This is a genomic window from Arthrobacter sp. UCD-GKA, from assembly GCF_001863355.1.
Classification (GTDB): domain Bacteria; phylum Actinomycetota; class Actinomycetes; order Actinomycetales; family Micrococcaceae; genus Paeniglutamicibacter.
On record NZ_MOLR01000002.1, the window covers coordinates 111,825 to 337,889 of the forward strand.

General features: G+C 66.9%; 224 protein-coding genes and 8 tRNA genes (2 of these 232 running past the window's edge). 126 read left to right on the forward strand and 106 right to left on the reverse strand.

All coding sequences use genetic code 11. From position 1 onward, the window contains the following. The 4 genes from BLJ79_RS03720 to BLJ79_RS03735 form a co-directional block, all read right to left on the reverse strand. On the reverse strand, window positions 1–1,057 hold the 5' portion of the coding sequence (locus BLJ79_RS03720) for an RsmB/NOP family class I SAM-dependent RNA methyltransferase (protein ID WP_071213351.1). The gene continues 497 nt to the left of window position 1, outside the view; 1,057 of the gene's 1,554 nt are visible here — the first part of the coding sequence; it begins with the start codon at window positions 1,055–1,057; its stop codon lies off the left edge, out of view. Then, window positions 1,054–1,992 (reverse strand): methionyl-tRNA formyltransferase, encoded by a 939-nt coding sequence (fmt, locus tag BLJ79_RS03725; RefSeq protein WP_071213352.1) that lies wholly within the window; start codon window positions 1,990–1,992, stop codon window positions 1,054–1,056. Before fmt ends, BLJ79_RS03720 begins: the two co-directional genes overlap by 4 nt. Next, entirely contained in the window at window positions 1,989–2,564 is a 576-nt protein-coding gene (gene def, locus BLJ79_RS03730) for a peptide deformylase (protein WP_071213353.1), read from the reverse strand. Before def ends, fmt begins: the two co-directional genes overlap by 4 nt. 119 nt (window positions 2,565–2,683) lie before the next feature. Then, entirely contained in the window at window positions 2,684–3,535 is an 852-nt protein-coding gene (locus tag BLJ79_RS03735; RefSeq protein WP_071213354.1) for a cytochrome, read from the reverse strand. A 211-nt stretch (window positions 3,536–3,746) separates the two neighbouring features. Between BLJ79_RS03735 and BLJ79_RS03740 the strand changes: the two genes are divergently transcribed. From BLJ79_RS03740 to BLJ79_RS03780, 9 genes are all read left to right on the forward strand, one after another. Then, window positions 3,747–3,819: transfer RNA gene (locus BLJ79_RS03740), tRNA-Gly, on the forward strand. 61 nt (window positions 3,820–3,880) lie between these two features. Next, a tRNA-Cys gene (locus tag BLJ79_RS03745) sits at window positions 3,881–3,951 on the forward strand. Window positions 3,952–3,975: 24 nt separating this feature from the next. Further along, window positions 3,976–4,047, forward strand: a tRNA-Val gene (locus BLJ79_RS03750). Window positions 4,048–4,081: 34 nt separating this feature from the next. Beyond that, window positions 4,082–4,154, forward strand: a tRNA-Gly gene (locus BLJ79_RS03755). A 159-nt stretch (window positions 4,155–4,313) separates the two neighbouring features. Beyond that, window positions 4,314–4,385: transfer RNA gene (locus BLJ79_RS03760), tRNA-Val, on the forward strand. Window positions 4,386–4,418: 33 nt separating this feature from the next. After that, window positions 4,419–4,494 (forward strand) — tRNA-Gly (locus BLJ79_RS03765). 142 nt (window positions 4,495–4,636) lie between these two features. Further along, a complete protein-coding gene (locus BLJ79_RS03770) occupies window positions 4,637–5,038 on the forward strand; it encodes a nuclear transport factor 2 family protein (RefSeq protein WP_071213355.1) in 402 nt (133 codons plus the stop codon). 126 nt (window positions 5,039–5,164) lie between these two features. After that, the gene (locus BLJ79_RS03775) at window positions 5,165–5,392 is read left to right on the forward strand and encodes an antitoxin (RefSeq protein WP_083410985.1); all 228 of its coding nucleotides are present in this window, start codon (window positions 5,165–5,167) and stop codon (window positions 5,390–5,392) included. A 105-nt stretch (window positions 5,393–5,497) separates the two neighbouring features. Further along, on the forward strand, window positions 5,498–6,694 hold the full coding sequence (locus BLJ79_RS03780; RefSeq protein WP_071213356.1) for a benzoate/H(+) symporter BenE family transporter: 1,197 nt from the start codon (window positions 5,498–5,500) through the stop codon (window positions 6,692–6,694). 110 nt (window positions 6,695–6,804) lie between these two features. On the opposite strand, the gene zapE is transcribed toward BLJ79_RS03780, so the two are convergent. Further along, entirely contained in the window at window positions 6,805–7,842 is a 1,038-nt protein-coding gene (gene zapE / locus BLJ79_RS03785; RefSeq protein ID WP_071213357.1) for a cell division protein ZapE, read from the reverse strand. 256 nt (window positions 7,843–8,098) lie between these two features. On the opposite strand from zapE, the gene BLJ79_RS03790 reads away from it, so the two are divergent. From BLJ79_RS03790 to ybaK, 3 genes are all read left to right on the forward strand, one after another. After that, a complete protein-coding gene (locus BLJ79_RS03790; RefSeq protein ID WP_071213358.1) occupies window positions 8,099–9,007 on the forward strand; it encodes a sulfurtransferase in 909 nt (302 codons plus the stop codon). 13 nt (window positions 9,008–9,020) lie between these two features. Beyond that, entirely contained in the window at window positions 9,021–9,461 is a 441-nt protein-coding gene (locus BLJ79_RS03795; RefSeq protein ID WP_071213596.1) for a SufE family protein, read from the forward strand. Between the two features lie 77 nt (window positions 9,462–9,538). Continuing rightward, window positions 9,539–10,048, forward strand: a complete 510-nt coding sequence (ybaK, locus tag BLJ79_RS03800; RefSeq protein WP_071213359.1) for a Cys-tRNA(Pro) deacylase — start codon at window positions 9,539–9,541, stop codon at window positions 10,046–10,048. A 23-nt stretch (window positions 10,049–10,071) separates the two neighbouring features. Here ybaK and BLJ79_RS03805 read toward each other — a convergent pair whose 3' ends face one another. Continuing rightward, window positions 10,072–11,325 (reverse strand): alpha/beta fold hydrolase, encoded by a 1,254-nt coding sequence (locus tag BLJ79_RS03805; RefSeq protein WP_286135255.1) that lies wholly within the window; start codon window positions 11,323–11,325, stop codon window positions 10,072–10,074. A 133-nt stretch (window positions 11,326–11,458) separates the two neighbouring features. Between BLJ79_RS03805 and msrB the strand changes: the two genes are divergently transcribed. The 11 genes from msrB to BLJ79_RS03860 all read left to right on the forward strand — a co-directional run bounded on the left by msrB (window position 11,459) and on the right by BLJ79_RS03860 (window position 22,892). Then, entirely contained in the window at window positions 11,459–11,890 is a 432-nt protein-coding gene (msrB, locus tag BLJ79_RS03810; protein ID WP_071213598.1) for a peptide-methionine (R)-S-oxide reductase MsrB, read from the forward strand. Between the two features lie 224 nt (window positions 11,891–12,114). Next, a complete protein-coding gene (locus BLJ79_RS03815) occupies window positions 12,115–13,488 on the forward strand; it encodes a DUF6421 family protein (RefSeq protein WP_071213360.1) in 1,374 nt (457 codons plus the stop codon). A gap of 40 nt (window positions 13,489–13,528) precedes the next feature. Further along, a complete protein-coding gene (locus BLJ79_RS03820) occupies window positions 13,529–14,257 on the forward strand; it encodes an SDR family NAD(P)-dependent oxidoreductase (RefSeq protein ID WP_071213361.1) in 729 nt (242 codons plus the stop codon). A gap of 73 nt (window positions 14,258–14,330) precedes the next feature. Next, window positions 14,331–15,386, forward strand: a complete 1,056-nt coding sequence (locus BLJ79_RS03825) for a threonine aldolase family protein (RefSeq protein WP_071213362.1) — start codon at window positions 14,331–14,333, stop codon at window positions 15,384–15,386. A gap of 96 nt (window positions 15,387–15,482) precedes the next feature. Then, on the forward strand, window positions 15,483–16,100 hold the full coding sequence (locus tag BLJ79_RS03830; protein ID WP_286135256.1) for a DUF3000 domain-containing protein: 618 nt from the start codon (window positions 15,483–15,485) through the stop codon (window positions 16,098–16,100). A gap of 64 nt (window positions 16,101–16,164) precedes the next feature. Next, window positions 16,165–17,481: an HRDC domain-containing protein gene (locus BLJ79_RS03835; RefSeq protein WP_071213364.1), complete on the forward strand. Its 1,317-nt coding sequence runs from the start codon at window positions 16,165–16,167 to the stop codon at window positions 17,479–17,481. A gap of 145 nt (window positions 17,482–17,626) precedes the next feature. Then, window positions 17,627–18,865, forward strand: coding sequence for a thiolase family protein (locus BLJ79_RS03840; RefSeq protein ID WP_071213365.1), 1,239 nt, complete (start codon window positions 17,627–17,629; stop codon window positions 18,863–18,865). 3 nt (window positions 18,866–18,868) lie between these two features. Beyond that, window positions 18,869–20,998 carry a 3-hydroxyacyl-CoA dehydrogenase NAD-binding domain-containing protein gene (locus tag BLJ79_RS03845; RefSeq protein ID WP_071213366.1) on the forward strand — a complete coding sequence of 710 codons (2,130 nt, stop codon included), beginning with the start codon at window positions 18,869–18,871 and terminating at the stop codon, window positions 20,996–20,998. Between the two features lie 147 nt (window positions 20,999–21,145). Next, window positions 21,146–21,577, forward strand: coding sequence for a QcrA and Rieske domain-containing protein (locus tag BLJ79_RS03850; RefSeq protein WP_083410987.1), 432 nt, complete (start codon window positions 21,146–21,148; stop codon window positions 21,575–21,577). Between the two features lie 91 nt (window positions 21,578–21,668). Beyond that, complete coding sequence (locus BLJ79_RS03855) at window positions 21,669–22,148, forward strand: Rieske (2Fe-2S) protein (RefSeq protein WP_071213368.1); 480 nt, start codon at window positions 21,669–21,671, stop codon at window positions 22,146–22,148. Between the two features lie 108 nt (window positions 22,149–22,256). Continuing rightward, window positions 22,257–22,892, forward strand: a complete 636-nt coding sequence (locus BLJ79_RS03860) for a cysteine hydrolase family protein (protein WP_071213369.1) — start codon at window positions 22,257–22,259, stop codon at window positions 22,890–22,892. A gap of 6 nt (window positions 22,893–22,898) precedes the next feature. On the opposite strand, the gene BLJ79_RS03865 is transcribed toward BLJ79_RS03860, so the two are convergent. The 5 genes from BLJ79_RS03865 to BLJ79_RS03885 all read right to left on the reverse strand — a co-directional run bounded on the left by BLJ79_RS03865 (window position 22,899) and on the right by BLJ79_RS03885 (window position 27,057). Continuing rightward, complete coding sequence (locus BLJ79_RS03865) at window positions 22,899–23,561, reverse strand: hypothetical protein (RefSeq protein WP_071213370.1); 663 nt, start codon at window positions 23,559–23,561, stop codon at window positions 22,899–22,901. Window positions 23,562–23,605: 44 nt separating this feature from the next. Continuing rightward, complete coding sequence (locus BLJ79_RS03870; protein WP_071213371.1) at window positions 23,606–25,033, reverse strand: ATP-binding cassette domain-containing protein; 1,428 nt, start codon at window positions 25,031–25,033, stop codon at window positions 23,606–23,608. Then, entirely contained in the window at window positions 25,030–25,788 is a 759-nt protein-coding gene (locus BLJ79_RS03875) for a CbiQ family ECF transporter T component (protein ID WP_071213372.1), read from the reverse strand. Before BLJ79_RS03875 ends, BLJ79_RS03870 begins: the two co-directional genes overlap by 4 nt. A gap of 8 nt (window positions 25,789–25,796) precedes the next feature. Next, window positions 25,797–26,603, reverse strand: a complete 807-nt coding sequence (locus BLJ79_RS03880; protein WP_071213373.1) for a glycosyl transferase family 9 — start codon at window positions 26,601–26,603, stop codon at window positions 25,797–25,799. Between the two features lie 202 nt (window positions 26,604–26,805). Beyond that, complete coding sequence (locus tag BLJ79_RS03885) at window positions 26,806–27,057, reverse strand: DUF8817 family protein (protein WP_071213374.1); 252 nt, start codon at window positions 27,055–27,057, stop codon at window positions 26,806–26,808. Window positions 27,058–27,253: 196 nt separating this feature from the next. Here BLJ79_RS03885 and BLJ79_RS03890 point away from each other — a divergent pair, with 196 nt between their 5' ends. Next, the gene (locus tag BLJ79_RS03890) at window positions 27,254–27,769 is read left to right on the forward strand and encodes a hypothetical protein (protein ID WP_071213375.1); all 516 of its coding nucleotides are present in this window, start codon (window positions 27,254–27,256) and stop codon (window positions 27,767–27,769) included. A gap of 40 nt (window positions 27,770–27,809) precedes the next feature. On the opposite strand, the gene BLJ79_RS03895 is transcribed toward BLJ79_RS03890, so the two are convergent. From BLJ79_RS03895 to BLJ79_RS03905, 3 genes are all read right to left on the reverse strand, one after another. Beyond that, a complete protein-coding gene (locus BLJ79_RS03895; protein ID WP_071213376.1) occupies window positions 27,810–28,247 on the reverse strand; it encodes a VOC family protein in 438 nt (145 codons plus the stop codon). A gap of 224 nt (window positions 28,248–28,471) precedes the next feature. Then, window positions 28,472–29,542, reverse strand: a complete 1,071-nt coding sequence (locus BLJ79_RS03900) for a nucleoside hydrolase (protein WP_071213377.1) — start codon at window positions 29,540–29,542, stop codon at window positions 28,472–28,474. A 3-nt stretch (window positions 29,543–29,545) separates the two neighbouring features. Then, window positions 29,546–30,529, reverse strand: coding sequence for an aldo/keto reductase (locus BLJ79_RS03905; protein ID WP_071213378.1), 984 nt, complete (start codon window positions 30,527–30,529; stop codon window positions 29,546–29,548). 183 nt (window positions 30,530–30,712) lie between these two features. Between BLJ79_RS03905 and argG the strand changes: the two genes are divergently transcribed. After that, entirely contained in the window at window positions 30,713–32,140 is a 1,428-nt protein-coding gene (argG, locus tag BLJ79_RS03910) for an argininosuccinate synthase (protein ID WP_071213379.1), read from the forward strand. Between the two features lie 90 nt (window positions 32,141–32,230). Here the strand turns inward: argG and BLJ79_RS03915 are convergent, their stop codons facing one another. Continuing rightward, window positions 32,231–32,983 (reverse strand): DinB family protein, encoded by a 753-nt coding sequence (locus BLJ79_RS03915; RefSeq protein WP_071213380.1) that lies wholly within the window; start codon window positions 32,981–32,983, stop codon window positions 32,231–32,233. 185 nt (window positions 32,984–33,168) lie between these two features. Here BLJ79_RS03915 and BLJ79_RS03920 point away from each other — a divergent pair, with 185 nt between their 5' ends. Together BLJ79_RS03920 and BLJ79_RS03925 are read left to right on the forward strand one after the other, a co-directional pair. Beyond that, window positions 33,169–33,804 (forward strand): maleylpyruvate isomerase family mycothiol-dependent enzyme, encoded by a 636-nt coding sequence (locus BLJ79_RS03920; RefSeq protein WP_071213381.1) that lies wholly within the window; start codon window positions 33,169–33,171, stop codon window positions 33,802–33,804. Window positions 33,805–33,939: 135 nt separating this feature from the next. Then, complete coding sequence (locus tag BLJ79_RS03925; protein WP_071213382.1) at window positions 33,940–34,563, forward strand: maleylpyruvate isomerase family mycothiol-dependent enzyme; 624 nt, start codon at window positions 33,940–33,942, stop codon at window positions 34,561–34,563. 73 nt (window positions 34,564–34,636) lie between these two features. Here BLJ79_RS03925 and BLJ79_RS03930 read toward each other — a convergent pair whose 3' ends face one another. The 5 genes from BLJ79_RS03930 to BLJ79_RS03950 all read right to left on the reverse strand — a co-directional run bounded on the left by BLJ79_RS03930 (window position 34,637) and on the right by BLJ79_RS03950 (window position 39,557). Beyond that, the gene (locus BLJ79_RS03930) at window positions 34,637–35,209 is read right to left on the reverse strand and encodes a hypothetical protein (RefSeq protein WP_071213383.1); all 573 of its coding nucleotides are present in this window, start codon (window positions 35,207–35,209) and stop codon (window positions 34,637–34,639) included. A 13-nt stretch (window positions 35,210–35,222) separates the two neighbouring features. Then, window positions 35,223–35,822, reverse strand: coding sequence for a DUF402 domain-containing protein (locus BLJ79_RS03935; RefSeq protein WP_071213384.1), 600 nt, complete (start codon window positions 35,820–35,822; stop codon window positions 35,223–35,225). Next, window positions 35,819–37,786 (reverse strand): 1-deoxy-D-xylulose-5-phosphate synthase, encoded by a 1,968-nt coding sequence (gene dxs, locus BLJ79_RS03940; RefSeq protein WP_071213385.1) that lies wholly within the window; start codon window positions 37,784–37,786, stop codon window positions 35,819–35,821. The genes BLJ79_RS03935 and dxs overlap by 4 nt, the downstream gene beginning before the upstream one ends. Before the next feature lie 212 nt (window positions 37,787–37,998). Continuing rightward, window positions 37,999–38,220 carry a molybdopterin-dependent oxidoreductase gene (locus BLJ79_RS03945; RefSeq protein WP_083410989.1) on the reverse strand — a complete coding sequence of 74 codons (222 nt, stop codon included), beginning with the start codon at window positions 38,218–38,220 and terminating at the stop codon, window positions 37,999–38,001. Beyond that, complete coding sequence (locus BLJ79_RS03950) at window positions 38,184–39,557, reverse strand: RNA-guided endonuclease InsQ/TnpB family protein (RefSeq protein WP_083410990.1); 1,374 nt, start codon at window positions 39,555–39,557, stop codon at window positions 38,184–38,186. The genes BLJ79_RS03945 and BLJ79_RS03950 overlap by 37 nt, the downstream gene beginning before the upstream one ends. A 74-nt stretch (window positions 39,558–39,631) precedes the next feature. On the opposite strand from BLJ79_RS03950, the gene BLJ79_RS23895 reads away from it, so the two are divergent. Beyond that, a complete protein-coding gene (locus BLJ79_RS23895; RefSeq protein ID WP_083410991.1) occupies window positions 39,632–40,027 on the forward strand; it encodes a transposase in 396 nt (131 codons plus the stop codon). A gap of 838 nt (window positions 40,028–40,865) precedes the next feature. Further along, window positions 40,866–41,285, forward strand: coding sequence for an arsenate reductase/protein-tyrosine-phosphatase family protein (locus BLJ79_RS03960; protein ID WP_071213389.1), 420 nt, complete (start codon window positions 40,866–40,868; stop codon window positions 41,283–41,285). Between the two features lie 129 nt (window positions 41,286–41,414). Here the strand turns inward: BLJ79_RS03960 and BLJ79_RS03965 are convergent, their stop codons facing one another. After that, window positions 41,415–41,876 (reverse strand): hypothetical protein, encoded by a 462-nt coding sequence (locus tag BLJ79_RS03965; protein WP_071213390.1) that lies wholly within the window; start codon window positions 41,874–41,876, stop codon window positions 41,415–41,417. Window positions 41,877–42,397: 521 nt separating this feature from the next. Here BLJ79_RS03965 and BLJ79_RS03970 point away from each other — a divergent pair. Beyond that, window positions 42,398–42,607, forward strand: coding sequence for a hypothetical protein (locus BLJ79_RS03970; protein ID WP_071213391.1), 210 nt, complete (start codon window positions 42,398–42,400; stop codon window positions 42,605–42,607). Window positions 42,608–43,136: 529 nt separating this feature from the next. Next, on the forward strand, window positions 43,137–44,750 hold the full coding sequence (locus BLJ79_RS03975; RefSeq protein WP_071213392.1) for an AMP-binding protein: 1,614 nt from the start codon (window positions 43,137–43,139) through the stop codon (window positions 44,748–44,750). On the opposite strand, the gene BLJ79_RS22755 is transcribed toward BLJ79_RS03975, so the two are convergent. The 4 genes from BLJ79_RS22755 to BLJ79_RS03990 all read right to left on the reverse strand — a co-directional run bounded on the left by BLJ79_RS22755 (window position 44,639) and on the right by BLJ79_RS03990 (window position 51,534). After that, window positions 44,639–45,121, reverse strand: a complete 483-nt coding sequence (locus BLJ79_RS22755) for a hypothetical protein (RefSeq protein ID WP_139194705.1) — start codon at window positions 45,119–45,121, stop codon at window positions 44,639–44,641. The genes BLJ79_RS03975 and BLJ79_RS22755 overlap by 112 nt on opposite strands. A 128-nt stretch (window positions 45,122–45,249) precedes the next feature. Then, window positions 45,250–47,955, reverse strand: coding sequence for an aconitate hydratase AcnA (acnA, locus tag BLJ79_RS03980; protein ID WP_071213393.1), 2,706 nt, complete (start codon window positions 47,953–47,955; stop codon window positions 45,250–45,252). Window positions 47,956–48,136: 181 nt separating this feature from the next. Then, complete coding sequence (locus tag BLJ79_RS03985; RefSeq protein ID WP_071213394.1) at window positions 48,137–49,489, reverse strand: class I SAM-dependent RNA methyltransferase; 1,353 nt, start codon at window positions 49,487–49,489, stop codon at window positions 48,137–48,139. After that, a complete protein-coding gene (locus tag BLJ79_RS03990) occupies window positions 49,486–51,534 on the reverse strand; it encodes an APC family permease (protein ID WP_071213395.1) in 2,049 nt (682 codons plus the stop codon). Before BLJ79_RS03990 ends, BLJ79_RS03985 begins: the two co-directional genes overlap by 4 nt. A 156-nt stretch (window positions 51,535–51,690) precedes the next feature. Here BLJ79_RS03990 and BLJ79_RS03995 point away from each other — a divergent pair, with 156 nt between their 5' ends. Continuing rightward, window positions 51,691–52,377 carry a potassium channel family protein gene (locus tag BLJ79_RS03995; RefSeq protein WP_071213599.1) on the forward strand — a complete coding sequence of 229 codons (687 nt, stop codon included), beginning with the start codon at window positions 51,691–51,693 and terminating at the stop codon, window positions 52,375–52,377. Beyond that, window positions 52,374–53,048 (forward strand): potassium channel family protein, encoded by a 675-nt coding sequence (locus tag BLJ79_RS04000; protein WP_071213396.1) that lies wholly within the window; start codon window positions 52,374–52,376, stop codon window positions 53,046–53,048. Before BLJ79_RS03995 ends, BLJ79_RS04000 begins: the two co-directional genes overlap by 4 nt. Before the next feature lie 22 nt (window positions 53,049–53,070). Here BLJ79_RS04000 and BLJ79_RS04005 read toward each other — a convergent pair whose 3' ends face one another. From BLJ79_RS04005 to dut, 4 genes are read right to left on the reverse strand one after another with little or no spacing between them, the layout of a single operon-like run. Continuing rightward, entirely contained in the window at window positions 53,071–53,799 is a 729-nt protein-coding gene (locus BLJ79_RS04005; protein ID WP_071213397.1) for a DUF3159 domain-containing protein, read from the reverse strand. Window positions 53,800–53,859: 60 nt separating this feature from the next. Further along, on the reverse strand, window positions 53,860–54,270 hold the full coding sequence (locus BLJ79_RS04010) for a hypothetical protein (RefSeq protein ID WP_083410992.1): 411 nt from the start codon (window positions 54,268–54,270) through the stop codon (window positions 53,860–53,862). Between the two features lie 4 nt (window positions 54,271–54,274). After that, on the reverse strand, window positions 54,275–55,078 hold the full coding sequence (locus BLJ79_RS04015; RefSeq protein WP_071213399.1) for a DUF3710 domain-containing protein: 804 nt from the start codon (window positions 55,076–55,078) through the stop codon (window positions 54,275–54,277). 48 nt (window positions 55,079–55,126) lie between these two features. Next, window positions 55,127–55,597, reverse strand: a complete 471-nt coding sequence (gene dut, locus BLJ79_RS04020; protein WP_071213400.1) for a dUTP diphosphatase — start codon at window positions 55,595–55,597, stop codon at window positions 55,127–55,129. A gap of 136 nt (window positions 55,598–55,733) precedes the next feature. Between dut and BLJ79_RS04025 the strand changes: the two genes are divergently transcribed. Continuing rightward, the gene (locus tag BLJ79_RS04025) at window positions 55,734–56,288 is read left to right on the forward strand and encodes a DUF3093 domain-containing protein (RefSeq protein WP_071213401.1); all 555 of its coding nucleotides are present in this window, start codon (window positions 55,734–55,736) and stop codon (window positions 56,286–56,288) included. 116 nt (window positions 56,289–56,404) lie between these two features. On the opposite strand, the gene BLJ79_RS04030 is transcribed toward BLJ79_RS04025, so the two are convergent. Next, window positions 56,405–56,713 (reverse strand): DUF4193 domain-containing protein, encoded by a 309-nt coding sequence (locus tag BLJ79_RS04030; RefSeq protein WP_071213402.1) that lies wholly within the window; start codon window positions 56,711–56,713, stop codon window positions 56,405–56,407. Window positions 56,714–57,044: 331 nt separating this feature from the next. Here BLJ79_RS04030 and sepH point away from each other — a divergent pair, with 331 nt between their 5' ends. Further along, complete coding sequence (gene sepH / locus BLJ79_RS04035; protein ID WP_071213403.1) at window positions 57,045–58,133, forward strand: septation protein SepH; 1,089 nt, start codon at window positions 57,045–57,047, stop codon at window positions 58,131–58,133. A 123-nt stretch (window positions 58,134–58,256) separates the two neighbouring features. Here sepH and BLJ79_RS04040 read toward each other — a convergent pair whose 3' ends face one another. Genes BLJ79_RS04040 through BLJ79_RS04050 form a run of 3 tightly spaced genes read right to left on the reverse strand, consistent with a single transcriptional unit; the run spans window position 58,257 to window position 62,870 of the window. After that, entirely contained in the window at window positions 58,257–59,438 is a 1,182-nt protein-coding gene (locus BLJ79_RS04040) for an alkaline phosphatase family protein (RefSeq protein ID WP_071213404.1), read from the reverse strand. 23 nt (window positions 59,439–59,461) lie between these two features. Then, the gene (locus BLJ79_RS04045) at window positions 59,462–60,136 is read right to left on the reverse strand and encodes a DUF5998 family protein (RefSeq protein WP_071213405.1); all 675 of its coding nucleotides are present in this window, start codon (window positions 60,134–60,136) and stop codon (window positions 59,462–59,464) included. A 31-nt stretch (window positions 60,137–60,167) separates the two neighbouring features. Then, a complete protein-coding gene (locus BLJ79_RS04050) occupies window positions 60,168–62,870 on the reverse strand; it encodes a bifunctional acetate--CoA ligase family protein/GNAT family N-acetyltransferase (protein ID WP_071213406.1) in 2,703 nt (900 codons plus the stop codon). Window positions 62,871–62,995: 125 nt separating this feature from the next. Between BLJ79_RS04050 and BLJ79_RS04055 the strand changes: the two genes are divergently transcribed. Together BLJ79_RS04055 and BLJ79_RS04060 are read left to right on the forward strand one after the other, a co-directional pair. Further along, a complete protein-coding gene (locus BLJ79_RS04055; RefSeq protein WP_071213407.1) occupies window positions 62,996–65,653 on the forward strand; it encodes a DNA gyrase/topoisomerase IV subunit A in 2,658 nt (885 codons plus the stop codon). A gap of 124 nt (window positions 65,654–65,777) precedes the next feature. Then, window positions 65,778–66,296 (forward strand): hypothetical protein, encoded by a 519-nt coding sequence (locus BLJ79_RS04060; RefSeq protein WP_071213408.1) that lies wholly within the window; start codon window positions 65,778–65,780, stop codon window positions 66,294–66,296. A 33-nt stretch (window positions 66,297–66,329) separates the two neighbouring features. Here BLJ79_RS04060 and cydC read toward each other — a convergent pair whose 3' ends face one another. From cydC to BLJ79_RS04090, 6 genes are all read right to left on the reverse strand, one after another. Beyond that, on the reverse strand, window positions 66,330–69,683 hold the full coding sequence (gene cydC / locus BLJ79_RS04065) for a thiol reductant ABC exporter subunit CydC (protein ID WP_071213409.1): 3,354 nt from the start codon (window positions 69,681–69,683) through the stop codon (window positions 66,330–66,332). 25 nt (window positions 69,684–69,708) lie between these two features. After that, window positions 69,709–70,731 (reverse strand): cytochrome d ubiquinol oxidase subunit II, encoded by a 1,023-nt coding sequence (gene cydB / locus BLJ79_RS04070; RefSeq protein WP_071213410.1) that lies wholly within the window; start codon window positions 70,729–70,731, stop codon window positions 69,709–69,711. Between the two features lie 30 nt (window positions 70,732–70,761). Further along, window positions 70,762–72,336, reverse strand: coding sequence for a cytochrome ubiquinol oxidase subunit I (locus BLJ79_RS04075; RefSeq protein ID WP_071213411.1), 1,575 nt, complete (start codon window positions 72,334–72,336; stop codon window positions 70,762–70,764). Between the two features lie 154 nt (window positions 72,337–72,490). Next, the gene (locus BLJ79_RS04080; protein ID WP_071213412.1) at window positions 72,491–73,597 is read right to left on the reverse strand and encodes a tyrosine-type recombinase/integrase; all 1,107 of its coding nucleotides are present in this window, start codon (window positions 73,595–73,597) and stop codon (window positions 72,491–72,493) included. A 13-nt stretch (window positions 73,598–73,610) separates the two neighbouring features. Next, window positions 73,611–73,973: an ImmA/IrrE family metallo-endopeptidase gene (locus BLJ79_RS04085; protein WP_071213413.1), complete on the reverse strand. Its 363-nt coding sequence runs from the start codon at window positions 73,971–73,973 to the stop codon at window positions 73,611–73,613. A 70-nt stretch (window positions 73,974–74,043) separates the two neighbouring features. Next, window positions 74,044–74,547, reverse strand: a complete 504-nt coding sequence (locus BLJ79_RS04090; RefSeq protein WP_071213414.1) for a hypothetical protein — start codon at window positions 74,545–74,547, stop codon at window positions 74,044–74,046. 280 nt (window positions 74,548–74,827) lie between these two features. On the opposite strand from BLJ79_RS04090, the gene BLJ79_RS04095 reads away from it, so the two are divergent. The 43 genes from BLJ79_RS04095 (at window position 74,828) to BLJ79_RS04280 (ending at window position 100,274) form a co-directional block, all read left to right on the forward strand. After that, window positions 74,828–75,106 carry a helix-turn-helix transcriptional regulator gene (locus BLJ79_RS04095; RefSeq protein ID WP_217641790.1) on the forward strand — a complete coding sequence of 93 codons (279 nt, stop codon included), beginning with the start codon at window positions 74,828–74,830 and terminating at the stop codon, window positions 75,104–75,106. Between the two features lie 37 nt (window positions 75,107–75,143). Continuing rightward, window positions 75,144–75,431: a hypothetical protein gene (locus BLJ79_RS04100; protein WP_071213415.1), complete on the forward strand. Its 288-nt coding sequence runs from the start codon at window positions 75,144–75,146 to the stop codon at window positions 75,429–75,431. Further along, window positions 75,428–75,613: a helix-turn-helix domain-containing protein gene (locus BLJ79_RS04105; RefSeq protein ID WP_071213416.1), complete on the forward strand. Its 186-nt coding sequence runs from the start codon at window positions 75,428–75,430 to the stop codon at window positions 75,611–75,613. Before BLJ79_RS04100 ends, BLJ79_RS04105 begins: the two co-directional genes overlap by 4 nt. A 72-nt stretch (window positions 75,614–75,685) precedes the next feature. Further along, complete coding sequence (locus BLJ79_RS04110; protein ID WP_139194706.1) at window positions 75,686–76,060, forward strand: hypothetical protein; 375 nt, start codon at window positions 75,686–75,688, stop codon at window positions 76,058–76,060. After that, window positions 76,057–76,179: a hypothetical protein gene (locus tag BLJ79_RS23670; protein WP_286135257.1), complete on the forward strand. Its 123-nt coding sequence runs from the start codon at window positions 76,057–76,059 to the stop codon at window positions 76,177–76,179. Before BLJ79_RS04110 ends, BLJ79_RS23670 begins: the two co-directional genes overlap by 4 nt. A gap of 98 nt (window positions 76,180–76,277) precedes the next feature. Next, window positions 76,278–77,135 carry a hypothetical protein gene (locus BLJ79_RS04115; protein ID WP_071213418.1) on the forward strand — a complete coding sequence of 286 codons (858 nt, stop codon included), beginning with the start codon at window positions 76,278–76,280 and terminating at the stop codon, window positions 77,133–77,135. Next, window positions 77,132–77,377, forward strand: coding sequence for a hypothetical protein (locus tag BLJ79_RS04120; RefSeq protein ID WP_071213419.1), 246 nt, complete (start codon window positions 77,132–77,134; stop codon window positions 77,375–77,377). The genes BLJ79_RS04115 and BLJ79_RS04120 overlap by 4 nt, the downstream gene beginning before the upstream one ends. Beyond that, window positions 77,374–78,297 carry a hypothetical protein gene (locus tag BLJ79_RS04125; RefSeq protein WP_071213420.1) on the forward strand — a complete coding sequence of 308 codons (924 nt, stop codon included), beginning with the start codon at window positions 77,374–77,376 and terminating at the stop codon, window positions 78,295–78,297. The genes BLJ79_RS04120 and BLJ79_RS04125 overlap by 4 nt, the downstream gene beginning before the upstream one ends. A 30-nt stretch (window positions 78,298–78,327) precedes the next feature. Then, window positions 78,328–79,551 carry a hypothetical protein gene (locus BLJ79_RS04130; RefSeq protein ID WP_071213421.1) on the forward strand — a complete coding sequence of 408 codons (1,224 nt, stop codon included), beginning with the start codon at window positions 78,328–78,330 and terminating at the stop codon, window positions 79,549–79,551. Between the two features lie 2 nt (window positions 79,552–79,553). Beyond that, window positions 79,554–80,093 carry a single-stranded DNA-binding protein gene (locus BLJ79_RS04135; protein WP_071213422.1) on the forward strand — a complete coding sequence of 180 codons (540 nt, stop codon included), beginning with the start codon at window positions 79,554–79,556 and terminating at the stop codon, window positions 80,091–80,093. Window positions 80,094–80,208: 115 nt separating this feature from the next. Further along, complete coding sequence (locus BLJ79_RS04140) at window positions 80,209–80,706, forward strand: hypothetical protein (protein ID WP_071213423.1); 498 nt, start codon at window positions 80,209–80,211, stop codon at window positions 80,704–80,706. Window positions 80,707–80,863: 157 nt separating this feature from the next. Further along, a complete protein-coding gene (locus BLJ79_RS04145) occupies window positions 80,864–81,109 on the forward strand; it encodes a hypothetical protein (RefSeq protein WP_071213424.1) in 246 nt (81 codons plus the stop codon). Between the two features lie 29 nt (window positions 81,110–81,138). After that, window positions 81,139–81,696, forward strand: a complete 558-nt coding sequence (locus BLJ79_RS04150; RefSeq protein WP_071213425.1) for a hypothetical protein — start codon at window positions 81,139–81,141, stop codon at window positions 81,694–81,696. 1,198 nt (window positions 81,697–82,894) lie between these two features. Next, window positions 82,895–83,137 (forward strand): hypothetical protein, encoded by a 243-nt coding sequence (locus BLJ79_RS04160; protein ID WP_139194707.1) that lies wholly within the window; start codon window positions 82,895–82,897, stop codon window positions 83,135–83,137. A gap of 2 nt (window positions 83,138–83,139) precedes the next feature. Next, a complete protein-coding gene (locus BLJ79_RS04165; RefSeq protein ID WP_071213428.1) occupies window positions 83,140–83,343 on the forward strand; it encodes a hypothetical protein in 204 nt (67 codons plus the stop codon). Then, complete coding sequence (locus tag BLJ79_RS04170) at window positions 83,343–83,882, forward strand: hypothetical protein (protein WP_071213429.1); 540 nt, start codon at window positions 83,343–83,345, stop codon at window positions 83,880–83,882. The genes BLJ79_RS04165 and BLJ79_RS04170 overlap by 1 nt, the downstream gene beginning before the upstream one ends. 774 nt (window positions 83,883–84,656) lie before the next feature. Beyond that, window positions 84,657–85,004: a VRR-NUC domain-containing protein gene (locus BLJ79_RS04175; protein ID WP_286135258.1), complete on the forward strand. Its 348-nt coding sequence runs from the start codon at window positions 84,657–84,659 to the stop codon at window positions 85,002–85,004. 82 nt (window positions 85,005–85,086) lie between these two features. Beyond that, the gene (locus BLJ79_RS04180) at window positions 85,087–85,443 is read left to right on the forward strand and encodes a hypothetical protein (RefSeq protein ID WP_071213430.1); all 357 of its coding nucleotides are present in this window, start codon (window positions 85,087–85,089) and stop codon (window positions 85,441–85,443) included. Between the two features lie 211 nt (window positions 85,444–85,654). Beyond that, the gene (locus BLJ79_RS23260; RefSeq protein WP_175475383.1) at window positions 85,655–85,807 is read left to right on the forward strand and encodes a hypothetical protein; all 153 of its coding nucleotides are present in this window, start codon (window positions 85,655–85,657) and stop codon (window positions 85,805–85,807) included. Beyond that, window positions 85,804–86,016 (forward strand): hypothetical protein, encoded by a 213-nt coding sequence (locus tag BLJ79_RS04185; protein WP_071213431.1) that lies wholly within the window; start codon window positions 85,804–85,806, stop codon window positions 86,014–86,016. Before BLJ79_RS23260 ends, BLJ79_RS04185 begins: the two co-directional genes overlap by 4 nt. Next, window positions 86,013–86,390 carry a hypothetical protein gene (locus tag BLJ79_RS04190; RefSeq protein ID WP_071213432.1) on the forward strand — a complete coding sequence of 126 codons (378 nt, stop codon included), beginning with the start codon at window positions 86,013–86,015 and terminating at the stop codon, window positions 86,388–86,390. Before BLJ79_RS04185 ends, BLJ79_RS04190 begins: the two co-directional genes overlap by 4 nt. Before the next feature lie 170 nt (window positions 86,391–86,560). After that, window positions 86,561–87,004 carry a hypothetical protein gene (locus BLJ79_RS04195; protein ID WP_139194708.1) on the forward strand — a complete coding sequence of 148 codons (444 nt, stop codon included), beginning with the start codon at window positions 86,561–86,563 and terminating at the stop codon, window positions 87,002–87,004. Next, window positions 87,001–87,618: an ead/Ea22-like family protein gene (locus BLJ79_RS04200; protein ID WP_139194709.1), complete on the forward strand. Its 618-nt coding sequence runs from the start codon at window positions 87,001–87,003 to the stop codon at window positions 87,616–87,618. Before BLJ79_RS04195 ends, BLJ79_RS04200 begins: the two co-directional genes overlap by 4 nt. Before the next feature lie 127 nt (window positions 87,619–87,745). Continuing rightward, complete coding sequence (locus BLJ79_RS04205; RefSeq protein WP_139194710.1) at window positions 87,746–88,066, forward strand: hypothetical protein; 321 nt, start codon at window positions 87,746–87,748, stop codon at window positions 88,064–88,066. Beyond that, entirely contained in the window at window positions 88,059–88,325 is a 267-nt protein-coding gene (locus tag BLJ79_RS04210; RefSeq protein WP_071213436.1) for a hypothetical protein, read from the forward strand. Before BLJ79_RS04205 ends, BLJ79_RS04210 begins: the two co-directional genes overlap by 8 nt. Window positions 88,326–88,345: 20 nt before the next feature. Continuing rightward, window positions 88,346–88,477 carry a hypothetical protein gene (locus tag BLJ79_RS23675; RefSeq protein WP_286135259.1) on the forward strand — a complete coding sequence of 44 codons (132 nt, stop codon included), beginning with the start codon at window positions 88,346–88,348 and terminating at the stop codon, window positions 88,475–88,477. Further along, complete coding sequence (locus tag BLJ79_RS04215) at window positions 88,461–88,700, forward strand: hypothetical protein (RefSeq protein ID WP_071213437.1); 240 nt, start codon at window positions 88,461–88,463, stop codon at window positions 88,698–88,700. The genes BLJ79_RS23675 and BLJ79_RS04215 overlap by 17 nt, the downstream gene beginning before the upstream one ends. Then, complete coding sequence (locus BLJ79_RS04220) at window positions 88,697–89,056, forward strand: hypothetical protein (RefSeq protein ID WP_071213438.1); 360 nt, start codon at window positions 88,697–88,699, stop codon at window positions 89,054–89,056. The genes BLJ79_RS04215 and BLJ79_RS04220 overlap by 4 nt, the downstream gene beginning before the upstream one ends. Then, a complete protein-coding gene (locus BLJ79_RS04225; protein WP_071213439.1) occupies window positions 89,053–89,685 on the forward strand; it encodes an HGGxSTG domain-containing protein in 633 nt (210 codons plus the stop codon). The genes BLJ79_RS04220 and BLJ79_RS04225 overlap by 4 nt, the downstream gene beginning before the upstream one ends. Continuing rightward, a complete protein-coding gene (locus tag BLJ79_RS23265; protein ID WP_175475384.1) occupies window positions 89,682–89,849 on the forward strand; it encodes a hypothetical protein in 168 nt (55 codons plus the stop codon). Before BLJ79_RS04225 ends, BLJ79_RS23265 begins: the two co-directional genes overlap by 4 nt. Then, on the forward strand, window positions 89,846–90,094 hold the full coding sequence (locus BLJ79_RS04230; protein ID WP_071213440.1) for a hypothetical protein: 249 nt from the start codon (window positions 89,846–89,848) through the stop codon (window positions 90,092–90,094). The genes BLJ79_RS23265 and BLJ79_RS04230 overlap by 4 nt, the downstream gene beginning before the upstream one ends. Next, window positions 90,091–90,627 (forward strand): hypothetical protein, encoded by a 537-nt coding sequence (locus BLJ79_RS04235; protein WP_139194711.1) that lies wholly within the window; start codon window positions 90,091–90,093, stop codon window positions 90,625–90,627. The genes BLJ79_RS04230 and BLJ79_RS04235 overlap by 4 nt, the downstream gene beginning before the upstream one ends. Then, window positions 90,624–91,436 (forward strand): hypothetical protein, encoded by an 813-nt coding sequence (locus BLJ79_RS04240; protein ID WP_139194712.1) that lies wholly within the window; start codon window positions 90,624–90,626, stop codon window positions 91,434–91,436. The genes BLJ79_RS04235 and BLJ79_RS04240 overlap by 4 nt, the downstream gene beginning before the upstream one ends. 302 nt (window positions 91,437–91,738) lie before the next feature. Beyond that, window positions 91,739–91,795, forward strand: a tRNA-OTHER gene (locus BLJ79_RS23270). Between the two features lie 55 nt (window positions 91,796–91,850). Then, window positions 91,851–91,921 (forward strand) — tRNA-Cys (locus BLJ79_RS23275). A gap of 443 nt (window positions 91,922–92,364) precedes the next feature. Then, entirely contained in the window at window positions 92,365–93,867 is a 1,503-nt protein-coding gene (gene terL / locus BLJ79_RS04245; RefSeq protein ID WP_071213443.1) for a phage terminase large subunit, read from the forward strand. A gap of 13 nt (window positions 93,868–93,880) precedes the next feature. Next, window positions 93,881–95,443 carry a hypothetical protein gene (locus BLJ79_RS04250; RefSeq protein WP_139194713.1) on the forward strand — a complete coding sequence of 521 codons (1,563 nt, stop codon included), beginning with the start codon at window positions 93,881–93,883 and terminating at the stop codon, window positions 95,441–95,443. A 15-nt stretch (window positions 95,444–95,458) separates the two neighbouring features. Next, entirely contained in the window at window positions 95,459–96,505 is a 1,047-nt protein-coding gene (locus BLJ79_RS04255; RefSeq protein ID WP_071213445.1) for a phage minor head protein, read from the forward strand. A gap of 172 nt (window positions 96,506–96,677) precedes the next feature. Next, window positions 96,678–97,934 (forward strand): hypothetical protein, encoded by a 1,257-nt coding sequence (locus BLJ79_RS04260; RefSeq protein WP_071213446.1) that lies wholly within the window; start codon window positions 96,678–96,680, stop codon window positions 97,932–97,934. A gap of 11 nt (window positions 97,935–97,945) precedes the next feature. Then, window positions 97,946–98,290, forward strand: a complete 345-nt coding sequence (locus BLJ79_RS04265; protein ID WP_071213447.1) for a DUF2190 family protein — start codon at window positions 97,946–97,948, stop codon at window positions 98,288–98,290. A 15-nt stretch (window positions 98,291–98,305) separates the two neighbouring features. After that, window positions 98,306–99,376, forward strand: a complete 1,071-nt coding sequence (locus tag BLJ79_RS04270; protein WP_071213448.1) for a phage major capsid protein — start codon at window positions 98,306–98,308, stop codon at window positions 99,374–99,376. Between the two features lie 83 nt (window positions 99,377–99,459). Next, on the forward strand, window positions 99,460–99,849 hold the full coding sequence (locus BLJ79_RS04275; RefSeq protein WP_071213449.1) for a hypothetical protein: 390 nt from the start codon (window positions 99,460–99,462) through the stop codon (window positions 99,847–99,849). Then, entirely contained in the window at window positions 99,846–100,274 is a 429-nt protein-coding gene (locus BLJ79_RS04280; protein ID WP_139194714.1) for a DUF6093 family protein, read from the forward strand. Before BLJ79_RS04275 ends, BLJ79_RS04280 begins: the two co-directional genes overlap by 4 nt. Here the strand turns inward: BLJ79_RS04280 and BLJ79_RS04285 are convergent. Further along, on the reverse strand, window positions 100,271–100,459 hold the full coding sequence (locus BLJ79_RS04285) for a hypothetical protein (protein ID WP_071213451.1): 189 nt from the start codon (window positions 100,457–100,459) through the stop codon (window positions 100,271–100,273). The two genes, BLJ79_RS04280 and BLJ79_RS04285, sit on opposite strands and share 4 nt — an antisense overlap. 61 nt (window positions 100,460–100,520) lie before the next feature. On the opposite strand from BLJ79_RS04285, the gene BLJ79_RS04290 reads away from it, so the two are divergent. From BLJ79_RS04290 to BLJ79_RS04320, 7 genes are all read left to right on the forward strand, one after another. Continuing rightward, a complete protein-coding gene (locus BLJ79_RS04290; RefSeq protein WP_071213452.1) occupies window positions 100,521–100,865 on the forward strand; it encodes an HK97-gp10 family putative phage morphogenesis protein in 345 nt (114 codons plus the stop codon). After that, on the forward strand, window positions 100,865–101,296 hold the full coding sequence (locus BLJ79_RS04295; protein ID WP_071213453.1) for a hypothetical protein: 432 nt from the start codon (window positions 100,865–100,867) through the stop codon (window positions 101,294–101,296). The genes BLJ79_RS04290 and BLJ79_RS04295 overlap by 1 nt, the downstream gene beginning before the upstream one ends. 10 nt (window positions 101,297–101,306) lie before the next feature. Beyond that, window positions 101,307–101,543 carry a hypothetical protein gene (locus tag BLJ79_RS04300; protein WP_071213454.1) on the forward strand — a complete coding sequence of 79 codons (237 nt, stop codon included), beginning with the start codon at window positions 101,307–101,309 and terminating at the stop codon, window positions 101,541–101,543. 2 nt (window positions 101,544–101,545) lie between these two features. Beyond that, entirely contained in the window at window positions 101,546–102,067 is a 522-nt protein-coding gene (locus BLJ79_RS04305) for a phage tail tube protein (protein ID WP_007271542.1), read from the forward strand. Between the two features lie 100 nt (window positions 102,068–102,167). Beyond that, window positions 102,168–102,440 (forward strand): hypothetical protein, encoded by a 273-nt coding sequence (locus tag BLJ79_RS04310; protein WP_071213455.1) that lies wholly within the window; start codon window positions 102,168–102,170, stop codon window positions 102,438–102,440. A gap of 18 nt (window positions 102,441–102,458) precedes the next feature. Continuing rightward, complete coding sequence (locus tag BLJ79_RS04315) at window positions 102,459–103,115, forward strand: hypothetical protein (protein ID WP_071213456.1); 657 nt, start codon at window positions 102,459–102,461, stop codon at window positions 103,113–103,115. Between the two features lie 71 nt (window positions 103,116–103,186). Beyond that, complete coding sequence (locus BLJ79_RS04320; protein ID WP_071213457.1) at window positions 103,187–103,462, forward strand: hypothetical protein; 276 nt, start codon at window positions 103,187–103,189, stop codon at window positions 103,460–103,462. On the opposite strand, the gene BLJ79_RS04325 is transcribed toward BLJ79_RS04320, so the two are convergent. Continuing rightward, a complete protein-coding gene (locus BLJ79_RS04325) occupies window positions 103,459–103,671 on the reverse strand; it encodes a hypothetical protein (RefSeq protein ID WP_071213458.1) in 213 nt (70 codons plus the stop codon). The two genes, BLJ79_RS04320 and BLJ79_RS04325, sit on opposite strands and share 4 nt — an antisense overlap. A gap of 68 nt (window positions 103,672–103,739) precedes the next feature. On the opposite strand from BLJ79_RS04325, the gene BLJ79_RS04330 reads away from it, so the two are divergent. From BLJ79_RS04330 to BLJ79_RS04345, 4 genes are all read left to right on the forward strand, one after another. Next, complete coding sequence (locus tag BLJ79_RS04330) at window positions 103,740–108,227, forward strand: phage tail tape measure protein (protein ID WP_139194715.1); 4,488 nt, start codon at window positions 103,740–103,742, stop codon at window positions 108,225–108,227. Between the two features lie 9 nt (window positions 108,228–108,236). After that, window positions 108,237–109,067 (forward strand): hypothetical protein, encoded by an 831-nt coding sequence (locus tag BLJ79_RS04335; protein ID WP_071213460.1) that lies wholly within the window; start codon window positions 108,237–108,239, stop codon window positions 109,065–109,067. A gap of 98 nt (window positions 109,068–109,165) precedes the next feature. Then, the gene (locus BLJ79_RS04340) at window positions 109,166–111,334 is read left to right on the forward strand and encodes a hypothetical protein (protein WP_139194716.1); all 2,169 of its coding nucleotides are present in this window, start codon (window positions 109,166–109,168) and stop codon (window positions 111,332–111,334) included. 25 nt (window positions 111,335–111,359) lie between these two features. Further along, window positions 111,360–113,339, forward strand: coding sequence for a polysaccharide deacetylase family protein (locus BLJ79_RS04345; protein WP_175475385.1), 1,980 nt, complete (start codon window positions 111,360–111,362; stop codon window positions 113,337–113,339). Between the two features lie 152 nt (window positions 113,340–113,491). Here the strand turns inward: BLJ79_RS04345 and BLJ79_RS22265 are convergent, their stop codons facing one another. Beyond that, entirely contained in the window at window positions 113,492–115,429 is a 1,938-nt protein-coding gene (locus tag BLJ79_RS22265) for a heparinase II/III family protein (RefSeq protein WP_083410995.1), read from the reverse strand. Between BLJ79_RS22265 and BLJ79_RS04355 the strand changes: the two genes are divergently transcribed. From BLJ79_RS04355 to BLJ79_RS04390, 8 genes are all read left to right on the forward strand, one after another. Continuing rightward, entirely contained in the window at window positions 115,429–115,704 is a 276-nt protein-coding gene (locus tag BLJ79_RS04355) for a hypothetical protein (protein WP_071213464.1), read from the forward strand. The genes BLJ79_RS22265 and BLJ79_RS04355 overlap by 1 nt on opposite strands. Next, window positions 115,701–115,919, forward strand: a complete 219-nt coding sequence (locus BLJ79_RS04360; RefSeq protein WP_071213465.1) for a DUF7620 family protein — start codon at window positions 115,701–115,703, stop codon at window positions 115,917–115,919. The genes BLJ79_RS04355 and BLJ79_RS04360 overlap by 4 nt, the downstream gene beginning before the upstream one ends. Then, entirely contained in the window at window positions 115,916–116,212 is a 297-nt protein-coding gene (locus BLJ79_RS04365; RefSeq protein ID WP_071213466.1) for a putative phage holin, read from the forward strand. Before BLJ79_RS04360 ends, BLJ79_RS04365 begins: the two co-directional genes overlap by 4 nt. Before the next feature lie 73 nt (window positions 116,213–116,285). Beyond that, window positions 116,286–117,200 carry a VldE C-terminal domain-containing protein gene (locus tag BLJ79_RS04370; protein ID WP_071213467.1) on the forward strand — a complete coding sequence of 305 codons (915 nt, stop codon included), beginning with the start codon at window positions 116,286–116,288 and terminating at the stop codon, window positions 117,198–117,200. Window positions 117,201–117,208: 8 nt separating this feature from the next. Further along, window positions 117,209–117,595 (forward strand): hypothetical protein, encoded by a 387-nt coding sequence (locus tag BLJ79_RS04375; RefSeq protein ID WP_071213468.1) that lies wholly within the window; start codon window positions 117,209–117,211, stop codon window positions 117,593–117,595. Window positions 117,596–117,651: 56 nt separating this feature from the next. Then, entirely contained in the window at window positions 117,652–117,942 is a 291-nt protein-coding gene (locus tag BLJ79_RS04380) for a hypothetical protein (protein WP_071213469.1), read from the forward strand. A gap of 274 nt (window positions 117,943–118,216) precedes the next feature. Continuing rightward, window positions 118,217–118,591 carry a BlaI/MecI/CopY family transcriptional regulator gene (locus BLJ79_RS04385; protein ID WP_071213470.1) on the forward strand — a complete coding sequence of 125 codons (375 nt, stop codon included), beginning with the start codon at window positions 118,217–118,219 and terminating at the stop codon, window positions 118,589–118,591. A 24-nt stretch (window positions 118,592–118,615) separates the two neighbouring features. Then, window positions 118,616–119,578, forward strand: coding sequence for a M56 family metallopeptidase (locus tag BLJ79_RS04390; protein WP_071213471.1), 963 nt, complete (start codon window positions 118,616–118,618; stop codon window positions 119,576–119,578). A gap of 81 nt (window positions 119,579–119,659) precedes the next feature. Here BLJ79_RS04390 and BLJ79_RS04395 read toward each other — a convergent pair whose 3' ends face one another. Further along, a complete protein-coding gene (locus BLJ79_RS04395; protein WP_071213472.1) occupies window positions 119,660–121,765 on the reverse strand; it encodes a DNA gyrase/topoisomerase IV subunit B in 2,106 nt (701 codons plus the stop codon). A gap of 198 nt (window positions 121,766–121,963) precedes the next feature. On the opposite strand from BLJ79_RS04395, the gene BLJ79_RS04400 reads away from it, so the two are divergent. Beyond that, window positions 121,964–122,188 (forward strand): DUF7455 domain-containing protein, encoded by a 225-nt coding sequence (locus tag BLJ79_RS04400; RefSeq protein WP_071213473.1) that lies wholly within the window; start codon window positions 121,964–121,966, stop codon window positions 122,186–122,188. A 204-nt stretch (window positions 122,189–122,392) separates the two neighbouring features. On the opposite strand, the gene BLJ79_RS04405 is transcribed toward BLJ79_RS04400, so the two are convergent. The 4 genes from BLJ79_RS04405 to BLJ79_RS04420 form a co-directional block, all read right to left on the reverse strand. Then, window positions 122,393–123,625, reverse strand: coding sequence for an RNA polymerase sigma factor (locus tag BLJ79_RS04405; protein WP_071213474.1), 1,233 nt, complete (start codon window positions 123,623–123,625; stop codon window positions 122,393–122,395). A 296-nt stretch (window positions 123,626–123,921) separates the two neighbouring features. Next, on the reverse strand, window positions 123,922–125,079 hold the full coding sequence (locus tag BLJ79_RS04410; protein ID WP_175475386.1) for a DUF4192 domain-containing protein: 1,158 nt from the start codon (window positions 125,077–125,079) through the stop codon (window positions 123,922–123,924). A gap of 141 nt (window positions 125,080–125,220) precedes the next feature. After that, window positions 125,221–126,540, reverse strand: coding sequence for an MFS transporter (locus BLJ79_RS04415; RefSeq protein WP_071213476.1), 1,320 nt, complete (start codon window positions 126,538–126,540; stop codon window positions 125,221–125,223). Next, window positions 126,540–127,475 carry a proteasome assembly chaperone family protein gene (locus BLJ79_RS04420; RefSeq protein WP_071213477.1) on the reverse strand — a complete coding sequence of 312 codons (936 nt, stop codon included), beginning with the start codon at window positions 127,473–127,475 and terminating at the stop codon, window positions 126,540–126,542. The genes BLJ79_RS04415 and BLJ79_RS04420 overlap by 1 nt, the downstream gene beginning before the upstream one ends. Window positions 127,476–127,887: 412 nt before the next feature. On the opposite strand from BLJ79_RS04420, the gene BLJ79_RS04425 reads away from it, so the two are divergent. The 5 genes from BLJ79_RS04425 (at window position 127,888) to BLJ79_RS04445 (ending at window position 134,051) form a co-directional block, all read left to right on the forward strand. Further along, window positions 127,888–129,402 carry a leucyl aminopeptidase gene (locus BLJ79_RS04425; protein ID WP_071213478.1) on the forward strand — a complete coding sequence of 505 codons (1,515 nt, stop codon included), beginning with the start codon at window positions 127,888–127,890 and terminating at the stop codon, window positions 129,400–129,402. 301 nt (window positions 129,403–129,703) lie between these two features. Then, complete coding sequence (gene lpdA, locus BLJ79_RS04430) at window positions 129,704–131,083, forward strand: dihydrolipoyl dehydrogenase (RefSeq protein ID WP_071213479.1); 1,380 nt, start codon at window positions 129,704–129,706, stop codon at window positions 131,081–131,083. Between the two features lie 147 nt (window positions 131,084–131,230). Next, window positions 131,231–132,964 carry a 2-oxoglutarate dehydrogenase, E2 component, dihydrolipoamide succinyltransferase gene (gene sucB, locus BLJ79_RS04435; RefSeq protein WP_071213480.1) on the forward strand — a complete coding sequence of 578 codons (1,734 nt, stop codon included), beginning with the start codon at window positions 131,231–131,233 and terminating at the stop codon, window positions 132,962–132,964. 119 nt (window positions 132,965–133,083) lie between these two features. Then, window positions 133,084–133,434, forward strand: coding sequence for a hypothetical protein (locus tag BLJ79_RS04440; protein ID WP_071213481.1), 351 nt, complete (start codon window positions 133,084–133,086; stop codon window positions 133,432–133,434). Between the two features lie 179 nt (window positions 133,435–133,613). Then, window positions 133,614–134,051 (forward strand): OsmC family peroxiredoxin, encoded by a 438-nt coding sequence (locus tag BLJ79_RS04445; protein ID WP_071213602.1) that lies wholly within the window; start codon window positions 133,614–133,616, stop codon window positions 134,049–134,051. 47 nt (window positions 134,052–134,098) lie between these two features. Here the strand turns inward: BLJ79_RS04445 and BLJ79_RS04450 are convergent, their stop codons facing one another. Next, window positions 134,099–135,715, reverse strand: coding sequence for a serine/threonine protein kinase (locus tag BLJ79_RS04450; protein WP_071213482.1), 1,617 nt, complete (start codon window positions 135,713–135,715; stop codon window positions 134,099–134,101). Window positions 135,716–135,820: 105 nt separating this feature from the next. Here BLJ79_RS04450 and lipB point away from each other — a divergent pair, with 105 nt between their 5' ends. The 3 genes from lipB to BLJ79_RS04465 are packed head-to-tail and all read left to right on the forward strand — an operon-like array spanning window position 135,821 to window position 138,286. After that, on the forward strand, window positions 135,821–136,501 hold the full coding sequence (gene lipB, locus BLJ79_RS04455) for a lipoyl(octanoyl) transferase LipB (protein WP_071213483.1): 681 nt from the start codon (window positions 135,821–135,823) through the stop codon (window positions 136,499–136,501). Continuing rightward, a complete protein-coding gene (gene lipA / locus BLJ79_RS04460) occupies window positions 136,498–137,499 on the forward strand; it encodes a lipoyl synthase (RefSeq protein WP_071213484.1) in 1,002 nt (333 codons plus the stop codon). Before lipB ends, lipA begins: the two co-directional genes overlap by 4 nt. A gap of 31 nt (window positions 137,500–137,530) precedes the next feature. Then, window positions 137,531–138,286 (forward strand): DUF4191 domain-containing protein, encoded by a 756-nt coding sequence (locus tag BLJ79_RS04465; RefSeq protein WP_071213485.1) that lies wholly within the window; start codon window positions 137,531–137,533, stop codon window positions 138,284–138,286. A gap of 137 nt (window positions 138,287–138,423) precedes the next feature. Here BLJ79_RS04465 and BLJ79_RS04470 read toward each other — a convergent pair whose 3' ends face one another. Next, window positions 138,424–138,858 (reverse strand): RDD family protein, encoded by a 435-nt coding sequence (locus BLJ79_RS04470; RefSeq protein ID WP_071213486.1) that lies wholly within the window; start codon window positions 138,856–138,858, stop codon window positions 138,424–138,426. 280 nt (window positions 138,859–139,138) lie between these two features. On the opposite strand from BLJ79_RS04470, the gene glnA (BLJ79_RS04475) reads away from it, so the two are divergent. Next, complete coding sequence (gene glnA / locus BLJ79_RS04475; RefSeq protein ID WP_071213487.1) at window positions 139,139–140,563, forward strand: type I glutamate--ammonia ligase; 1,425 nt, start codon at window positions 139,139–139,141, stop codon at window positions 140,561–140,563. A gap of 118 nt (window positions 140,564–140,681) precedes the next feature. Here glnA (BLJ79_RS04475) and BLJ79_RS04480 read toward each other — a convergent pair whose 3' ends face one another. From BLJ79_RS04480 to glnA (BLJ79_RS04495), 4 genes are all read right to left on the reverse strand, one after another. After that, a complete protein-coding gene (locus tag BLJ79_RS04480) occupies window positions 140,682–140,885 on the reverse strand; it encodes a transcriptional regulator (RefSeq protein ID WP_071213488.1) in 204 nt (67 codons plus the stop codon). Window positions 140,886–140,976: 91 nt separating this feature from the next. Next, window positions 140,977–141,306, reverse strand: coding sequence for a cupin domain-containing protein (locus tag BLJ79_RS04485; protein ID WP_071213489.1), 330 nt, complete (start codon window positions 141,304–141,306; stop codon window positions 140,977–140,979). Window positions 141,307–141,370: 64 nt separating this feature from the next. Continuing rightward, entirely contained in the window at window positions 141,371–144,400 is a 3,030-nt protein-coding gene (locus BLJ79_RS04490; protein WP_083410997.1) for a bifunctional [glutamine synthetase] adenylyltransferase/[glutamine synthetase]-adenylyl-L-tyrosine phosphorylase, read from the reverse strand. Between the two features lie 21 nt (window positions 144,401–144,421). Beyond that, a complete protein-coding gene (gene glnA, locus BLJ79_RS04495; RefSeq protein WP_071213490.1) occupies window positions 144,422–145,762 on the reverse strand; it encodes a type I glutamate--ammonia ligase in 1,341 nt (446 codons plus the stop codon). A gap of 124 nt (window positions 145,763–145,886) precedes the next feature. Between glnA (BLJ79_RS04495) and panB the strand changes: the two genes are divergently transcribed. Next, the gene (panB, locus tag BLJ79_RS04500) at window positions 145,887–146,741 is read left to right on the forward strand and encodes a 3-methyl-2-oxobutanoate hydroxymethyltransferase (RefSeq protein WP_071213491.1); all 855 of its coding nucleotides are present in this window, start codon (window positions 145,887–145,889) and stop codon (window positions 146,739–146,741) included. Between the two features lie 22 nt (window positions 146,742–146,763). On the opposite strand, the gene BLJ79_RS04505 is transcribed toward panB, so the two are convergent. Next, window positions 146,764–146,958, reverse strand: coding sequence for a hypothetical protein (locus BLJ79_RS04505; protein ID WP_071213492.1), 195 nt, complete (start codon window positions 146,956–146,958; stop codon window positions 146,764–146,766). Window positions 146,959–147,093: 135 nt separating this feature from the next. On the opposite strand from BLJ79_RS04505, the gene map reads away from it, so the two are divergent. Both map and ppgK read left to right on the forward strand, forming a co-directional pair. Beyond that, entirely contained in the window at window positions 147,094–147,969 is an 876-nt protein-coding gene (map, locus tag BLJ79_RS04510) for a type I methionyl aminopeptidase (RefSeq protein WP_071213493.1), read from the forward strand. A gap of 54 nt (window positions 147,970–148,023) precedes the next feature. Further along, entirely contained in the window at window positions 148,024–148,806 is a 783-nt protein-coding gene (gene ppgK, locus BLJ79_RS04515; protein WP_071213494.1) for a polyphosphate--glucose phosphotransferase, read from the forward strand. A 122-nt stretch (window positions 148,807–148,928) separates the two neighbouring features. Here ppgK and nrdR read toward each other — a convergent pair whose 3' ends face one another. Both nrdR and hisD read right to left on the reverse strand, forming a co-directional pair. Further along, window positions 148,929–149,417 (reverse strand): transcriptional regulator NrdR, encoded by a 489-nt coding sequence (gene nrdR / locus BLJ79_RS04520; RefSeq protein WP_071213495.1) that lies wholly within the window; start codon window positions 149,415–149,417, stop codon window positions 148,929–148,931. A gap of 150 nt (window positions 149,418–149,567) precedes the next feature. Further along, complete coding sequence (gene hisD, locus BLJ79_RS04525) at window positions 149,568–150,929, reverse strand: histidinol dehydrogenase (protein WP_071213496.1); 1,362 nt, start codon at window positions 150,927–150,929, stop codon at window positions 149,568–149,570. A 165-nt stretch (window positions 150,930–151,094) separates the two neighbouring features. Between hisD and BLJ79_RS04530 the strand changes: the two genes are divergently transcribed. Then, window positions 151,095–151,598, forward strand: a complete 504-nt coding sequence (locus BLJ79_RS04530) for an SRPBCC domain-containing protein (protein ID WP_175475387.1) — start codon at window positions 151,095–151,097, stop codon at window positions 151,596–151,598. Window positions 151,599–151,640: 42 nt separating this feature from the next. Here the strand turns inward: BLJ79_RS04530 and dnaE are convergent, their stop codons facing one another. The 22 genes from dnaE to dinB all read right to left on the reverse strand — a co-directional run bounded on the left by dnaE (window position 151,641) and on the right by dinB (window position 177,972). Next, on the reverse strand, window positions 151,641–155,207 hold the full coding sequence (gene dnaE, locus BLJ79_RS04535) for a DNA polymerase III subunit alpha (RefSeq protein ID WP_083410999.1): 3,567 nt from the start codon (window positions 155,205–155,207) through the stop codon (window positions 151,641–151,643). A gap of 97 nt (window positions 155,208–155,304) precedes the next feature. After that, on the reverse strand, window positions 155,305–156,243 hold the full coding sequence (locus BLJ79_RS04540; protein ID WP_071213499.1) for an RluA family pseudouridine synthase: 939 nt from the start codon (window positions 156,241–156,243) through the stop codon (window positions 155,305–155,307). Continuing rightward, a complete protein-coding gene (gene lspA, locus BLJ79_RS04545; protein WP_083411000.1) occupies window positions 156,240–156,830 on the reverse strand; it encodes a signal peptidase II in 591 nt (196 codons plus the stop codon). Before lspA ends, BLJ79_RS04540 begins: the two co-directional genes overlap by 4 nt. Before the next feature lie 87 nt (window positions 156,831–156,917). Further along, window positions 156,918–157,607: a DivIVA domain-containing protein gene (locus BLJ79_RS04550; protein ID WP_071213500.1), complete on the reverse strand. Its 690-nt coding sequence runs from the start codon at window positions 157,605–157,607 to the stop codon at window positions 156,918–156,920. 214 nt (window positions 157,608–157,821) lie between these two features. Continuing rightward, window positions 157,822–158,127: a YggT family protein gene (locus BLJ79_RS04555; protein ID WP_071213501.1), complete on the reverse strand. Its 306-nt coding sequence runs from the start codon at window positions 158,125–158,127 to the stop codon at window positions 157,822–157,824. Between the two features lie 21 nt (window positions 158,128–158,148). Beyond that, window positions 158,149–158,682 carry a cell division protein SepF gene (locus BLJ79_RS04560; RefSeq protein WP_071213502.1) on the reverse strand — a complete coding sequence of 178 codons (534 nt, stop codon included), beginning with the start codon at window positions 158,680–158,682 and terminating at the stop codon, window positions 158,149–158,151. Window positions 158,683–158,862: 180 nt separating this feature from the next. After that, complete coding sequence (locus tag BLJ79_RS04565) at window positions 158,863–159,606, reverse strand: purine nucleoside phosphorylase YfiH/LACC1 family protein (RefSeq protein ID WP_071213503.1); 744 nt, start codon at window positions 159,604–159,606, stop codon at window positions 158,863–158,865. Window positions 159,607–159,644: 38 nt separating this feature from the next. Continuing rightward, window positions 159,645–160,814, reverse strand: coding sequence for a cell division protein FtsZ (gene ftsZ / locus BLJ79_RS04570; protein ID WP_071213504.1), 1,170 nt, complete (start codon window positions 160,812–160,814; stop codon window positions 159,645–159,647). Window positions 160,815–161,013: 199 nt separating this feature from the next. Further along, window positions 161,014–161,769 carry a cell division protein FtsQ/DivIB gene (locus tag BLJ79_RS04575; RefSeq protein WP_071213505.1) on the reverse strand — a complete coding sequence of 252 codons (756 nt, stop codon included), beginning with the start codon at window positions 161,767–161,769 and terminating at the stop codon, window positions 161,014–161,016. Further along, window positions 161,769–163,169 carry a UDP-N-acetylmuramate--L-alanine ligase gene (gene murC / locus BLJ79_RS04580; RefSeq protein ID WP_071213506.1) on the reverse strand — a complete coding sequence of 467 codons (1,401 nt, stop codon included), beginning with the start codon at window positions 163,167–163,169 and terminating at the stop codon, window positions 161,769–161,771. Before murC ends, BLJ79_RS04575 begins: the two co-directional genes overlap by 1 nt. 5 nt (window positions 163,170–163,174) lie before the next feature. Beyond that, window positions 163,175–164,302, reverse strand: coding sequence for an undecaprenyldiphospho-muramoylpentapeptide beta-N-acetylglucosaminyltransferase (gene murG, locus BLJ79_RS04585; RefSeq protein ID WP_071213507.1), 1,128 nt, complete (start codon window positions 164,300–164,302; stop codon window positions 163,175–163,177). A 39-nt stretch (window positions 164,303–164,341) separates the two neighbouring features. Then, window positions 164,342–165,631 carry a putative lipid II flippase FtsW gene (gene ftsW, locus BLJ79_RS04590; RefSeq protein WP_071213508.1) on the reverse strand — a complete coding sequence of 430 codons (1,290 nt, stop codon included), beginning with the start codon at window positions 165,629–165,631 and terminating at the stop codon, window positions 164,342–164,344. A 9-nt stretch (window positions 165,632–165,640) separates the two neighbouring features. Continuing rightward, window positions 165,641–167,185 (reverse strand): UDP-N-acetylmuramoyl-L-alanine--D-glutamate ligase, encoded by a 1,545-nt coding sequence (murD, locus tag BLJ79_RS04595; protein ID WP_071213509.1) that lies wholly within the window; start codon window positions 167,183–167,185, stop codon window positions 165,641–165,643. Further along, window positions 167,167–168,270 (reverse strand): phospho-N-acetylmuramoyl-pentapeptide-transferase, encoded by a 1,104-nt coding sequence (mraY, locus tag BLJ79_RS04600; protein WP_071213510.1) that lies wholly within the window; start codon window positions 168,268–168,270, stop codon window positions 167,167–167,169. The genes murD and mraY overlap by 19 nt, the downstream gene beginning before the upstream one ends. Further along, a complete protein-coding gene (locus tag BLJ79_RS04605) occupies window positions 168,267–169,742 on the reverse strand; it encodes a UDP-N-acetylmuramoyl-tripeptide--D-alanyl-D-alanine ligase (RefSeq protein ID WP_071213511.1) in 1,476 nt (491 codons plus the stop codon). Before BLJ79_RS04605 ends, mraY begins: the two co-directional genes overlap by 4 nt. Window positions 169,743–169,755: 13 nt before the next feature. Next, window positions 169,756–171,384: a UDP-N-acetylmuramoyl-L-alanyl-D-glutamate--2,6-diaminopimelate ligase gene (locus BLJ79_RS04610; RefSeq protein ID WP_071213512.1), complete on the reverse strand. Its 1,629-nt coding sequence runs from the start codon at window positions 171,382–171,384 to the stop codon at window positions 169,756–169,758. After that, window positions 171,384–173,213, reverse strand: coding sequence for a peptidoglycan D,D-transpeptidase FtsI family protein (locus BLJ79_RS04615; protein WP_071213513.1), 1,830 nt, complete (start codon window positions 173,211–173,213; stop codon window positions 171,384–171,386). The genes BLJ79_RS04610 and BLJ79_RS04615 overlap by 1 nt, the downstream gene beginning before the upstream one ends. Before the next feature lie 73 nt (window positions 173,214–173,286). After that, window positions 173,287–174,012: a cell division protein FtsL gene (ftsL, locus tag BLJ79_RS04620; protein ID WP_071213514.1), complete on the reverse strand. Its 726-nt coding sequence runs from the start codon at window positions 174,010–174,012 to the stop codon at window positions 173,287–173,289. A gap of 2 nt (window positions 174,013–174,014) precedes the next feature. Next, entirely contained in the window at window positions 174,015–175,043 is a 1,029-nt protein-coding gene (gene rsmH / locus BLJ79_RS04625) for a 16S rRNA (cytosine(1402)-N(4))-methyltransferase RsmH (RefSeq protein ID WP_071213515.1), read from the reverse strand. Between the two features lie 139 nt (window positions 175,044–175,182). After that, window positions 175,183–175,611, reverse strand: a complete 429-nt coding sequence (gene mraZ, locus BLJ79_RS04630; RefSeq protein WP_071213605.1) for a division/cell wall cluster transcriptional repressor MraZ — start codon at window positions 175,609–175,611, stop codon at window positions 175,183–175,185. Between the two features lie 608 nt (window positions 175,612–176,219). Then, window positions 176,220–176,594 (reverse strand): SCO2097 family morphological protein, encoded by a 375-nt coding sequence (locus tag BLJ79_RS04635; protein ID WP_071213516.1) that lies wholly within the window; start codon window positions 176,592–176,594, stop codon window positions 176,220–176,222. Between the two features lie 175 nt (window positions 176,595–176,769). Further along, window positions 176,770–177,972: a DNA polymerase IV gene (gene dinB / locus BLJ79_RS04640; RefSeq protein ID WP_071213517.1), complete on the reverse strand. Its 1,203-nt coding sequence runs from the start codon at window positions 177,970–177,972 to the stop codon at window positions 176,770–176,772. 99 nt (window positions 177,973–178,071) lie between these two features. On the opposite strand from dinB, the gene BLJ79_RS04645 reads away from it, so the two are divergent. Next, window positions 178,072–179,178, forward strand: a complete 1,107-nt coding sequence (locus BLJ79_RS04645; protein WP_071213606.1) for a polyprenyl synthetase family protein — start codon at window positions 178,072–178,074, stop codon at window positions 179,176–179,178. A gap of 114 nt (window positions 179,179–179,292) precedes the next feature. Here the strand turns inward: BLJ79_RS04645 and BLJ79_RS04650 are convergent, their stop codons facing one another. Further along, window positions 179,293–179,649, reverse strand: a complete 357-nt coding sequence (locus BLJ79_RS04650; RefSeq protein ID WP_175475388.1) for an Rv2175c family DNA-binding protein — start codon at window positions 179,647–179,649, stop codon at window positions 179,293–179,295. Between the two features lie 201 nt (window positions 179,650–179,850). On the opposite strand from BLJ79_RS04650, the gene BLJ79_RS04655 reads away from it, so the two are divergent. After that, on the forward strand, window positions 179,851–181,389 hold the full coding sequence (locus BLJ79_RS04655) for a lytic transglycosylase domain-containing protein (protein WP_071213518.1): 1,539 nt from the start codon (window positions 179,851–179,853) through the stop codon (window positions 181,387–181,389). An 84-nt stretch (window positions 181,390–181,473) separates the two neighbouring features. Here the strand turns inward: BLJ79_RS04655 and BLJ79_RS04660 are convergent, their stop codons facing one another. From BLJ79_RS04660 to BLJ79_RS04680, 5 genes are all read right to left on the reverse strand, one after another. Then, complete coding sequence (locus tag BLJ79_RS04660) at window positions 181,474–182,949, reverse strand: sensor histidine kinase (protein ID WP_071213519.1); 1,476 nt, start codon at window positions 182,947–182,949, stop codon at window positions 181,474–181,476. A gap of 5 nt (window positions 182,950–182,954) precedes the next feature. Beyond that, the gene (locus tag BLJ79_RS04665; RefSeq protein ID WP_071213520.1) at window positions 182,955–187,769 is read right to left on the reverse strand and encodes an NAD-glutamate dehydrogenase; all 4,815 of its coding nucleotides are present in this window, start codon (window positions 187,767–187,769) and stop codon (window positions 182,955–182,957) included. Window positions 187,770–187,874: 105 nt separating this feature from the next. Then, the gene (locus BLJ79_RS04670; protein ID WP_071213521.1) at window positions 187,875–189,125 is read right to left on the reverse strand and encodes a CpaE/TadZ family protein; all 1,251 of its coding nucleotides are present in this window, start codon (window positions 189,123–189,125) and stop codon (window positions 187,875–187,877) included. Continuing rightward, window positions 189,122–189,778, reverse strand: a complete 657-nt coding sequence (locus BLJ79_RS04675; protein WP_071213522.1) for a CpaB family protein — start codon at window positions 189,776–189,778, stop codon at window positions 189,122–189,124. The genes BLJ79_RS04670 and BLJ79_RS04675 overlap by 4 nt, the downstream gene beginning before the upstream one ends. A gap of 192 nt (window positions 189,779–189,970) precedes the next feature. After that, window positions 189,971–190,516 carry a hypothetical protein gene (locus BLJ79_RS04680; RefSeq protein ID WP_071213523.1) on the reverse strand — a complete coding sequence of 182 codons (546 nt, stop codon included), beginning with the start codon at window positions 190,514–190,516 and terminating at the stop codon, window positions 189,971–189,973. A 119-nt stretch (window positions 190,517–190,635) separates the two neighbouring features. On the opposite strand from BLJ79_RS04680, the gene BLJ79_RS04685 reads away from it, so the two are divergent. Next, window positions 190,636–191,427 carry a LysM peptidoglycan-binding domain-containing protein gene (locus BLJ79_RS04685; RefSeq protein ID WP_071213524.1) on the forward strand — a complete coding sequence of 264 codons (792 nt, stop codon included), beginning with the start codon at window positions 190,636–190,638 and terminating at the stop codon, window positions 191,425–191,427. Between the two features lie 58 nt (window positions 191,428–191,485). After that, entirely contained in the window at window positions 191,486–192,169 is a 684-nt protein-coding gene (locus tag BLJ79_RS04690; RefSeq protein ID WP_071213525.1) for an Rv3235 family protein, read from the forward strand. On the opposite strand, the gene secA is transcribed toward BLJ79_RS04690, so the two are convergent. The 7 genes from secA to mtrA all read right to left on the reverse strand — a co-directional run bounded on the left by secA (window position 192,166) and on the right by mtrA (window position 202,279). Beyond that, the gene (gene secA, locus BLJ79_RS04695) at window positions 192,166–194,892 is read right to left on the reverse strand and encodes a preprotein translocase subunit SecA (RefSeq protein ID WP_071213526.1); all 2,727 of its coding nucleotides are present in this window, start codon (window positions 194,890–194,892) and stop codon (window positions 192,166–192,168) included. The genes BLJ79_RS04690 and secA overlap by 4 nt on opposite strands. 77 nt (window positions 194,893–194,969) lie before the next feature. Then, entirely contained in the window at window positions 194,970–196,214 is a 1,245-nt protein-coding gene (locus BLJ79_RS04700) for a winged helix-turn-helix domain-containing protein (RefSeq protein ID WP_071213527.1), read from the reverse strand. Between the two features lie 24 nt (window positions 196,215–196,238). Further along, complete coding sequence (gene hpf / locus BLJ79_RS04705; protein ID WP_139194720.1) at window positions 196,239–196,955, reverse strand: ribosome hibernation-promoting factor, HPF/YfiA family; 717 nt, start codon at window positions 196,953–196,955, stop codon at window positions 196,239–196,241. Between the two features lie 151 nt (window positions 196,956–197,106). Beyond that, complete coding sequence (locus BLJ79_RS04710; protein ID WP_071213609.1) at window positions 197,107–197,988, reverse strand: ComF family protein; 882 nt, start codon at window positions 197,986–197,988, stop codon at window positions 197,107–197,109. Window positions 197,989–198,070: 82 nt separating this feature from the next. Continuing rightward, a complete protein-coding gene (locus BLJ79_RS04715; protein ID WP_083411004.1) occupies window positions 198,071–199,786 on the reverse strand; it encodes an LpqB family beta-propeller domain-containing protein in 1,716 nt (571 codons plus the stop codon). Further along, window positions 199,779–201,581 (reverse strand): MtrAB system histidine kinase MtrB, encoded by a 1,803-nt coding sequence (gene mtrB, locus BLJ79_RS04720; RefSeq protein ID WP_071213529.1) that lies wholly within the window; start codon window positions 201,579–201,581, stop codon window positions 199,779–199,781. Before mtrB ends, BLJ79_RS04715 begins: the two co-directional genes overlap by 8 nt. 20 nt (window positions 201,582–201,601) lie before the next feature. After that, window positions 201,602–202,279: an MtrAB system response regulator MtrA gene (gene mtrA / locus BLJ79_RS04725; RefSeq protein ID WP_071213530.1), complete on the reverse strand. Its 678-nt coding sequence runs from the start codon at window positions 202,277–202,279 to the stop codon at window positions 201,602–201,604. 222 nt (window positions 202,280–202,501) lie between these two features. Between mtrA and BLJ79_RS04730 the strand changes: the two genes are divergently transcribed. After that, complete coding sequence (locus tag BLJ79_RS04730) at window positions 202,502–203,623, forward strand: hypothetical protein (protein WP_071213531.1); 1,122 nt, start codon at window positions 202,502–202,504, stop codon at window positions 203,621–203,623. Window positions 203,624–203,639: 16 nt separating this feature from the next. Here BLJ79_RS04730 and BLJ79_RS04735 read toward each other — a convergent pair whose 3' ends face one another. The 6 genes from BLJ79_RS04735 to BLJ79_RS04760 all read right to left on the reverse strand — a co-directional run bounded on the left by BLJ79_RS04735 (window position 203,640) and on the right by BLJ79_RS04760 (window position 210,834). Then, complete coding sequence (locus tag BLJ79_RS04735) at window positions 203,640–204,731, reverse strand: uroporphyrinogen decarboxylase/cobalamine-independent methonine synthase family protein (RefSeq protein ID WP_286135261.1); 1,092 nt, start codon at window positions 204,729–204,731, stop codon at window positions 203,640–203,642. A gap of 1 nt (window position 204,732) precedes the next feature. Next, window positions 204,733–205,125 carry a chorismate mutase gene (locus tag BLJ79_RS04740; RefSeq protein ID WP_071213532.1) on the reverse strand — a complete coding sequence of 131 codons (393 nt, stop codon included), beginning with the start codon at window positions 205,123–205,125 and terminating at the stop codon, window positions 204,733–204,735. 181 nt (window positions 205,126–205,306) lie between these two features. Next, window positions 205,307–206,989, reverse strand: coding sequence for a dipeptide ABC transporter ATP-binding protein (locus BLJ79_RS04745; protein ID WP_071213533.1), 1,683 nt, complete (start codon window positions 206,987–206,989; stop codon window positions 205,307–205,309). Then, window positions 206,986–207,960, reverse strand: coding sequence for an ABC transporter permease (locus BLJ79_RS04750; protein ID WP_071213534.1), 975 nt, complete (start codon window positions 207,958–207,960; stop codon window positions 206,986–206,988). The genes BLJ79_RS04745 and BLJ79_RS04750 overlap by 4 nt, the downstream gene beginning before the upstream one ends. 2 nt (window positions 207,961–207,962) lie before the next feature. Next, window positions 207,963–209,057 (reverse strand): ABC transporter permease, encoded by a 1,095-nt coding sequence (locus tag BLJ79_RS04755; protein WP_286135262.1) that lies wholly within the window; start codon window positions 209,055–209,057, stop codon window positions 207,963–207,965. A 139-nt stretch (window positions 209,058–209,196) separates the two neighbouring features. Further along, window positions 209,197–210,834, reverse strand: coding sequence for an ABC transporter substrate-binding protein (locus BLJ79_RS04760; RefSeq protein WP_071213535.1), 1,638 nt, complete (start codon window positions 210,832–210,834; stop codon window positions 209,197–209,199). 216 nt (window positions 210,835–211,050) lie between these two features. Between BLJ79_RS04760 and BLJ79_RS04765 the strand changes: the two genes are divergently transcribed. Continuing rightward, entirely contained in the window at window positions 211,051–211,416 is a 366-nt protein-coding gene (locus BLJ79_RS04765; protein WP_071213536.1) for a hypothetical protein, read from the forward strand. Window positions 211,417–211,557: 141 nt separating this feature from the next. On the opposite strand, the gene BLJ79_RS04770 is transcribed toward BLJ79_RS04765, so the two are convergent. Next, window positions 211,558–212,766 (reverse strand): MFS transporter, encoded by a 1,209-nt coding sequence (locus BLJ79_RS04770; protein ID WP_071213537.1) that lies wholly within the window; start codon window positions 212,764–212,766, stop codon window positions 211,558–211,560. Between the two features lie 80 nt (window positions 212,767–212,846). Here BLJ79_RS04770 and BLJ79_RS04775 point away from each other — a divergent pair, with 80 nt between their 5' ends. Further along, window positions 212,847–213,371, forward strand: a complete 525-nt coding sequence (locus BLJ79_RS04775; protein ID WP_071213538.1) for a tetratricopeptide repeat protein — start codon at window positions 212,847–212,849, stop codon at window positions 213,369–213,371. 70 nt (window positions 213,372–213,441) lie between these two features. Beyond that, window positions 213,442–213,945 carry a hypothetical protein gene (locus BLJ79_RS04780; protein WP_286135263.1) on the forward strand — a complete coding sequence of 168 codons (504 nt, stop codon included), beginning with the start codon at window positions 213,442–213,444 and terminating at the stop codon, window positions 213,943–213,945. 28 nt (window positions 213,946–213,973) lie between these two features. Here the strand turns inward: BLJ79_RS04780 and BLJ79_RS04785 are convergent, their stop codons facing one another. The 4 genes from BLJ79_RS04785 to BLJ79_RS04800 form a co-directional block, all read right to left on the reverse strand. Then, on the reverse strand, window positions 213,974–214,354 hold the full coding sequence (locus BLJ79_RS04785) for a VOC family protein (protein ID WP_071213539.1): 381 nt from the start codon (window positions 214,352–214,354) through the stop codon (window positions 213,974–213,976). A gap of 113 nt (window positions 214,355–214,467) precedes the next feature. Continuing rightward, complete coding sequence (mnmA, locus tag BLJ79_RS04790) at window positions 214,468–215,604, reverse strand: tRNA 2-thiouridine(34) synthase MnmA (protein WP_071213540.1); 1,137 nt, start codon at window positions 215,602–215,604, stop codon at window positions 214,468–214,470. Continuing rightward, on the reverse strand, window positions 215,601–216,836 hold the full coding sequence (locus BLJ79_RS04795; protein ID WP_502686093.1) for a cysteine desulfurase family protein: 1,236 nt from the start codon (window positions 216,834–216,836) through the stop codon (window positions 215,601–215,603). Before BLJ79_RS04795 ends, mnmA begins: the two co-directional genes overlap by 4 nt. 120 nt (window positions 216,837–216,956) lie before the next feature. Beyond that, window positions 216,957–217,868 carry a hypothetical protein gene (locus BLJ79_RS04800; protein ID WP_139194721.1) on the reverse strand — a complete coding sequence of 304 codons (912 nt, stop codon included), beginning with the start codon at window positions 217,866–217,868 and terminating at the stop codon, window positions 216,957–216,959. A 135-nt stretch (window positions 217,869–218,003) separates the two neighbouring features. Between BLJ79_RS04800 and folP the strand changes: the two genes are divergently transcribed. The 5 genes from folP (at window position 218,004) to BLJ79_RS04825 (ending at window position 222,054) form a co-directional block, all read left to right on the forward strand. Further along, complete coding sequence (folP, locus tag BLJ79_RS04805) at window positions 218,004–218,972, forward strand: dihydropteroate synthase (RefSeq protein WP_071213543.1); 969 nt, start codon at window positions 218,004–218,006, stop codon at window positions 218,970–218,972. After that, window positions 218,972–219,715: a dihydrofolate reductase family protein gene (locus BLJ79_RS04810; protein ID WP_071213544.1), complete on the forward strand. Its 744-nt coding sequence runs from the start codon at window positions 218,972–218,974 to the stop codon at window positions 219,713–219,715. The genes folP and BLJ79_RS04810 overlap by 1 nt, the downstream gene beginning before the upstream one ends. 178 nt (window positions 219,716–219,893) lie before the next feature. Then, window positions 219,894–220,841: a J domain-containing protein gene (locus tag BLJ79_RS04815; RefSeq protein ID WP_071213545.1), complete on the forward strand. Its 948-nt coding sequence runs from the start codon at window positions 219,894–219,896 to the stop codon at window positions 220,839–220,841. A 107-nt stretch (window positions 220,842–220,948) separates the two neighbouring features. Beyond that, a complete protein-coding gene (locus tag BLJ79_RS04820) occupies window positions 220,949–221,419 on the forward strand; it encodes a tRNA (cytidine(34)-2'-O)-methyltransferase (protein ID WP_071213546.1) in 471 nt (156 codons plus the stop codon). Window positions 221,420–221,496: 77 nt separating this feature from the next. Further along, entirely contained in the window at window positions 221,497–222,054 is a 558-nt protein-coding gene (locus tag BLJ79_RS04825) for an anti-sigma factor (RefSeq protein ID WP_139194723.1), read from the forward strand. Between the two features lie 139 nt (window positions 222,055–222,193). Here the strand turns inward: BLJ79_RS04825 and BLJ79_RS04830 are convergent, their stop codons facing one another. From BLJ79_RS04830 to BLJ79_RS04845, 4 genes are all read right to left on the reverse strand, one after another. Then, window positions 222,194–222,949, reverse strand: a complete 756-nt coding sequence (locus BLJ79_RS04830) for a PIG-L deacetylase family protein (protein ID WP_071213548.1) — start codon at window positions 222,947–222,949, stop codon at window positions 222,194–222,196. Between the two features lie 4 nt (window positions 222,950–222,953). Next, the gene (locus BLJ79_RS04835) at window positions 222,954–223,907 is read right to left on the reverse strand and encodes an electron transfer flavoprotein subunit alpha/FixB family protein (RefSeq protein WP_071213549.1); all 954 of its coding nucleotides are present in this window, start codon (window positions 223,905–223,907) and stop codon (window positions 222,954–222,956) included. A gap of 22 nt (window positions 223,908–223,929) precedes the next feature. After that, a complete protein-coding gene (locus BLJ79_RS04840; RefSeq protein WP_175475389.1) occupies window positions 223,930–224,751 on the reverse strand; it encodes an electron transfer flavoprotein subunit beta/FixA family protein in 822 nt (273 codons plus the stop codon). A gap of 342 nt (window positions 224,752–225,093) precedes the next feature. Beyond that, window positions 225,094–226,065, reverse strand: partial view of a S1C family serine protease gene (locus tag BLJ79_RS04845; RefSeq protein ID WP_071213550.1) — the 3' portion only. Its footprint extends 678 nt past the window's final position; 972 of the gene's 1,650 nt are visible here — the last part of the coding sequence; its start codon lies off the right edge, out of view — the gene reads right to left on this strand; the stop codon is at window positions 225,094–225,096.

Sequence of the window (226,065 nt, forward strand, 5' to 3'; positions counted from 1 at the left end):
CGGCACGGTGCTGGGCCGGTTCGTTGGCGGTGAGCTTCGCTCCGTGCCCGGCGGCCAGTGCGGCCAGCAGCGCGGCTTTGCCGCCGGGGCCGGCGCACAAATCCAGCCAGTAGGTGTCTTCCCCGTCCTCGGGCAGCGGAACCTGGGCCAGGGCCCGGGCGACCAATTGCGAGCCGGCGTCCTGCACGCGGGTGCTTCCTTCGCGCACGGAGCCCAGGCGGGCGATGTCCCCGCCCTGGTAGTAGGCCGAATCGGCCACCAGTGTTCCGGGTTCAGCGCCGGCGTCCAGCGCCTCGTCCAGCGAGCCGATGCCGGGCAGGGCCACCAGGTTCACCACGGGGGCCAGGTTGTCGGCGACAAGCAGCTCGGTGATCTCGGAGGCGTCGCGTCCGTGGGCGACCAGCGCCTGGCGCAGCGCCCGCACGATCCATTCGGGGTGCGAGTGGACCAGCGCGGCAGCGGCGTTTTCGTCGGCGATCCCGGCGACCAGCTCCTCGCTCCAGGTCTCCAGGTCCTTGAGCGAGACCTTGCGCAGCACCGCGTTGATCAGCCCGGAGGCGCCGGCGCCAATGACCATGCGGGCCAGGGAGACGGTTTCGTCGAGGGCCGCGTGGTTGGGCACGCGCATGGCCAGCAGCTGGTGGGCTCCCAGGCGCAGCGCGTCCAGCACGGCGGGGTCCAGCTCGTCCAGCGGGCGGTCGACGCAGCGGGCCAGGATCGCGTCGTACAGGCCCTGTCCGCGCAGCGCGCCGTAGGTCAGTTCGGTGGCGAATCCGGCATCGCGGCGGTCCAGGTGGTGCTCGCGGATCCGGGCCGGGAGCACCAGGTTGGCGTAGGCGTCGTGTTCTGCCACGGCGCGCAGCACCTCGAAGGCGGTCAGCCGGGCCTGGTCGGCACGGCGGTTGCGGGCCGAGGGCGCGGAGGCGCTGAACTTGCGTGGCCCGGTTCCCCCGCGGTTGCGGGTGCGCCCGGCATCGTCACGGCGCTCCTGGCCACCGCCGCGATTGGTTTCGTTGCGTCGCGGACGGTCGGAACGTCCCTGCCCGAATTCGCTCATGCGAATTTCACCTCATCCACGGTTCCGGACGCGAGAATGCCTCGCGCCCAATCTGCTGCATTCATCATTTTCTTGCCCGGTGGTTGCACAAGGGCCAGTTCCACGCCGTGCGATCCGGTGCCCACCACGACACGCGGCTGCTTGCCGCCCGTGATCTGCACCTGGCCGGGCGTCAGGGAGTCAGCGTCGGCGGCCGGGGAGACCGGGCCGATCTTGAACCGCTGCCCGTCCAGCTCGGTCCAGGCGCCGGGATCGGGGGTGGTGCCGTTGATCCGCCGGCGGATCGCCAGCGCCGGGGCGCTCCAGTCGATCTTGCCGTCAACCAGGGTGAGCTTGTGCGCGTAGCTGGATTCGCCCCGCTGCGGCACGCCCACCACGGCTCCGCTGTCCAGGCCCGAGAGCGTCTGGGACAGCAGCACCGATCCGGAGACCGCGAGCCTGCCAAGCAGGTCCCCGGCGGTGTCGGCGGGGTCGATGGCCTCGGTCAACGTGCCAAAGACCGGGCCGGTGTCCAGGCCCTTTTCGAGCTGGAAGGTCACGGCTCCGGTGATGTCGTCCCCGGCCATGATCGAGTGCTGCACCGGGGCGGCTCCGCGCCAGGCCGGGAGCAGCGAAAAGTGGAGGTTGACCCAGCCCAGGCGGGGGATGCCCAGCGCCTTTTCGGGGACCAGCCCGCCATAGGCCACGATCGCGGCGATGTCGGCCTCCAGCGCGGCGATGCGCTGCTGGGTTGTCTCGTCAATACGGTTGGCGTGGATGATCTCGATGCCCAGCTCGGCGGCGCGGGCCGCGACCGGGGACGGGGTCAGCACGCGCTTGCGCCCCACCGGGGCGTCCTCGCGGGTGAGCACTGCAACGACGTCGAAGCCGTCGTTCACCAGCTGGTCAAGGGAGGCCACGGCGACCTGCGGGGTGCCGGCGAACAGGACCCTCATGCCTGTCCCCCGAAGCTTGCGCCGGCGCCGAAGCTGGAACCCAGGGCCGAGCTGCGCTTGGTCACGGTGCTTGCCGCGACCTGGTTGTAGTTGGAGTCGCGAAGCTTGCGGAAGGCGTCCTTCTTCAGCTCGCCCTCAAGCCGGTCGATGTACAGGATTCCGTCCAGGTGGTCGGTCTCGTGCTGCAGGCAGCGGGCCAGGAATCCCTCGCCCTCCACGACCACGGGGTTTCCGTCCACGTCGGCCCCGGTGGCGCGGGTCCATTGGCGGCGGCGCACCGGGTAGCCCAGGCCCGGGATCGACAGGCAGCCCTCGACCACGTCGTCCTGGAAGTCCTCGCCGAGCTCAAGCACCGGATTGACCATGTGCCCGCGCTTTCCGGCGATCTGGTAGGTGAAGACCCGCAGAGAGACGCCGACCTGGGGTGCGGCGAGGCCGGCACCTTCGACGTTTTCCATGGTTTCGTCCATGTCTGCCACGAGCTTGCGCAACTCCGGCCCGAATTCGGTGACCTCGTCTGCGCGGGTCCTGAGGATCGGGTCGCCAACAATGCGAATGCCTAAGACGGCCATGCGGTCGCATCTCCCTTCGGCCGGCGGGGTTCCGGCAATGTGCTGTGGATGGTTGGGGCGTGCGCGACCGAATCCAAAAGGTGCGCGCCGGTCCCCCGCTGAACAGTCTACCGACAGCGCTACTTCACAGACGGCGGGGGCGGGCCCACTTCGTGCAGCGCGATCCCGGCATTGCTGACTTTTTGCGTGGCTCCCCAGACCTGTCGCAAGGACCAGAACTTCGACCAGTACGCGGGCAGGACCTCCGGATTGGCCATCACCGTCTGCACCTCGGTCTGGCCAATGGCCACCCCCAAGAGCATGGGGTCCTGTGAGTATTTCCACGGTTCCCAGGTCCCGGCGGCGGGATCAACGACCATTTCCTCGGCCTTGGCGCCGGCCGCCAGCTGCATGATGACCTTCGGATCCAGCGGCTTGACCCGCCCGTCCCGGCCGGTGCCCCGGGTCTTGTAGTCGATCAGGCACAGCCGCCCGCCGATGGTGGCGACCAGGTCAAGGGTGCCGGCGTAGCCGACGCTGGAGTTCCACACGGTGACTTCCGCGGCCAGGGGCTGCACCTGGTAGGTGTCCCACCAGTCGTCGAAGCGGCCGGCGAAGCCCTCCTCGCCGTTGGCCGACAAGGCTTCGCGCGCCTCGGCCGCCTGGTGCGGCTTGCCCATGGCCCGCAGGGCGATCTGTTCGCAGTACTGGTGAACGCGGTCGCCGCGGGCCGCGGCACCATCCCGGTAGTCGGCGGCGGCATTGGAAGCCTGACGTGCCAGGGCCTTGAGCTTGGCGGAGTTGCCGACGGCCTCCCCCAGCCGGGGGTCCTGCACCACGGCGGTGGCAGCCATGTGACCTATCCAACCATCCAGGCTCATTTTTTCCTGTCCGATGACGGTCGTGATGGAGGGAACCTCCGGAAGGTCGCCGATTTTTCTGGCATACATGCGGCCAAAATCCGTTTGCTGGGCCAGCGCTGGGGAAGTCATAAGAAAGATTTTTCCACGCTCCGACGACGTTTCGTCGGTTGCCGGCTTTTTCGGGCCAGTCCGAAACCCCGGGATCACAAGGATCTTCGCTAAAAGTCGGGCCTGGAATGCACCGATTTGGAACTTTAGGGAAACGTCGTATAGAGTTTTTACTCGTTGGAACGCAGCCAAACGGAACGGAAACATTCCAGGCGGATTGCGCTTCTTTCATGTGGACATAGCTCAGCTGGTAGAGCGCGACCTTGCCAAGGTCGAGGTCGCGAGTTCGAACCTCGTTGTCCACTCGCATTTGATTCACCGGATCGGCTTGCCGATCAAACTGAACGGGTTATCCCGATTGGTTATGGTGGGGTGGCCGAGAGGCGAGGCACCGGCCTGCAAAGCCGTTTACGCGGGTTCGAATCCCGTCCCCACCTCGTAGTACGATAATGCAGCAGTATGGGCGATTGGCGCAGCGGTAGCGCGCTTCCCTGACACGGAAGAGGTCACTGGTTCGATCCCAGTATCGCCCACGAAGAACCCGCACCTAGTGCGTGGGTTTTTCACGTGGACATAGCTCAGCTGGTAGAGCGCGACCTTGCCAAGGTCGAGGTCGCGAGTTCGAACCTCGTTGTCCACTCTGAAGAAATGGACCTCAATTCCATGGAAGAGGGGTCCATATTTCTTTGAGTCTTCCGAAAGGAAGACACCGCAGTACCCGAATGAAAATGACAGCGGATCTTGCACTTGTTCTTCGGAACGAAGATCCACGCTATAGTTCAGGTGCAGTACCCATCACGGGCGATTGGCGCAGCGGTAGCGCGCTTCCCTGACACGGAAGAGGTCACTGGTTCGATCCCAGTATCGCCCACGACGATCTATACTGTTAGTATTGATTGCCAATGTGGACATAGCTCAGCTGGTAGAGCGCAACCTTGCCAAGGTTGAGGTCGCGAGTTCGAACCTCGTTGTCCACTCCAATTCGTAGGTCGCGTGGTTTTCCAAACCACGCGACCTACGTGTTTAACCACGATTTCACCTGCCATACTTTGAGTTGCCTGCCTTGCCGTTCCGGGCCGAATTTTTCGCGCGACTGGTTGTCGATGTCAGAAGGAAACTCAAATGCAGACTTTCGAGGCTGCCCAACGTTGGGCGAATACATGGGCCAGCGCCTGGCCGCGCAAAGACGTGGAAGCGATCGTCAACCTTCAGGCCGATGTAGGTGAACACTGGGCGTCGATGTTCCAGCCATTTCATGGACGCAGCGGCCTGCGCAACTACCTGGTCGAATGCTTCGCTGAAGAGACCAAACCCGCGGAAACCTGGTTCGCCGATCCGGTGGTTGAGGGAGGCACCGCGTCCGTTGAGTACTGGGTCGTCATATACATCAAGGACCAACCCACAACGGTGTCGGGATGCACGGTCCTGGCATTCGATGAGTTTGGATTGGTGAAAGTCGCACGCGACTATTCGGATGCACAAGAGGGACACCACGCGCGTCCGATCCAAGCGTTCGGGCACTGATCGGACGTGGTCAGCACGAATATCTTCAAAAAGTCACACAAATGCCCTTGAATCGCCACCGACTCGACATAGGATGATTCACAGACGGGGGCTTTCCTGGCCCCCACGATTGAGAGGAGGTGCCTTTTGTCTATTTTTGACGAGCTGAAGGGCAAGGCCGAAGGACTGAAGGACAAGGCGGCCGGGTTGATTCACGAAAACTCGGGCAAGATCGGTGAGGCCATCGATAACGCCGGCGACTTCATCGACGAAAAGACCGGCGGCAAGTTCGCCGAGCACGTCGACAAGGTTCAGGACGGCGCAAAGGGCCTCCTCAACAAGGATGAAGGCGACGGCGGTACACCTACCGTCTAGGTTCCAGCCTGGTTCACTAGGTCATTTGCCCTAGGCACGACAAACGGGTGCCGGTACCGCCGTGAGGCGGGACCGGCACCTGTCGTTTGCAAGGAAAGATACGCATTGAGACCCACAGCACCACCCCGCCTTTCGACCAAGAACTCGCCTGCGCAACCGATCATGGCGGGACTGGTGACGGCCTTGGTCGGTTACACCTCTTCGTTTGCCGTCGTGCTCACCGGGCTCAAGGCAGTCGGCGCCACCGACGCCCAAGCGGCGTCGGGACTCTTCGCCCTGACCATAGCCCTGGCCATATGTGCCGTGGGGTTGGCCTGGTTCACCAAACGACCCATCACCACCGCGTGGTCCACCCCCGGAGCAGCGTTGCTCGCCGGGGCTGCCACCGTGAACTTCGGGTGGGACCACGCCGTCGGGGCCTTCCTCATGACGGGGGTGCTGATTGCCGCGACCGGAGCCATCCCCTGGCTGGGCAGGTTGCTGGCGGCCATCCCGGTTTCCCTGGCCCAGGCCATGCTGGCCGGTGTGCTGCTCAAGCTCTGTCTGGCTCCCTTTGTGGCACTTTCCACCATCCCGCTGTATGTTGCGCCGGTCATCGTGGTCTGGCTCGTGTTCCTGCGCCTGAGCCCCCGCTGGGCCGTGCCCGCGGCCATGGCCTCGGCCCTGGGCATCGCCGGGTTCTCCATGGCGCAAGCCGGTGCCACCGGTGTCGTGGGCGAGTTGCTGCCCACGCTCCAATTCACGGCGCCGGCATTCAGCCTCGAGGCCTTCACGGCCATCACGTTGCCATTGTTCGTGGTCACCATGGCTTCGCAGAACGTGCCCGGCGTGGCAGTGTTGGCCAGCTTCGATTTTCAAACCCCGTGGCGGGCCTCGATGCTCTCCACCGGCATCGGCAGCGCCGCCGCGGCCGTCTTTGGCGGGCACGCCATCAACCTCGCCGCGATTTCCGCGGCCCTGGCCGCCGGGGAGGAGGCCGGGGAAGACCGATCCAGGCGCTGGATCGCCGCGGTGTCCTCCGGCGGGTTCTACATCGTGCTGGGCCTGGCTTCGGCCGCGATCACCGCCCTGGCCACCGCGAGCCCGGAGGGGCTGCTGGAAGCCGCGGCGGGCCTGGCACTGTTGGGCACCTTGGGTGCCTCCGCATCCTCGGCGCTGTCGGATCCGACGAGCCGGATGAGTTCGCTGGTGGCCTTCCTGATTGCCGGTTCGGGCCTGAGCTTCGCCGGGATCGGCGGGGCCTTCTGGGCGCTGCTTGCCGGGCTGGCCTTGCGCCTGCTGATAGAGCGCAAGCGCAACTGACATCCCCGGTCCCCGGGCATGAGAAAGGCCGTGCCCCGCTCCCGATCCCCCTCCAAGCCAAGAGGCTTGCGGGAGCCGGGACGGCCACGGCCTTTCTGCGTTGCTGCTGCCTAAAGCGCGGGCTCGCCGGTCTGGCCCTCGCGGGCCAGCGCGGTGAGGCGGGAGACGGCGCGGAAATACTTCTTCTGGTAGCCGCCGGCCATCATCTCCGGGGTGAACAGCTCGGAGAAGGGCTTGCCGGAGGCAACGATGGGCACGTCCTTGTCATAGAGCCGGTCGGCCAACACCACAAAGCGCAGTGCGACGGCCTGCTCGGTGATGGTCTCCACGTTGTGCAGCACCAGCACGTCGACATCGCCCAGCAGGGCGCGGTAGCGGCTGGGATGGACCTTGGACATGTGTGCGACCAGGTCCGAGAACTCGTCAATCGCATAGGTCTTGTCGCCGTATCGTTCGGTGGCGAATTCCTCGATGGCGGCATCGTCCAGCGGCGTAGGCGCGTCGGGCAGGCCGCGGTGGCGGAAGTCCACCCCGTCCACGCGGTGCACATCGAACTGCTCGGCGAGCACCTTGATCTCGCGTTGGAAGTCCACGGCGGCAAAACGTCCATCGCCCAGGGCGCCGGGCAGCGTGTTGGATGTGGCAGCCAGTTTCACTCCGGCATCCGAGAGCTCGCGCATCAGGCGCGACATCAGCACGGTGTCCCCCGGGTCGTCAAGTTCGAATTCGTCGATGCACACCAGCGAGTAGCTGCTCAGCACGTCGACCGCCTGGCGGAAAGATAGCGCACCGACGAGGTTGGTGTATTCGACGAAGGTCCCGAAGGCCTTGCGGCCCGGGGCAAGGTGCCACAGCGAGGCCAGCAGGTGGGTCTTGCCCACCCCGAACCCTCCGTCCAGGTACATGCCCGATTTCTCGACCTTCTTCTTGCCGAAGAGGTTGGAGAGGAAACCGCCCTTGGACTTGCCAATGGTCGAGGCGAAGCCCCTGAGCTTGGTGACCGCCTCTGCCTGGGTGGGCCAGGCCGGGTCCGGACGGTAGGTCTCGAAGGAAACCTCGCCGAACCGGTACGACGGGTGGAAGCCGGCGAGAAGATCGTCAATGGAGACCGTGGGGGTCCGTTGGGAAAGATTCGTAATCGTGGCCATACGGCTGGACGGTCCTTAAGTCTTCGGAAGGCTGTGACGGGCGTTTTTGGCGCGGAGACACGCCCCAGCCATTTTATGCCCAGACCTCGGGCATCCCCTAAATGGGAGCCGTGGCGCCGGCCGCTTATAGCGCAATTGCGGACGCTTGAAGCGAAATATGGCGTTGAATGACTCCTTCGCGCTGCCCGAGGCGCGCACGGTGGCTAGGCTGGAAACAGCACCATCCCCCATTTTTCTTGTTGCGAGGTCTATAACAATGAGCCTGCCCATCGACTCCAATCCTTCATTTGCCGAATATGCCCACCCGGAACGGCTGGTGTCCACCGATTGGCTGGCGGCCAACCTGTCCACCGAGGGCCTGGTGGTCCTCGAGTCCAACGAGGACATCCTGCTGTACGACACGGGCCACATCCCCGGAGCGGTCAAGGTCGACTGGCACACCGAGCTGAACGACGAAGACACCCGCGACTACGTCGACGGCGAGCGCTTCGCCGCGCTGATGGCAGCCAAGGGCATCGGCCGCGATACCACCGTGGTCATCTACGGCGACAAGTCCAACTGGTGGGCCTCCTATGCGCTGTGGGTCTTCACCCTCTTCGGCCACGAGGACGTCCGCCTGCTCGACGGCGGCCGCGACAAGTGGATCGCCGAGGGCCGTGAGTTGACCCGCGAGAAGCCGGTCGTTGCCACCACCAGCTACCCGGTCATCGAACGCGACGATTCGGTCATCCGCGCCTTCATGCCCGAGGTGCTGGGCCACTTCGGCAAGCCGATGATCGATGTGCGCTCCACCGAGGAGTACACCGGCGAGCGCACCCACATGCCCGCATACCCGGAGGAAGGCACGCTGCGCGGCGGCCACATCCCTTCGGCTGCTTCGGTTCCGTGGGGCCGTGCCGCGGCCGAGGACGGGACCTTCAAGTCCCGTGCCGAGCTCGAGGCGATCTACCTGAACGAGGCCGGGCTGGCCGCGGGCGATGACATCATCACCTACTGCCGCATCGGCGAGCGCTCGAGCCACACCTGGTTTGCCCTGCAGTTCCTGCTCGGTTTCCAGAACGTGCGCAACTACGACGGTTCCTGGACCGAGTGGGGCAACGCCGTGCGCGTTCCCATCGTGAAGGGCATCGAGCCCGGCGCCGTTCCCGCAGGATTCGGGGCCTAGCCGCATGGGTGAGATGCCCGAGGCCCTGGCCGAGATCGTCGAGGACTTCCAGTCCGTCACCGAGCAGGAGCGTCTGGAGATGCTGCTGGACTTTTCCGAGGAACTGCCCGAGCTTCCGGCGCGCCTGGCCGAGCACCCGGACCTGCTGGAGCAGGTCGTGGAGTGCCAGACCCCGTTGTTCCTGAACATCGAGGTCGAGCCGGCCGGGGAGCACAAGGTGTCGTTGTTCTTCTCCGCTCCCCCGCAGGCGCCCACCACCCGCGGGTTCGCCTCGGTGCTGCACCAGGGACTCGACGGGCTGCCCGCCGCGGCGGTGCTAGCCGTCCCCGACGACATGCCCAACCTGCTGGGCTTGACCCGGGCCCTGACGCCATTGCGTTTGCGTGGCATGACTGCCATGCTTGCCCGTATCAAGCGACAGGTCAGCGAGCGGGTTGCCGCTGCCGGCTCCTAAGCCGCAAGCAATTTCGATGCTTGGGCGCCGGCACATGCCGGCGCCCAAGCCCCGTTAATGGAGGATCCCGAAAGCCCATGTCCAAGAAGAAGAACACGCATTCCACCGGGACTCCCGCGACCACGCTGCTGGACCGCGAGGCGGTCCACTACACCGTGCATTCCTACACCCATGATCCGGCCGCGGCCAACTACGGGATGGAAGCCGCCGAGGCCATCGGGGTGCCCCCGGCCCGGGTGTTCAAGACGCTGCTGGTGTCCACCGGGGAACCGGGGGCCGCTGCGCTGGCGGTTGGCATCATTCCGGTGAACCGATCACTGGACCTCAAGGCCATGGCCACGACCCTGGGGCTCAAGAAGGTGGAGATGGCCGACCCGGCCGTGGCCGAGCGGCGCACCGGGTACGTGGTGGGCGGCATCTCCCCGCTGGCGCAGCGCAACCGCTCGCGCACAATCATTGATGCCAGTGCCATGGCGCTGGAAACCGTCTACGTCTCGGGCGGGCACCGCGGGCTGGACCTGGAGCTGTCCCCGGCGGACCTGCAGCGGTTGACCGAGGCAGAGGTCGCGCACATCGCCGGCCACTGAGGTCCGCTGCAGGGGCCGGGGGCCTATTCCAGGCCCGCCGCGTTGTCCCCGGGGCGCGGGGCCTCCAACACGCCCTGGACGAAGGCGGTGACCTCCGCTTCCCAGCGCTGCGGATCCACGTTCCACTCCCGGGTGTGCCCGGCCCGGCTGAATCGCCGCAGCCCCACCATTTGCGGGTTCAGGGCGGCGAGCTGCTCGGAGGGGCCGATCGGCACGAAGTCGTCGTCCTCGCTGTGCAGGATCAGGGTGGGGACCCGCAGCTGGTCGTGCCGTTCGACCCAGTTCAGGATCTTCAAATCCAGCGGGGCCGCCAGCCCGGTCATCCACCGTCCGGCCTTGTTGCCCAGCAGCCATTGGCCGAAGTCGCCCACGGCCTCGGGGATGCGGTTGCGCTTGGCCTGGTGCGAGAGCACATCGATCCAGTTGATCACCGGCCCGTCAAGCACCAGGGCTCCGATCTTCCGTGCCTGCCGGGACCTGTCGGCCACCTGCAGGGCGATGGCCCCGCCCATGGACCATCCAAACAGCAGGATCTCCCTGGCGCCGTTGGCCACGGCGTGGTCGATGGCAGCTTCGATGTCGGGCCATTCCGTGGCCCCGAGTCCGTAGCGTCCGTCGACCGCCGCGGGGGCCACCCCGTCGTTGCGGTAGGAAACCAACAGCGCGCTGATCCCCAGGGCCGCGAACACCGGCAGTGCGCGCAAACCCTCCTTGCGGTTGGCCCCGCGGCCATGGACGCAGATGGCCCAGGTGTCCGCCTGGGTGTCCCCCGGGACGTACCAGGCCGGGGCCAGTCCGCCGAGGATCGGGATCTCGACGTCTTGGTAGGTGGCCCCGAGGTCCTCGGGCGAGTCGTAAACGATCCCGGAAAACCGTCCGCGCACCGCGGCCGACAGGTCCCCGAAGTAGATTTTTTCCACGGCCCGGGTCACGGTGCCGTCCCCGAGCCGATAGCCCTTGGGTTCGCCCAGCCGCGCATGGCCGGTGTCGGCGGTGAAGAACAGCGAGTAGCGGCCCGGTGCCGTGGAATCCTTGTCCGCCGACAGGATCACGTCCTGCCCTTCGGCGGTGGGCACCAGCGCGAGGATCTCCAGGCTTTGGTCCGGCTCCGCATCGGGGGTCACCACGCGGCGGGCAAAGTAGGCGGCCAGCGCGGAGACGCTTCCGGCAAAGATCGATCCGGCCGCAGCGCCGACACCCACGCCAAGCAACGCCCAGCTCAGGCCCTTGCCTGCCGAGGGTGCGAGAGGGGGCGTGGGGGAAAGATTTGCCTTCATGCCTACCATCATTGCAAACAACGGCTGCCACCTTGTGGTTTTGGGCCCGATGAATTTCGGCAGCCGATCCATGTCGCCGGACAGGTGCGGGAATGAGCGCGCCGTCCCCGGTGTTGTGCGTGATGTGAGTGATATCCAGAGCCCCAAAGAATCCAGCACCCCCGTCTCGCCCAGCGTCGCCAAGACCGATGAGCAGTGGCGCACCGAATTGACCCCGGAGGAATTCCAGGTCCTGCGCAAGGCCGGCACCGAGCGTCCCTTCACCGGCGCATACTGGGACACCACCACCGAGGGTGTCTATGAATGCCGGGCCTGCGGCCAGGAACTCTTTACCTCCAATGCCAAGTTCGATGCCGGCTGCGGGTGGCCCTCGTTCTTCGCGCCGCTGGCAGAGGACCGCGTCCGCTACATCCGCGACTCCACCCTGGGCATGGTCCGGGTCGAGGTGCGCTGCGCGGCCTGCGATTCGCACCTGGGCCACGTATTCGAGGGCGAGGGCTTCAACACCCCCACCGACCAGCGCTACTGCATGAACTCGGTCTCGCTGCGCTTGAAGACGACCTAGGCGCAGCGGGCCCCGCACCCCGGCGCCGGGCTGCATTCGGGAGGTGCCGAACCCGAGCATTCCCCGCACACATGCCTTGGTGCCCGCGGTGCCGCCTCATGCCACAGCACTGCTTACGCTCAGGCCAATTTTCAATCAGCAATGATGACCTCTCGGTACGCTGGAACCAGGAAACAACAACAGCATCCGCGGCACGTTCGGCCGTACCGAAAGGGGTATCCAAAATGTCACAGGCAACTCTTCCCAAGCCACTGTCCAACCACGAGCTCGTCTCCTCGCCCGCATGGCTGGCACTGAAGACGGCAGCCACCGAATTCCAGGGGCTCCAGGTCCACGACGGCTCGGTGCCCGAGGACTCCGACAAGCCCCGCGCCGCCGCGCTGCTGGGAACCATCACCGAATCCCTTCAGGTGCTGGCCCCGCAGTTCCCGCACGACGCCGACTACTTCCGGGCACTGCACCACGACCTGGCCGCCTGGGAACAAGCCGGGTTCGGCATTCCCGACTTCCTTGATGCGCTGCTGGCCTTCCAGCCGCAACTGGCCCGCGAGGACGGGCTGCGCCACCTGGTGCTCTTCCCGATGTACACGCAGAACGGCTCCACCGACAGGCTGCTCGAGGCGGTGCTGGTCGAGGTCATCTGGCCCGAGTTCATTTCCGCCCTGGAGGCCGGGGACTACTCCAACAAGCTCTTCGTCCCGCTGCGCTTCTTGGACTTCACCCCGGGCTACGACACCAACTCCGCGGTGCTCTTCCCCGAATCCGTGGCCATCCGCGAAACCCCGTCCTTCACCTGGGGCGCCATCTTCCAGGACCGCGAGGCCGCGCGCTTCCGCCGGGTGCTGAAGTCCGCCGCCCAGATCACCAACCTCGAGCTGCCCGCCGACGCGGCCGCCATGCTCGGGGACCAGTCACTGACCGAAGAAACTTTCGTGATGTGGGACCTGATCCACGACCGCACCCACATGCGCGGGGACCTGCCCTTCGACCCGTTCATGATCAAGCAGCGCATGCCCTTCTTCCTCTACTCCCTCGAGGAGCTGCGCTGCGACCTGACGGCCTTCCGTGAATGCGTGAAGATCGCCCGGGACGCCACCGCCGATGAGGCCACCCGCCACCACGCCAAGCTGGTTCAGTACGCGGTGATCTTTGACCGGATCTTCCGCTTCGCCATCACCGGGACCCGCAACCGCAATTACGACGGGGTCGGCGGGCAGCTGCTCTTCGCCTGGATGCACCAGCACCACGTGCTGCACTGGACCGACACCAAGCTGACGATCGACTGGGACCAGGTCCCCGAGGTCGTCTCGAACCTGGGCCATGCCATCGACGAGCTGTACTGGCGCTCGATCGACCGCCCGAAGATCGCGCACTGGCTTGCCGCCTACGAGCTGGTCTCCGCCACGCTGACCCCGCACCCGGCCTCGGTCTGGGCCAAGGGCCCCGACGCACTGCCGCTGACCGCCCCGCTGCGCGAGATGACCGACCAGGTGATGGACGACGAGTTCCCGCACTCGATGTTCTACGAGGCCCTGGCCAAGAAACTGCGCCCGGTCATCGAATCGACCGTGGGCATCACCGGCACCTCGGACATCTAGCGCACCGACCGCACACCCAACGGAGGCTAGAATCTTTTCCATGGCTGACCTCAAGGATCTGACGATACTGATTGCCGGGGCGAGCTCCGCCTCCGGCGTCGCGGCGGCACACGCCCTGTGCGAGGCCGGCGCCACGGTGCTGGCCGCCGGCTCCAATGCGGAGCGGCTGGCGCAGCGGCTGCCCTTCGTGCACGGGCGCTACGAGGTCGATTTGGCCAACCACGCCGCGGTGACCGAGCTGCACGCGCTGATCGACACCGAGCGCGGGCCCATCGACGGGCTGCTTCACCTGGTCGGCGGCTGGCGCGGCGGCAAGGGCCTGGCCGGGCAGACCGACGACGACGCCGAGTTCCTGCACACCCAGGTGGTCACCACGCTGCGCAACACCACCCGGGTGTTCCGCGACGACCTGGTGGCCTCGCGGTGCGGACGCGTTGCCATCGTCTCGGCCACCGCCGTGGATTCCCCCTCCGGCTCCAACGCCAACTACACCACCGCCAAGGCCGGGGCGGAGGCCTGGATGCGTTCGGTGGCGGCGGAGCTGCGCACCGCCCAGTCCGGCAGCAAGGCCGCACCGGTCCCGCAGCGGGCCGCGGCCCTCATCTGGGTCATCAAGGCGTTCACCGACGCCGCCAGCCGCGAGGCGCACCCCGAGCGCAACACCGCCGGCTTCACCGACGTCACAGCCTTGGGGCAAGCCGCCGTGGAACTGTTCACGGCGGATGCCTCCGCGATCAACGGGGCGCGGATCCACCTGCCAAGCCTCTGAACAACGGGTGCGCGGCACCCGCCGCGCACCGCCGAATTTTTCCCTGCCCTCCCCTCGATAGGACCCTTCTCCAGTGACTTCCTCGATCCATGATTCCTCGGTACGCGGCTTCGCCTCGGACAACTACTCCGGCGTCCACCCCGAGGTCCTTGCGGCACTGGCCGCGGCCAACGGCGGGCACCAGGTCTCCTACGGCGAGGACCAATACACCGAGGAACTCGGACGCGTCATTGCCTCGCACTTCGGTGAGACCGCCACGATCTTCCCTGTGTTCAACGGCACCGGCGCCAACGTCACCACGCTGCAGTCGCTGCTGCCGCGCTGGGGTGCGGTCATCTGCGCCAACAGCGCCCACATCAACGTGGACGAGAACGGCGCACCGGAACGCATCGCCGGCATGAAGCTGCTCTCGGTGCCCACCCCCGACGGCAAGCTCACCCCCGAGCTGATCGACCTGGAGGCCTGGGGCTGGGGAGACGAGCACCGCGCCCAGCCGCTGGCCGTGTCGCTGACCCAGTCCACCGAACTCGGCACCCTGTACACGCTCGAGGAACTGCGCGCCATCACCGCGCACGCCCACAGCAAAGGCATGCGCGTGCACATGGACGGGGCCCGGCTGTCGAACGCCGCCGCCGCGCTCGGGGTGGGGCTGGGCGAGATGACCACGGGGACCGGGATCGACATCCTTTCCTTGGGCGGCACCAAGAACGGCATCATGTTCGGCGAGGGCATCGTGACCCTCACCGAGGGCCCGGCCGAGTCGATGAAGTACCTGCGCAAGATGAACATGCAGCTGGCCTCCAAGATGCGCTTCATCTCCGCCCAGCTGCTGGCCCTCTACGGCACAGACTTGTGGCGGACCTCGGCCGCGCACGCCAACGCGATGGCGGCCAGGCTCTCGGCCGCGGTCCAGGCGACCGACGGCGTGGAACTGGTCTACCCCACCGAATCCAACGGCGTGTTCGCAGCGCTGCCCAACGCCGTGGCGGACCGCTTGCGCGAGCGCTTCCGCTTCTACGACTGGGACCGGGCCGCGGGACAGGTGCGCTGGATGTGCTCCTTCGACACCACCGAGGCGGACGTGGATTCCTTCGTGGCCGCACTTGGCGAGGAACTTGCCGCGCGGTAGGTTCTTCCGCGGGCCGCCGGGGCGGGCGCGCAACCTGCACCCGCTCCCCGGCGTGCCGCAAGCATCCAAGCCACGGCCACACTTTAGACTCGCCATGTGACATCAAACGGACCAGTCCAAGCAGTGCCGCCGGCCTTCCTCGAAGCCCTGGCCGCCGTTCGCCGCGCCAGCTGCCGGCGCGAAATCCACCTTCAGGAAATCCCGGCCCCGGCCCGCCTGGCACCCTACGCCCTGGCCCTGTCCGCGGACGTCCACGAACGGGTGGCGCGCCCCAAGACGGAAACCGCGGCCCCGGTGCACGCCGAGGAACTGGCCACCGGACGCTTCGTGCTGCTGCACGACCCGGCGGGCTCCGCCCTCTGGGATGGCACCTTCCGCATCGTGACCTACATCCGGGCCCGCATGGAATCGGAGATGGGCAACGACACCATGCTCGGCTCCGTGGCCTGGACCTGGCTGCTGGACTCTCTGAACGAATCCGGCGCCGACTACCGCCAGGCCGGAGGCACCACCACCCGCGTGCTCTCCGAGAGCTACGGGACCCTGGCCGACCGCCCCGAGACCATCGACATCGAGCTGCGCGCCTCCTGGACCCCCGGCGACCACGACATCTCCACCCATCTGGAGGCCTGGGCCGACATGGTCTGCACCTTCGCCGGATTGCCGCCGCTGCCCAGCGGGGTCACCGCACTGCCGCACCGCCGGCTCTCCTAGAACCGGGCCATTCCGGCCCGCCGGAATCCGGGTCCCGGGCAATCGGTACTAGAATCGGAACATCATGACCCGTACCCACCACGCCACCAAACCAGCCCCGGGCGCCGCAGCCGACGCATCAACCGCTGCGCCGCAGCCCGAGGGAATCGAAGAAGCACCGCAGGCCGAGCCCCGGGAACCGGTCCTGCTGGACATGCCGCGCGACGGGGTTCCCGAGGTCATCACCACCGCACCGGGCATGGCGCGCGCCGCGCGCGCCATCGCCGCGGGCACCGGCCCGGTGGCCGTGGATGCCGAGCGGGCCTCGGGCTTCCGCTACGGACAGCGCGCCTTCCTGGTCCAGCTGCGCCGCGAAGGCTCCGGAAGCTGGCTGATCGACCCGGTTCCCTTCGAGAACCTCGATCCGATCCAGGAAGCCATCGGGGACGAGACCTGGATCCTGCATGCCGCCTCCCAGGACCTGCCCTGCCTGCGCGAGCTGGGCCTGGAACCGGCCCGCCTCTTCGACACCGAACTTGCAGCCCGCATCGCCGGGCTGCCGCGCGTGGGACTGGGCCCCGCCGTCGAAGCCCTGCTGGGGCTGCGCCTGGCCAAGGAACACTCGGCCGCCGACTGGTCCACCCGCCCGCTGCCCGAGCCGTGGCTGCGCTACGCCGCGCTGGACGTCGAGGTGCTCGACGAGCTGCGCGTCGAACTGATCAAGATCCTTGAGGCCGACGGCAAGCTCGAGTATGCGGAACAGGAATTCGAGGCCGTGCGCACCGCACCGCCGGCCCCGCCGCGCGTGGACCCGTGGCGGCGCACCTCGGGCCTGCACCAGATCCGCGACCGCCGGACCCTGGCCGCGGTCCGCGCCCTGTGGGAAACCCGCGAATCCCTGGCCCGCACCCGCGACACCGCCCCGGGCCGGCTGATCCCGGACTCGGCGCTGGTCGCCGCGGCCAAGGCCATGCCCAAGAGTGTCCCCGCGTTGCTGAAGACCCCCGGCTTCCACGGCCGCTCGGCCTCCAAGGACGCCCCGAAGTGGCTTCGCGCCCTGCAGGACGCCTCCACCACCTCCGAGCTGCCGCCCAACCAGGTCCCCTCGAACTCCCCGCCCCCGCCCAAGGTCTGGGCCGACAAGGATCCGGTGGCCGCCGCCCGGCTGCAGACCGCCCGGGCCCGGGTGGCGCGCACCGCCGAGTCGCTGAACATCCCCACGGAGAACCTGCTGACCCCGGACACGCTGCGCCGGTTGTGCTGGAACCCGCCGGCGGCGATCGACCCGGACACCGTGGCCGATGCCCTGCGGGCCCTGGGCGCCCGGGCCTGGCAGATCGACCTGGTGGGCCCGGTGCTGACCGTGGCGCTGCTGGACCCGGACGAGTTGGCCAAGCGCTGATGAATTGCCGGGCAGGTTTTTCCGAAATACCGGGAAGGACCTGCCCGGCTTTTTCTTGCCCGGGGGCGCCCGGCTTGCACTCTAAGTTACTCACCAGTAGCGTATGGGGTGGATCACATCCACATCCCGATCACAAGGAGTACCGGTGAGCCCCCAGCCAGTGAACACGCGCCATGCGCGCAGCGTCCGCGACGTCGTCTTCGTCGACGGCGTCCGCACCCCCTTCGGCAAGGCGGGTGAAAAGGGCATGTACCACGGCACCCGCGCCGACGACCTCGTGGTCAAGTGCATCCGCGAGCTCATCCGCCGCAACCCCTCGCTGCCGCCCGAACGCATCGACGAGGTCGCCATCGCGGCCACCACGCAGACCGGCGACCAGGGACTGACCATCGGGCGCACAGCAGCGCTGCTGGCCGGACTTCCGCAATCGGTCCCGGGATTTGCCATCGACCGCATGTGCGCCGGGGCCATGACCGCGGTGACCACCACCGCCGGCTCCATCGCCTTCGGCGCCTACGACGTGGTCATCGCCGGCGGCGTCGAGCACATGGGCAACCACCCCATGGGCGCCGGGGCCGACCCGAACCCGCGCTTCGCCGCAGAACGCCTGGTGGACCCGGCAGCCCTGAACATGGGCAACACCGCCGAGAACCTGCACGACAGGTTCCCGGCCATCACCAAGGACCGCGCCGACGCCTACGCGGTGGAATCCCAGGCCAAGCTGGCGGCGGCCTATGCGGCCGGGGACATCCAGCCGGACCTGGTCCCGGTCGCCGCGCGCCGCCCGGCCGAGGGCTTCACGCTGCGCACCACCGACGAACCCCCGCGCCCGGGCACCAGCCTGGAATCGCTGGCCGGGCTGCGCACCCCCTTCCGCGCCCACGGCCGGGTCACCGCCGGCAACGCCGCGGGCCTGAACGACGGGGCCACCGCCGCGGTGCTGGCCAGCGCGCAGGCCGCCGAGGAACTCGGGCTCAGCGTGAAGATGCGCCTGGTCTCCTACGCCTTCGCCGGGGTCGACCCCTCGGTGATGGGCATCGGCCCGGTCCCCGCCACCGAAAAGGCGCTGGCCCAGGCCGGGCTGGCCATCGGGGACATCGGCCTGTTCGAGATCAACGAGGCCTTTGCCGTCCAGGTGCTCTCCTTCCTTGACCACTACGGGATCCAGGACACCGACCCGCGGGTGAACCGCTACGGAGGGGCCATCGCGGTGGGCCACCCGCTGGCCTCCTCGGGCGTGCGCCTGATGAACCAGCTGGCCCGCCAGTTCAAGCAGGACCCCTTGGTCCGCTACGGGTTGACCACCATGTGCATCGGGCTGGGCATGGGCGGCACCGTCATCTGGGAAAACCCGCACCACGCCGACTTCGGAAAGGATGCCTAAGCCATGAGCTCGAGCACCATTGAAAACTTCGCTTCCCTCGCTTCCCTGGTCCCCGACGAGATCATCACCCACTCCCTTCTCGAGGACGTGGTGCTGCCCGGCGGCACCACGCTTGCGCTGCTGACCCTGGACAACGGGTTCGACCACACCAAGCCCACCACGCTGGGCCCCAACACCCTGCTGGAACTGCACGCGGCGCTCACCGCGCAAAAGGCGCGCGCTGCTGCCGGGGAGATCGCCGCGCTGGCGGTGACCGGGAAGCCCTACTTCCTGGTCGCCGGCGCGGACCTCAACGGCGTGAAGAACCTCGCCTCTCCCGAGCACGGGGCGGCCATGGCCACCCTGGGCCATGCCTGCTACGACCTGCTGGCGGACCTCGGGGTGCCGACCTTCGCATTCATCAACGGCGTCGCCCTGGGCGGCGGGCTGGAGATCGCCCTGGCCTGCTCCTACCGCACCGTCTCCACCGGGGCCAACGGCATCGGGCTTCCCGAGGCATTCATCGGCCTGATCCCCGGCTGGGGCGGGGTCTACCGGCTCCCGCGGCTGACCGGCCCGGAGGCGGCCATGACGGTGATGATCGAAAACCCGCTGAACAACAACCGCTCGCTGAACGGGGACGCGGCCTTCAAGCTCGGCATCGCCGACGCCCTGTTCGAGCCGGCCGACTTCCTGGAGCAATCCCTGCTCTGGGCCGGAAGCGTGCTCGCCGGCGCCGAGGTCGCCCGCCCGAACGCCGTGGAGCCGAACTCCAGCCCCGAGGTGGCGGCCCGCTGGGCGGCAGCCGCGGCCAAGGCCCGGGCCTTCGTGGAGGCCAAGACCTCCAACGCCGCCCCGGCCCCGGCCAAGGTGCTGGAGGTCTTCGAGGCCGGAGCGTCGATCACCCAGAAGGAATCGGCGGCCCTGGAAATCGCGGCGCTGACCGACATGATGCAGACCGACGCCTTCCACAACACCGTGTACGCCTTCCTGGACCTGGTGCAAAAGCGCTCCAAGCGACCCGCCGGCGCCCCGGATCCGAAACTCGCCCGCCCCGTCACCAAGGTCGGCGTGGTCGGTGCCGGGCTCATGGCCGGACAGCTCGCGCTGCTCTTCGCCAGGAACCTCAAGGTGCCGGTGGTCATCACCGACATCGACCAGGCGCGCGTGGACAAGGGCCTGGCCCACATCCATTCCGAAGTGGACAAGCAGCTGGCCAAGGGCCGCATCTCCCCCGACGCGGCAAACCGCACCAAGGCGCTGGTCACCGGTTCGGTGTCCAAACAGGCCTTTGCCGATGCGGACTTCGTCATCGAGGCCGTCTTCGAGGAACTTGCCGTCAAGAAGCAGGTCTTTGCCGAGGTCGAGGCCGTGGTGTCCCCCGAGTGCATCCTGGCCACCAACACCTCCTCGCTGTCGGTGACCGAGATGGGCAGGGACCTGAAAAACCCCGAACGGCTGGTCGGCTTCCACTTCTTCAACCCGGTCGCCCAGATGCCGCTGCTGGAGATCGCGCGGACCGAAAAGACCGGCGACACCGCGTTGGCCACCACCTTCGCCCTGGGCAAGGCATTGCGCAAGACCAGCGTGCTGGTGGCGGACGAGGCAGCCTTCGTGGTGAACCGGATCCTGCTGCGTTTGATGGGCGAGATCGCCAACGCCTTCGACGACGGCACCGAGGCCTCGGTGGCCGACGGCGCACTGCGCCCCATGGGCCTGCCCATGAGCCCGTTCACGCTGCTGGCCATGGTCGGGATCCCGGTGGCGCACCACGTCTCCGAGTCGCTGCACGCCGCCTTCGGCGAGCGCTTCCACGTCTCGGGCAACCAGCAGGTGCTCATCGACAACGGCATCAAGTCACTGTGGGCGCCCACCGGCGACGGCGGGATGGAAATCCCGGCCTCCACGCTGGGGCTGCTGGAGTTCGGGAACACCCCGAGCACCTCCGAGGAACTGCTGCTGCGCACCCAGGACGCGCTGGCCGAGGAGATCGGGTTGATGCTGGCGGCGGGCGTCGTGGCGGGTCCCGAGGACATCGACCTGTGCATGATCCTGGGCGCCGGCTGGCCCATGCACCTGGGCGGCATCACCCCGTACCTTGACCAGGTCGGCGCCTCCGAGCGGGTCAACGGCAAGAAGTTCCACCAGCACTAACCGGGCCCCCGCGCACCGGGGCGGGTGAAGGCGGGATGCCGGCTACGGCCGGCGTCCCGCCTTCGCCGTTTCCCGATGGTGCCGGCCAAAAAATAATCCCGGCTCCCATCCATCGACCTTGGCCCGATTGTGCGCGACACTTTGGTTATGAAACAGCACATCACTCTCATGCCCACCCGCAGAAGCGTCATCGAGGCTTCCCTGGTTGCCGGCGCCGCGGTGACATTGGTGTCGTGCGGGTCCGGCGGGAAGGCCCAGGACCTCCCGCAAGCCACCGGCAAGCCCGTCGACGCGATCGCGCTGGCGAAGCTTCCGGTCAAGGGCACCGCCTCGGTCACCGTCAACGGTGCCGGCTACCTGCTCTACCGCCCGGACGAGGCCACGGTCCTGGCCTACACCTCGGTGTGCACCCACCAGGGGTGCAAGGTCGGCACCGGCAGCGGCGAGATCTTCAAGTGCCCCTGCCACGGCTCGGAGTACTCGAAGCTCGACGGTTCGGTCGTCCAGGGTCCTGCCCCGAAGTCCCTGGCCCGCTTCGCCACCGAGGTGGACGGCCCCGAGGTCAAGATCCTCCTCTAGCGGGCGGCCCCCGGCACGCGGGTGCGTTTGTAAGTGACATCGCAGCGTAGGCTGCGCCTGGGTGCCGCGCCCGCGTGGAATGATGGGTCCCATGAGTTTGCCCATCCCTGATTGCACGCGCCGCGCCTTTGTCGGCACCACCGTGGCCGCCGGCGCCACCCTGGCACTGGCCGCCTGCGGCGACGGTTCCTCGGCCGCACCGAACAACGAGCCCTCCGCTCCCCCGGCACCCGAAGGCGAGGGAACCGTCGTGGCCACCGTGGCCGAGCTGGCCGTGGGAACGCGCCTGTCGGTCGCCGCGGTACGCACCCGGGGCGAGGAAGCTGGCAAGCAGGCCGGGTTCCTGCTCTTCCGCCCCAACGCGAAGACGGTGCTGGCCTACACCGCGATCTGCACCCACCAGGGCTGCGCGGTGACCACCAAGGACCCCAACGGCGAGGCCTTCTACTGTCCCTGCCACGGCTCATATTTCCAGCCCGAGGACGGCAAGGCCGTTGCCGGTCCGGCCCGTGCCGCGCTGGAGCGCTTCGCCGCGCAGATCAAGGGCGACGACGTCCTGATTTACGTCTAGGGCGGCCGGTGGCTTCCCTTCCCTTGGAGGGCAAGGCGTCATAGGTTGGTGGGTGGGTGCCCGGTGGGCGCCTGCCCACCTTTTTGACCCCGAAGGAGCCTGGCTGCCATGTCCAACGAGTCCACCGCAGTGGTGTTCATCGAGTTCCAAAACGACTTCACCTCCCCCGGAGGCGTCCTGCACGATGCGGTCAAGGATTCCATGGAGGCCAACTCGACCCTGGAAAATGCCGCCAAGGTGCTGGCCGCGGCGCGTGAGCACGGCGCCACTGTCATCCACTCGCCCATCGGCTTCGCGCCGGGCTACAACGAGATCTCCGCCCACCCCTACGGGATCCTCAAGGGCGTGGTGGATGCCACCGCCTTCGTCAAGGGACAGTGGGGAGCGGAAATCGATGCGCGGTTCACCCCGCAGCCGGCCGACATTGTGATCGAGGGCAAGCGCGGACTGGATGCCTTCGGCAGCACCAACCTGGATTTCATCCTGCGTTCCAAGGGCATCACCAAGGTGGTGCTGGCCGGATTCCTGACCAATTGCTGCGTGGAATCGACCATGCGCACCGCCTACGAGCGCGGATTCGAGGTCGTGACACTGACCGATGCCGTCGCGGCAACCTCCGTGGAGGAAGGCGAGTCCGCTGTGCGGTTCAACTACCCGATGTTCTCAACCCCGGCGACCACCGACGAATTCATTTCCACGTTGGAATCCTCCCAGGACCTGGCCCACACTTCGCGCGGCTACTAGGATCCGTCAGCCACCTGCGTCAAAGCCCCTGGTCATGAACTCGACGGTTCCGTCGTCGAGCCCGGACAGCGACATCCATCCGGCCTCGCTGGCCGTCCCCGGCACCCGGTAGCTGCGCAGGTCAGCGCCCCACCGGGTGCAGAGAAGCTCGTTGCCTTCATCTACCCAGTGGATGGCGACCAGGACCCCGTCGACCCATGCCTCGTAGCGGTGGGTCGACACCGTGGCACCCAACGGGATGGGCAGCTGCTCGAGCGCACCGACCCGCAGGATGTGCGCATTGGGCTCGGCGCCCAGGTGTCCGTTGGCATCCTGTGCGTCCCAGGCGGCCTCGTTCAGCCGCCAGTAGCGCAACCGGTTCCCCGGATCCTCGATGGCCTTGAACAGCATCAGGATATCTCCGTAGCTCGGCATGGAGCCGACGGGCAGGCCCTGCGGATCCCGGCGCATCAGCTTGGCTGTGCCCAGGCTCCGGTCCCGGAACCAGCTCAGTTCCCAGCTGCCGTTCCCGGGCTCCAGGCGGAGGCGCGATTCGGCACGGTACGGTTCGCCGTCGTCCTCGACCAGGACGCGGGTGAGCAAGACCTTGGATTCCAGGGAACGGTAGAGCACCCCGACGCGCGTCTCATCGCGCACCAGCACTTCCCAGCGCTCAAAATCCTGCGGCATTCCACTCCCGTCGCCCATCCGTCACGGCCCAAGAAGCCCCCACTTTACCCGGGGCCGCCGGTCCTGTCCCGGACCCGTGCTGCAACCGCTGGGCCCATGCGGTGCACGCGGTGCGCGGTGGCGGCCATGAACGCCTCGTCGTGGGTGGCCAGCAGCACCGCCCCTCCGCGGTCCAGCACCGCCGCGAGCGCCGCGTGCAGCAGGGCCAACCCGTCCGCGTCCAGTGCCTCGGTCGGCTCGTCAAGCAGCAACACCTCCGGCTCGCGCACCAGCACCGTGGCCAGGGCCACGAGCCGGCGGGACGAGGCCGGCAGCTCGTAGGGGTGGGCCTGGGCATGCTCTCGAAGTCCCAGCGAATCCAGCACCGCGGGGATCCGCGCCGCCGCCGGGCCGCGCCTGGGCAGGCCGAAGGCCACCTCGCGGGCAACGGTCCGCTCGAAGAGCTGGTCGGAGGGATTTTGCAGCAGCAGCCCCACCGTGCCGGCGGCCAGGGATTTGCCGCGCACCTGCCCGGCGCTCGGGCACAGCAGGCCGGCGGCGGCCTTGAGCACCGTGGTCTTGCCGCTTCCATTGGGCCCGGCCAGCCCCACGCATTCGCCGGCCCGCACCGTCAGTTCCAGGCCCTCCACGACGGGGCGTGCGGATCCCGGGTAGCCGATCCCGACCCCGGAGAAGCCCAGCAGCACCTCGTCCCGTGTCCCCGGTGCCCGGCGCACCGCCGGTGCCACAGGTGCGGCGTCTGCCGGCACCGCGGTGTCCAACTCGTGGCAGCTGCCCTCGCGCAGGGCCAGCACGGTGTCGGCACCGGCCGCCAGCCGGTCGACGGCGCGGGCGAGCAGCACCAGCGCGGTGCCCCCGCTGCGCAGCCGGTCCAGCAGTTCGCAGATCCGGGCCGCGACCGCGGCGTCCAGGCCGGCCAGCGGTTCGTCCAGGACCAGCACCGCCGGCGCGTCCAGCGCGAGTGCTGCCAGCGCCACCAGGCGTTCCTGCCCGCCGGAGAGCTGGGCCGGATCGCGTTCCAGCAGCGCGTGCAGTTCCAGTCGGTCCGCGAGCGCAGCGATCCGCCGGTGCATCTGCGCGCGCGGCACCCCGGCATTCTCCAGGCCCAGGGCCAGTTCCTCCGCCACCGTCGCGCGCACCCCGGACAGGTAGTGGCGCGCGTCCTGGGGCAGCAGCCCGACCTGCCGGGCCCAGCCCACCGGGTCGATGCGCACCGCCGCGCCGGGCCGGTGGTGGATCCGCTGGCCGGCAAGGTGCAGCGTCGCGTCCAGTGCGTCGCCGTCGTGCCGCGGCAGCATCCCGGCCAGCACGGCCCCGAGCGTGGACTTGCCCGATCCCGAGTTCCCCAGGACCACCGTCAGCGAGCCCGGCGCCAGGGACAGGTTGATCCCGGACAGCGTGTCGCGGGAGGCCCCGGAATAGCGGAAGCGCGCCAGCTCCAGCCCGAGCACCCGGTTCGGCCCCGTGCTCACGCGGCGCCGGCCCAGGTGGGCGCCAGCACCGCGACCGGTCCCAGCACGATGCAGGCCAGGGCGATCCGGCGCACCCGGCGCTGGGCGGCCGAGTCCGGAACCTCGCGCAGGCGCGTGTGCGGGCCCGCGGCCGGGAAGCCGCGGGCGGCCAGGTGGGCGGAGCGGTCCGCGGCGTCCTGCAGGGCACCGAGCACCAGCGGGACCGAGCGCAGCCGCACGCGCCGGAACCAGCCGCGCGGCCCGCCTCCCGGGGTTGCCCCGCGCAGCAATTGCGCCTGGCCGATGGCCCGCTGCCGCTGCTCCAGGGCCGGAAGCAGCAACAGCGTGGCCGCGAGAAGGTAGCCCAGCTGCGGCGGGGCGGGTGAGAGGTCGACCGCGGCGACCAGGTCATGCCGGTCGACCAGCAACGTGCACAGCAGCCCTGCCACCACCAGGACCCCGGTGCGCAGGCCCAGCGCCCCGGCGGTCGCCAGTCCCTCGGCGGTGATCCGCAGCGGGCCTGCGGCGGCCAGCACGTGGCCGCCGGCGGTGTCCGCCATCGAATGGATCAGCAGCTGGGAGCCGAAGGCCGGTGCCAGGATGGCCGCGGCCAGCCCGGCCAGCCTGCGGGCGCGCCGTGCCCAGGCGGCCAGCAGCAGGCATGCCAGCAGCACCGCGACACTGAGCCACCAGCGGCCGGCCGCCACCGTGGTGGCGGTGGCGGCCGCGGCGAGGGCGAGCACGGTGAAGGGGTGCAGCCGGCAGGTGCGGGGCATGGGAGCTGCTACTTGGAGCCGCGGGAGCCGAGCACGTTGTGGCGGCGCACGAACGCGAAGCCTGCACTGAGCCGCCGGGGCAGGGCGTAGATGAGCAGCGCGGCGACCAGGAAGACAATGGCCTTGTCGCCGGGGTCGGAGATCAGCGCCTGCTTGGTCACCGCCGAGAGCAGCGAGTCGCCCATGGAGCGGAAGGCGGCGACCAGCGCGCCGGTGCCGACCCCGGAGGTGCCGCCGAAGACGAAGGCGGCGACGGGTGCGGAGAGCACGCCGACCAGCACGCCGGCGGCCAGCCCCGCCACGGGGGCCAGGTAGGGGCGGCGCAGCGCGCCGAAGCGGGCGGCGGTGCCGGCCAGGAAGCCGACCAGTGCGGCACCCGCGGCAAATGGCAGCACCGTCGGGTTGAACAGCGACCAGATCAGCGTGCCGAGCACGCCGGTGGCGGCACCTGCCCGGCGTCCGGCCAGGAAGCCGACCAGCACGGTGCCCAGCGAGTCCAGGTAGAGCGGGACCATCACGGAGCCGACGAACTGGCCCAGCACGATGTTCAGCGCCAGTGCGACGGGGATCAGGGTGAGGGTGGAAACCGGAAGCTCGGGCAGCACCGCGGCCAGCAGCAGCAACGCTGCCACCAGGTAGGCGGCGAAGGTGGCCAGGGCCACGGCCTGGCCCAGCCCGTCGACCAGGCCGGTGGGCTGGGTGAGGACCAGTGCGGTGTAGGTTCCGGCGAGCAGCAGGGCGCCGGCGGCTGCCAGCATCCGGCGGCGCAGCGGGTGCCCGGTGGCGGTCTCGGGCAGGATCAGGTTCGGTGACATGGGATGGAATTCCTCGATTGCGGGGGCACATCCCGGAAAGACCGGATGCGCCGCGGAGCGTGAGCGGGGCCTATGTCACCTTGGCCCGGGAAAGATTCTAGCGCACCGCGGATCCGTCCCCGGCCGGCACTGCGTCTTTCGTTGCCCGGCTCGTTCAGAGGTAGTTCTTCGGTTCGGCTGCTGCCGCGAGCCTGCCATGGCGTTACGTGGGCCCTGCCGCGAACTGGTCGAAAAGCCCTCCGCCATCGGAGGCCAGGACGATGAGGCTGCCGGGCGAATTTTCCGGCTCACAGCCGGCGACCGCGGAGAAATGAATGTCAAGGTCTCCGTGCTTCAGGCACAGGTACGGATTTTGGCGTTCCTGCCGGCACGTCAGGTCAAATCCGAGCGCTTCGTGGAAAGACAGAACATGATCGAGGTTTTGGCAGGTCAGAAACCGGGATCGCTCGCTCATTAATCCCTGCGCTCCACCAATCCGGTTTGCCTGGTTGAGGGGACCCCGGAGGCCGCGGCCAGAGGCGCTCGTTGTCCTGCCGGCCCGTTGGCCCGGCCGCGTTGCCGGTGTTGCCGGCAACCACGTCCACGGCCGGAATGATGTTCCTGGGGCGGCGCGGCCCAGGCCAGAAACAGCAGACTGCTAGTCTTTCGAGATGCGCACAATCTTCACCATCCTCGGAATGGTTGCGATCATCGCTTATGCGGTGCTCGGGGCAATGCTGATGAACGACTGGGCCGTGGTTGCCGCCAGCGGGGTGCCGCTTGAGACGGCGATCGCCGACATGGCTGCGGCGAACCAGCCCTACAGCGCAATTCCAGGGGCCGTCTTCGCGTCGCTGGGTATCGTGCTCGCGCTCGCATGGGGCGTGGCGACGATATCCCGCCGAGCCACCGTGCCGATATGGGCAACAGCGTCAATGTGGGCAGGAATCCTTTCCCTGGGCGCACCGGCATTCTTCTTCACGGCGTTCGGCAACATGAATTCGGTGGGCGATACCTACTACAACTGGAACGCCGAGGCCGCGTTCGCGTTGGAGGCACCCCTCTATATGGCCAGCGGGGTCGCGTTCCTGGGCGCCACGGCCACGATGCTGGCCGCGCTCGCCATGCCAGTCCTTCGGAAGAAGCCATCGCCCCGTCCGGGGCACGGCACCGGGGAAACCGCCTAGCCCTGTCGCCGGCAATGGCGGCCCGGCCGGATGGGGAAAGTCAGCCCTTCTTCAGCTCCTGCGCGAGCATCACCAGGATTCCGCTCGGGCCACGGAGATAGGTGAGTTTGTAGATGTCGGAGTAGGTCGCCACGCCGCGCAGGGGGTGGCATCCGTGCCTTGCGGCAATCGCCAGGGCCTCGTCAATGTCATCCACCGAGAAGGCCACACGGTGCATGCCGATGTCGTTGGGACGGGTGGGGGCCGATTCGATCGCCTCGGGATGGATGTATTCGAAGAGCTCCAGTTGTCCGTGTCCGTCCGGGGTCTGGAGCATCGCGATGTTGGCGTGGTTTCCATCGAGTCCCACCGCGGTGTCGGTCCACTCGCCGCTGACGGTGTCTCGGCCGACGACAGCAAGACCAAGGTCCGTGAAAAAGGCGATTGCCTCTTCAAGGTCGCGAACCGCAATGCCGACGTTCTCAAGTTTGATAGCCATGTGGTGAAAACTACCAAGGGCGCAGGCATAACGCCAGAGCCCCGGACCGCCGTTCCCGCTCGCCAGGTGCTCCCCCGGCGGTCCGGACTTTCCCCGAGGAACACGATCCCGGATCGGCGCTTTTTTGCGGCACTCCGCTTCCGCTGTCCGCGCTGGCAAAGGCATGGCTGGCGGGTGGGTCCCGGCGTCCACGCCAGGAAATTCGGTTGCCCGGCACGTGCCACTCAGGCAGCTTGGCCAATCCGCCGGGCCAGGGCGCCGAGCCTCTTCACGAGTTCGGCGAACCCGGCCTCCGGGTCGTTCCAGGTGACCACGCGGGCGTTGGCTGGCTTGCCCCAGAGCGCGCGGAAATCGGCCACGGTGGTGCCGATGAGCAGCGGGGATTCGGTTTCCACGGCCACGGTTGCCTCCCGGCTCTTGTATTCCAGGGTGCCGGCCGCGATCCCGGCGGCGAAGAAGTCGTGCACGTGGGCGATGTAGCCCTGGTCGTAGTCGCGGTGGAACTCGAAGTAGAAGCGCAGCGCATCGGACAGGTAGCGCACCAGCGGGTTCGAGGCCGTGCTGCGGGTGCCTTCCGGGTCGTCCCCGCGCACGATCTCCGGTTCGGTGCATCCGGCGGCCGCGGCCAGGTCGGCGAGCAGTTCGGGGCGCATCTCGAAGCGCTCGGTGGTGTCCAGCGAGCAGACGATCGGCAACTTGGACGCCTCCAGCCCGGCCTCGGCGGCGGCCGTGTACGCGGCGTAGACCTCGGCGGCGGCGTGCGGGTCCACGTGCGTGTTCCACTCGGCGGTCGGGGTGGTGTTGCCCTGGTGGTAGAAGGCCCCGCCCATGATCACGACCCGGCCCAGGAGCCAGGGCAGCCGCGGTTCGCGGCGCAGCGCGAGCGCGAAGTTGGTCAGCGGGGCACTGAGCAGCGCGGTGAGCTCCCCGGGGCTGGCGCGGGCCGCCTCGATCCAGTGATCGACAGCGTCCCGTTCCCCCGCACCCGGGTCCGCCGGTGCAGCATCGGGCAGCGTGGCGTACCCGACGCCCTGCGGGCCGTGGGTTTCCGGGGTGGTCAGCAGCGGGACGGTCAGCGGTTCGCGTGCCCCGATGAGCACCGGCACGTCCGGCGCCCCGCACAGCGCCAGCAGCGCCCGGTTGTTCGCCGCGACCTGGTCGGCGCCGACGTTGCCGGGCGTGGAGGTGACCGCCACGATTTCGACGTGTTCGCAGGCGGCCAGGTAGGCCAGGGCCAGGGCGTCGTCGATCCCGGTGTCGTTGTCGAGCAGGATCCTGGTGCGCGGAAAGTCCATGGCCTAGAAGAGTGCGATCTTCGGCACGCGCGGGAAGATCGTGTCGAGTTCGGCCAGGTCCTCTGCCGACGGCTTCCAGGAGACCGCCGCGGCGTTCTGCGCGACCTGCTCGGGCAGCGTGGCCCCGGCGATGACGCTGGCGACCGAGGGTTGGGCGGCGAGCCAGGAGAAGGCGATCTCAAGTTCGGTGAAGCCGCGCTCGCGGGCGAAGTCGGAGAACGTGCGCAGCTGCCCGAAGTCCACGGTGTGCATCAGGTGCTGCCGGGCGTGGGTCAGCCGGGAGCCTTCCGGGGCCCGTCCATCGGAATACTTGCCGGTGAGCAACCCGTTGGCCAGCGGGAAGTACGGCAGCAGGCCCAGCGAGTACGCCTCGGCGGCCGGGGCCACCTCGAGCTCGGCGCGCCGATCCAGCAGGTTGTAGTGGTTCTGCGAGGAGATGAAGCGCGTGCCGCCGCAGATGCGGGCGGTGAATTCGGCCTCGGCGATCTGCCAGCCGGCGCGGTTCGAATGCCCGATGTAGCGCACCTTGCCGGCGGCCACCAGGTCGTCCAGGGCGGCCAGCGTTTCCTCGATGGGGGTCAGCGGGTCCGGGCTGTGGAACTGGTACAGGTCGATGCACTCGGTGCCCAGCCGGCGCAGGGAGGCTTCCACGGCGCGGATGATGTAGCGGCGCGAGCCGCGGGCACCGAAGTCGTTGCCGTTTGCCCCGCCCATGTCCATGCCGAACTTGGTGCCGATCACGACCTCGTCGCGGCGTGTGCCCAGCGCCTTGCCGAGCAGGGTCTCCGAGAGGCCGGGCTCCCTGCCGTAGGTGTCGGCGACGTCGAAGAATGTGATTCCGGACTCAAGGGCGGCGTTGATGACGGCGTCGGTTCCGGCTTGGTCCTCGGTGGCTGTCCCGGCACGGCCCAGGTTGTTGCAGCCGAGCCCGACGGCCGAAACCACCAGCCCGGAATTGCCCAAACGGCGATACTCCACAGTGCTCATAAGGATTCATCCCTTCAAATAATTATGCATTCGGTGCCGCCCGCGAAGGCATCCCCGGCGCGGGCCCGCGACCACGGTCCTTAGAAAATCCAAGTATGACCTGCTTTTCGGCCCGTTGCATGTCGCCCGGCTGCCTTGTCATTGTTCCCCGGAAACTCCCTTGCACGCTATAGGATGGAGGACATGTCTAAAGTCCTCACCTCCCTGCCCGTTGGCGAACGCGTAGGTATCGCGTTCTCCGGTGGCCTTGATACTTCCGTCGCCGTTGCCTGGATGCGTGAAAAGGGTGCCATCCCCTACACGTACACCGGCGACCTTGGCCAGTACGATGAACCGAATATTGATGCAGTCCCGGGCCGCGCCCTGGAATACGGCGCCGAGGCCGCACGCCTCGTCGACTGCAAGCCGGCCCTGGTCGAAGAGGGCCTGGTGGCCCTGGCCTGCGGTGCCTTCCACATCCGCTCCGGCGGCAAGGCCTACTTCAACACCACCCCGCTGGGCCGCGCCGTGACCGGCACCCTGCTGGTTCGCGCCATGCGCGAAGACGGCGTGGACGTGTGGGGCGACGGCTCGACCTACAAGGGCAACGACATCGAGCGGTTCTACCGCTACGGCCTGCTCTCGAACCCGAAGCTGCGCATCTACAAGCCGTGGCTTGACCCGGCATTCGTCCACGAGCTCGGCGGCCGCTCGGAAATGAGCGAATGGCTCATCGAGCGCAACTTCCCGTACCGCGACTCGGCCGAGAAGGCCTACTCCACCGATGCAAACATCTGGGGCGCGACCCACGAGGCCAAGACCCTCGAGCTGCTGAACACCTCCCTGGAATCGGTCGAGCCGATCATGGGCGTGCGCTACTGGGACGAATCGGTTGCCATCAAGGCCGAAGACGTCTCGGTGACCTTCGAGGCCGGCCGCCCGGTCGCCATCAACGGCGTGGAATACGCCGATGCGGTCGCACTGGTCGACGAGGCCAACAAGATCGGTGGCCGCCACGGCCTGGGCATGAGCGACCAGATCGAGAACCGCATCATCGAGGCCAAGTCCCGCGGCATCTACGAGGCACCCGCCATGGCGCTGCTGCACATCGCCTACGAGCGCCTGCTCAACGCCATCCACAACGAAGACACCGTGGCCAACTACCACGCAGAAGGCCGCCGCCTGGGCCGCCTGATGTACGAAGGCCGCTGGCTGGACCCTCAGGCCCTGATGCTGCGCGAGTCCCTGCAGCGCTGGGTCGGCTCGGCCGTCACCGGGACGGTCACCGTGCGCCTGCGCCGCGGCGACGACTACACGGTGCTTGACACCGAGGGCCCGAACCTCAGCTACCACCCGGACAAGCTGTCCATGGAGCGCGTGGGCGACTCGGCCTTCGGCCCGCTGGACCGCATCGGCCAGCTGACCATGCGCAACCTGGACATCGCCGATTCCCGCTCGCGCCTGGAGCAGTACGCCAACCAGGGCCTGCTGGGCAACAAGACCGTCGAGCTCGTCGGCAAGCTTGAGGCAGGCGGAGCTTCGGCCATCGTCGATGCCGAGGCCGTCGACGCCGATGAGTTGGCTTCCGATCGCGCCCTGGAACGCGCTGCCTTCGATTCGGGCACGGACTAGAAACACCACGCCGGCCCACACGGGCGGCAACCGGGGCGGGGTCCCTCACCAGTTTCTGGTGAGGGGCCCCGCCCTTTTTCGCGCCCGGCCTCAGTCCCGTTTCTCGAGGACGTCGAGGTCGCGCACGGCAAAGCGGAGGTGTTCCCATTCCTCGGACAGGATCACGTGCAGGCAGGAACGCGTGCTCTGCTCGCGGTCCGGGTTCCAGGGATTGGGGTGCCGGTGTTCGAGGTCGCCGTCCGTGAGCCTGGCCAGGAACCCCCGCACCATCGCCACGCGCCCGGCCCTGGCCTCGAGCACCTCCGAGTAGGCCGGAACGCCGGGGGTGAACACGGAGGCGTCGTAGCCGTATTCCGCAAAGCCGTCGTTGGGCTGGCCCAGGGGGTGGAACGGGGCTTCGAGGCCTTCGATGGTGAGGCGCAGCCAGATGTCGGTGGCCATGACCAGGTGGCGCAGCGTCTGGGAGAAGGACCATTCCCCGTCCACCGACTCGTCGACCACCCCCGCCGGCAGCGCCGCGACCCGCTCCATGGTGGACGCCCAGGCCTGCTCGACGGCCGTCCAGGCACCGCGCAGGCCCTCGGGGTCAGCAGCCAGCATCGTTGCCCTGCCCGGGAAGCGGCGCAGCATTTCCGCGCGCACAAAGGGCACCACGTCGATGCCGTTGACCAGCAGGACTCCCCCGGCCCGCAGGAGCCACGGGTCATCGATCTCGGCTCCCTGCATGTTGCCCCCACGCATCTTCGCATCCGAGAGGTCGCAGCCGTTGAACCAGGATCCGCGCAGGTCTGCGTCGTTGAATCGCGATCCGGCCAGGTTGTCGCTCGAGTCGAAGATTGCCATGCTGGTCCTCCCGTGGGCGGCTCGCCACGGCGATGGCCGCCGGGCGGGATGGAGCGTGGCGGCCACTCGGGTGGCCGCGAGCCCACGGTATCACCGGCGTGGCGGTTCCCGGATGCCGGCAGCGGCGCCGGCTTGCTAGACTTCTCGACCACGCCCCGTTGCCTACGTTCGGAGAAACCCTGCCCATGAACACCGCACGCAACAGGCTCTGGTCCTTGGCCCACGCGGAGCGCGCGGCCCTGTCCCGGGATCTTGCCGGCCTCGAGGATGCCCAGTGGGCAACCGGCTCGCTGTGCGGGCGCTGGAGCGTGGAGGAGGTCGTGGCGCACCTGACCGCGGCGGCAAGCGTTGGCCCGGCCCGCTGGGTCGCCAGCGTGCTGGGTGCCAGGTTCGATTTCGACCTGCACAACGACCGGCGGCTGGCCGAGCACCGCGGGGCAACCCCCTCCGAAACGCTGGCACGCTTTCGTACAATCGAGACCAGCACCACTTCGACGTTTGGGCCGGTCGAGGCCTGGGTGGGCGAGGTGGTCATCCACGGCCAAGACATCCGCCATCCGCTGGGGATGGATCACGACGTCGACGGTGCGGCCGCCACCGCGGTCGCCCGCTTCCTCGCGAAGGGGGACTTCACCGTGCCGAGCAAAACGAACATTTCCGGGTTGCGGCTTGAGGCCACCGACGGCCCATTCGCCAGCGGTGCCGGCCCGCTCGTCATGGGCACAACCCTGGCGCTGGTGATGGCCATGGCCGGACGCGGCGCCTACTGCGGCCAGCTCACCGGGGAAGGCGTTGAAACCCTGCGGGCGCGGTGTTCCTGACTCCCGGGCGGTGCCACGGGCAGCCATGGACACGGAAGCGTCGTGGACCTGGTGGCCCGATGGACGACGCCCGAGACGCGTGTGGAAGAATCGCGTGGGCAAGAGTGAAAGTGAACAGGAAAGGTTGGTGCAGCCGTGGACCTTGAGAACGATCCGGAGCGCGCCTCCCGGCTGTGCCGCGAGGCGCAGGCGCGGTTGATGGGCAATGTGGCAAACCTGGCGGACCCCGAGGTTCGCGCACCGAGCCAACTGCCCGGCTGGAGCGTGGGCCATGTCCTGACCCATCTGGCCCGCAACGCCGATGCGCACACGCGACGCCTGGCCGGCGCCCTGGACGGGCAGGATGTTCCCAAGTACGCCAGCGGAGAGGGCCAGCGCCGGGTCGAGATCGAGGATGGGGCCGGAAGGCCGGCCGTTCAGGTCGTTGCCGACCTCCGCAGCAGCATGGCGCACCTGGAAGAGGTGTTCGACCGGTCCTCCGACGCCGGGTGGCCCAACGGCCATTTCCTCGGCGGAGGGCACTACGGCGTTTCGGGCTGCCCCGCCCACCGGCTGCGCGAAGTGGAAATGCACCATGTGGATCTCGGGCTCGGCTACACGCCACTGGACTGGCCCGAGGAATATGTGGGCTGGGATCTCCCGATGCTCCTCGCAACCGCCCCGGGTAGGCTGGGCAACCCCTCCGAAAAGCGATTGTTCATGGCCTGGCTGGCCGGACGCGGTCCCCTTGACCCCTCCACGAATCTGGATCCATGGTAGCCACGGCGCACCGAATTCGGGCAGCACAACGCCCGGCAACGATCCCTCGCTGCCGGGCGTTTGTCCGTAGCCCTTAGCCCAGGGAGAAGGGTGCCTTGGCCGGCAGCGGGTAGGCCTGGCGGAGTTTCTCGACGTCCTCGAACGGCGCGGTCGCGATGGACAGCTTGGTAAAGTCCAGCTTGGCTTCGCGCAGGCAGGTCTTGATGGCCGACACGGCCTTCTTCGGCTCCGGCGAGAGGATCCTGATGTTCAGCTTGCGGGTCGCGAAGTCGGAGGACTCCACGGTTCCCAGTCCGCGCCACGCCAGGTGGCCCACCAGGGCCTCCTTGGCCGTGGCTTCCAGGTAGCGGTCGCGGTCGGTGCCCTCGGCGGTCTTCAGCGCGTACTGCACGATGACCCAGCCCTGGTCGGCGTCCGTGATGGTCGCGAAGCCGTCGACCTGGCACTGCTCGGTGAAGGCGTCCAGCAGGCCCGTGGCGGTGGCCTCGTTGACGTCTTTGGCGGTCTCGGTCGTGGACATGTGCCCGACGGTGCCGTGGTTGACGACGAACTGGCCAAGCTCTTCGCCCTCGTAGGTGGAGAACCAGGCCTCGCGGAAGTATAGGGTTCCATCTTCGTCGCGTCGGTAGGTGCGAACTATTGACATATGGTGGTGCTCCTTAGCGGGATGGTGTCTGTGAAAATTCGGTGCGGCCGCGGGCCAGCCAGCCGGTGGCGGTGCCGTCGAAGGGGGCATGTCCCTGCCCGACCGCATGCAGCAGCGTCCGCGCCTCGGCCCCGATGCTCCGGACCAGCGCCGGCGGGTAGCCCATGGCCGCGGCGTGCTGCGCAAATTCGTCCTCGTCATCGAGGAAGACCCCGCGCGAGCGCGAGTCGACGACATCCAGGTCCATGTCCACGGAGTTCGCTTCCCAGCCGCCGCGGGCCAGTTCACGCCAACCGATCTGCGTGGACAGGTCAAGGTACACGCGGAAGTCCTCGGCGGGGTCGTCGTAGAACGTGCCCAGCCATTGCCCGGCACGCGGCACCAGGCAGACCGCATCGGTGTCGGCCCAGTGTCCGTGGCCGGGACGCGAGACCAGCGAGCCTGCCGGCTGGTAGATCCAATGGCCATGGGTATCCGCGCCCAGGTAGCGCCCGGGCACCACCCAGTGCGGGTGCCCGTCGTATTTCCAGGCACGGGCCACCACCAGGTCCCCGGGGGCGGCGCCGGCCGGGTCCCGGGGCAGGTTCGCGGGCACCGGTGCTGCTGCGCTCACAGCTGGGGAATCTGTCCGGTGGGCATCTCGGCCCCGGGCAGCGGCCGGGCGAAGGGGACCTTGGTGCCCAGCACCTGGGCCAGGGTGTCGTTGGCGATCCGGTCGGCGGTGAGCCCGACCCGCTCCATGACCTCGCCGCGGGTGCCGTGGGCGAGGAACTCGGTGGGCAGCCCGACCTCGTTCAGCGCCGTGTCGACCCCGGCGGCCCGCATTTCCTGGCGGATCCGCGATCCCACGCCTCCGGCGCGCACGCCGTCCTCGACGCAGACCACGATGCGGTGGCGGGCGGCCAGGCCGATGATGGAGCGCGGCACCGGCAGCACCCAGCGCGGGTCGACCACCGTGACGGTGATGCCCTGGGCGTTCAGGCGCGCCGCGACGTCCAGGCAGAGCTCGCTCATGGCTCCCACCGAGACGATGAGCACGTCGCGTTCCTCGCCGGCACCGAGCTTGGCCAGGATGTCCACGCCGTCGTGCAGGCGCTGGATCGCGACGATCTCCGGTCCCACGTTGCCCTTGGAGAACCGCACCACCGAGGGCGCATCCTTGATGGCCACGGCCTCGCGCAATTCCTCGCGCAGGCGCACCGCGTCGCGCGGGGCGGCCAGGTGCAGGTGGGGCACGATCTGCATCAATGCCATGTCCCACATGCCGTGGTGGCTGGGGCCGTCCGGGCCGGTGACCCCGGCACGGTCCAGCACCACGGTGACACCCGCCTTGTGCAGGGCCACGTCCATGAGCAGCTGGTCGAAGGCGCGGTTCAGGAAGGTCGCGTAGACGCAGACCACCGGGTGCAAGCCGCCGAAGGCCAGTCCGGCGGCGGAGGTCATCGCGTGCTGTTCGGCGATGCCGACATCCAGCACGCGGTCGGGGTGGCGTTCGGCCATGGTCTTCAGTCCCACCGGCTGCAGCATCGCCCCGGTGATCGCGACGATGTCTGCCCGCTCGTCGGCGATGTCGGCGATCTCCTCGCCAAAGACACTGGTCCAGGAGCGGGCCGAGGCCTTGGAGACCGGCTCGCCGGTCTGCGGATCGATGACCCCCACGGCGTGGAACTGGTCAGCCTCGTCGGCGCGGGCGGGCGCGTAGCCGCGGCCCTTCTCGGTCAGCGCGTGCACGATGACCGGGCCGGCGAACTTCCGCGCCTGCAGCAGCGCCTCGTCGACGGCCCCCTGGTTGTGCCCGTCGATGGGGCCGATGTACTTCATGCCCAGGTCCTCGAAGAGTCCCTGGGGGGCCCACCAGTCCTTGATGCCCTTCTTGGTGGCATGCAGGGACTTGTAGGCGAACTGGCCCACCGCGCCCGAGTCCTTCAGGCGGTTCTTGAGCTTGTCCATGGTGTCTTCGTAGGCGGGGTGCGTGCGGAACTGGTCCAGGCGCTGGCGCAGCCCGGCGAGCTGGTCGGCGAGCCCGCCGATGGTCGGGGCGTAGGAGCGGCCGTTGTCGTTGACCACGATGACCACCCGGCGGTCCTTGTCGGCGGCGATGTTGTTGACAGCTTCCCAGGCCATGCCGCCGGTCAGGGCGCCGTCGCCCACCAGGGCGACCACGTAGCGGTCGGCCTCGCCGGTGAGCTTGCGGGCGCGGGAGATCCCGTCGGCCCAGGACAGCGAGGAGGAGGCGTGCGAGGATTCGACGATGTCGTGGACGGATTCGGCGCGTTCCGGGTATCCGGAGAGTCCGCCGGCCTGGCGCAGCGTGGAGAAGTCCTGGCGGCCGGTGAGCAGCTTGTGCACGTAGGACTGGTGCCCGGTGTCGAAGATGATGGAGTCGGTGGGTGAATCGAAGGCCCGGTGGATGCCCAGGGTCAGTTCGACCACGCCGAGGTTCGGGCCCAGGTGTCCGCCGGTTCGTGCCACGTTCTTGATCAGGAACGAGCGGATTTCCTTGGCCAGTTGCTGCATTTGGGCCGCGTCCAGGCCACGAAGGTCCCGCGGTTCCTTGATGGTCTGAAGCAATGGCACGGAGGCAGTCCTTTCGAGATGACAAATACCCGTTCAATCTTACCGCTCCGCGTTTGGACCCGGGCACCATGGCGGTGCACACCACATCGCCGCTCCCCCCGGGCAGCGCCGGGAACCCGCCTCGGCGTGGGGTGCCGGCGGCGGGTCCCGCGGTCCGCCTGTTGTGCGGGCCGGCGGCGAAGGGTCCGGAAAACCACCGGACGGGACGCGACTCAGATCGACTGCCGGTAGCCGAAGAACTCGTGGTCGTTGTTGTACCCGCCCTCGCCGCCGCCGAATTGCCCGAAGTCCTCCACGAATTCGATGCCCTTGATCCATTTCACGAGCTTGAAGCCGAGCTGGACCGCGTTGCGCAGCCGCAGCGGGGCACCGTGGCCGAAGGACAGTTCCCCGTCGTTCATGTCGTAGGCCAGCATCGTGAGTTGGTAGTGCATCTGCTCGATGGGTTGGGCGTCATAGTGAATTGCCCACCGGCGGAGGTGTGGGCTTCCGCCCGCACCTCCGCCGGTGGGATCGGCACGGTGGTGGGCGCCGGTCCGGCGGTGGCCACGGTCATGCCTGACGAGGCCAATTCCGTGCCCCGGGTTTCAATTTCTTGTGCCGCGTTGGTGTCGGCGTTCACGGCGATCCCGAACATGCTGCACGTGGTGTTGGTGCACCGGAAGTCCGCTTGGCTCTCGCGGTTTCCGATGATCCGGCACGTGGTACAGGTTTGGCTCGTGTAGCGCGCGTTGACGGTGATGACCGTTCCGCCGTGCTCCCCGGCCTTGTAGGCGACCATGCGATGGAAGTCGCCCCAGCCCTCGTTGAGGATGGACTTGTTCAATCCGGTTTTGGCCGCCGCATGGTTGGGCAGCCACGACCCGGGGTTTTCTGGATCCGGCTTGGGCTTCGCCCGCGTGGTCATGTTGCTGATGTCCAAATCTTCCAGGACGATCAGGCTGTAGTCAGTGGCGATCTTGCGCGAGGTCTTGTCCAAGAAGTCCTTGCGGCGGCGCGCCTGGCGGTTCCTGAGCGCGGAGATCGAGGCCTGGGTGCGGCGTTGTCGGTTGCTGGTCCGCGCGCTGGTGGCCCGCCGGCGGGCCTCCTGCCGGGCCAGCTGGCGCTCCAGGCGCAGCAGGGACTTGGCTTCGGTGCCTGTGAGGAAGTCGGGGTGCTCGAAGTTGGTGCCGTCGGACAGGGCCAGGGGAACAACGACACCGCGGTCGATGCCAATGGCTGCTCGCTTGTGGGCGGTGGGCCTGGCGATCGGCCCGGTCCTGGTGCGGAAGATGAGGTGCCAGCCGAGCCCGTCACGGACCAGGCGGGCCCCGGTCACGGCCGTGAAATCGACCTTGCGGTGCAGGCGGACCTTGAGCTTCCCGGCCAAGGGGACGTTCACGGTGATGTATTTGCCGTTGACCCGGGTGGGCTTGAGGTCGCGGGCTTGGGGGATGTCGATGCCCAAGCGCGTGTGGCGCTTCTTGAAGGTGGGTGCCTGGGCGGGGTGCCCGGGATCCCAGCAGTTCATCCAGGCTTTGAAGTAGTTTTTCCACACCGATTGGGCTGCCTGGGCGGGGAGGTCGGCGAACCAACCGTAGTCTTCGTCCTTGCGGATGTTCTTGATTTCCCGGGTGTACCAGTCAAGCCCGACCCGGAAGCCGTTGGCCTGCCATGCGCCGTGGATAAGGTTCCACAGGGCACGTGCGGCATGGCCCTGGCGTTCCAGGGCAGCGGCCTGTTCGGGTGTGGGATACACCCGGAAGCGGTAATTTCTCCTGCCGAAGTCCATGCCCCCATTTTCCCCGGGTGGCGGCCGGCCGGCTCGGACCGCTCTGCGGACTGTGGAAAACCTCCTCCCTTTGAATGGAACCGGAACCCGCGGAGCGACCCCGCTTTCCCCGTGGACCTCACCCCGTCAGCGTCGCTACGTCTCCGTCCAAGCAACGCCGAGCCCATACCACCGGGGCAGGTGTGGGGCTCGATGCCGGGCCGGCGGGATCCAACGGTGAACACAACCACGTGCACCTGCTGGCCAGTTTCCCGCCCACCATCGAACCGACCCGCCCCACCAGCCTCCAAAAGAGCGTTTCGAGTCGGAACCTGCGCCGTGACCATCACGCTCGCGTCCAACGCTTTTTGTGGGGCAAGCACCCCTTGTCTCGTTCCTCCTACTGCGGGACCGTCGGTGGCCTCCAGCATGGACACCGTCAGCCGATTCACCCACACCCCTCGAGGGGCGGGCGTTCTCGCTCCAGTTAGGTAGAACACGATCCCGTTGGCCAGCCACAGCGTGTTCATGCCCAGGTGCCACCAGCGGGCCAGCCCGATCGAGTGCCGCCGTCCGGGCAACCCGATGGAATCGGGCAGCGTGATCGAGTCTTCCTTGGCGGTGTACAGCGGGTCGGTGGGTACCGGCTTCTGGACCCTGAACCAATCCTTGCCCGGGGTTGAGTGCCGGGTCCAATACAGCCGCGGGTGGTCCGCGATGATCGTCACCCCGGAGCGGATGATCGGGATGAGCAACAGCATGTTCAAGAAGTGCTGCCAGCCGACCCACGGAGGGAAGCCCGCGCCCTCCTCGGCACCGGCGGGCAGCACCGTGCCGGAGTGTTCGTTGAGAAAGTCCGCGACCCCCGCGGTTTCGCGCAGGCCCTTGGCCACCGCGACCGCGGCCAACAGCACCACGAAGCCCAACGGCACCAGCCACAGCAGGTTCAGCCAGCGGTCACGACCCACCCGCACCCGGGGAACGACCCCGTATTGGGCAGGGACTCCACCGGCCCAAGTTTCGTCGACAACGTCGTGGGGCTTCCTGGAGAGTTGCTCGCCGAATCCCCCGGCTGCCGATTCTGGATTCGGCTTGCTCACGGCGTGTCCTGTGCTGCGTCGATGCGTCGGGCCGCGGGCCGCGGCCGCACGGTGTTGGATGAGTCGGGCGATGGCACGGAGTACCTCCAGGCGGGAATCAAGCGGTTCCCATGCGTCGCGCCTGCGGCCGCCACCTTCAGCATAGGTGCCCGAAGGCCAGGGACCATAGGATGGAGGGGAAAGATGGGCCGGTTTCCCGGCCCCGACCACCAGTAAAGGAACTGCCGCCGTGCCAAAGACGAAACCCCCTGTCCTCTTCGTCTGCAACACCAACGGGGGCAAGTCCCAGCTCGCCGCCGCATTGCTGCGCCAGGCCGCAGGCGAGGGCGTGCAGGTCCTCTCGGCCGGCCTGATCCCGGCACACCACATCAACGAGTTGGCCGCGGACGTTGTCGCCGAGCTGGGCGCGGACATGCGTTCCGAGGTCCCCACCGCGCTGACCGAGGAGGCGCTGCGTGCCGCGGACCGGGTCGTCATCGTGGGCGAGGCCCAGGTGCCCGAGCTCGAGGGCGTCACCATGGAGCGTTGGATTCCCGCCGAGGCGCCGGCCGAGCTGGCCACCGAGCGCGAACGCATGGAGTTCCTGCGCGACGACATCGCCGCCCGGGTAGCAGCGTTGAACGATGATCTCCGGCATGCATCGGAATAGGCTCCGGTGCCCCTGAGTCCCGAATTGCGTTGACTCGGTCCGGGACCTTGGGTGCACGGGGCGGTTCAAGTTCCTCTCCGGCACGACGAATTCATGCCGCTCGGTGCCGGACTGTTACGCGCCGGCAGGTCAGTGCCGGGGCGCGCCGCCGTCCCGGTTGGTTGTGCCATCTTCGGTTCCGCTAGGCCGCTCCGGCTGGCTGGATTCCTCGATCGGTTCCGGTCGTGCGTCGGATGCCCCAAGATCCTGGCGTGCTCCGGTATCTGCATCCGGGTCGAGCGACTGGGCTCTCCGGGCCTGTTCATGGGCGCTGGACCGTGCTGACTGGGCGTCCGCGGTCTGGTTTCGGGCCTCTGCCTGAAGTCGCTCGGCTTCGACTTGGGCCTGCTTCGCGTCCGCTGCCGCCCGGTCGGCTTTTGCTTCGCTCTCCCGTGCATTGAGTTCCTCGTCAACGGCCGACTGGCGGAGGGTTTCCGCCTGCTCGCGGTTTTTCTCCTTCTTCCGTCGTTGGCCAAGTGAAAGCACGAGGCCAAGGACCACCAGTACGACAACGACTATAACGATGGTCCACACCAACTGGGCTGAATCCATGATCTTCGACCTCGTTCCAATGTAAACAATGGGTAGGACCAGTAAATCCCAAAACCAGGTCGGTTGCCATGAATATGCAACAGTGGCTCATCGGGTTGACCCGAATCCCGGGATTCATATCTGGGATTCAAACGTGATCCAGCCGCCGGCTTCACCTCATGGTCAGCGCTCGCGTCCAGAGGCCGGGCCGGAGGAATCGTTCCGGCGGTCGGGCCCCAGGACGCTTCGCCCGGAATTCGCCCATCCAGAATCACGGTTGCATTGGTTTCCGCAGGAGCGGGCTGGCCGAGGAAAATTCCTTAACCAACCCGCCCCTGCGGGCACTGATCCGCGCTGGCTGGACTACTGGCGCAGGACGTACTGCAGGATGCCACCGTTGCGGTCGCAGGCCGCTTCGGTGGACCGCGGGCGACCCCGTGCAAGCCCGGGCCGCCGGTCTGGTTCCGGCGCGTCGCATCCATGAGCTGGCGGCCTCGGTGCCGGAGGAGCCGACGCCGGCATGCGCTCCAAGGTCCCCGGCATTGACCGAAGAGGCATGGGACGCCGCCGACCGGGACATCATCGTCCGCGAAGCCCTGGTGCCCGAACTGGAAGGCGTCACGGTGGAACGTTGGGTACCGCAGGAGGCCGCGGCTTCCCGTGGCACCGAACGGGAATGCATGGCCTTCCTGCGCGATGACCTCGCGACACGTTTTGCCGAGCGGAAACAGTCCCTGGCACCCGGGAAGTAGCCCTCAAGTGTTTCCAGCGACCGACGCGGATCCGGCCGCGGGCAGCTGGATCGATGATTGCGCATCAGCTGCGGTCCCCCGGCGCTCGGGACCGAGCCCGGCCGGTGTGGAAGATCACCGAAGCACGTTGCCGCCAAGGAGAACGGACGATGACGGCCTTCGCTGATCCCTGCTGGGAATCGGACCGGGCCAGCGGCTTGCCGGGCGGTTCTGCGAAAGAGGGTGGTTGCCGCCATGGCGGCCTTTCCGGGCAACGACGTCTTCAATGCCAAGGCCGCTGACCAAGATCCCGCGTCCGGCCCTTTCGGTCAACGCGAATTCGGGTTAGTCTCCATTAACCGTGATGCCAAACACACCACTAGGGGTCCGCGGCAAACGGCACAATTTCCGACCTCGAGACCCCGAGCAAGATTGGATGCCCCATGAGTGCTGGAACGACACAGGTATTGCCGTGCATCACAACCCCGGTGCCCGGACCCTGCCCTAACCGGCGGCTGGCCTCCTGCCGCCGTTGGACGGGGACGAGGTCATGAAATCCTATGCCAAGGGCGAGACCCTGGTTCCGCTGTTGACCGAAACGATTGGCCGCGCATTTGAATCGACGGTTCAGGGGCACGGCGCATCGGAAGCCCTGGTCGAGGTTGCCACCGGGCGACGCTGGACCTGGACGGAGCTTGATCGCGACGTCAACGACTTGGCCAGGGGCCTGCTTGCCGCGGGAATGGCACCGGGCGACCGTGTGGGCATCTGGGCACCCAATTGCGCCGATTGGACCTTGGTGCAGTTCGCCACGGCGAAGATCGGTGTCATCCTGGTCAATATCAATCCGGCCTACCGGACCCATGAATACGCCTTTGCCGCGAACCACAGTGGCCTGCGGATGCTCATCGCCGCATCGCGTTTCAAGACCAGCGACAACCGGTCCATGATCGAGCAGACCGCGGGCGAGACCCCGGGGCTGGAACGCGTGGTCTATCTCGACACGGCCGACTGGGCCGAGCTCATCGAGTCGGGGCGGGAACTCGCCCCGGACGCCGTGGCCCGGCGCATGGAGTCGTTGCTGCCCGATGACCCGATCAACATCCAATACACCTCGGGGACCACGGGGTTCCCCAAGGGGGCAACGCTCAGCCACCGAAACATCCTCAACAACGGGCACTTCACCACCGAGCTGATCGGCCTGGGCCCCGTCGACCGCCTGTGTATCCCCGTCCCGTTCTACCATTGCTTCGGAATGGTCATGGCCAACATCGGCTGCATGACCCACGGGGCCACCATGGTGATCCCGTCACCGGGGTTCGATGCCGAAACCACCCTGCAAACCATCTCCGCGGAGCGATGCACGGCCGTCTACGGGGTGCCGACCATGTTCATCGCCATGCAGAACCACCCCACGTTTGGAACCCATGACTTTTCCAGCCTGCGCACCGGAATCATGGCCGGTTCGGTCTGTCCGGTGGAGGTCATGCAGCGCTGCATCACGGAAATGAACATGTCCGAGGTGTCCATCGCCTACGGGATGACCGAAACCAGCCCGGTCTCCTGCCAAACCCGTGCGGATGACGATCTTGAGCGCCGCACGGCAACCATCGGCCGGGTCCACCCGCATCTGGAGATCAAGATCGTCGACCCGGCCACGGGCGAAACCCTGGAGCGGGGCCGCACCGGCGAATTGTGCACCCGCGGCTACTCGGTGATGCTCGGTTACTGGAACGATGCGGAAAAAACCGCCGAAGCGATCGACGCCGAGGGCTGGATGCACACCGGCGACCTCGCCGAGATGCGCGAGGACGGGTATTGCAACGTCGTGGGACGGATCAAGGACATGGTGATCCGCGGCGGGGAAAACATCTACCCCAGGGAAATCGAGGAATTCCTGTACAGCCATCCGGACATCGAAGATGTCCAGGTCATCGGGGTGCCCGATGAAAAGTACGGCGAGGCACTGTGTGCCTGCGTCAAGATGAAGGCGGGCGCAACGCCGCTGGACCTGCCGGCACTGCAGGATTTCGTCCGCGGCCGGCTGGCCCACTACAAGGTTCCGGCCCATTTGGTCATCGTCGATGAATTCCCGATGACGGTGACCGGGAAGATCCGCAAGATCCAGCTTCGCGAGGAAGCCTCGGCCAGGCTCGGACTTTGAGCCGTTTCCGGTGAGGCCGACCTGGAGCAGGCGCTCGAGGGGGGTCGCAGTTGATTCCACGAGCGCTCGATCATTGCGGAGTCCGCTGGATCCTCGCCGACATAGGAGTCGGTGTACGACGCCATGCCGCCGCGCATGGCATGCAGCCCGTTCCTGGCCCCGTGGCGCAGCTGCTCGCCGGTCTCCGCCCCGGCGACCCGGTTCCTGATCCAGGCTGCGCTGCGGGCGACAACGTCGGCGGAGCCGGGCGTTCCCGGATTGGCATGCCTGGCGAAATATTGCTCCAGCCGCCAAGTGATCTCGATGACCTCCTCAATGGATTGCCGTTTCCGGTCCCGTTTCAGGAGGTTGGCCAGTCGCGTGATCCCCATGGCCACCACCACTGTTCGCCTGGCCCTGCTCCAAGGAATTCCTGCAGGTTAAATGCCGCAAGGGCGGTCCGCTCCGAATTGCTTCGGAACGGCCCGCCCTTGCGGTGCGTGGATCGTGCGCCTGCTGGTTAGCTGGCGGAGATCTGGCGCAGGACGTACTGCAGGATGCCACCGTTGCGGTAGTAGTCCGCCTCGCCCGGGGTGTCGATGCGCAGGTCGGCATCGAAGGAGACGGTCTTGCCGTCCTCGGCCACGGCGGTGACCTTCAGGGTCTTGGGGGTGGTGCCGTTGTTGAGTTCGGTCACTCCCTCGACGGAGAAGGTCTCGGTGCCGGTCAGGCCCAGGGTCTCGGCGTTTTCGCCGGCCGGGAACTGCAGCGGAAGAACGCCCATGCCGATGAGGTTCGAGCGGTGGATGCGCTCGAACGACTCGGTGATGACGGCCTTGACGCCCAGCAACGCGGTGCCCTTGGCTGCCCAGTCGCGCGAGGAGCCCGATCCGTATTCCTTGCCGCCCAGGATGACCAGCGGGGTGCCGGCTTCCTTGTAGTTCTGCGCAGCGTCGTAGACGTAGGCCTGCGGAGCACCTTCCTGGGTGAAGTCGCGGGTGAAGCCACCCTCGACGTTGTCCAGGATCTGGTTGCGGATGCGGATGTTCGCGAACGTGCCGCGGATCATGACCTCGTGGTTGCCACGGCGCGAGCCGTAGGAGTTGAAGTCCTTGCGGTCCACGCCGTTGGCCAGCAGGTACTGGCCGGCCGGTGAATCGGACTTGAACGAACCGGCCGGGGAGATGTGGTCGGTGGTGACCGAATCGCCCAGCTTCAGCAGCACGCGGGCACCTTCGATGTTCTCCACCGGTGCCGGGGTTGCGGTCATGCCCTCGAAGTACGGGGGCTTGCGGACGTAGGTCGAATCCTCGGCCCACTCGAAGGTGTTGCCCGCCGGGGTGTCCAGGGCCTTCCAGCGGTCGTCGCCGTCGAAGACGCCCTCGTAGCCGCGGGCAAACATGTCCGCGTCGATGGAGGAATCCATCGTGGCCTGGACCTCGGTCGGGGTCGGCCAGATGTCCTTGAGGAACACCTCGTTGCCGGCCTCGTCGGTGCCCAGCGAATCGTTCTCGAAGTCGAAGTCCATGGTGCCGGCCAGGGCGTAGGCGATGACCAGTGGCGGGGACGCCAGGTAGTTCATCTTCACGTCCGGGTTGATGCGGCCTTCGAAGTTGCGGTTGCCCGAGAGCACTGCGGTGGCGGAGAGGTCGTGGGCCTGGATGGCCTCGGAGATCTCGGCGTCCAGCGGACCGGAGTTGCCGATGCAGGTGGCGCAGCCGTAGCCCACGATGAAGAAGCCGAGCTTCTCCAGGTACGGCATCAGGCCGGACTTCTCGTAGTACTCGGTGACGACCTTCGAGCCCGGGGCGACGGATGTCTTGACCCAAGGCTTGGACACCAGGCCCTTTTCCACTGCCTTGCGTGCCAGCAGTGCTGCGGCAAGCATGACCGAGGGGTTGGACGTGTTGGTGCACGAGGTGATCGAGGCGATGGAAACCAGGCCGTGGTCGATCGAGAAGCTCGTGCCGTCTGCCTTGGTGACCTCGACGGAGGTCGACGGGCGGCCGATGCCCAGCTCGTCGGCTGCGCCTTCGGCGTAGTTGTGGATGTCCTTGCGGAACTGCTCCTTCGCGCTGGAAAGCTCGATGCGGTCCTGGGGACGCTTCGGGCCGGCGATGGAGGGAACCACGGTGGACAGGTCCAGCTCGAGGAACTCGGAGAAGCGGATCTCGCGGCTCGGGTCGTGCCACAGGCCCTGCTCCTTGGCGTAGGCCTCGACGAGGTCCACGTTCTCCTCGGAGCGGCCGGTCAGGCGCAGGTAGTCCAGGGTGACGTCATCGATCGGGAACATGGCCGCGGTGGAGCCGAACTCCGGGGACATGTTGCCGATGGTTGCGCGGTTTGCCAGCGGAACCTCGGCAACGCCCTGTCCGTAGAACTCCACGAACTTGCCCACGACGCCGTGCTTGCGCAGCATCTCGGTGATGGTCAGCACGACGTCGGTCGCGGTGGCGCCGGCGGCGATCGCGCCGGAGAGCTTGAAGCCCACCACGCGCGGGATCAGCATGGAGACCGGCTGGCCGAGCATCGCTGCCTCGGCCTCGATGCCGCCCACGCCCCAGCCCAGCACGCCCATGCCGTTGACCATGGTGGTGTGCGAGTCGGTGCCGACGCAGGTGTCCGGGTAGGCACGCAGCACGCCGTTGACCTCGCGGGTCATCACGGTGCGGGCCAGGAACTCGATGTTCACCTGGTGCACGATGCCGGTGCCTGGCGGGACGACCTTGAAGTCGTCGAACGCGGTCTGGCCCCAGCGCAGGAACTGGTAACGCTCGCCGTTGCGCTGGTACTCGATCTCCATGTTGCGCTCGAGCGCACCGGCGTTGCCGAATGCGTCGATCTGCACGGAGTGGTCGATGACCATTTCGGCAGGTGCCAACGGGTTCACGCGGGTGGGGTCGCCACCCAGGTCCTTGACGGCCTCGCGCATCGTGGCGAGGTCAACGATGCACGGAACACCGGTGAAGTCCTGCATCAAGACGCGTGCCGGGGTGAACTGGATTTCGGTGTTGGGTTCGGACGCGGGATCCCACTGGCCCAGGGCCTTGACGTGGTCCGCGGTGATGTTCGCACCGTCTTCGGTGCGAAGCAGGTTCTCCAACAGAACCTTGAGGCTGTACGGAAGGCTTTGCGCGCCTTCGACGGCGTTCAGCCGGTAAATTTCATATTCGTTGCCCTTGACGTCCAATACGCCCTTGGCACCAAAACTGTCCACATTGCTCACGGGGACTCCTCTCGCCGGATTCTTCATCTTCGTTGCACACCCACAAGGAAATCCAGTTAGGCGGTCCTAACTGAGTTCAACTCGTGGATTCTTGCGACAGAGCTATAGACAGTCTATCCCCCACCGCCCATCGAACCCCGCCAACCCGACATTTACGGGTTCAACGGGGTCACATCTTCGCTCAGCGGCGGACAAACAATCCGACCGTCTCCATGTGGTGCGTGTGCGGATATAGGTCGATGACCTCGACCTCGTCCAGTCGGAAGCCGGCAGCGGCCAGGTCTGCGGTGTCGCGGGCGAACGAGGCCGGATCGCAGGAAACGTAGGAGATCTTCTGGGCGCCCGAACGGGCCATCGCGGAGACGGCCGTCTTGCCTGCACCGGTGCGCGGCGGGTCAAGCACGATCGAGTCGAGCTTGGCCTTGCGGGTGTTCAATTCCCGCGACAGCGTCTTCTCGACACGGCCCTGGGAAATGATCGCCTGGGGGAACTCGCGCAGGTTCTTGACCGCGTCCTTGCTGGTGCCCGGGGCGCCCTCGATGGACAGCAGCATGCCGTCGTCGCCCACGGCCTTGGCCAGCGGGGCGCTGAAGAGCCCCGCGCCGGCGTAGAGGTCCGCAACCCGGGTGCCGTAGCCCGGGGACAGCTGGGCCATGACGCGCTCGACCAGGGTGGCCGGGGCCAGGCGGTGGATCTGCCAGAAGCCCTCGCCGGTGATCCGGTAGTCGTGTCCGGCCACGGACTCCGAAAGCCAGGTGCGGCCGCGCAGGCGCTGCAGCGCGCCGCGGCCGTCGGCCACTGAGCCGCCGACCTGGGTGACGGAGGCCGCGGAAACCCCTTCCGGCAGGCGCTTGGCCGCACGCCCGGCGGCCCCGGCGACGGTGCCGTCCTCGACGAACAGCACCAGCACGCCGGAGTCCTCCCCCGAGCCAACGGCAACCTCGATGCGGCTGATGCCCACCAGCGGCAGCTCCCAGAGCTTGAGCTCGTTGATCTTCGGATGCGCCAGCGGCATCTCCTTGACCGGGACCAGGTCGTTGGAGCGGAAGGGACTCATGGCCAGGCGGCCCTTGGCATCGACGGCGAACGCCGTGCGCGTGCGCCAGCCCAGCGCGTCCGCGCTCTCGCCCTCGGGCGCCCGCACACCGGTGAAACCGTGTTCGGCGGCGTCGATGCCGCCCAGGCGCTCCAGCTGCTCGATGAAGATCCGGCCCTTGATCTCCCGCTGGGCCTCCAGCGAGATGTGCCCGAATTCGGCGCCGCCCACCGGCAGCGCGCCGCGTGCGGCCGCGTGCAGGGAATCGGCCTGTGTCCAGAAATGCGGCACCCGGGATTCGGCCGGCTCGTGGACCTCCACGACGTCGCCGCGCCAGAAGCGGGCCTTCTCGCCGTCCTCGCGCACCGCGACGGACACCAGTTCGCCGGGGATCCCGTGGCGCACGAAGATCACCCGGCCCTCGTGGCGGGCGACGGTGTGTCCGCCGTGGGCGGGTGCGCCCAGGCGCACCTTCAGGATGTTTTCGTGCGTGCTCATGGCGTGTCTTTCGGCTTGGAGATCGGAAGTGTTGCGGAAGTGTTGCGGGGCTTGGTCCCGGCCGAGCCCTGCTCGGTGGGGCCCAGGAACGTCGAGACGTCCGAGGAGGCCAGGCGCCACGGCACCGAGGCCACCACGACCCCGGGCTCGTAGTGCAGCCGGTTTTTGATGCGCATCGCCGTCTGGTTGTGCACCAGCTGCTCCCACCAGCGGCCCACCACGTATTCGGGGATATACACGACGATCAAGTCGCGCGGGGAATCGCGCTTGATGGAGCGGATGTGCTCGATCAGCGGCGCGGAGATCTCCCGGTACGGGGAGGCCAGCACCGTGATCGGCACCGGGATGCCCAGGGCCTCCCACTGCTTCAGCGTCGCCTCGGTGCGCTCGGAGTCCGCGTCCACCACGATGGCATCGAGCTTCGAGGGCCGGGCGGCGCGGGCGAAGGCCACGGCCCGCAGCACCGGCTTGCGCAGCGTGGAGACCAGCACCAGGGCGTGCACACGGGCCGGCAGCGCGGTGGCCGAGTCGTCGGCGCCGATGGCCAGTTCCTTGTCGACCTGCACGTAGTGCCGGTGCAGGGAATCCATCATGAAGAAGAGCACCGCGATGCCCAGCACCGCCAGCCAGGCGCCGTGCACCAGCCGGGTTCCCAGCACGATCACCAGCACCGCCGCGGTGAGGCCGAAGCCCACCAGGTTCAGCAGCCTCGAGCGGTGGATGCGGGCGCGCACCCGCTTGTCCGGGGTCTGGGCCAGTTCGCGGCCCCAGTGCCTGATCATGCCCAGCTGGCTCAGCGTGAAGGATACGAACACGCCCACCACGTAGAGCTGGATCAGCGTCGGCACGTGGGCGTTGAAAAGCCAGATCAGCACGATGGCGGCGATGGCCAGGGCCAGGATGCCATTGGAGAAGCCCAGCCGGTCCCCGCGGGTGCGCAGCTGGCGGGGCAGGTAGCCGTCGGTGGCCAGGTGCGAGGCCAGGTTCGGGAAGGAATTGAAGGCGGTGTGCGAGGCCATCAGCAGCACCGCCACGGTCAGGGCAAGCACCAGGTACAGGCCCACCGATTCGCCGCCGAAGATCGCCTCGGCCAGCTGGCCCAGCACCGGGTGCTGGATGTAGTCCGCCGGGACCGGCCCCCCGTCCAGGCGCAGCCCGGTGGCCGGATCCTCGACCACATGGACCTGCACGGCCCGGGCCAGGTACATCGTCCCCAGGGTCAGCGCGCCGGCAATCAGCCCCAGCAGCAGCAACACGGCCGCCGCATTGCGGGCCTTGGGCGCAGCCAGCGTGTGCAAGTTGGAGATCGGGACCTCCACGCCCGTCAGCGCGGCCGAGCCGGTGGAGAAGGCGCGCAGCACCAGCAGCACGCCGGCCAGCCCGGTGAGCCCGTGCGGGTAGTCCGGGTCCGGGACGACCTCGAACCCGGCACTCGGTGCGGTGCCCAGATTCCCGGTGGCGGCCAGGATGCCGCCGGCAGCCAGCATCACCAACACCACCCCGACAAAGAGGTACACCGGTGCGGCGCTCCCGATCCGGGAGCGGCCGCGACCGCGCAGGTTCAGCACCGCCAGGATCACGACCCCGGCGGTCGCGATCCACGCCTGGGACCCGGCCATGGCGGGGAACGCGGCGATGACGTAGTGCGAAGCCGAGGAAATCGACACGGCCACGGTGAGCACGAAGTCCACCAGCAGGGCGGCGGCCACGGTGGTCCCGGCGCGGTGCCCCAGATTCACCGAAGCGATCTCGTAGTCCCCTCCGCCGGAGGGGTAGGCCTTCACCGACTGCCGGTAGGAGGCAATGATGACCAGCATGACGACCATGACGGCCAGGCCCACCGAGGGCGAGAACGCCATGGCACTCAACCCGGCCAGCGCCAGGGTGAGGATCACCTCGTCCGGGGCGTAGGCGATGGAGGAGAACGCGGAGGCGGAGAAAATGGGCAGCGCAAGGCGTTTGCGAAGCGGCGCCTGCTTCAGCCTCTCGGTCCTGAAGGGGCGCCCCACCAGAATCCGCTTCAGCGCGGCAAGGAATGAAAGCACGATCCAAAGCTAGCCGCCTTTGCCCCGCCCTGTCATACACCACACCGAACCCGGGCACGTGAACAATCACGCATCCGGGCCCCGAACCGTGAAACACTGGTGGTGAACCGTGCCGCGGAGGACCGCAGGCACACGGCGGGAACAAAGGGATGGATCATGGCGCACTTCGTCATCATGGGTTGCGGCCGGGTCGGGGTGACCCTGGCCCACACGCTCGACGACGCCGGCCACTCGGTGGCCATCATCGACCAGGACGACCGCGCCTTCCGCAGGCTGCGCCGCAACTTCTCCGGGCTGAAGGTCTCCGGGGTCGGATTCGACCGCGAAACCCTGGAACGGGCGAACATCTCCGAGGCCTACGCCTTTGCCGCGGTCTCCAGCGGCGACAACTCCAACATCCTGGCCACCCGGGTGGCTCGCGAGACCTACCACGTCCCGCACGTGGTGGCCCGCATCTACGATCCGGGACGGGCCGAGATCTACCAGCGCCTGGGCATCCCCACGGTCGCCGCGGTCCGCTGGAGCTCGGACCAGGTGCTGCGCCGGATCCTGCCCGAACACTCGCTCAACGGGGACTTCCGCGAGGCCTCCGGACGGCTGATCCTCGGCGAGGTCAACGTCCACGAGGGCTGGTATGGCTCCGGGCTCGAGGAGCTCGAGGCCGCCGCCCCGATCCGCATCGCCTACCTCTCGCGCTTTGGCGAAGGGGTGCTGCCGGTGCCCGGCATGCGGCTGCAGCAAGGCGACATCGTGCACGCGATGATGCCGGTCAATGCCGACAAGGACATCGAAAAGGTCCTTTCCGTCGCCCCCAAGCCAACCACGGAGCAGAACGCACAATGAAGGTCATGATTGCCGGAGCCGGCTCCGTGGGAAGTTCCATTGCCAAGGAATTGATCACCAACGGGCACGAGGTGCTGCTCATCGACGAAAAGCCCGAGGTTGTCTCGCGGGCCGGGGTCCAGGGCGCGCGCTGGCTCTTCGGGGATGCCTGCGAGCTCTCGGTGCTCAAGGAGGCCAAGCTCGAGGAGGTCGACGTGGTGGTCTCGGCCACCGGCGACGACAAGGTCAACCTGGTCGTTTCCCTGCTGGCAAAGAGCGAGTTCGGGGTCGGTCGCACCGTGGGGCGGGTCAACAACCCGAAGAACGACTGGATGTTCGACGACGCCTGGGGCGTGGACGTCGCGGTGAGCACCCCGCGCCTGATGACCGCACTGGTCGAGGAGGCGGTGGAGATCGGCGACCTGGTGCGCCTGATGACCCTGCAGTCCGGGGTCGTATCGATGGTGGAGTTCACCGTGCCACACGATTCCGCGCTGATCGGACGCACCCTGGGCTCGGTGCCGTGGCCGGACGACGCCACGGTGGTGGCGATCCTGCGCGACGACGTGCCCCTGACCCCCAGCCCGGACGACGTCGTCGAGGGCGGGGACGAGCTGTTCTTCGTGACCACGATCGTGGCGGAGGACCAGCTGCGCGCGGTGCTGCGCAACTCGGATTCCGAACAGCCGTAGCCGGCGGCGGCGCCGCCCCGGCCTATGCGGCAGGGTCGGTGGCCGGGGTGCCGGGTTGCGGGCGGGAAACCATCCAGGCGACCCACAGGCCCGCGGCATACAGCGGCACGCCCATGGCCAGGCGCGCGGCGCCCAGCGCCGGGACGTTGTCGGCGAAATACAGCGGAACCTGCACGGCCAGGCGCGCGGCGAAGACCCCCACCACGATCCAGGTCGCCCAGGCGTAGGCCTTGGTGCGGGACTTGCTGGAGCGCCACTTCGTGTTTTCCGAACGGATGAACCCGAAGATCACGCCCATCAGCGGCCAGCGAACCAGGATCGACACGACCAGCGCGCCGCCGTAGGCCAGGTTCGTGTAGAAACCCGGGACGTAGTAGTCCTTGGCCTCCCCGGTGACGCGGGAGAAGATCGCGCAGATTGCCACGCCCACCAGCCCGGTCAACGCCTGGGTGAGGACTCCGCGGCGCACCAGCCGGGCCACGGTGAACACCACCGCAACCGCCACCGAGGCGATCAGCGCCGGGTTCAGCTGCTGCCAGAGGGTGAAGATGACCAGGAAAACCAGGCCCGGAAGCAGCGACTCGAGAAGCCCGCGCACCCCGCCGACGGTCTTGAGCACGTCGATCTGCCCGCCGTCGCGGCGTTCGATCCCGGCATTGGCACCGATGCGCCGGGCCACGTCCTCGGCGCTCGGGCCGCTGTCGGCGCCGGGGCCCTCGGGCTTGGGGGTGTTTTCGCTGTGCTCGCTCATGGCCTTGTGTTGTCCTTGGGTGGCGTGGTGCTGTGGATGGGGGCGCCGCCGGGTGCCCGCTTATTTGGCGGCGGTGCGTTCGGGAAGGATCTCGTAGCGCGGGTTGAAGATCGTGGGGACCAGGTCGATGGGCGCCACCATGCCTTCGTAGCGGATCCTTGACCCGGCCAGGAGCCCCGGCACCCGGCGCTGGCCCACGAAGACCAGCCGCAGGTGCGGCACCGCGTTGCGGCGGCCCCCCGGGGGTGCGGGGTGGTCCACGATCGTCACGGTGAAGGCCGGGGCCTGCTGCGGGGGAAGGATCGTGATGGATTCGACATAGCCGCGGTGGGCGATGCGCCCGCGCACCGGAAGTTCGGCCAGCGAGGCCAGGCGCTGGAATCCGGTCTGCGGCATGACACCTGCCGCGGCCGCAGACGCGGCGGGTGCCGGCTGGCCCGGCTTGGCCTTGGGCGCCTTGTCCTTAGGCACGTCGCTAGCCGATCTGGGTGATTTCCGGGCCGCGATCGGGGCGCTCGGTGCCAGGGACCTGCTCCGCGGCATCAGGTGACTCGTTCGCGCGGGCCAGTGCGCCGGCGGGAACCGTCAACGGCAAGAGCTCGGTCGGGGGCATCGGGGTGTCTCCGCGCACCACCACGACCTGGGCCAGTGCATCCTCCATGGCCTTGGCTTCCTCGATGTCGGTCAGCGCGGCGCCGCCGATCACCGCACGCAGGAACCAGCGCGGGCCGTCGACGCCCAGGAAACGCAGCACCACATGGCCCTGGCGTCCGTCGGGAGCCACCTGCGGAACCCGGGCCAGCAGTTCGTTGCCGAAACGGCCCGGGACCATTTCGGTTTCCCCGCCCTGGTCGGCGATCCCGGTGGCGATCTGCGTGGAGATCCCCGGCCACAGCTCATCGGTCTTGGGTGCGGCAAAGACCTGCAGCTGCATGCGCGAGCCGCCGATCTCCAGGGCCACGGCGATGACCCGCTGCGTGGATTCCTCGACCTCGAGGCGCAGCTGCAGGCCGGGGACCGGCTTGATCAGCAGGGCGCCGAGGTCCAGGTAGCCGTCGTGGTCCTCGAAGTCGTCCCCGTCAAAGGGGCCCTGGGCGGTGTCCCGCACGGCGGCCGGTGCCGCTGCGCTGTCCCCGGCCCCCGGGGCGGGCGCAGGTTCGGCGGCGGCCGGGACCTCCGCGGCCGGTTCCTTGGCCTGCTCGGCCGCGGCATTGAGCTCGGCGATCGTCTGCTCGGGCTGCGCCTGGGCTTCGGCCTTCTTCTTGCGCTTGAAAATCATGGAAGTAGCTCTCTTGCTGTGTCGACCGCGGAGTTTCGGCGGCCGTACCTAGTGGCTGGTGGTTGCGGTTTCAAAACCGCCGGTGGAGCCAAAGCCGCCGGCGCCGCGCGCGGTGTCATCAAGTTCCTGCACCTGGATGAACCGGGCCCGTTCGACCCGCTGGATCACCAGTTGGGCGATGCGGTCCCCGCGCTTCAGCACGATCGGGGTGGTTGCATCCGTGTTCAACAACGTGACTTTCAACTCACCACGGTACCCGGCATCGACGGTTCCGGGCGCATTGACCACGGTCAAACCGTGCTTGGTCGCTAGTCCGGAGCGAGGGTGGATGAGTCCGACGAAGCCCAGCGGCAGTGCCAGGGAAACACCGGTGGGAACCAAGGCGCGCTGCCCCGGCTCCAACGTGACGTCCTCGCGGGCGCACAGGTCGGCTCCCGCATCCCCTTCGTGTGCATAGCTTGGAACCGGAAGATCGGGATCAAGCATTTTCAGGGCGATATCGACACTCGATGCGGACATGTGTTTTCCACTCCAGGGGTTCGGGTTGGGGTGTGCGCGCCGTCGGTGCGAACGCGAGCTTTCGCCATTAACTCTAGTCCCTTGCGGCGGTTTCCGATGGCCTCGGGGCAACGGCCCACCGCCTATGCTTGTGGGTATGGCCGAGAACCCTTCCCCAACGCAACCCGCCCCCGTCCACTTCCGAGAAAAGCTGTGGCCCGCCTGGTGGATCTGGGTCGTGACGCTGGGCCTGGGCGGCACCGCCGCCGTCGCCTTCATGCCCATTGGCATCTCCTGGGGCGTGGTTGCCGGCATCGTCGCCCTGGGCCTGATCGCCTTCGCGCTGGTCATGAGCACCCCCGTCATCGAGGTCACCGACCACTCCGTGCGCGTGGGACGGGCCACCATCGAGCGCGAGTTCGTGGGCGAGGTCACCGGCTACCGCGGTTCGGCCGCCTACCACCAGCGCGGCCCGGGCCTGAACGGCATCGCCTTCATGTGCATCCGCGGCTGGATCGACCCGGTGGTGCGCATCGAGATCACCGATGAGCGCGATTCCACCCCCTACTGGCTGGCGTCCACCCGCCGCCCGGAGGAACTCACCGCGGCCCTGGGCGGGCTGATGGTGCAGTACCGCGAGGCACAGGATGCCGGGAACGAGCCCGACAGCGCCCACACCCCGGACTCCCCCGCCGGGTCGGAAACGGCCTAGGCCCCACCGGTCCCCACGGCAGCAAGAAGCGCCCGCCGCCTCCGCCCCCCGCATAAACACGGGGCAAGCGGAAGCGGCGGGCGCTTTGTCGTTCGTCGAGGGACCCGGCCCTCGGCCTAGCCCTCGCAGTCGGTGCAGTACAGCAGCCCGTCCTTTTCCAGGGCGATCTGCGAGCGGTGCCGCACCAGGAAACAGGAGGCACAGGTGAACTCGTCGGCCTGCGCCGGAAGCACCATGACCGCCAGCTCCTCGCCGGAGAGGTCGGCGCCGGGCAGCTCGTAGCTGTCGGCCAGTGCCGCTTCGTCTTCGTCAATGAGGTTCGAGGCATTGGTGTTCGTGTTGCGTTGCGCCTTCAGCTCGGGCAGTGCCTCGGGCTTCTCATCGTCTTCGGCATGCCTTCGAGGTGCATCGTAGTCGGTTGCCATAATTGCTGCTTCACACTCCGCTTGGTTCAAGCTGTCGTTCGTATCGGGGCTGCACGGGGGCCATGTTGGTGCCCCGGTCAACCCGCGCGTTTGGATGCGCCTATGATTCAACGCAGAACAGGTCGTTTTTGTGCCCGGTTCCCCACGGCCTGATTATCATTGCACCTTCCGGGCCGAAGTCTGGATTTATTGCCCGGTTTTACCGGTTTTAGCGTTCCCTTGAGGGAATAATCATGAAGCCGCCGCGCGCCACACCAAGGCGCCTCTTAGGTATTTGGCGGTGCAGGTGGCAGAGTTTTACCCATAACACGACGGTTTGTGGAGGATAGTCATGCGTCAACTCCGACTGGTGGGCATCCACGAGAACGGTGAGAGCCTGCACCTGAGCAGCGAGGATGGCAACAGCTTTGTGCTGCCCATCGATGAAGCGCTGCGCAGTGCATTGACTCGAGCTGCCCGGGCCGATCGTTCCCAGGAGCCCGTTGCCCCGCTGTCGCCGCGCGACATCCAGACCCGGATCCGCTCTGGGGCCACCGCCGAGGAAGTCGCAGCCGATTCGGGCATGCCGCTGGAACGCATCATGCGCTACGAGGGCCCGGTGCTGGCCGAACGCGAATACATCGCCGCCCAGGCCCGCAACGTCGAGGTCTCGGCCCCGCAAACCCACGACGGCTACCGCAGCATCTTCGGGGAAGAGCCGGCCAACCTCGGCGAAATGGTCGCCTACCGCATCCACTCGCTGGGCATCGACAACGAAACCCTTGCCTGGGATGCCTGGCGTGCCTCCGACGGATCCTGGGACGTGGTGGCCCGCTTCGAGCTGCCCGACACCGATGCGAGCATCGCCCTGGATTCCGGTTCCGAGGAATCAATGGCCAAGTGGTCCTTCCACCCCAGCCGCAAGTCGCTGCAGAACGCAAACCGCTGGGCCCAGGTGCTCAGCGAGCTCGAGCCGCTCGACGCCCCGGTCGGCGCCCGCCGCCTGACCGCCGTCGCCGACGCCCCCTTCGATGTCGAGGCCGACGGCGACGAGGTGGACTTCGAGTCCGCCGTGGCCGACTCCGAACAGCTTCTGGACGTGCTCAGCGCCCGCCGCGGGCAGCGCCTGGGCCTCGACGAAGAGGGCGACGACGCCCTGGCCGCGATGCTCTCCCGCTCCCCGCACCCGGACGACGACCCGCGCCTGGCCGGCCCCGCCCCGCTGGACGACGGGCTGCCGAAGCTCTACGACGGCATCAGCACCCGCACCACCTCCATCTCCCTGGTGCCCGGCCCCCGGCACGGCACCGACGAAGACAAGGACCCGGAGAACGGGGCCGAGTCCGGCGAAGACGAGACCGGCGGCAAGAAGAAGGCCAAGCGTTCCTCGGTTCCCAGCTGGGACGAGATCGTCTTCGGGCGCCGCAACAACAACGACTGACTTCCCCGGGTTTCGCCCAGGCGCCGTCCGGCGGACGGTCCCGGCGAGCCACGGACCGCACAGCGAAGGGCCCGGACCCGGCATGTATCCCATGCCGGGTGCGGGCCCTTGGCGTTGGTGCCGCTACTTCTTCGCGGGCTTCGCCAGCACCAGCAGCGGGACCTCGCACTCGGCGCGGGTCAGCGAGCCGTGCTGCCCGACCATCGCGAACGCCGCGGGCTTGACCCTGCGCCCGTCCAGGAACGCCACGTCCTCGGCGGCCAGGATCAGCAGGTCCCCGATGCGGTCGCGCACCGCTTCGGCCACCGGCCCGAACAGCCCGTGCGCAATGGCCTCGTCGCGGGAAAGGACCCAGGCCTTGGCGCCAAAGCGTTCGCGCCAGGCCTCGGCCACGGCCTCGCGCCGTTCTGCGGAGGTGCCGGCATCGAAGTGCAGCTGCACCCCGCGCGGTTCCCCGGCGGTCAGTTCCACCCCGTCGACAAGGTCGGGGAACTCGGAGTAGTCGATCCGCCATTTCTCCTCCACGTCGACCATCCCGTGGTCGGCGGTCAGCAGCAGCAGGGTGCCGGCCGGGACGCGGGCGGCCAGGGTCCGCATGAGCGAGTCCAGGTCCTCCAGCGCGTTGCCCCATTGCGCCGAGCCCTTGCCGTGGCGGTGCCCGGCCTTGTCCAGCTCGTTGAAGTAGCAGTAGACCAGGGCGCGCGGGTTGGCCGCCAGTACCTCGCACGTTGCCCGCACGCGGGCGTGCGTGGATTCGGCCGGCGTGAAGACCGGGCCGCGCAGCGCCGCCGCGGTCAGCGCCGAGCCCTTGAACTGGGACAGGGACACCGTGGCGGTGTGCACCCCGGCCTCTGCGGCCTTCTCGAAGACCGTCGGGTGCGGTTGCCAGGAGTGCGGGTCAAGGTCCTTGGGCCAGCCGCCGAGCTGGTTCACCACGCGGCGGCGGGCCGGATCCACGGAGTCGTAGCCGACCACCCCGTGTTGCCCCGGAGGCAGGCCGGTGCCCAGGGACGCCAGCGAGGCCGCGGTGGTGGAGGGGAAGGAGGACAACAGCGTCTGGGAGTTCTCCATGAGCTTGCGCAGGAACGGGGCGTGTCCCCCGCGCGAGCGCAGCAGCGCCTTGCCCAGCCCGTCGACCATCACCACGGCGATGCGGTTGGCCGCCGGAAGCCCCAGGTGGTTTTCGAAGCCCGGCACCCCCAGCGCGGCGGCGGCGCTGGGAAGCAGCTCGGCGATGGTCTTGCTGCCGTAGGGCGGGGCCGCCGGAAGTGCGGAGGCCGGGGTCTTGCGGGTGCTGGTTGCCAAGATGCGTGTGCCTTTCCGCGGCCTTAGCCCTGGTGGGTGTTGCGGCCGAAGCGCGAGCCTACGCGGCCGCGGACCTCTGCCGCGGGTGCCGGAAGGACGGTGCGCACCTCGGTGCCGCGCGGGGCGGAGGCCCGGCGCATGGCCTTGGCGAAGCTGCGGGCGGCGGTCACGGCCTTGACGCCGTCGGCCTCGGCGCTGACGCGCAGCACCAGGTCCTCCTGCTGGGAAGTGCCGGTGTAGCCGTGGTCGGCATCGCAGTTGGGGTCCGCGCACCCGGCCGGGGCCAGGTCGATGCGCTGGGCGCCGGCCCAGGCGATGCCCAGGGTCAGTTCCTTGACCATGTCGCCGGTGCGGTAGTTCTGCGGCTGGTGGTAGACGTAGCTGGTGGCCACGGTGGCGACCTTGGACAGCTGGACCAGCTCGGTGGAGATCTGGGCCATGACTTCCTTGCCCTTTTCGTCGAGCTGCTGGTCATCGACGTGGGTGACCAGCAGGACGTCCTCGGCCAGCACCAGCACGGTGATGTGGCGGTGGACCTCGTGCTGGTCGAAGTGGGTCTCCAGGTGCACCAGGTGGCCGCCGGGTTCACGGCCGTCGAGGGCCTCGTCAATGACGTCCGCAACGATCTTGGGGTAGAAACCCGCGCGGTTGAGGTCAGCTTGCAGGTCCGGGTCCGAGGCAGAAGAAAGGGGGGTCATGCCCTCCAGTCTACCCAAGGGCACCGACGGCTCAGTGGCTCATGGCCCGCCGGGCCGAATCGGTGCGTTGCTCCGCATTGCCCAGCCAGGTGTCCACGCCGAGCACCACCGTGCCGCTGGCGGTGGCCATGACCGGATTGATCTCCAGCAGGGACACCTCCGGGTGGTTGTCCTTCAGCGTCGCCACGCGGTTGACCAGGTCCTCGATCGCCGCCAGGTCCACCGCGGGAAGCCCCTGGTAGCCGCGCAGCCGGGCCGCGGCCCTCGGGGTGCCCACCAGGTCCGAGAGGTCGGTGGTGGTCAGCGGCGGGATTCCGTGCGCCCAGTCGTCAAGCAGGTTCACCGCGTCCCCGGCCAGCCCGAAGGAGACCACCGGGCCCAGCAGCGGATCCTCGACGGCGCGGATGACGCAGCCCTGGCCGGCCGGGGCCATGGACTGGATCTCGAGGTCGGTGGCCCCGTAGGGGTCCAGGACCTCGCGCATGTGCGCGATGTTCGAGCGCAGCGAGGATTCATCGGTGATGTTCAGCCGGACCCCGCCCAGATCCAGGCGGTGGCGCAGGTGTTCGTCGCGGGCCTTGATGGCCACCGGCCAGCCCAGCCGCGCGGCGGCGGCAACGGCCTGGTCCGCGGTCTCGAATCCGGCGGATTCCAGCACCCGGATCCCGTAGTGGCCCAGCAGTTCCGCGGCCTGCGCCTTGGACAGGTGCAGCAAATCCACCCCGACCACCGCGCCCAGCGCGTCCTCGATGAAGTCCGCGGCCGCCGCCACGTCGATGCCCTCCGGGGCGATGACCTCCCCGTGTGCCCGGGCTACCCAGCGCGCATAGCGGACAATGGCCGCCAGCGCGTTGACCGCGACCCCGGGGCTGGAGTAGCAGGGCAGGCCGTAGCCGCGCCCGTGGGCATCCGTGCCGGCGTCGAGCAGCCCGTCGGCGGTGGACACCGGGTCCAGCAGGCCGGTGAACACGGCCACCACCGGCTTGCCCGAGGGTGCCGCGGCCTCGCGGATGGCCCCGGCCAGCATGGCGTTGGTGAGCCCGGGTTCGGGCAGCAGCGTGATGATCCCGCAGTGCACCGCCGGGTCGTCCAGCGCCCGCACCAGGGCCGCGGCCAGCCGCGGCAGGGCGCGGGAGGCCCCGTCGTGCAGGGCAATGTCCGCATCGGAAACAGCGACATCGAGCCCGTTCTGCCCGGCGGCGTCGGCGACCACCGAGGCCAGGGCCGCGGAGTTGGCCAACACCGCGATCCCGTTACCCGCCGGCAGCGGCTGGGCGGCGACGACCTGGGCGACCTCCATCAATTCCTCGTTGGTGCGCACCCGGATCACCCCGGATTGGCGCAGCATCGCATCGACCGCGGCGGTGGGCGCCTGGGTGGTGCGCACCGCGTGGCCCGGGGGCAGGCGCAGTCCCATGACATCGGACTTGGCCACGATCACGGGCTTGGAGTGCGAGAGCCGGCGGGCGATGCGGGAGAACTTGCGCGGGTTGCCGAAGGATTCCAGGTACAGGCCGACCGCGCTCGTGGCGGTGTCGTCCTCCCAGAACTGCATGGCGTCGTTGCCCGAGACATCGGCCCGGTTCCCCGCCGAGACGATCGAGGAGACCCCGACGCCGCGGCGCACCGAGGCCGCATAGAGCAACACGCCCACGGCGGCCGATTGGCTGAACAGCCCCAAGGTTCCGCGCTTGGGCATGCCCGGGGCCACCGAGGCGTTCATGGAGGTGGCCGGATCGGTGTTCACCAGGCCCAGGGAGGCGGGGCCGATCACGCGCATGCCGTTGGCGCGGGCCAGGCGGACCAGGTCGCGCTGGCGCGCCAGCCCGGATTCGCCGTCCTTCTCGAAGCCGCCGGTGGCGATCAGCAGCCCCTTGGCACCCACCGCCGCGCATTCGGCGATGACCTGGTGGATGGATTCCTCGGGAACGGCAACCACGGCAAGGTCGATGGGTCCGGGAACTTCCGCCACGGAGGCGTAGCTGGCCAGCCCGCCGAGCTCGAAGGCCTGCGGGTTCACCGCGTACACGGTTCCGGTGTAGCCGCCCTCGATGATGTTGTGCAGCAGCGTGTGCCCGATGGTGCCCCATTCGCGGCTGGCGCCGATCACCGCGATGGAGGCCGGGGCCAGCAGCCCGGCCAGCGACTTGGCCTCGGCGCGGTGCTCGCGCGATTCCATCACCGCCCGGGATTTCTCCGTGGGGTCGATGGGGAACTCGAGCATCACCACGCCCTCGTCGAAGTGCCGCGCCACCGCATAGCCGGCCTCGGCGAAGACCGTGAGCATCTTCCGGTTCTCCGGCAGCACCTCGGCGGAGAAGCGCTCGATGTCGTTCTCGCGCGCCGCCGCGGCCAGGTGTTCGAGCAGGATCGAGCCCACGCCCATGCCCTGGTAGGCGTCGGAAATGTTGAAGGCGACCTCGGCCTCGGCGGGGTCGTCGAGCCGGTCGTAGCGGCCCACCCCGATGATGTCCTCGCCGCGGATCACCACGAAAGCGACCCGGTCCACGTGGTTCACTTCGGTGAAGCGTTTAAGCTCTTTGGCCGTTAGCGCGGATTTGTACGTAAAATAGCGCATGTAGACGGAGGATTCCGACTGGCTCCGATGCATTTTTTGCAAATTGTCGGCGTCGGTTGGTTGAATCGGGCGTAGATGTGCCGTCGAGCCATTGCGCAAAACAACGTCCGCTTCCCAATGGGACGGATATTCACCGGGTTTACGACCATCCACCATAGGCTTAGCCTAGCGGCCGCCGCGACTCGGGCACTTGGATCGACGCGCCGGAACCGCAGCACGACATGAAACCTGGCCTTGCCCAAGGCCTGGCATCAGTACCGAATCGAGGATTCACACCCAATATGGCGCGCAAAAAGCCTGAACCACTGCCCGCGGATTTCGTGGAACACATCGTTGACATCGATGTGACCAAGGAAATGGAAGGCTCCTTCCTGGAGTACGCCTACTCGGTGATCTACTCCCGCGCCCTGCCCGATGCCCGAGACGGGCTCAAGCCGGTGCAGCGGCGCATCCTGTTCATGATGTCCGAGATGGGCCTGCGCCCGGAGCGCGGGCACGTGAAGAGCGCCCGCGTGGTCGGCGAGGTCATGGGCAAGCTGCACCCGCACGGCGACACCGCCATCTACGACGCGATGGTGCGCATGAGCCAGGGCTTCGCGCTGCGCCTGCCGCTGATCGACGGGCACGGGAACTTCGGTTCGCTGGACGACGGCCCGGCCGCCCCGCGCTACACCGAGGCGCGCCTGGGTGCCTCGGCGGTGGCAATGACCGCGAACCTGGACGAGGACGTCGTTGACTTCGTCCCCAACTACGACAACCAGTTCATGCAGCCGGCGGTGCTCCCCGCGGCCTTCCCGAACCTGTTGGTCAACGGCACCACCGGCATCGCCGTGGGCATGGCCACCAACATGGCACCGCACAACCTCGGCGAGGTCATCGCCGCGGCCCGGCACCTGATTGCCCACCCGGACGCCGACCTGGCGGCCATCATGAAGTTCATCCCGGGACCGGACATGCCCACCGGCGGCCGGGTCGTGGGACTTGACGGGATCCGCGACGCCTACCGCACCGGCCGGGGCACCTTCAAGACCCGGGCCAAGGTGGAGCTGGAGCAGATCACCGCGCGCCGGCAGGGCCTGGTGGTAACCGAGCTGCCCTACATGGTCGGCCCGGAAAAGGTGATCGAGAAGATCAAGGACGCGGTCAACGCCAAGAAGCTCACCGGCATCGCCGACGTGGTGGATTTGACCGACCGCAACCACGGGCTGCGCCTGGTCATCGAGCTGAAGAACGGCTTCAACCCCAACGCGGTGCTGGCCCAGCTGTTCAAGTTCACCCCGATGGAGGATTCCTTCGGCATCAACAACGTGGCCCTGGTCGAGGGCCAGCCGCGCACGCTGGGGCTGCTGGAGCTGCTCACCGTGTACGTGGAGCACCGGCTGCTGGTGGTGCGCCGCCGCACCAGCCACCGGCTGGCCAAGAAGCTGGACCGGCTGCACCTGGTCGAGGGCCTGCTCATCGCGATCGTCGACATCGACGAGGTCATCGCGATCATCCGCTCCTCCGACGAGACCGCCCAGGCCCGCGAGCGCCTGATGACCATCTACGACCTGTCCGAGCTGCAGGCCAACCACATCCTGGAGCTGCGCCTGCGCCAGCTGACCAAGTTCTCCCGGCTGGAACTGGAGAAGGAAGCCGAGGAACTGCGCGCGGCCATCGAGGAGCTCAAGGCGATCCTGGACTCCGACACCCTGCTGCGCGAGATGGTTTCCGGCGAGCTGGCTCAGATGAGCGAGCAGTTCGCCACCCCGCGCCGGACCGTGCTGCTGGAATCCGAGTCCGGGTCCCCGCTGAAGGGAACCGCTTTGCCGGCGGTGGCCACCACCGGCAAGGCCGCCCCGCTGAGCCTGGAGATCGCCGACGACCCGTGCCGGGTGCTGCTTTCGGCCACCGGCCAGGTCGCCCGCATGTCCTCGGCCGATCCGCTGGACGGCGCCGGGGCACGGGTGAAGCACGATGTGCTGGCCTCCGTGGTGGCCACCAGTGCCCGCGGGGAGATCGGCGGGATCACCTCCACCGGCCGGATGCTGCGCCTGCAGGTCGTTGACCTGCCGCTGCTGCCCCCGGCCCACGGATTCCCGCAGCTCACCGGCGGGGTGAAGGTCGACGAGTTCGCCCAGCTGGGCAAGGGCGAGAAGATGGTCGCCCTGGTGCCGCTGAACAAGGTCGTGGCGCTGGGCACCGCCAACGGCGTGGTCAAGCGGCTGGCCCCGGACTACCCGCTGAACCGCGACGAGTGGGAAGCCATCACGCTCAAGGACAACGACGCCGTCATCGGCGCCGCCGTGGGCGAGGACGATGCGGAACTGGTCTTCGCCACCCGCGGTGCGCAGCTGCTGCGCTTTGCCGCCTCCGCGGTGCGCCCCCAGGGCCGCACCGCAGGGGGCATGGCGGGGATCAAGCTGGGTGCCGATGACGCGGTGATCTTCTTCGGCGTCCTCGAATCCGACGCCCAGGCCCCGGTCTTCGTGTCCATCGCGACCGGGTCGAACACGTTGCCGGGCACCGCCTCGCACTCGGTGAAGGTCACCGACTTCGCCGAGTACCCGGCCAAGGGCCGGGCGACCGGCGGGGTGCGGGCCCACCGCTTCCTGAAGGGCGAGGACCACCTGGAGCTGGCCTATGCCGGTGCCGGCCCGGCGCGGGCCTCCTCCGCCGCCGGCGTGGTGCGGGCCCTGCCGACCGAGTACGCCAAGCGCGACGGCTCCGGGGTCCCGCTGGCCCAGGGCATCGACCTGCTCGGCGGCACCCCGGTGGCCGAGGGCAACGAGGCGAACGGCGCCGCGGCGCCGGAGGGGCAACTGCCGCCCCCCGGATCCTCGAAGCGCGCGCCGCTGGTCGCGCCCGACCAGGACTCCGTGCCCTTTGCCGATTCGGGCGTGGTCGAGGTCGAGCCCGCCCGCCGGGTCGCGATCCAGGACTCGCTGCTCGACGAGTAGCACCGCTGAACCGCCAACCGCGTGGTCCGGGGGCACGCCCTGGACCGCGCAGGCCTCCCCGGCCAGGTCGTGAAGGCCGGGAAACTCCCGGCGTTTGGGCCCCCGACAGATAGAGGTATCCCCCATGTCCGAAGACCGATGGATCCTGCTGGGGATCGTGATGTCCGTCGTGCTCCTGGCCACTGCCGTGGTCCGGTGGTCCAGGCGCCGGCCGAACCGGGACCCGGACAACGCCGAAACGCTCCGCCTGCCGAAGATCACCGCCGTGGCGGGCTGGCTGGTAGCCCCGGTCGGGCTGCTGCTCATCCTCTCCGCCGGATCCGGCGCCATGGACCCGGAGGACCGGACGCCGATGCTCATCTTCGGCATCGTGCTGTTCCTGGTCGCGGCTCTGCTGGTTGCCGGCTACGTGAACTGGTACATCATCATCCGCGACGACGAGATCATCCAACGCACCGTCACGCGCAAACTGCGCACCATCCGCTACGACAACCTCGACAAATGCCGGAAGTCCAGCAACGGTGCGGCGTCGATGCTCAAGCTGTGGGGCTACGACGGGGTGGTGATCACGTTCAATGCCGGTGCCTTCGACGCCTCCCCGGTATTGGCCGCCCTCGAGCGGCGCCAGACCCCCGGCCGCTGAGGGTTCCCCCCGCGCCCGGGCCGGCGGCCCGGATCACGCCGGGACCGGGGCCCGGTGCGCCGGATCCGCCAGGTCCCGGACCGTGTCGCCCAGCGCTGCCACCGCGGCATCGTGGGTGACCAGCAGCACCGCCTGCCCCGTCAGCGCGGCGCGCAGGTCGGAGACGAGTTCCACGGCCTCGTCCGCACCCAGGTGCGCCGTGGGCTCGTCCAGCAGCAGCACCCGGGCGCGGGCCACCACGGCGCGCGCCACGGCCAGGCGCTGGCGCTGCCCGCCGGATAGGTGGTGGCCCCCGGAGCCGATCCGCGAGTCCAGGCCCTGCGGCAACGTGGCCAGCCAGGGACCCAGTCCCACGCGGTCCAGCACCGCCTCCAGCTCCGCGTCCCCGGGCTGGTCCCCGCTGTCCCGGCCCAGGGCCAGGTTGGCACGCACCGAGGAGTCGAAGAGGTGCGCCTCCTGCGGGCACCAGGAAACCCGCGCCAGGTCGGCCGTGCGGGCCCCGGCCCAGTCCCCGGTCCCGCGCCGGGCTTCCAGGGTTCCGGACAACGGCTCCAGCGCGCCGAGCAGTGTCGCCAGCAGCGTCGATTTCCCCGTTCCCGAGGGCCCGGTCACGGACACCCAGCGGCCGGGTTCCAGCTCCACGTCCAGTCCCCGGAGGACCGGGCTGCCGGCGGCCCAGCCGATGTCCGCGCCGCGCAGTCGCAGTCCCAGGGCGCCAGCGTTGTCCGTCTCCGTGGTGTTCGTGTCCGTGCCCGCTGTGGCGGGGGCCGGCTTCCCCTCCGTGAGGTTTGACCAGACGCGGCGCAGCACCGCGTCGAGCTGCGGCAGCTGCTGGATGGAGATCGCGGTGTTGGCGATCGGCTCGCCGAGGGCCAGCAGCAGCAACCCGGCAACCGCCGCCTGCTCTCCCCCGGTGCCGACCATCAGCACGGCCAGCACGGCCGCCGCGGCGGACAGCAGCGCCGCGCCGCCCTGGGCCAGCCCGGCTCCGCGTGCCGCGGCCCGCAGCGATGCCGTGGCGGCGGAATCCACCGTGGTGAAACCGGCCAGCGCGCGATCCGCTGCCCGGTTGGCGCGCAGGTCCACGGCCGCACCCAGCAGCGTGGGCACCCGGGAACCGAGCCAGATGCGGTGTTCGGCCGCCTCGGTGGTGCTGCGCCGCTCCACGGCCAACACGGCCAGCGGCAACCCGATGAAGGCCGCAAGGCCGAGGCCGAGCGCCAGCGGCAGCGCGGCGGGCGCCCAGCTGCCGATGCCGATGGTGACGGCGGCCCAGGTGGCGATCCCGGCCACCGGTGGCACCAGCACGCGGGGAACGGCGTCGCGCACCTCGTCGACCTCCGCCACCAGATGGCCCAGCGCGGCACCGGAGCGGGTGAGCCGGCCCCAGCTGGCCGGCCGGGCGACCAGCGCGTCCCAGAGCCGCTGGCGGAGGTTCGAGGCGAAGCCCAGCACCGCGTCGTGCACGCGCAGTTGTTCGGCGTAGCGCAGCACGGAGCGGCCGATGCCGAAGGCGCGCACGCCCACGATGGCGACCATCAGGTGCAGCATCGGGGGTTGGTGGCTGGCGGTGACGATGAGCCAGCCGGAAACGCCGGTGAGCCCGGCACCGAAGATTGCCGCGGCCGCGGCCAGCAGCAGACCGCCGAGCATCCCGCGGCGGAACCAGGGCATGGACCCGAGCAGCCGCCAGTGCCCGCCGCGCCGGGTGCCCGCGGGCCGCGCGGCGGAGGCGGACGGGGCCGTCGGTGCCGTGCCCGTCCCGGCCCCCGGGCCCGGGTCCGCGGCGGCGCGGTGCCCGGCGGCCGGGAGCGCCCCGGTGTCCTGGCCGCGAAGCATGGCGGCCAGCTCGCGGTCGTGGGAGGCGACCAGCAGCGCGCATCGGGGGCGCAGTCCGGACAGCGCCTGGCGGATGCCGGCGGCGGATTCCTCGTCCAGGTGCGCCGTCGGTTCGTCGGCCAGCACCAGTTGGAGCCGTGGGTCTGCGGTGGCCCGGGCCAGCACCCGGGCCACGGCGACGCGGCGCAGCTCCCCGGGGCTGCAGTCCACCAGGTCCCGGGAGGCCAGGTGGGCGATGCGTGCGTCGTGCAGCACGCCGCCGAGCATCGCGGCGGTCAGCGGTTCCCCCGCGTGCAGGCGGATTTCCTGCTCCACGGTGGCCTCGGTGAACCGGGGGTGCTGGGAAATGTACGCGGTGCGGGAGTGGTCCACCCGAATCCGGCCGGTGGTTTCGGCCCCCGGTTCCAGCTGGCCGAGCACTGCATGCAGCAACGTGGTTTTTCCGCTGCCGCTGGCGGCATCCAGCACGTGCGCCGAGCCGGCGGCCAGCGCCAGGTCCAGGCCCTTGACCACCGGTTCGCTGCGTTCGGCGTGCCGGATGGAGAGGTTCTCTATTTCCAGCACCCGGGAGGTCTGGGCGGGGTCCTGGCCCGTGGCTTCGCGGGCATCGCCGGGTCCGCAGCCGATGAATCCCTCGCTGCGTTCCAGGGCCTGGACCCCGTCCTCGGAGGCGTGGAATGCGGCGCCCAGCGCGCGCAGCGGCAGGTAGCATTCGGGGGCGAGGACCAGGGCCAGCAGCCCGGCCTCGAGTCCCATGTGCCCGTAGACCAGGCGCACGCCGATGAACACTGCGACCACGGCCACGGAGATCGTGGCGATCAGTTCCAGGGCGAGCCCGGAGAGGAAGGCGGTGCGCAGCGTCGTCATGCTGGTGGCCCGGTAGTCCTCGGAGACCTTGGCCATGGCCCGGCCCTTGCCCTCGGCGCGGCGCAGCCCGATCAGCGCCGGCAGCCCCTGGGCCAGTTCCAGCAGGTGGTTGGAGAGCCGGTCCAGCCCGGCGGCGGCGGCCTTGATGCGGTCCTGGGTGTGCAGCCCGATCAGGATCATGAACACCGGGACCAGCGGGATGGTCAGCACCACGATGAGGGCCGAGACCCAGTCGGCCACCAGGATCCGCACCCCCACGACCGCGGGGATGACCATGGCCGAGACCAGGGCGGGCAGGTACTTGGTGTAGTAGTTGTCCAACCCGTCCAGGCCGCGGCTGGCCAGGGCCGCCAGTGCCCCGTGGCCGGGGTCCTTGCCGCTGACGTTCCCGTTGAGGCCGGCATCCATGAGCCGGGAGCGCAGCTTTTCCTTGGCGCCCAGGCCGGCGCGCTGCGCGGCGAACTCGGTGGCCCACACCGCGCCGGCGCGCAGCAGCGCCCCGCCCAGTCCCCAGGCCAGCAGCCGGCGGGCATCGAGGTCGGTGCCGGCGGCCAGCTGGGCGATGGCCGTGGCCAGGGCATCGGCGATCAGGATCAGCCCGACGGCCTTGAGCGCCGCCAGCCCGGCGAGCAGCGCCAGCACAATACGCGATCCGGTTCCTGCGGGCAGTACGGGTTTCATGGTGTGGGTCTTCTCCTGCCGGTGGTCAGACAATCGGGGTCACGGCGTGGGCGTCGGGGATGTGGGCCTCGCTGATGCGCTTGCGGAACACCCAGTAGGTCCATCCCTGGTAGGCCAGTACCAGCGGCAGCCCGAACGCCGCCACGATGCTCATGAGCCCCAGCGTGTAGGGGCTGGAGGATGCGTTGGTGACGGTCAGGTTGTAGGCGGCGTCGATGGTGGAGGGCAGCACATTGGGGTAGGCGGCCACGAAGATCGCCGCCACGCCCGCCAGCAGGAAGATGCCCATCCCGGTGAAGGCCAGGCCCTCGTTGGTCTTGCGGGCATGGATCCAGGCGAACACCAGTGCGCACACGGCCAGTGCCAGCGGGGCCAGGGCCGTGGCGCTGTGGTTCAGCAGCACGACTGCCACCGCCCACGCGGCCAGCGGCAGCAGTGCCACCGGGAGCCAGCGGGCCAGGATCCGGGCGGCCCGCGTGCGGATCTCCCCGTCGGTCTTCAACCCGAGGAACGCCAGGCCCTGGACCAGGCAGAAGGCGACGACCCCGATCCCGCCCAGGACCGCATACATGTTGAACCAGGCGAAGGGCCCGCCGACGCGGTCCCCGTTGGCGTTCAGCGGCAGTCCGGTGGTGCTCAGCGCGAGCATCGCCCCGACACCGAACGCCGCGGTGAAGGAGCCGAGGCAGATCGCCCAGTCCCAGGCGTTGCGCGCGGTCCGGGTGTGGGCCTTGCCGCGGTATTCGAACGCCACGGCACGGAAGATCAGTGCCACGAGCACCAGCACCAGCGGGACGTAGAGGGCGGAGAAGAGCGAGGCATACCAGTACGGGAAGGCGGCGAAGGTCGCGGCGCCGGCGGTGATCAGCCACACCTCGTTGCCGTCCCAGACCGGCCCGATGGTGTTGAGCAGCACGCGGCGTTGCTTCTCGTTCCGGGCGAAGGTCTTCATGAGCATGCCCACGCCCAGGTCGAAGCCTTCGAGGAAGAGGTAGCCGCCCCAGAGCACGGCTATCAGGATGAACCACAAGGTGGGAAGGAATTCCACGGTAAGTGTCCTAACTCGTTGGTCGGCTGGTCAGTAGGCGAAGGACAGCACATCGGTGTCCTTCTGTCCGTCGTCGGGGCGATCGTGCAGTTCGGGCATGGCCGATCCGATGCCGCCGCGCACGTAGCGGGTCAGCAGGACGACCTCGACCACGAGCAGGACCGCGTAGATCAGCGTGAGGACGATCAGCGAGAAGAGCATCTCCCCGGCGCTGACTCCCGGGGAGACTGCGGCGGCGGTGTACATGAACACCTGGTCGATGCCCTCGAAGCTCGGGTTGGGTGCCACGACGAAGGGCTGGCGGCCCATCTCGGTGAAGATCCAGCCGGCGGAGTTGGCCCCGAAGGGTGCCAGCATGCCAAACAGTGCCAGCCGGGAGATCCATTTGCTGTGCGGCACGGTTCCCTTGCGGGTCAGCCACAGGGCCACCGCGGCGGCTACCGCCGACAGGCCGCCAAGGGTGATCATCAGGCGGAAGCCCCAGTAGGTGACCTCCATGACCGGCAGGTAGTTGATTTCGGTTCCGGCGCGGTCGCCGTAGATCGGGTTGTCGGGCAGGTGGGTCCCGTACTTTTCCTGGTACTCCGGCAGGAGCGTGTTGACGCCCTTGACCTCGGTGGTGAAGTTGTCGTGCGCGAGGAAGGACAGCAGCCCCGGGATCTCAAACACCCCGACCACGTCGTCGCAGGTCGTTGCCCCGCCGCTGCGCAGGTCCCCGATGGACAGCAGGGAGAATCCGGTGCCGTCGTGGCATGCTGCCTCGGCCGCCGCCATCTTCATGGGCTGCTGCTGGATCATCAGCTGGGCCTGGGCGTGGCCGGAAAGTGCCACACCCGCAAAGGCCACCATGGCAACGACGGCACCGATGCGCAGGGACTTGATCCAGACCCTGTAGTCGATCTTGTCGCGGTTCCTGCCCAGGGTGGCGGACTCCCCCACCACGACCTTTCCGTCGGCATCGACGGTGTCGATCCCGGATTGGCGGCGCTTGTACAGGTGGTACCAGGAGATGCCCAGCAGGAATCCGCCGGCCACCGCGAAGGCGCCGAAGATGGTGTGGGGGAAGGTGACCAGGGCGGTGTTGTTGGTGAACACGGCCCAGGCGTCGGTCATCACGGCCCGGCCGTTGATTATTTCGGTGCCCACCGGGTGCTGCATCCAGGAGTTGGCCACGAGGATGAAGTAGGCCGAGAGGATGCTGGCCAGCGATGCGATCCAGATGGCGGCCAGGTGGATGCGCCTGGGCAACCTGTCCCAGCCGAAGATCCAGAGCCCGAGGAAGGTTGATTCGACGAAGAATGCCAGCAGGGCTTCCATGGCCAGCGGTGCGCCAAAGACGTCCCCGACGAAGCGGCTGTATTCGCTCCAGGCCATGCCGAACTGGAATTCCTGGACGATGCCGGTGGCCACGCCCATGATGAAGTTGATGAGGAAAAGCTTTCCCCAGAACTTGGTCATGCGCAGGTACTCTTCCTTGCCGGTGCGGTGCCACGCGGTCTGCAGCACCGCGACCACCAGGCCCAGGCCAATGGTGAGCGGGACCATCAGGAAGTGATAAACGGTGGTGATACCAAATTGCCATCTGGCAATTTCCAGTGCATCCATGCCAAACCCTTCAATGCCGGAATTCGCGGGCGCAATGTCGGCCCGTCGCCCCAAGTTCTACGCATCGTAGAACTCGTTTCTACCCACTGTAGAAGTATTTCCCTTGCAAACAAAGCCAAGTAGGCGAGTGTGGCGGAATCGTGGCGGAACACACTCAGCCCAAAGCCACCAGCCCGTCAGACATGGCCGCCAGCTTCGACTCATCATCCGCCCACAAATGCCCGTAGGTGCGTAGCGTTTCGTTCGCATCCTTGTGCCCCAGCCGGTGAGCAACCGCCACTGGAGACGCTCCCCCCGCAATCAGCAGCGACGCATGATGGTGGCGGAGCTGGTGCCACCCGGGCCCCATCCACGGCAGATCCTCCCGCGCTTCCGTCCATGCGCCCACGGCCCGGCCGCCGGTGATCACCGACCCCTTCATGTGGAACAGCAAACCGAGGGCTCCCGGCGCCGCAAGCAAGGGTTCGAGCAACGCGCACGTCTTGGGCCCGATGGTCACGTCACGGTAGGAGTAATCATTCTTGAGCGGGCCCAGGAGCGGCTTTGCGATGCGGCTCAGGTGCTCTTGCTGCTCGACAATCACCACGCCGCGATTCAGGTCCACATATTCGGCTGTGAGCCCCCTCCACTCTGCTGGCCGGAGCCCGGTTGCTGCAGCAAAGATCGCCGCCGAACGATACGGTTCCTCGAGCTTGCTCACGATCTGCTGGACCTGGGCAATCGACAAGGGGACGATTCGTTTCCGGTCGCCTGCCGGCATGTTGATTTTCACGCAGGGAAATTCGCGGATCTGCTTGTTCAGTGCGGCGTCGGACATCATGCCACGCACGTACCGGTACATCAGGTAGACCGTGGATGAAGCGAGCCCGGACGCTGCCCACTCGTTCACGACGGCTTGGATGCGGGGTCGGTCAATGGAGTGCATCCAGTCGTGTTGGAACGATTTGAGGATCCAGTTTTTGGCGTGGGAGTCGATGGTCTTGAGGGATGATTTGCGCTGGTGCAGTTGGGCGGCCCGCCAGATGTCCCAGTACTCGGTGAATGGCATGTCGGGTTTGATGCCGTTGGGGTCTAGGGCGTTCTGGATGACTTTGGCGTCGATCCATGCTTTGGCTGCGTCCTTCATTTCGAATGATCGCTTTTCTTCGTCGCCGCGGTCATTGGTCCAGACGGCTTGCCAGCGTTTGCCGATGCCGTATCTTTTGGACCGGGTCTTTTTGTCTTTGAGGTGCCAGGTGTCTGTGACGCGTCCGGTTGCCATGGTGGGGTCCCCCTTATTTTTGGGTTCGCAGAATGGTGCGCATGTAGGCGTGGACGTCTCTTGGGAGGACGTTGAGCTCGTGCGCGAGTGCTGTGGGTGTGTTGTAGATGCGGGCTGCGTGTTGGAAGTCGCAGTGCATGATGAGCCAGGCGGCGGCTAGTTCTTCGGCGTCGCGTTCTTGGGCGAGGCTGTGGCCGTCGTGCTGGAGGGCGGCGTGGGCCGCTTCGTGTGCCAGTGTGGAGCGCCGCTGGGTGGGCGCGAGGTTGTGGCGTAGGCCAATGGTGTTGGTGGTGATGTCGTAGGCGCCCCACCAGCCGTGTGGCAGGTCGGTTTCGATGATGGTGACGTTGAGCTGCACCAAGACGTTTTCGAACATGTGTTCGACCTTATGGGCAGTAGGCGTCAGTTAGTCGAATCTGTGACGAATGTTTCCGAAGCGTTACTGGCTAGTCATCAGGCAGCTGGTCGTGGTCGATTCCAGCCTCGCCCTTGTCGGCCGCGGCCTGGGCCCAGTTCGGCGTCGGGAAGGGGTGCACGTTGTTCGGTGCGTCTTCGGCAGAATCTTCGACCCCTTCGGGTGCGGCCGCGTCGACTCGCTCCATCCACCAGAGCATGTTCTGGGCGGTGTCGAGCAGGAGGCGACGCGATTCCTCTGGGAGTCGGCCGGCTTCCGGGATCAGGAGGTCGTTGTCGCTGGAGGCGTGGATGGGCATCCCGACGGAGACAGCTGCGGCGTGGAGGACGTCGATGAGGCGGACGCCGAGGCCCCTGGAGAGGCCCATGAGGACGTCCACGGTGGGGAAGTCCTTGATGGGCTTGGTGGCGAGGCGCTGGGCGTTGACGGTGGAGGGCACTCCGCCGCATGCAGCGGACAGCCTGGCGTAGGAGCGGTCACCCTTGTGGTTGAGGATGAGTGCCTGGAGGCCGTTCTTGGGAAGTTTGCTTGTCATGCCAACCACTGTCGCTAGTTTCGTCGATTAGCGCATTCGCATACGTTTCCGATGCGCCTACTGGGAATTCTGCCTTATTGAAGTAGATGTGCCTACTAACAAAAAGGCGACCTTCCAGACTGGTGCCTACTTGCAAGAAGCAATTTGCCTGATTCAAGTTGACAACCTGCCTACTGGGATGAGATGCTTTTCCTATCAACAAGAAACAAACCCGCCTACAACAGACAGGAACCCAATGTCACCCTTCCGAACCAAATGCCGCTGGCAGAGAGGAACATACATGCGCCTCGCATCGAAAGAACGATTCAAGACGTTCGTTTACACCAAGCAAGACATGGACGCCATCAAGGCGGGACACCCTTCGGACTTCCGCAAGATCAGCCAACGCAAGTTGGCCAAACGGGTCGGCGTCCACCCAAGCTTCATCAACCACCTGGTGTCCGGCTATCGCACAGACTGCACCACCGAGGTCGCCGAGAGCATCGCGGAGGTACTCGGCTTGGACGTTACTGTCCTTTTCGACCCGCAAGAACCTATTTCAAATCGCAAGACCGCCTGATTCAAGCGGTCAAAAGTTCTGGAAAGGACACGCCGACATGGCTACACCAATCGCACTTGAAGACACCACGTGGACGCAGGACGCCACGGACCTGATTGAACGTTGGGCCGCGGAGGGCCGTCGCTTCACCGCGGACACTCTCCGGGAAGCCATGCGGCCAGCACCGAGGCAGGGCATGGAGGGCGGCGTGTTCATCGCCGCGGCCAAGCGCCGGCTGATCGAGAAGGTCGCTGACAACACGTCCCGCACGAAGTCCCGGAATGGCGGTCACCAGTACACATGGGTGGGCGTGCCGGAGCGTCACCTGCAGGCGGTGGCGGCGTGAGTAAGAAGGTGTTGAGCGTGAAGGAAGCTGCCGAGGAACTCGACATGCATCCGGACACTGTCTACACGCTGTTGCGGCGCGGGGATCTGGCTGGGTCGAAGATGCCGGGGCTTCGGGGGTCGTGGAAGATCCGGGCTTCGGCCATTGATCAGTTCCTGAATCGGCACGCGTACAGCGCATAAAAAATTGGGCCCGCACTCCCTTGAGAAGCGTGCAGGCCCAACCGAAATCAATTTCTGAAAGTGAGTATACCAATGAACGTTTTAGAGAATCCTGTCTACATGGCGGCGGCGGTGACCCTGACCAGTGAGGTCCGCGCTTACTACGCAGAGCACGGCTTCCTCTCGGAGGGTGATTGCTGGGGCCGATTGGTCCGGCAGTTGTCCGCGGCACTGCAGGTGGAGGTCCGCGAGGCCGACCTTGAAGAACTGCTCGCCGAAATCGAGGGCAAGGCCGCTTGTGAGGATGACCGGGCGGAACTCGGCTGGCGTGTGGGCGACCCCGAGTACGCCCCGGCGAAGGCCGACTACCTGGCTGGCTGCGAGGACTTGATCAGCGAGAAGTGCCGGCAGATCCTTTGGTCCCGGTTCGTGCCCGCTCCCATGCCAGCTTTGGCGGTGGCGGCATGAGCGGGCTGGTTTTGACCCAGCGTGGCCGGGACGTCCTGTTCGTCCTGCAGGCGCTCGGCGGAACCTTGGGCGTGTACCTCGGCATCCTGGCCATCACCACCCTGTGCGGTGCGCTGTGACGTGCCGGTGCCCGTCCGGGGACTGCCCCGGGTGGGAACGGAAAGCCGGACTCGACCCCATCAACGACCAGTGCCCCATCCACGGAGAGGAAGCCACCATGACCGCCAAGCCGAAGCCCGCCGGGCTCGTATTCAACGCAGGAAACCACACCTACCGCCTCGACTCCAAGCCCGTCCGCGGCGTCACAGGCCTCATCGGCGCCGGGATCCCCAAGGACAACCTGATCCCATGGGCTGCCGAAGTCGCCGGAACCTGGGCGATGGACCACCTCGACGAACTGCGCACCATGGACCGGGCCAACGCGATCCAGACCATGCGCATGGCATGGCGGAAAGTTCGCGACGACGCCGGGATCACCGGCACCGCCGTTCACGGGCTGGCCGAGCAGCTGGCCACCACCGGCGAAGTCGAAGCCCCCGACGAGCTGGCCGGCTACATCGAGGGATTCGCTGACTTCCTCGAGGCGTGGCAGATCACCCCGGTACTCACGGAACGCCCGTGCGGCAACCGGACAGATCACTTCGGCGGCACGTTCGACATGCTGGCCACCTCTCCCCTACTGCTCACCCCGGAGCAGCTGGCCGACGGCTGGGTCGTTCAGGTCGACCTCAAGACATCCAAGGGCGTCTACGGGGAAACCGCGCTACAGACCGCGGCCTACTCGAAGGCCGAGTTCTACGTCGACACCGCCGGGAACGAGCAGCCCATGCTAAAGGTCGCCAAGACCTACGTCGCACACGTCACCCCGATGGATCGGGAAGGCGTGAACGCAAGGTACGGGGACAAGCCGTTGGGCACCACCCTCTACCCACTGGCCGGATCCCCCGAAGAAATCAATGAGCACTACTCGTGGTTCTTGGCCGCAGCATTCACCGCGAAGACCGCCAAGCTCCGCGACAAGCTCGCCCGCGAACCGCTCGCCCCGCCGGTGAGTCAGCTGGACGTGGCCGCGTGAGCGTCTACAGCTACTTCGACCCGATCCGCCGCGAATCCCTGCACCTCTTCTACGAGGATCAGATGATCGCGCTAGACACCGACAGGGAACGCGACGCGCATCTGTTCAACGGCCACGAGGTACTGCTCCCCCTCGATGCCGTGGACGACCTCATCAATCACCTGACCATCATGCGCGCCGACATCATCAGCCGCTACGGCGCACCATACAAAGCACTCACCGCAAAGGAACCCACCTCATGACCGAACTGGCCACCAACCCCAGCGCATTCACCCCAGCAGTACAGCACGCGAACATCGAGCAGGTCACCACCGACGCCACGATGTCCCTCGAAGCTTGGGCATCCGAACTGGCCCACGCCTACACAATCGCCAACACCATCTGCAACACCATGTTCACCCCGCAGCACTTCCGCGGGAAGCCAGAGGAAGCCGCCGCAGCCATCCTCTACGGCTTCACCCTTGGCATGGCCCCCATGGTGTCCCTCAAGACGATCTACGTCGTGCACGGCACCCCTGCCCTGTACGCACAGCAGATGTACGCCATCGCACTGTCCAAGGGGCACGAGATTGAGCGGGTCTACGCCGACAACGAGCGCGTCGAATTCCGGGCCCGCCGCCGCGGCCAGTCCGGCTGGCAGAAGATCGAATGGACCATCGAACGTGCACGCCAGGCCAAGTACACGGCCAACGGCAAGTACCAAGAGAACCCCATCGGCATGCTGACGGAGAAGTGCAAGGCGGAAGCCGCGAAACTCGTGGCCCCGGACGCGCTGGCTGGCATGAACAGCATCGAGGAAATCGAGTTGGGCGACTACGACCCGGCACCATTCGTGCAGGTCGAACCGACCGCCGCCAAGACCGCAACCCGGAAGATCAGCCGCCCACGCAAGAACGCTGCACCGGAACCGGCCGCGCCGCAGGTCATCCACGACGCACCCGTCGAAGCAGATCCCGATCCCGAGGAAACCGCGGACCCGGACACCGGCCTCATTGAGGACGAAGGCACCCCCGCGGTCCTCGAGGTCAACTACTTCGACGAAATCCAGACCTTGGCCGGGGACAAGGACGCGCTCCGCACCCTGTGGAAGCAGGCCAGCACCGCCGGCGAACCTGCTGACGTCCTCGAAGCCATCGCCACCGCGGCCACCGCCGCATCCTAACCAACCCATCACCATAGGAGTCTGACCATCATGGCAAAAACCACCGAAGCAACATTCACCGACTTCCAGCGCCTCGAATACGTGCAGATCGCACCCCGCGGCGCACTGGTCGCCATCAGCGGACGCAACGCCCAAGGCAAGTCCAGCGTCCTCGACGGCCTCGAAGCGACGATCATCGGGCACAACAAGCGCGACGTGCCTCGCCCCGTCAACGAGGGCAAGAAGACTGCAGAAGTTGTCAACGTCCTCGACAACGGCATGACGCTGATCCGCAAGTACAAGGCCGACGGCTCATCCTCCCTGACCGGCAAGGCGTCCGACGGCGGAAAGATCCCGCAGGCCACGCTGAACGGGATGCTTGGCGCCCTGGGCATGGATGCTGGTGCGTTCTCGTTGCTGGACGATAAGAAGCAGTTGGCCGTGGTCCTCGACCTGGTCGACCTACCGTTCGAACCCGCGGCCCTGGCCGCCACGCAGAAGGACGTTTTCGAACAGCGGACATTCATCAACCGCAAGGCCAAGGAACTCGAAGCCCAGGTAGCCCGGTATGGGGAACTCCCCGCGGCACCGGCGGCCGAAGTTTCAGTGGTGGAGCTGGCCGAAGAAATCCGGGCGGCCGAGAACCTGGCGCGGACGCAGTCCGATGATCGTCAGGAGCTGGCTCGAGCCAACGCGGAGATCGAACGGATCAACACCGAAATCGCCCGGTTGACCAAGTTGCGGGAAGCGGCCGAAGTCGATCATGATCACGCCAACGACCGCATCGACAATCACGCCGAGCTCCCTGACGTTGAGGCACTGCGCCAGCGCATGGCCACCGCCGAGGAAACGAACCGGGCAGTCCGTACCGCCAAGGAAAAGGCGAACCTCGCCTTCCAGCTCGAGGCCACGCAGGAACAGGCCGACGACCTCACCAAGCAGCTCGAGGCACTCGATAAGCAGAAGGCCGACGGGCTGGCCGCCGCGAACTTCCCCGTGGACAACATGACGTTCGACGAGGAAGGTGTCCTGCTCAACGGCCGCCCGTTCCGCAAGGCATCCACCCGCGAACAGACCATCGCATCCGCCAAGATGATCATCGCATCGGATCCGGAACTGCGCGTCATGATCGTCCGCAACGGCAACGACTTGGACTCCGACGGACTCGCCGAACTCGAAGCACTCGGCGACGCGAACGACTTCCAAATCTGGGCTGAATTCGTGGATGAGTCCGGCGAATTCGGTTGGACCATCGAAGACGGAAAGGTGGCCTAATCATGGCCGGCGAAACCATCATCACCGTCATCGGCAATCTGACGTCTGACCCGGAATTGCGTTTTACCCCGTCGGGCAGCGCGGTCGCGAACTTCACCATCGCATCGACCCCGCGGAACTTCGACAAGCAGACGAACGAATGGAAGGACGGCGACACGCTGTTCCTCCGCTGCTCGGTCTGGCGTGAAGCAGCGGAGAACGTAGCCGAATCCCTGACGAAGGGCATGCGAGTCATCGCCCAGGGCGCACTCAAGCAGCGGTCCTACGAAACCAAGGAAGGCGAAAAGCGCAGCGTCACCGAGCTCGAGGTCTTGGAGATTGGCCCGTCGCTCAAGAGCGCCTCAGCGAAGGTGACGCGCACGGCCCGCGGCAACGGGGAAGGCGCGGCGAACCGCGGCGGCGGGTTCGGGGGTACGGCCACCAACGGCTCGTGGACGCCGGACGCCGGTGGCAACGCCGGAGCGTGGGGCGCACCCGCGACCAGCACCGCGGGCGGATGGGGAACCGGCGCACCAGCCGGCAGCCAAGAGCCTCCGTTCTGACCAACTCCAAATGAACTCCCAATAGGAGTTTGAACTTGGAGTTCCCCAATCCCCCGGGGCGTGCCCGGCCCGATCTGGGCACGCCCCATTCCTTTACCCAAAAACAGGAGAAGACATGAGCACGGTAAGCATCAATGTAGAAATCGACGGGCAGCAGCACGACATCAGCGAGTGCTCTTGGTACTTCATTAGCCCATGCGGCTGCACCAGCGGAGTGATGACCACCAAGGACTATGACACGGGCGGCTGGCTCACCACCGAGGACCAGGCAATGGCCTCGTGGACCCCGAAGCGATCGGTTCGCGAGCAGGACAAAGAGCGCGGCGAACGCCTTGAGTTGGGCCTGCGCGAAGACGTCGTGGAGCGCCTGGAGGGAGAGTGCCAACACACCCCGAAGTGGGGCGCGCCGGTCATTCCCGATGGAACCGAGTGGGGCAGCGCAACGGGGCTGCGGACGATTCACGTCGTGGAAGAACTCAAGGATGGCGAAGAACGTAGCGCGTGGCGCGCACCCATTTGCGGCGCAGCGGAGAACTACTTCGAGATAAGCCGTTCCACGCGGGGCGACAAGCCGATGTGCAAGAAGTGCCTCGCGATCGGCGCAGCGGCATGAGCAAGTGCAAGCGGTCCTGCTGCTGGACCCCCTATAACTGCGCCAAGCAAGAGAACTGCAGCTGCCATCAGGAATCCATCCGGGATGCGGAACGCCAGCATCGCGCCGAGGTCTTCGACATCCTCCGCGGCACCACACTGGCCCGGGTGAAGTCATCATGACCATGTTCCAGGCGGTCTGGCCGATCACCGATTCCACGCTCCCGTTCGCTGACCTCGTGTTCGAAGCCGAGCAGGACCTCCCCGCGGTGGCCACCCGGCACGGGGCGACGATCACCGGGCCCGCGGCGTTCCGGGTCGTTGACGGCCGCACACAGCCCGGCTCCCAAGGCGCACACCTATGCGTCGTCGCCACCGCCCCGGCCATCGCCCGAAACCGAAACTACGGATGGATAGCAGCATGAGCAACCGATGGAGGGCGCTAGGAGCGCATATGGCCTACCGAAACAGCGAACTACCCAAAGTTGGCGACGTGATCGCTCATGACTTCGCCGCGTGGACAATCACCGAGATATGGCCCAAGGACGACAAGAGCATCTACCGCGTGAAGCTCGCGCTGGCCTACGGAATGCATGAGACCAGGGAGGGGACGATTAGGCTCAGCCGGTACCAATTTCGGGCCCTGGAAATCTACCCAGTCGGGCGCGTCCCGCTGTGCTCGTGCTGCGGACATCCGGCACCATGCCGCATTTCCGAAGCCGAACGCGTGTCCAGTGAGGTAATGGAAGTCACGGAGAAGCGCATGGCCCGTGCCGGCATCCCTGGCATCTGCTACGCGTGCGGTGAGGTCATCAGCAATCGGCAAGGATCAATCACCTACCCGGCAGACGAAGGCAACGTCCAACTGCCAGGCTACCCATCGCCCCGGTTCCACACCCGTCGAGAATGCGCCGATGCACGGTATGCCTACGCAGGGGACCGGGCCAAGGCCATGCCAGACCATCTGGCGTTCGATGACATCTACGCCACAGAGGAGCGGAGGTCGCTATGACCACGGGGACCCGGGATAAGACCCGCGTGTGTGGCCGTTGCGGTATCCGGCATATTCCGAACGAACGAACCCCAGGCAAGGACTTCTGTCTCGACTGCCGACCTGATGCAGCCGCCTTCGGCTGGTACTACCAACCCTCCTACGGAGAACTAACAAAGGAAACGAAATGAACTGCGGAACGAAAGTTGGCTACGGCCAGCACAAGGCCAAGAACGAACCCGCATGCTTCTGGTGCAAGGAATGGTTCCGGAAAGATCAGGCCGGAACACCAGAGAAGCCCGCCCCCGTCCGGACCAAGGCCCAGGTCGCCAAGTGCGGCACCGTCAGCGGGTACAACAGGCACCGCAAGAACGGGGAAGCAGCGTGTGCCCCATGCCGCGAAGCGGCGAATGAATCCAGTCGGATCCGGAAAGCCAAGGCACGGGGAGAGCGCGCACCCCGCGCCGCCAACCATGGAACGACAGCCGGATACCAGGCACACAAACGACGGGATGAGGAGCCCTGCGAACCGTGCTTGGAAGCCCTGCGCGAGAAGAGCAGGAAGGCCCGAGCGGACGCACCAAGGAAGGTGCGCACCCTGCTGCCATGCGGGACCTCTGCAGCGTACCTACGCCACCTCCGTGACAACGAAGAAGCCTGCCCACCATGCAAGGAAGCGCAACGACTCGACAGCATCGCGAAGCGTGCCCGGAAGACCGAACGTGAAGGCGGTCCGCGGCCTCATGCTGGCCGGAAACCGATCAACCACGGGACGACGGCCGGGAGGGCGCAGCACATACGCCGCGGTGAAATACCATGCGACCCATGCCGGATCGCTTTCAACGAGTACAACCGCCAGTACGGCGCCAGCCGAAGGAAAGCAGCATGAGCGCACAACCGTACCGCCGCGCCCCGCTCCGGTCCCCCCGGCCAGTGTGCCCGGACCCGTACTGCGGGAAGCTGATCGCACCCACCAAGGCTGATGCGAAGCGCCTCCACAAGGAAGTGCAACAGGACAACGGTGACCGCTCCCCCGTGAGGTATTACGAGCACGCGGGCGGTTGGCATTGGACTAGGGATGTCGAAGGCAAGAGCAAGCCGACAGGGCTGTAACCTGGTGGGCGCAGCAACAAGACTGCGCCCACGGCACCTAGTCGGATCAGGCAAATTGACAACTTCAAGTAGTAGAATTGGGATAGGACAGAAAAGGATGACCATCATGAGCGCAAACTACGAATACCGGCCGGGACCCGCACGCAACAAATACGGGGCACTCGCCAAACACCTCCAAGAAAACCCCGGCGTCTGGGCCCTCGTCCGCACCGCCGAAACCGAGCCCGGAGCATGGGCCGCAGCCCACCAAATCAAAACCGGACGCCGCGCAGCATTTCGCCCCGCCGGCCACTACGACGCATACACCCAAGGCCGCGACATCATGGCCCGCTACACCGGAGGAAATTAACCATGGAATGGACAGACGACTTCATCGCCGGATACAACTGGGCCGTCATCAACCTCGAGTCCGCCAGTGAACCGACCCCGGACAACGACCGGAAGATCCGCAAGGCATTCGGCGCATTGATCGACTTCGCCGACAGCAAGCACCCCGAGGCCGGGAAGATTCGCGAGCTCATCATCAACGCCTGGTTCGATGAAGGTGACCACTAGTGGCCCGCAAGTTCGCCCAGATCCTCGTGACCATCTGGGACGACGACGACTTCCTCGACCTAGCCGTACACGAACAGTGGCTCTACCAGCACCTCATCACCCAGGCCGACCTGTCTTATGCCGGCGTCATGGACTGGCGGCCGAAGAAGATCACGCAGAAGGCCGCAGACATCACCCTCGAAGACATCGAGCTCGCCGCCAAGGTGCTCATGGCCAAGAGCTACATCATCATCGACGACGGCACCGAGGAAATCCTGGTGCGCAGCTTCATGCGCAGTGACGGGCTGCTCAAACAGAAGAACATGGGCGCCGCGGTGGCCAAGGCGTACACCTCCACCGGCTCACGAGAGCTCAAGGGAATCATCGTTCACGAGCTGCACAGGCTGCACACGGAGAACCCATCATGGGGCTCATGGGAAGCCCTCGCCGAAGTCATGCAGAAACGTGCCGTTGACCCATCCGGAAAGGCATCGGTAAACCCATCGCCGAACCCATCCACAAACCCATTGAACAGCCCATCCGATGACCCACCGTTCTAGCCATACATTCGGGAAGGGGAACCCATCGGCCAAGGGATGCCGCACACCTTAACACCTCTCACCTAGACACCATTCACCATTCACCGCGGCGGTCTTCTAAGAACTTAACTCACCAGCAGGAACCGAAAAAGCGCAGCGGCGACCAACGCAGGCCAAGCCCAGAGCAACGTTCGCCGCAAACAAATTTCTATCGAGGATGATTATGAAACTCACCGACCAGCAAGGCCAGCGGCTCACAACGATGATGCTGGCCATGCGCCCCGACTGGACTCCCAACAAGCCCGGCATCGTCCTGGCCAAAGCCAATGACACCGAAGGGTTCCCCGCAGCAGACTTCAATCACTGCATCCGAGCCCTCGCCGCATACGCCACCGAGACAGCCCCGGATGGATCGTTCGTGAAGCGCACCCCTAACGTCTACCCGCAGCACGGCCGCCACTGGACCACCACCGCCCCCGACGGCCACGACGCACCACCAGCCCGACCCTGCGGAGACCACGACACCGAACCCGCCCACAACTGCCGCTCATGCAAAGCCGACGTCCTCGCCGGCGACAGGGCCGAAAATATGATCGGGAAACGCACCACACCTACGGTGACCCCGGGACGTAGTCCCCGACCAAACCGGACAAGACGCGACCCAGCATTGGCAACCCCGGGGCATCTACCCGCAGGAGGCGATTTGCCGGACTCAAATGAACGTGGACGAGCAATCCCCCACCCAGCCCCCACCGGGCAGCCCAGCACCCCAAAGAATCAGAATGGAGCCACATCGTGACCCGAGAGCCGACCACCATTGCACGAACCATGCCGCCGATGACGGAGCGGAACCTGCAGTCCGCGGTGCTCAAGCTGGCCGGGTTCCACGGTTACGAGGTGCGGTACCACACCAAGGACTCGAGGGGCTCGCAGGCGGGATTCCCTGACCTAGTGCTGGCATCGGCTAAGCGGGGCCGGCTGCTGTTTCGGGAGCTCAAGACGGATGCTGGGCGGATGCGGCCGGAGCAGAAGGTGGTCCTCGAGGTGTTGGGCGCATGTGGCCAGGATGTGGGTGTGTGGCGGCCGGCTGATTTGTTGAGCGGTCGGATTGTGGCGGAGTTGCGAGGCGTCTCGTTGAAGTAGTTGCACTGCCTACTTGAAGTAGGTAGAGTGATGAGTGTCGATAGAAACCGCCCCGAATGTGGGGCCACCTTGGGAGGAAACCATGACCACTGATCCACGCATCGAAGCCGCAGCCATTGCGCTGTACGGCGACGTGAACAAGTCCCACGCCAACGAGAAGGGCTGGGACGAAGTTCTGCCCCGCTGGCAGGAGAGCTACCGAGGCAACGCCCGTGTGGCCCTCGCCGCCGCGGACAAGGCCGCAACCATCACCGCGGACGACTTGAAGCACGACGAGAACTTCGATCCGATGAAGCAATTCCCCATGGGCACCATCGTGGAATCCAAGGACGGGTCCGTCTGGTACTGGTCCGAAGACGACGAATGGGAAACCTTGAACCTGCCCGGCAGCAAGTCCCTACGTGGCCCCGCCCGCGTCATCCACTGGGGCCAAGCATGAGCGCCCTTGAGTGCCCCAAGTGCGGGACGCCACTAGTCGAACGAGCAGCCTCCGGGCAGACCCCCGAACAGCGGTTCTGCGGCACGTGGTTCGACCATGCACCAGTCCCGGTGGCCGCATGCATGAATACCGGATACACGGTACTCGAACCATCATCCGCGCTACTCGCGCAGCATCAATCGATGAGCACCCTATTCACGGAGGTCACGCCATGAGCGCCCTGACATTCACGTGCCAGGAGTGCGGCACCACCGGCACCAACCGCGACGACTTCAAGAAGATCGGCGTGCAAACCGGCGCGCTGCGGTTCGCCTACATCCTCTGCAACGACCACGCCAAGAAGCACGAAGGAGCCACCAAGTGACCCGCATCCCGCCCGCACTCGCCACGGAACGCCTCGAAGCGGCTGTGCACGCCGCCCGCCGTACCATCCGCCGTGCCGCACTCGCCGTCGACACCGCAGTGTTCACCCCCGGCGCTGACTGGCAAGCCCGCATTGAGGACGTCGTCCGCGCCGGCACCGTGTTGGAACAGGCCGAGGCCGAGCTGGCAGTGGCGGAGGTCGCAGCGTGAGCGGGTACTGGCTGGGCGTCCTGACCATCCCGTTGGGCGTCGCGCTGGCTTACCTGGTCGTGCTGGCACTAGCTGGCATCAGGTGGGCGGCGGGCAAGGCATTCGGTGTTCTGCTCCGCAGGTACCCGCCGATCCGCGACGGGGAGGACATGGGCCTCGACTTCCCCGTTCGGTCCGCCACCGGCTTCGGTCACCGGTCAACGTTCGCGGCAATGGCCCTATCCAATCCGAGAATGGTCCTCTTCGAGCCCATCGATGGGCTCGGGATCTTCATCATGGCGGGCAGGCCGAAAACCCACACCAAGCAGACCCGCCGCGCCAAGCAGGCTATCGAGCGCGCCTACGACGACCTCCTGAAAGCCGACGACCAGTGACCGCGTTCAGGCCCGGCGACCGGGTCCACATGTGGCAGAACGCGTGGCTCGCCCACACCACCGGCACCGTCCAAGGAACTGCCGCCGATGGCCGCATCAAGGTTCGCTGGGACGACGGTCCGACCATCACCCCGCACTACCCCCAACACCTCGAACCCGCAGGAGAACCCATGAGCACGTTCAAGAGCATCTACCAGAAAGACCTGGCCGTCGAAAAGTTCGGCACCAGCCAGATCACGGTCACCCTGGGAGCCCCTGACGAAGAGCCAGCAGCCAAGTACATCTTTGACCGGGACATCGCCCCAGCCCTCGCCCTTGCGATTCTTGAGGCGGCAGGCGTGAAGTCGGCAGAGCCGATGCGATCCGACCGTGACTTCTTCGGCGGGGATGAGCTGGGCGCTGAGTATGCGGTCATGTGGCTGCGAAACCTCGCCAAGCACAACGAGGAAGCCGCCGACCGGGAAGAACTCGAAGGTGAAGCGCTGGTGATCATGAACGTCTATCGGCAGGCAGCCAGCCTGAAAAAGCGTGACTCTTTCAGCCAGATCGCTGACCCCGAGGCATGGCTTGAGGTTGCCAAGCACGCCCGCACCATGCACGGGGTGACGAAATGACCACCCCACCGCTTGACCTGCCCGCACTACGGGAGATTGCCAGCGCCGCGACACCCGGACCTTGGGAAGCCTACGACGCTAACGAGGGCATGGATCGCGCCTACTCGCCCATGTGGTGCGTCGCCAACGAAGAATTCCACAATCCGACTACTGGCGACGATGAAGACTGGATGGGCGTTGAAATCCATGTGGGCGACAAGGCCGACTCGGATCACATCGCCGCGTTCGACCCGCCAACCGTGCTGGCCCTACTCGACCGCGTGGAAGCCGCCGAGCTGTGGACCGTCGCCCACCCGTGCCAGGTGTCGCACGAGCAGCCCTACGACTTCAAATGGTGCGAGACCCACGACCGCACGTTCCCCCTCGACGGGGACTGCGACCACAAGGGCAAGTCGGCGCTCCAGTGGCAGGACGGCCGAGAGCAGGAGCAGCGTGCCCGCGCACTCCGGGCCGAGGCCCGCGCCGAAGCCGCCGAAGCGAAAGTGGCGGCGGTACGGGAAGCCCTCGAAGCCCACCCCAAGGCCTGCGACAGGCACACCGAAGATGACCCGATCAAATGCGGGTGGAAACGCGCAGTAGCCGACGTGACCCGCGCACTGGACGGTGGGGCATGAGCGCGGACGACCTGCCTTTCCGATGCTACCGCTGCGGGGCATTCGTAGGGCAACAGCGCGGCCATGAAGCCGACGACTTCTACCCAGCACCATGCAAGAACCACACCCCCGAAACGGAGACAACACCATGACCACCCTTGAAGCGCGGATCACGGAAGTAATCGAAGTCCACAAGGTAAGAGGGTGGACAAGCGACGGCACCCACCGAGAAATGCGCTGCCACCCGTGCGGGAAAACCATCGGCGGCGCATTCCCAACAATCGAAGCCCTGGAGAAGCACCACTTTGCCGAGGTGATTGCCGCGATGCTGGCCCCGGTGATCCGGGAACGGGAAGCCGAAGCGTGGGATAAGGGTGCAGGGGAAGCTTTGCACCACGTTGGGCTCACCTTCAACCGGCAATCGGAGCTACGCAACCACAACCCCTACCGCAGGAGCAACGATGAGTAACCCCACGCCGACCCTTGGCCATGTCCGAACGGCCTATATCTGCCACAAGGTGGACTGTCGCGACGCCCCGAGAACCGAGAGCATGGTGCAAGCCGAGTTCGACCGCGCTATTGCCAAGGTCCGCGCCGAAGCCAAGGCAGAAGCGTTACGGGAAGCCGCCGCCGCGTACGGGCCAGCTCAGATAAGCGGTTTCTTCCCCGGTCGGGATGGCTACACAAAAGCATGGCTCAACCATCGCGCCGACGAGGTTGCCTCATGACCGCTGTCGAGAAAGCCCGCATGGCCCACCAGCACCAACCCGGCGGCTGCACCTGCGGGGCCAAGACCCTGACCCGCACCGACCACCACGAGCACGTCGTCACCGTCCTCGCACCAATCATCCTAGGAGGCACCAATGCCAGCGACGCGTGAAGCCCGATACCTGTCCGGCGTGGACATCGGGAAGCACGTCCGTCTTATGGTCCCCGGCGGCAAGCACACGGGCCCGTGGGAAATCGAGGGGAAACTCGTCGGTGCCACGCACTTCGGTGACGGAGCCGTAAGCATGATCGTGCTGCGTGCCACTGGTGGACCGCGACAGGTCGGGTACCTCCCACCCGAAACACCCGTCACCATCACAGGGAAGGCATCATGAGCATCCTCGGCTGGATCCAGGCCGCCGCCATGATCGCTGCGCTCATCGCACTGATCGTCGCTCTCATCGTCAGCCAACGAACCCGGAAGCAAGCGGCGGCCCAGCTCGCCAAGAGCATGGCCTCCAAGTGGAGGGAAGACGGCTACCGAGCCGGGATCCTGCGTGAGCCGACCACACTCAACGCGGGCGTGGACATCAGCTGCACGGTCACCGAGGATGACGCGATCCGATGGAAGGTCGGCGACGAACTCATCGGCATACCCGCACCCGGCGGACACATCTACATGAGCAAGGCCGCAGCAGACATCCTGGGCATCGACTACGAAGGAAAAGACGGAAAGGTGATGGACGGATGAAGCCAGCACGCATCACGGGCGACGGGACCGTGGCCGCGGTCTGTGGGGCGAAGAAACGCGACGGGGAAGCCTGCCGAGCCCGACCCATCAAGGGCGGTACCCGCTGCGTCCGACACGGCGGGGCGGCGCCACAGGTCCAAGTCAAGGCCGCCGAGAGGGTGATCGAAGCGAACGCACGCGGCATCCTCGGCCGCATCGACCCCACCCAGCCGCGAGAGAACCCCGTCGAGACGCTGTTGAACCTGATCCACGGGAAGACCGCGGAGGTGTCCTGGCTACGCGGGAAAGTTCAAGGACTGCAAGACGAGGAACTGGTCTGGGGAAAGACTGAGCACAAGGAAGGCGTTGGACCTGAAGGACCGATCAACCTCGACGTGTTCAAGAGTGAGCAATCAATCTGGTGGCGTCTCCTGCGTGAGGCTGAGAACCAGCTCGCCAACTGGATCACCATGGCGTTGAAGGCAGGGGTTGACGAGCGGCGCGTCCGAATTGTGGAAGCCCAAGGCAGTCTGGTGGCCGGCGCTATCAAGTCCATCCTCGACGGCCTCAACCTCAGCACAGAACAAGCCGCGCTGATTCCCGTGCTCGTCCCGCAAGCCCTACGACAGTTGACAGGAGACGCAACGTGAAACAGAAGACAGTCACCGTAGAAGTCCACGTGGACACCACCGAGTTCCGGCGGCAGCTGCAGAATGCTATCCGATCCACCATCGCCCTAAGCCGCCAAGCGGGACGCCGCCGCGTCGACATCAAACGTCGCAAACCACTTATCCACAAGGGGAAGAAACCATGAGCAAGATCCGTGCAGGGGCTTTGACCCAAGAGCACATCGGGAAGACCATCACCGTCAAGCAACGGGAGACAACCATCACCGGCGTGCTGCGCGGGTTCACGATCATGGGAAACCTGATTGACGACACCCAGTTCGGAGACCACGGTGTCACCCGGTGGGCGGTCGGCAACGTGACTGTTCGGGTGGCCATCGTCCCGGACATCGAAGCCAGCTTTGACTCCCGCGCCACCGTGGAGCTGGCGTGATGTGGCTGTGGTGGTCGATCCCCGCCGCATACCTGGCCGTCGCCGCCATGGCACAGCCAAGCATGGCCATGGACCGCTACGCAGACCTTGAGGACCGCTACAAGAATGCCGCAGGGAAGCGAGAGGTGTCCGCCGACGCGTTCTGGCTCGCCCTGCTCTGGCCCATCACCCTCACTATGATGCGTGGCAACCGCGCCATTCAAGCTGCTCTCGACGCCGAACAGCAGCGCGTGGAAGCCCGCAAGCAGATAGCTCAGCACAATCGGGAGGTAGCGCAGCGGGAGGCTGACGAATTCGAACGGGCGCTGAACGGCGGCGATGGACTCCCCAAGCACGTGAAGGCCCGGAACCTCAACCTCGACTTCATCGGCGCACACGTCGCCGGTACAGGGAGCTACGGAGGCGAGTTCACTGGGAATCTCGAAGGAATCAGCTTCGGCAGTAGCCGCGATCCCCTGCACATCCGCGTGGCCGGCGAATACAAATACCCCGACCTCGACACCATCCTGACCATCAACGGAGGACGAGCATGACCGAATGCACTCACTGCAGCGCCGACCTACCCGAGGGCCTCACGCTCTGCAATCAGGGGGCTGATGATCTGCGTCGGATCCTGGGCCGAGTCCGGGACACCCTGAACACTGCCGGGGGCACGCTCACGAACACCGCAGCAGCTCCCGAGCCCATCGGTGGCGGTGGAGGCGGGCAGGAAGCCCCGGGCCTGCCGTACAGCCACGACATGAGCATCTACGTGGGAGAGTACCAAGACGCCATCCGACGCTGGTGCACCCTGCTGGCCAACCACTACGGCGGCACAGCACCCCGAGACACCATCGCGGCAGCTAGGTTCATGTTCGACCGCATCGGCATCATCCGCGGAGACGAAGCGGCCGGCGACCTGCTCAACGAAATCCGGGCAGCGGAACGCAGTGTCATCAACGCCGCCGACCGCCAAGCACCCAAGCTGCTCTTGGGCGAGTGCGGCACCCTCCAATGGGTTGACGACCGAATCGAGCCATGTGCCGGCCAGATCATCGGCAGGGAAGGCGACGACCAAGCGAAGTGCGACACCTGCCGCAGCACCCACAGCGCACGGGAACGCATCGAAGCGAAGATCAGCCGCGCCTGGCACGTCGTCGCACCCCTGCGCCAAGTCGTCCACGCGCTCAAAGCTTACGGAATCCACGTCAAATACGACACCGCCAAATCATGGGCCCGACGCGGCAAAATCGGCCCAGTCTGCGACATCAATACCGGCACGGAGGGATACACGCCCGCCGCCGTACTCAACGCCATGCCCAAACCATCTACGTCAACTTTGCAACACGCCTCTTTGAAGTAGACAAACCACTTTTTTGCACCTACGATGAAATCAATATCGGATCACTGACTCGATATCCCACACGTGTGTGGCCGGAACCTATCGACAATAGCGCTGATGAGCCGCGGACCCGCCCACCCCCAAGGGGCCTCCGGACGGCGATGACCAGCAACCGGCCACACGCCAACACTTCCTCGGATCGCAACCAACATTCGCGAACGCGCCGAGGAACCGCACTGCCTGGATCTTCTGACGCACCGCCGGGCAGAGCACGTTGTAAAAACTGAATAGGTAGCGCGGCTGGAACATGAGCCACCCGCGCAGCATCCGTAGCTCAGCAGTAGAGCCATGGCGCGCAGGTGCAAATCCTGCCGGATGCGCACCTGCGCCATGCGGATGCTGGGACGCCAGCTAGCCAACCGCATGGCGCGGCAAGGTTCCCTGACCGAACGGCCAGGTGCTGGCCTGCAAAGCCAATCAAGCGGGTTCGACTCCCGCGGGAACCTCGACTTGGGCCTGTATCGGCAGGTAAGAACCATGGATAGAGCGCTGGCCGGGTCGGGCGCTAGTCCCGCCAAAGCTGCCCATGGTCGCCCAAGAGTCAACGGCTGATAGTTCAATCTGGTGTAGCCCCACATATTCGCAAGCGCCGCTGCAGCGGGACAGCTTGGAAATTACTGGACGGGTTCAGAACACATCTCAGCGGAGAAGAGATACGGGTTCAAATCCCGCAAGCCGACGAGGCCCGCACGCGAGTCGATAGGTACATGACTGTCCAATCACCCCAACGTGCGGTCCTACTCTTGGCCCGAGTGCCTTCCACCTCGGGCCGAACAACTTGACGGCGGCGACAAGCCGACACAACACAATGCGACGGGCTACGCCACGCGCACACCGCGGACCCCGCCGCCGTCAACACACTTGAACGACCGGAAGCGGTGAGGTAGCCGTGAACCTGGACTGGATCGAGCACGCGGCCCGTGCATTTGAGCCAATCGTTCCGAAGTGGGATACGCCCGGCGAAATGGCTGTGGCTCTGGATCCCCGGACGCAGCAGACCAAGGCGATGGACGTCATCGACGAAGCTCTCGTGTGGGCATGGAACACGCCAGACGCACGACTCATGATCGCCATGCCGCCGCAGGGCGGCAAGAGCCAAAGAGCCGTCCGCAGGTACGCCACATGGGCGCTCACCCAGAATCCGGAAACCCGCATCACAGTCTGCTCCTACAACAGCGACACCGCCCGCCGCTGGGGCCGCACCATCCGCGACGACATCCAAGAGCACGGCGACAAGCTGGACTTGAAGATCCGCAACGATGTCGCATCACAGTCCGAATGGATCCTCGAAGGCCACGAAGGCGGCGTGTTCACCGCTGGTGTCGGCGCATCCCTCACTGGCCGGCCATCCGAACTAATGATCGTGGATGACCCGGTCAAGGGCCGCGAGGATGCCGACTCCGAGCGATACCAGGAGCGCAACTGGGACTGGTGGCGCGAAGTTGCCATGACCCGCCTTGCCCCCGGCGCGCCAGTCGTTCTAATTCAAACCCGTTGGTCGATTGAGGACCTTGCCGGCAAGGCCTTGAAAAAGGAGAACGGCGGCGAGGACTGGCGCATCGTCAGTATCCCCGCACAGGCAGACCACCGTCCAGAACTTGGCGAGACTGACCCGCTGGGCCGTGAGCCTGGCGAGTGGATGGAAACTACCCGCGGGATGACCGAGGCACAGTGGGAGCGCCGCAAGCGAGACACCGGGCCCCGCTCGTGGGCCGCCCTGTATCAGCAGTCTCCCACCCCGGACGAGGGTGGCATCTTCCCCCGCGACTGGGCAACCTACGACGAGCCACTGTGGACTGTCCGCGAGGACGGCGCACACATCGTACCCGGCATCGGCCGAGACGATCACGAGCTGGCCGCCTCGTGGGACCTCACGTTCTCCGATGGGAAGAACGCCGACTTTGTTGTTGGCCAAGTTTGGCTGCGCGTCGGCAACCATGCGTACCTGTTGGATCAGGTTCGCCGGCGCATGAACTTCAACGACACGTGCGAAGCGATGCTGGCCATGAAGGCCAAGTGGCCGCAGTGCATTCAGGTGTTCGTGGAAAATAAGGCCAATGGGCCTGCCGTCATCAACGCGCTGCAGCAGCAGATCATGGGCCTGATTCCGATTGAGCCCGAGGGGTCGAAGTCGGCCCGAGCTTCTGCGGTGTCGCCGCTGGCGTTCTCGAAGAACATTGTTCTTCCAACCGCGAAGCTGCTGCCGAACGTTGAGGATCTTCGCGAAGAGCTCGTGAACTTCCCCAGCAAGCACGACGACACCGTCGATGCACTGTCCCAAGCGATCAATCGCCTATTGCTCATGCCCTTGCTCAATCCTGATCAGCGGATCGTCAACCATGACGTGTACGAAGATCACGACTCGCTCGGGTGGAGCATTTCCCCCGTCTAAATTGGAGGTGCCCGTGGGCATTCTAGAAGTGCTGGGCCTCCGAGAGGCCGCCGTGCCCGAGGGCAAGGAACTAGTCGCCACCGGCACCATGGAGACCCTGGGGCATCGCCTCGAGGAACTGACCGAGTCCTATTCCGCGCTGATCATGGCGCGGGAGGATGTGGGCTGGCAGAAGATCACCCAGGACGCCGCGCAGGAGTTCTCCCGGCAAGGCCTCAAGACCTCGGCCGAGCTTGCGCGGGTGTTCCTCGTCGGCAACCCCCTGATCAAGCGTGCCGGCGCCCTGCGCGCCGCCTACGTCCACGGTCAAGGGTGCGGCACCACCGCCACCGGCGACGGCACCGAAGGCTCACAAGACGTCAACGCGCTCATCCAAGAATGGTTGGACGACCCCGAAGTCCGCGAAGTGTTCTCCGGCGCTCAAGCCGCAGAGCGCAACGAAGGCTCGCTCACCACCGACGGCAACGTGTTCTTCTCACTCTTCACCAACCCACTCACCGGCCGGGTGAAGCCCCGCCTGATCGACTTCGACGAGGTCGAGGACAAGATCACGAAGCCCGGCGACAAGACCACCACCTGGTTCTACCTGCGCACATGGGTGGAAGTCGACCAGAACGGCCGCGAGGCCCAACGCAAGGCCTACTACCCGGACATCAGCTACCGGCCATTGGCCCGGCAGAAGCGGATCCAGCAGGGTGGCTCCACGGAGTCCGTCGAGGTCATGTGGGATGCCCCGATCTACCACATCAAGGTCAACGCCTTGAATGGGTGGAAGTTCGGCATCGGCGACGCTTACGCAGCTTTGCCGTGGGCTCGCGGGTTCAAGGAGTTCCTTGAGGACTGGGCCCTGCTCATGAAGTCCCTGTCGCGGATCGCGTGGCAGAACGTGGGCGGGAAGAAGTCGGACGCGCAGAAGCGCCGCCAACAGCTCGCCCAACTGCAAAACATCCCCGCCGGGTCCACGGTCAACGCCAGCGAGGACAACAAGTTCGAGGCGGTGCCGAAGTCCGGCGCCACCCTCGACAGCGAGTCCGCAAAGCCACTGGCCGCCATGGTCGCCAGCGCAATGGGCCTACCGGTGACCATGATCCTGTCCGACCCCGGGCAGACCGGGGCCCGCGCCGTCGCCGAAACATTGGACCGGCCAACACGGCTGGAAATGCAGTCCCGCCAAGAAGTGTGGCGGGAAGCGCGCCGGCAGATCCTCGGCTACGTCATCGAACAAGCCGTCATTGCCCCCCGCGGCCCGCTCAAGGGCACTGTGGAGCGCGACGGCGACCGCCTCCGGGTGCGGATGCCAAACCCCGCGGACATGACGCTGACGATCACGTACCCGGACCTTGAAGACATCCCCCTGGATGTCATCATGGAAGCCCTCGTGGCGGCGACTGGCCACATGCCGCCGCTGTTGCAGGCCGAGCTGATCATGCGGGCACTCAAGGTCCGCGACGTGGACGAGCAGCTGGAACTGATGAAGGACGATGACGGCAACTTCATCGACCCGACAGTGACCGCGGGGCAGGCTGCCGCGGACGCATTCCGGCGTGGCGAAGACCCAACCAACGTGTTGCAGTAGGAAAGTAGGTGCGCGGTGGCGATCACGGATGAAACACTGCTGATCGCCGCCGACACCAAACGCCGACTCCGCACCATGTCCGACGAGCAGATCGTCGCGATCACCCGCGCTTGGGTGGACGCGTGGGACTCCCTCGGCCCTGAGTTCCACGAAGCACTGCTCGAGGTCATAGGGGACGGCAAGACCCGCGTGCCCTACGCCAAGGTGGCAAAGTCGAGGCGGCTCAAAGATGCACTACGGCAAGCCCGCACCACGCTGGACCAGCTGGCCGCGCAAACCGAGGTCATCGTCACCAACGACCTGGCATCCGCTGTGCTCGATGCCGCAGACACGCACCTCGCTGTCTCCCGGTCGCAACTACCGCCGGGCGCCGCGGGCGCGGCCATCAACTTCGATGCCATGTCCAAGACCGCGCTGGACGCCATCGTGTTGCGCTCCACAGAGCAGATCCACGCCTCGTCCCGGCCAATCCCCGCTGATGTTGAGCGGATGATGAAGCGGGAACTCGTCCGGGCCATCGCCGTTGGTGACAACCCACGCACGACGGCCCTCCGCATTGTCCGTGGCGCCGAAGGACAGTTCAACGGCGGCCTTGCCCGGGCGGGAGTAATCGCCCGGACGGAATTGGTGGACGCGCACCGAGAAGGCGCCCTAACAGCCGCACAGCAGAACAAAGACTTGCTCACCGGCTGGGTCTGGTCTGCATCCCTAGACGCCCGCACGTGCCCGTCCTGCCTATCGAACCACGGCAGCTTCCACCCCGTGGACGAGTTCGGGCCCATCGACCACCACCAAGGCCGATGCGCACGCATCGACAAAACGAAGTCATGGCGTGACCTTGGCTTCGATATCGACGAGCCCGATGACGCGATCCCCGACGCTGAGGCCTGGTTCGACAACCTCACCGAGGATTCTCAACGCCAGATCATGGGGCCGACGAAGCTCAAGATGCTGCAGGACGGCGACATCCAATGGGCCGACCTCACCAAGCGAGTCGAAACGCCAGGGTGGCGGGATTCCATGACGAACACCCGCGTGAAGGACTTACGTCCCGTCGCTTAGGGATGGTTCGTACTGGATCGCTCCGCACCACTTACATTCCACGGACATGGACCCGCCGCTCATGCGCAGGTAGACGCCGTGCAGCTTCCACGAATGTCCCGGGCATTCCCCGGGGACGCCGATGGCGTCGTTCCTGTCGTCTTTCCCCATCCCACAAGCATAGGAGGTCGCGATGTCGACTTTGATCAAAGAAGCAGCCACCGCGACCACCACAGCGGTATCCGGCAGCCGCCAGCTCATCGCCCTGATAACCCCCGGGTGGGGATCCTCGGGCTACTACTCCGCCGAAGTCCTCGAGCAGGCAGCCAACGACCGCGTGTTCCCCAAGGGCACCCGCCAGCACATCGACCACGACGGCGAAATGGCCCGCTTCGAACAACCAGTCGGGTCCATCACCACGCTGGCCGCAGCCCTGGCCGAAGACGCCCGCTGGGATCCGGACTACGTCCACCCCAAGACCGGCGAAAAAGGGGCCCTGCTCGCCGAGTCCGACGTGTTCCCCCGCTGGCGCGCCGACCTAGCAGCCATGAAGGACTCCATCGGCAACTCCATCGTGGCCAGCGCCATCATGTCCGAAGGCGAGGTCGACGGCCGCAAGGGAATGATCGTGGAGAAGCTACTCCCAAGCACCCTGAACCGCGTCGACTACGTCACGGCAGAAGGCCGCGGTGGCCACATCAGCGCAGTGCTCGAGTCCGCACTAACCCGCCACGCAATCGAGGCTACGGCCAACGAGACACGCCAGCTCATCCTGGCAGCACTCAAGGCCGCCCACGGCGATGAAGGCACATGGGTGTGGATCCGCGACTACGACGACGCCAAGGTTTGGTTTGAAGTCGAGTCCGACGAATCCTTCAAGATCTACGAGCAGTCATGGACGCTGGCCGAAGGCGCCGTGTCTCTCGGCGATGGCCGCATCGAAGTCCGCTCCACGACTTCATACGTTCCCGTCACCAGCACGACCGAAGCGCTACGCACGGTCACCAAGAACTCCCCGCCGGTCCCGGCCGGGGCAACCACAAATCAGGAGGAAGCCACCATGGCAACCATTGATGACAAGGAACTCGCCACCCTGCGCGAGTCCGCCAGCCGGGCCACCACGGCCGCAACCGAACTGGCCGAAGCCACCAAGCGCGCAGAAGCCGCCGAGGCCAAGGTCGCCGAGTCCGAGGCAAAGGCCACCAAGGCCACCGCCGAGGCCATCGTCGCCGAAGCATTCGGTGACACCGAAGCCAAGGTCACCCGCGCCGCGCTGATCACCGCCGCACTGGCCGCCGAAGCGTTCGACGCCGACAAGCTCCGTGCTGACGCCACCGAAGCCGCCGCAGAAATCGCGGTCACCCACGGCGCCGGCACCCCCCGCGGACTCGGCGACACCATCGTCGAATCCAAGACCATCACCGACGACGACATCGTCAACGCACTCTAAGGAGGCACAACATGGCAAAGAACCAGCGCTACACCCACGCCAAGCACATTGCCCTGACCGCCACCAAGGCCATCGCCTCCGGCGACCCGGTCCTCATCGGTGGATTCGCCGGCGTCGCCCTCATCGGTGCCGCCATCGGCCAGAAGGTCACCGTCTGGCTGGACGGGTCCTACGACCTGACCGTCACCGGCGCAGCAACCGAAGGCCAGGTCGTCTACATCACCTCGGCAGGTGCGCTCACCATGACCGCGACCGGCAACACCCCGTTCGGTCTCGCCATCAACTCCAAGGGCACCGGCTCCGGCGTCCTCGAGGTCGCGCCGCTCGGCAAGACCGTCCCCACCACCGGCGCCTGATAGGAGCTCATCACCATGGACATTTTTGACAAGCAGGGGTGGCGCACCGCCACCGACCCGCAGGAACGCGTGCACGAAGCTGCATCGTTCTTCGGCAAGGGCCGCCGCGGCGGTCCGCTCGCACAGGCCGAGGTCGTGGAAGCATTCTCCACGTCCGACTTCCCCGTCCTGCTGGGCGACGCCTTCGAAAAGAAGGCCATCGCCGCCCAGAAGGCAGCAATCGACGAGTTCGAACCAATCCTGGCCAAGGCCACGTCCCCGGACTTCGAACGCCGCAAGCTCGTGGACCTCTGGTCCGGCGACGAATTCGAGCGCGTCGGCCAGGGCGAAGAGTACAAGGGTGGATCCCTGAACGAAACCGACCTCACCCACGGCACCGCCAAGTGGGGCAAGTCCTACGGACTCACGTTCGAGCTGCGCCTGCGCCGCATGTTCTCCGACCTCGCGAACTTCCCGGCCTTCCTGGGCAACGGCGCAGTCAAGGCGAAGAACACCGCCGTGGCAACCAAGCTGGTCACCGCCGGCGCATGGTCCACCGACGTGTTCGGCACCGTCGAGGCCGTGGCGTTCTCCGCCGACGCGCTGGATGCCGCCGTCAAGGCCCTCGCCCAGCGCGAGGACCACCGCGGCGACCTCGTCGACACGTCCAACCTCGTGCTGGTGCACGGACCGGGCATCGCCAGCGAAGTCACTCGCGTCCTGAACGCGGCCAAGGTCGTCATCAAGGTCGTCAACGGCTCGAAGACGACCGAGACCGAAATGGACAACCCGTTCAAGGGCCTCGTGACCCCGCTGTCGTCCCGCAGCATCGGCAAGGCACTGGGCGCCAACCAGGGCAAGGCTTGGGCTCTGGTGCAGAGCAAGGATTCCAGCCTGCCGTCCCTGATCGAAACCGGGCTCGAGGGCCACGACGGCATGGTCGACATCCGCGTGAAGCGTGACCAGGGCGAGCGCGTCGGCGGGGGTGCTGTCTCCATCGAGGACGGCAGCTTCAACGATGACACGATCTGGTACCGCGGCCGGACGTTCTTCGACATCGACAAGGGCTTCGGCACGGGCGTTTACGCTTCCAACGGCGCCGCTTAGCCTCACCCGGCATGCGCAGGCCGCTGCAGACACCCTCTGCCGCGGCCTGTGCGCGCCACCCCACAACTCTTTTGGAGGTTCGCATGGCTGACTACACCACCCCCACCGGCCAAGTGCGGTTGCTCATCGCGGACCTCGCCGAGCCGCCTCTCATGGCTGATGACGTGCTCGAGGGCTACCTCGGGTTGCACGGCTACGCGCTGTGGGATCCGGACAGCATCACCCGTCCGGGGATCTGGCGGGCCGCGGCCGATGCGCTGGATGCGATCGCGACCAGCGAAGTGCTCACGTCGAAGAAGATCCGCACGCAGGACCTTTCCACCGACGGGCCGGCGGTCGCCGCAGAACTGCGCAAGCAGGCCGCAGCACTGCGCGGCAAGGCTGACCAGGCGGAAGCGGCGGACGATTCGTTCTTCGAAATCATCCCGTCCTGCGGATCCCGCGGCGCCGAGGGCGAAGAGGCGCGCTGGTGAGTCCCCTCCCCAACGCCATGGTCATCCCGACGAACTGGGCCGAGCATCACCGCCCGGTCGCCGTGCAAACGATGACGGCCATGTGCACCATCCGCCGCATCCAAGAAGGCCCCGCCCCCTACCCGCTGCCCGACGGCTGGACCAACGAAGTCATCGTGTGGGCGGGCATGTGCCGCCTGCAGGAACTCAAACGTGAGACCTCCCCGGTGACCGCGGAGCAGCCTACCGAGCTACGCCAGTACCTGATTGCACTGCCCTTCGAGAACCGCGAAGGTGTTCCGCTCCCCCAGCTGCACACCGGGGAACGTGGCGACATCGTGGCCACCACCGGCCGCCAGTTCAACCTCAAGCAATCCATGGCCGGCAGCCTGCTGTGGGAGAACGATTTTATAGCCCTCGAGAACCAGACCCAGCAGCAGCCCTAAACCTTCTTGCGGTTCGCGAAGTTGATGTACCAAAGCAGCGCGAGCAGGCCTGTGATCACGGCAAGCACAATCCCGACGGTCGTCCAGAGCGGTGCAGCGATACCGCCGACGAATGCCAGTGCGGTTACGACTGCGAAGAAGATGACGCCTTTACCCAGGGACGTGTCCTGCTGATTTTTCGACATAAGCACCACCCTACCCAAGCCCGCCCACTGGTCGGGCTTTTCTCATGCCCCGGAGGTGCCCATGGAATTTGATGCATCCCAGATGTTCCAACTGGCCGCGGACCTGCAAAAGGTCCCGTCCAAGGCGATCCCGCTGGCGTCGAAGGTGGTCCGCAAGACCGCCAAGGATATCGAGGGCACCGCCAAGGTCTTGGCGCCGGTCGATACGGGCAACTTGAAGAACAGCATCGGCAGCCAGGACGTGGGCCCGCTCGAGGCTGAGGTCCGCGCCACCGCCTCATACTCCATCTACCTCGAGATGGGCACGAGTCGCATGGCCGCGCAGCCGTTCATGGGCCCGGCCGCTGACAAACACACGCCAGCGTTTTCTGACGCGATGGCTCAAATCATTGGCGGTGCGCTCTAGTGGTTGACCCGAACGACCTTGCAGACCTGTTGCTGGCCAAGCTCCGGTCCCTGCCGGACATCGGCGCCCGCGTCTATGACGGCATCGTCCCGACGAAGGTCCCAACGGATGCAGGCGGCATCTACATCCGCCCCTACATCGCGTTCTTTGCGGGGCTGGGCTCCGATCTGCCAGCCGAACGCGACCTAACCGGACTTGTGGACACCAGCGTCCTTGGTTGGGCCCCGCAGACCACGGTGGTCGGCCCCGACGCACGCATCTGCCGCCTCGCTGCCCAGCAGGTCACCGCGGCACTCACCAACCTGCCCATAGGCGGCGGATTCCTGATGCCCGACGCTGACGCATTCCGGGTCACACGACCCCTCACCGACACCCAGGTCACTCCGGCCCGGGCTTACCTGCCGCTCCCGTGGCGGCTCATCACCAACTAGGAGGCCCACCGTGGCAACCCCGAAACAGGTCACCGAGCCCGCCAAGCCGGTGGACACCGTGACCGAACCCGCAGCGGCCGAAGCGCAGTCCATCGACATGGCCAAGCTCAAAACCCTTGACCCGCGCCGCAAGGTCTTCGTCCGAGACGTCCGCACCGGACGCAAGTACGACAACCCAGTCCCCGAAACACACCTCGTGATCTTCCCGCACCTGCGTGAGGTCGCTTCCAAGAAGGAAGGCAAATAACCATGGGCCAGAAAATGCTCACCGACGCGAACCGCCATGCCGTGTTCGTTACCGACCTCGCCGACTACCGCGCCCCGAAGGCCAGCGAACTGACCGGCGTTGGCGCCGTCGTGCTGTCCTGCAACGTGACCGCCGCAAACTTCGTCCTCGGCGCCACCGGAGACGACGCGATCAGCGACCCGGCCCTGTGCGCGTCAAGCAACTCGTCCACCCCCGGCCGCACCAACTACGAAGCCGTCATGGACTTCTTCCGCTGGAAGGACGCCATCGACGACATCCCGTGGGAGACCTTCACCTCGAAGGGCATCCACGGCTACATCGTGTCCCGCATCGGGCAGCAGCCCGAAGGCACGAAGGCGCATGAGCACCCGTTCACGGCCGCCGATGAGGTGCAGGTCTACGAGGTTCTGACGAACACCCCGCAGATCCTGTCCCCGGCCGACGCCGGCTACGAGAAGTTCAAGATGAACTTCTCCGTGCAGGACAACGTGGACGAGCGCGCCATCGTGGCCGCCGGAGTCTAACCACTCCCTCCAAGACCCCGTGGCGGGGCGTACGTCAGACTCCGCCCCGCCACGGCACCACCCCCGAGTCTGACGACCCCCAAAGCAATGGAGTCTGACCATGAAGCGTTCCATCCATTTCCAGTCTGAGCTCGGCACCGAGCGCAACGACAACCTGCAGGCGTGGGCGCTGGCCAACGGCGTCTCCCCGGAAGACATCCCGATCACGTCGTGGGCCGAGGTCGACACCGACGCGAACGAAGTCACGTTCACCGTGATGCAGCGCAATGACGACGGCACCAAAGCGATCGACAAGACCACGTCCGACTGGGCCTACCTCAAGTGCACGCGCACCGTCCCGCTGCTGTCCGCCCCCGAAGACCACAATCTCTAAACCATCAGGAGTCTGACCATGGCTGAAAACCAGAACATCCCCACCGCTGAACTCGACTTCGACGAATGGCTGGCCGGCGGCGAACGCACCACCCACCACGTCACCCTCTTCGGACGCCTCGACCTGCTCGCCGACATCGAAGAACTCGAAAAGCAGCGGATCCCCTACGCAGCACCACCCGAAGGCGACGAAGCCCTCGGCGGCGAAACCAACCCGAACGCCGAACTCGATGCCAAGATCGCGGTGCTCGAGGCGCAGGTCTACGCGTCCAAGCGTGAGTTCCGGGTCTCTGCCATCACCTACAACGAAGAGCAGGACCTCTTGGACCAGATCCGCAAGGACCTCGCCACGGAGATTGAGGCGGCCGCCGCGGAGGGGCGTCGGGAAGCGAAGACCACGGCGAAGCTCATGGAAATCACCGCTCCCGCCGACATCAACGCGTTGGCGCGCACCGGCGCCAACGAGAAGACCAATGCGGTCATCTCCCGAGAGCTGCGCGTTCGCAAGATCGCAATGGCCGCAAAGACCCGCATCAAGGGCGAATGGGCACGGCTGGAACGGAGCCAGGTTGAGCTGATGCTCGCCAAGCTCGGTGACGCGCAGATGGGCCTCATCGCTGACGCCGTCATCGCATCCTCCGATGATGTCCCGTTGGTGACCGTCCCAAAATCGTAGAAGCCCTCACGCGCCCGCGTTGGCAACACCTCATCGACTTGGTGGAGACAGCGCGGGCGTGCACCATTCCCGTGACCGTGCTCTTGGGCGTGCGGGAGCAAGACGGGAAGTACAACGACCGCGACCGGATCATGCAGATCGCCTACACCAAGTACCTGAACAGCCTGTGCAACGGCTGCGGACTCCCACATTCCATGGTCCGCGGGGACGAGAACGTCGGCCGCATCGAATGGCACGACGACGCCATCTGTCACGGCTGCGCAGCTAGGGACTCACTGGCCGAGGACAAGAACCGAACCAAGTACCCCGGCCAACTGATCTACCCGGTAGACACCTACGCGAACTAGCTGGTGGGAGTCTCCCGGCGCCGGCCAACACCCACAAGCAACGTGACCAACCCCGCGATGGCCACAAGGATAGCGAACCCCTGCAGTCCAGGCGCATCCCCATAACCGCCAGCCAGCGCAACAGCAATGCCCATCACGAGCATTGCGAGTCCGGTCATGATCGTGTTGTGGCCGCGCTTGTGCTGCACGTTCCCAGTCGTGTTTGTCATGCCGCAAGCATCCCATGTCGGGGTGACGAAAACTAAATATTGGAGGCCCCGCGTTGGCAACTCGTGACGTGACAGTACGCATCAAGGCCGAGATCGGTAGCTTTAAGCGTGACATGATGGTCGCCGCCGGCGCCGCCCGCAAGGCCGCCCAAGAAACTGAGGCAGCCAGCACGAAGGCCAGCTCCGGCATCGGCAAGCTTGGCCGCGTCGCTGGAATGCACGAGCAGGCATGGGGGCAAGTCTCCACCGGCCTTGTCGCTGGCGGTGTTGCTGCAGCTGGTGGCGTCGCACTGGTCACGAAGGCCGCGATCGACTGGGAGTCCGCCTGGACCGGCGTCAAGAAGACTGTCGACGGCACACCAAAGCAGCTGGCCGAGGTCGAAGGCGGCCTGCGAAATCTTGCGCGGACACTCCCGTCCACACACACCGAGATTGCCGCCGTAGCCGAGGCCGCGGGACAGCTGGGCGTCAAGACGGGCGACGTTGTCGGCTTCACGAAGACGATGGTCGACCTCGGCGAAACCACTAACCTGACCGCTGAGGAAGCGGCCACGAACATCGCCCAAATTTCCAACGTCATGGGCACCATGAAGCGCGAAGGCACCGAAGGCGTCGAACGATTCGGGTCCGCACTTGTAGCCCTCGGAAATGACGGCGCATCCACCGAAGCTGAAATCTTGTCCATGGCCAGCCGCATTGCTGGTGCCGGCGCAACCATTGGCGCAACAGAGTCCGATGTGCTGGCGTTGTCCAGCACGCTCGCGTCGATGAACGTGAAGGCCGAGCAGGGCGGCGGCGTCACCACTCGCGTCCTGCTCAAGATGCGCTCCGCTGTCGACGAAGGCGGCGAATCGCTGGAAAGCTTCGCCGAAACCGCGGGTGTCTCCGCTGACGAGTTCGCAGCAAAGTTCCGGGAAGACCCGGTTGCGGCCCTCGATCTGGTGTCCAAGGGCATCGGCAAGGTCAACGAGTCCGGCGGCAACGTCACCAAGACGCTCAAGGACATGGGCATCAAGGGCACCGAGGAAACTCAGGTCATGCTCGCCCTCGCCGCGTCTGGTGACCTGCTCAGCGACTCCCTGAAAACTGGCAGTGAAGCGTGGGCCGAAAACCTGGCCCTCGCGAAGGAAGCCGACCAGCGGTACGGCACGACAGAGTCGAAGATCAAGGCCGCACTCTCGAGCATCCAGGACTCTGCCATCACGTTCGGTGGTGTCATGCTGCCTGTGGTCGCTGGCGTCTCTGAGGCAGTCGCTGGGATTGCTACCGGATTCGCAAAGATCCCTGCGCCCATCGCCGGAGCCCTGACTGTCATGACCGGATTCGTTGGTGTCGGCGCGCTTGTCGCTGGCGTCGGCATGAAAATGGTTGGCTCGTTCACGTCCACCATGGGCGGGCTCAAAGCCCTTGGCCTCGAGTTCCCCGGGCTCACCGGCAAGATGGAGAAGTTCGGCAACGCTGCCCCCGGTATCGCGAGGAAGTTCGCGAAGTTCGCCGGTGCTGCGGTCGCCATCACTGCCGTCACCGTGGCAGTTGCCAAGCTGGCTGAGGCATCCTACATGTCCAAGATCGACGAAGGCATGGGCCGCGTTGACCTGGCGCTGTCGAAGGTCATCAACAATGCGCCGGATGCTACGGATGCACTCGATGCTCTGTTCAAGAACACGCGGGGTGAAGGCCTCACCGACGACATCTACAGTCTGGGGTCGGCGATTGATCGTACGTTCAACAAGACGTCCGGTCAGAAGTTCAACGACTGGGGCGAAAACCTTGTCACCTCAACCATTGGGGTCAAGGGCTCCCTCGCGATGACCGAAGACGCTTTCGGGCGTATTGATCAGTCCCTCGCGGACCTTGTCGGATCCGGCAACATTGAAGGTGCAAAGACCGCGTTTGATGGGATCGCAGCGAAGTTCGTCGAGCAGGGCCGCACGGTCGAAGAGGCCAAGGCCATGTTCCCTGGCTACGCTGACGCGCTGGCCGGTGTCGCAGCTGAGGCAGCGAACGCTGGCGGCGGGCTCGAAGCCCTCGGTGCTGGTGCTGACGCGGTTGCCAGTGGCGCTGCGGGAGCTTTCGTTCCGTCCAAGGACATGGCGAAAGCTCTCGAAGAGATCGGTGTCGCCGCGGACGGATCCGTGACCAGCCTGGGCAAGTTCACGGACTTCCTGTTCAACTCCGGACTGGCAATGATGTCGTCGAAGGACGCCGCATTCCAGTGGGCCAAGGGCCTGCGCGACATGGACGGTGAAATCAAGAAGATCACCGACTCGCAAGGGAAGCTCGGGAAGGTCCTAAACAAGGGAAAGACCGATTTCAACAAGAGCACGGATTCTGGCTACGCCGGCCTGCAGCTATTCCAAGGGAAGCTGCAGGAAGGCATCGCGATCGCCCAAACGTACGCGGCCGACACCTCGAAGTCACAGAAGGACGTGGTCGCCCAGTACCAAGCCACCTACGATGCGGGCATCAAGTCCGCTGAGGGCTTCGGGATCATGGGCGATAAGGCCGACGCGCTGGTCCGCAAGACGCTGGACATCCCCAAGGATGTAACCATCGCTGCGTGGGTCGACGACCAGGCTACAGCGGCCGCCGAGCGGATCACTGGGCAGCTGCTGGAGATACCCAAGGACCTGAAAATCAAGGCCTTGGTTACTGACGATGGCACCGCGAACCTCACCAAAGAGCAGATCGCAGCCATCAAGGGCCAGACAGTCGGCATCGAAGTGACCGACGAGGGAACTGTCCTCACCACGCAGGGCAAGATCAATGGCGTCACCGATGGAGACGCGAAGATCCTGGTCGGCGATGACGGCACGGTCACTGTCGTGCAAGGTGGCATCAACAACGTCAAGGACGGGGCCGCTAACGTCCATGTGACCGAGTCGGGGCTCTCTTGGGTCCAGTCGGCGATCAACAACGTAAAGGATGGCTACGCACAGATCCACATCAAGTCCGTCTACTCCGGCGACCGGCCACCAGCTGCCGGCCCAGGCGGACGTGGCGGGCCCACCCGGGCGATGGGCGGCCGGGCTCCTGGCCTCGCCGGCGGCGGCCGTGTCCCGGCAACAGGGCTTGGCACCGACATGGTCATGGGCGTCAACGAACGCGGCATCCCCCACGTTCGTGTCGATGATCGGGAATGGGTGATCAACCGCCGGTCCTCGGACAAGCATGATGCCCTGCTGAATGCGATCAACCGTGACGATCCGCGGGTTGACCAGCTCAAGGGGCTGGCCGGCCTCGCCGGCGGTGGCCGTGTTGGTGCAGCTGAGAAGAAGGTGTCGTCCACGAAGCGTGCGTACGACCGGATCAGCGGCGACAAAGCGAACCGACTCCGGAAGCTGGCCGCGAAGGATCAGTGGGAAGCAGCCAAGGCCGAGCTGGCTGCGGTCAAGAAGTCTGGCAAGGCTTCGGAAGCTGCGGCGAAGAAGTCCGCGGATGCTCGCAAGAAGGCGGCCGAGGAAGAGAAAGCCCGCCAGGGCCGGCTTTCGGATTCGCGTCGTGAGCTTGGGACGGATCTGCGTCGGGGGAACATCACTGACGCGTTCACGTCCGGGTCCGGCATGGGTCAGGTTGACAAGCTGCTGGAGGGATCCCGGAACAAGGACTACTCGCTGTCGAAGCGTCGCGGGTTGGCGCGGGATGCGAAGGCGCTTGAGAAGGCGCTGACGGCACTCACGGGCAAGTCCGAACGTTTGGAGGCCGCTCTCAAGGCGGCAACCGAGCAGGCGGACGAGCTGCGTTCCGTGCGAGATTCTGTTGCCGGAGGGCTTCGGGGCGAGTTCTCGATGTCCTCGTTCATTGGAGGCCTTGACCACGAGGCTGGCGGGCCAACCGTCAAGGGAATGATCGGGTCGGCGAAGTCTGCGGCCAACCGCTTCGGGGCATTTGCGAAGAAGCTGGATCGGTTGCGGGCCAAGGGTTATTCCGAGGCAATCATTCGTGAGATTGGCGAACTGGGCACCCTGGAGGGCGGTGCGGCTGCGGACGCTCTATTGCAGGGCACGAAGTCCGATGTGGGCGCACTGAACAAGCAGTACAAGCGCATGGATTACTGGTCCGGGCAGGCTGGTGAGTCGGTCACGAAGTCCATGTACAAGGGCGGGCTGGACGCGGCAGACGGGCTCGTGCGTGGCCTTGAGTCCAAGACGAAGAGCGTGGAGTCTGCGTTCTACAAGCTGGGCAAGTCCGGAGAGAGGGCATTCCGCCGCTCGCTGGACATGCACTCCCCTTCGCGCACGCTGTTCAAGGCGGGCATTGACGCGGGAGACGGTGTTGTGGGCGGTGGCTTGGCGAGCATTCCGAAGGTTGAGGAGGCATTCGCCCGGATGGGCCTTGCCGCCGAGGGGGCTTTTAGCCCCATGCTGTCGGTGCCGCCCTCTGCCGAGGTTGCGCGGTACGCTGCCCAGCCCGCGGTATCCCATCAGGTGGACACTACCGCGATTGCTGCGGCGGTTGCCGGGGCCATCGCCAGCTATCAACCAGTAGTCAGCATCAACGGGCGTCAGTTCCATGGCGTAATGCAGGAAACCAATCAGCAGTTCAAGTCTCGTTAGGAGGGTCTTTTGACCACATATATTGGCCCTCGTGGCGCATTGGTTGGGTTCCGCTGTCCGTCCACGCTGGAGATTTCCAGCCAGCGCCCCGCATCATATAGGCGGACACTGGGCGGCAAGGTGAAGGCCCAATATGGGCATCCGGCCAAGCGGGAGTGGCAGGCCAGCATTGGCTCTGCCACTCCTGCGCAGATGGCGGGGCTCACTGCCTTGGCCGAGCACCTGTATGGGCCGCCGCCTTGGGTGTGGGTGGATGCGTGGGCGCAGGTCACCAACCTGCTCCAGCCCGCGCAGTCCATGCCGGGCGCTGGCAATCCCGGTACGTGGACGGGTGACGCCATTGCCGGCGGTGCTGTGACGTTGGCAGACGGCACGCGCCCGGTTCAGTCCTTGGCCAGCGGCGGCGGTGCGGTGACGTTCGCGTATACCAACGGTGCGCACGACCGGATACCTGTGGTCCCGGGCCTGCCGTTTACGGGGGCCGTGTACGGGTCCGGTTCAGGGAGCGGCACTGTGACGGTGGGTTTCTTTGACGCGGCCGGCGCGGGGCTGGGCACCTCATCCACGACGTATGCACTGACCGGAACCCCGAGGCGCTTGCACCACACGGTGGCGAAGGCCCCGACTGGGGCCGCGACCGCGTACGTGCGGGCCACGGGGTTCGCGACCTTGGCCCTGCCGTCCGCAACATGGACCGCAGACTTGGCTGAGTGGACCACCGGCAAGGGCTGCGGGCTGGTCGTGGTCGAGGGGTTCAGCGAGTCCGTTTCCCATGCAGTACGAGATGAGCCCGGAATGCGCCGATCCGGCGTGAGCTTCACAGTGAAGGAGGTGGGTTGATGCGTTCAGTTCCAGGATGGCCCTCTGACACAACGGCCCTTCGGCCCACAGCAACGGTCCGGGTCAATGGCATTGTCCGTGAGGTGGAGTCCCTGTCGGTGAGCGCGGATCTCAGCGGTGCCATGCCGGCGCCGGTGGTGGGCGGGTCGGGCATCACCGCTGCGACCGGCGACCTTGACTGGGCGGAAGGTCCCGTGGTTGCACGAAACCCGTCCTTGCCGTGGGTGAAGTCCGGGGGCTGGCCTCCGTCCGCGAATGACCGGGTGGAAATCAGTGCCGGGTATGGCGGGGTGGAAGCCAAGCAGTTGACCGGCAAGATCCGCGGCACCAGTGGGTCGTTCGCCGCCGATGACAAATCTTCGAGCGTCGAGGATGACATTGCCAAGCTCCAAGAGGAACTAACCTTTTGGCCGCTGCTGGATGCCATGCCCTCGGAAACCGATGGGGTTTATCCGCGGTATATTTCGCTGCTCACCAGCTATGTGGTGGACCGGGTGGCTCGGGCATGCGGCTTCTATGCCACGCCTCGCCGGTCGGTTGGGTCGATCATGTCGGCCCCGATGATGGGCTCGACATGGCCAGAGTGGGGCACCCTGGAGTCTTCGATCAACACGGACTCCGCACTGGCGTACCCGCGCTGGACAAAGACCACGTGGGGCGTCGCTGTGAATGGCGTGAATGCGGTCTATCGGCCCGTGTTCCTTTCAGGTGAAAACGGATATCTGGACAAGCCGATGGAGGTCACGCTCTGCCTTCCCTCGGACACTTCTGGCACCTGCTATGTGGCGGTGTGGTGGCAAGGGCAGGTTGGCGTTCGGCTGAACATCACTGCGAATTCCATCATCGGTCAGGTGCAGAATCCGGCCGCGGTGACCGTTTGCCAGACCGGTCGGGTCGGGGCGCGAACCGTGACCCTGCGCGTGGTGAAGAACGGCACAAACCTTGACTTCGAGCTGCGCACAGACAATGGCCTGTCCGCGACCGGAACCGCCCCCATTCCGGAAGGTACGTGGTACCGGCCGGTGGATCAGGTGCGTGTGTTCGGGACCGGGACCTTCGGCGGCGTGCAAGTCGCATTCCCCGGGGCTGCGTTCTCGCTGCTTGGGCAGGTTCCCACCGCCAAGATTGAAGTGGCGGCAAGCGACCGCAACGCCCTCCAGGTCATGCCCGCCATCGTCAGGCAGAAGGGCATGGACATCCTGCGCTCGTTGGCCGAGGCCGAGTGCGCGGAAATGTGGATCGACGCGGACGGCGTGTTCCGCTGGGTTGACCGCACGGTCATGATCGCCCGGCCGTCCGTTGCCACCCTTACCGCCGCGGAGAACATCATCGACGCGCAGTGGGAAGACAATGCCGACGCGGTGCGCCGGGACGTGACCGTGGCATGGAAAGAGCCGGAGGTCACTCGCGGCTGGTGGGCCAGTATCGACGTGTATGAAGGGTCGGGAGAAACCCTGCAACCGGGCGAACCGAACCGGATCAGCTTCAACCCGCCCGCCGACGAGACATGGGTCATGGTGGACATGACCGTGAAACGAATGTGGCAGTCGGACCTCTCCGCGTTCAACCGCGGGTACGGATCCTGGACCGGCGGCGTCATCCTCGGTGACGCTTACAGTGCCGAGGCTACCGCTTCGAACCTTGCGGTGGCATTCAAGGAGGGCGACCCGAACGAATTCACCATGACCCACACGGCATCCAACGTGCCAGCCGGAAGTGAACTGCAATTGCGGGCCACGAACAACCCGGCCAGTGCACTGCGATCCAACCGACTGGGGTCAAACCTTCCACGCGTCCGGGCAAGGGGTCGCGGGAAACTCAACGACCGAACCACCAAAGGCGTGCCCACTGGCCCGGCAAATGCCGAACCGTTCACGCACGATGCCGGGCACTGGATCCAAACCCCGGAGCAAGCCCAAGCCTTGGCCAACTACCTGGCTGAAGCCACCAAGCAGGCATCACCAACCATCCGGACCCTTGAAATCATTCCCGACCCGCGCATCGAGCGCGGAGACGTGGTGACCATCGAGGACAAGGAAGGTTCGCGGTTGCGCGTTACCGGCATCGTCTCATCCACCCAACTCGATGTCCGGGCTGGGGACATGAACATGAGCATCGGCCTGCGGGTACTCACCGCGGCCATCGGCTGGCCAACGCTCGGTGAACGCGACTTCGCGTGGACCGGGAAAACCCTTGAGCAATTCGATGCCTATTGGGCAGGCAAGACACTCGCACAATACGACGCTGATCCGCTCAGCAAACCATAGGAGGCCCCTCTTGGGTTCGACAAGCTTGGGTATCACGTACCCGGAAAATCCAGACCTCCACCCCTCCGAAGTGTGGTGGAAGAACCTCGCCACGACTACGAACGCAGCGATTCTCAACGCCAAGGGGGATGCAACCTCGGGCGATGCCTTGCAGCAGGTTCTGATCGATGGGCTCGCCGTAGAAGTGGCGGCATCATACAAGTACCGTGGCGAGCTGCCGGACGCCACGGACTTCAACACCCTCGCCGGGCGTGCGTGGGAGGGCATCTGGTCCGTGGTCGGAACCGCAAGGGTCAATACCATGATCAACTCACCCGTTACCGGAGTCCCCGGATATGTGCTGCGCATTGAGGTCGCTCCGGGAAGCTCGGGATCAGTAACCATCCACACTGTCATCCCATACGGGTCCAGCTTCGGCTTCCACACCCGGTCCACCAACAACCTGGCCGGCACCAACTGGGTAGCCTGGAAGAAGCTGGCATTCACCAGCGACATCACCGACTGGAATAAGGGGATTGTCCCCAATAATAGTGACTTCTTCACCCTTGACCCCGGCTGGTACCAGGTGGAAAAGCACGCGGACGCTGAAACAATGACCAACGCTCCCGTGCCACTTGCCGGACACCTTGAAGTGCTGCGGTCCCCGTCAGGCGTCAAGGCCCTGAGGTATACAACGTACGGCGGCACGCAGGCCGTATACCTTGCCACCACTGGATCAGTGACTAATGGAACGATGCAGCCCTGGTGGAACATAACGGGCGGGCTATCAGAGCCCGAACAAGTCGGGCCCTATCAGCGCGAAGCCCTCATCAAGGCCTTCCGCGACCGACGCGCTTACTGCATTGGTACCGGATGGCTCCCGGCATATGGCCTGCGGTTTGATCACGGACTCAAGAACTTCATTGAGCTGCTGCTGCCGATCCTGATCAAATATGGAATGCCTTGGTCGCAGGTCGTGAACTCCCGCAACATCGACCGGGCCGAAAATGGCGGATATACCTGGGCCAACCTCCAGCAAAAAGCCATCGATCACGGTGGCGAGATGGGGAACCACGGGGCGGCTCACGCCGACGCGCTCACTCGGTCTTCCCTTTTCGATCAGATCGTAACCGGGAAAGCCGAACTCGAAGGGCATATGCAGCGCCTGCCGGTTGAGTGGTGGGCGCCACCCGGCTTGTCGGATGGGTATATGGGGGCCGCGCCGTTCAATACGCTAGAGCAGCACTACGGGACCTATGCGGGCCGCCTCATCATGGCCAACCACGCTGGGATAAGCGGCTACGTACCCGGGGCATACCGACCCCTCCCCCAGAACCTTCCCATCGCAACTACTCACATCACCATGGACAAAGCCGCCACTTCCACCATGAACAGCATCTTCAACACTGTCGCGGGATACTCCGAGCCGACAGCAGTGCAGCTGATGCTCCACCCGAATTTGGTAGGGGAAATTGACCCGAAGGACGGCAAACCGTACATGACACTGGCCGAGTTCGAGGTGGTCATCGCCAGCCTGGCGGAACGTCGGGACGCCGGTGAACTTGTTATGCTAACGTCCACGGGCCTTCTCGTTGCTGACCACAGGGAGGAGCGCGGCAACAACCTGCTCCGAAACCCAACCTTCACAGGGTCCGCTTCCGAATGGTTCGCAACAGGTTGGGCACGAGCCGATGATGGCGGCGGAACGGGGCGCATGGAAACGACTGGCAGCACGCAGCTGAGTCAGACGTTCAACCTCTACCGGCGCGAATACTTCAAGGGAGGAACCCGCGATCTAAACCTTGAAGTCAAGGCAACTGCCGGCGCTACGGTGACGTTGAGCGTCGTACATGGGACGGAGTTGAACACAACCAAGACGGTCACCGTCCCGCCCGGCAGCAACTGGGTGCCAGTGCACATGCCATTCACCATCCCCTTGGACCTTCCGGACACGAACGTGACGGTCGGCATCCAAGGGAACGGCAGCCCGTTGCAGGTCCGAAAGTGCTACCTGAGCACCATCTAAGCCTTGCCAAGTCCCCACCGGCAAGAGGTTGCCCGGGGCAACGCAATCTAGAACGTTCTGCTTCCTGTTCCGCCGGATCATTCAAGCCTTCTGTTCTGGCGGAACAGGAAGAGTCCACATCAGCGCCAAAAAGCTCAGACCAACATAGAGAATTACAGAGTGTTTCGGATGCTTATGTCATCTTCGCTAATCTGTATCCGCCAGTGCGAGAGGCCCCGGGCAACATGAGCCATAATTGCGCCATTCGACGCAACGTGCGACTCAACTATGCTCAACGGTTGAGGGGAATGACCCCCAAAAAGACTCACGATGTGCGGGCGCTGAACCGATGACGTTGCAGTGATGCGCGCACTCGGAAACATGGTTTTCCAGCTGGTCCCGATCCATCCTTCGAGCGACTTTTCATTAGCAAGGTGCCGCTTTACGATCGTGTCCTTGCCCAGCCAATACATCCCGAAGTTATTGTTTTTGGTGTGCAACCTGAACCCATCGTCCAGGAACCGCAGCTTCACTCCGGGCTCAATATTCCACGTCTGCGAAATTTGGAATTTGCTAGAAGGACCGGACTTGTCCGAAATTATCCAGCAATCAGCCTCGGTGAAATAGGTGACGCGTCGGGTGAGGTCGTGTTTTTTGTAACCACGATCTAGGAGCAAGAAGTCGTGATAATTCTCGGTGATACTGTGCGATACGAGATCGACGCTTGCATGTCTGTCGTACTTGACTCCGGGGATCGACGCCACGTTGTGAGCCTCGCGTGATTTGAGGTACTTCACCTCGGGGATGGAGTTCTGGTAGCTGTGGAACCCGGGGTCAATCAACCATCGTTGCCCTTGGGTGTAGATATTGACGCTGCCTCGGTCCTCGTGGGAATGCCCGGGGTAGTCTTCGCCATACTTGATTAGGGTGTGTGATTCGTGTGCGAGAGGGCGGGTGTTTCCCCACCCGCTACGGGATGCAATATAGCCGCGATCAAGAACGATTGCCGTCTCCGTTGGCGCGACGCCCTCCTGACCGCCAGTTGAAACAAAGTCAGAATGAGGGGAATAGCCCAAAGCGACTCTTGTTCGCTTCGAGTCACCAATTTGCGGGATCTGGCCATCAGGGAGCGCGATGTGTGCGAGGACATGAGCGGCGGAGGCCAGGCGTTCGGTAGCGTCTAACGGCGGCGTGATTCCCTCTAAGCTAGCGCGGTTCCAAGCTAGACCCCACCAAGTCATATTCATCTGGTGGTAGGCCGATGAGCCTTCGTTATTTGTTCCTTGAACGTCGAAGGTCGTTTTGAATTGAGTGCGCATGCGAGAGACTGCCGTATCAATCGCATTTTGATCACGCAGAACAGCGCCGAGAACGAGCAAGCCTTGATGCTGGTGGAGTCCGTGGTTCTTTCCAACGATGTGAGTTGGGTCCATGAGCCAATCACGATGGTACTCAAGTAGTTCTACGAACCAACTGTCCTCTGGCCCAGCGAGTGGCGCACCGATGCATAGCTGGATAGCCCGGTTGCCGTCGGCCATGTCCCTCCACGCGAAGTCTGAGGGGCTAGCCTCTGCGGGCGTGTTGGTCTCACCCCAGGAGCGCGCAATTCTTAGCCATTCGGCTTTTGCATCTTTGTCGCCTTCGATGGCAGCCCAGCGCAATGGGTTCATCCAGCGCAGGGTGTGGTGCTGGAACCGCCAGTTCCGGTCATCGAATGGGTTGGCGACCCAGTCTGTTGGGTCACCGGTCCAAACCGGCTGTGGAGGCAGGACGAGCTTTCCAGACCGAAGGGCTTCGAGCGATTCTTCAAGGTTTTTAGGTCGGGCATAGATTCCGCCAAATGCTTGGCGAATCGATGCATCTAAATCCAAATCCTGAACCGTCTTTTTAGATCGAACGATTGCTCGATTTTTGGTACCGGTCGGGACGCGTGAATGACTCTGGCCGGGCATAGTTCCCCCATGAAAGTTGTGCGAGTGGCTTCGACTCACCATATCCACACCGGATGTGAATACTGTGCGGTATTCATAACGTTGTTGTAACTTAAACATTTTGCGCACCAAGCGCCCCTCCCGAAAGGCAACCATGCCCAACCCCAAGGCGGTGCCCATTGCTTGACGACATCCCCTGGCAAGCCCTCGGCGTCCTGACCCCGTCCAGCCTGCTCGGGCTGGCGGTGTGGATGATCCTGACCGGCCGGCTCGTGCCCCGCTACCTGTATGAGGTGATGGTGAAGGCCAAGGACCAGTGGCGGGCCACCGCAGAGACTCTCAAGGACACCAACGCGGTGCAGGCTTCGACCATCGAGAAGCAGACGGTGGTCGGGGCCTCGGTCATCAAGGTGATGGGTGCCATCGATGAGGTCAAGGAGGGTGGTCCTCGGTGAAGCTGTTCAGGTGGGTCCAACGTTCGCGCCGTGTCGAGGCGGAGGCGGCGGCCAAGGAGGCGTTGGCGGCGAAGATCGAAGCCAGCGTCGAACACAAGGCCGCCCTCGACCGGGACACGGAGGTGCGCCGGCAGTCGGAGAAGCTGGCGCAGATCAACCACGAGAACCATTTTTCGGCCAAGCTCACACGAATCTACCGGGAGGGCCACGCGTGACCATCCAACCTTTGACCGGCATCCTGATCGCGCTCGCCTGCTTGTCCACCCTTGGGGTGATGATCGGCTGGCACTGTCTCGGCCGTGGCGCGTGGCGGCGCTGGGCGGCTGGCGTGACCCTCATGGGGTTGCTGGCCGTCATTGCTGCGATCACCGCTCTGGCGACCGCCAGCAGCTTCTTCCCAGACTTCCCCGGTCGAGCTGCGGCCTACATCGCGCTCTACGCGTTGTTCATCCTGTCGATCTGGGCCATTGGCTGGTCCATCTTCCGAGAGCAACGCCGCCGCGACTAACCAAACCCCGAACCCACAAGCCCGTGACCATCCTGGTCCGGGCTTTTCTTATGCCCGAAAACAGGAGGCCCTTGTGTCTTACTTCCTTGCCCAATCTCTCGCGCAGCTGCGTTCCCAGGTCAATGCCCTTTGGCCGAACCGTGACAAGAAGTCAGATGGCTGGATCGGCGATGCCAGCCATAACGCCCGCAAGTCCGACCACAACCCCGACTACTCGGACGGCGGCATCGTGCGCGCCCTCGACATCGACAAGGACGGCATCGACGTCGAGGCGCTGCTGTCCGCTGTCGTCGGTGAACCTCGTGTCGCTTACGTCATCTGGAACCGCCGCATCTGGACCCACGCCAAGGGTTGGCAGCCGTACAGCGGGGCCAACCCGCACACCGGGCACATTCATGTGAGCATCCGGCACACGGCGGCGGCCGCTGCTGGCGGCGCATGGAGCCTCGGCGCCGGAACTGTCGGCCCTGTCGCAACGCCCAGCGCCCCCGCGGTGCAACCTTCCACGGGCGGCGGGTCTGTCGTGGACTGGCTCAACGGCAAGGGCCGGGATTCGTCCTACGCCGCACGTGCCAAGCTGGCGACCCAGTACGGCATCCGCGGGTACAAGGGCACCGCGGACCAGAACACCGCGTTGCTGGCCAAACTCAAGGCCGGGGTACCCGCCCCGGCAGTGAAGCCCAAGCCCGCGCCGGCCAAGCCGAAGACCGCGGGCAAGACCGTGGCGCAGATGGCCGCGGAGGTTCGCGCCGGGAAGCACGGCAACGGCCACGACGTGCGCCGCAAATCCCTCGGGATCAGCGCCGCCGAATATGCCAAGGTCCGGGACGCCGTGAACGGCAAGTCCGAGGGCAAGAGTGTCGCGGACATGGCCACCGAAGTCATCCAAGGCAAGCACGGCAACGGGCACCCCGCCCGGCAGCAGTCCCTCGGCGTCAACGCTGCGACCTACGCCAAGGTCCGCGCCGCAGTCAACAAACGAGCATAGGAGCCACCATGGCAAAGCACATCGCAACCGGCACTCCGACGCAGGTGGCCCACCCGTGGAAGTCGGTGGTCCGCACGTTCGTCGCCGCGGCCGTCGGCATCGGGGTGGCTTGGCTGGTCCGCACCCTAGGGGTCGACCTGACGGCGCTCTCCCAGCCGATCATCGACTCACTCACCACCGGAGCCTGGGCAGTCGCCACCGGCCTCGCACAGTGGCTCCTGACCCGGCCCCAGCTGCAATCCTTCTGGGCAGCCATCGGCCTCGGCACCGGCGTCGAGAAGGAACCCGCGCCGGACCTGCTCGAGGATTCCGTGGCGGCACAGTTCTATGCAGGGGGCTACCCGATCCCGGACGAGCACGAGCCGACCAGGTCGCCTAACCGCGACCAGCAGTAGCCACGAGCGCCCCACCCTTCACCGGGTGGGGCGTTTTTCGTGGTTAAGATGGGGTTGTGTCCTGCTATCCCGACTTCATCCCCGACCCCGAGGTGTGCCAGCGCTACCCCTATGGACGGCAACCGTACGTCCGGATCACGCTGCCCGATGGGACCACCGTCGACGGGAAGGCGCATGCCTGGCAAGGCGACAAGTTCCTCGCTGTCTGGTTCGACGAAGCCCGCAACTTCCACGACCTGTGGATGGACACAAAGCACGCCGTGCATATCCCGTATCGTGAGTCCCGGTGGCACGACTCCCCCAGCGCCGAGGACATCCCGTGGAGGATCGAGCAAGGCGAGATGTGAAGGTGAAAATCCGTGGCGGTTTCGTGGCGGATGGCACCCAGAAAATGGCATAAAGTGCCCGAATACGCCCCAAAGCGAACGGTGTCGGAATGGTCAGTTTCCCCGCGAAATCACGGCAAAAACAGGGGCTCATCTCACAAACCGCCTTTCTACCCACTGTAGAACATTTGGGCCGAACACGGTAAACTGGGGCCTAACGGGAAGTACCGATGGTGCCGCCCGTCGGCCCCTGCGTTAGCTGCACGGGGCCTGGAACACTTTGTAAGGAATTAGATTGGCCACTCTTGGCGACCTTGAACGCGCAGTAATGGATCTACTTTGGGATGCCGAAACCCCGCTCACGGCCAATGAACTTCGCGACCTGCTTGCGGCGCCCGGCGGCGTCGACGGCAAGGAACTTGCCGTGACCACCGTCCTGACGGTTCTGGCCCGGCTGGAAAAGAAGGGCTTGGTGGCGCGCGAACGCGACATCCGCCCGCACCGCTACACCTCGGTGACAAGCCGCGAGGAACACACCGTGTCCTTGATGAACGAAGCACTAGGTACCGTGCTGGATCGCGAAGCCGTGCTGGCTCGCTTCATCGGCGGCATCTCCGCCGAGGAAGCCCAGTCCCTGCGCCTGCTCCTCGATACCCCACGTAACGCCTAGCGACGATCGGCACGGTCACCGAACGTGCTGCTGACGTCCTATCTCCTGGCGGGTCTAGCCTTGCTTCTTGCATGGCCGATACCCGTCGCACTTTCGCGCGCCCACTGGACCGCCAGATCCCCCTTTGCCGCGATGGTCGTGTGGCAGGCCATCGCCCTGGCCGGTGGACTGTCGATGATCGGCGCGCTTCTTTTTTGGGGCCTCGATCCGCTGGGCGACACCCTGATCGGCGCGCTCCGCGGCGGGCTCCAGCTGGTCCTGGGTGACCCCGAGGCCAACTCCCCCGGCACCATCCACATCTTTGCGCTGAGCACCGCGGCCCTGTTGGGTTTCCACCTGGTCCTCACCCTGATCCGGGCGGCCTGGCGCATCACGCGCCAACGGGCACGGCACCGGCACATCCTTTCGCTGCTCACCGAGGAATCCGCCGGCACCCCCGGCACGCTGGTCCTTGACCACGAGACCCCCATTGCCTACTGCCTGCCGGGCTTCACCGGCTCGGTCACGGTGCTCTCCCGCGGCCTGGTCAAGCGGCTGAGCCCCGAGGAGCTGCGCGCGGTCCTCGCCCATGAAAAGGCCCACCTGGAACAACGCCACGACCTGCTCCTGCTGGCCTTCGCCTCATGGAACGACGCCCTGCCGTGGCTGCCGACCTCGAAGTTGTCGCTGGCCGCCGTCCAGGAGCTGGTCGAGATGCTTGCCGACGACGCCGCCCTGCGCGAGGTCACGGCCCCGGTGCTGTTGCGGGCCCTGCTCACGGTTGCCACCGGCGCCCTGGGCGAACCGTCCGGTAAGTCCCTGGCTCCCCTGCCGGCCGCCGCAACCGGCGGCGCCCCGACCGAGGAGCTTTCCTCGCATCGCCTGCGCCGTCTGCTCACGCCCAAGCCCCCGCTGCCCGCGGCCCTGCGCGCCACGATCCTTGCGGCGGCGCTGCTGCTCCTGGCGCTGCCGACCACCATGCTGGTGGCCCCGGGTCTCTTCAGCTGACCACCCGGCCCCAAGCACCACCCATTAAGCAAAGGTCGGCGGATTCCCTCGAAGGGAACCCGCCGACCTTTGCTTGTTGCCCTAGGCGTCGATGCGATCGCGTTCGAGGCGTTCGGCACCGGAGATGATGAACTCCTTGCGCGGCGCAACATCCGAACCCATCAGCAGGTCAAAGACCCGCTCGGCCGATTCCGCATGCTCCAGCCCCACCCGGCGCAGCGTCCGGTGGCGCGGATCCATGGTCGTTTCCGCCAGCTGGTCCGCGTCCATCTCACCCAGGCCCTTGTAGCGCTGGATCGGCTCCTTGTAGCGCTTGCCGGTCTTTTCCAGGGCGGCCAGCACCTCGTGCAGCTCGTTCTCCGAATAGGTGTACACCATCTCGTTGTCCTTGGCACCGTGGTTGATGACCTCGACCCGGTGCAGCGGCGGCACGGCCGCGTAGACCCGCCCGGCCTCGACCATGGGGCGCATGTAGCGGAAGAACAGCGTCAGCAGCAACGTGCGGATGTGCGCGCCGTCGACGTCGGCATCGGTCATCAGCACGACCTTGCCGTAGCGGGCCGCGGATATGTCAAAGCTGCGTCCCGAGCCGGCCCCCACGACCTGGATCAGGGCCGCGCATTCGGCGTTGGAGAGCATGTCTGCCACCGAGGCCTTCTGCACATTGAGGATCTTGCCGCGGATCGGCAGCAGCGCCTGGAAATCCGAGGATCGCGCCAGCCGGGCGGTGCCCAACGCGCTGTCACCCTCGACGATGAACAGTTCGGTCTTCTCGGTGTCGGTGCTGCGGCAATCGGCCAGCTTGGTGGGAAGCGAGGAGGTTTCAAGGGCGTTCTTGCGCCGCTGGGTTTCCTTGTGGACGCGCGCGGAGATGCGCGACTTCATTTCGCTGACGACCTTTTCCAGGAGCATCGCTGCCTGGGTCTTGTCGCCCTTGGCGGTCGAGTTCAGCTTTGCCGCCAGGCTCTTTTCCACGACCTTGGCCACGATCTGGCGCACCGCGGAGGTGCCCAGGATCTCCTTGGTTTGGCCCTCGAACTGCGGTTCGGCCAGGCGAACGGTCAGCACTGCGGTGAGCCCGGCACCGACGTCGTCCTTCTCGATCTTGTCGTTGCCGACCTTGAGCTTGCGGGCATTGGCCTCGATGACCTTGCGGAAGGTCTTCAGCAGGGCCTGCTCGAAGCCCGTCTGGTGGGTGCCGCCCTTGGGCGTGGCGATGATGTTCACGAAGGAGCGCAGGGAGGTCTCGTAGCCGATCCCCCAGCGCAGGGCAATGTCGACCTCACAGGTGCGCTCGACCTCGGTGATCCTGCTGTGGCCGGACTCGTCAATGACGGGCACCGATTCCTTGAACGTCCCCGAGCCGTGGAAACGCCAGATGTCGGTGACCGCTGCGTCGTTGGCCAGGTACTCCACGAACTCGGAAATCCCGCCGTCGTGGTGGAAAACCTCCTCGTAGGGGCCGTCCGCCCCCAGGGTGTCGGCCAGGCCGCGCTCGTCGCGCAGCGTGATCTTCAGGCCCGGCACCAGGAAGGACGTCTGGCGGGCACGGGCCTGCAGCTCGGTGTAGGAGAACTTGGCATCGGGCGTGAAAATCTGGCGGTCGGCCCAGTACCGCACGCGGGTTCCGGTGACCCCGCGCTTGGCCTTGCCCACCACGTCGAGGACCGAAGCCGTGGAAAACGGCTCGAAGGTCGTGTCGGGCTTGGGCTTGCCCGAGTCGGTGAAGCGGCCGGGCTCGCCGCGGCGGAACTGCATCCCGTAGGTCTTGCCGCCGCGGTCCACCTCGACGTCCAGACGCGCCGAAAGCGCGTTGACCACGGAGGCGCCCACGCCATGCAGGCCGCCGGAGGCGGTGTAGGAGCCTCCGCCGAACTTGCCGCCGGCGTGGAGCTTCGTGAAGACAACCTCGACACCGGAGAGCCCGGTCTTCGGCTCGATGTCCACCGGGATGCCGCGGCCGTCGTCGTGGATCTCCACCGATCCGTCCGGGTGCAGGAGGACCTTGATGGACTGGCCGTGGCCGGCGAGGGCTTCATCGACGGAGTTGTCGATGATTTCCCACAGGCAGTGCATCAGTCCACGCGAGTCGGTGGATCCGATGTACATGCCCGGACGTTTGCGAACCGCCTCGAGCCCCTCCAGGACGGATAGGTGTCGGGCGTTGTAGTCAGCGCTTTTGGCCACGGTTGTTAAAACTCCTCAAATCGTCGGAACGACGCTATCCACAATAGTCTCTGGCCCCGACAAATCGCTGAAGTGTGCCGCCAGTGAGCGGTAGCTCACCCCTCCCGGGGCTACGCGGTCAGCGAAAGCGCAATTATTCAAGAAGAAAACGGCCGGATTGCTGGTTGTATTGGATACACATCGAATAAGGAGGTCATCATGACAACGACGACGGTAACCCGAGAGCTGAATGCACTCGATCGTTGCGACCGGTGCGGTGCACAGGCTTTCGTGCGCGCGGTATTGGAGACCTCCGGTGGTGAACTATTCTTCTGCGGACACCACGCACGCGCCGTGGAAGAAAAGTTGCGCCCCTTGACCAATGAATGGCAAGACGAAACGGCTCGCCTCTACGAGAAGCCCGTTTACGACGACGAGGACTAATCGGGTCATCGGCCACCGGCCGCATCGACCCCTTCAGCGGGACCCCGGCATCGCGCCGGGGTCCCGCTGGCGTTAAGCCGAAAACACGTGTGCCAAGCACCTCTTGGTGAGTGGCCTCGCCCGGGTGAAACAAAAGGTGCCGGTGTCGACCCAGCAACGCTGGATGCAACACCGGCACCTTTTCTTGGCCCTGGGGCCGGGCTCTTAATCGAGGTAGTCGCGAAGGACCTGCGACCGCGACGGGTGGCGCAGCTTCGACATCGTCTTCGATTCGATCTGGCGGATGCGTTCGCGGGTCACGCCGTAGACCTTGCCGATTTCGTCCAACGTCTTCGGCTGGCCGTCGGTCAGGCCAAAGCGCATGGCCACGACACCGGCCTCGCGCTCGGAGAGCGTGTCGAGCACCGAGTGCAGCTGTTCCTGCAGCAAGGTGAAGGACACGGCATCGGCCGGGACAACGGCTTCGGAGTCCTCGATGAGGTCGCCGAACTCGGAGTCGCCATCCTCGCCCAGCGGGGTGTGCAGGGAGATCGGCTCGCGGCCGTACTTCTGGACCTCGACGACCTTTTCGGGAGTCATGTCCAGTTCCTTGGCCAGCTCCTCCGGGGTGGGTTCGCGACCCAGGTCCTGGAGCATCTGGCGCTGCACGCGTGCCAGCTTGTTGATGACCTCGACCATGTGCACCGGGATGCGGATGGTGCGGGCCTGGTCGGCCATGGCACGGGTGATGGCCTGGCGGATCCACCAGGTGGCGTAGGTCGAGAACTTGAAGCCCTTGGTGTAGTCGAACTTCTCGACCGCACGGATCAGGCCCAGGTTGCCTTCCTGGATCAGGTCCAGGAAGAGCATTCCGCGACCGGTGTAGCGCTTGGCCAGCGACACGACCAGGCGCAGGTTGGCCTCGAGCAGGTGGTTCTTGGCGATCTTGCCGTCATGCACGATCTGCTCGTAGTCCCAGCGCAGGCGCTTGTCCATCTTGTTGCCGGTGTCGGCAACGAGCTTCTCGTTGGCGAAGAGCCCGGCTTCGATGCGCAATGCCAGGTCGACTTCCTGTTCGGCATTCAGCAAGGCAACCTTGCCGATCTGCTTCAGGTAGTCCTTGACCGGGTCTGCGGTGGCGCCGGCGACCATGACCTGCTGCTGCGGGGCATCGTCTTCGTCGGCGGTGAGGACAAATCCCCTGGAGTTTTCGTCAACCGGCGGGGCCTTGGGAGTTTCCTCGGCATCTTCGTCCGTCTCGACCTCGTCGGTCTCGACTTCCTCGTCGGCCTTTGCGGCCTTGGCACGGGACTTTGCAGGAGCCCGCTTGACGGCAGGCTTCTTCGCGGTGGCGGCCTTTGCGACAGCCGGCTTTGCAGCTGCCTTATCCGTAGTTGCATCCTGCGGATCGGCGGCAGCGCTTGCTGCCTTGCCATTGGTGGTCGTCTCAGAAGACACGAAATACCTTTCTCACGGTTCGTCCGCGATGCCACCTACCGGTAACACCACTATGACCCTGTCAAGTCCGCGTCCCGCCGGATAAAGGCGAGTCGGGAATCAGGGTCCAATAAATGGAACGCCTTTTTCCCGCCATTTGTTCCCATCGAGAACCTCGATGGTGCTGGCTTGAGAGCCATGGAGCACGAACCCAACCGGGTCTGTTGGTTAATAGTCTCTCACGTTTCGACCACACGGGGATTCATTTGACCCACGTGCCGGATGCAATGGGCCCGACCGGCACCGGTCTGTGCGGCTCAGGCGCTAAGCCGGCCTTCCAGCCGCAACCGCCAGGCGCGCTGCGGATCGGCCACCCACCCCGGCATCTCGCCGGTTTCCAACAATTTCTTCATGAGCAGTGCCAGCCGGTATTCCGGGTCCTTCCCGAGAGCCGCGACAAAGAGCGCCAGCGCGGAACTTCCCTTGCCCTTGGCCCAATTGATCCACCCCAGCAGGCACAGCAGCGCCGCGGCCTCCGTGCCCTCGGCGATTCCCAGCAGGTCCCGGCAGAAATACCAGAGACGATCGATCCGGGCCCAGTCCGGGGTGCAGGATGAGGTGCCCAGCAGGAAATCGGAGAAGTCCCGGGATGCGGGCCCGAAGTCTTCGGCACGGCTGACCTCCTTGAACGCCTCGACGGCACGCACCGCGCCACGTCCGGCCAGGAAGGGAAGGATGTCGCGGACCATCCGGTCGTCGAGCGATACCAGGAGCGAGGCGCAGAACGCCTCGTCGGTGCGCATCCTGCGTTCGGCGACCACGGGATCGGCTTCCAGCAGCTGGGCCCAGTCCCGGATCAGCGTTTCGCGCGGAACCTTTCCGTCGTACTCCTGCACCAGGATCCCCGCGAACTGCCGGATGGTTGCCTTGTTGGACCACGGGGCCACCCCGCTACCGTCCCAAATGGTCTCTTCGGGAGCCGATCCGGCCACGACCATCCTGAGGTGAGTCTCGGTCAGCGCCAGGTCCGGCAGGTCAAAGCCCTCGGCCGGACAGCAGTTTTCGCTGGCGCAGAAATAGCTGTGCCAGCGCTTGGCGCCCACGTACCACGCATCGCGAACGTGGATCCCGGAGCGCACCAGGGCGGGGGCGAGCCGTCGGACAAGATCGTGCTTGGGCAGCGAGTCATGCCCGTCCCCCGGGACTTGCCCCGTGTAGAGGGCCATGAACACCGCCGAGGCCTCCGGGACCTTGTGCACCAGCTGGACCAGCTGCTCTGCCCACTGGAGAGCTTGGTCCTGCCCGTTTTCGGGCCGCGGCAGGTCCACGCGCAGCGTCGCGGCCAGGCCCTGTCCCTGCATGATCAACACGACCACCGCGTTGCGCGGGTAGAATCCCAAGGCGTGGGGAATGTATGCCAAGACCTCTTCGGGGCTGGCCAAGGAAAAGCTGGAAGCTGAAGGCGTAGTAGTCATGCACACCATGCTTCCTTCGTGGCGCAGGGGTCGGCAGGGGGCATCCGGGCATCTGTGGATGCCGCGGTTGCCGGCCCCCTGCTGCGTGTGCGGAACAGTCGAGGGACGGTCCGTTGGTGTCGGCGGGACCGGGGAAATCTGCTACTGGTTCCCGGAGGTGTTGCCCTGGCGTCGTTGGCTGCGCGGCGTGTATTCGCCGCGCAGGGCCATGGCCCGGCGCGCCTTGTTGCGGGTGACCACCATGCCGATGATGCCGCCAAGCATCACCACGAACTGGAAGGACAGCGCCCACCTGAAGGCATCGAGACTGTAGAGCTCGGCGCCGGCACCGGCGGCCCGCTGCTGGATGTCCAGCAGCCAACCCACCACGTAGACGGTGACCAGCGCGGCCAGGAACCCACCGACGTTCACGATCCCGGTTGCCGTGCCGATGACGTGGGCGGGATTGAAGGTCCGCACGAAGTCGAAGCCGATCATCGACGCCGGCCCGCCCAAGGCGACACAGACGATCAGGATGACCAGCATCCAGATCGGTGCCCGGCCGGGCCAGAGAATGACCACGAGCCAGGTCAGTGCGATCATCCCGATGACGTTGAACGCGATCGCCGAGCGTCGGTGGGGACGGCGGGCCACGGCCGCCCCGAGCAGCGGGCCGGCCAGCAGCGCAACCACCACGAAGATCGACAGCAGCCCGGAGGCGACCGCGGGGCTGACCCCCTGGCCCGAGACCAGGAAAGGGTATCCCCAGGTCAGCAGGAAGACGTTGGTGGTGAACTGCGTGGTGAAGTGCGTCCAGAATCCCAGCCGGGTCCCCGGTTCCCGCCAGGCGTCGGCCAGCAGCGTCCGGGCCTTGACCGGTGCCGGCCGGGCCTCGTCGGTGCGCGGCCCGTTGCTGACCAACACCAGCGCCAGGGCAAAGCCCACCACGGACAAGGCGGCCAGGGAGAGGAAAGCCGGGGTCCAGCTCCACAGGTGGAGCAGCGCCACGAACGGGATCAGCGAGAGCAGCTGGCCCAATTGCCCGATCATGCCGGTTACCTGGGTGAGCATGGGGATCCGGTAGCCGGAGAACCAGATGGGCAGCAGCCGGATGACCGAGACGAACGTCATCGCGTCCCCGGCCCCGACGAAGAACCTGCCCACCAGGCCGGAGGCGACCGAATCGGCCATGGCCAGCAGGAACTGGCCGACGATCATCAATGCCGCTCCCCCGGTGATCATGGCCCGCGGGCCCCACCGGTCCACCAGGATGCCCACGGGGATCTGCAGCCCGGCGTAGACCACCAGTTGCACGACCGAGAAGGTGGCCAGGATCGAGGCCGAGGCGTCAAAGCGGTCGGTGGCCTCCAAACCGGCCACGCCAAAGCTGGTGCGCTGCGTGACGGCAATGAGGTAGGCGGCAAGGCTCGCTGCCCATACCACCCATGATCGGGCGGAGTCGAGGTGTTCGGCCTTGGTCACTAGGATTCCTTGGCAGCCGTGCCACCTTGTTCGGGGAAGCCGGAGAGGAATGCCTCCGCGGCCAGGGCGAGTTCTTCGCCGTCGGGGACCTCGGCATCGGCGGTCACCAGCAGCGAACGCCGCTCGATTTCCGGGACGTGCTGGTCAAAGCGCGTTTCGAAGTTCTCCACCATCCGGGCCACGTCCGGGGTCGCGGCAACCTGCTCGGCGATCTGCGATTCGAGGTTGCGGCCGGCTTCGCGCAGCCGGTCCGTGGGAAGGCCGAGTTCCATGGCGGCTCCCACGTATTCCAGGATGCCGACGGCGACCTGCGGGTATTCTGCCTCGGAGAGGTAGTGCGGCACGTGGATGGAATATCCCACCGCGTCGCGGCCCGCCTCGATCAACCGGACCTCGATGAGGGCCGCCAGGCTCGCCGGCAGCTCCGCAGTGGGGGTCCAGGTGGAGATGCCCTCGATCAGGTCCTTGCGGTTGCCGTGGGCGGTGACGCCCAGCGGGCGGGTGTGCGGGACGGGCATCGGCACCGCGTCGAATGAAACGGCCAACCGCACATTGAAGGCTTTGACCAGGGCGATGACGGCGGCGGTGACCCGTTCCCAGGCCAGGTCAGGTTCGGGCCCGGTCAGGAAGAGGAAATCCCGTTCCAGCCCGTCGGTCAGCCGGTACAGTTCCAGGCGCGGCGGCTGGTAAGCGGCAAAGTGGTCGCCAAGGAAGGAAATCTGGGGGCGCCGTTCGCGGTAGTTGATCAGCTGGTCGATGTCGAAGGAGGCGATCAGCCGCGGTTCGAGCGAGTCCAGCAGTTCGGTGCGGACTTGGGACAGCGCGTGTCCGGCATCGGCGTGGCCGCGAAGGCCAATGAGCAGGTCAAGGCCCTGAAGCTCGAGTGAATCCAGGTCGTGGTCTTCGAACCTGATCAGGGATTGGGGGTCAAGCATTGCCGCTGCTCCTTTCAGGTTGCGTCATGGGTTCCGCCGGCCACACCGCCACCGTCGGCCAAGGCCGTCGTGCGGCCCTCGCCTGTTCCTTGCCGCAGCACCCGAATCGGTACGGTGCAAACCACAAGAAAGCCGGGGGCAGGTGCGGGGCCGGGTGAACCCGAAGATGATTCGTTTGGTTGCCTACTGACGTGGTCAACCTCTTCGGAAGGTATTTTCTTCCCGTGGCCCGTCTCCAATTCTAGGCCGGTTGCCACACCGATGCGCTGTGGGCTCGGTCTCAGCGATACGATCGATAAAGGCCAATCGGCGTTTGCGTCCCGGGAACCCCGGGAACACGCGGCCGTTTCGGCTCCTTCGGTGCATGGGCATTCGACGTGCATGTACACAACCAACGAACAGGAATCGTTTCGTGATCAACTCCATGGATCTCAAGCTGACCGCTGTCTCCACCGACATCAAGCGCATCAGTGCCGGCGCACTGGTTCTTGGTGTCGCCAAGGGCACCGACGGTCCGGTTCTGGTGGCTTCGCCCTTCAGCGCCAAGGTCACCGAATCCCTCCAGGGTTCCCTGGCCGCCCTGAACATCACCGGTGCCGCCGATGAACTGGTCCGCCTGCCTGCCACCGCCGAGACCAAGGCCGAGACCCTGGCCTTCGCCGGCCTGGGCGCCTTCGAGGAATCCACGCTGACCGAGGAGGCCTTGCGCCGGGCCGCCGGCTCGGCCACGCGCCAGCTCGCCGGCGTCCCCACCGTGCTCTTCGCCCTGCCCGCGGCCACCGTGGGACAGGCTGCCGCCATCGCCGAGGGTGTGGCCATGGGCGCCTACCAGTTCAACAACCACCGCTCCACCCCGGCCAAGAAGCTGCCGCTGGGCGAGGCTGTCATCGCCACCGCGGCCTCCGCGGACAAGGACCTGCCGGCCGCGCTGAAGCGCGCCGCGATCCTGGGTCGCGCAGTGCGCGCGACCCGCGACCTGGTCAACGTCGCCCCGAACGTGCTCTACCCGGAGTCCTTCGCCCAGGCGGTCAAGGACAACGCCAAGGGCCTGCCGCTGAAGGTCACCGTGCTCGATGACAAGAAGCTGGAAAAGGACGGCTACGGCGGCTTGATGGGAGTTGGCGGCGGTTCCGAGCGCAAGCCCCGGATGGTCAAGGTCGAATACGCCCCGGCCAAGCCCGCCAAGCACCTGGCCCTGGTGGGCAAGGGCATCACCTTCGACACCGGCGGCATCTCCATCAAGCCGGCCGCCGGCATGCACGCCATGAAGTGCGACATGGCCGGCGCCGCCACCATCTTCCAGGCGATCGTCGCCATTGCCGAGCTCGGCCTGCCGATCAAGGTCACCGGCTGGCTGTGCCTGGCCGAGAACATGCCAGGTGGCGCCTCCACCCGCCCGGGCGACGTCATCACCATGTTCGGCGGCAAGACCGTCGAGGTGCTGAACACCGACGCCGAGGGCCGGCTGGTCATGGCCGACGGCCTGGTGGCCGCCAGCGCCGAGAAGCCCGATGCCCTCATCGACGTCGCCACGCTGACCGGCGCGCAAATGGTGGCCCTGGGCCTGCGCACCGCGGGCGTCATGGGCGACGAGACCCTTCGCAACGCCGTGGTCTCCGCCGCCGACAAGGCCGGCGAGGCCGCCTGGGCCATGCCGATGCCCGAGGAACTGCGTCCCACGATCGATTCGCAGGTCGCCGACCTGGCCAACATCGGTGAGCGCATGGGCGGGATGATGACCGCCGCGGTGTTCCTCAACGAGTTTGTCGGCGAGTCCGACGGAACCAAGATCCCGTGGGCGCACCTGGACATCGCCGGCCCGGCGTTCAACGAGCAGGCAGCCTACGGCTACACCCACAAGAACGGCACCGGCTCATCGGTGCGCACCCTGGTGGCACTGGCCGAGGAGATGTCCTCCGCCAAGTAGCGGGCACGAGGCCACCTGGCCCCATGGATTTCTACTTCTTGTAGTAGGAATCCGCGACCGCATGCGGCGGCGGCCCTTCACCCGCAAGGAAGGGCCGCCGCCGCTGTGCAACCGGTCACAGGCACGGGCAATCTGTCTCACCGTATGTGGCCGACCGCGTTTCGGGGGGATAAGGTAATCCTGATAGATCACTAGCATCACCGTATTTGTGCGAGCCCTGACCCGGGTTTGCAGGTACACCCCCAACAGACCCCTGGCCGTCCACGACGTCGGCCACAACTCATAACGAGGGAGCGTTCACGTGGCCGAATCGGCAGCAACGCAAGAATTCGACATCCTCATTCTCGGTGGCGGTTCCGCCGGCTACTCGGCAGCATTGCGCGCCGTCCAGCTGGGTTTCACCGTCGGCTTGATTGAAAAGGCCAAGCTCGGTGGCACCTGCCTGCACACCGGCTGCATCCCCACCAAGGCGTACCTGCACTCCGCAGAATTGGCCGAGAACGCTCGCGAAGGTGCGAAGTACGGCATCAACACCACCCTCGATTCCATCGACCTGGGTGCAGTGCGCAGCTACAAGGACGGCATTGTCGCCGGCAAGCACAAGGGCCTGACGGGTCTGCTGAAGATGAAGAAGGTCACCGTTATCGAAGGTAACGGCCGCCTGGTCTCCCAGGACACCATCGACGTCGACGGCGTGGCGTACAAGGGCAAGAACATCATCCTCGCCACCGGCTCCGAGTCCAAGACCTTTGGCCTGGAAATCGGCGGACGCATCCTCACCAGCACCGAGGCGCTGAACATGGACACCCTCCCGAAGAGCGCCATCGTGCTCGGCGGCGGCGTCATCGGCGTCGAGTTCGCTTCTGTGTGGAAGTCCTTCGGCGTCGAGGTGACCATCGTAGAGGGCCTGCCCTCGCTGGTCCCGAACGAGGATCCGGCGATCATCAAGAACCTGGAGCGTGCCTTCAAGAAGCGCGGCATCAAGTTCAACACCGGGGTCTTCTTCGAAAAGGTCGAGCAGGACGCCAACGGCGTCAAGGTCTCCCTGGCCGACGGCAAGGTCCTCGAAGCCGAGATCGTGCTCGTGGCCGTGGGCCGCGGCCCGGTCACCGCGAACCTGGGCTACGAAGAGGTCGGCATCCCGATGGACCGCGGCTTCGTGCTCGCCAACGAGCGCTGCCACACCGGCGTGGGCAACATCTACGCGATCGGCGACATCGTCCCGGGCGTCCAGCTTGCGCACCGCGGCTACCAGCACGGCATCTTCGTCGCCGAGGAAATCGGCGGCCTGAACCCGGTGGTTGTCGAGGACATCAACATCCCGAAGGTCACCTTCTGCGAACCGGAGATCGCTTCGGTTGGCTACTCTGAACCGGCCGCCAAGGCCAAGTTCGGCGACGACCAGATCGAGACCACTGAGTACAACCTGGCCGGCAACGGCAAGTCCTCCATCCTGGGCACCTCCGGCCTGATCAAGATGGTTCGCGTCAAGAACGGCCCGATCGTGGGCGTTCACGGCATCGGCGGGCGCATCGGCGAGCAGATCGGCGAAGCACAGCTGATCGTGAACTGGGAAGCCTACCCGGAGGATGTTGCACAGCTCATCCACGCACACCCGACGCAGAACGAATCGCTTGGCGAGGCCGCAATGGCCTTGGCCGGCAAGCCGTTGCACGGTTAGTCACAAATGCTTAACCGGGCACGCGCACCGCGAGGTGCGCGTGCCCGGTGCACTAAGCTCGGAGGCACTGACCTCCAAACGGGATATGCGGGAAACCGCGGATCTCTCGCACACAAATTTTTTTAGTTTTAGGAGAACGGGAACAAGATGTCTGAAACCGTGAACTTGCCCGCTTTGGGTGAAAGCGTCACCGAAGGCACCGTTACGCGTTGGCTCAAGCAGGTCGGCGACCGCGTCGAGGTCGACGAGCCGCTGCTGGAGGTTTCGACCGACAAGGTTGACACCGAAATCCCTTCGCCGGTTGCCGGCGTCATCGAGGAAATCCTCGTCGCCGAAGACGAGACCGCCGAAGTTGGAGCCGCACTGGTTCGCATCGGTGATGGCTCGGGCTCCGGCTCGGCACCTGCCGAAGCCGCTCCGGCCGCAGAGGCACCCGCCGCACCCGCCGAGGCACCGGCACCCGCCGCAGAAGCCGCTCCGGCTGCTCCGGCCGCCGCTGCAGCACCGGCATCCGGCACCGAGATCACCCTCCCGGCACTGGGCGAATCCGTGACCGAAGGCACCGTCACCCGCTGGCTCAAGGCCGTGGGCGAGGAAGTTGCCGTTGACGAGCCGCTGCTCGAGGTCTCTACCGACAAGGTCGACACCGAGGTCCCGTCCCCGGTCGCCGGCGTCCTGCTGGAAATCCGCGTTCCGGAAGACGAGACCGCCGAGGTCGGCGCCGTCCTGGCCGTCATCGGTGCCGCCGGCGCCGCTGCACCCGCAGCCCCTGCCGAGGCAGCACCGGCCCCGGCCGCCGAGCCCGCACCGGCTCCGGTTGCCCCCGCCGCCGCTCCCGCGCCTGCTCCTGCAGCACCGGTTGCCGCCCCGGCAGCACCCGCAGCTCCCGCCGCCCCGGCCCAGGAAGCTGCACCGGCCGCAGCACCCGCAGCTCCGGCTGCAGGCAACGACGGCTACGTCACCCCGCTGGTTCGCCGCCTGGCCAACCAGAACAACGTCGACCTGTCCACCGTGACCGGCACCGGCGTTGGCGGTCGCATCCGCAAGCAGGACGTCGTCGATGCCGCTGCCGCGGCAAAGACCGCGCCTGCCGCAGCAGCTTCGGCTCCGGCAGCAGCACCGGCAGCCAAGGAAGCGGCACCCGTCGTGGCATCCTCGCTGCGCGGCACTGTCGCCAAGGCCCCTCGCATCCGCCAGGTCATTGCCCGCCGCATGCGCGAGTCGCTGGAAATCTCCACCCAGCTGACCCAGGTCCACGAGGTCGACATGACCCGCGTCGCCAAGCTGCGCAACGCCGCCAAGAACGAGTTCGCGGCCGTCAACGGCTCCAAGCTCACCTTCCTGCCGTTCATTGCCAAGGCCGTGGCTGAGGCTCTGAAGCAGCACCCGAAGCTGAACGCCGAGTACGACGAGACCAAGCAGGAGATCACCTACCACAACGCCGAGCACCTGGCGATTGCGGTCGACACCGACAAGGGCCTTTTGGTTCCGGTCATCTCCAACGCCGGCGACCTGAACCTTGCCGGCCTGGCCGGCAAGATCGCCGACGTGGCAAAGCGCACCCGCGACAACAAGATCGGTCCGGACGAACTGTCCGGAGGAACGTTCTCGATCACGAACATCGGTTCGGTCGGCGCGCTCTTCGACACCCCGATCATCAACCAGCCGCAGGTCGCCATCCTGGGCACTGGCTCCATCGTGAAGCGTGCGGTCGTCGTGACCGACGCCGACGGTGACGACACCATCGCCATCCGCCACATGATGTACCTGTCGCTGACGTACGACCACCGCCTGGTCGACGGTGCCGATGCAGGCCGCTTCCTGCAGACGCTGAAGGCACGCCTTGAAGAAGGTGCCTTCCAGGCAGACCTGGGTCTCTAGGACTTGGTTGGAGGGGGCGTCCACTGCTTCTTGGCGGTGGGCGCCCCCTTTGCTATGTCCTGCGCCACCTTCGGCCGGGCAAATTCTTGATGGTGTGCAGTTTCCATTAGGCTTGCGGCATGACCTTTTTGACTGCAATCCTGGTATTCCTGCACGTTTTAGGTGCAGCGGCAATCTTTGGCGGCTGGCTCGCCAACTTCAAGACCCCGACGGTCAACATCTGGCAGTGGTACGGCTCCATCGCCCAGCTGGTGACCGGGCTGCTTCTCGTCGGCATGCTCGAGATGCGCGATCTCGAAGTGAACAACATCAAGATCGGCGTCAAGCTCCTGCTGGCCATCGGCGTCTTCGTCGCAGCCCTGCTGGGCCGCAAGAAGATCAAGAACGGACTTGAGGTTCCCACCGGGCTGGCCCACGGAACCGGCGGCACCGCCCTGATCGCCATCGCCGTGGCCACCCTCTGGGTCTAGTCCACCCGGAACGCACCCGCCGGAGACTTGCCGGCGCACAGGCGGCCTGCCACCAGCAATGCTGGTGGCAGGCCGCTTCGTCGTTCCCCGGGGTCTCTTTGGTTCCCCAGCCGGTGCCCCTAGGATGGGCCTTGAGGGCGCTCGCCTTCGTCTCGTTGCAGATCAGAGGAGTCATCACCATGGCATTCACAAGAAGCGCAAGCACCGTTTGGAGCGGAGACCTGGCTTCCGGAAGCGGGGAAACCACCTTCGAGACCTCGGGCATCGGCACATTCCCGGTCACCTGGCGCGCCCGCACCGAGGCGTCCGAGGGCAAGACCAGCCCGGAGGAATTGATTGCCGCGGCCCATGCCTCATGCTTCTCGATGGCGCTGAGCAATATCCTCAAGGGTGCCGGACACGTCGCCGAGAGGCTGGAAACCACCGCGGAGGTGGACTTTGACACCAGCGACGGCGCCAAGATCAGCGAAATCCGGTTGTCGCTCAACGCCACCGTCCCGGGCTTGACCGAGGAAGAATTCCAGACGCATGCGCAGGCAGCCAAGGTCGGTTGCCCGGTGTCCGCCGCCTTGGCAGCCGTTCCGTCCATCACCCTCGATGCCCGCCTGAGCCAATAATCGCGTTGCCGGTGTGCCGAGAGGAGGCACACCGGCACCCCGCTGGGTCAGCCGGCGGCGGTCACCTCCCAGATCCGCCACGATCCCTCCGTGAACCGCAAGACCATGCGTACACGCTGGCTGTCCTCTTTCATGGCGCTCACCACGGTCTTGCCCTTGTCATCGACGTAGCGGTAGCCGCCTTGCACGCTGAAGGCTTCGAGAACCGCTTGTCCCGGCGTGCTCCCCGGCAGCACCTCGACATCGCTCAGCCGAGTTTCCAGGGCTTCCAGGTGCAGGCCGAGCCCACGCATCCGGGCCACGACCCTTCCATCCACATCCAGCGCCGGCGAGCCGGCAACATGGACGTCTTCGAGTAGCTCCATGTTCCGGCTCATCAATCCCTTGTCGCGACGCACAGCCAGCTCGGCCGCCACCAGCATCAGTTCCCGGGACGATTCGGCCTTTCCTTGGCGGGCAGGGTCGCCTGCGGGGGAAGACGTTGCTACCGGTTCCGCGGCCGCCGGGTCGCCGCTGGCCCTGAGCAGGCCCGCTCCCCCGGCCGCCACGGCAACCAAAAGCACTCCGGCGGCAACGGCCACCGCGACCCTGCGGTTCCCGCGCTTCAGGCCGTGGACCCGATGCGCCTGGGTCCACTGCCGTTCCCCCTCGCCCGGATCCGCTCCGGGCGCCGCGGCCGCCGCATCAAGTCCGAACGCCGCCCGAAGCCGGCGCGGGACCGGCCTTTGCTGCGCCTTGATCTGCGCCTTGCGCTCCCTGAGCAGTTCCCTGTCGGCGGCCGTGGGGTTCCCCCTGTTCCGGCGCCCGCCCAGAAGACCGGCCGGTGTGGGCTCCTGCCGGGTGGTGAGCATGTGCTTGAGTGCCCCTGGCTCGACCGCCTCGCTCAGCTCCACGGGAAGCGGCTCCCCGGCAACGAAGATCCGTTGCCCAAACTGTTCCGCACTGGGTCGCTTCACCGCTTCTTGGTCAAGACACTGCTCGAGCAACTTCGCGAACTCGTCATTGACCTCCGGAACCATGGAACCCAACGGGACCCTGTTGGCAGTCGCATTGGGTGGCCGCCCGGTCAGAAGGTACCAGGTGCAGGCGGCCAAGGCGTACACATCGCGAGCAGGTTCGAGCTGGCCGGATTCGGGGCCGTTGAAGGTTTCCGGGGCACAGAAGCCCTGGGTTCCAAGATCCCCCGGCAACTGGCCCACCATGCGGTGCGTCCCGAAGTCCCCCAGCTTTGGCTTGCCCTCGGCCGTGAACAGGATGTTGCGCGGCGACAGGTCCCCGTGGGTCAGGCCCCGCGCATGCAGGTACGCCAGCGCCCCGGCTATCGGGGCGACCACGGTGATGGTCTCCCCCACGCTCAGCGGGCCACGCACCGCCACGACCTGCGCCGCGGAACCGGCCGGGCAATACTCCATCAGGATCCCGGGGCCCTGGGATGTCTGGAGGATCCCGAGCGCTTCAACGAGGAATTCGTGGTCCAGGTCCAGCGCTTCGGTTGCGGCGGCATCCTCGGGAGCATCCTGGCCGAGGATCTTCACGGCCAGTTCGTCATGTGTCGACTCGTCTTCAACGACCCAGACACTGCCGCCCGAGCCCGCGTCCAGGTGGCGGATCGTGCGGTACCCCTCGATCCGCGGGAAAGCCAACGGCTCTTCATTGAATTCCATGATTCATTTCTACGCCGGAGAGAAATTCCGTGCTTAAGTTATCCACAAGAAACAAACGGTTAGCCAATTCGAGGGCCTCCCGATAGACGGCGTACTGTTATCGCCATGACCATCAAATTCGAGCGAATTGGCCATGCCCCCGAGCTGGTCGATTACCGCATCGCGTGGGACATGCAGCGCCGCGTTCACCATGACGTGACCGAAGGCGTGGCTGGCCCCGTTGTATTTCTCCTGGAACATGCCGCCGTATACACGGCCGGACGCCGTACCGAGCCGGAAGACCTCCCGGTCGACGGAACCCCCGTGATCGATGTCGATCGCGGCGGCAAGCTCACCTGGCACGGCCCGGGGCAGCTGGTCGGCTACCCGATCGTGCGCTTGCGCGACATGAAGGGCATCCGCGAGTACGTCACGACCCTCGAAGAAGCCCTGATCAATGTTGCGTTGGATTACGGCATCGACGCCGTGCGCATCAAGGGTCGCAGCGGCGTTTGGGTTGCCGGAACCAACGGTGGCCAGGACCGCAAGCTCGCCGCGATCGGCATCCGCGTAGACCATGGCGTGACCATGCACGGATTCGCGTTGAACTGCTCCAACGACCTCGCACCCTATTCACAAATCATCCCCTGCGGGATCACCGACGCCGGTGTCACAAGCATCAGCGAAGAAACTGGAACCACCGTCACTCCAGCCGACGTCCTCGACCGGGTCGAGCAGGAACTCGAAACCTTGCTCAGCCCGATTGTGTCGTTGACCGCTACTACCCCCGAAGGAGCCCGATCATGAGTGCCGCCCCCGAAGGTCGCCGCCTGCTGCGCATCGAGCAGCGAAATTCCGAAACGCCCGTCGAGCGCAAGCCCGAGTGGATCAAGGCAAAGATCAACATCGGCCCCGAGTACGTGGGGTTGAAGAAGCTGGTCAAGTCCGAGGGCCTGAACACCGTATGCGAAGAGGCTGGCTGCCCGAACATCTTTGAATGCTGGGAAGACAAGGAAGCAACCTTCCTCATCGGCGGCTCCGAATGCACCCGCCGCTGCGACTTCTGCCAGATCGACACCGGCAAGCCGCAGGCCATCGACCGCGCCGAACCGTTCAAGGTTGCCATGAGCGTGAAGAAGATGGGCCTGCGCTACGCCACCGTCACCGGCGTAGCCCGCGACGACCTCGCGGACGAGGGCACTTGGCTCTACGCCGAGACCGTGCGCCGCATCCACCAGCTGAACCCGGGCACCGGCGTGGAGCTGCTGATCCCCGATTTCTCCGGCAAGCCCGAATACCTGGACGAGATCGCGGCATCCGCCCCCGAGGTGTATGCACACAACCTCGAGACGGTTCCCCGCCTGTTCAAGTCAATCCGCCCGGCATTCCGCTACGACCGCTCCCTGGATGTCATTACGCAGGGCCGCGCCAACGGCATGATTACCAAGTCGAACCTGATCCTGGGCATGGGCGAAACCCGCGAGGAGATCTCCGAGGCCATCAAGGACCTGGTCTCGGCGGGCTGCGACCTGCTGACCATCACCCAATACCTGCGCCCCACCGAGCGCCACCACCCCGTCGAGCGCTGGGTCAAGCCACAGGAATTCGTGGAGCTGCAGCAGGAAGCCGAAGAGCTTGGCATCCTCGGCGTCATGAGCGGCCCGTTGGTGCGTTCCTCGTACCGTGCGGGCCGGTTGTGGGCGGGGGCCATGCGCAAGAAGGGGCTCCCGATCCCGGAGGCGCTGGAACACATCGCCAGCTCCGGCGACACCCGCCAGGAGGCTTCCTCGCTGGTCGGCTCCTAGCCGGTGCCCGATCGCGTAGAATTGAATCACTATGGCCAAAAACACCGATAACGCCTCGTCCGAGGCTGCAAGTCCTAAGCGCGGACTGTTCTCGCGCAAGCCGAAGGCCGAAAAGGCCAACAAGGAACCGGGCCGGCTGAAACAGCTGGGCCAGGTCTTCCAGATGACCCGCAAGAACGACCCGATGGTCGTCTGGCTGATGCTTCTGGCTGCCCTGGGCATCCTTGTTGTGGGCCTGATCATCGGCCTGCTGATCAACAACTGGATCACGGCGGTGCTGATCGCGCTTCCGCTGGCCCTGTTGGCTGCGACCATGATCCTTTCGCGTCGAGCCGAGAAGGCCGCCTTCAAGCAGCTCGAGGGACGTCCCGGCGCTGCCGGCGCGGCCATGAGTGTGTTGCGCCGCGGCTGGATCCTGAAGGACGAGCCGGTGGCGGTGAACCCGCGCACCAAGGACCTGGTGTTCCTGGGTATTGGCCGCGCAGGCGTCGTGCTGGTCACCGAGGGCCCCAACGTCCGCGTTCGCACGCTGGTTGATGCAGAGCGCAAGCGCATGGGCCGGGTGCTTCCGAACGTCCCGATCCACGTGATCAACGCCGGAAACGAAGAGGGCCAGACCCCGCTTGCCGAAGTCGGCAAGAAGATGAAGAAGCTTCCGAAGTCGATCACCAAGCTGGAGATCGGCGCCGTGGACAAGCGCCTGAGCACCCTGGGCAGCGCCAAGCTGCCGATCCCGAAGGGCATCGACCCGAACCGGGCACGGCCCAACCGCAAGCAGATGCGCTAACACCAGGCAAAGCATTCCTTAAACAGCAAGGTGGGTGTTGGAACCAATTGGTTCCAACACCCACCTTGCTTGCTTAATCCGGCAGCTGCGTGCGGTGCACCGGGCCCGCGGCCCAGGCTCGGCGCCTATCCGAAGCGCTAGATGCGCACCAGGATCGTCTTGCCCAATCGGTCGTGGTAGCCACGCTGGTCGGAGTCGCTGAACAGAACCGGAACCACCAGGCAGATCAGCAAGGTCCGGACGATGCCGGTCAGCGGCTTCACCGCACTGCCATCCAGCCCCTGGACCTGCATGCCAAAGACGCGGTGTCCGATGGAGTGTCCGGTCACGCCTACAAACAGCATCTGGGTGGCCGCGAAGATGATCAGGTTGGCGGTCGGGTCGGACTTGAAGAAGAAGAACGAGATGAGCATCGCAATCCCCCAGTCCAACAACAACGCCGCGACACGCCGGCCGATGCGTGCGACCGATCCGGGTCCCTTTTCGGGGCGCCCCAACCGCTTGCCGGGCCATTCCTGGTTGCTTAGCTGCGGCGGGCCCTCGAGCCACGAGCCAAAATCTTTTCTTTCCACACCCCCAGCCTACCGGGGCAAACACCGGGCGTCGGCGCCCAAAGCCAGCCTTTCGCACCCGGCCAAGCACCCTCCGTCACACTTGGGGCAGGTGATGTGATTTAGCCAACACCCGATTGGCTGGATTCCGCGTCCGTGTAACGTAACGGAAACAATCGAGACACAGGAGAGTAATCGCTGGGGGCTAGTGTTGATAACACAGGAAGAAAACGTTGGTAAACGTTTCACGGCACGGCACGCTAGTCGTCACAGCAGAAACCCCACACAGGAGTCCCTGACCATGTTCAAGAGTCCCGAAGAAGTCATCGCATACATTGCCGAAGAAGACGTCAAGTTCGTTGACATCCGCTTCACCGACCTTCCCGGCATCCAGCAGCACTTCAACGTCCCGGCACGCACCGTCGACGCGGATTTCTTCATCGACGGACAGCTGTTCGATGCGTCCTCGATCCGCGGTTTCGCCGGCATCTCCGACTCCGACATGCAGCTGATCCCCGATGTCACTTCCGGCTACATCGATCCGTTCCGCCTGGAGAAGACCCTCGCGTTCAACTTCTCCATCGTGAACCCGCGCACCGGAGAGCCGTACCACCGCGATCCGCGCGGCGTGGCCGAGCGCGCCGAGTCCTACCTCTCCTCGACCGGCATCGCCGACACCGCTTTCTTTGCCCCCGAGGCAGAGTTCTTCATCTTCGACAACGTGCAGTACGAGTCCAAGCCGCAGGGCTCCTTCTACAAGGTCGACTCCGTCGAGGCCCCGTGGAACACCGGCAAGAAGGAAGAAGGCGGCAACCAGGGCTACAAGACCCCCTTCAAGGGCGGTTACTTCCCGGTTTCCCCGACCGACAAGCAGGCCGACCTGCGCGACGCCATCTGCCTTGAACTCGAAGCTGCCGGCCTTGAGGTCGAGCGCTCCCACCACGAGGTCGGCGCAGCTGGCCAGGCCGAGATCAACTACAAGTTCAACACGCTGACCCACTCGGCCGACGACATCCTGAAGTTCAAGTACATCGTTAAGAACGTGGCCGATGCCTGGGGCAAGTCCGCAACCTTCATGCCGAAGCCGATCTTCGGTGACAACGGCTCGGGCATGCACTGCCACCAGTCGCTGTGGGCCAACGGCGTTCCGCTGTTCTACGACGAGAAGGGCTACGCCGGCCTGTCCGACACCGCCCGCTGGTACATCGGCGGTCTGCTGAAGCACGCCTCCGCCGTCCTGGCCTTCACCAACCCGACCGTGAACTCCTACCGCCGCCTGGTCAAGGGCTACGAGGCCCCGGTCAACATGGTGTACTCGCAGGGCAACCGCTCCGCAGGCATTCGCATCCCGGTGACCGGCTCGAACCCGAAGGCCAAGCGCATCGAGTTCCGCGCACCGGATGCCGCGTGCAACCCGTACCTGGCCTTCGCCGCACAGCTGATGGCCGGCCTGGACGGCATCAAGAACCGCATCGAGCCCGCGGACCCGATCGACAAGGACCTCTACGAGCTGCCCGCCGAGGAAGCCAAGGACATCCAGAAGGCCCCGGCCTCGCTGGACGAGGCCCTTGAGGCCCTGGAGAACGACTTCGACTTCCTGCTCGAGGGCGATGTGTTCACCGAGGACCTGATCCGCACCTGGATCGAATACAAGCGCGAATACGAAATCAAGCCGCTGGCACTGCGCCCGAACCCGTACGAGTTCGAGCTGTACTACGGCTGCTAGGTAGGGTGTCGGGACTCCCCGGCACCGACTAGAAAAGTCCGCGTGGACGCCGTTGCTTCAGAGTGAAGCTCCGGCCCCGCGCGGACTTTTCTGCTTTCTGCGATGGGCAGGCAATCGGCTAGGACTTCTTCCCGTAACGCTGGTGCACGGCCTGGCGGCTCACGCCCAATGCAAGCGCGATGGCCTCCCAGGAGAAGCCCTCGGCACGCGCGCGGCGCACCAGCACGGATTCCTGGCGCCTGGCGTCCTGTTGAAGGTCGGACACCGCGCGCAAGGCGCCAATCGTTCCGTCCTCGCCCTGCTCAAGCTTTGTCTTGGTCATCGAACACCTGCCTTCCAACGTCAATCTATCTTGACACTGTCGGCTCGTCAAGGTTTATTGACACAGGGCTTGGGCATGCGACGGTCCGAGGTCAACCCGCCAACGACGTGAGCAGGAAGGCACAGTCCTCGTTTGCCACGACGTTGTGCACGGCATCGGGCAGCACGAACAGCCCCCCGTGCTCGATCGTCTTGGACTCGCCTTCCCAATTGACCACGATGGACCCGCGCAACACCTGCAGGGTCGCCGCTTCGGGCTTTTCATGGTCGTTCAGCGTGGACCCGGCCAGCAGAGTGATCAGGGTGTGGCGCAGGCGCCCATCCTTGAGCACCGCGATGGCGCTGCGGCCATTGTTGGAAGCCGTTGCCTTGTCCCATTCCTTCGTGACAAGTTGATCAAGTTCGGCGCTGGTAACGTGCATGGTACTTTCCCTGCCCTTTCAATGACAACCACAAACACCTGGTCTAGCCCACCTTACGTTCGCTTCACGCGCTTCGGTCCTCGAACCCGTAGAAGTAGCGCTCGAAGACCTGCCGTGCCCGCCGGGTGGCCTTGAGGTAATCATCCTCCATCACCGAGGCCTCCCCCGGTGCGTAGCCGCACCAGCGGGCCACCGCTTCCATGTCACGCCAGGAATTGGGCAGGACGTCGCTGACCCGCCCGGTGCAAATCAACCCGGCGCTCCTGATCCTGGTTGCCAGGGACCATGCATGGTCCAGCAGCGCCACGTCCTCGGCCGGGATGATCCCGGCCTCGGCGATGGCTGCCAGTGCAGGGCGCGTGGAGGTGGTGCGCAGTGCCGGATGGTCCTTGGCGTGGCTCAGCTGCATCAGCTGCACCAGCCATTCGACGTCGCTGAGGGAGCCGCGGCCCAGCTTCAGGTGCCGCTCGGGCTCCGCGCCGCGGGGCAGGCGTTCGGCCTCAACGCGGGCCTTGATCCGGCGGATCTCGCGGATTTGTTCCTCGCCCATGACCTGTTCGTAGCGCAGCGGATCGATCATGGCCATAAAATCGGCTGCCAATTCCTCGGACCCCGCCATGGGCGTGGCCCGCAGCAGCGCCTGTTGTTCCCAGATCTGGGACCAGCGCCGGTAGTACTCCTCATAAGAAGCCAGGGAGCGCACCAGCGGGCCGCTCTTGCCCTCAGGGCGCAGCGCCGCATCGATTTCCAGCCGGGGTTCGGCTTGGATGGCCGGCACCATGGGCCTGCCCAGCAACGAGCCGAGGGCCGTGGCGATGCGCATCGCCTGTTCCTGGGCGCCCTGCTGGGCGGCCTCGTCGAAGGCGCGCTGCACGAACATCACGTCCGCGTCCGAGCAGTAGCCGATCTCATGCCCGCCTTGCCGGCCCATGGCCATCACCAGGAACTCGCCCAGCTGCGGGGTCGCGGCATATTCGGTGCGCTGGGCCACCTCCAGGGCCCCGCGCACGGCGGCCCTGTCGTTGTCCGCCAGGGCCCGTCCCACGGTGTCCTGGTCGATGACCGCGGCGCCGTCCGCCAGGGCGATGCGCAGGATCTCGCGGCGCCTGATGACCCGGATCAGCCGGATCGCCTGGTCGGGGCCGAGGTTCCGCTTGAGCTTCGAGGAGATCTCGCCCCATAGCGCCTCGTACCCCAGGGGCTGCAGCGACTTGCTGGACCCCAGCCACGCCGCCGATTCCGGGGAAACCTCCAGCAGGTCGGTGATGAAGCGGGAGTTCGACAGCATCTTGCACAACCGCTCGGCCGCCGCGTTGGAGTCCCGCAGCATGCCCAGGTACCAGTGCGACTCGCCCAGGGACTCGCTCAGCCGCCGGAAGCCCAGCAGCCCGGCATCCGGGTCAACGCCCTCGGCGATCCAGCCCAGCAGCACCGGCAGCAGCTGCCGTTGCAGCGCGGCGCGCCGCCGCACTCCCCCGGTGAGCGCCTCGATGTGGCGCATGGCGGCCTTCGGGTCCACATAGCCCAGGGCACGCAGGCGCGATTGCGCGGCCTCCGGCGAGAGCCGCACCTCGTCCGCGGAGAGGTTGGCGGCGTTGGACAGCAGCGGGCGGTAGAAGATCCGCTCGTGCAGAAGCCGCACCAGCTTCTTGGTCTCGCCCCAGCGTTCCAGCAGCGCCGCGGCGGTGGACAGCTCGACGCCCAGGGTGGAGCGCAGCGCCCGGGCCAGCACGCGCTGGCCCGATTCCTTGTGCGGCATCAGGTGGGTCCGGCGCAGGTTCACCAGCTGGATGCGGTGCTCGAGCACGCGCAGGAAGCGGTAGGAGCTGTCGAATTTCTTGGCGTCGTCGCGCCCGATGTACCCGGCCAGGGAAAGCGCGGCGATGGCCCCGGTGGTGGAGCGCACGCGCAACGTCTCGTCGACCCGGCCGTGGACCAGTTGGAGCAGCTGGACGGTGAATTCGACATCCCGCAGCCCGCCGGGGCCCAGCTTGATCTGGTGCGCCAGCTCGGCCGGCTTGATGTTTGCGGTGACCCTCCGGCGCATCCGCTGCACGGACTCAACGAATCCGTCGCGTTCCGAGGCACCCCACACCAGCGGTGCGATCATGGCCTCGTAGGCGGCGCCCAGCTCGGCATCCCCGGCGATCGCCCGGGCCTTGAGCAGCGCCTGGAACTCCCAGGAGGCGGCCCAGCGCCCATAATAGGCGGCATGGGATTCCAGCGTCCGGCTCAAGGCACCGTCCTTGCCCTCCGGGCGCAGGTTGGCATCGACTTCCCAGAGCCCCGGTTCGGTTCCCGAAGCGTCGATGGCCCGGGAGATCCCGGAGGCCAGTTCCGTGGCCACGGTGTGGGCCAGCTCCTCGTCGAGGCGCTCGGACGAGTGGACGTAGATGACATCGACGTCCGAGACGTAGTTCAGTTCGTGGGCACCGCACTTGCCCATGCCGATCACCGCCAGCCGCACGTCGGCGACGTCCTCGACGGAAAAGCGTGCGGAGGCCTCGGCCCGGCTGATGGCCAGGGCCCCTTCGAGGGCGGCGGCAGCAAGGTCGGCCAGTTCCCGGCCGACCTCCGGCATCGCCTCGAGCGCATCGGCGGCGCCCAGGTCCCGGTGGACCAGCGACAGCAGCGCCTTGCGGTAGGCCACGCGCAGCACGCGGTAGCCCTCTTCGCCGGAGACGCCCGCCACCGGAGGGATCCCGGAGGCCGGATCAGCGCCCACCGCGCGCAGCAACTGGGCACGCAGTTCCATCGCGTCGCGGCCCGCCATGCGGTCGGGGGCCGGGGTCCGGAAGACCTCCAGGCACCCGGGTTCGCGGATCATGAAGTTCGCCATGGCCCCGGAGGCGCCCAGCAGGCGCAGCAACCCCGGGGCGGTGCGTGGGTCGGCGGCCAGTTCCAACGCCGCGGGGGCATGCGGAACCAGGCGGATCAGCGACAGCAGCGCCTGGTCCGGGTCCGCGGCGTATGCCAAGTGGCGCACCAGCGCTGCATGGTCGATGCCGGCCAGTTCCCTGTCGCCCAGGAAACGCTTGGCCCGCTCCAGGTCGTCGAACCCGGCGGAAATCAGCTGCCGCGTGGAGATCTGCAAGGAATTCGCTCCCCCGCCGGCCTAGAGGATCCCGAGGTAGCGGCGCAGCTCGAACGGGCTGACGTTCTGCCGGTAGGCCTCCCACTCGTCGCGCTTGTTGCGCAAGAACGAGGTGAAGACCTGCTCGCCCAGGATCTCGGCGACCAGCTCGGATTCCTCCATGGCGCGGATCGCGTCGTGCAGGGAGCCGGGCAGCGGGTCGTGCCCGGAGGCGCGGCGTTCGGCGCTGCTCAGGCCCCAGACGTCTTCCTCGGCCTGCGGCTCGAGCTCGTAGCCTTCCTGGATGCCCTTCAGCCCGGCGCCCAGCAGGCAGGCGTAGGCCAGGTAGGGGTTGGTGGCCGAGTCGATGCCGCGGTACTCCACGCGGGCGCTCTGGCCCTTGCCGGGCTTGTACAGCGGGACGCGGACCAGCGCCGAACGGTTGTTGTGACCCCAGGACCGGTGGCTCGGGGCCTCCCCGCCGCCCCAGAGGCGCTTGTAGGAGTTCACGAACTGGTTGGTCACGGCCGTGAATTCCGGGGCATGGTGCAGGATCCCGGCAATGAACTGGCGGGCCGTGTCCGAGAGCTGGAATTCCCGCCCGGCCTCGAAGAACGCGTTGGTGTCGCCCTCGAAGAGGGAGAAGTGGGTGTGCATGCCGGACCCGGGTTCGTCCGAGAAGGGCTTGGGCATGAAGGTGGCGTAGATGCCCTGCTGGATCGCGACCTCCTTGATCACGGTGCGGAAGGTCATCACGTTGTCGGCGGTCTGCAGCGCATCGGCGTAGCGCAGGTCGATCTCGTTCTGGCCCGGACCGCTTTCGTGGTGGCTGAACTCCACGGAGATCCCCACGGCCTCGAGCATCGTCACCGCGGTGCGGCGGAAGTCCTGGGCCACGCCCCCGGTGACGTGGTCGAAGTAACCGCCCCGGTCAACCGGGACCGGGTAGCCGTCGGGGCCCAGCTCGGAGGAGCGTAACAAATAGAATTCGATTTCCGGGTGCGTGTAGCAGGTGAAGCCCATCTCGGAGGCAACTGCCAGCTGGCGCTTGAGCACATGGCGCGGGTCTGCGGCGGCCGGCAGCCCGTCGGGGGTCAGGATGTCACAGAACATCCGCGAGGTCGGCTCGACCTCGCCGCGCCACGGCAGGATCTGGAAGGTGGAGGGGTCCGGCTGCAGCAGCATGTCCGATTCGTAGATGCGCGACAATCCCTCGATGGAGGAGCCGTCGAAGCCCAGGCCCTCCTCGAAGGCGCCCTCGACCTCGGCTGGGGCCAGTGCCACGGATTTCATGGAACCAACCACGTCCGTGAACCAAAGCCGCACAAAACGCACGTCTCGTTCTTCAATGGTTCTTAGGACGAATTCCTGCTGGCGATCCACGGCGGGTTCCTTCCACAAGGGGTTCTCTGGCGGCGGTTCCCGCCCCCACTAATTCACTTTATACGTTTTTGCGTTCATGACACGGAACGACTGCTTCACCTGGATGTGCATTAGTCTCTTGCCCATGAGTGCTCATCCTTCCACACCAGCAAATCCAGCCTCCCCCGGACCTGCATCCACCGCCCGCATCCGGCTGCACCACCTGCAGTCGGCCAAGGTCCAGGGTGCGAAGTTCGCGATGCTCACCGCCTACGACACCATGATGGCTTCCATCTTCGATTCCGCCGGCATCGAGGTGCTGCTGGTGGGCGACTCGGCGGCAAACACCGTGATGGGATACTCCTCCACGTTGCCGATCACCCTTGACGACATGGTTGTCTTCGCCAAGTCGGTGGTTTCCGGGGCCAAGCGCGCCCTGGTGGTGTGCGACCTTCCGTTCGGTTCCTACGAGGTGTCGCCCGAACAGGCCGTGGCCTCGGCGGTGAAGCTGATGAAGGAGGGCGGGGTCCAGGCGGTCAAGCTCGAGGGCGGGGCGTATTTCGTCCCGCACGTGCGGGCGCTGGTCGCCGCCGGCGTGCCGGTGATGGCGCACATCGGCTTCACCCCGCAGTCCGAACATGCCCTGGGCGGCTACCGGGTGCAGGGCCGCGGCGATGCGGCCGACGCGATGGTTGCCGACGCCCAGGCGCTGGAGGCCGCCGGCGCGTTTGCCGTGCTGATGGAAATGGTTCCCACCGAAACCGCAGCCCGGGTCGATGCGTCCCTGCACGTTCCCACCGTGGGCATCGGTGCCGGCGGCGCCACGACCGGGCAGGTGCTGGTGTGGCAGGACATGCTCGGGCTCGGCGCGGGCAAGGGCGCCCGCTTCGTGAAGAAGTACGCGGACCTGCGCTCGGTGGTGGCAGGTGCCGCCGCCGCATACCACGACGAGGTCCTCGGCGGCGTCTTCCCGGGACCGGAACACGAGTTCGGGCAGTAGCGGGGCCCGCCCGCTCCCTTCCCTACTCTTCGTCTTCCTCGTCGGCCTCGTCCCACTGTTCGTTGCGTTCGCGCACCTTGCTCATGGCAAGTTCGGCCTCGGCCCGCGACTTGTAGGGGCCCAGGAGCTTAGACCAATCCCCCTGCGGACCGGACTCCACCTGGCCTGTGGTGATGTTGAACCAGAATTCGCCCTCGCCGGGCAATGCTCCACTCATCGGGACTGACCCACCTTTCGTTCCTGCATCGTGACTCGGTATGCCACCACCCTACCGCCGGGAGGCCGCGCAGCGCCGTGCGAAACGTAAATGCGCCGTGGCTTGGGGTCCCGTCACACCGCTAGAATGGAAACCATGCCTTTAGCTTCAACCGCGCCCATTGGTTCCCTGGTTCCAGGGACCCCCACTCCGCAACGCACCGTCCCCGCCTCGATCCCCCGCCCCGAATACGTCGGGCGCCCCGCACCGCGAAAGTCCGATGCCCCGGAAGTCCGCTCCCCGGAGATCATCGCCAAGATGCGCGTGGCCTCCAAGATCGCGGCCCAGGCACTGGCCGAGGTCGGCCGTGCCATCGTCCCGGGTGTCACCACCGACGAGCTGGACAGGATCGGGCACGAGTTCCTGCTGGACCACAAGGCCTACCCCTCGACCCTGGGGTACCGCGGCTTCACCAAGTCATTGTGCGCCTCGATCAACGAGGTCATCTGCCACGGCATCCCGGACACCACCGTGGTGCAGGACGGGGACATCGTGAACATCGACATCACCGCGTTCATCGGCGGGGTCCACGGCGACACCAATGCCACGTTCCTGGCCGGGGACGTGGACGAGGAATCCCGGCTGCTGGTCGAGCGCACCGAGGAATCCCTGCGCCGGGCCATCAAGTCGGTCATGCCGGGCCGGGAGATCAACGTCATCGGCCGCACCATCTCCGCCTACGCAAAACGCTTCGGCTATGGCGTGGTGCGGGACTTCACCGGCCACGGCGTGGCAGAATCCTTCCATACCGGCTTGATCATCCCGCACTACGATGCCGCACCGGCCTACAGCCAGCTCATCGAAGAGGGCATGACGTTCACCATCGAACCCATGCTCACCCTCGGCACCATCGAGTGGGACATGTGGGACGACGGCTGGACCGCCACCACCAAGGACCGCAAGCGGACCGCACAATTTGAACACACCTTGCTCGTCAACGAGGACGGCGCCGAAATCCTGACCCTGCCCTAGCGCAGGTCACCACCCGCCCCGTCAAGAACCCGTTCGAGAAGGAAACCCCACCGCATGACACACAGCGCCTCCACCCCGACTCCCCTGGCCATCGGCATCGACATCGGTGGCACCGGCATCAAGGGCGGCATCGTCGACCTCTCGATCGGGAAGCTGGTCGGCGAACGCGTCCGCATCGACACCCCGCAGCCCGCCACCCCGGCCGCGGTGGCCGAGGTCGTTGCCAAGATCGTGGCCGAGCTCGATGCCCGCGGGGATGCCCCCGGCGCCGGGACCCCGGTGGGCGTCACCTTCCCGGCGATCATCCACCGCGGCGTGGCGCGCTCGGCGGCCAACGTGGACCAGTCGTGGATCGGCACGGACGTCGATGCGCTGTTCACCGAGCAGCTGGGGCGCCCGGTCCATGTCATGAACGACGCCGACGCCGCCGGACTGGCCGAGGTGCACTTCGGTGCGGGCGCCGGTGTCGACGGGACGGTGCTGGTCATCACCCTGGGCACGGGCATCGGCTCGGCCCTGATCCACAACGGCGTTCTGGTTCCCAACGTGGAACTCGGGCACCTGGAGATCGACGCGGTCATCGCCGAGGCCCGCGCCTCGGCGTCGGCCCGCGAGCGCGAGGGCTTGTCCTGGGACGAGTACGCGGTGCGCCTGCAGCGTTTCTTCTCCCACGTGGAGTTCCTCTTCTCCCCCACCCTGTTCATCATCGGCGGCGGGATCTCCAAGCGCGCCGACGACTACCTGCCGCAGCTTTCGATCGCCACCCCGATCACCACGGCGAAGTCCAAGAACAATGCCGGGATCGTCGGTGCGGCATTGCAGTCGGCGCTGTCCTAGACCTTACGGGCGCAAAAACAACGGCGGGCCCCCTGCCATCCCCATTCACGTTTCGGTGAAGGGAATGGCCAGGCGGCCCGCCGTTTGCGGTTGATGCCACGGGCCCCTGCGGGCCTTCCGTCCTAGCGGGCGCCGAGCGGGCGCTGGTGCCCCACCGGCCGGGTCTCGCGTTCGGCCCGCAGCTTGGCGATGGCCAGCTCGAAGTCCTCGAGCGACTTGAAGTCCTGGTAGACGCTGGCAAAGCGCAGGTAGGCCACCTCGTCGAGGCGCTGCAGCGGGGCAAGGATTGCCAGCCCGACCTCGCGGGCGTTGATTTCCGCCGCTCCGCTGGAGCGCACCGCTTCCTCGACCTCCTGGGCCAGCATGGCCAGGTCGTCGTCCGTGACGGGCCGGCCCTGGCAGGCCTTGCGCACGCCGTTGATGACCTTCGCGCGGCTGAACGGCTCGGCCACCCCGGAACGCTTGAGCACGTTCAGGCTGGTGGTCTCGGCGGTGCTGAACCGGCGTCCGCAGGCGGCGCACTGCCGGCGGCGGCGGATCGCGGTGCCGTCGTCGGTCAGCCGGCTGTCCACGACGCGCGAATCGGTGTGCCTGCAATAGGGACAGTACATGGCACCCCTTTCTCGGGTCTTTTTGCCGGGCACATACGTGCCCGGGATCAGTTTAGGGCCATATATAGCCTAATCACAACAATGTGATTACCACATGTTGTGGTCGTACTCACAATCAGGCACCATTGCGGCCGGGTTGCCCCGGGCGCCTCACGGGAAGCGGATGGCCACCGCGTCCCCGTGGGCCGGCAGGTCCTCGGCGTTGGCCAGCGCGATCACGTGCGGTGCCACCGTGGCCAGGGCGGCACGGTCGTAGTCGATGACCTGGATGGCCTTCAGGAAGGTGTTCACGTTCAACCCCGAGGCGAAGGCCGCGGTGCCGCTGGTCGGCAGGACGTGGTTGGAGCCGGCGCAGTAGTCCCCCAGGCTCACCGGGGCGTTGGGCCCGACGAACACGGCACCCGCCGCGGTGATCCTCGCGGCGTCGGCTGCCGCGTCGGCCGTGTGGATTTCCAGGTGCTCGGCGGCGTACACGTTGCACACGGCGATCCCGGCGGCGACGTCGTCGACCAGGATGATCGCCGACTGGTTCCCGCCCAGCGCGATGCGCACCCGCTCGGAGTGCTTCGTGGTGGCGCACTGGTTTTCCAGCGCCTCGCGCACCGCCTCGGCAAGCGCCGGGGAATCGGTGACCAGCACCGCGGCGGCGTTGGGGTCGTGCTCGGCCTGCGAGACCATGTCGGCGGCGATGAAGGCGGGGTTCGCCGTGGCGTCGGCAAGGATGGCGATCTCGGTGGGCCCGGCCTCGGCGTCGATGCCGACCACGCCCTTGACCAGGCGCTTGGCGGTGGCCACGAAGAGGTTCCCGGGACCGGTGACCACGTCCACGGGCTCGATGGCCAGCGCCGGGTCCATTTCAGCGCCGGCCGGGACGCCGTAGGCGAAGGCGGCAATGGCCTGGGCCCCGCCGATGGCGTGGACCTCGCCGACGCCCAGCAACTGGGCGGCGGCCAGGATCACGGGGTGGGGCAGCCCGCCGAACTCCTTCTGCGGGGGCGAGGCGATGGCCAGGGAGCCGACGCCAGCGGCCAGGGCCGGCACCGCGTTCATGATCACCGAGCTGGGGTACACGGCCAGCCCGCCCGGGACGTACAGGCCCACCCGGCGCACCGGGACCCAGCGCTGGGTGACGGCGGCACCGGCGCCGTATTCGACGCGGGTCTCGCCGGGCACCTGGGCCGCGGCAAAGACGCGGGCCCGGGCGATGGATTCCTCCAGGCCCGCCCGCACCTCGGGGTCAAGCTCCGCCAGCGCCCGTTCCATGGCGTCTGCCGGGACCCGGGTGTGGTCCTGCTGCACGCCGTCGAACTGCTCGGCCAGCTCGGACAGCGCGGAGAATCCGTCGGTGCGCACGCGGCGGATGATCGATTCGACCGCTTCTGCCGCGGTGGCGAAGTTCAGTTCCGGGCGCGGCAGCACCGCCTTGAGGCTGGCATGGTCCAGGGCGGCACCTCGCAGGTCGAGGTCCTGGAGCGCGGAAAAGGTCTGGGGGCGTACGTTGGAAGTCACCATGCCAGTTTATCGCGAGCCGGGCCCGGGTGCGGCAGCCGAGGCCGCAGAGGACTCCGGCGTCGTAATCCCGGTGCCACCGGGCCCATGTTCCTGTCCGCCGCCGTGCCCGGTGGCCTAGGCTTCTTCCAGGACCAAACCATCGATGGGCAAAGGAAACAATTCACCATGCGCGAGGCAAACGGATCGACACAATTGCACGAGGGCAAGTCCCGGATCGTCATCACCCGCTCCGTGGAGGTAACTCCGCAGCGGCTTTGGGAAACCTTCACTGACGCCACCGCCCTGGCCGGGTGGATCGGGGTGCTGCGCACCGACGAGGCCACCGGCAAGCGCACCTTCTCCATGCTCGAGGGCGTGCAGGAATCGGATCCCGAGGAATTGGACATCACCCGGTGCCGGGCGCCGCACGAACTCGAGTACACCACGACCAGCAAGTTCGGCGGCTGGGGCATGGGCCTGGTCATCCGGCCGGCCGCCGGCGGGTGCGAGCTGGAATTCCACCAGGTGCTCGGTGATGCGGACGACCCGCGGAACATGGGGCCGGGCTGGGAATACTACATGCAACGGGCTATCGCCCACACCCTGGGGGAAGACCCGGACGAGGTGGCGTGGGACGAATTCTATCCCGCGCTGGCCGACGCCTACGCCCCGGCGCCCGGGCAGCAGTAGCCGCGCCGGTGCCGCGGCCGCGGCGCAGTAGGGACCAGGGCCCTAGCCGTCCAGGCAGGTGGGGCCCAGCAGCACCTTGAGGTCCCCGAAGAGCGCGGAGTTCGGGTTGACCCGGTATTCCATGCCCAGGCGCACCAGCGAGGTCCCGCGGGTGCTGTGCAGCTTCACCCGCACCTCGGTGGTGCCCTGGTGCACGCGCAGCACGTCGCCGAGGGCGGAGATGACTTCCTCGGTGGCCTTGTGGTTGGCCATGGAAATGACCACCGGCCCGCCCTCGCCGTCCTCGCTGATTTCCGGGACCGTGAGCTCCTGGGCGTTGAGCGTGATGGAGCCGTCGTCGCGTTTCTGCACCCGGCCCTTGACCACCACGATCAGGTCCTCGGCCAGCACGTTGGCGATCGGGGCGTAGGCGTTGCCGAAGAACATGGTTTCCATGGACCCGGAGAGGTCCTCGATCTCGCAGCGCGCGTACGGGTTGCCGGACTTCTTGGCGATGCGGCGCTGCAGCGAGGTGATCATGCCGCAGATGGTGACGGTGTGCCCGTCCTGCGGCCCGTCGTCGGAGAGCACCTGGGTGACGGACATGTCGGCGTTTTGGGCCAGTAGCCCGCCCAGTCCCTTGAGCGGGTGGTCCGAGACATACAGGCCCAGCATGTCGCGTTCGAAGGCGAGCTTGTCCTTCTTTTCCCAGTCCGGCAGGTCCGGGACCGCGACGGTCATGCCGGCCGCGGCGGTCGGGTCGTCGAACGCGCTGAAGAGGTCGAACTGGTTGGCGGCCTCGTTGCGTTTGACCGCGATGACCGAGTCCACGGCCTCTTCGTGGATGGCGACCAGGGCGCGGCGCGCGTGGCCCATGGAGTCGAAGGCCCCGGCCTTGATCAGCGATTCGATGGTGCGCTTGTTGCAGACCACCGCGGGGACCTTTTGCAGGAAGTCCGCGAAGTTCTCGAAGTTGCCCTTTTCGGCCCGGGCCTCGACCAGGGCGTTGACGACGTTGGCGCCGACGTTGCGGATGGCCCCCATGCCGAAGCGGATGTCGGTGCCGACCGGGGTGAAGTTCAGCGCCGATTCGTTCACGTCGGGCGCCAGCACGGTGATGCCCATGTGCCGGCATTCGTTCAGGTACATGGCCGTCTTGTCCTTGTCGTCCGCGACGGACGTCAGCAGGGCAGCCATGTATTCGGAGGGGTAGTGGGCCTTGAGGTACGCGGTCCAGTAGGAGATCACGCCGTAGGCGGCCGAGTGCGCCTTGTTGAAGGCGTAGTCGGAGAAGGGAAGCAGGATGTCCCACAGGGCCTTGACGGCCTCCATGCTGTACCCGTTGTCGATCATGCCCTGGGAGAAGCCGGCAAACTGCTTGTCCAGTTCCGATTTCTTCTTCTTGCCCATGGCGCGGCGCAAGATGTCTGCCTGGCCCAGCGAGAAGCCGGCCAGTTTCTGCGCGATGGACATGACCTGCTCCTGGTACACGATCAGGCCGTAGGTGGTTCCCAGGATCTCCCGCAGCGGTTCCAGGAGGGTCGGGTGGATCGGGGTTTCTTCCTGAAGCTTGTTCTTGCGCAACGCGTAGTTGTTGTGCGAGTTCGCGCCCATCGGGCCCGGGCGGTACAGCGCGAGCACCGCGGAGATGTCTTCGAAGTTGTCCGGGCGCATGAGCTTGAGCAGCGAGCGCATGGGCCCGCCGTCGAGCTGGAACACGCCCAGGGTGTCGCCGCGGGCCATCAGTTCGTAGGCACCGGCGTCGTCGAGTTCCAGGCGCTCCAGGTCCAGGTCAACGCCCTGGTTCGCCTTCATGTTTTCCAGGGCGTCGGAGATGATGGTGAGGTTGCGCAACCCCAGGAAGTCCATCTTGATCAGCCCCAGGCCTTCGCAGGTCGGGTAGTCGAATTGCGTGATGACCTGGCCGTCCTGGATGCGGCGCATGATCGGGATGACGTCGATGATCGGGTCCGAGCTCATGATGACCCCGGCGGCGTGCACGCCCCATTGGCGTTTGAGCCCCTCCAGGCCCTTGGCGGTCTCGAAGACGCGCGCGGCTTCCGGGTCGGTGGCCACCAACTGGCGGAAGTCCCCGGCCTCGGAGTAGCGCTTGGACTTGGGGTCCTCGATGTCGTTGAGCGGGATGTCCTTGGCCATGACGGCCGGGGGCAGCGCCTTGGTCAGCTGCTCGCCCATGGAGAAGGGGTAGCCCAGCACGCGCGAGGAGTCCTTCAGCGCCTGCTTGGTCTTGATCGACCCGTAGGTCACGATCATGGACACGCGTTCGTCGCCGTACTTCTCGGTGACGTACCTGATCACTTCAGAGCGGCGCCTATCATCGAAGTCGACGTCGAAGTCGGGCATGGAGACGCGCTCGGGGTTCAGGAAGCGTTCGAAGATCAGCCCGTGGTGCAGCGGGTCGAGGTCGGTGATGCGCATGGCGTACGCGACCATGGACCCGGCGCCGGAGCCGCGCCCGGGTCCCACGCGGATGCCGTTGTCCTTGGACCAGTTGATGAAGTCGGCCACGACCAGGAAGTAGCCGGGGAAGCCCATCTTGATGATGACGTCCAGCTCGTAGTCAGCCTGGCGTCGCACGTCGTCCGGGATGCCGTTGGGGTAGCGGTAGTGCAGCCCGGCGTCGACTTCCTTGATCAGCCAACTGGTCTCGTCCTCCCCAGGCGGGCAGGGGAAGCGCGGCATGTAGTTGGCGCTGGTGTCGAAGGAGACCTCGGCGCGCTCGGCGATCAGCAGGGTGTTGTCGCAGGCGTCGGGCATTTCCCGGAATAGGTGGCGCATTTCGGCCGGGGACTTGAGGTAGTAGCCGGAACCGGAGAAGGCGAAGCGCGAACCGCCCTGGTCGTACGTCGGCTCGTCCAGCGTGGACCCGGAGTTGATGGCCAGCAGCGCCTCGTGGGCCGGGGCGTCGTGCTCGTGGGTGTAGTGCAGGTCGTTGGTGGCAAGCCGCGGGATGTTCAGTTCCTTGGCCAGGCGCAGCAGGTCCTGGGTGACCCGGCGTTCGATGTCCAGGCCGTGGTCCATGAACTCGCAGAAGTAGTTTTCCTTGCCGAACAGGTCCTGGAACTCGGCGGCGGCCGCCTTGGCCTCGTTGTACTGGCCCAGGCGGAGCTTGGTCTGCACCTCTCCGGACGGGCAGCCGGTGGTGGCGATGATGCCCTCGTGGTAGGTGTTCAGCAGGTCGCGGTCAAGGCGCGGGTACTTGCCGAAGACCGAGTCGAGCGAGGCGATGGAGGAGGCCTTGAACAGGTTCTTCATGCCGGTGTTGTTGTAGCTCAACAGCGTCATGTGGGTGTAGAGGCCACCGCCGGAGACGTCGTCGCGGCGCTGGGACTCGTCGGTGCGCCACTTCACGCGGGTCTTGTCGTCGCGCGCGGTGCCCGGGGTGACATAGGCCTCGATGCCGATGATCGGCTTGACGCCGGCGGCGGTCGCCTTGGACCAGAAGTCGAAGGCACCGAACAAATAGCCGTGGTCGGTGGTGGCCAGGGCGGTCATCCCGAGCCGGTTGGTCTCTTCAAAGAGTTCTGTCAGGCGCGCAGCACCGTCAAGCATTGAATATTCGGTGTGCGTGTGAAGGTGTACGAATCCATCGCGATTAGAGCTAGCCACCGATCCAGTCTAGGCCGTTGAGTCAAGCAATGCTGGCCAATCGAACCGGATGTGAATAGCGGCACCCGAAGCCGTGCCGCGGGTGCCGCCGAAGGTCCTAGAAGGTGCCGTCGCGCAGCATTTCCAGGGCGTTGTTCAGATCCAGCGGGTATTCACTGGTGTATTCGACCCATTCGCCGCTCACCGGGTGGAAGAAGCCCAGCCGCTGTGCGTGCAGCCACTGCCGGGTCAGTCCCAGTGCGGCGGCCAGCTTCGGGTCGGCCCCGTAGGTCTGGTCCCCTGCGCAGGGGTGGCGCAGGGCGGAGAAATGCACGCGGATCTGGTGGGTGCGCCCGGTTTCCAGGTTGACCTCCACCAGCGAGGCCCGGCCGAAGGCCTCGATGACCTTGTAGTGGGTCACCGAGTCGCGGCCGTCCTCGACGACGGCGAACTTCCAGTCGTGGCCCGGGTGCCGTCCCAGCGGGGCGTTGATGGTGCCCTCGAGCGGGTCGGGCAGGCCCTGGACCACTGCGTGGTAGATCTTTTTCGGGGTGCGTTCCTTGAAGGCGCGCTTGAGTGCCGTGTAGGCGCGTTCGGTCTTGGCGACGACCATCAGGCCGCTGGTCCCGACGTCCAGGCGGTGGACGATGCCTTGGCGTTCGGAGGCGCCGGAAGTGGAAATCCGGTAGCCCGCGGCCATCAGGGCCCCGACGACGGTGGGCCCGACCCAGCCCGGCGAGGGGTGTGCGGCGACCCCCACGGGCTTGTCGATGACGACGTAGTCATCGTCGTCGGCAATGATCTTGAGGTCTTCCACGAGTTCTACCCTGATTTCTAGTGGGTCCGGACGAAGCGGGATGAAGACTTCGATGGTTGCCCCCGCAGGGGCCTTGCGGGACTTCCCCAGGGCCTTCCCGGCCATGGTGACGTTGCCTTCGCTGCACAGCAGTGCCGCCTGGCCACGGGAGATGCCCAGCCGTTGGACCAGGAAGGCATCGATGCGCGTGCCGGCTTCTTCCTCGGAGACCTGGAGTGTTTCGGTGCGTTCGCCGTTCACGGCTTCTCCTGCGTATCGGTCCCGGGCTTGTTCTTGGAGCCGGACCTGCTGCCGTCGAGCTCCCGGCCGGTGAACAGCAGGAGGCAGATGGCGACCATCGAACAGACGATGAACATGTCCGCGACGTTGAAGATGGCAAAGTTGGGCAGGGCGATGAAGTCGACCACGTGTCCGTGCCCGAAGGACGGCGGACGGAACAGCCGGTCGGTGAGGTTTCCCGCGACCCCGCCCATCAGCCCGCCCAGGGCCAGTGCCCAGGACCAGACGCGGACCTTGCGCACCAGGAAGATCGCGACATAGAGCAGCACTGCGGCCTGGATGATGGTGAAGATCCAGGTGACGCCCTCGCCCATGGAGAAGGCGGCACCGGAGTTCTTGATGAAGTACCAGCGCAGCAGCGGCGGGAAGACATCGATCACCTGGCCCTCGTACATGCTGGTTTCAACGATGCGCTTGGTGAACTGGTCGAGGACCAGCGCCAGGACGGCCAGGGTGCTCGTGGCGAGCACCAGGTGGCGCCGGGTGGCGCTGCCTGCCGCGGGCTTGGCGGCACCCTGTGGTGCCGGTGGTACGGAGCTGTTTTCCATCATGTCCTTTAACGCATTGTTGGCGGCCGGTAACCCGGCCGCCAACAATCTTAAGCCATCAATATGCGAGGCAAGTGGTGAAGCAGATTAGCCGTTGTCCTTGGCGTCTGCCGTGTCCATGGAGCCCTTGGCTTCGAGGTCGCGAAGCTGGCCCTCGATGTAGGTCTTCAGGCGTGCACGGTAGTCGCGTTCGAAGCCACGCAGCTGCTCGACCTTGCGCTCCAGGACAGTTTTCTGCTGTTCCAGGGCGGAGAGGGTCTTGCGGCTCTTCTCCTCGGCCTCGGAAACGAGGCTGTTGGCCTCGACCTGGGCTTCGGCGATGATCTTGTCACGCTGCTCGACACCCGCGGAGACGTATTCGTCGTGCAGGCGCTGGGCCATGGCGAGAACGCCTGCGGCCGATTCGGCGGTGGAGGCCTGGGCGGGAGCTGCTGCCGGGGCTGCTGCAACAACCTTGGCCGGCTCTGCCGCCTTGGGCGCTTCGGCTGCCTTGGGCTCTTCCTTCTTGACCTCGGGAGCCTTGGCTTCCTTGGGCTTGTCGGCCTCGGCAGGCTTGGCTGCCGGTGCGGCCGCCACAGGGGCAGGAACGGACTGTTCGCCTTCGCTGATGCCGGCTTCCGACAGGCGGCGACGCAGTTCGTCATTCTCCTGCGTCAGACGACGTAGCTCGACAACGATCTCGTCTAGGAAATCGTCAACCTCATCCTGATCGTAGCCTTCACGAAACTTCGTCGGCTGAAATCGCTTGTTGACTACATCTTCTGGCGTGAGAGCCATCTGGTCACCTCGATACTTGGTTCTCTCCTCGAACCGCTGAAGTGCGGCTCGAGTACACTTACCGTTTATTGGTGCGCAACCCGGTGCAGTCGTTGCGCCTAATGTGACAACACTATAACGACTGGGCCGGTAAAGGCTAAAGGCAACGCACTTTCTTTCTGAAAGTCTCTTGTCTTGGCCCTTGTCGCACCGTAATTCATGCCTCTCTCAAGGCCTATCCCTGCACCGTGGCCATGCCCAGGTTGTTCACAATAATCTTGAGCACGATGACGGCGAAGAACAAAATGATGAACGCCAGATCCAGGCGGATTCCCCCGAGATCCAGCGGTTTTATGCGCGAGCGCAACCAGCGCATCGGCGGGTCGGTGGTCTTGGCGATCAGCGAGACCGCGACCAGCGCCATGCCGCGCGGACGCCACGAGCGCGCAAACGACTCCGTGACATCAAGCACTATGCGCAACAGCAACATGACTTGCAGCACCGTCAGCACCACATACAGCAGTGCGAAAATTAGCTCCACTATTCCTACGAACCCTTGGACTTAGCTCTGGTTGAAAAACGTGGCCTGGTCTTCGGACTGTTTCTTGTCCTCACCCAGGACCTCGACCGTGGAGGGTGAAAGCAGGAACACCTTGTTGGTGACGCGCTCGATGCTGCCGTGCAGGGCAAAGACCAGCCCCGCGGAGAAATCAACCAGGCGCTTGGCGTCTGCTTCACCCATGTCCGTGACGTTCATGATGACGGGGATGCCATCACGGAAGTTCTCGCCAATGATTTTTGCATCATTGTAAGAACGTGGATGAACGGTGGTGATCTGACGCAATGAAGAGTCCTCGTCCCGTGCAGAAGGTGCGCGCTTGATGGGTGTTACCGGAGCCCGGTATTCGTTTTCGATGACAGGGCGGGGTGCCACTGGTGCTACCGGAGCAGGCTGTGCGGCAACCGGCTCTTCGCGGACCGGCTCGACAACACGCACTTCTTCACGCGCTTCAATGTCGTGCTTCTCGGCCTCGAAGTTCTCGTCACCCTCGGCGAGTCCCAGGTAGATCATTGTCTTGCGCAATGCGCCAGCCATGGTCTTCTCCTTTTGATCGTGCGCGGTCGGCGGTTTACCGAACCGCAAGTCTCTCCGCTAACTAGACGCTACAGCACCATTTGGCGGTGCCGGAGGACATTGGGGCGAATTGCGCGGTGTGTCGCACCGCGGGGGTTGTGCACGGGGCCCCGGAAGGCGGTGCCCGGGGTGGCCCGCGGCCTAGCGCCGTGCGCCCGGTCCGGTTTCCGGCGAACCCGGGGTGGCGGTGTCCCACACCAATCCGGCCAGGCGGCCGGTGCCTGGATCCCTGCGGTAGGAAAAGTAGTCCTCGTTCTCCAGGGTGCAGATCCCCGATTCGGTGACGCCGACGCCAAGGTCGCGTAGTTCGGCCGCCGCGGCGTGCGGCAGGTCCAGCCCGGTGGTTCCCTGGCGGGTTCTGGATCCGATCCCGGGGCGTTGCCCGCAGGCCTCGGCGGCCATGGCCTCGGGAACCTCGTAGCAGGACCCGCAGATGGCCGGCCCGATCCAGGCCTCGAGCTGCCGGGCCCCGGCCGCACGCAGGCGTTCGGCGGTGGCACCCAGGATGCCGTCGAGCAGTCCGCGTCGTCCGGCGTGTGCGACCGCGCTGAGCGCGCCGTGCTCCCCGGTTCCGACGAAGACCACCGGAACGCAGTCGGCGACCATCACGGCCAGCGGCGACGCGGCGTCCGGGGAGAAGAGGGCGTCGCAGGTGAGAATCCCGGTGTCCCGGGATCCTTCGGCCACCTCAAGCACCGTGGCCGAGTGGATCTGGTTCATGTAGCTGAACCGCTTCGGGCCCAGGCCCAGGTCCTGTTCCAGATCGCGACGCCGCAGCAGCACGGCGTCGCGATCGTCCGGAACGTGGACGGCAAGGTTTCCTTCGGCCACGGAAGTGAATGCAATGTGCACGCTCGGGGCGAGCGTCGATTGGTATCGCAACATGGTGGGCCTCGAAGGATCCCTCTCCGGCGGTTTCCCGCCTACTTCAGGAAGTCGGGGACATCCAGGTCGTCGTTGGTGGCCGAGAGGTCCGGCTCAACGATGGCAGGGAGTTCCTCGAAGCCCGGCTCGGCCGTGGCAACCGCCGCGCGAACTTCCTCGCGCGCCGCAGCCGGTGCAGCCATCGGGGCGGCGGGTGCCGCTGCCGGGGCCGCAGGGGCGTTGCGGACCGCCGGTTGCACGGTCTGCGGGGCGCTGGTGGCGTCGACTTGGTCGAAGCCGGCGGCGATCACCGTTACGCGTGCCTCGTCGCCCAGGGCGTCGTCGATGACGGCGCCGAAGATGATGTTGGCTTCCGGGTGTGCGACTTCCTGGACGAGGCGTGCGGCCTCGTTGATCTCGAACAGGCCGAGGTCCGAGCCGCCCTGGATGGACAGCAGGACGCCGTGGGCGCCGTCGATGGAGGCCTCGAGCAGCGGGGAGGCGATGGCGAGCTCGGCGGCCTTGACCGCGCGATCCTCGCCGCGTGCCGAGCCGATGCCCATGAGTGCCGAGCCGGCTCCCTGCATGACCGACTTCACATCGGCGAAGTCGAGGTTGATCAGGCCCGGGGTGGTGATCAGGTCGGTGATGCCCTGGACGCCGGAAAGCAGCACCTGGTCGGCCTGGCGGAAGGCGTCCAGGACCGAGACGTTGCGGTCGGAGATCGAAAGCAGGCGGTCGTTGGGGATGACGATGAGGGTGTCGACCTCGTCGCGCAGCGCCTCGATGCCGTTGTCGGCGCTGGTGGCGCGGCGACGGCCTTCGAAGGTGAACGGACGGGTGACCACGCCAATGGTCAGTGCGCCCAGACCGCGGGCGATGCGTGCGATGACCGGCGCGCCACCGGTACCGGTGCCACCGCCTTCACCGGCGGTGACGAAGACCATATCGGCCCCGCGCAGCACTTCCTCGATTTCCTCCGCGTGGTCCTCGGCTGCCTGGCGACCCACATCGGGGTTGGCACCGGCACCCAGGCCACGGGTAAGTTCGCGTCCCACATCGAGCTTGACGTCGGCATCGCTCATGAGCAATGCCTGCGCATCCGTGTTGATTGCAATAAATTCGACGCCTCGCAGGCCAACTTCGATCATGCGGTTGACGGCGTTGACGCCGCCACCGCCGATGCCGACGACCTTGATGACGGCGAGGTAGTTCTGTGGAGCTGCCACGTCCTGATTCCCTTGTTCGATGTGCTGCTGACCGAGGAAGCTCAACCGGACCAACGTTAACCCTCAACTCGAAGGTTATAGTTATGTCAAGCAACCGCTATTAAAACGCTATGTTTCGTGGTTCGTACATGCAACGACCAAGGCAGCGTGTCGCCCCTAAGTCGTTCTTTTTTCTTGTAATTATGCCTTTGGCGGACCGTTAACGGGCCACCGGGTGCTGCGGGCTGGAAATGTCGTACACCTTGATCGGTGCCTTCTTGTCCTTCGGGGCCCCCAGAAGTGCTTCAAGAACCTTTGTCTTGAGCGCCGAATCCTGGTCGTTGCCCCAAATCACCAGTGTCCCGTCGTTGAGCTTGAGCTCGACAAAGTCCTTGCTGGTGGCCGTTGCATGATCCACCGTCGCCAACAGCTTATCGGGTAGTTCTGAGAGAACCCGGGTGAGCATCGCAAACACCTTGGGATCCTTGGTCACCTTCGAGGAGCGGATGGTCGGAAGCTTCGGCTTGTCCTTGGCACCCAGCTTCGCCAACCGCTGCCCCTCGGGGCCCACCAGGGAACGCTGCTTGCCTTCCAGCAGCACCGCCACCGGAACGAATTCCACGACCTGGACCTGCAGCGTGTTGTTCGCCTCTGCCTGCACGATCGCGTCCTTCACCGCCGGCTCCCCCGCCAGCAGCTCCATGACCGTGCCGGTCCCGACCCGCGAGAGCGGGACCCCGTGCAGCGGTTCCAGGGCCTGCTGGATCTTCTTCTCGCTGACCAGCTCGTTGCCCGAGACCGTGATCGACTTGATCGCCAGGATCGGGGAAAACGTCAGCACCAGGACCAGTGCCACGACCAGCGCGGCGACCACCGCGCCGCCGATGAGCCAGCGGTTCCTGGCGCGCACCGCGGGGTCCTGCGGCAGGTCAAGGACGTTCGATTCCCCCGGCCCCGCCCCGGTGTTGCCCCGCATCAGCTGCCCGGGCGTTCTTCCAGGGCGGCCAGGATGGCGCTGCCCTGCTCGGTGACGTCCCCGGCTCCGATGGTCATGATGACGTCGCCGGCCTTCGCGGCCGCGGCCAGCACCCCGGCGGCCTGGCCCATGGACACCAGCCCGCCGGCGGTGTTCAGCTCGCGGGTCACCAATTCGCTGGTCACCCCGGGGATCGGGGTTTCGCGCGCCGGATAGATCTCCAGCACGTAGGCCGAATCCGCCAGCGAGAGCGCCGCGGCGAACTCGCGGTGGAATTCCTTGGTGCGGGAGAACAGGTGCGGCTGGAACAGCACGTGGACCGCCCCGTCGCCGGCCACGGCGCGGGCGGCACGCAGCGCCGCCAGCACCTCGGTGGGGTGGTGGGCGTAGTCGTCATAGACCCGCACCCCGGCGGCCTCGCCGCGGAAGTCGAAGCGGCGCGCCGCCCCGGTGAAGGTACCGAGCCCGGCCACCGCGACCTCGGGATCCAGCCCGCAGTCCAGGCCGACGGCGAAGCCCGCCGCGGCGTTGAGCAGGTTGTGGTTCCCCGGCAGGGCGAGCTCCAGCTCCGCGGTTTCCCCCGCGCCCCATTCCAGGGTGCAGGCGAAACGCTGTCCGCGCGGGTGCGCATCGGCCAGCCGGCGGTCGGCGTCCTCGGAGAATCCGTAGGTCTGAACCCGCAGGTCCGGGCGCTCGCGGCGCATCCGCTCGGCCAGGGCCAGCGACCCGGGGTCGTCGGCGCAGCAGATCAGCAGCCCGTCCTCGGGCAGCAGGGAGGCAAAGGCGTAGAAAGCCTGGTGCACGGCCTCGACGGAACCGTAGTGGTCAAGGTGGTCGGCCTCGATGTTGGTGACCACCGCGACGTCCGGGGAGTAGTTCAGGAACGAGGCGTCGGATTCGTCGGCCTCGGCCACGAACACCCGCCCCTGCCCGTACTCGGCGTTGAACCCCAGCGAACCGATGTTCGCCCCGACGGCGAAGGTCGGGGAGATCCCGGCCTCGCGCAGCATGAAGGCGATCAGCGAAGTCGTGGTGGTCTTGCCGTGGGTGCCGGCCACGGTGATGACCCGGTGGCCCTCCATGGTGGCCGCCAGCCCCTCGGAGCGGTGCAGGATCCGCAGCCCGCGGGCCACGGCCTCGTCGTACTCCGGGTTTCCGGCCTTGATGATCGAGGAGATGACCACGGTGTCGGCGTCGCCGAGGTTCTGCGCGGCGTAACCCACGCAGATCCGCGCCCCGGCCTCGCGCAGGTCGTCCAGGACCGGCAGCTCCTTGGCGTCGGATCCCGAGACGTTCAGGCCGCGGGCCAGCATCAGCCGGGCCACCGCGGAGACCCCGACCCCGCCGATGCCCATCAGGTGGACGTTGCCCAGGTTCTCAAGTGTGTGTAGTTCCTGCATGTCCCTTAGCTTCCCGTGGTGGTTGGTGGCGGCGTCGTGCGGCCCAGGCCCTGGCGGATCATTGCGGCCATGACCGCTGCGGCATCGGTCTTGCCCTGGGTCTTGGCGGCAGCCCCCATGGCGTCCAGCGCCTCCTTGTCGGCCAGCAGCGGCAGCAGCGTATTGGCCAGGTACGAGGTGGTGAACTGCGCGTCCTCCACCAGCAGCGCTCCCCCGGCGGCGACCAGGTCGGCGGCGTTCAGGCGCTGCTCCCCGTTGCCGATGGGCAGCGGGACCAAGACCGAGGGGGTCCCGGCCACCGCGAGTTCGCACACCGTGCCGGCCCCGGAGCGGGCGACGATCAGGTCGGCGGCGGCATAGGCCTGGTCCATGGAGTCCACGTACTCGACCTGCCGGTAGCCCGCGGCGGACAGCGGCTTGCCGTCCGGCGCGAGCACCGCCTTGCCGCGGCCGGTGATGTGCAGCACCTGCACCCCGGCGCGCGCCAGCAGCGGCAGCGACGCGGCGATGGTGGCGTTGATCGAGGCGGCCCCCGAGGAGCCCCCGGTGACCACCAGGGCCGGTGCATCCCCGGTGAAGCCCAGGGCCTCGCGGGCCGCATCGCGCTGCGCCGCCCGGTCCATGGTGGCCACGAAGCCGCGCATCGGCATGCCCACCACCTTGGCCCCGGGCAGCCCGGTGCCGCTGAAGGCCGTCCCGACGCCGGCGGCGAAGCGGGCGCCGACCCTGTTGGCCAGCCCGGCCCGGGCGTTGGCCTCGTGGATGAAGATCGGCAGCTTGCGCTTCCTGGCGGCGAGGTACACCGGGGTGCACACGTAGCCGCCGACCCCGAGCACGGCCCGGGCCCCGGCGTCGTCCAGGATCCTCCCGGCGGCCTTGATCGCGGCCAGGAAGCGGAAGGGCAGCTTGAGCAGGTCCACCGAGGGACGGCGCGGCATGGGCACCTTGGCGATGGTGCGCAGCTCGTAGCCGGCCTCGGGGACCAGCCTGGTTTCCAGGCCGTCGGCGGTTCCCACCGCGGTCACGGCGGCGTCCGGGTCCGCCTGGCGCAGGGCGTCGGCGATCGCGATCATGGGGGTGATGTGTCCGGCCGTGCCGCCGCCGGCGACCACCACGGCAAATGCGTCAGTCATGGGCAAGGTGTGCTGCTTTCGAAGGTGTGTCAAGTGGTTTCAGCGTTTGGACCGCGCCCTGGCCAGCAGGGCCGCGAGCCCGCGCGCGGTTCCGGCCGGTTGCAGCCGAACGCGTTGTTCCCGGGCAAAGGACAGTACCACCCCGACGCCCAGGAACGCGGCAAGCAGGGCCGAGCCGCCGGAGGAGATGAAGGGAAGCGGGACCCCGATCACCGGCAGCAGGCCGGTGACCATCCCGATGTTGATGAAAGCCTGCCCGATGAGCCAGGCCATGATGCCGCTGATGGCCACCCGCCCGAAGATGGTCCCGGTGCGCACCGCAATCCGGTACATGGCCACCGCCAGCATCGCGTAGAGCACGATCACGAAGATGGTGCCCAGCAGGCCCAGTTCCTCGCCGAGCACCGCGAAGATGAAGTCGTTCTGCGCCTCGGGGATGTGTGACCACTTCTGCCTCGACTGGCCCAGCCCCACGCCGAACCAGCCGCCGGAGGCCAGGGCGAACAACCCCTGCTGGGCCTGGTAGCAGTAGTCGTTCAGGTCCCCGCAGGCAATGCCCAGCCACGCCAGGATGCGGCCCATGCGGTTGGGCGCCACCAGCACCATCACCAGGATCCCGACCACGCCCAGCAGCCCGGCCAGCACGAAGAGCCTGGCCTTGGCGCCGCCGACGAACATCACCACGGCCAGGATCAGCAGCAGGATCAGCGCGGTGCCCAGGTCGTGGCCCAGCAGCACCAGCCCGACCACCAGCAGCCCGAAGGGCACCAGCAGCGGGATGACGGCGTGTTTCCACTGGTCCATCAGGTTGGCCTTGCGTTCGACCACCCAGGCGCCCCACAGGGCCAGGGCGACCTTGGCGAACTCCGAGGGCTGGATGGAGAAGGACCCGATGTAGATCCAGTTCTTGTTGCCGTAGATCTCGGTGCCGAAGGCCAGCACGGCCATCAGCAGAATCGCTGCGACGCCCAACGCCGGCCAGGCCAGCTTCTTGAGGGTCCGCAGCGGCAGCATCTGCATGCCGACCATGGCCGCGACCCCGAGGATCGCCCACATCGACTGCCGGGAGAAGTCGCCGAAGGCGGACTTGTTCCGGGCGATGGCCTCCACCGAGGAGGAGGAAAGCACCATGATCAGGCCCATGAAGGTCAGCGCCAGCGTGGTGCCCAGCACCACGTAGTAGTTGATCTGGGCGCCGCGCAGCGAGGGGTCCTCGAGGCGGGTGAACCAGGCGGAGGGCCCGCGGGGCTCGCGTCCCCGGCCGCGCGCGGGGCCCGGGGTGCCGGCCTTGGCGCCCTTGCCGCGCGGGGTCCGGGAAGTGCCGCTCACGGTCGCTCCTTACTTGCTTGTCTCCCCCATGAGCGCACGGACCGCGTCGATGAAGGCATTGCCGCGTTGTGCGTATGAGGTGAATTGGTCCATTGAGGCTGCTGCCGGTGCCATGAGCACGGTGTCCCCGGGCTCGGCGATCCCGGCGGCTTCGGTGACGGCCCGGGCCATCACGGCCCAGCCGGCTGCCGAGCCGGTTGTTCCGGCCGCGGTCTCCCGTTCAGTTTCGCGCACGCCGGGCCCGATCACGGGCACCAGTGGCGCGTGTCGTTCAAGGGCTTCGCGCAGCTTGGCGGTGTCGGTGCCGATCAGCACCACCGCCTTGAGCCGGGTGGCGTGCGCCGAGACCAACTCGTCGTATTCCACGCCCTTGGACAGGCCCCCGGCGATCCAGATGACCGAGGAGAAGGCGCCCAGCGAGGCGTTGGCGGCGTGCGGGTTGGTGGCCTTGGAATCGTTGATCCACAGCACGTCGTCGCGGCGGGCCACGGCCTGGATGCGGTGGTCCCCCGCGTCGAAGCCGGCCAGGCCCCTGGCGACCGCGTCGGGTTCGACCCCGTAGGCGCGGGCCAGGGCGGCAGCGGCCGCGGCGTTGGCGGCGGTGTGCCGGGGCACGACCTCGCCGATGTCCTTCAGGGCGATGAGTTCGGCCGCCGAGTTCCTGCGGTCCTCCAGGAAGGCGCGGTCCACCAGCAGGTCCTCGACCACCCCGACCATGCTCACCGCCGGGACCCCGGTGGTGAAGCCGATGGCGCGGCAGCCCTCGATGACGTCGGCGTTCTCGACCATGGCCTCCACCACGGGCTCCTCGGCGTTGTAGATCGCCGCGACGCGGGTCCGCTCGTAGATCTTGGCCTTGTCGGCCTTGTAGTTTTCGAACCCGCCGTGCCAGTCCACGTGGTCCTCGGCGATGTTCAGCACCACGGAGGCCAGCGGGGAGATGCTGTGGGTGAAGTGCAGCTGGAAGCTGGAGAGCTCCACGGCGATCACGTCGAAGCCCTCCGGATCCCGGATCGCATCCAGGATCGGGGTGCCGACGTTGCCGGCGGCAACCGCGCGCAGGCCTGCGGCCCTGAAGATCGCCTCGGTCATCCCCACCGTGGTGGTCTTGCCGTTGGTCCCGGTGATGACGACCCATTCGGCGGTCTTGCGGCCCGCCTTCTCGCGCACGCGCCAGGCCAGTTCCACGTCGCCCCAGATCTCGATCCCGGCCTCGGCGGCCGCGGCGAGCATGGGTTGGCGCGGGTTCCAGCCCGGGGAGGCGATGAGCAGCTGCGGGGCCGCCCCGTCGATGAGCGGCAGCGCGTCGGTGTGCGCGGGGCCCAGCAGCACGTCGGTGGCGCCGACGATCTTCAGCGTGTCGGCCCGCGAGCGGTTCACCTCGGTGTCGGCGCCGTCGATGACCACGACCTTGGCGCCGAGTTCGATCAGCGTGTCGGCGGCGGAGAAGCCGGACAGGCCCAGGCCCGCCACGACGACGCGCAGCCCCGCCCAGTCCGATTCCCAGCGGACCAGGTGCCCAAGATTGACAGGTGTCACAGTCCAACGACCCATTCGGAGTAGAAGATGCCCAGCCCGGCGGCCACGAACAGCCCGCCGAGGATCCAGAAGCGGACCACCACGTTCTCCTCGGCCCAGCCGGAGAGCTCGAAGTGGTGCTGCAGCGGCGCCATCTTGAACACGCGCTTGCCGCCCGAAAGCTTGAAGAACCCGACCTGGATGATCACCGAGAAGGTGATCATCACGAACAGCCCGGCCAGCACGACCAGCAGCACCTGGGTGCGGGAGAGGATGGCGAAGGCCGCCACGGCGCCGCCGATGGCCAGCGACCCGGTGTCGCCCATGAAGATCTTGGCCGGCTTCGCGTTCCACCAGAGGAACCCGATCAAGGCGCCGCAGAGGATCGCGCCGAGCAGGGCCAGGTCCATGGGGTCGCGCACGGTGTAGCAGACGTTGGCCGCCTCGTGCAGGGCACAGGCCTGGTTCTGCTGCCAGATCCCGATGATGGTGTAGGCGCCGAAGACCATGATGGAGGCGCCGGTGGCCAGCCCGTCCAGGCCGTCGGTGAGGTTCACGCCGTTGGTGGCGGCGGTGACGATCAGGTTGGACCAGACCACGAACAGCACCAGGCCCAGGACCGGGCCGGCGAAGGCCAAATCGATGTTGGTGTCGCGCAGGAAGGAGATCGCGGTCGAGGCCGGGGTCAGGCCCTTCTCGTTGGGGAAGTTCAGCGCCAGCACGGCAAAGCCGATGCCCACCGCCGCCTGCAGCACGATCTTTTCCCAGGCGCGCAGGCCCAGCGAGCGTTTCTTGGCAATCTTGATGAAGTCGTCGAGGAACCCGACCACGCCCATCCCGCCGAAGAGCAGCAGCAGCAGCAGCCCGCTGGAGGTCACCCCGGCGGAGGGCCGGCCCATCAGGGACAGCAGGCCGTGGGTGGCGAAGTAGCTCAGGATCACCGCGGCGATGATCACGACCCCGCCCATGGTGGGGGTGCCGGACTTGGTGGCGTGCGAGGTGGGTCCGTCGTCGCGGACCACCTGGCCGTACTGCCGGCGCTTGAGCATGCGGATGAACAATGGCATGGTGACCATCGTGAAGATCAAGGCGATGCCTGATCCCATGATTAGAGCAATCACAGTGCGGTGCCCTCCTTTGCGGCGGGTGCGCCGTTGTTGGTTCCGGCAATCTGGTCGCCCAGGTGCCGCAGGCCGGCACCGTTGGAGGACTTGAACAGCACGATGTCCCCCGGGAGCAGGTTTTCGTTCAGGATGCGGGCGGCGGCCTTGGCGTCCTCGGCGTAGTACGCCTCGTCGCCCCAGCTGCCCTCGAGCACCGCGGAGTTGTAGGCCAGCTTGGCCCCGCGCCCCACGACGAGCAGTTTCTTGATGTTCATGCGCACCGCGATGCGGCCCAGCATGTCGTGTTCGTGGCGGGATTCCTCGCCGAGTTCGAGCATTTCGCCCAGCACCGCCCAGGTGCGCCTGGCGTTGCCCTGCGCGTCGGGCAGGCCGAGTTCGGCCAGCGTGCGCAGCGCGGCGCGCATCGAGTCCGGGTTGGCGTTGTAGGCGTCGTTGATGATGCTCACCCCGTCGGCCCGTTCGAAGCGTTCCATCCGCCAGCGGCTGGCCGGGCCCAGGTCCTGCAGGGTCGCGGCGATCTTCGCCGGTGCCAGGCCCAGGTATTCGGCCACGGCGGCGGCGGCCAGGATGTTGGCCACGTGGTGGCGCCCGATGAGCCCGGAGGTCACCGGGTGCTCGGTGGCGTCGGCCGCCACGAGCGTGAAGACGGGGTGGCCGTTGGCGTCGACGTCCAGGTCGCGGGCCCAGACGCCGGCGGCGTCCCCCGCGGTGCGCTGGACGCCGAAGCGCAGCACCGGCGCAACGGTGCGGGTGTGCATGGCCGCGACGAGGTTGTCGTCGTTGTTCAGCACCGCGAGCCCGGTGGCGGGAAGCGCCTCGACCATTTCGCCCTTGGCCTTGGCGATGTTTTCGATGCCGCCGAATTCCCCGGCGTGGGCCGATCCGACGCCCAGCACGACCCCGACCTCGGGGTGGACCATGTCGGTGAGGTAGGTGATGTGGCCGATGCCGGTGGCACCCATCTCCACGACCAGGTACTTGGTCTCCGCGGTGGCCCGGAAGACGGTCAGCGGGACGCCGACCTCGCCGTTGTAGGAGCCCAGCGGGGCGATGGTCGGGCCGAGTTCGCCCAGCAGCGCGGCGAGCAGGTCCTTGGTGGTGGTCTTGCCGGCCGACCCGGTGATGCCCACCACGCGCAGCCCGTTGGAGGCCTTGAGTCGCTCGACGATGGCCGCGGCGATCTGGCCCATGGCGATGACGGCGTCGGGGACGATGATCGCCGGGTGGACGGTGCCGTCCTGCGCCAGGGTTTCGCGCTCGGCCAGGGCCAGCACGGCACCCTGCTTGAGGGCGGCGTCGATGAAGTGGTGTCCGTCGGAGGACTCCCCGGGCTTGGCCACGAAGAGCCAACCGGTTTCACAGGCACGCGAGTCGGTGTCGACCCCGAGGACGGAGGTGTCGGCGCTGGCCGAGGAGGTGAGTCGCCCGCCGGTGATTTCGGCGATTTCGGCGGAAAGAAGATCAATCATGGCAACTAGGACTTTACCCTTCATCCGCGGGATCGGTGGAACCGGAAGCCGGTTCCAGGGGGTGGAAGCCGTTGGCGAGCAATGCCCGGCGCAGCTCCTGCCGGTCGTCGAGTTCCAGGTTCACGCCCATGACTTCCTGGAAGACCTCGTGGCCGCGCCCGGCGACCAGGATGGTGTCGTGTTCCCCCGCCATCGCCGCCGCGGCGGCAATTGCGGCCGCCCGCGGGTGGATCTCGTGGACCTCGGACCCAAGCCCGTTGGCGAGGATTTCGGCCCGCGCGCCGGCGGCGACCGCCTCCCGGATCCCGGAGGGGTCCTCGGAGTGCGGGTCGTCGTCAGTGACAATGACCACGTCTGCGTGTCTGGCGGCCACGGCGCCCATGACCGGGCGCTTGGTCGCGTCGCGTTCGCCGGTGGCCCCGAAGACCACGATGACCCGGGAACCCGGCTCGGTGGAGCGCACCGAACCCAGGGCCCGGGCCAGGGCGTCTGGGTTGTGGGCGAAGTCGACGATGGCGGCCGGGGATTCGGCGATGACCTGCATCCGGCCGGGCACCTGGACGGTCAGCGGGTTGGCGGCATCCAGGGCTGCCTGCAGCTGCCCCGGTTCGACCCCGGAGGCCAGCACCATCACCACGGCCAGGGCGGCGTTGGAGACGTTGAAGTCCCCCGGCAGGCCGGTGACGGCGGTGAACACCTGCTCCCCGGGGCCGTGCAGCTCGAAGCGGTGCCCGAGGCCGGCCGGGCGCACGTTGGCCACGACCCAGTCCGCGTCCGTTCCGGTGCCGGTGGTGGCCAGGGTCCAGACCTCCGCCGTGGCCTGGGCGGCCATGGCACGTCCCCAGTCGTCGTCGACGGTGATCACGGCGCGATCGCTGCGTTCCAGGTCGAAGAGCTCGGCCTTGGTCGCAAAGTATTCCTGCATGCTGCCGTGCAGGTCCAGGTGGTCCTGGGTGAGGTTGGTGAAGCCGGAGACCGCGAAGCGCAGGCCGTCGACCCTTCGGTAGGACAGCGAGTGGGAGGACACCTCCATGGTGGCGGAGGTGACGCCCAGTTCCCGCATGCGGGCCATCAGGCCGTGCAGCTGCGGGGCCTCGGGGGTGGTGAGGATGCTGGGGATCGGGGTCTGCCCGGCGGAGATCTCGATGGTGCCCACCAGGCCGGTTTCCCGGCCCAGGGCGCCGAGCACCGAGCGGATCATGTAGCTTGTGGTGGTCTTCCCGTTGGTTCCGGTCAGCCCGAACAGCTCGGGGCAGTCCTCGTCGGTCCCGTAGATGAGGGCGGCCAGTTCCCCGACGACCTCGCGCACATCCGCGGCCAGCAGCACCGGCAGGCCCGGCGCCGAGGCGGCGGCTTCGCCCTCGATGTCGGTGAGGATCGCGGCGGCACCGGCCTGCGCGGCGGCGGCGGCAAATTGCGCGCCGTGGAACCGGGCCCCCGGAGCGGCGACATAGAGGTCCCCGGGCAGCACGGCGCGGGAGTCCAGGCAGATGCCGGAGACCTGCGCCTCGCCGTTCCCGATGATGTTCGCACCCCGCCCGGTTTCGTGCAGGTATTCGAGCATGGCTCGCAGGGTGGTGGTGCGTTGTTTCAGCGGGCGCAGCAGCGTTTCCGCCGCGCGGGGTGTGAGGGCTTCAGGCATTACCAGGATTTCTTTTGTTCGGATCCGATGAACACGTCGTACCCGTTGGGCTTCGAATTGCTCGGCGGAACGTTGTAGGCGTTCAGGGTCTTGCCCATGACTTCGCTGAAGGTGTCGCCCACGGACCAGGACTTCCAGTCTCCCTTGGGGCGGTACATGGTGACCACGACGGCGATCTGGGGGTCGTCCAGCGGGGCGACCCCGGCGAACGAGTTGGTGTAGCCGTCGTAGCCGCCGTTTGGCCCGGCGGCCTGGCCGGTGCCCGACTTGCCGCCGACGCGGTAGCCGGACACAGCCATCTTAGTACCCGTTCCCTCCAGGACCACAGTCTCCATCAAGCGCAGCATCTCCTTGGAGGTCTTCGCGGAAACCACGCGCTCGGACTTGGGTGCCGCGGGCTTCTCGATGGTGCCGTCGGGGTTGACGTAGGAATCGATCAGCGTGGGATCGATGCGCACCCCGCCGTTGGCGATGGCCTGGGTGATCTGCGCGGTGTGCAGCGCGGTCTGGGTGTAGGCCTGGCCGAACATGGTCGCGTACTGCTGGCGCCGTTCCCAGTCCTGCGGCTTGGCCAGGATGCCCTGGCTGGCCCCGGACAGGCCGATGTTGATGGCCTTGCCGAGGCCGAACTTCTTCATGTACTTGTAGCGGGTCTCGTTGCTCATCTTGTTGCCGATCATGACCGTGCCGGTGTTGTAGGAGCGGGCGAAGATGCCCGCGACGGTCATGTCGTAGGTGGAGTGCTTCAACGAGTCGTTGATGGTTTCCTTGTTGATGGTGTACGCGTTGGGGACCTTGAAGGCGTCGGTGGGCTTGACCACGCCCTCCTCGAGGGCCGCGGCGAAGGTCGGGACCTTGCCGGTGGATCCCGGTTCGAAGGCCTGGGTGATGGAGGCCGAGCGGCGGAACGTTGCCTCGGTGGCGCTGGGGTCGTTGGGGTCAAGCTGGTTGGAGTCGCCGATGGCGATCAGCCGTCCGGTCTTGACCTCGCTGACGATCACCGAGACCCATTCGGCGTTGAACTGCTTCTGCTTCTTCAGCGCCTCTTCCTGGGCGATGAAGTTGATGTCCGCGTCCAGGGTCAGTTTCACGTCCTGCCCGTCGACCGCGGGGACCTCGGTGGTCTCGGCAACGGGGATCCGCACGCCGTCGGCGCCGACCTCGTAGGTCCGCGTTCCGGGGGTTCCGGTCAGGCGCTTGTCCTGGCTCATTTCCAGGCCCTCGGCGCCCTTGAGCGACTGCTGGTCGTCGGTGTTCATCACGAAGCCGAGCAGGGGGCCGGCCACCACCCCGTTGGGGTACTGGCGTTCGCTGCGCAGCTGTCCGGTCAGCGTGGGGATGCGCAGTTCCATGACCGAGTTGCGGACCTCGGGGGTCACTCCCTTGGCCACCACGGAGTAGGCGTTCTTCTTCGCCCCGGGATCGCCCACGATCGCGGTGCGCACGGTGTCGATGTCCTGGTCGATGAGCTGTGCCAGCTCGCCCACGGCCTGCTCGATGCTCACCGATTCCCGGGTGGTTCCACCGGAGAGCTTCTTGCGCACGATCGGCTTGTCGGCATCGACCTTCCGCTGGTCGATGACCAGGTCGTAGCGATCGACGCTGGTGGCCAGGATCGTGCCCTTGGAATCCAGGATCTGGCCGCGCTTGGGTTGCGTTTCCTGGACCCGGGTGCGATTGTCCACCGCTTCGGCGGCCACGGCCTTGGCATTGAGCGACTGGACGAAGAACAGCCGTCCGCCGGTGATCAGCAACAGCACCAGGGAGATCGCCACCACCATGCGCAGGCGCAGGTGGGTCGTTCCGGTGGTTGGGGATTTTGGTGGCATTCGGTCCTCAGCTCATACCGGGTGGGCGTGGTGGTGCGTAGCGGGGCCTGGTGCGGCCCCGGTTCCGGGGGTGCTACTGTCCCGGGGTCTTCAGGCTTGGTGCGGGGATCGTCCCGCCATTGAGTTGGGCCGGGGAGAAGTCGGGGCGCGAGCCGTCCGCCGGCACGGGGGTCCGGGCGACGGTGGACTTCGGCGGCACCTCGGCGGCCACCGGGGGTTCGGTCGCGGCGTCCCTGGCTGCCGGTTCAGCGGTCTTGCCCTTGGCCTCGGTCGTGGTTGCGGGCTTGGCCGGGGCTTTCAGGATCCCGCTCTTGGCCTTGTTCTCGGCGCTTGGCTTTTCGGCCGCCGTGGCGGTCCCGGCGACCTTGCCGGTGTCCAGGTTGATGGCCGCGGGCGCGCCGGGCTTGACCATGCCCAGGTCGGCAGCCTTCTTGGCCACCACCTGGGGGGATCCCAGGTACAGCGCTTCCTGGCGCAAGGCCTCGTTTTCCTGGGACAGCGAACGTTCCTGTCCGCGCAGGTCCACCGCGGTGTACTGGCCGTTGGCGATGTACACGTTGATCAGCAGCACCGCCACGACCGAGGCGATGACCAGGACGAAGATGGAGACGATGAATGGAACCCGTCGCTTGGCCCCCAGCGCCGGCACCACCGAGAGGGTGGTGCGGCGCTTGGCGGATGTTTCCTCCGGGCGCGAGGCCGGGATGGGCTGCGGGGCATGGCTGAGCGCGTTGGCACCCTGTGTTGCGGGTAGCTCGATGACGCGAGAACGTACGCGGTGGGGTGTCCGGTTGCTCATACTCAGTTCCTCTTCAGGATGCGTTCCACGGCTCGCAGCTTCGCTGAGGCTGCTCGTGAGTTTTCGGCGATTTCTTGGTCGGTTGGCTTCTCGGTTCCTCGGGTGAGGACCTTGAATTGCGCCTTGTGTTCTTCAAGCTCCACGGGAAAACCCGCCGGGGCCGATGACTTTGATCCGGCGGCGAAGTGCCGCTTGGTGATCTTGTCTTCCAGCGAGTGGTAGCTCATCACCACCACCCGTCCCCCGACATGCAGGGCGCCCATGGCCGCGGGAATGGCCCGATCAAGCACGTCCAGTTCCTCGTTCACCTCGATGCGAAGCGCCTGGAAGGTCCGCTTGGCCGGGTGGCCGCCGGTGCGTGCTGCTGCGGCGGGGACGACCGACCGGATGGCCGTCACCAGTTCCTCGGTGGTGCTGAAGGGCTTGGCCTTGCGCGCCTCGACGATGGCCGAGGCGATGCGTCCGGCGAATTTCTCTTCGCCCCAGGCACGGATGATGCGCACGAGTTCGGTTTCGCTGTACTCGTTGACGATGTCGGCCGCGGTGGGTCCGCGCGAGGTGTCCATGCGCATGTCAAGCGGGGCGTCATAGGAGTAGGCGAAACCGCGATCGCGTTCATCGAGCTGCAGGGAGGAAACCCCGAGGTCGAAGAGAACCCCGTCGATTCCGTCGAACCCAAGGTCCTCGACGACATCGGCGATTTCGTCGTAGATCGCATGGACAAGGTCCGTGCGGTTTGCGTAGGGTTCCAACCGGGCACCGGCGAGGGCCAGGGCTTGCTCGTCGCGGTCAAGGCCGATGAGGTGGACATCCGGGAAGCGCCGGAGCAAGGCTTCCGAGTGGCCGCCCATCCCCAGGGTGCAGTCAACGACCACGGCACGGCCCCGTGCGGCGATTCCGGCTTCGATGCCAGGTGCCAAAAGCCCTACGCATCGTTCGAGCAGTACTGGAACGTGGCGTTCCGAGGCGGGTCGCTCTGCGTTGCCGTCGATATTCACCGCTCCCCCTTTCGCGTGGGCATTTTGCCTCATCTGTTGGCTGAGACCAGATCCCCCTCCGACCCGCTGCTGCCCAGCCTGGCTCCGGGGAAGTGGAGCCAGGATGTGCGTGGCACGGGCGGCTGGAGATCTCGTCCAAGCCACTGACCGGTTTCCAGTCACCATGTGGTGCCTAGAATCCCGGAAGTACTTCGTCATCCGTTTCGGAGAACGAATTCTCCTGTTCTTCGAGGTAGGTATTCCACGCCGTGGAATCCCAAATCTCGACCCGGTTGCCCGCGCCGATCACTGTGACCTCACGGTCCAGCCCCGCATATGAACGAAGCATGGACGGAATGGTGACCCGCCCCTGCTTGTCCGGCAATTCATCCGAAGCGCCGGAGAGAAAAACACGCGCATAGTCCCTGGCCTGGCGTGATGAGATCGGAGCCTGGCTCATTTGCTCATGCTGCTTCTCGAATTCACGTTGGCTAAAGACGTAGATGCAGCGCTCCTGGCCACGAGTCAGAACTAAACCATTGGCTAATTCGTCACGATATTTCGCCGGGAGGATTAATCGCCCTTTCTCGTCCAGGCGCGGTGTATACGTTCCTAGGAACACACAGACCGCCTCCCGGTTGAAAGAAGCAACTTGCCCCATTCCCCTCTATTTCGCTCCACTTTACTCCACAAGCCTCCACTGTCAACGACCATTCCGGCATTTTGAGATGAAAAGAGAACGAAAAGTGTTGATTTTCCGCGGCATTCCGGCGTGGGGGCGAAGTGGAGGGATTTGGATTCAGACCAAACTCCCAGAAAGCGGGATGTGGCGGGGCCCACATTCGGGATTCTGGGAATTCCCGGATTCACAAGGATCTTTAGAACCTGGATGCGAAAATGGCAGGGAAGCCGCCCGCTGCGGTGGGGGCAAGTGGAGGGATTCGGGCAGCGCGCGCGGGCGTGCGGGATCCACCGCCGGAATAAAATTTACGGCGATTGGGCATACTCGGCGCGTCGCCGTGTCGCGCACCGGCTGCGGGGTTGGCCTTGCCTGGCGGCGGCCGACCGTGGCGATCGCCAGCGGCCCGTCCAGACGGCATGGGGCCGCATGCCTCCAGGCGGAGGGCCAGTCCTTAAAAAGGCAAAGGCCCCGCACATGCTGCGGAGCCTTGGCTGGAGTAAGCGGAGGCGGAGGGTCAGGCCTCCGGGCCTCCGGTCAAAGGTGGCTTATCAGGAACCGTGCTCGTCACGCTTGCGCTGTTCCCACCTGTTTTCGAGGTCGCTCATGAATCCCGATTTCTGGGGATTCTTGCCCGCACCGGGCACGCCGCCCTTCTTGGAGCCGCCCTTGCGCGAAAGGGCCAGGTACACGCCGCCAAACATGATGATGAATCCCAGCACGCCCACGATGATCAACTGGCTTGAAACGCCATAGATCAGCACCCCAAGCCCCACGATGCCGATCAAAGCACCCAAAGCAAGATTGCGCGTTGAGTAGTTCCCCGCCGTCGACGCGGATTTCATCGTCGATGCGAAGCGATGGTCTTCGTGTAGCTGCTTTTCCAGCTGCTCCAGAAGACGTTGCTCATGCTCGGAAAGTGGCATCGTCTCTTCCCCTTCACTTCACGGTCCCGGCTCTCGCCTTTACCTACTTGAACGTAATACGCCTTGGCAATGTTCCCGGCCGATACGGCTAGCTAACTTCTACTTCCAGAATAGTCCCGAATCCTGCTAATAAGGTAGTCAGGATTCAACTCGCAGCAGACTCACGGCGAATGTGTCAAGAAGGCTGGTCCGGTTTTTTCTCTTTTTGCCCACGTTCGAGCAGGGAAGCCGGGCGAAGCGCCCCGGCCGGGAACCGGGAACGGATCAAATCCATCGTTGCCTCGGTTTGCCGCCAGTTGTCGTCTCGCGGATCGATGCTCAATTGCATCCCGCCGCCGGCGTCAGCCAGCTTCTCCGCCCGGATACCCACAAGTCGCACGGCTTGGGGCCGCCGGCCAAGCTTTTCAAAAAGTCCATCCGCGGCAGCGACCAGGTCGCCGGCCGCGTTGCTGGGATACGGCAGGGTCCGGCTGCGCGAGAGCGTGGAAAAATCGCTGTAGCGCAGCTTCAAGGCCACGACGCCCGCCACTTTTTCGGCCTCGCGCAGCCGCGTGGCCACGCGATGGCCGAGGTGGAGTATTTCGCGGCGCAATGCTTCGTCATCCCAGATGTCGATCGCGAATGTCTCCTCGGCGCCGATGCTTTTTTCCTCGCGCTCGGTCTCCACGGACCGGTCGTCACGCCCCCAGGCCAGGTTGTACAGGTGGATTCCGGTCGCTCCCAGTCGGCGGCTGAGCGTGTTTTGCGGTGTGTGGGCCAGCTGGGCCACCGTGGTGATCCCCATTTCCCGCAGCACCAATGCGGTTTTGGCCCCCACTCCCCACAGCGCACCCACCGGCAGGGTATGCAGGTAGGCCAGTGTCTGCTCGGGGCGGATCACCAACATGCCATCGGGCTTGGCGCGTGTGGAGGCAACCTTGGCCACGAACTTCGAGGCGGCGATGCCCACGCTTGCGGGCAAACCCAGCTCGGTGCGCAGCCGTGCGCGAATCATCTCGCCGATCGCCTCTGGAGGTCCCAGCCGCCGGATGCTTCCGGTCACGTCCAGGAATGCCTCGTCCACGCTGAGCTGTTCCACCAGCGGCGTGACCTGGTGGAAGATTTCCATGATCCTGGCGGAATATGCGGAATACAGCCCCTGCGTCGGTGGAATCACCACCGCATGCGGGGCCATCCTCATCGCCACGGCCATCGGCATGGCCGATTTCACTCCCAGTGCCCTGCATTCATAGGACGCCGAGAGCACCACGGAGCGTTCACCCGGATGACCCACGATCACTTGTTTCCCCGCCAGCTCGGGGCGCGTGAGCAACTCGACGGACACGAAAAAAGCATCCATGTCGACATGCAATATCGCGCGCACCTTGCCTTGGGCCATGCACTGAAGTCTAGCCAACGACTCCGACAATCCAGCTGGCGGCAACTGCACGGCTAGAGTTAAGGAAACACCACGTTGCGCAACCTATGGATGGGAATCATGACACTTTATGCTGCGGACACCTCCGACCCCGAAAAGGCACGGGACCTTTCCGCAGACTTCTCGGAACGGCTCGAGACCTTGCTGTCGGAATTCCTTGCAGAACAACATGAAGCCATCTCCGACATCGCCCCGGCGGCGGCGGAAATCGTCACCGCGATCGACGAGCTGACACGCGGCGGCAAACGACTGCGTCCGCTGTTCGCCTTCTGGGGGTACCTGGGGGCCGGCGGCGATGCCCAGGCCACCGACATCGTGCAGGCCGGCGCCGCACTGGAACTCTTCCAGGCCGCCGCCCTGATCCATGACGACCTCATCGACCGCTCCGACACCCGCCGGGGCCAGCCCAGCATGCACCGACGCTTCGAGTCGCTGCACCGCGCCTCGGGCTGGCACAGGGACGCCCCGCGCTTTGGCGAGGCCGCCTCGATCCTCGCCGGGGACCTCTGCCTTTCGCTGAGCGAGCAGCTCTTCGCCACCATCCAGCCGCTGGTGCCCGAGGCCCGCACCATCTTTGACCGCATGCGCGCGCAGGTGATGGCCGGACAGTACCTTGATGTCCTGGAGGAGTCTGCAGGGCCGGCCTACGGGCCTGCCGAGGCGGTCAAGCGCGCCCGCACCATCGTGCGCTACAAGTCCGCCAAGTATTCCGTGGAAAATCCCACGCTGCTCGGCGGCGCGCTGGCGGGGGCCTCCTCCGACCTGCTGGAACAGTATTCCCGGTTTGCCCTGCCGCTGGGCGAGGCCTTCCAGCTGCGCGACGACGTCCTGGGCGTCTTTGGCGATCCGGCGATCACCGGCAAGCCGGCCGGCGACGACCTGCGCGAGGGCAAGCGCACCGAGATCATCGCGCATGCCCTGACCCTTGCCCCGCCGGCCGACCAGGAATTCATCCAGTCGCGCCTGGGTGCCGATGACCTGCGCGAGGACGAGGTCACCCGCATGAGTGCGTTGCTGGAGTCGTGCGGGGCGCTGGCGGCCACCGAGGCCTCCATCGCCGAGCTCTCCGAGCAGGGCCTGGCCGCCCTGGACCGGCTCACCGTCACCCCGCTGGCACGGCACGGTCTGCGCACCCTGGGCCTGGCGGCAATCCGCCGGACCTCGTAGGAGTAGGCAGGAACGAGAAAAGCGACGGCCCCCACCCCGGATCATCCGGAGGGGGGCCGTCGCTTCTTGCTTGGGTTCGGGGCTATGCACCGGGCAGGTGCAACACGGTGCCTGCTACCAGCTCAACGCCTGGGCGCGGCGGCGGATCTCGGTCTTGCGTCCGGCGCGCAACGCATCCATGGGCGTGCCGTTCAGGGACTCGTCGGGGGTGAAGAGCCACACCAGCAGCTCCTCGTCCTCGTAGCCGGAGTCAACGAGCACCGAGATCGTGCCCTTGAGGCTCTCGACGATGCCCCCGTCCATCACGAAGGCGGCGGGTACGCTGCGGATGTTTCGCTTGCCCACGCGCACGGCAATGATGGCACGTTCGTCGATCAGGCTATGGACCCTTTTGATGGAAACGTCCAGCGCTTCGGCAAGGTCGGGCAGGGGCAGCCAGTCGGCCACTAGGTTCTCAAGATTGCTCACCATTCCAGCGTGCCACATCCTTGGATGGTTCAGGAGCCATATGAACGATTTCTTGGTGGGATCTTTCACAAATTCCACTCCGTGGTGTAAATTCACATTAGTCACACCTGCACCATGAGTCACAACACGCACATGGGCCACAATCCATGTGCGTTCTTTTGCGACCGAACGATTCGTCCTTGCCCCAACCCAAAGGATCGCTCCATGTCCCTTGCACATAACAATCGCGTCAGAGCCATTGGCAGCGCCGTGGCCACGGTCGCAATCCCTGCAGTTGTCCTCGGTTCCCTCGCACTCCCGGCCGAGGCAGCACCGCTGCCCACCCGTGATGCCCTGACACCCAAGACCGCCACCCCCGCCATGGTCAAGGCAGCCGAGGCGCGAATCAGCGCCCACCTGGTGGCCTCCCACGTTCCCGGCTCGGTGGTGCCCCTGGCCAAGAAGAGCGGAACCGTCACCGTCAAGAAGAACGACACGCTCTCGCACATCTCCGTGCGCACCGGGGTCTCGGTGTCCGAGCTCAAGAAGATCAACAAGCTTTCCTCCGACCTGATCAAGCCCGGAGACGTGCTGCGCCTGGGCGGCAGCGACGCACGCGCCGCATCGCCCAAGGCCTCCACGAACAACGCAGGCACCTCCGCCAAGCCGGCACAGACCTACAAGGTCGTCAACGGCGATGTCATGGGCGCGATCGCCAAGAAGCTTGGCGTTTCCCTGGACGAGGTCCGCAGCGCCGCCGGCAACCCCGCCAGGGACACCATCTACGTCGGCCAGGTGCTGCACTTCGGATCCAAGGGCTCATCGTCCCCGTCCAAGTCCGCGCCCAAGGGCAACAGCGCCTCCGCGTCCGGAACCTACACCGTGAAGTCGGGCGACTCCCCCTCGATGATCGCCATCCGCCACAACATGTCGGTCTCCGCCTTCATGAAGCTGAACAACCTGTCCAACGGCGACATCATCCGCCCGGGCGACAAGCTGAAGATCAGCGGCTCCCCGAGCGCACCGTCCGCGCCGTCGTCCCCCAAGGCATCGGCAGCACCCAAGGCCCCATCCGGCGGCTCCAGCTACACCGTGGTTTCCGGCGACACCCTGGGACACATTGCGTTGAAGACCGGGACGCCGCTGAACACCATCCTGCGCCTGAACCCGTCGGTGACCTACTCCACCGTCCTGCAGATCGGGCGGACGCTGAAGGTCAGCGGCAACGGCACCTCCGCACCGAAGTCCTCCTCGGACGTGAACCCGACCAGCTCGAAGCCGCTGGTGGGCAACACGTTCCTGGGCCGCACCTACAAGAGCGACGTGGTGGGTTCGGCGAACGACAACAAGCGCGAGCTGCTCTCCCGCAACCTGCCCTCCCCCGCGGCCATGCAGGCCATGGTGGCCAGCACCGCCCGCCAGATGGGCGTCGACCCCTCCCTGGCCCAGGCCCACGCCTTCCAGGAGTCCGGTTTCCGGATGAACGCGGTCTCCCCGGCGAACGCCGTGGGCGTCATGCAGGTCATCCCCTCGGCCGGGGAATGGGCCTCGGGGCTGGTGGGGCGCAAGCTCGACCTGCTGGACCCGCAGGACAACGTCACCGCCGGTGTCGCGATCATCCGCGCGCACCAAAGCTCGGCGCCGTCGGTCGAGCTGGGCATCGCCTACTACTACCAGGGCGCCACCGGAGTGAAGCGCAACGGCATGTACGCGGACACCAAGAACTACGTCGCCAGCATCCTGGCACACCGCACGAAGTTCTAGGCGCTCCGCAGCACCACACAGGCAGGTGGGGCCGGTTCCTTTCAGGAACCGGCCCCCGCCTGCCTGTCGTTGGCCTGCCTGGCCTCAGCGCCGGGCGGCGACCGGCAACTCGATCACGACCCGGGTCCCGGGTCCCGAGCGGTCCTCCCAGTGGATGTTCCCGCTCAGCTCGCTGGTGACCAGGGTGCGCACGATCTGCAGCCCCAGGCCCTCCGTGCGCGGGCCCGCGGGCAGTCCCACCCCGTCGTCGGAGATGGCCACGCGCAGGATGTCCTCCCCCACGGCGTTGCGCTTGCGTTCGGCGGCCAGCTGGACGGTGCCGTCGCGCTCGGCCAGCCCGTGCTCCACGGCGTTGGTGACCAGCTCGTTGATGACCAGCGAGAGCGGTGTTGCCAGCTCCGCCGGCAGGTGCCCGAAGGCCCCGGTCTTCTCGGTCATCACCTTTTGCCCCGGCGAGGCGATTTCCACGATCATCCGGAACTGCCGGTCGATGAGCTCGTCGAAGTCCACGTTCTCGCCCAGCCCCTGCGAGAGCGTCTCATGCACCGCCGCGATCGTGGCGACCCGGCGCATGGCCTGGTCCAGGCCCGCCCGGCCCTCCTCGGACTTCATCCGGCGCGACTGCATGCGCAGCAGCGCCGCCACGGTCTGCAGGTTGTTCTTCACCCGGTGGTGGATCTCGCGGATGGTCGCGTCCTTGGACACCAGTTCCTTTTCGCGGCGGCGCAGCTCGCTCACGTCGCGGCACAGCACCAGGGCGCCGTAGCGTCCCTTGGCGTTGCGCAGCGGGATCGCGCGCAGCGACAGCGTTACGCCCATCGACTCGATCTCGGTGCGCCAGGGCATCTTGCCGGAGACCACCAGCGGCAGCGCCTCGTCGGTCAGCCGGCGGTCCTTGACCAGGGACATCGTCGCCTCGGAGAGCGAGACGCCCTCCAGGGTCGCCGCGGCCCCCAGCCGGCGGTAGGCCGAGACCGCGTTGGGGCTGGCGTACTGGACCACCGCGTCGGCATCCAGCCTGATGAACCCGTCGCCCACGCGCGGGGCGCCGCGCCGGGAACCGGTGGGCGTGGCGAAGTCCGGCCACAGCCCGCGGGTGCACATGCGCAAAAGGTCCTCGGCGCATTGCCGGTAGGTCAGCTCCAGCCGCGAGGGCAGCCGCGAGCCGGAAAGGTCGAAGTGCACCGAAAGCACCGCCAGGGTGCGCCCGTTGCGGACCAGCGGCACGGCCTCGATGAGCATCGAGTGCTCACCGGGCCGCACCGTGCCCGCGTCCGAACGCACGATGTCCTGGGTCTGCCAGGCCTGTTCGACCAGCGGCTTGAGGTCCTTGCGGATCCGCTCCCCGACGAAGTCCGTGTGGAACACTGTATGCGAGGTGGAGGGACGCACATGGGCCAGGGCCTTGTACGTCCCCTCCGGGACCGGGAACCACAACACCAAATCGGCGAACGCCAGGTCGGCGATCAGTTGCCAGTCCCCCACCAACAGGTGGATCCAATCCTCATCCCCCGGACCAAAGTCGGCGCTCTGGCGTAGCTGGTCCGTGAAGATGGCCATGGATATTACCTCCGTACGATGGAACGCAACAGCCGCAGCGCGACCGACAGGGACGCCATGTCATCGCGTTCCAGCCGGTTCACTTCCGCGAACATGTTCTGTGCACGATCAAGGTTAGCCGCGTTCGCCTCCAACCACGCAGCCACACGCACGGCCGGGTCGCTTTCCCCCGGATCCGTGACGGCAACGACGTCTCGGGTGAAGTCGATGATGGTCGAGTACAGGTCGTCGCGCAGCGCGGCGCGGGCCAGTGCCTTCCACCTGTCGTCGCGCGGCAGCGAGGTGATCCGCTCCAGCAGCGAGTCGACGCCGAAGCGGTCGTAGAGCACGTAGTAGACCTTGGCCAGCTCGGTAGCATCGGCCCCGGTGCGGGCCGCGGCCGTGGCGATGTCCAGCAGCGCGAAGGACTCGAACTGGACGGCCCAGCGGGTCGCCAGGTCCTCGTCCAGGCCCCAGCCCTTGCCCTGGGTCGCCCAGGCCGCGGCGCGCTCGGCGTCGACCCCGCGCAGCAGCGACCCGACCTCCGGGCGCAGCGCCCGCACGGTCGGTGCCAGTGCGGCCACGGCGTCGTCCACGTCCTGTTCGCGGTCCACGTGGTGGACGTACCAGCGCGTGGCGCGGTCCAGCAGGCGGCGCATGTCCAGGTGCAGGCGGCACCAGTGCGTCGAGTCGAAGGAAGCCGGCAGCGCATTGATCGCGTCGATCTCGGCGTCCAGCGAGTAGATCTCGCGCAGCGCCACGAACGCCTTGGCGACCTGTGCCTCGTCGGCCCCGGTCTCCTCCATCACGCGGAACGCGTAGGTGGTGCCGCCGATGTTGACCATGTCGTTGGCCACCACGGTGGCGATGATCTCGCGGCGCAGCGGGTGGGAGTCGAGGTCCGCCCCGAACTGCTCGGCCAGCTGCACCGGGAAGTAGTTGCGCAGCGTCGCGGCGAAGTGCGGGTCGTCGGGCAGGTCGGAGGCGGCCAGCGCGGCGGCCAGCTGGATCTTCGCGTAGGCCACGAGCACCGCCAGTTCCGGGGCTGTCAGCGTACCCCCGGCCGCCAGGCGCGCCTCAAGCACCTCGGTGGAGGGCAGGAACTCCAGCTTCCGGTCAAGGTCCGCATGCTCCTCGAGCCAGTCCATGAGGCGTTCGAACGCCGGGGACCAGCTGCTGAGCTCCTGCTTGTCGTTGAGCAGCAGCACGTTCTGGTCGAAGTTGGTCTTCAGCACCAGGCGGGCAACCTCGTCGGTCATCGAGTGCAGGAATTCGGCCCGCTTGGAGGCCTCCAGCTTCCCGGCCACGACCATGCGGTCCACGAAGATCTTGATGTTGACCTCGTGGTCCGAGCAGTCCACGCCTGCGGAGTTGTCGATGGCGTCGGTGTTCAGGATGACCCCGTGCAGCGCCGCCTCGATGCGGCCGCGCTGGGTCATGCCCAGGTTGCCGCCCTCGCCGATGACCTTGGCGCGGATCTGCTCGCCGTTGACGCGGATCGCGTCGTTGGCGCGGTCCCCGACCTCGGCGTGGGACTCGTCGGCGGCCTTGACGTAGGTGCCGATGCCGCCGTTGTACAGCAGGTCGACCGGTGCGCCCAGGATGGCCTTGAGCAGTTCGTTCGGGGCCATGGAGCTGACCGTGGCGCCCAGGCCCAGCGCCTCGCGCACCTCGGGGGAAATCGGGATGGACTTCAGCGCGCGGGAATGCACCCCGCCGCCGGCGGATATCAGGTCCTTGTTGTAGTCGGCCCAGGAGGAACGCGGCAACTCGAACAGGCGCGCGCGCTCGTCGAACGCGGCCCCCGGCTCCGGGTTCGGGTCCAGGAAGATGTCGCGGTGGTCGAAGGCGGCCAGCAGCTTGACGGTGCGGGTGCGCAGCATGCCGTTGCCGAATACGTCCCCGGACATGTCGCCCACGCCCGCGGCGGTGAACTCCTGGGTCTGGGTGTCCACGCCGAACTCGAAGAAGTGGCGCTTGACCGACTCCCAGGCGCCGCGGGCGGTGATGCCCATGGCCTTGTGGTCGTAGCCCACCGACCCGCCGGAGGCGAAGGCGTCGCCCAGCCAGTGGCCGCGCTCGGCGGAGATGGCGTTGGCGGTGTCGGAGAACGAGGCGGTGCCCTTGTCGGCGGCGACCACCAGGTAGGTGTCGTCCCCGTCCAGGCGCACGACGTTGGCCGGCGGCACGACCTTCTCGCCGTCCTCGTCGACCACCAGGTTGTCGGTGATTTCCAGCAGCGAGCGGATGAAGATGCGGTAGGAGGCCTTGCCCTCCTCCATCCAGCCGGCGCGGTCCACGGCCGGGTTGGGAAGCTGCTTGGCGTAGAAGCCGCCCTTGGCGCCGGTGGGCACGATCACGGCGTTCTTGACCATCTGTGCCTTGACCAGGCCCAGGACCTCGGTGCGGAAGTCCTCGCGGCGGTCACTCCAGCGCAGCCCGCCGCGGGCGACCTCGCCGAAGCGCAGGTGCACGCCCTCGATGCGCGGGGAGCAGACCCAGATCTCGTACTTGGGGCGGGGGAAGGGAGCGTCGGTGATCTTTCCGGGCAGCAGCTTGAAGGCCAGTGCCGCCGGATCGATGTAGTAGTTGGTGCGCAGCGTGGCCTCGATGAGGTTCACGAAGCGGCGCAGCAGCTTGTCGGCATCGAGCGTCGGGACCTTGTCCAGGGCCTCGTTGAGCACCTTGTGGGCGACCTCGATGGCGGCGGCGGATGCCTCGGGCGTCAGTGCCGGGTCGAAGGTGCCCTCGAAGAGCGCGATGATCCCGTGGGTGACCTCCGGGTTGGCGACCAGGGTGTCGGAGATGAACGTGTAGGAGGTGGAGACACCCAGCTGGTGCAGGTAGCGGGAGTAGGCGCGCAACAGCCCGACCTGCTTCCAGGAGATCGATTCCAGCAGCACCAGGCGGTTCATGTGGTCGGATTCGGCCGCGCCGGTGACCACCGCGGAGTAGGCGTCGGCCAGCAGGGCCTCGGCGTCCATGGGGTCGATCCCCTCGGGGAACTTCAGGCCCAGGTCGTAGAGGTAGCGCGGCTCGGCGCGCGAGGGCGTCACGGCGAAGGGCCGTTCCTCGATGACTTCCAGGCCGAGGTTCTGCAGCACCGGCAAGATCCGCGACAGCGAGAGCGGCGCGGTGAGGTAGAGCTTCATCCGGGCGTTGACCTCGGAGTCCTCATCCTCTTCGGGGACATAGAACTTCACCACGGGGCCGATGTGGGTTTCGTCCTCGTACTTGCCGAAGCGCTCGATGTCGGCCAGCGCGTCCTCGACCTCGAACTCGACGCGGTAGGCGGCGGGGAAGGCCTCGGACCAGCCGGCGGCCAGCGCGGCGCCCTTGTCGTTGCCGTAGAGCTCGTTGGCGGCCACGGTGATGCCCTCGGACCAGGAACGCACCGCGGCGACCAGACGGGTTTCCAGCCCGGCGCGGTCCACCACGGGGGTCAGCCCGTGGCGCTGCAGCCGGATCCGGTAGAACAGGCGCACCAGCGAGGACTCGGACATGCGGACCTCGAAGTCCATCGACTCGGCGTTGAACGCCTCGGTCAATTCCTTCTCGATACGCAGGCGCACCCCGGTGGTGTAGCGGTCGCGCGGCAGGTAGACCAGCGCGGACATGAAGCGCCCGTAGACGTCGGGGCGCAGGAAGAGCGAGGTGCGGCGGCGTTCCTGCAGGCGCAGGATCCCCAGCACGGTGTTGGTGAGGTCCTCGACGGAGATCTGGAAGAGCTCGTCGCGCGGGTAGGTCTCCAGGATCGTGACGATGTCCTTGCCGGAGTGCGAATCGGGGGCGAAGCCGGCGAGCTTGAGCACGGCCTCGACCTTCTCGCGCACGACCGGGACGCTGCGCACCGAGGAGGTGTAGACGCTGGAGGCGAACAGGCCGATGAAGCGGCGTTCGCCGTTGACGTTGCCGGCCGCGTCGAAGCGCTTGACACCCACGTAGTCCAGGTAGACCCCGCGGTGCACGGTGGAGCGGGAGTTGGCCTTGGTGATGACCAGGGCGCGCTTGTCGCGGGCCATGGCCCGGCCGCGCTTGGTCAGGTGCTGGGTGTCGCGCGCCGGGATGGCGTTGCGCATCAGGCCCAGGCCCGATTCGGTCTGGATCCGCAGCACGTCTTCGTTGTTCTCGGTGATCAGGTCGTACTCGCGGTAGCCCAGGAAGGTGAAGTTCCCGTCGTCGAGCCAGTGCAGCAGGTCGATGGCGGCGTCCAGGTCGGGGACCTGCTCGGCGCCTGCGACCGTGGCCAGGGAGTCGGCGATCTCGTGGGCCTTGTTGCGCATCGACGCCCAGTCCTCCACGGCGGCGCGCACGTCCTTGAGGATGCGTTCGAGGCCTGCGACCAGTTTGGTCAGGGCCTCGTCGCTCGGGTCCCCGCCGAGTTCCACGGAGATCCAGGATTCGATGGCGGTGTCGCGGTTTTCGGCGACCAGCGCGGAGATCTGAGGCAGGGCGGCGGTGTCGCCGCTGGCCAGGTGCTCGTTGGCCGGGACCGTGTCCAGGGCGGTGATGTGTCCGTCCTCGGCATCGCGGCCGACCACGAAGGTGGGGTGGACCACGACGTTGATGGCGTGGTTCTGCCGCACGATCTCGGCGGTGACCGAGTCGACCAGGAACGGCATGTCGTCGGTGACCACGTACACCATGGCCATGGCGGCGTGTCGGGTGATGGCCACGCGGGGCGTCTTGGGTTCCCGTATCCAGCCGACGGCCAGGTGGGCTCCCACCCTGGATTCAAGTTGCTGCGGCGTGTAGGCCGCCGCGTCCTCTGGTGCCAACTGCCCGTAGTAGGTTGCCACCAATTCGGGCGTGAGTGTCTCAGCGATGAATGTTTCGGACATGCTGGACTCCGACGAGTTCAAAAGAACGCCTCCGTGGATCGAGTGTGCGTGGCGCTCCGTTGCGCGACGCTGGTGCTACAACACTATCCCGCCGGGTTACCGACGTCACTTCGACGGGGCCAAACGGCGCAGAAACGGCGCCCTGCCCCTGATCCGTTGCCCGGCGAGGGCGGCGATGGCCACCCGCAGGGCCGAATGCGGGGCGATCTCCGCCAGCGCGCTTCCGGCCAGCAGCGCGGCGTCCACCGCAGCGGGGTCGCGGGGCAGGTAGCCGGCGATCGGCAGCCCGGGCCCGAACCGCGCCCAGGTCTCGGCCAGCCCCTGGCGCGGGGAGGCCCCGGCGTTGGCCGCGGAGACCTTGTTGAAGAGCACCGTGACCGGCAGTGCCCCGAGCACCTCGTGCATTTCCTCCAGGCCCCTGATCAGCCGCGGGACCCCGATGCTGTCGGCCGCCCCGACGGCATGGATCTCGTCGGCGATGCGCAGCATCGCGGCGGTCACCCCGTTGCGTTGCGGGGCGGCGGTGTCGAAGGAAAGCTCCTCGTCGAGTTCCAGCGGCGCCGCGACATCGATCACGATCGTGTCGCAGGCCTCCTGCAGCGCCAGGACCGCACGGCGCAGCGCGGTGGGGCGCAGTTCGGGCCAGCGGCTGGCCCGCGGCAGCCCGGTGGCCACGCGCATCCGGGCCCCGGCGATCAGCACCGGTGCACAGATCCGCTCGAGCTTCGCCGCGTCGAACCGCCCGGAGTCCACGGTGCGGCAGATCTGCGCGATGCCCGCGGCCTCGTCGAGCAGGCCCAGCTGCACGGCCTGGGAGGCCCCGTAGGTGTCGGCATCCAGCAGCACCACTTCCTGGTCCCCCAGCGCGCACTCCACGGCGTAGTTCAGCGCCAGCAGGGAGCGGCCCGGGGAACCCACGGGGCCCCAGAAAACCACCACGCGCGCCCGCTTCCGGGCCGGTGTCCCCGGCTCTTCGCCGGCAGCGGCCGGAACGGTGCCGCGCTCACGGTGCCCCAGCTCGGCCCGGGCCCGGGCGACCAGGGTGCCCAGCTCCGGGGCGGTGCAGCCGGTTCCCGCCACGTAGGCGCCGGCCGCCCCGAGCCGCTTGCCCTGGGCCGCGTCGTCGCAGAGCACCAGCACGGGGACCCCGCGCTCGATCATCGCATCGATGTCGTGGGTTTCGACCTCCACCGGCGGCCCGGCCAGGATCGCCGCGTCGGCCAGCCCGGTCTCGCAAAGGGCGATGGCCTCGGACATCTCGGTGCAACTGCGGGCCACCGTGAGCACCCCGCGGTGGCTCTCGAGCCTGTCGACCACCGTGCCGTCGTCCCCGTGCACCACGACCGAGATGTTCATGAGGCACTGGCCCCGGGGTTGAAGACCACGGTGATCCGCGCGTCGTTGGCCATGGCCTCGAGCAGGTCCGCCAGCCCGCTGTCAACCACCAGGATCTCGACCAGCGTCCCGGCCGTTCCGCCGAAGCCGGTGGCCCGTTCGGTGCGGCCGGTGACCTCGGCGGAGGGCAGCAGCAGGGTCGGCGGGGCGTAGGCATTGGCGGTCCGGTCCTTCAGCGAGACCCAGACATCGACATGGGCCCCGGAGGTGATCGCCGCCGGCAGGGCATCGGGCAGGTCGATGGACACCGGGCGGCGGTTGGTTCCGTCGTCCAGCCCCAGGGAGCTGCGCGGGAGCAGCTGCCCGGCGCGGACCAGCGAGTTGGCCCGCGTGCCCTCAAGCAGGGAGGGATCCGCCGGCACGTAGCGCTCCTCGAGCGCGTCGAGCTTCACGTTCACCACGTTGAGCTTCTCCGCGGTGATTTGCTCGCCCAGGGAGATGTCGGCCTTGGCCGAGTACATGGGCGTGGTGCGGTCCAGGGAACTGGTCAGGGCCACGACCCCGACGCAGGAGGCCAGCACGATCAGGATGCCCAGCAGCAGCCGCGGGTCCTTCCAGCTGGGTCTTCCCAGCCTGCTGGCCGCTGCCGCCACCGCTTCGTGGGCCTTGTCCATGTCGAATATCCCCCTCCGCCATGACCCCGCCGATGCGCGGCCGGGGAGTCTTCCGCCTGGCTGCGCAGAAACGCGGGATGCTTCATCGGCGGAGGCACGAGCCCCGCCGTTGTCCTTGGGGGCCACCATACGCCGTGGCGGCCGTGCGTGAGAAGGGGGCGAGCCCGGCTGTGGACAACCCCGCCGGGGGCCTCATTCCTCGCGGCGCACCCTGGCCACTGCGGAAAACGGGATCACGCACCGTCCGTGGATGGCAGGTGCGCGGCGGAATTCGTCGCGCTCGTGCAGCGCCACCTCGACGAAGTCCTGGCCCACCTGGTCCAGGGTTCCGCTGGCCAGCTGCTGCCCGTCGGTTCCGCCGATGCCCACCCTGGCCCGGTCCCGCACCAGCACGCGCAGGGCCTGGGAGAAGCCGACCCGCCGCTCCCCCGGCTCCGGGTTCCTGCCCGGCTCCCGCCCGGACCACCAGGCCAGCGCACGGAAGGGAACGAGTTCCTCGGTGCCGCCGTGGCGCAGCATCAGCCAGTCCCTGCCGAGGGAGGAAAGCTGTCCGCCCAGGCGTTCGGCGCCGAGCAGCTGCACATCGACCCGCGTGTCCAGGTGCCGTGCCAGGCGCTGGACCAGCGTCTGGCGGGCGCGTTCGATCCGGACAAATTCCTGGATTTCGCTGGCCTGGTCGCGGGCGGCCTCGGCCTCGAATTGTGCTTCCAGGTCGGCGAAAAGCGATTCCCATCTCATGGGCCCACCCTAGATGCCCAAAAGTTTCGCGCCTACCCCTAGATTCCCCGTGCACGAAGTGTCATCATGCTGTTACAAACAGATGCAAACAACATCAAATGACATCAAAGAAGGCCAATATGCGTTCACAACCAGCCCGCGACGCCCTGGCACTCGTGGCCGCGGCCGTCCTGTCGCTGGGCATGCTCGGGGCCAGCATCGTGCTGTGGCGCTCACTGCAGGAGCGCGCCGCCACCGGCACCCGGCTCGATGCGTGGTCCCTGGAACGGCTCACCGGCCTGGCCATCGGATTGCTGGGCGCGGCGTCGGTCGCCTGGCTGTTGTTGTGCCTGGCCCTGGCCCTGGCCGCCCGTCTCCTCGCCGCCTGCGGGCACCGGCGTCGCGGTGCGGCCCTGGCGGCACTCGTTCCCGGATTCGTCGCCCGGGTGCTGCTGGCCGGGTTCGGCGGTTCCCTCGTGCTGGCCGGATGCGCCGCGGGCGGCGCCACCGCCGCGGCCCCTGCGGCCCCTGCGACCGTTGCCGCGCCGCTGGCACCGGCCCAGCACCTTCAGGCCGCGATCGCCGGGCAACACGAGCGCCAGGCCGGCCCGCGACAGCCGGAGGCCACCGGGCCGAAGGGCACCGAAACCGAACTCCTCAGTCCCGGATTCATCCCGCACCGGGTCCCGCTGCCGCTGGCCCGGCTGGCCGGCGGAACCACCCGCACCCTTGAGGAGGTCGTGGTCCGGCCTGGAGACAGCCTCTGGGCCATTGCCGCACGCCACCTGCCCTCGAGCGCCGGCCCCGAAGACATCGCCGCGGCCTGGCCGCTATGGTTCGCCGCGAACCGCCGATTGATCGGCCCCGACCCCGACAGGCTCGAGGTCGGCATGGTGCTCCAGGCACCGCGGCCCGCTTCCCAGAAGCCCTGAAACCGATTGCACACACCGCCCTCCACCGTCGAAGCCATCCGCCCACCAGGAGTCCACCATGTCCATCACCGCCCTCGAGCCGGCCCCTTCCAACACCGCGCCGACGCTCGTCCAAGCAAACCGCTTCACCGCACCGGCCCCCGCCGCAGCGGAGCCGACCCCCATACGGAGGTTTCCGAAGGCCTTCGGCCCCGGTCCGGACAGGCGCGGGAAGCGCTGCCCGGGCCAGGAACCGGGCACCGAGACTCCGGCGCGCAGCCTCCCGGAGCAGGTTCGGCTCGACGAGGATTTCCGCGCGGACACCGAACACGATTTTGCCGACGGGCTGCGTCCCAAGCCGCCCACCGCCGCCGCCCGGGCAGTTGCCGAGAAGCTCTTCCCGCCCATGGACGGGCTGCTGGCCCCGGCCGAATCCGTGGCAGCGGTTGTGCACGCGGCCGCACCGGCGGTGCTGGAGGTACTGGCCGGAGCACGGCCCGCACGCCAGCTGCTGCGCGCCCTGAGCCCGGAGTGCATGCTGAAGCTCGACCACCACATGCGTCTCGGCGCGATCCAGCGCCCCGACCCCACCTCCTGCTGCTATTCCAACCCGCGGGTGCTGCGGATGCGCATCACCCAGGTCCTGCCCCTGGTCTTCGAGGCGGCGGTGATCATCCGGGACATGCAAAACGTCCGTGCCGCCGCTCTGAGGATCGAACGGTGGCACGGACGTTGGCAGGTTACTGCACTGGAGATCGGCTAGCGGCGCTTGCCCTTTTTCTTCTTGTTGTTGCCGCCGGCAGCCTTCGGGGCCGCCGCACCGGGGGTGCGCTCGATGTGGGTCGAGGCCTCGCCGCTTTCCTCGGGTGCCGTGTAGCGCAGCGTCGCCGGACGGGCCGGGGCCTCGAGGCCCGGGGTGTTCAGCACCGGCTCGGTGGTCACCGATCGGCCGTCGACGACGCCCGGCAGGGACATTTCCGGGGCCTGACGGGTCTCCACCTCGATGTTGAAGAGCATGCCGATGCTTTCCTCGCGGATGGATTCCATCATGGTCTGGAACATCAGGAAGCCCTCGCGCTGGTACTCGACCAACGGGTCGCGCTGGGCCATGGCGCGCAGGCCGATGCCCTCCTTGAGGTAGTCCATTTCGTAGAGGTGTTCCTGCCACTTGCGGCCGATCACCGAGAGCACCACGCGGCGTTCGAGCTCGCGCATGTTTTCCTCGCCGACCGCTTCCTCGCGTGCGGCGTACTGCAGCCGCGCGTCGGAGAGGATTTCGCGCTCCAGGAGTTCCGGGGTGATCGCGTCGCGGTGGCCGGCTTCCTCCGCAACCTCGTCGAGGGTGATGGAGATCGGGTAGAGCTGCTTGAGGTTTCCCCAGAGCCGCTTCAGGTCCCAGTCCTCGGAGTGTCCCTCGCCGGTGGCCTCGGCGACCATGGCCTTGACCACGTCTTCGAGGAAGTGCCCGACCTTCTCTTCCAGGTCGCCGCCCTCGAGGATGCGCCGGCGGTCGCCGTAGATGGCCTCGCGCTGGCGGTTCATCACGTCGTCGTACTTCAACACGTTCTTGCGTTGCTCGGCGTTGGTGCCCTCGACCTGCGCCTGTGCGGTTTCGATGGCCTTGGAAACGATCTTCGATTCCAGGGCCACGTCGTCGGGCATCGAGGGGTTGTTCATGATCCGCTGGGCCGCGCCGGCGTTGAAGCGGCGCATCAGCTCATCGGTCATCGAGAGGTAGAAGCGGGACTCGCCCGGGTCCCCCTGGCGTCCGGAACGGCCGCGCAGCTGGTTGTCGATGCGGCGTGACTCGTGGCGTTCGGTGCCCAGCACGTAGAGTCCCCCGGCGTCGGAGACTTCCTTCGCCTCGCTCGCGACCTGCTTCTTGGCGGTCTCGAAGACGGAATCCCAGACGCGCTCGTATTCCTCGGAGTTCGTTTCCGGGTCAAGTCCGCGGCGTTCCATCTCGGCGACGGCCAGGAATTCGGCGTTGCCGCCGAGCATGATGTCGGTGCCGCGGCCGGCCATGTTGGTGGCGACCGTGACGGAACCCTTCTTGCCGGCCTGGGCGACGATGGCTGCCTCGCGTGCGTGCTGCTTGGCATTGAGCACCTCGTGGCGGATGCCCTGCTTGGCCAGCAGGCGGGCCAGGTATTCGCTCTTTTCCACGCTGGTGGTGCCCACCAGCACCGGCTGGCCGGTGGCGTGGCGCTCGGCGATGTCCTGGACCACGGCGTCGAACTTGGCGATCTCGTTCTTGTAGATCAAATCCGCCTGGTCCTTGCGCAGCAGCGGCTTGTTGGTGGGGATCTCCACCACGCCGAGCTTGTAGGTGCCCATGAATTCCCCGGCCTCGGTCTGCGCCGTGCCGGTCATGCCCGCAAGCTTCTTGTAGAGGCGGAAGTAGTTCTGCAGGGTCACGGTCGCCATGGTCTGGTTCTCGGCCTTGATCTCCACCCCTTCCTTCGCCTCGATGGCCTGGTGCATGCCCTCGGAGTAGCGGCGCCCGGCCAGCGACCGCCCGGTGTGCTCATCGACGATCATGACCTCGCCGTTGATCACGACGTAGTCCTTGTCGTTCTTGAACAGTTCCTTGGCCTTGATGGCGTTGTTCAGGAACCCGATGAGCGGGGTGTTGGACGCCTCGTAGAGGTTGTGGATGCCCAGGTAGTCCTCGACCTTTTCGATGCCGGGTTCCAGCACGCCGATGGTGCGCTTCTTCTCGTCGACCTCGTAGTCGGTGTCGAGGCTCAGGCGGGTGACCAGCTTGGCGAATTCGGTGTACCAGCGGTTGACGTCGCCGGAGGCCTGCCCGGAAATGATCAGCGGGGTGCGGGCCTCGTCGATGAGGATCGAGTCGACCTCGTCGACGATCGCGAAGTTGTGGACGCGCTGGACGAGCTCGTCGGAGCTCCAGGCCATGTTGTCGCGCAGGTAGTCGAACCCGAACTCGTTGTTCGTGCCGTAGGTGATGTCCGCCTCGTATTGCTTGCGGCGTTCGGCTGGGTCCTGGTTGGACAGGATGCAGCCGTTGGTCAGGCCCAGGAAACGGTAGACGCGGCCCATCAGGTCGGACTGGTACTCGGCCAGGAAGTCGTTGACGGTGACCACGTGGACGCCCTTGCCCGTCAGGGCGTTGAGGTAGGCCGGCGCGGTGGCGACCAGGGTCTTGCCTTCGCCGGTCTTCATCTCGGCGATGTTGCCCAGGTGCAGGGCGGCGCCGCCCATGAGCTGGACATCGAAGTGGCGCATGCCCAGGGTGCGGTCGGCGGCTTCGCGGACGGCGGCAAAGGCCTCGGGCAGCAGGAGGTCCAGGGACTCGCCATCGGCAATGCGTGCCTTGAACTTGTCTGTTTCACCACGCAGTTCCGCATCGGATAGGGCACGGAATTCGCCATCAAGCACGTTGATGGCGTCGGCGTATCCGCGCAACCTCTTCAGCGTCTTCTTGTCGCCGGTACGCAGGATACGTTCAAGCAGTGATGCCACGAGGCAGCTCCCAAATCTCTAGCACAGGATTTCTGGCGTGTTCAGTCTACGTGAGAGATTGGTTTCACTTGTGGCTTTTAGCTGGATTCGGGCGAGCTTAGTGAAAACTCCAAGGCTGCTGCCAGATTCCCGTGTGCCGAAACCACGACTTCGTCGAGCCCCAGCCAGCGCGCCATGAGCCGCAATTCGGCCGCCAGCTCCGCCGCGGTGTTCCCGGGCGCGCCGGGCTCGGCGAAGGCGCCACGGACCAACAGCCTGCCCGTGGCCCGCTCTGCCTTCAGATCCACGCGGGCCACCAGCGCCTCGCCCAGCAGGAACGGCAGCACGTAGTACCCGTAGACGCGCTTGGCCGCGGGCGTGTAGATCTCCAGGCGGTAGGTGAAGCCGAACAGCTTCTCGATCCGGCGGCGGTTGAAGACCATCGAGTCGAAGGGGCCCAATAGCGACCGGGCGTGCGAGCGACGGGGAATGGCGGTTCCGGGCAACAGGTAGAACGTGTCCTTCAGGCCCGCCACGCCGACCGTTTCGAGGGCTCCGCCGGCGGCGAGGTCTTGCAGGACCGCGGCGCTTTCACGCAACGGGAGCCGGAAGTAGTCGGCCAGGCAATGCACGCTGCCGATGCCGTGCGCCCCGGCGGCAGCCAGCAGCAGCCGCTCCATGCCCTGGCGCCGGTCGTTCCCGGCCGGGGGTACGGCTGCGGGTACGGCTGCGGGTACGGGTGCTTCGGGGAACACCTGGTGCAAGGCGGTGTAGCGGCGCTCGAATGCGCCGTTGCGGCCCTCGGTGCTGATCATTCCCTCGGCAAACAATGCCTCCAGGGCGCGCTTGACCGCGGACCAGTTCCAGCCCCACGAGTCGTTGTCCGAGGTCTGTTCGTGGCCCAGTTCGGCGGCGGCTTCCCGGGAGGTGCGGGGCCTGCCGTCGGCAAGCAGCCGAAGGATCCGGTGGGCCAGGACACGCCCGTCGTCGTCAATGGTCTTCATGCTGCCGGGCCAGGAGCGCTGCTGCCACGGGACCAGGTCCCTGAAGTGGTCGCTGCGCACCAGCGAGGCCTCGTGCGCCCAGTACTCAACCACCCTGCGCGGTTTTTGCACCGCGAGTGCGTCCAACAGCTCCGGGGCGTAAGGGCCCAGCCGCGAGAAGATCGGCAGGTACTGGGCCCTGGTGACGACGTTGACGGAGTCGATCTGGATCAGTTCCAGCCGGGCAAAGGCCCGGCCCACCGCACCAAGATTCACTGGTGCGGCGGGCCGGGGACGATGCAGCCCCTGGGCTGCGATGGCGATGCGACGGGCTTGCGCTGCGGAAAGAATCCTGCTCATGGTCCCATCGTATGCGCCGTTGGATCAGGCGTTGACTGGTTGCGGATCCGGGTCGCGGTAGCGACGGGTCTCCAGGGTGGATTCGTCGGTGGCCTCCGGATCCAGGGTGATGGTTCCGTAGGAGTACTGCTGGTTGCCCTTGGACTTCCGGGCGTAGACCACCGAGTGCGCCCCGGTTGCCGCGTCCACGAAGAGGTAGAAGGGGTGTCCAATCATTTCCATGCGGTCAACGGCGTCGTCGACGCTCATCGACTCCGCCGGGAAGACCTTGCGGCGGATCTCGATCGGCGGTGCGCCGTTCTCGGAGGCCTCGGCGGCCTGCCGGGTTTCCTCTTCCTGCTGTGCCAGACGCGTTGCCTCGTGCAGCGGAAGCGAGCTGTTGGCCGGCTCCAGTCCGCTGGTTGCCTGGTGAACGGCCTGGGGCGTCCGGGTGCCGTGGTGGACCTTGCGGCGGTCCCGGGCCTTGCGCAGACGCTCCAGGAGCTTGGCGAATGCGGTGTCGAAAGCAGCGAACTTGTCCGCGGCCTTGGCCTCGGCACGGATCGCCGGTCCCCGTCCCAGAACCGTCAATTCGACGGTCAGGGCAGTCTCCGCATTGCGTGCGTGCTGCTCCTTGGTGACCTTGATGTCCAAGCGCTGGATCTTCGTTGCAAGCTGATCGACCTTGTCGATCTTCTCGTCCACGTATTCGCGGAAGCGATCCGTAACACTGACATTGCGCCCGTTGATCGTCATCTCCATGGTGTCCTCCATCATTGCTCAGGTGACACGACAGCGACCGAAGAAGTCACTCCTTCCGGTCGCTGAAGATGGGTTCCTTTCCCCTTGCGGGGTGCCCATACCTCACCCTATGACAGATGCAACGATAATCAAGGATGTTCGGATTATTACTTCATCGCGTTGCGCGAACGTGGCTTTTTTCATCCGGTGCGGGTGTTGCCGCAAGCACCGCCGCCCCGCACACCCGCAGCCCGGACCCGGCCAGGGCGCGGTTCGCCTCGGCCAAGGTCGCCCCGGTGGTGAGCACGTCGTCGACAAACAGCACCTGGGTGCCGGCGGCCGCGAGCCGTGCCAGCTGCGGCGTCACCGGTGCATGCATCGTGCCGCGCACCGCGCCCCGGGCGCGCCTGCCCTTGCCTTTTTGCGCGGAGGTGAACTGCCTGGCCACCCGGTACCGGACCAGCTGCGCCACCTCCACGCCGGCGGGCAGCACCCGGGCCCGCCGCAACCTGGACAGCAGCAATCCCACCGGGAAGTACCCGCGCCGGGTCCTGGCCCGCAGCCGCGTGGGCACCGGGACCAGCACCACCGGGCGGCCCTGGTCAGCCAGGGTGTCCAGCACGGCCAGCACCGCGCGGGCCAACGGCGGCACCAGGTACCTGCCCAGGGCCGGCATCTGGTGGTTCTTGAAGGCCAGGACGACGGCCGCCAGCTCGTGCTCATAGGCTCCCGCGGCAACCACCGGCATCGGTCCGAGGCACCCGTCCAACGGCAGCGCCTCGGCCCGGAGTTCGACCCTCCGCGGGTGCAGGCAGGAGGCACGCAACGCGCGGGCGCAGGAACCGCACACCACGGCGTCCGGACGCCGGCAACTTACGCAGTCCACCGGGAACAGCAGTGCGGCGGTGCCGTGCAGGCCCGCCCGCACGGCCCGGGCAGCGCGGTGCCACCAGAGCGCATCAAGGAGCCGGGCCCAGGAACGTGCCGGGTCGCTGCGCGGAGCGGGCGGCCTGCGGTAGACGGCATCCGGGTCCTGCCGGATCCAAGGTTTCATGCCCTCCAGCATGCTCCCCGGGCCAGGCCCGTTCGAGGCCCGGCGGACCTGCTGTGGAGAACCGCGACCGTCGACCGGCCACTCAGCCCGGGTAGGTCAGGTCCCGGACCATGATTTCCATTTCATGCCAGGAGCTGCCCACGCGCGTGTAGATCTTGTCCTTGGTCTCGGCGTACACCGGGCGGCGTTCCCCGGGACCGGCCGACAAATCGAGCATGCCCAGCAGTGGCAGGTACGTCACCCGGGTGCCGGTCAGGCCGATTTCCTCCGCCGCCACCTTTTCGTTGGTGCTGGTTGCTGAGACGATGACCGAGACATCGGAGTTCCAGACGGCCTGGGTCACCGGAACCTCCGGATACAGCCTCTTGGGCGGGGCGAAGCCGCGCGGCGCGCCGTCGGCATCGCGCAGGATCCCGCTGATCGTCACGCTGGTTTCCCCGTCCTTCGAGGAGACGATCAGGGCGCGGGCCCCGTCCCGGGACACGCGCAGCGAGGAGACCTTGGCGTGCTCCAGCCAACCGGCGGTGATCGGTCGGACCTTTCCGCTGAGCACCGTGTCTTCCGGCACCGCCAGGACGCTGGTGGTCGAGGAATTGTCGACGGTCCAGGTCCAGCCATGGGCATCCATGGAGGGCCGGACCAGGTCCGTCCCGGTGGCGACCACCGAGCTGCGGCCCTCCTCGTCGATGGCGACGAGCTTGGTCAGCGAGCCGTTCAGGAACGCATAGCGGTTCCCCTGCGGGCTCATCGCCGGCAGGCGCGGGTCGTAGCCGGAGATGTCCCCGATGCCGCCGACCAGCCGCAGCGACTTGCCCTTGAGGTAGTACAGCGCCTTGTCCAGGACGCCGATCTGGGTGTCGGGGACCGGGGCGTTGACCTCGGCGACCTGGAAGTCGGGGTCCTTGGGCCCGATCTTGACCTCGGACTGCTCGTCGGTCATCACCACCGAGCGCACGGTGCCCAGCCCGCCGAGGCTGAGTTCCAGCTGCTGCTGCATCTGCTGGCGGGTAAGCTCCGTCGAGTCCAGGAAGGTGGCGGACTTCAAGTCGACGGTGGCCCGCTGCGATTCGATCGGCACCGAGGAGCGCACCAGAGAACTGCCCGGCGGGAACGCCGAAACCACCGCGTTTTCCAGGTACGGTGCCGGGCCGGCCAGCAACGCCTCGACCATTACCGCTGCCACGCCCGTGCGGGTGGGGAACCAGCGCACGTCGGGCACCGCGTAGTGGTAGCTGACGTCGTAAAAGTAGAGGGTCTGCGGGGCGAAGACGTGGCTGAAGCTGGCCTTGTCGAGCATGATGCCGTCGGGCAGCTGGGAAATGCGCCATTGGCCGTCGACCTTCTCCAGCGCCACGTCGACCGCCCGGGTGGTGTGCGCGGGCAATTCCGTCATGATGCCCGCGGCATCGACCTCGGAGACGACCTCCATCTGGATGGTGAAGGTGTTGGGGTTGCTGCCCGGGATCACCGAGGGGCGGGCGTCGTAGACCAGGGTCCGCACCGAGCCCTTCCAGACCCCGCCCTGCTTGGGGTCCAGGAATTGGCGGGCGGTCTTGTAGTCGTCCTGGGCGGCGATGCCGGCCTCGATGAACCCCTCGACGATCTCCCGGGGGGTGGCGTCGGGGGTCGGGCCGGGCAGGTTGAACTGCACGTTTCCGTCGGCATCGGTGCCGGAGCCGTCCAGTGCAATGGACTGGACCGGCGAGTTGCGCGGGATCTGCGAGCACCCGGTGAGCACCAGCACGAAGCCCAGGAGCACTGCCAGCAGCATCCGGGGCGTTGGGCGGTTCCTAGTCATGCGGGTGGTGCCTTCCTGGGGTGTGGCCGCCGGCGCCCGGCGCCGCGGTGTCCGGGTGCTCCTCGGGGATCAGCGGCGGGGCGGGCTTGAAGCCGATCGAGGGGATCTCCCCGGTCAGCGGGAAGGAGACGACCATGCCGCGGTCGAACACCGCGTCGGCCAGCACGATGGGCTCCAGCGGCAGCGGGGAGGCGATGATGGTGTCGCCCAGGATCCGCGGCAGGGTTAGCCGGAAGCACGAACCCACGCCGCGCTCCCCCCAGGCCTCCAGCCGGCCGGAGTGCAGCCGGGTGTCCTCCATGGCGATGGACAGCCCCAGGCCGGAGCCGCCGGTGGTCCGCGCCCGGGCCGGGTCGGCGCGCCAGAACCTGTCGAAGACGCGGGTGCTGGCCTCGGGGCTCATGCCGATGCCGCGGTCGCGCACCGTGATCGCCACCGCGTTCTGGTTGCCGGCCACGGTGATGTCGATGGGGTTGCCCTCGCCGTGCTCCACCGCGTTGAGCACCAGGTTGCGGACCACCCGCTCGATGCGCCGCGCATCCATCTCGGCCACCGCGCCGCCGGCGGGGGTGCCCAGGCGCAGCACCGAGCCCATGGCCTCGGCATGCGGGGTGGCGGTGTCGATCACGCGCCGGGCCACGGAGACCAGGTCGGTGGGCTCGGCGTCGAGCACCGCGACCCCGGCGTCGAAGCGGGAGACCTCCAAGAGGTCGTTGAGCAGGATCTGGAAGCGCTCGACCTGGTTGTAGAGCAGCTCCGCGGAGCGCTTGTTGATCGGGTCGAAGTCCTCGCGGGCGTCGTGCAGCACCTCGGCGGCCATCCGCACGGTGGTCAGCGGGGTGCGCAGCTCGTGGGACACGTCCGAGACGAAGCGCTGCTGCATCTGCGAAAGCATGGCCAGCTGGTTGATCTGGTCCTGCAGCGAGGCGGCCATGTGGTTGAAGGAGTTGCCCAGCCGCGCGATCTCGTCCTCGCCCGAAACGACCATGCGTTCCTCCAGCTGCCCGGCGGCAAGCTTCTCGGAAACCTGCGCGGCGGCGGCCACGGGGCGGACCACCAGGCGGGTGACGTACCAGGTGATGCCGCCGACCACCAGCAGCAGCAGCCCGCCGACCAGGCCCATGGCCCGGTTGATGAAGTCCAGGGTCTTTTGCACGCTGGAGAGGTCGTAGACCAGGTACAGGCCGTATTCGCGGCCCGGCGGCAGCGTCACCTTGGTGCCGAAGATCAGGCCCGGGCCGGCGCTGGCCCCGGCGTTGACCTCGATGGACTGCCAGTAGGTGGCGTTGGACTCCTGGACCTGGGCGGTCAGGGCCTCCGGCACGATGCGGGAGGTCAGGTTGCCGCTGGCGGTGGGCCCCACGTAGAGGTTGTCGTCCCCGGAAAGCGGGACCAGCACGAAGTCGCGAGGCACCAGGGCGGTGTCGCCCTCGAGGATCTTCAGCGTGCTGGTCACCAGCGAGCGGGTGCTGGTGCGGTCGGTGGTGGCCGCGGAGTCGAAGATGGCGCGCACCTGGTTCAGCCCGCGCAGGGACTCGGACTCCACCTGGTTGAAGCGCTCCTGGAACAGGCCCGTGGCAATCTGGTTGGACAGGAACGCACCGGCGCCCAGCAGGGCCAGGGCGGTGAGCAGCACCGCGGAGGTCACGGTGCGGAAGAGCAGCGAACGGGTCCAGCGCGAGCGCACGGTGTTGCGCGCACGCACCAGCCAAGCCAGGGCGCGGCGGTGCCAGGGCCGCTGGTGCTCCGGCTCCGGCACCCGGGTTTCGTCCGGGGCCGGTTCGACGGTGTTCATGCTGCCCGTCACCTCCAGGCTCAGGCCTGGCCCGCCTTGTATCCCACGCCGCGCACGGTCAGCACGACCTCGGGGCTTTCCGGATCCATCTCAACCTTGGAACGCAGGCGCTGGACGTGGACATTGACCAGCCGCGTGTCGGCGGCATGGCGGTAGCCCCAGACCTGCTCGAGCAGCTGCTCGCGGGTGAAGACCTGCCACGGCTTGCGGGCCAGGGCGACCAGGAGGTCGAATTCCAGCGGGGTCAGGCCGATCGGCTCCCCCTCGCGGGTCACCCGGTGGCCGGCGACGTCGATGCTCAGGTCCCCGATCTTCAGGGTTTCGGGGGCATGCTGTTCGCCGGGGCGCAGCCGGGCGCGCACGCGCGCCACCAGTTCCGCGGGCTTGAAGGGCTTCGGGACGTAGTCGTCCGCGCCGGATTCCAGGCCGCGGACCACGTCGGCGGTGTCGGACTTGGCGGTGAGCATGACGATCGGGACATCGTCCTCGGCGCGGATGAGCTTGCAGACCTCGATGCCGTCCAGTCCCGGAAGCATCAGGTCAAGCAGCACCAGATCGGGCTTGACCTCGCGAAAAACACCCAATGCCTTGGCACCGTCGTAGCAGAACACGGCCTCGAAGCCGTCGTTCTGCAACACGATGCCGATCATTTCGGCCAGCGCCTCGTCGTCGTCGACAACCAGGATGCGTGCCTTCATAATCTGCCCTTCCGTAGCCTTGCGCTGGGCGCCGCGATAAGCATGCGCCCGGATACCTCAAGAGTACATGAGCACACCGGGCAAATCGCCGCGGAAACGGCAATCCACCACATCGTTTGTCTCGCATTCCGGCGCGGCTAGACTGGCCGCATGAGGGCGGAGCGCAACGGCCCGCACCGTTCGCCGCCCCGGAGCCCCGCCAAGGATTGAGGTCGTTTCCCGATGCCAGCTGATTCCCAGGTCCCCGAACCGGGGCAGCCCGATCCGCACCCGGCCTGGGGCCCGCCCCCGTCCGGGTGGGACGGGCAGCCGGCAGCGGCATCCGGCACCGGCACCGGCCCGGACCCCGCGCACCGCTTCGGGCCGCCGGCTAAGCCCGGGGTCCTCGAGCTGCGGCCGCTGGGGTTCGGGGACCTGCTCGATGCGACATTCGCCGTCATCCGGCTCGCGCCGATCCCCACGTTGCTCAACGCGGTGCTGGTCCAGCTGCTGCCGGCGCTGCTCGCCCTGTGGCTGTTGCTTCCCTGGTTCACCGGCTTCGAGGTGTCTTTTGACCCGGGCCAGTCCTCCCCCGCCGAGGTGGTGCAGGGGCTCGAACGGACCTGGCCGTCACTGGCCGCGGGGCTCGGCGGCTACCTGGCGGTGCAGCTGCTGGCCGGGGTGCTGGTCATCGGGCCGAGCACCGTCGCCGCGATGCGCGCCACCCTGGGGCTGCGCACCGGATGGGGAGCATCGCTGGCGTTGAGCTCGCAGGCCATGCTCCGGCTGGTGGCCTGGAACCTGCTGGCCGGCGCCGCGGTGCTGCTGGTGCTGGCACTCTCGGTGGCCGGCGCCGCGGCCCTGGCACGCCCGCTGGGGCCGGCCGTCGCGGGAATCCTGCTGGCCCTCTGGCTTGTGGCGTTGTTGCCGCTGTATGTGTGGCTGGCCATCAAGCTCTGCTTCGGGCCGGTCGAGCTGGTGGCCAGGTCCATGGGCATCGGCTCGGCGATCGCCTCCTCGTGGAGGCTGGTGTGCGGATCCTGGTGGCGGATCCTGGGGATCCTTTTGGTGGTCGCCATCGTCCTGGGGCTGCTCTCGGGGCTCGTGGTCCAGATCCTGGATGTGGCCACGGGCCAGTTCGTCTCCGGCTCCAACACGGCCCTCGGCGTGGGGGTCGGAGTTGCCGCCCAGGCAGTCGTGGGCGCCTTGTCCATGGTGCTGGGCCAGGTCATGGTCACGCTGCTGCATGTCGACGCGCGGATCAGGCACGAGCGCCTGGACCTGGTGCTGGAGGCCGAATCCCGCACAGCTCCCGCGCACCCGATCCCCGGGCACGGGGCACGCCCCGTCCGGCAGCCCCGGTAGGCCGGGGCCCGGGGAGCTAGCCGTCGACGCGAACCTGGTTCAGCGCCTCGGCGTAGGACGCCAGGCGCCCGAGCACCGCAGTCGACTGCGCCGGGGACAGCTCGGCCAGGCCGGCCGAAGGCATCAGCACCAGGGCGCCGAGCGCCGCATCGGGCAGCCCGAGCTGGCGCCACGGGCGGCGGATGGCGCTGACGGCCTCCACGACGCCGGGAAGCTTCGCTCCGGCGTCAACGGTGCCGAGCCACAGGCGCGTGCCGGATTCCACCGCCCCGGCAATCAGCTCCCACCCGGGCACGGTCAACGAGGCGGCGTTGGCGCCCAGCGCATCGGCACCCGCCTCGAGCGCGGTGGCCGCAAGGCTCGTCCAGGTTCCGGGTTCGGCCTCGGCGCCGATGACGACCTCCGCTGCGCCGGCGCCCTGCAGGGCCTCGACCAGCTCGCTCCACCAGCCGCGCAACTCGGCGGCGGGCACCGAGCGCAGCGTGCGGTAGCCGCTGGAGGTCGGCAGCGTCCCGTTGAGCACCGCCCCGGCGTCGGGTTCGTCGATGTACACGGTGATCCTCTGCCCGCCGGTCATCCGGGAGACCGCCTCGAGGTGCCGGGCGGCCCCCAGCGCCAGGGACTGGGCCAGGTCGCGGCGCGCCCCGTGGTCGGAGACGGCGCGTTCGCCGTGGTGCAGGTGCAGGTTTGCCGCCAGCGTGGCGGGACCCGGGAACTGGATCTTCAGCTCGCTGCCGCCGGATTCCTCGGCGCCGATGGCATCGGCCAGCACGTTCAGGTCGGTGCGCAGCGCCGAGGCGGCCCGCCGGGCATCGATGCCGGCGGCCGGGGCCAGCCGCCAGCCGTATGGCTGCAGGTCCACGACCATTTCCTCGAGCAGCTGCGCGCCGCGGCCGATCGCATCGGAGCCGACGCCGCGGTCCGGAAGCTGGTGCAGGTGCGGCAGGTTCGGCGCGCCGATCTCGCCGCGGATCACCAGCACCGATTCCATCGGGTCGGTGCCGGGCATCGGCCCGTGCCCGCTGGCCTGGACCTGGAGTGCCGCTGCCCGCGTGCCGGATTCGGGTTCCTGCTCGGGGTGGGTGCCGGGGCGGATGTCGGGTTGCACGCTAGTTGCCGTTCTCCGCGTGCGTCGCCGAGATCGTCTGGTGGTGCCTGATGACCTCGGAAATGATGAAGTTCATGAACTTCTCGGCGAATTCCGGGTCCAGGTGCGCCTCCTGGGCGAGGCGGCGCAGGCGCTCTATCTGCGCCTTCTCCCGGCCCGGGTCGCTCGGCGGCAGCGCATGCACGGCCTTGAGGTGGCCGACCCGCTGGGTCGCCTTGAAGCGTTCGGCCAGCAGGTAGACCAGCGTCGCGTCGAAATTGTCGATGCTGCTGCGGATGGACAACAACTCCTCCATGACCTCTTTTTCGACGGTGTCGGCCAGGGAACTGGCGGCGGGGTCGTAGGCGCCGGTTTCGGCGTTGTCTGGCACCTGTGCGTTGTTCTGTTGGCTCATGAACCCAAGTCTAGGGTTGCGCGCTTGAATGCACCCAACCGTGACACGCGCGCCGCGGACGGCAACGATTGCACGGCGCGGGACCTCGGCGGGGACGGCAAAGGGGGCGGCCCACCGTGGTGGACCGCCCCCGTGCCGCGCACCCGCCGGAGCGGGAACCCGCGGGGCGAAACCGCTTGGCCTAGACGGCCTTGAGGAACGCCTCGCGGCGAATGGCCTGCTCCACCGGGTCCGGCACCGGCAGCGAGGCGATCAGCCGCCGGGTGTAGGGATGCTGCGGGTCGCCCATGACCTGGTTGCCGATGCCCTCCTCGACGAGCTTGCCGCGGTAGAGCACCCCCACCCAGGTGGAGAGCATGTCCACGACGGCCAGGTCGTGGGAGATGAACAGGGCCGCGAAGCCCAGTTCGGCCTGCAGCTCCTTGAACAGCTCCAGCACCTTGGCCTGCACCGAGACATCCAGCGCGCTGGTCGGCTCGTCGGCAATCAGCAACTTCGGGTCCAGCGCCAGGGCCCGGGCCAGCGAGGCGCGCTGGCGCTGGCCGCCGGAGAGCTCGTGCGGGAAGCGCGCGGCAAAGGCCGCCGGCAGCTGCACCGCCTCGAGCAGCTCGTCGACGCGCCTGCGCGCGGCACGGGCATCAAGGGAGCGGTGCACGATCAGCGGCTCGGCCACGCACTCGCCGATGGACAGCTGCGGGTTGAAGCTGGCCGCGGGGTCCTGGAACACGAAGCCGATGTCCTGGCGGACCTTCTTGAAGCTGCGCTCCTTGAACCCGAGCATCTCGTGCCCCAGCACCTTCAGCGATCCGCCGCTGACCTTGTTCAACCCGGCGATGGCCCGGCCGATGGTGGTCTTCCCGGACCCGGACTCCCCCACCAGCCCGTAGACTTCCCCGGCGCAGATCTGCAGCGACACGTCGTCCACAGCGGTGAACGACGGGGACCCGAGGCGCCCGGGATAGGTGATGTTCAGGTTGGTGGCCTGCACCAGCACCTCCTTCTCCTGCCCGGACCGCGAGACCATGCCCGCGGAGGCGGAGTTGCGGCCCAGGTGCGGCACCGCGGCCAGCAGCGCCTTGGTGTAGTCCTCGCGCGGGGCTGCGAAGAGCTCGGAGCTCGGCGCACTCTCCACGATCTTGCCCTGGTACATCACCACGACCCGGTCCGCCAGGTCCGCGACGACACCCATGTTGTGGGTGATCAGCACGATCCCGGTGTTGAAGTCGTCGCGCACCTCGCGCAGCAGCTCCAGGATCTCGGCCTGCACCGTGACATCCAGCGCCGTGGTCGGCTCGTCGGCGACGATCAGCGCCGGGTTCAGCGCGAGCGCGGCGGCGATGATGACGCGCTGCTTCTGCCCGCCGGAGAATTGGTGCGGATAGTGGTTCACCCGCTTCTCCGGTTCCGGGATGCCGACCTTGCGCAGCACCTCGATGGCGCGGGCCTTGGCCTCCTTCTTGGAGACCTTGCCATGGGCGCGGATGCCCTCGGCGATCTGCCAGCCCACGGTGTACACGGGGTTCAGCGCGGTGGAGGGCTCCTGGAAGACCATCGCCACGTCGTCACCTCGCACCGCACGCAGTTCGCGTGCCCCCAGGGTCAGCATGTTGTTGCCCTTGAGCACCACGGCCCCGCGGGCCACCGCGGTCTCGGCCAGCAGGCCCAGGATGGTGCGGGCGGTCACGGACTTGCCGGACCCGGATTCGCCCACCACCGCGACGACCTCCCCGGCGGCGACCTCGAAGCCGACCCCGCGCACCGCGGGGACCTGGCCGGCGTCGGTGGTGAAGGTGACCTCGAGGTCCCTGATTTCCAGGACCGTGCCGTCGGCGCGGCCGATCACGTCCTTGCGGTGCGCATTCATGCTGTGGCCTTTCCGCCGCGACGCCTTGCTTTTCGGCGCATCCGCAACCGCGGGTCCGCCAGGTCGTTCATGGATTCGCCGACCAGGGTCAGCCCGAGCACGGTGAGCACGATGGCCGCGCCCGGGAACACGCCGGTCCACCAGATGCCGCTGGTCGCATCGCTCAGCGCGCGGTTCAGGTCGTAGCCCCATTCGGCGGCCTTGGTCGGCTCGATGCCGAATCCCAGGAAGCCCAGGCCCGCCAGCGTCAGCAGCGCCTCGGAGGCGTTGAGCGTGAAGATCAGCGGCAGCGTGCGCGTTGCGTTCCTGAACACGTGCTTGAACATGATCCGCCAGGTCGAGGCGCCGACCACCTTCGCCGATTCGACGAAGGGCTCGGCCTTCAGTCGCACCGTTTCGGCGCGGATCACCCGGAAGTACTGCGGGATGAAGACCACGGTGATCGAGATCGCCGCGGCCAGGATGCCGCCCCAGAGGTCGGACTGCCCTCCGGTGATCACGATCGACATGACGATGGCCAGCAGCAGCGACGGGAAGGCATAGATGGCGTCGGCCAGCACCACCAGGATGCGGTCCAGCCAGCCGCCGAGGTAGCCGGAGACCAGGCCCAGGAAGACGCCCAGGAAGATTGAGGCGATCACCGCGATGATGATGACCAGCAGGGCGGTCTGCGCTCCCCACAGGGTGCGCGAGAAGACGTCGAAGCCGCCCACGGTGGTGCCCCAGATGAACTTTCCGCCCGGGACGGCCTGGGTGGGGAATTGGCCGTCTGCGTCGGAGATCTGGGCGAACCCGAAGGGCGCAAGCACCGGCGCGAGCGCCGCGGCCAGCACGAACACCACGGAGAGCACCAGTCCCGCCACGAGCATGCCGCGCTGCAGCCCGGCGCTCATCCGGTAATGGGAAATGATCGGCAGCCGTGTCCACAGCGGCTTCTTGGCCCCGAGGGCCGTCACGGTTGTTGCACCCATGGCTAGAACCTCACTCGCGGGTCGATGAGCGCGGCAATGATGTCCACGATGAAGTTGGTGACCGCGACGATGACCGCCAGCAGCACCACGATGCCCTGCACCGCGACGAAGTCGCGTGCCGTCAGATACTGCGCGAGCATGAAGCCCAGGCCCTTCCACTCGAAGGTGGTCTCGGTGAGCACCGCGCCTCCGAGGAGCAGCGCGATCTGCAGGCCCATCACCGTGATGATCGGGATCAGCGCCGGGCGGTAGGCGTGCTTGGTCAGCAGCCGGTATTCGGAGACGCCGCGCGAGCGCCCCGCTTCCACGTAGTCCCGTCCCAGGGTGCCGATGACGTTGGTGCGCACCAGCCGCAGGAAGACCCCGGCGGTGAGCAGGCCCAGTGCGACGGCCGGGAGGACCGCGTGCTCGATGACGTCGGAAGCGGCGGCCATGTTCCCGGAGCGCAGTGCGTCGAGCAGGAAGATGCCGCTGGGGTTCTGCAGGGACGTCAGGGCCAGCTCGGCGTTGATGCCGGCGCGCCCGGCAATCGGCAGCCAGCCGAGCCAGACCCCGAAGATGAGCTTGAGCAGCAGGCCGGCGAAGAACACCGGGGTCGCATAGCAGAGGATCGCGAAGACGCGCAGGATCGCATCGGGCCAGCGGTCGCGCAGCTTGGCCGAGACCAGGCCGAAGGGAATGCCGATGAGCAGTGCGATGACCAGCGAATTGAAGGCCAGTTCCGCGGTGGCCGAACCGTAGGTGGTCAGCACCTCGGACACTGCCCTGTTGTCGGAAAGGGTGCGTCCGAAGTTGCCGGTGAAGACCTGCCCGAGGTATTCGAGGTACTGCACCAGGACCGGGCGGTCGTAGCCGGCCGCGGCGATGCGCTCGGCCAGCTGGTCCGGGGTGAGGCGGCCGCCGAGGGCCGCGGTGATCGGGTCTCCGGTGACGCGCATCAGGAAGAAGACGAGCGTGACCAGGATGAAGATGGTGGGGAAGATCAGCAGGAAGCGGGTGACGAGGTAGCGTGCAAAGCTGCCCCCTGCCTTGGTGGGCGCCGTGATCGGCGACAGTGGTGCCGAGGGTTCATCGGCTGGTTCGGTGGTGATGACCATGGGATGGTGGAGTCCTAGCTGGAGAAATCAATTTTCCGTGGCGGCCGCAGGCCTGCGGGAGCACGATCCGCCGGATGGCGAAGGGTGCTCCCGCAGGCCTGGACGCGCCGGGTGGTGCGGTGTCCCGCGGGGGTGGTGCCTACTTCGACACGACACCCAGGCGGAACTTGAACGAGGCATCCAGCGTGGATTCCACGCCCTTGACGTCAGCACCGGCCACGGCCACCTGGGCACCCTGCAGCAGCGGCAGCGTGGAGAGGTCGCCGGCGACCTTGGTCTGGATTTCCTCGATCAGCGCGGTGCGCTTGGCGCGGTCTGTTTCCACGCGCTGTTCGTTGATCAGCTTGCCGACCTCCGCATTGTCATATCCGTTGCCCAGGAAGTTGTCCTTGGCGAAGAAGGGCGAGAGGAAGTTGTCGGCATCCGAGTAGTCCGGGAACCAGCCCAGCTGGTACGCCGGGTAATCGGTGACGCGGGACTTCTGGTAGGTGACCCATTCGGTGGATTGCAGGTCGACCTTGAACAGGCCGCCCTTTTCCAGCTGGTTCTTCACCATCGCGTACTCGTCGCCGGAGCTCGGGCCGTAGTGGTCCGGGTTGTACTGCAGCTTCAGGTTGATCGGGGTGGAGACGCCCGCCGCCTCGAGCACTGCCTTGGCCTTGTCCAGCGACGGGCCGCCGTCCTGGCCGTACATGTCCTTCAGGGGTTCGATGGCTCCGGTGAAGCCCTGCGGCACGTAGGAGTACGCCGGAATGTAGGTGTCCTTGTAGACCTGGGTGGCGATGGCCTGGCGGTCCAGCAGGTTGGCCGCGGCCTGGCGAACGGCCTGCGACTTCTTCGCATCCGCATCGGAGGTCTTGGCGCCGAAGGGCATGATGTCGAAGTTGAATACGATGTAGCGCAGCTCGCCGCCGGCACCCTTGTGCACGGCCACCTTCGAGTCCTTGGACAGGTCCTCGACGTCGGTGGGCGAAAGCGAGCGCCAGGCGACATCGATGTTCCCCTGCTGCACGTCCAGCTTCAGGTTGTTGGAGTCTGCGTAGTACTTGATGTTGGCTGCGGAGTTGGCCGGCTTGCCCAGCAGGCCCTGGTATCCGTCAAAGGCCTTGAAGGAGACCAGTGAGTTCTTGGCATAGGACTCGATGGTGTACTGGCCGGCGAAGGCCTTGCCCTTGATGATCGCGTCGTCGTCAAGCACCTTGTCGGCGGGGAACAGCTCGTCGTCGACGATCGGGCCGACGGGGCTGGTGAGCACCTGCGGGAAGGTCTGGTCGTTGCCGCTCTTGAGCTTGAAGACCACGGTGGTGGCGTCCGGGGCCTCCACGCTGGCCAGGTTGCCCAACAGCGAGGAGGGGCCGTTCGGGTCCGCGATCTTCACCTGGCGGTCGAAGCTGGCTTTGACGTCCTTGGAGTCAAGATCGGAGCCGTTGGCCCACTTGAGACCCGGCTTGAGCTTGACGGTGTAGTCAGTGGGCGTGGTGAACTCGGCCGATACGGCCATGTCGTTCTCCGGCTCGGCGGATCCGGGCTTGGAGTTGAGCAGGAACGGGTAGATCTGGTTCATGACCATGAACGAGCCATTGTCATACGAGGCTGCCGGGTCAAGGGAGGTGACCTTGTCGGTGGTACCCAGGGTGATCGGAGCACTTGTGGTGCCCGTCTCGCCCCCTTCACTGCCCCCGGGGGTGGCGGCCGGACCGGTGCAACCGGTCAGGGCCAGGGCGGAGATGCCGATAACGGCAGCGGCGAGCCGCATCCCGTTCTTCTTGCGGGCCATGAGCAATCCTTAATCTGTCTGCGAGCACATGATGTGTGAGTGAACCCACACGCCATACAGCCTAGGTGATCCCCGTCACCGAATGCCACTATCGAGTGATTCGACGCACATTGGAATGCAAATGTGATCCTTGGCCTCCGTCAATGCCGCAGCCCGGCCAGGCGGCGCCCGCCCTGCGTCGGCACCGCAGGCACAAGTGGCCTAGGGTTAAGCACGATGATGACACGTAGAGACGCAGCGATTGCGTTGGATATCCCCATGGAAATGGCCAAGCGCCACGGCATCCCGGCGCGGATGAGCGAAGCCGAATTTGCCGAACTGAACGCCAATCCCCCGGCCTGGCTGATCCAGTCGCGCGCCAACCGGACCGGCAAGCGCCCCGTATGGGTCCAGCTGACCTGCGCCGTGTGCGGATTCACCGAGGCCGAGCGGCCCAAGAAGTGGTGGCCGGAATTCGACTTCGTGCATTGCGTGGAGCACGGCCCGGCACAGCTGCCGCGGCTCGAGGAAGGCAAGACCCGCCTCGAGTACCCGGACATTTCCACGCGCATGTACGGCATCGTCGACGAAGCCAAGGCGTAGCGAACCGGCCCGCCCGGCCCGCGATCCCGCCTGTCGCCAGCATTCCGCGGCCGGCAGGCGGGATTTTTGCGTGTGAGCGGCCCGAACTCCGATGGACATGCCTCCATCCGACCCGGGCGCCTCGCGGGCATCGGTCCCGGGTCACGAGTGGACCGCGGCAGCTGCCTCCCACGCCCGAAGGTTCGGCCACGCGATGGCTGCGCAGCCGACGAACACCAAGGATCCCGCCAGAAACGGCACAGCGAGATCGAACACCGTTGCGAGCAGGCCGCCAAGACCGGCGCCGATGGCGAGCCCGGCGAGTCCGAACAACTTCGACACCGCATTGACCCGCCCCCGCAGCCGGTCCGGCACCAGGCGTTGGCGCAGGGAACCGACGCAGACGCTGAAGACCACGGCGTGCAGGATGTAGGTGGCCAGGAACAATCCCGTCACCCACGGGACATCGGCCAGGAAGATCGCCAGCAGGCTGGCCGCGCCCACCAGCAGGCTGCCGGCTGTGGTGGCGGCATACCCGATCCTCCGCCGCAGCGGCGCCACCATGGCCGCCCCCGCGAGCCCGCCGAGCGCCGACACCGAGAGCAGGATCCCGTAGCCGGCGGAGCCCAGGCCCAGGACGTCCCGCGCGAAAAGGACAAGGATCGAGAACGGCATCATGTACGCGACGCTCGCCAACCCGCCGACGACCGCCAGCGAGCGCAGCAGCGGGTGCCGGGCCAGCCATGTAGCACCCTCGAGGACGTCCCGGTGCAGCGTCGTCCGGCGGCCGGGCCGCCGCGCGGGACGGAAGCTGCCCGCCAGGCCAAGGAAGAGCAGCGCGGCCGCCGCGTACGCCCCGGCGGTGGCGGCGAGGGGCAAGGCCATCGCCGCGGCGAACATCAACCCGCCAAGCGGCGGACCGACGAACTCGTCGGCGACCAGTTGGGTGGCGGAAATCCGGCTGTTGGCCCGGTCCAGGTCCCTGCTGCCCACCAGCGACGGGAGGATGGACAGGGCCGAGTTGTCCGCTGCCGTTTCCAGGAGCCCGATCAGGGCAAAGGCCACGTACAGGGCGGGCATCGACTCCGTTCCGGTGGCCACCAGCGCGGCCAGCGCCACCATCAGGGCGCACCTGCCCAGGTTGGAGAGCCAGAGGATGCTTCGTCGGTCCATCCGGTCGACGATGGCGCCAACGGGCAGGACCACCAGGAACTTGGCGGCCGAGTACACCATGGACAGCCCCGCGACCAGCAACGGGTTCGTCGTCAGCGCCGTCGCCAACAGCGGAATCGCGACGTAGCTGATGCCGTCGCCGAAGTTCGAGGCGGCATTGCCCGCCCACAACCGTCCGTATCCCCGCCCCAGCGACATGGTGTCCGATCCTACAGGCGGTTCCGCCGCCCGGCGCAGGGAATGGTCCCGCTGGTCGGCGGCGGGTGGATACTGGAGCGATGACATTGGATGATCAGCTCGAGGGGATCTTCGAGACCCGCGACCGGAACAACATGCAGCCCACCATCGATGCACTGTTGCCGATCCTGGAGCGGCACCCGGCCAACCCGCGGGTCTTGTACGAGGTGGGCGGCGCCTACGACACGGCGGGAGAGGAAAGCACCGCGGCGTCGTTCTACGAGCGGGCCCTTGACGCAGGGCTGTCGGGAGACCTGTTGCGCCGATGCTCCCTGCAGTACGGATCCACCTTGCGGAACCTCGGCGAATTCGCCCGGTCGGCAGAAGTCTTCGAGCGCGCCCGGGCACGGTTTCCGGATTCGCCGTCGCTGGCAGTCTTCGAGGCGATCTCCCTCCATGCGTGCGGCCGGCTCGACGAGGCCGTCGCCGCCTTGCTCGCGGTGGTCGCCACCGGCATCAAGTCCCCGGACCTGGAGCGGTACAAGCCCGCCATCCTCGGCAACGCCGCCCACATCCGGTCCCTGGCGGACGCCCGCCCGTCTGCCCGCCGGCCCGACGCCCGATGACTGCGCCACCTGTGGCGGGATCCGGCCACGGAGGCCACCACGCCCCGGGGTGAACGGTTAGGCTGGCGGCATGATGGCTGAACCGGAGCTTGCACGTTCCCGCGCGGTGCGGGCCGCCCTGGCGGGATTCGGGATGGTCGCCGGCTACGCGGTCCTTGGCGCGTTGCAGATCCTGGTCTGGAACCCCCTGGCCGCGGTTCCGGGTGCCACGCTGGCCGAGATCCGCGCCCAGATGGCCGGGGCCGGCGAGTATGCGGGGACACCGCTGGTGGTGGCGTGGGCTGTCACCGGAATCCTTTTGGGCGTTGGAATGCTGGTCGCGGCGCTGCTGCGGAAGCTGTCCGCTGCCGGCGCCACGGTGCTGTCCCTGCTGCTCTTCGTGCTCGGCGCCCCCTCGATGATGGTCGCGTCGTTCCCCTCGGGCATGGGTCTGGCCGACACCTTCGGCATCTCCGGCGGTGACCACGCCCCGTGGGGCAGTGTTCTTTACCTGGCCAGCGCCGCGGCGCTGCTTCTCCTGGTGCTCTTTCTGGTGCGCAGCCACCCCAGGCCGACACCGATACCGCCCAGGTGATTCCGGCACACGACTCCCCGGGCCGGGCTCATCCCTGGTTGTGGAGGTCCTGGACGGTTCGTGAGAGCAGGCAGAACTCGTTCCCCTCGGGATCGGCCAGGACCACCCAGCTGACGTCCGGCCCCTGCCCGACGTCGGTGCGTCGCGCCCCCAGGGCGAGCAGGCGTTCGAGCTCCTGCGCCGTCGAGACCCCGTCGGCACGCAGGTCGAAGTGCAACCGGTTTTTCACGTTCTTGCCCTCGGGCACCGCGAACACGTCGATGTGAGGCCATCTTTTGTCGTGCGGCGCGATGCTGATTCCTTCGCTGTCTTCCTCAACAATGCACCAGTCAAGCACGGCGCACCAGAAGTCGGCCACGACCCGCGGACGGATCGCATCGATGGCAATGGCGGCTAGTCGACTGGTCATGGCCACACGATAGCCGTTCGGGCCCGACCACGGAACAGCTGAGGTGCACCCGAAATGGCGAAGGCCCCGCCGGTGCAGCAAGCACCCGGCGGGGCCTTCGGAGGCGTGGCGGATCAGGAAACGAGCGTCGGGTCCCAGGCGGTGGAGCGGGCCGAGTCGATGGTGGCCTGGCCCAGCACGCGGGTGCCCTGGTAGATGACCATGGTCTGGCCCGGGGCGACCCCGCGCATCGGCTCGATGAGCGTGGCCACCAGCACGTTGGACCCGTCTTCCTGCGCCACGACGCGGGCACGGGCATCGACCGGGTCCCCGTGCGCCCGCACCTGGACCATGCAATCGAACTCGATGCCGGCGGACGCGTCGGCGATGGGCAGCCCGGCCCAGGAGATCCGGATGCCGCGCAGCTCGTCGACCGCCAGCAGGGCCTCGGGGCCTACGATGACCTTGTTTTCCTTCGGGCGGATCTCCAGCACGAAGCGCGGCTTGCCGTCGGCAGCCGGGGTGCCCAGCTTCAGGCCCTTGCGCTGCCCGACGGTGAAGGCGTGGGCGCCCTCGTGCTCACCCAGGGACTTGCCCTCCTGGTCGACAATCTCGCCCTTGGTCATGTCGATGCGCTCGGCCAGCCAGCCGCGGGTGTCCCCGTCGGGGATGAAGCAGATGTCGTGGCTGTCGGGCTTGTTGGCCACCGAGAGCCCGCGGGCCTCGGCCTCGGCGCGGACCTCGGCCTTGGACGGGGTGTCGGCCAGCGGGAAGATGCAGTGCTCCAGCTGTTCGTGGGTGAGCACGCCCAGCACGTAGGACTGGTCCTTGGCCCAGTCGGCGGCGCGGTGCAGCTCCGGGTTGCCGGCCGTGTCGCGGATGACCTTGGCGTAGTGCCCGGTGCAGACCGCGTCGAAGCCCAGCGCGATGGCCTTTTCCAGCAGCGCGGCGAACTTGATGCGCTCGTTGCAGCGCATGCAGGGGTTGGGGGTGCGCCCGGCCTCGTACTCGGCGATGAAGTCGTCGACCACGTCCTCCTTGAAGCGTTCGGAGAAGTCCCACACGTAGTACGGGATGCCCAGCACGTCGCAGGCGCGCCAGGCGTCGTTGGAGTCCTCCACGGTGCAACAGCCGCGCGATCCGGTGCGCAGGGTGCCGGGCATGCGGGACAGGGCCAGGTGCACGCCGACGACCTCGTGGCCGGCCTCGACCGCCCGGGCCGCCGCAACGGCCGAGTCGACCCCGCCGCTCATTGCTGCCAAAACCTTCATCGTGTGAACCCTGTCCCTGCTGTTTGGATGCTGCTGACTTGTGCGGCCATGCCGGCCTTTTTGGCGCGCGCGTAGGCCTCGGGCAATGCCGCCACAAGTTTCCCAACGTCGGCGGCGCTCGATGTATGCCCGAGCGTGAAGCGCTGGGCCCCGCGGGCGGTTTCCTCGTCGCGGCCCATGGCCAGCAACACGTGGGACGGGCGCGGCACCCCGGCGGTGCAGGCCGAGCCCGTGGAGGAGTGCACCCCGAGCATGTCCAGCACGAAGAGCAGCGAGTCGCCCTCGCAGCCCGGGAAGGTGAAGTGCGCGTTGCCCGGCAGCCTGGTCCCGGCGTGGGCCGGATCCGCGGTGCCGTTGAAGACCGCTTCGGGGATGTGCTCGTGCACCCCGGCGACCAGTGCGTCGCGCAGGGCGGCCAGGCGTTCGGTTTCGGCCGCCAGGTTGGCCGCGGCCTGCGTGGCCGCCGCGGCGAAACCCGCGGCCGCGGCCGAGTTCAGGGTGCCGGAGCGCAGCGCCCGTTCGTGCCCGCCGCCGTGCTGGATGGGGGTGAGCACCGTATCCCGGCGCACGAAGAGGGCGCCGATGCCGACGGGTCCGCCGATCTTGTGCCCGGACACGGCCATGGTGGCCAGCCCGGAATCGGCGAAGGAGATGGGCAGCGCGGTGAAGGCCTGGACCGCGTCGGAGTGCACCGGGATGCCGTGGGGCCCGGCGAGCGAGACGACCTTGTCGATCGGCTGGACGCTGCCGACCTCGTTGTTGGCCCACATGCAGGTGAGCAGCGCGATGGATGCGGGGTCGCGGGAGATTTCGGCGGCGAGCACCTCCAGGTCGACGACCCCGTCGGAGGTGACCGGCAGCCAGGTGATGGTTGCCCCTTCGTGGGCCTCGAGCCATTCGGCGGTGTCGAGCACCGCGTGGTGCTCGATGACCGGGACCAGGATGCGGGTGCGGCGTGCATCGGCGCCGTTGCGGGCCCAGTACAGGCCCTTGAGCGCGAGGTTGTCCGATTCGGTGCCGCCGGAGGTGAAGATGACTTCCGAGGCGTGGGCCCCGGCCGCGGCGGCGAGGCGTTCGCGGGATTCCTCCATGACGCGGTGGGCGCGGCGGCCGGCGCCGTGCAGCGAGGACGGGTTGCCGGTCTGGGCCAGTTCGCGGGTCATGGCGGCGAGCGCCGCGTCCGACATGGGTGTCGTTGCTGCGTGGTCTAGGTAAATGGGGCTCGTGGACACCGAACAATTCTAGCCGTGTTGCCGGATTCCGGGGCGGAGTGATTGCTCACAGCCTGGCCGGGCCCCGGCCCGGGGACTGCACGGGCCCCGCGGCAACAGCCGGCGGGGCGCCGTGTCCCCCTAGTTTTGTTCCCCGCCGAAGTATTCCCCGGCCAGTTCCTCCGGGTCGAAGGGATCGGTGTCGGCCTCGGGCAGTTCGTTGCGGGTGTCCCCGGCGGCATCGAGCCGGGAGTCGGCCTGGACCTCCCAGGCTTCCAGTGCCGCGCAGCCCAGCAGTGCGTCGATGAGCGCGCGGGTGCCCCCGACGATGGTGGAGTCCTCGTAGAGTTCGGTGCTCATCAGCCAGTTGCGGTCCTGGGGCCAGGCGAGGTTGGGCGACTGGCGCTGCTCCCCCAGCGAGGTCCGTGCCCACAGCGGGCTGGCGAGGTCCTGCCCGTCCCCGGTGAAGAGGTAGAAGGAGCGGTAGCCGGAGCCGATCTGCAGCGTCGGGGCGTTGCGCACCGCATCGGAGAATGCCGGGGCCTTGGCCTTCGCGGCAAGCTCGGCGGCGCGCTGGGCGTTTTGCTGCGCATCGAGTGCCGGGTCGTCCGCGATGACGACCTCGACCTGGTCCCCGCCGTGGATGAACGCGAGCCCGTTCCACAGGGCCAGGTGGATCTGCTCCGGCGTGGTGGTGTGTGCGACCAACAGAGGGGCCATGGCCCGCAGCTCGGCGGCGCCCAGTCCGTCCCAGCCCGGGGCCTCGCCTTCCCAGGAGTCCTCGGCCAGCGGCACCCCGTCCTCGCCAATGCCGGAGAGTGCGGCGAATTGCGCCAGGGCGTGCATGGTGGTGCCGCGCCGTGCGGCGATCTGCCCCCAGCGCACAGGCTGCCCGTCCGGGCCCATCGCCGGGTGGAAGATCCTCGCGTAGGCCTCGTAGCCGCGCGGGACCTGCCCGGCGACCAGGTTTGCGGTATCCGCATCCCGTCCTTGTTCCTGCAGTGCCGCCACGATCCAGGCACCGGCATCCGGGGCAGTGAAGTTCAAAGTCATTCATTCAGGGTACCCATGTGCGGGGCCCGCCGCCCGCCGAACACCCGGCCGGGTGGCACCCGGGGCCGGCCCAATCCACGCAAATCCTTCTAAAACTGGTAAGAATGGTATAACAGATCCCCGCAAGGAGCCCGCATGAGCATGTACCTTCCAGCCCTCCGCCACCCGGTCCACCGCTTTGCGCACCGAAGCATCGATTTCAGCTCGCGGATCGCGCTGATGGCCATCATCAACCGCACCCCCGACAGCTTCTACGATTCCGGGGCGACCTTTGCCCTGGCCTCCGCGGTGGACGCCGCCCTGGATGCGGTGCACGCGGGCGCCGACTGGATCGACATCGGCGGGGTGCCCTTCTCCCCCGGGCCCGCCCTGTCCTGGCAGGAGGAGGCCCAGCGGATCGTGCCGGTCATCGAAGCGGTTCGCGCCCACAGCGACGTGATCATCTCCGCCGACACGTTCAACCCCGAGGTTGCCGCCGCGGCCCTGGCCGCCGGCGCCGATGTCATCAACGACACCACCGGGCTGAGCAACCCGGAGCTCGGGCGGGTGGTTGCCGGGGCCGGGGCGCACCTGGTCATCACCCACTCGCTGGCTGCCCCGCGGACCGTCTACCCGCGCCCGCGCTACAAGGACGTGGTGGGAGAGGTCGCCGAGTACCTGCGCGAGAAGGTCGGCTTCGCCAGGTCCCTGGGGATCGGGGAGGACAAGATCATTGTGGACCCTGGGCACGACCTGAACAAGAACACCCGCCACACCCTGGAAATCACCGCCGGGTTCGAGGCCATCGCCGCGCTGGGCTACCCGAGCCTCGCGGCGGTCTCCAACAAGGACTTCATCGGCGAGACCCTCGATGCCCCGAAGGCCGGACGCACCGCCGGGTCGATGGCCGCGGCCACGATGTGCATCATGAACGGGGCGCGGATCATCCGCATGCACAACGTCCCCGAATCGGTTTCCACCATCCGGATGCTGGAGGCTGCCATGGGATGGCGCGAACCGGCATACCTGGCGCACAACATGGGAGATGTCAACGCCCCGGCCCACCCCGGGGCCCTGCCAGCCGCCGGCAACGGGGCGCGCGCAGCGGCCCGGGAGGACGCCTGATGCGCGGGCTGGTTCCCGGCCCCGCAGCGGACCCGGACGACGGGCAGCTGCTCGACTGGTACGCGCCCGGAGGCGGCACCGGGCCCTTCGTCCGCTTCAACTTCGTCAGCTCGACCGACGGGGCCGCAAGCATCGGGGGGCTCTCCGGGGCGCTGGGCACCGCTGCGGACAAGCGCGTGTTCATGCTGCTGCGCCGGTTGGCCGATGCCATCGTCGTCGGGGCCGGGACCGTCCGCGCCGAGGGCTACGAGGGCGAGCTGCTCGATGACGCCTCGCGCGCCTGGCGCCTGGCGCACGGGATGCCCGAGCGACCACTGCTCGTGGTGGTCTCCGGCCGCCTGGACCTTGATCCGCACAGCGAACTGTTCACCCGGAACCCCGGGAAGATCCTGGTGCTGGCCTCCGGCTCGGCCGATCGTGGGCGCGCCGCGGCCCTGGGCGCGGTGGCCGAGGTCGTCTCTGCCCCTGCTCCGGGACCCGTCATCGACCCGCGCTGGATCATCGAGACCCTGCACGCCCGCGGCCTGCGCGTGCTCCACTCCGAGGGCGGACCCACGCTGCTGGCCGATTTCCAGCGCGCGGACGCGCTCGACAGCCTGTGCGTGACCTACTCCCCCGTGCTGGCCGGCGGCGACGGGCCCCGGATCGCCCGGGGCCGGCAGGGCGATGAACCCCGGCACCTGGGGCTGCACCTGCTGCTGGAGGAGGACGGCACCCTGCTGGCCGAATACCGCCGACGCTAAGGGACACACCCCGGGCCACGGCCGCGGGGATCGGGCAGGGGGACATCCACCCAGCAAACCGGCACCCGGAACCGGTAGGATCGCTGGAGCGATACCGGGCTTCGGACCCGGCGCACCCCAGGGGCCAGGGACCCGCACGTCCCGTCCTCGACGCACCCCCGAACTGAAAGGCGGCCACGTGGCCCAGCGGCAAACCCATTATGAAGTCTTGGGCATTGCCCCCACCGCCAGTCCCCGGGAGATCAAGTCCGCCTACCGCAAGGCGGCCCGGCTCACGCACCCCGACCACGGCGGCGACGCCCAGGACTTTGCCCGCGCCACGCTCGCCTACGAAACCCTCATCGACCCGGCCGCCCGCACCCGCTACGACCGCAGCTACGGCACCGAGTCCAGCTACCTGCGAGGGGGTGCCCCCGCGCCGGGTGCCCACGGCACCGACCCGGGGCAGCCGGCGGGCACGGGTGCCGGCGGGTCCATGCGCTTTGGCGCCGCCGGTCCCCGCCCCTCGGCCACCGACGCGACGATCTACGTGCCGGGGCTCGAGGAGCCCGGGGCCATCGACCGGGACACCTCCATCCGCCAGGTCCACGGTGCACCGCGCAAGCGCGGCATCTTCGGCGCCCAGGCCCGCCTGGCCCGCGAGAACCGCTCGGTGCAGCTGCTTTCACGCCAGGTGCTCACCGCCCTGCCCTCGGCCCGGCTCGTCAACGGGCTGCACGCCCCCGGCGGCGGGTACATCGACCACGCCCTGCTCGGCGGCTACCGCCTGGCCCTGGTGCATTCGATGCTGCTGCCCCGGGGTGTCTACCGCTGGGACGGCTCGACCCTGTTGCGCGACGGCAAGCACATCGACCCGCCGCGCCTCGGGCCGGTGGTGCACCAGATGCAGGGCCTCTTCCCGGAGCTGAACGTGACCGGGTGGACGGTGATCCTGTCCCCCGACGGGAACCTGCACGAACCGGTCATCGACTATGCGCGCGGCGCCGAACCCGGGCCGATGAACGTGCTCAACGTGGTCAACGCCGTGAACCTGGTGCGGGAAATGAAGATGTTCCTGGGCACCGGGCCCACCCCGCATGTGGTGGATCGCACCATTTTGGCCCGGCTCATCGGCGGAATGTACTAACCACGTGCGCTCCCCGGCGTCCGCAGGTCCTCCCCGGGCCCTCCGGTGAACCGCCGCCGGAGCGCCCGGCACCATGCGCGGGCCCGGCGCACCGTAAACTGGGGTGCGTGTTCCGAATCCTTTTTTACACTCCCGAAATTCCCGGCAATACCGGCAACGCCATCCGCCTGGCCGCGGTGACCGGCGCCGAACTGCACCTCGTCGAGCCGCTGGGCTTCGACTTCGAGGACTCCAAGCTGCGCCGAGCCGGCCTGGACTACCACGACCTGGCCGTGGTCACCGTGCACCCGGACATCGAATCCGCCTGGGCGGCTCTGGCCCCCGCCCGCGTCTTCGCCTTCACCTCCGAGGGCAGCACGCTCTACACGGAGGTGTCCTACGAACCGGGCGACGTGCTGCTCTTCGGCCCCGAGTCCGTAGGGCTGCCGGCGGAATTGAAGAACGATGCGCACATCACCGCCACCGTCAGGTTGCCGATGCTCGAGGCCCGCCGCTCGCTGAACCTCGCAAATTCCGCATCGATCGCGCTCTACGAAGCCTGGCGCCAGCACGGCTTCGTCCCCGGCGGCACACACTGAATACCTAGCCTTCTGCCCTATGCTTACACGTGGCAATCACCGGCCACCCCCCGCTCTTTGAAAAGGATGGCAACATCATGACCGGCACCGATCCCGCATACCCTGCGCACCGCGGCGACGAGAACGACGACGACCTCGGCATGGATCTTGTCGATGCGGTGTCCACGGACGCCGAGTCCCCCGCACGGCGCCCGCTCAAGAGGTGGATGTTCGTGGTCGCGGCCCTGGCGGTGGTCGTCATCGGCCTGGTCGCCGGGCTGGTGAACCTGATTCCGACCAACTACGTTTCCAAGGTCGAACGTGCCTCCGACCAGGTCGTCGCCCAGGCCGATCTCGAGGGCGGCGGGCATGCGGTGCTCAAGACCTCCGCGAAGGCCGACGCCGGGATGATCGAGCTGACCGGCTTGCCGGCCATCGACCCCACCGAGGACTACGTGGTGTGGCTCATCGAGGCCTCCACCGACCGGCCCACCCTGCTGGCCACCATCGCCCCGTCGGACAAGCCCGTCAAGGAGGGGTTCAACGGGGTGGACCAGCTCGCCTCCGTCATGGTCTCGGTGGAACCGGGCGACGGAAGCAGCACCGCCCCGAGCACCGAGCCGTTGGCCGTGCTGGATTTGCCCGAGGCCAAGTAGCGCACGATTGCGGTCCCGGCGCGGCACCCGCGCCGCCCACGACGAGTGGGCCGCCTCCCCTGCGACAGGGAGGCGGCCCACTCGTGTTTAAGGCGCCGCCGGCCTGCGGCTGGAAGCGCCGGGGCCGGAAGCGCCCGGGCTAGAAGCCGGCGATGGTGTCCGCCGCGTTGACCGCGACCACGTGGAAGGACTCGGCCAGCGCACCGGGCCCGAACCCCGCCGCGGCGCCCTGCGCCTCGGACTGGGCGCGCACGTAGCGTTCCATGGCCGGCACGTCGGGGTGCTGGCTCAGGTGTTGGCGCAGCGCCTCGAGCTTGAGCTCGAACACCGCGGTGACATCCACCCGGTGGTTTTCGCGTTCGGCCGGGGCCCCGTAGAGCCACAGCCACGGCAGCTTGTACGCTTCCAGTCCCGCCTCGAGCAGTTCCGGGTAGGAGAACGGGTTCTCCACCGCCGGGTAGATGGCCCGGGTGACCGCTTCCCCGCAGGCCAGGTGGTCGGGGTGCGAGCGCTGGATCCGCTCCCAGTTGCGTTCCGGGTGCATGGCCAGCACGACGTCGGGGCGCAGCGCGCGGATCAGCGCGACCACCTGCTTCATGACGCGGTGGTTGGGCTCCAGGAACCCGTCGGCCTCCCCCAGGAAGTGCACGGTGTCAACGCCCACCAGGGCCGCGGCGGCACGCTGCTCGGCATGCCGGGTGGCGGTGATCGCCTCGGCGGTGCGCGCGTCGAAGCCCCCGGCGTCGCCGTCGGTCATGATGCAGTACTCGACCTGCACGCCCGCGGCGGTCCAGGCCGCCACGGTGCCCGAGGCCCCGAAGTCCAGGTCGTCGGGGTGCGCGCCGAAGCACAGCACCCGGCGCACCTGCTGCACGGCCGGATCGAAGATGCCCACGCGACTAGCCCTTGCGCCGGCGGATCTCGGCGGCGGCCTGCGGCAGCACCTGGGCCAAATCGCCCACGATGCCCAGGTCCGCGATCTCGAACACCGGTGCGTCGGGGTCCTTGTTGATCGCGATGATGGTCTTGGCGGTCTGCATGCCGGCCTTCTGCTGGATCGCCCCGGAGATCCCGGCGGAGATGTACAGCTGCGGGGAGACCGTCGTGCCGGTCTGCCCGACCTGCGCGGAGTGGTCGATCCACCCGGCGTCGGTGGCGGCGCGCGAGGCGCCCACCGCCGCGCCCAGCGCGTCGGCAAGATCCTCGACGGGGCCGAAGTCCCCGTCCACGCCGCGTCCGCCGGCCACCACAAAGCGGGCCTCGGAAAGTTCCGGGCGGCCGGTGGCGGTGTGCTCGGCGGTGGCGGTGATGCGGGCCGCCGGGCCGGCCTCACCGAGTTCGAGCTCGTGCACCGGGGCTGCCGCGCCGGCGGCGGGGGCCGCCTCGCGCAGCTCGACGCTGTTGGCCTTGAGCGTGATCAACGCCGGGCCGCGGGTCGCCTGCGCCTTGACGGTGTAGCTGCCGGCGAGCACCGGCTTGGTCACGGTGAAATCCGCGTCGACGTCGATGGCGTCGGTGATGACCCCGGCGTCCAGCCGCACGGCGGCGCGTGCGGCGATTTCACGTCCCTCGACGGTGTTGGGCAGCAGCACCGCGGTGGCGCCCGATGCGCGCACCGCGGCCTCCAGCAGCGAGACCGCCGGGGCGATGAGCCCGGTGGCGTCCAGGCCGCCGGCCGCGGCGTAGAAGCCGGTGGCGCCCGCGGAGGCGAGCCCTGACAGTGCGGCGGCGTCGGCCGGGCCGCCCAGCACCGCGCTGGCCTCGCCCAGGCGGGCGGCCAGGGCCAGCAGCTCGCGCTGCCCCTTGGTCGGCGCGCCGGCGGGGGCGTGGATGTATACCAGGATGTTCGACATGTTGTTCCCCTTGAAAGTGGTGCTAGATCAGCTTGGCGTCGGCCAGGAAGTCCACCAGCGCGATGCCGGCCTCGCCGGAATCGGTGATGACCTGCCCCGCGGCGCGCGGCGGGCGCGGCGCGGCGGAGAGCACGCGGGTCGCGGACCCCGCGGCGCCCACGGCCCCCTCGGCCAGGCCCAGTTCGGCGAGCGTCAGCGTGGTGATCTTCTTCTTCTTCGCCGCCAGGATCCCGCGGAAGTTCGGGTAGCGCGGCTCGTTGGCCTGGTCGGTGACCGAGACCAGCACCGGCAGCGCGGCTTCCAGTGACTGGACCCCGTCCTCGCCGACGCGCAGCCCGGTGGCCGTGGTGGTTCCGGGCGCGATTTCCAGCTTCGAGAGGTTGGTCAGCTGCGCCAGGCCCAGGCGTTCGGCCAGCTGTGCGGGGACCAGCGAGGTCTCCGCGTCGGTGGAGGCCATGCCGGTGAGTACCACGTCGAAGCCGCCCAGCTGCTTGATGGCGGTGGCCAGCACCAGGGAGGTCGCCCCGGCGTCGGAACCCGCCAGCGCGGGATCACAAATGTGCACGCCCGCGGCCGCCCCCATCTGCAGGGACTTCTTCACGGCGTTCGCCGCTGCGTCGGGACCCATGGTCATGGCCGTGACGGTGTTCCCCGCCTTCTCGCCGCCGCGGGACTCGGACAGGGCCAGGGCCGCCTCGATGGCGTACTCGTCGAGTTCCGACAGGACCGAGTCGGAGCGGTCCAGGCGTTGCCCCGGTGAGGTCAGGTGCCGCTCGAATTGGACATCTGGCACGTGTTTGACCAACACGAGAATGTTCAGGGGCGTGCCGGTGTTCTGGCTCATTGCTGCCTTTCTGGAAACTTGGACAGATCTGCGTGGGAGAGGGCGTCCGGTGCGCACCGGGCGCCGCCGATGGCGGGCGGGACCGGCCGATCTCCCAAGGTCCATCGTATCGGTGCCCGGAGGCGCCCGCTGGCCCGGCCCCGGGCGGACGGCGGGGCGGGGCGGGTGCACCGGCGCGGCAAGCGCGCGCGCATGCGGCAAACGCGGCGCACCGGGCGCCGGGGATGGCCCTGGCCGCCGGCACGCCGCGTCCGTCAATGTTTCACCGCATTGCCCCGCGTTGCGCGGTGTGACCCCCGGCGGCACCGGCCATGTTGCGCCGTGTGTCGCCAGGGTGCGCCGCTACTGCGCCGGGGTCTTGCCCACCGTCACGGTGGTCGACTCCGCGGCGCCGCCGCGGGAGTAGTGGACCACCGTGGTGCCGCCGGCCGGGATCTCGCGGATCGCGGCGGTCAGCGAGGTGCTGTCGGAGATGCTGCGTGCATCCACGCCGGTGATCACGTCCCCCGCCTTCAATCCCGCCTTGGCCGCCGGGCTGTCGGCGACGACCTCCTTGACCTCGGCGCCGACGCTGAACGAGGACGCATTCGAGCCGTTGGCGCTGGCGGCCTTGGCCTGCACCGTGACCCCGAGCAGCCCGTGGGTGGCCGAGCCGTTGTCGATGATGTCGTTGGCGATGCGCTTGGCGTAATCGATCGGGATGGCGAACCCGACGCCGATCGATCCGCTGTCGCCCGAGGAGCTGGCGCTGGAGCCGGAGGAGGCAATCGCGACATTCACCCCGATGATGTTCCCGTTCACGTCCACCAGCGCGCCGCCGGAGTTGCCGTGGTTGATGGCCGCGTCGGTCTGGATCACGTTGATGAAGATCGAGCCCTCGGAGCTGGATGGCTGTTGCTGCTGCTCCGGGGCGCCGGGGAACTGGAAGTTGAACTGGTTGCCGTTGTCGTTCGAGTCGTTGCCCTCGGACTGCTTGGGCACCGCGGAGGAGGCGACGGAGATGGTGCGGTTCAGCGTGGAAATGATGCCGTCGGTGACGGTGCCGCTCAGGCCCAGCGGGGCGCCGATCGCGATGGCGGTGTCGCCCACGTTCAGGCTCCCGGAGGTGCCCAGCTCGGCCGGGACCAGGTCCTGCGCCTCGATCTTGATCACTGCCAAATCCGAGAGCGGGTCGGTGCCCACCACGGTGGCGTCGTGGACCTTCCCGTCGGAGGTGCGCACCGCGATCTTCGGGCTGTTGGTGGTCCCGCCCAGGGTCACCACGTGGGTGTTGGTCAGGATGTGCCCGGCCTTGTCCAGGATGATGCCCGAGCC

Bases quoted from the DNA above. Each gene is read 5' to 3' on its own strand.
- BLJ79_RS04095 (WP_217641790.1), top strand. From the start codon at position 74,828: ATGCGCCTCGCATCGAAAGAACGATTCAAGACGTTCGTTTACACCAAG.
- BLJ79_RS03815 (WP_071213360.1), top strand. From the start codon at position 12,115: ATGTCACAGGCAACTCTTCCCAAGCCACTGTCCAACCACGAGCTCGTC.
- BLJ79_RS04115 (WP_071213418.1), top strand. From the start codon at position 76,278: ATGACCGCCAAGCCGAAGCCCGCCGGGCTCGTATTCAACGCAGGAAAC.
- BLJ79_RS23675 (WP_286135259.1), top strand. From the start codon at position 88,346: ATGGCCCACCAGCACCAACCCGGCGGCTGCACCTGCGGGGCCAAGACC.
- BLJ79_RS04465 (WP_071213485.1), top strand. From the start codon at position 137,531: ATGGCCAAAAACACCGATAACGCCTCGTCCGAGGCTGCAAGTCCTAAG.
- BLJ79_RS04100 (WP_071213415.1), top strand. From the start codon at position 75,144: ATGGCTACACCAATCGCACTTGAAGACACCACGTGGACGCAGGACGCC.
- mtrA (WP_071213530.1), bottom strand. From the start codon at position 202,279: ATGAAGGCACGCATCCTGGTTGTCGACGACGACGAGGCGCTGGCCGAA.
- BLJ79_RS03985 (WP_071213394.1), bottom strand. From the start codon at position 49,489: ATGAGCACGCACGAAAACATCCTGAAGGTGCGCCTGGGCGCACCCGCC.
- BLJ79_RS04810 (WP_071213544.1), top strand. From the start codon at position 218,972: ATGCGCGGGCTGGTTCCCGGCCCCGCAGCGGACCCGGACGACGGGCAG.
- lipA (WP_071213484.1), top strand. From the start codon at position 136,498: ATGAGTGCCGCCCCCGAAGGTCGCCGCCTGCTGCGCATCGAGCAGCGA.
- BLJ79_RS04260 (WP_071213446.1), top strand. From the start codon at position 96,678: ATGTCGACTTTGATCAAAGAAGCAGCCACCGCGACCACCACAGCGGTA.
- BLJ79_RS04660 (WP_071213519.1), bottom strand. From the start codon at position 182,949: ATGGCCATCTTCACGGACCAGCTACGCCAGAGCGCCGACTTTGGTCCG.
- BLJ79_RS04775 (WP_071213538.1), top strand. From the start codon at position 212,847: ATGACATTGGATGATCAGCTCGAGGGGATCTTCGAGACCCGCGACCGG.
- BLJ79_RS04710 (WP_071213609.1), bottom strand. From the start codon at position 197,988: ATGAAACCTTGGATCCGGCAGGACCCGGATGCCGTCTACCGCAGGCCG.
- BLJ79_RS04560 (WP_071213502.1), bottom strand. From the start codon at position 158,682: ATGGCTGGCGCATTGCGCAAGACAATGATCTACCTGGGACTCGCCGAG.
- BLJ79_RS04550 (WP_071213500.1), bottom strand. From the start codon at position 157,607: ATGGCTCTCACGCCAGAAGATGTAGTCAACAAGCGATTTCAGCCGACG.
- BLJ79_RS04230 (WP_071213440.1), top strand. From the start codon at position 89,846: ATGAGCAAGATCCGTGCAGGGGCTTTGACCCAAGAGCACATCGGGAAG.
- BLJ79_RS04400 (WP_071213473.1), top strand. From the start codon at position 121,964: ATGACAACGACGACGGTAACCCGAGAGCTGAATGCACTCGATCGTTGC.
- BLJ79_RS04200 (WP_139194709.1), top strand. From the start codon at position 87,001: ATGACCACCCCACCGCTTGACCTGCCCGCACTACGGGAGATTGCCAGC.
- BLJ79_RS03975 (WP_071213392.1), top strand. From the start codon at position 43,137: ATGAAATCCTATGCCAAGGGCGAGACCCTGGTTCCGCTGTTGACCGAA.
- BLJ79_RS04085 (WP_071213413.1), bottom strand. From the start codon at position 73,973: ATGTTCGAAAACGTCTTGGTGCAGCTCAACGTCACCATCATCGAAACC.
- ybaK (WP_071213359.1), top strand. From the start codon at position 9,539: ATGTCCAAGAAGAAGAACACGCATTCCACCGGGACTCCCGCGACCACG.
- ftsL (WP_071213514.1), bottom strand. From the start codon at position 174,012: ATGAGCAACCGGACACCCCACCGCGTACGTTCTCGCGTCATCGAGCTA.
- BLJ79_RS04160 (WP_139194707.1), top strand. From the start codon at position 82,895: ATGAGCGCAAACTACGAATACCGGCCGGGACCCGCACGCAACAAATAC.
- BLJ79_RS04055 (WP_071213407.1), top strand. From the start codon at position 62,996: ATGGCGCGCAAAAAGCCTGAACCACTGCCCGCGGATTTCGTGGAACAC.
- BLJ79_RS04575 (WP_071213505.1), bottom strand. From the start codon at position 161,769: ATGCGGGGCAACACCGGGGCGGGGCCGGGGGAATCGAACGTCCTTGAC.
- cydC (WP_071213409.1), bottom strand. From the start codon at position 69,683: ATGAAACCCGTACTGCCCGCAGGAACCGGATCGCGTATTGTGCTGGCG.
- nrdR (WP_071213495.1), bottom strand. From the start codon at position 149,417: ATGTACTGTCCCTATTGCAGGCACACCGATTCGCGCGTCGTGGACAGC.
- BLJ79_RS04075 (WP_071213411.1), bottom strand. From the start codon at position 72,336: ATGGATGCACTGGAAATTGCCAGATGGCAATTTGGTATCACCACCGTT.
- BLJ79_RS03795 (WP_071213596.1), top strand. From the start codon at position 9,021: ATGCCCGAGGCCCTGGCCGAGATCGTCGAGGACTTCCAGTCCGTCACC.
- BLJ79_RS04700 (WP_071213527.1), bottom strand. From the start codon at position 196,214: ATGAGCAGGATTCTTTCCGCAGCGCAAGCCCGTCGCATCGCCATCGCA.
- murG (WP_071213507.1), bottom strand. From the start codon at position 164,302: ATGACTGACGCATTTGCCGTGGTGGTCGCCGGCGGCGGCACGGCCGGA.
- BLJ79_RS04285 (WP_071213451.1), bottom strand. From the start codon at position 100,459: ATGTCGAAAAATCAGCAGGACACGTCCCTGGGTAAAGGCGTCATCTTC.
- BLJ79_RS04310 (WP_071213455.1), top strand. From the start codon at position 102,168: ATGAAGCGTTCCATCCATTTCCAGTCTGAGCTCGGCACCGAGCGCAAC.
- BLJ79_RS03820 (WP_071213361.1), top strand. From the start codon at position 13,529: ATGGCTGACCTCAAGGATCTGACGATACTGATTGCCGGGGCGAGCTCC.
- BLJ79_RS22755 (WP_139194705.1), bottom strand. From the start codon at position 45,121: ATGGGGATCACGCGACTGGCCAACCTCCTGAAACGGGACCGGAAACGG.
- BLJ79_RS04480 (WP_071213488.1), bottom strand. From the start codon at position 140,885: ATGACCAAGACAAAGCTTGAGCAGGGCGAGGACGGAACGATTGGCGCC.
- dinB (WP_071213517.1), bottom strand. From the start codon at position 177,972: ATGGCCCAAGGCAAGGTGCGCGCGATATTGCATGTCGACATGGATGCT.
- BLJ79_RS03805 (WP_286135255.1), bottom strand. From the start codon at position 11,325: ATGAAGGCAAATCTTTCCCCCACGCCCCCTCTCGCACCCTCGGCAGGC.
- fmt (WP_071213352.1), bottom strand. From the start codon at position 1,992: ATGAGGGTCCTGTTCGCCGGCACCCCGCAGGTCGCCGTGGCCTCCCTT.
- rsmH (WP_071213515.1), bottom strand. From the start codon at position 175,043: ATGAGGCAAAATGCCCACGCGAAAGGGGGAGCGGTGAATATCGACGGC.
- BLJ79_RS03790 (WP_071213358.1), top strand. From the start codon at position 8,099: ATGAGCCTGCCCATCGACTCCAATCCTTCATTTGCCGAATATGCCCAC.
- BLJ79_RS04610 (WP_071213512.1), bottom strand. From the start codon at position 171,384: ATGCCTGAAGCCCTCACACCCCGCGCGGCGGAAACGCTGCTGCGCCCG.
- panB (WP_071213491.1), top strand. From the start codon at position 145,887: ATGAGTGCTCATCCTTCCACACCAGCAAATCCAGCCTCCCCCGGACCT.
- BLJ79_RS04685 (WP_071213524.1), top strand. From the start codon at position 190,636: ATGCGTTCACAACCAGCCCGCGACGCCCTGGCACTCGTGGCCGCGGCC.
- BLJ79_RS04290 (WP_071213452.1), top strand. From the start codon at position 100,521: ATGGAATTTGATGCATCCCAGATGTTCCAACTGGCCGCGGACCTGCAA.
- sucB (WP_071213480.1), top strand. From the start codon at position 131,231: ATGTCTGAAACCGTGAACTTGCCCGCTTTGGGTGAAAGCGTCACCGAA.
- BLJ79_RS03995 (WP_071213599.1), top strand. From the start codon at position 51,691: ATGGCGCACTTCGTCATCATGGGTTGCGGCCGGGTCGGGGTGACCCTG.
- BLJ79_RS04270 (WP_071213448.1), top strand. From the start codon at position 98,306: ATGGACATTTTTGACAAGCAGGGGTGGCGCACCGCCACCGACCCGCAG.
- BLJ79_RS04740 (WP_071213532.1), bottom strand. From the start codon at position 205,125: ATGAGCCAACAGAACAACGCACAGGTGCCAGACAACGCCGAAACCGGC.
- BLJ79_RS04140 (WP_071213423.1), top strand. From the start codon at position 80,209: ATGAGCACGGTAAGCATCAATGTAGAAATCGACGGGCAGCAGCACGAC.
- BLJ79_RS04225 (WP_071213439.1), top strand. From the start codon at position 89,053: ATGAAGCCAGCACGCATCACGGGCGACGGGACCGTGGCCGCGGTCTGT.
- BLJ79_RS04450 (WP_071213482.1), bottom strand. From the start codon at position 135,715: ATGGAATTCAATGAAGAGCCGTTGGCTTTCCCGCGGATCGAGGGGTAC.
- BLJ79_RS04060 (WP_071213408.1), top strand. From the start codon at position 65,778: ATGTCCGAAGACCGATGGATCCTGCTGGGGATCGTGATGTCCGTCGTG.
- BLJ79_RS03895 (WP_071213376.1), bottom strand. From the start codon at position 28,247: ATGGCTATCAAACTTGAGAACGTCGGCATTGCGGTTCGCGACCTTGAA.
- mtrB (WP_071213529.1), bottom strand. From the start codon at position 201,581: ATGAACACCGTCGAACCGGCCCCGGACGAAACCCGGGTGCCGGAGCCG.
- dut (WP_071213400.1), bottom strand. From the start codon at position 55,597: ATGTCCGCATCGAGTGTCGATATCGCCCTGAAAATGCTTGATCCCGAT.
- BLJ79_RS04715 (WP_083411004.1), bottom strand. From the start codon at position 199,786: ATGACTAGGAACCGCCCAACGCCCCGGATGCTGCTGGCAGTGCTCCTG.
- BLJ79_RS04210 (WP_071213436.1), top strand. From the start codon at position 88,059: ATGAGTAACCCCACGCCGACCCTTGGCCATGTCCGAACGGCCTATATC.
- BLJ79_RS04205 (WP_139194710.1), top strand. From the start codon at position 87,746: ATGACCACCCTTGAAGCGCGGATCACGGAAGTAATCGAAGTCCACAAG.
- BLJ79_RS23260 (WP_175475383.1), top strand. From the start codon at position 85,655: ATGAGCGCCCTGACATTCACGTGCCAGGAGTGCGGCACCACCGGCACC.
- BLJ79_RS03770 (WP_071213355.1), top strand. From the start codon at position 4,637: ATGCAGACTTTCGAGGCTGCCCAACGTTGGGCGAATACATGGGCCAGC.
- BLJ79_RS03880 (WP_071213373.1), bottom strand. From the start codon at position 26,603: ATGTCACCGAACCTGATCCTGCCCGAGACCGCCACCGGGCACCCGCTG.
- hisD (WP_071213496.1), bottom strand. From the start codon at position 150,929: ATGGTGACTTCCAACGTACGCCCCCAGACCTTTTCCGCGCTCCAGGAC.
- BLJ79_RS04655 (WP_071213518.1), top strand. From the start codon at position 179,851: ATGTCCCTTGCACATAACAATCGCGTCAGAGCCATTGGCAGCGCCGTG.
- BLJ79_RS04765 (WP_071213536.1), top strand. From the start codon at position 211,051: ATGATGACACGTAGAGACGCAGCGATTGCGTTGGATATCCCCATGGAA.
- BLJ79_RS04825 (WP_139194723.1), top strand. From the start codon at position 221,497: ATGACCGGCACCGATCCCGCATACCCTGCGCACCGCGGCGACGAGAAC.
- BLJ79_RS04080 (WP_071213412.1), bottom strand. From the start codon at position 73,597: ATGGCAACCGGACGCGTCACAGACACCTGGCACCTCAAAGACAAAAAG.
- BLJ79_RS04835 (WP_071213549.1), bottom strand. From the start codon at position 223,907: ATGTCGAACATCCTGGTATACATCCACGCCCCCGCCGGCGCGCCGACC.
- BLJ79_RS04145 (WP_071213424.1), top strand. From the start codon at position 80,864: ATGACCATGTTCCAGGCGGTCTGGCCGATCACCGATTCCACGCTCCCG.
- zapE (WP_071213357.1), bottom strand. From the start codon at position 7,842: ATGGCCACGATTACGAATCTTTCCCAACGGACCCCCACGGTCTCCATT.
- BLJ79_RS03890 (WP_071213375.1), top strand. From the start codon at position 27,254: ATGCGCACAATCTTCACCATCCTCGGAATGGTTGCGATCATCGCTTAT.
- BLJ79_RS04195 (WP_139194708.1), top strand. From the start codon at position 86,561: ATGAGCACGTTCAAGAGCATCTACCAGAAAGACCTGGCCGTCGAAAAG.
- BLJ79_RS04780 (WP_286135263.1), top strand. From the start codon at position 213,442: ATGATGGCTGAACCGGAGCTTGCACGTTCCCGCGCGGTGCGGGCCGCC.
- BLJ79_RS03885 (WP_071213374.1), bottom strand. From the start codon at position 27,057: ATGAGCGAGCGATCCCGGTTTCTGACCTGCCAAAACCTCGATCATGTT.
- BLJ79_RS04130 (WP_071213421.1), top strand. From the start codon at position 78,328: ATGGCAAAAACCACCGAAGCAACATTCACCGACTTCCAGCGCCTCGAA.
- BLJ79_RS04030 (WP_071213402.1), bottom strand. From the start codon at position 56,713: ATGGCAACCGACTACGATGCACCTCGAAGGCATGCCGAAGACGATGAG.
- BLJ79_RS03905 (WP_071213378.1), bottom strand. From the start codon at position 30,529: ATGAGCACTGTGGAGTATCGCCGTTTGGGCAATTCCGGGCTGGTGGTT.
- BLJ79_RS04485 (WP_071213489.1), bottom strand. From the start codon at position 141,306: ATGCACGTTACCAGCGCCGAACTTGATCAACTTGTCACGAAGGAATGG.
- BLJ79_RS04675 (WP_071213522.1), bottom strand. From the start codon at position 189,778: ATGGACAAGGCCCACGAAGCGGTGGCGGCAGCGGCCAGCAGGCTGGGA.
- BLJ79_RS04265 (WP_071213447.1), top strand. From the start codon at position 97,946: ATGGCAAAGAACCAGCGCTACACCCACGCCAAGCACATTGCCCTGACC.
- BLJ79_RS04375 (WP_071213468.1), top strand. From the start codon at position 117,209: ATGGCAAAGCACATCGCAACCGGCACTCCGACGCAGGTGGCCCACCCG.
- BLJ79_RS04670 (WP_071213521.1), bottom strand. From the start codon at position 189,125: ATGAACATCTCGGTCGTGGTGCACGGGGACGACGGCACGGTGGTCGAC.
- BLJ79_RS03845 (WP_071213366.1), top strand. From the start codon at position 18,869: ATGAGCTCGAGCACCATTGAAAACTTCGCTTCCCTCGCTTCCCTGGTC.
- BLJ79_RS04315 (WP_071213456.1), top strand. From the start codon at position 102,459: ATGGCTGAAAACCAGAACATCCCCACCGCTGAACTCGACTTCGACGAA.
- BLJ79_RS03855 (WP_071213368.1), top strand. From the start codon at position 21,669: ATGAGTTTGCCCATCCCTGATTGCACGCGCCGCGCCTTTGTCGGCACC.
- BLJ79_RS04785 (WP_071213539.1), bottom strand. From the start codon at position 214,354: ATGACCAGTCGACTAGCCGCCATTGCCATCGATGCGATCCGTCCGCGG.
- BLJ79_RS22265 (WP_083410995.1), bottom strand. From the start codon at position 115,429: ATGGGCACCGCCTTGGGGTTGGGCATGGTTGCCTTTCGGGAGGGGCGC.
- map (WP_071213493.1), top strand. From the start codon at position 147,094: ATGCCTTTAGCTTCAACCGCGCCCATTGGTTCCCTGGTTCCAGGGACC.
- BLJ79_RS04760 (WP_071213535.1), bottom strand. From the start codon at position 210,834: ATGGCCCGCAAGAAGAACGGGATGCGGCTCGCCGCTGCCGTTATCGGC.
- glnA (WP_071213487.1), top strand. From the start codon at position 139,139: ATGTTCAAGAGTCCCGAAGAAGTCATCGCATACATTGCCGAAGAAGAC.
- BLJ79_RS03965 (WP_071213390.1), bottom strand. From the start codon at position 41,876: ATGGATTCAGCCCAGTTGGTGTGGACCATCGTTATAGTCGTTGTCGTA.
- BLJ79_RS03735 (WP_071213354.1), bottom strand. From the start codon at position 3,535: ATGACTTCCCCAGCGCTGGCCCAGCAAACGGATTTTGGCCGCATGTAT.
- BLJ79_RS04110 (WP_139194706.1), top strand. From the start codon at position 75,686: ATGAACGTTTTAGAGAATCCTGTCTACATGGCGGCGGCGGTGACCCTG.
- BLJ79_RS04605 (WP_071213511.1), bottom strand. From the start codon at position 169,742: ATGATTGATCTTCTTTCCGCCGAAATCGCCGAAATCACCGGCGGGCGA.
- BLJ79_RS03850 (WP_083410987.1), top strand. From the start codon at position 21,146: ATGAAACAGCACATCACTCTCATGCCCACCCGCAGAAGCGTCATCGAG.
- BLJ79_RS04135 (WP_071213422.1), top strand. From the start codon at position 79,554: ATGGCCGGCGAAACCATCATCACCGTCATCGGCAATCTGACGTCTGAC.
- BLJ79_RS04220 (WP_071213438.1), top strand. From the start codon at position 88,697: ATGAGCATCCTCGGCTGGATCCAGGCCGCCGCCATGATCGCTGCGCTC.
- BLJ79_RS04305 (WP_007271542.1), top strand. From the start codon at position 101,546: ATGGGCCAGAAAATGCTCACCGACGCGAACCGCCATGCCGTGTTCGTT.
- murC (WP_071213506.1), bottom strand. From the start codon at position 163,169: ATGCAGGAACTACACACACTTGAGAACCTGGGCAACGTCCACCTGATG.
- BLJ79_RS04180 (WP_071213430.1), top strand. From the start codon at position 85,087: ATGACCACTGATCCACGCATCGAAGCCGCAGCCATTGCGCTGTACGGC.
- BLJ79_RS04530 (WP_175475387.1), top strand. From the start codon at position 151,095: ATGCGCGAGGCAAACGGATCGACACAATTGCACGAGGGCAAGTCCCGG.
- BLJ79_RS04050 (WP_071213406.1), bottom strand. From the start codon at position 62,870: ATGGTGGATGGTCGTAAACCCGGTGAATATCCGTCCCATTGGGAAGCG.
- sepH (WP_071213403.1), top strand. From the start codon at position 57,045: ATGCGTCAACTCCGACTGGTGGGCATCCACGAGAACGGTGAGAGCCTG.
- BLJ79_RS04025 (WP_071213401.1), top strand. From the start codon at position 55,734: ATGGCCGAGAACCCTTCCCCAACGCAACCCGCCCCCGTCCACTTCCGA.
- argG (WP_071213379.1), top strand. From the start codon at position 30,713: ATGTCTAAAGTCCTCACCTCCCTGCCCGTTGGCGAACGCGTAGGTATC.
- BLJ79_RS04665 (WP_071213520.1), bottom strand. From the start codon at position 187,769: ATGTCCGAAACATTCATCGCTGAGACACTCACGCCCGAATTGGTGGCA.
- BLJ79_RS04045 (WP_071213405.1), bottom strand. From the start codon at position 60,136: ATGACCCCCCTTTCTTCTGCCTCGGACCCGGACCTGCAAGCTGACCTC.
- BLJ79_RS03835 (WP_071213364.1), top strand. From the start codon at position 16,165: ATGACCCGTACCCACCACGCCACCAAACCAGCCCCGGGCGCCGCAGCC.
- BLJ79_RS03945 (WP_083410989.1), bottom strand. From the start codon at position 38,220: ATGCACTACCAACTCACGATGCTGGCCTACGACATGAACGACGGGGAA.
- hpf (WP_139194720.1), bottom strand. From the start codon at position 196,955: ATGGAGATGACGATCAACGGGCGCAATGTCAGTGTTACGGATCGCTTC.
- BLJ79_RS04745 (WP_071213533.1), bottom strand. From the start codon at position 206,989: ATGAATGCGCACCGCAAGGACGTGATCGGCCGCGCCGACGGCACGGTC.
- BLJ79_RS04240 (WP_139194712.1), top strand. From the start codon at position 90,624: ATGACCGAATGCACTCACTGCAGCGCCGACCTACCCGAGGGCCTCACG.
- BLJ79_RS04445 (WP_071213602.1), top strand. From the start codon at position 133,614: ATGGCATTCACAAGAAGCGCAAGCACCGTTTGGAGCGGAGACCTGGCT.
- BLJ79_RS04150 (WP_071213425.1), top strand. From the start codon at position 81,139: ATGGCCTACCGAAACAGCGAACTACCCAAAGTTGGCGACGTGATCGCT.
- BLJ79_RS04325 (WP_071213458.1), bottom strand. From the start codon at position 103,671: ATGACAAACACGACTGGGAACGTGCAGCACAAGCGCGGCCACAACACG.
- BLJ79_RS04840 (WP_175475389.1), bottom strand. From the start codon at position 224,751: ATGAGCCAGAACACCGGCACGCCCCTGAACATTCTCGTGTTGGTCAAA.
- BLJ79_RS23670 (WP_286135257.1), top strand. From the start codon at position 76,057: ATGAGCGGGCTGGTTTTGACCCAGCGTGGCCGGGACGTCCTGTTCGTC.
- BLJ79_RS03875 (WP_071213372.1), bottom strand. From the start codon at position 25,788: ATGCCCCGCACCTGCCGGCTGCACCCCTTCACCGTGCTCGCCCTCGCC.
- BLJ79_RS04420 (WP_071213477.1), bottom strand. From the start codon at position 127,475: ATGCTTGACCCCCAATCCCTGATCAGGTTCGAAGACCACGACCTGGAT.
- BLJ79_RS03915 (WP_071213380.1), bottom strand. From the start codon at position 32,983: ATGGCAATCTTCGACTCGAGCGACAACCTGGCCGGATCGCGATTCAAC.
- BLJ79_RS03900 (WP_071213377.1), bottom strand. From the start codon at position 29,542: ATGGACTTTCCGCGCACCAGGATCCTGCTCGACAACGACACCGGGATC.
- lspA (WP_083411000.1), bottom strand. From the start codon at position 156,830: ATGGAAAACAGCTCCGTACCACCGGCACCACAGGGTGCCGCCAAGCCC.
- BLJ79_RS03860 (WP_071213369.1), top strand. From the start codon at position 22,257: ATGTCCAACGAGTCCACCGCAGTGGTGTTCATCGAGTTCCAAAACGAC.
- BLJ79_RS04090 (WP_071213414.1), bottom strand. From the start codon at position 74,547: ATGACAAGCAAACTTCCCAAGAACGGCCTCCAGGCACTCATCCTCAAC.
- BLJ79_RS04755 (WP_286135262.1), bottom strand. From the start codon at position 209,057: ATGGTCATCACCACCGAACCAGCCGATGAACCCTCGGCACCACTGTCG.
- BLJ79_RS04680 (WP_071213523.1), bottom strand. From the start codon at position 190,516: ATGAGATGGGAATCGCTTTTCGCCGACCTGGAAGCACAATTCGAGGCC.
- BLJ79_RS04410 (WP_175475386.1), bottom strand. From the start codon at position 125,079: ATGACTACTACGCCTTCAGCTTCCAGCTTTTCCTTGGCCAGCCCCGAA.
- BLJ79_RS04165 (WP_071213428.1), top strand. From the start codon at position 83,140: ATGGAATGGACAGACGACTTCATCGCCGGATACAACTGGGCCGTCATC.
- BLJ79_RS04000 (WP_071213396.1), top strand. From the start codon at position 52,374: ATGAAGGTCATGATTGCCGGAGCCGGCTCCGTGGGAAGTTCCATTGCC.
- BLJ79_RS04275 (WP_071213449.1), top strand. From the start codon at position 99,460: ATGGCTGACTACACCACCCCCACCGGCCAAGTGCGGTTGCTCATCGCG.
- BLJ79_RS04565 (WP_071213503.1), bottom strand. From the start codon at position 159,606: ATGTTGCGATACCAATCGACGCTCGCCCCGAGCGTGCACATTGCATTC.
- BLJ79_RS04505 (WP_071213492.1), bottom strand. From the start codon at position 146,958: ATGAGTGGAGCATTGCCCGGCGAGGGCGAATTCTGGTTCAACATCACC.
- mnmA (WP_071213540.1), bottom strand. From the start codon at position 215,604: ATGAAGGTTTTGGCAGCAATGAGCGGCGGGGTCGACTCGGCCGTTGCG.
- BLJ79_RS04125 (WP_071213420.1), top strand. From the start codon at position 77,374: ATGACCGAACTGGCCACCAACCCCAGCGCATTCACCCCAGCAGTACAG.
- BLJ79_RS03950 (WP_083410990.1), bottom strand. From the start codon at position 39,557: ATGGACTTCGGCAGGAGAAATTACCGCTTCCGGGTGTATCCCACACCC.
- BLJ79_RS03920 (WP_071213381.1), top strand. From the start codon at position 33,169: ATGAACACCGCACGCAACAGGCTCTGGTCCTTGGCCCACGCGGAGCGC.
- BLJ79_RS04440 (WP_071213481.1), top strand. From the start codon at position 133,084: ATGACCTTTTTGACTGCAATCCTGGTATTCCTGCACGTTTTAGGTGCA.
- BLJ79_RS04615 (WP_071213513.1), bottom strand. From the start codon at position 173,213: ATGCCACCAAAATCCCCAACCACCGGAACGACCCACCTGCGCCTGCGC.
- murD (WP_071213509.1), bottom strand. From the start codon at position 167,185: ATGGGTCGTTGGACTGTGACACCTGTCAATCTTGGGCACCTGGTCCGC.
- BLJ79_RS03930 (WP_071213383.1), bottom strand. From the start codon at position 35,209: ATGTCAATAGTTCGCACCTACCGACGCGACGAAGATGGAACCCTATAC.
- lipB (WP_071213483.1), top strand. From the start codon at position 135,821: ATGACCATCAAATTCGAGCGAATTGGCCATGCCCCCGAGCTGGTCGAT.
- BLJ79_RS04750 (WP_071213534.1), bottom strand. From the start codon at position 207,960: ATGGGTGCAACAACCGTGACGGCCCTCGGGGCCAAGAAGCCGCTGTGG.
- BLJ79_RS04005 (WP_071213397.1), bottom strand. From the start codon at position 53,799: ATGAGCGAGCACAGCGAAAACACCCCCAAGCCCGAGGGCCCCGGCGCC.
- BLJ79_RS04215 (WP_071213437.1), top strand. From the start codon at position 88,461: ATGCCAGCGACGCGTGAAGCCCGATACCTGTCCGGCGTGGACATCGGG.
- BLJ79_RS03865 (WP_071213370.1), bottom strand. From the start codon at position 23,561: ATGCCGCAGGATTTTGAGCGCTGGGAAGTGCTGGTGCGCGATGAGACG.
- BLJ79_RS04635 (WP_071213516.1), bottom strand. From the start codon at position 176,594: ATGCCACTTTCCGAGCATGAGCAACGTCTTCTGGAGCAGCTGGAAAAG.
- BLJ79_RS04770 (WP_071213537.1), bottom strand. From the start codon at position 212,766: ATGTCGCTGGGGCGGGGATACGGACGGTTGTGGGCGGGCAATGCCGCC.
- BLJ79_RS23895 (WP_083410991.1), top strand. From the start codon at position 39,632: ATGGAACCGGAACCCGCGGAGCGACCCCGCTTTCCCCGTGGACCTCAC.
- BLJ79_RS04800 (WP_139194721.1), bottom strand. From the start codon at position 217,868: ATGACTTTGAACTTCACTGCCCCGGATGCCGGTGCCTGGATCGTGGCG.
- BLJ79_RS04730 (WP_071213531.1), top strand. From the start codon at position 202,502: ATGCCAGCTGATTCCCAGGTCCCCGAACCGGGGCAGCCCGATCCGCAC.
- BLJ79_RS04645 (WP_071213606.1), top strand. From the start codon at position 178,072: ATGACACTTTATGCTGCGGACACCTCCGACCCCGAAAAGGCACGGGAC.
- BLJ79_RS04690 (WP_071213525.1), top strand. From the start codon at position 191,486: ATGTCCATCACCGCCCTCGAGCCGGCCCCTTCCAACACCGCGCCGACG.
- folP (WP_071213543.1), top strand. From the start codon at position 218,004: ATGAGCATGTACCTTCCAGCCCTCCGCCACCCGGTCCACCGCTTTGCG.
- ppgK (WP_071213494.1), top strand. From the start codon at position 148,024: ATGACACACAGCGCCTCCACCCCGACTCCCCTGGCCATCGGCATCGAC.
- def (WP_071213353.1), bottom strand. From the start codon at position 2,564: ATGGCCGTCTTAGGCATTCGCATTGTTGGCGACCCGATCCTCAGGACC.
- BLJ79_RS04650 (WP_175475388.1), bottom strand. From the start codon at position 179,649: ATGGTGAGCAATCTTGAGAACCTAGTGGCCGACTGGCTGCCCCTGCCC.
- BLJ79_RS04015 (WP_071213399.1), bottom strand. From the start codon at position 55,078: ATGATTTTCAAGCGCAAGAAGAAGGCCGAAGCCCAGGCGCAGCCCGAG.